The sequence below is a fragment of the Stenotrophomonas sp. SbOxS2 genome, assembly GCF_013416715.1.
Lineage (GTDB): Bacteria > Pseudomonadota > Gammaproteobacteria > Xanthomonadales > Xanthomonadaceae > Stenotrophomonas > Stenotrophomonas lactitubi.
On sequence record NZ_JAAVXD010000006.1, the window covers coordinates 1 to 230686 of the forward strand.

Annotated in this window: 194 protein-coding genes, 1 other RNA gene, 1 pseudogene and 2 riboswitches; of the genes and pseudogenes, 116 read left to right on the forward strand and 80 right to left on the reverse strand. The window is 66.3% G+C overall.

What is annotated here, in order from left to right; translation table 11 throughout:
* Positions 1–227: 227 nt before the first annotated feature.
* Complete coding sequence (locus tag HFK18_RS13570; RefSeq protein ID WP_180166676.1) at positions 228–1649, reverse strand: DEAD/DEAH box helicase; 1422 nt, start codon at positions 1647–1649, stop codon at positions 228–230.
* A 951-nt stretch (positions 1650–2600) separates the two neighbouring features.
* Between HFK18_RS13570 and HFK18_RS13575 the strand changes: the two genes are divergently transcribed.
* Positions 2601–3590 carry a fumarylacetoacetate hydrolase family protein gene (locus tag HFK18_RS13575; protein ID WP_180166677.1) on the forward strand — a complete coding sequence of 330 codons (990 nt, stop codon included), beginning with the start codon at positions 2601–2603 and terminating at the stop codon, positions 3588–3590.
* A gap of 14 nt (positions 3591–3604) precedes the next feature.
* The gene (maiA, locus tag HFK18_RS13580; RefSeq protein ID WP_180166678.1) at positions 3605–4273 is read left to right on the forward strand and encodes a maleylacetoacetate isomerase; all 669 of its coding nucleotides are present in this window, start codon (positions 3605–3607) and stop codon (positions 4271–4273) included.
* A 33-nt stretch (positions 4274–4306) separates the two neighbouring features.
* Here the strand turns inward: maiA and HFK18_RS13585 are convergent, their stop codons facing one another.
* The 3 genes from HFK18_RS13585 to HFK18_RS13595 all read right to left on the reverse strand — a co-directional run bounded on the left by HFK18_RS13585 (position 4307) and on the right by HFK18_RS13595 (position 8293).
* Positions 4307–5770 carry a UdgX family uracil-DNA binding protein gene (locus tag HFK18_RS13585; RefSeq protein ID WP_180166679.1) on the reverse strand — a complete coding sequence of 488 codons (1464 nt, stop codon included), beginning with the start codon at positions 5768–5770 and terminating at the stop codon, positions 4307–4309.
* Positions 5751–7034, reverse strand: a complete 1284-nt coding sequence (locus HFK18_RS13590; RefSeq protein WP_180166680.1) for a putative DNA modification/repair radical SAM protein — start codon at positions 7032–7034, stop codon at positions 5751–5753. The genes HFK18_RS13585 and HFK18_RS13590 overlap by 20 nt, the downstream gene beginning before the upstream one ends.
* Before the next feature lie 131 nt (positions 7035–7165).
* Entirely contained in the window at positions 7166–8293 is a 1128-nt protein-coding gene (locus HFK18_RS13595) for a PilT/PilU family type 4a pilus ATPase (protein WP_100554661.1), read from the reverse strand.
* Positions 8294–8414: 121 nt separating this feature from the next.
* Between HFK18_RS13595 and HFK18_RS13600 the strand changes: the two genes are divergently transcribed.
* From HFK18_RS13600 to HFK18_RS13650, 11 genes are all read left to right on the forward strand, one after another.
* A complete protein-coding gene (locus HFK18_RS13600; RefSeq protein WP_089238584.1) occupies positions 8415–8780 on the forward strand; it encodes a DUF4398 domain-containing protein in 366 nt (121 codons plus the stop codon).
* The gene (locus HFK18_RS13605; protein ID WP_180166681.1) at positions 8777–9661 is read left to right on the forward strand and encodes a hypothetical protein; all 885 of its coding nucleotides are present in this window, start codon (positions 8777–8779) and stop codon (positions 9659–9661) included. Before HFK18_RS13600 ends, HFK18_RS13605 begins: the two co-directional genes overlap by 4 nt.
* 323 nt (positions 9662–9984) lie before the next feature.
* Complete coding sequence (locus HFK18_RS13610) at positions 9985–10221, forward strand: YdcH family protein (protein ID WP_093818802.1); 237 nt, start codon at positions 9985–9987, stop codon at positions 10219–10221.
* 352 nt (positions 10222–10573) lie between these two features.
* Complete coding sequence (locus HFK18_RS13615) at positions 10574–11944, forward strand: pyridoxal-phosphate dependent enzyme (protein WP_180166682.1); 1371 nt, start codon at positions 10574–10576, stop codon at positions 11942–11944.
* A gap of 123 nt (positions 11945–12067) precedes the next feature.
* The gene (locus HFK18_RS13620; protein ID WP_180166683.1) at positions 12068–13252 is read left to right on the forward strand and encodes a cystathionine gamma-synthase; all 1185 of its coding nucleotides are present in this window, start codon (positions 12068–12070) and stop codon (positions 13250–13252) included.
* A complete protein-coding gene (locus tag HFK18_RS13625; RefSeq protein WP_180166684.1) occupies positions 13249–14103 on the forward strand; it encodes an ABC transporter permease in 855 nt (284 codons plus the stop codon). The genes HFK18_RS13620 and HFK18_RS13625 overlap by 4 nt, the downstream gene beginning before the upstream one ends.
* Positions 14093–15433: an ABC transporter ATP-binding protein gene (locus HFK18_RS13630; RefSeq protein WP_218946758.1), complete on the forward strand. Its 1341-nt coding sequence runs from the start codon at positions 14093–14095 to the stop codon at positions 15431–15433. The genes HFK18_RS13625 and HFK18_RS13630 overlap by 11 nt, the downstream gene beginning before the upstream one ends.
* Entirely contained in the window at positions 15430–16842 is a 1413-nt protein-coding gene (locus tag HFK18_RS13635) for a class I SAM-dependent methyltransferase (RefSeq protein WP_218946759.1), read from the forward strand. The genes HFK18_RS13630 and HFK18_RS13635 overlap by 4 nt, the downstream gene beginning before the upstream one ends.
* Positions 16843–16957: 115 nt before the next feature.
* The gene (locus tag HFK18_RS13640) at positions 16958–19225 is read left to right on the forward strand and encodes a glycosyltransferase family 2 protein (RefSeq protein ID WP_180166685.1); all 2268 of its coding nucleotides are present in this window, start codon (positions 16958–16960) and stop codon (positions 19223–19225) included.
* Positions 19226–19335: 110 nt separating this feature from the next.
* The gene (locus tag HFK18_RS13645) at positions 19336–20289 is read left to right on the forward strand and encodes a class I SAM-dependent methyltransferase (protein WP_180166686.1); all 954 of its coding nucleotides are present in this window, start codon (positions 19336–19338) and stop codon (positions 20287–20289) included.
* The gene (locus HFK18_RS13650; RefSeq protein ID WP_180166687.1) at positions 20258–22153 is read left to right on the forward strand and encodes a hypothetical protein; all 1896 of its coding nucleotides are present in this window, start codon (positions 20258–20260) and stop codon (positions 22151–22153) included. The genes HFK18_RS13645 and HFK18_RS13650 overlap by 32 nt, the downstream gene beginning before the upstream one ends.
* 105 nt (positions 22154–22258) lie before the next feature.
* Here the strand turns inward: HFK18_RS13650 and HFK18_RS13655 are convergent, their stop codons facing one another.
* The 6 genes from HFK18_RS13655 to HFK18_RS13680 all read right to left on the reverse strand — a co-directional run bounded on the left by HFK18_RS13655 (position 22259) and on the right by HFK18_RS13680 (position 27956).
* Positions 22259–22669 carry a GtrA family protein gene (locus HFK18_RS13655; protein ID WP_180166688.1) on the reverse strand — a complete coding sequence of 137 codons (411 nt, stop codon included), beginning with the start codon at positions 22667–22669 and terminating at the stop codon, positions 22259–22261.
* A complete protein-coding gene (locus HFK18_RS13660) occupies positions 22666–23397 on the reverse strand; it encodes an SDR family oxidoreductase (RefSeq protein WP_180166689.1) in 732 nt (243 codons plus the stop codon). The genes HFK18_RS13655 and HFK18_RS13660 overlap by 4 nt, the downstream gene beginning before the upstream one ends.
* A 3-nt stretch (positions 23398–23400) precedes the next feature.
* Complete coding sequence (locus HFK18_RS13665) at positions 23401–24711, reverse strand: FAD-binding oxidoreductase (protein ID WP_180166690.1); 1311 nt, start codon at positions 24709–24711, stop codon at positions 23401–23403.
* Positions 24708–26105 (reverse strand): UbiA family prenyltransferase, encoded by a 1398-nt coding sequence (locus HFK18_RS13670; protein ID WP_180166834.1) that lies wholly within the window; start codon positions 26103–26105, stop codon positions 24708–24710. Before HFK18_RS13670 ends, HFK18_RS13665 begins: the two co-directional genes overlap by 4 nt.
* A gap of 166 nt (positions 26106–26271) precedes the next feature.
* On the reverse strand, positions 26272–27210 hold the full coding sequence (locus HFK18_RS13675) for an electron transfer flavoprotein subunit alpha/FixB family protein (RefSeq protein ID WP_180166691.1): 939 nt from the start codon (positions 27208–27210) through the stop codon (positions 26272–26274).
* A complete protein-coding gene (locus tag HFK18_RS13680) occupies positions 27210–27956 on the reverse strand; it encodes an electron transfer flavoprotein subunit beta/FixA family protein (protein WP_019660968.1) in 747 nt (248 codons plus the stop codon). The genes HFK18_RS13675 and HFK18_RS13680 overlap by 1 nt, the downstream gene beginning before the upstream one ends.
* A 288-nt stretch (positions 27957–28244) precedes the next feature.
* Between HFK18_RS13680 and rfbB the strand changes: the two genes are divergently transcribed.
* Genes rfbB through rfbD form a run of 4 tightly spaced genes read left to right on the forward strand, consistent with a single transcriptional unit; the run spans position 28245 to position 31646 of the window.
* The gene (gene rfbB / locus HFK18_RS13685) at positions 28245–29300 is read left to right on the forward strand and encodes a dTDP-glucose 4,6-dehydratase (RefSeq protein WP_180166692.1); all 1056 of its coding nucleotides are present in this window, start codon (positions 28245–28247) and stop codon (positions 29298–29300) included.
* 14 nt (positions 29301–29314) lie between these two features.
* Positions 29315–30202 carry a glucose-1-phosphate thymidylyltransferase RfbA gene (rfbA, locus tag HFK18_RS13690; RefSeq protein ID WP_180166693.1) on the forward strand — a complete coding sequence of 296 codons (888 nt, stop codon included), beginning with the start codon at positions 29315–29317 and terminating at the stop codon, positions 30200–30202.
* Complete coding sequence (rfbC, locus tag HFK18_RS13695) at positions 30199–30756, forward strand: dTDP-4-dehydrorhamnose 3,5-epimerase (protein ID WP_180166694.1); 558 nt, start codon at positions 30199–30201, stop codon at positions 30754–30756. The genes rfbA and rfbC overlap by 4 nt, the downstream gene beginning before the upstream one ends.
* The gene (gene rfbD / locus HFK18_RS13700; protein WP_180166695.1) at positions 30753–31646 is read left to right on the forward strand and encodes a dTDP-4-dehydrorhamnose reductase; all 894 of its coding nucleotides are present in this window, start codon (positions 30753–30755) and stop codon (positions 31644–31646) included. Before rfbC ends, rfbD begins: the two co-directional genes overlap by 4 nt.
* An 81-nt stretch (positions 31647–31727) precedes the next feature.
* Here the strand turns inward: rfbD and HFK18_RS13705 are convergent, their stop codons facing one another.
* The 3 genes from HFK18_RS13705 to HFK18_RS13715 form a co-directional block, all read right to left on the reverse strand.
* A complete protein-coding gene (locus HFK18_RS13705; protein WP_180166696.1) occupies positions 31728–33131 on the reverse strand; it encodes a mannose-1-phosphate guanylyltransferase/mannose-6-phosphate isomerase in 1404 nt (467 codons plus the stop codon).
* Positions 33132–33145: 14 nt separating this feature from the next.
* Entirely contained in the window at positions 33146–34492 is a 1347-nt protein-coding gene (locus tag HFK18_RS13710; RefSeq protein WP_180166697.1) for a phosphomannomutase, read from the reverse strand.
* 97 nt (positions 34493–34589) lie between these two features.
* Positions 34590–37214: a DEAD/DEAH box helicase gene (locus tag HFK18_RS13715; RefSeq protein WP_180166698.1), complete on the reverse strand. Its 2625-nt coding sequence runs from the start codon at positions 37212–37214 to the stop codon at positions 34590–34592.
* A gap of 173 nt (positions 37215–37387) precedes the next feature.
* Here HFK18_RS13715 and HFK18_RS13720 point away from each other — a divergent pair, with 173 nt between their 5' ends.
* Both HFK18_RS13720 and HFK18_RS13725 read left to right on the forward strand, forming a co-directional pair.
* Entirely contained in the window at positions 37388–38119 is a 732-nt protein-coding gene (locus HFK18_RS13720) for a CoA transferase subunit A (RefSeq protein ID WP_100551502.1), read from the forward strand.
* Between the two features lies 1 nt (position 38120).
* A complete protein-coding gene (locus tag HFK18_RS13725) occupies positions 38121–38750 on the forward strand; it encodes a CoA transferase subunit B (RefSeq protein ID WP_180166699.1) in 630 nt (209 codons plus the stop codon).
* On the opposite strand, the gene HFK18_RS13730 is transcribed toward HFK18_RS13725, so the two are convergent.
* Positions 38747–41569 (reverse strand): rhamnan synthesis F family protein, encoded by a 2823-nt coding sequence (locus HFK18_RS13730; RefSeq protein ID WP_180166700.1) that lies wholly within the window; start codon positions 41567–41569, stop codon positions 38747–38749. The two genes, HFK18_RS13725 and HFK18_RS13730, sit on opposite strands and share 4 nt — an antisense overlap.
* Positions 41570–41737: 168 nt before the next feature.
* Between HFK18_RS13730 and HFK18_RS13735 the strand changes: the two genes are divergently transcribed.
* Entirely contained in the window at positions 41738–42337 is a 600-nt protein-coding gene (locus HFK18_RS13735) for an alpha-ketoglutarate-dependent dioxygenase AlkB (protein ID WP_180166701.1), read from the forward strand.
* 84 nt (positions 42338–42421) lie between these two features.
* Here HFK18_RS13735 and HFK18_RS13740 read toward each other — a convergent pair whose 3' ends face one another.
* From HFK18_RS13740 to HFK18_RS13755, 4 genes are read right to left on the reverse strand one after another with little or no spacing between them, the layout of a single operon-like run.
* Entirely contained in the window at positions 42422–43063 is a 642-nt protein-coding gene (locus HFK18_RS13740) for an ABC-type transport auxiliary lipoprotein family protein (protein WP_033830299.1), read from the reverse strand.
* Positions 43060–43986 (reverse strand): MlaD family protein, encoded by a 927-nt coding sequence (locus HFK18_RS13745; RefSeq protein WP_025878489.1) that lies wholly within the window; start codon positions 43984–43986, stop codon positions 43060–43062. Before HFK18_RS13745 ends, HFK18_RS13740 begins: the two co-directional genes overlap by 4 nt.
* A 3-nt stretch (positions 43987–43989) precedes the next feature.
* Positions 43990–44817, reverse strand: a complete 828-nt coding sequence (locus tag HFK18_RS13750) for an ABC transporter ATP-binding protein (RefSeq protein WP_180166702.1) — start codon at positions 44815–44817, stop codon at positions 43990–43992.
* 1 nt (position 44818) lies between these two features.
* Positions 44819–45940: an ABC transporter permease gene (locus HFK18_RS13755; RefSeq protein WP_180166703.1), complete on the reverse strand. Its 1122-nt coding sequence runs from the start codon at positions 45938–45940 to the stop codon at positions 44819–44821.
* Positions 45941–46032: 92 nt separating this feature from the next.
* On the opposite strand from HFK18_RS13755, the gene HFK18_RS13760 reads away from it, so the two are divergent.
* Positions 46033–47292 (forward strand): threonine/serine exporter family protein, encoded by a 1260-nt coding sequence (locus tag HFK18_RS13760; RefSeq protein ID WP_025878492.1) that lies wholly within the window; start codon positions 46033–46035, stop codon positions 47290–47292.
* Positions 47293–47424: 132 nt separating this feature from the next.
* Here HFK18_RS13760 and HFK18_RS13765 read toward each other — a convergent pair whose 3' ends face one another.
* The 3 genes from HFK18_RS13765 to HFK18_RS13775 all read right to left on the reverse strand — a co-directional run bounded on the left by HFK18_RS13765 (position 47425) and on the right by HFK18_RS13775 (position 50725).
* Complete coding sequence (locus tag HFK18_RS13765; protein WP_180166704.1) at positions 47425–47817, reverse strand: H-NS histone family protein; 393 nt, start codon at positions 47815–47817, stop codon at positions 47425–47427.
* A gap of 221 nt (positions 47818–48038) precedes the next feature.
* Positions 48039–49742 carry a proline--tRNA ligase gene (locus HFK18_RS13770; RefSeq protein WP_180166705.1) on the reverse strand — a complete coding sequence of 568 codons (1704 nt, stop codon included), beginning with the start codon at positions 49740–49742 and terminating at the stop codon, positions 48039–48041.
* A gap of 605 nt (positions 49743–50347) precedes the next feature.
* Positions 50348–50725 (reverse strand): DUF4124 domain-containing protein, encoded by a 378-nt coding sequence (locus HFK18_RS13775; protein WP_180166706.1) that lies wholly within the window; start codon positions 50723–50725, stop codon positions 50348–50350.
* Positions 50726–50805: 80 nt separating this feature from the next.
* Between HFK18_RS13775 and pssA the strand changes: the two genes are divergently transcribed.
* Genes pssA through rimI form a run of 3 tightly spaced genes read left to right on the forward strand, consistent with a single transcriptional unit; the run spans position 50806 to position 52588 of the window.
* On the forward strand, positions 50806–51585 hold the full coding sequence (gene pssA / locus HFK18_RS13780) for a CDP-diacylglycerol--serine O-phosphatidyltransferase (protein WP_099820368.1): 780 nt from the start codon (positions 50806–50808) through the stop codon (positions 51583–51585).
* Entirely contained in the window at positions 51582–52094 is a 513-nt protein-coding gene (locus HFK18_RS13785) for a hypothetical protein (RefSeq protein WP_180166707.1), read from the forward strand. The genes pssA and HFK18_RS13785 overlap by 4 nt, the downstream gene beginning before the upstream one ends.
* The gene (gene rimI, locus HFK18_RS13790) at positions 52091–52588 is read left to right on the forward strand and encodes a ribosomal protein S18-alanine N-acetyltransferase (protein ID WP_180166708.1); all 498 of its coding nucleotides are present in this window, start codon (positions 52091–52093) and stop codon (positions 52586–52588) included. Before HFK18_RS13785 ends, rimI begins: the two co-directional genes overlap by 4 nt.
* 66 nt (positions 52589–52654) lie before the next feature.
* Here rimI and HFK18_RS13795 read toward each other — a convergent pair whose 3' ends face one another.
* The 5 genes from HFK18_RS13795 to HFK18_RS13815 all read right to left on the reverse strand — a co-directional run bounded on the left by HFK18_RS13795 (position 52655) and on the right by HFK18_RS13815 (position 58696).
* Positions 52655–53476, reverse strand: coding sequence for an EamA family transporter (locus HFK18_RS13795; RefSeq protein WP_180166709.1), 822 nt, complete (start codon positions 53474–53476; stop codon positions 52655–52657).
* 129 nt (positions 53477–53605) lie between these two features.
* Positions 53606–56449, reverse strand: a complete 2844-nt coding sequence (locus tag HFK18_RS13800; RefSeq protein WP_180166710.1) for a valine--tRNA ligase — start codon at positions 56447–56449, stop codon at positions 53606–53608.
* Positions 56450–56483: 34 nt separating this feature from the next.
* Positions 56484–56675 (reverse strand): YqaE/Pmp3 family membrane protein, encoded by a 192-nt coding sequence (locus tag HFK18_RS13805; protein ID WP_025879360.1) that lies wholly within the window; start codon positions 56673–56675, stop codon positions 56484–56486.
* Positions 56676–56694: 19 nt separating this feature from the next.
* Positions 56695–57120, reverse strand: a complete 426-nt coding sequence (locus HFK18_RS13810) for a DNA polymerase III subunit chi (protein WP_025879359.1) — start codon at positions 57118–57120, stop codon at positions 56695–56697.
* Between the two features lie 97 nt (positions 57121–57217).
* Positions 57218–58696, reverse strand: a complete 1479-nt coding sequence (locus tag HFK18_RS13815; protein WP_099820363.1) for a leucyl aminopeptidase — start codon at positions 58694–58696, stop codon at positions 57218–57220.
* A 104-nt stretch (positions 58697–58800) separates the two neighbouring features.
* On the opposite strand from HFK18_RS13815, the gene lptF reads away from it, so the two are divergent.
* Positions 58801–59883 carry an LPS export ABC transporter permease LptF gene (lptF, locus tag HFK18_RS13820; protein WP_100551516.1) on the forward strand — a complete coding sequence of 361 codons (1083 nt, stop codon included), beginning with the start codon at positions 58801–58803 and terminating at the stop codon, positions 59881–59883.
* Positions 59880–60986, forward strand: coding sequence for an LPS export ABC transporter permease LptG (lptG, locus tag HFK18_RS13825; protein ID WP_180166711.1), 1107 nt, complete (start codon positions 59880–59882; stop codon positions 60984–60986). Before lptF ends, lptG begins: the two co-directional genes overlap by 4 nt.
* A gap of 82 nt (positions 60987–61068) precedes the next feature.
* On the opposite strand, the gene HFK18_RS13830 is transcribed toward lptG, so the two are convergent.
* Complete coding sequence (locus tag HFK18_RS13830) at positions 61069–61557, reverse strand: RDD family protein (RefSeq protein WP_180166712.1); 489 nt, start codon at positions 61555–61557, stop codon at positions 61069–61071.
* A 56-nt stretch (positions 61558–61613) separates the two neighbouring features.
* Here HFK18_RS13830 and xerD point away from each other — a divergent pair, with 56 nt between their 5' ends.
* On the forward strand, positions 61614–62591 hold the full coding sequence (xerD, locus tag HFK18_RS13835; protein WP_180166713.1) for a site-specific tyrosine recombinase XerD: 978 nt from the start codon (positions 61614–61616) through the stop codon (positions 62589–62591).
* Between the two features lie 100 nt (positions 62592–62691).
* Positions 62692–63483, forward strand: coding sequence for a DsbC family protein (locus tag HFK18_RS13840; RefSeq protein ID WP_180166714.1), 792 nt, complete (start codon positions 62692–62694; stop codon positions 63481–63483).
* A 121-nt stretch (positions 63484–63604) separates the two neighbouring features.
* Here HFK18_RS13840 and HFK18_RS13845 read toward each other — a convergent pair whose 3' ends face one another.
* The gene (locus tag HFK18_RS13845) at positions 63605–65716 is read right to left on the reverse strand and encodes a glycosyl hydrolase family 18 protein (protein ID WP_180166715.1); all 2112 of its coding nucleotides are present in this window, start codon (positions 65714–65716) and stop codon (positions 63605–63607) included.
* An 821-nt stretch (positions 65717–66537) separates the two neighbouring features.
* On the opposite strand from HFK18_RS13845, the gene purL reads away from it, so the two are divergent.
* From purL to pncB, 17 genes are all read left to right on the forward strand, one after another.
* Positions 66538–70422, forward strand: coding sequence for a phosphoribosylformylglycinamidine synthase (gene purL / locus HFK18_RS13850; protein ID WP_180166716.1), 3885 nt, complete (start codon positions 66538–66540; stop codon positions 70420–70422).
* A gap of 439 nt (positions 70423–70861) precedes the next feature.
* Positions 70862–78979, forward strand: coding sequence for an ESPR-type extended signal peptide-containing protein (locus HFK18_RS13855; RefSeq protein ID WP_180166717.1), 8118 nt, complete (start codon positions 70862–70864; stop codon positions 78977–78979).
* Between the two features lie 162 nt (positions 78980–79141).
* A complete protein-coding gene (locus tag HFK18_RS13860) occupies positions 79142–81028 on the forward strand; it encodes a S8 family peptidase (protein WP_180166718.1) in 1887 nt (628 codons plus the stop codon).
* Positions 81029–81163: 135 nt separating this feature from the next.
* Positions 81164–82885, forward strand: a complete 1722-nt coding sequence (gene gspE, locus HFK18_RS13865) for a type II secretion system ATPase GspE (protein WP_100462854.1) — start codon at positions 81164–81166, stop codon at positions 82883–82885.
* 24 nt (positions 82886–82909) lie between these two features.
* Positions 82910–84130, forward strand: coding sequence for a type II secretion system F family protein (locus HFK18_RS13870; RefSeq protein WP_100551522.1), 1221 nt, complete (start codon positions 82910–82912; stop codon positions 84128–84130).
* Positions 84131–84179: 49 nt separating this feature from the next.
* On the forward strand, positions 84180–84623 hold the full coding sequence (gene gspG, locus HFK18_RS13875) for a type II secretion system major pseudopilin GspG (protein ID WP_032951922.1): 444 nt from the start codon (positions 84180–84182) through the stop codon (positions 84621–84623).
* Between the two features lie 6 nt (positions 84624–84629).
* Positions 84630–85124 (forward strand): GspH/FimT family pseudopilin, encoded by a 495-nt coding sequence (locus tag HFK18_RS13880; protein ID WP_180166719.1) that lies wholly within the window; start codon positions 84630–84632, stop codon positions 85122–85124.
* The gene (locus HFK18_RS13885; RefSeq protein WP_180166720.1) at positions 85121–85540 is read left to right on the forward strand and encodes a prepilin-type N-terminal cleavage/methylation domain-containing protein; all 420 of its coding nucleotides are present in this window, start codon (positions 85121–85123) and stop codon (positions 85538–85540) included. Before HFK18_RS13880 ends, HFK18_RS13885 begins: the two co-directional genes overlap by 4 nt.
* Positions 85537–86169: a type II secretion system protein J gene (locus tag HFK18_RS13890; protein WP_180166721.1), complete on the forward strand. Its 633-nt coding sequence runs from the start codon at positions 85537–85539 to the stop codon at positions 86167–86169. Before HFK18_RS13885 ends, HFK18_RS13890 begins: the two co-directional genes overlap by 4 nt.
* Positions 86166–87029: a type II secretion system protein GspK gene (locus tag HFK18_RS13895; protein WP_180166722.1), complete on the forward strand. Its 864-nt coding sequence runs from the start codon at positions 86166–86168 to the stop codon at positions 87027–87029. The genes HFK18_RS13890 and HFK18_RS13895 overlap by 4 nt, the downstream gene beginning before the upstream one ends.
* Entirely contained in the window at positions 87026–88195 is a 1170-nt protein-coding gene (locus tag HFK18_RS13900) for a PilN domain-containing protein (protein WP_180166723.1), read from the forward strand. Before HFK18_RS13895 ends, HFK18_RS13900 begins: the two co-directional genes overlap by 4 nt.
* The gene (gspM, locus tag HFK18_RS13905; protein ID WP_180166724.1) at positions 88170–88877 is read left to right on the forward strand and encodes a type II secretion system protein GspM; all 708 of its coding nucleotides are present in this window, start codon (positions 88170–88172) and stop codon (positions 88875–88877) included. The genes HFK18_RS13900 and gspM overlap by 26 nt, the downstream gene beginning before the upstream one ends.
* Entirely contained in the window at positions 88867–89655 is a 789-nt protein-coding gene (locus HFK18_RS13910) for a general secretion pathway protein GspN (RefSeq protein WP_180166725.1), read from the forward strand. The genes gspM and HFK18_RS13910 overlap by 11 nt, the downstream gene beginning before the upstream one ends.
* Positions 89656–89664: 9 nt before the next feature.
* Positions 89665–91878, forward strand: a complete 2214-nt coding sequence (gene gspD / locus HFK18_RS13915; protein ID WP_180166726.1) for a type II secretion system secretin GspD — start codon at positions 89665–89667, stop codon at positions 91876–91878.
* Between the two features lie 563 nt (positions 91879–92441).
* Entirely contained in the window at positions 92442–93296 is an 855-nt protein-coding gene (locus HFK18_RS13920; RefSeq protein WP_180166727.1) for a glycosyltransferase, read from the forward strand.
* A complete protein-coding gene (locus HFK18_RS13925; protein ID WP_180166728.1) occupies positions 93293–94132 on the forward strand; it encodes a glycosyltransferase family 2 protein in 840 nt (279 codons plus the stop codon). The genes HFK18_RS13920 and HFK18_RS13925 overlap by 4 nt, the downstream gene beginning before the upstream one ends.
* Positions 94133–94249: 117 nt before the next feature.
* Positions 94250–95437: a nicotinate phosphoribosyltransferase gene (gene pncB / locus HFK18_RS13930; RefSeq protein WP_180166729.1), complete on the forward strand. Its 1188-nt coding sequence runs from the start codon at positions 94250–94252 to the stop codon at positions 95435–95437.
* On the opposite strand, the gene HFK18_RS13935 is transcribed toward pncB, so the two are convergent.
* Positions 95428–95793 (reverse strand): type 1 fimbrial protein, encoded by a 366-nt coding sequence (locus HFK18_RS13935; protein ID WP_089238703.1) that lies wholly within the window; start codon positions 95791–95793, stop codon positions 95428–95430. The genes pncB and HFK18_RS13935 overlap by 10 nt on opposite strands.
* A gap of 421 nt (positions 95794–96214) precedes the next feature.
* Here HFK18_RS13935 and HFK18_RS13940 point away from each other — a divergent pair, with 421 nt between their 5' ends.
* From HFK18_RS13940 to HFK18_RS13955, 4 genes are all read left to right on the forward strand, one after another.
* Positions 96215–96754, forward strand: a complete 540-nt coding sequence (locus HFK18_RS13940; RefSeq protein ID WP_049469455.1) for a fimbrial protein — start codon at positions 96215–96217, stop codon at positions 96752–96754.
* 85 nt (positions 96755–96839) lie between these two features.
* Entirely contained in the window at positions 96840–97568 is a 729-nt protein-coding gene (locus HFK18_RS13945; protein WP_089238705.1) for a molecular chaperone, read from the forward strand.
* 92 nt (positions 97569–97660) lie between these two features.
* Positions 97661–100225 (forward strand): fimbria/pilus outer membrane usher protein, encoded by a 2565-nt coding sequence (locus tag HFK18_RS13950; protein ID WP_180166835.1) that lies wholly within the window; start codon positions 97661–97663, stop codon positions 100223–100225.
* Positions 100216–101250 carry a fimbrial protein gene (locus tag HFK18_RS13955; protein ID WP_180166730.1) on the forward strand — a complete coding sequence of 345 codons (1035 nt, stop codon included), beginning with the start codon at positions 100216–100218 and terminating at the stop codon, positions 101248–101250. The genes HFK18_RS13950 and HFK18_RS13955 overlap by 10 nt, the downstream gene beginning before the upstream one ends.
* A 99-nt stretch (positions 101251–101349) precedes the next feature.
* Here the strand turns inward: HFK18_RS13955 and HFK18_RS13960 are convergent, their stop codons facing one another.
* The gene (locus HFK18_RS13960; RefSeq protein ID WP_180166731.1) at positions 101350–102666 is read right to left on the reverse strand and encodes an NCS2 family permease; all 1317 of its coding nucleotides are present in this window, start codon (positions 102664–102666) and stop codon (positions 101350–101352) included.
* A gap of 160 nt (positions 102667–102826) precedes the next feature.
* Complete coding sequence (gene ettA, locus HFK18_RS13965) at positions 102827–104491, reverse strand: energy-dependent translational throttle protein EttA (protein ID WP_025876664.1); 1665 nt, start codon at positions 104489–104491, stop codon at positions 102827–102829.
* A 252-nt stretch (positions 104492–104743) separates the two neighbouring features.
* Between ettA and HFK18_RS13970 the strand changes: the two genes are divergently transcribed.
* The 6 genes from HFK18_RS13970 (at position 104744) to ribD (ending at position 109984) form a co-directional block, all read left to right on the forward strand.
* On the forward strand, positions 104744–105220 hold the full coding sequence (locus tag HFK18_RS13970) for an RcnB family protein (protein WP_099820331.1): 477 nt from the start codon (positions 104744–104746) through the stop codon (positions 105218–105220).
* Between the two features lie 184 nt (positions 105221–105404).
* The gene (gene glyA / locus HFK18_RS13975) at positions 105405–106658 is read left to right on the forward strand and encodes a serine hydroxymethyltransferase (protein WP_099820330.1); all 1254 of its coding nucleotides are present in this window, start codon (positions 105405–105407) and stop codon (positions 106656–106658) included.
* 67 nt (positions 106659–106725) lie between these two features.
* A complete protein-coding gene (locus tag HFK18_RS13980) occupies positions 106726–107145 on the forward strand; it encodes a hypothetical protein (RefSeq protein ID WP_180166732.1) in 420 nt (139 codons plus the stop codon).
* 29 nt (positions 107146–107174) lie between these two features.
* Complete coding sequence (locus tag HFK18_RS13985) at positions 107175–107612, forward strand: hypothetical protein (RefSeq protein WP_180166733.1); 438 nt, start codon at positions 107175–107177, stop codon at positions 107610–107612.
* A 612-nt stretch (positions 107613–108224) separates the two neighbouring features.
* Positions 108225–108746 carry a transcriptional regulator NrdR gene (nrdR, locus tag HFK18_RS13990; protein WP_089238721.1) on the forward strand — a complete coding sequence of 174 codons (522 nt, stop codon included), beginning with the start codon at positions 108225–108227 and terminating at the stop codon, positions 108744–108746.
* A 152-nt stretch (positions 108747–108898) separates the two neighbouring features.
* Positions 108899–109984, forward strand: coding sequence for a bifunctional diaminohydroxyphosphoribosylaminopyrimidine deaminase/5-amino-6-(5-phosphoribosylamino)uracil reductase RibD (gene ribD / locus HFK18_RS13995; RefSeq protein ID WP_180166734.1), 1086 nt, complete (start codon positions 108899–108901; stop codon positions 109982–109984).
* 63 nt (positions 109985–110047) lie between these two features.
* Here ribD and HFK18_RS14000 read toward each other — a convergent pair whose 3' ends face one another.
* The 3 genes from HFK18_RS14000 to HFK18_RS14010 all read right to left on the reverse strand — a co-directional run bounded on the left by HFK18_RS14000 (position 110048) and on the right by HFK18_RS14010 (position 112324).
* On the reverse strand, positions 110048–110668 hold the full coding sequence (locus HFK18_RS14000; RefSeq protein WP_180166735.1) for a hypothetical protein: 621 nt from the start codon (positions 110666–110668) through the stop codon (positions 110048–110050).
* Between the two features lies 1 nt (position 110669).
* Entirely contained in the window at positions 110670–111551 is an 882-nt protein-coding gene (locus HFK18_RS14005) for a hypothetical protein (RefSeq protein ID WP_180166736.1), read from the reverse strand.
* Between the two features lie 149 nt (positions 111552–111700).
* Entirely contained in the window at positions 111701–112324 is a 624-nt protein-coding gene (locus tag HFK18_RS14010) for an outer membrane beta-barrel protein (RefSeq protein ID WP_180166737.1), read from the reverse strand.
* Between the two features lie 199 nt (positions 112325–112523).
* Positions 112524–112670, forward strand: a riboswitch (FMN riboswitch).
* A gap of 77 nt (positions 112671–112747) precedes the next feature.
* Here HFK18_RS14010 and HFK18_RS14015 point away from each other — a divergent pair.
* From HFK18_RS14015 to thiL, 5 genes are all read left to right on the forward strand, one after another.
* A complete protein-coding gene (locus tag HFK18_RS14015; protein ID WP_180166738.1) occupies positions 112748–113374 on the forward strand; it encodes a riboflavin synthase in 627 nt (208 codons plus the stop codon).
* Positions 113371–114471 (forward strand): 3,4-dihydroxy-2-butanone-4-phosphate synthase, encoded by a 1101-nt coding sequence (gene ribB / locus HFK18_RS14020; RefSeq protein WP_099820321.1) that lies wholly within the window; start codon positions 113371–113373, stop codon positions 114469–114471. Before HFK18_RS14015 ends, ribB begins: the two co-directional genes overlap by 4 nt.
* A 107-nt stretch (positions 114472–114578) precedes the next feature.
* Positions 114579–115046, forward strand: a complete 468-nt coding sequence (ribH, locus tag HFK18_RS14025; protein WP_025876639.1) for a 6,7-dimethyl-8-ribityllumazine synthase — start codon at positions 114579–114581, stop codon at positions 115044–115046.
* The gene (gene nusB / locus HFK18_RS14030; RefSeq protein ID WP_049469504.1) at positions 115043–115522 is read left to right on the forward strand and encodes a transcription antitermination factor NusB; all 480 of its coding nucleotides are present in this window, start codon (positions 115043–115045) and stop codon (positions 115520–115522) included. Before ribH ends, nusB begins: the two co-directional genes overlap by 4 nt.
* A gap of 125 nt (positions 115523–115647) precedes the next feature.
* Positions 115648–116613, forward strand: coding sequence for a thiamine-phosphate kinase (thiL, locus tag HFK18_RS14035; RefSeq protein ID WP_180166739.1), 966 nt, complete (start codon positions 115648–115650; stop codon positions 116611–116613).
* A 10-nt stretch (positions 116614–116623) separates the two neighbouring features.
* Here thiL and HFK18_RS14040 read toward each other — a convergent pair whose 3' ends face one another.
* The 5 genes from HFK18_RS14040 to HFK18_RS21905 form a co-directional block, all read right to left on the reverse strand.
* Positions 116624–119617 carry an ATP-binding protein gene (locus tag HFK18_RS14040; protein WP_180166740.1) on the reverse strand — a complete coding sequence of 998 codons (2994 nt, stop codon included), beginning with the start codon at positions 119615–119617 and terminating at the stop codon, positions 116624–116626.
* 168 nt (positions 119618–119785) lie between these two features.
* Entirely contained in the window at positions 119786–120196 is a 411-nt protein-coding gene (locus HFK18_RS14045; RefSeq protein ID WP_180166741.1) for a hypothetical protein, read from the reverse strand.
* A gap of 505 nt (positions 120197–120701) precedes the next feature.
* Positions 120702–123110 carry an autotransporter outer membrane beta-barrel domain-containing protein gene (locus tag HFK18_RS14050; RefSeq protein WP_180166742.1) on the reverse strand — a complete coding sequence of 803 codons (2409 nt, stop codon included), beginning with the start codon at positions 123108–123110 and terminating at the stop codon, positions 120702–120704.
* A 77-nt stretch (positions 123111–123187) separates the two neighbouring features.
* A complete protein-coding gene (locus HFK18_RS14055) occupies positions 123188–125560 on the reverse strand; it encodes an autotransporter outer membrane beta-barrel domain-containing protein (protein ID WP_343202964.1) in 2373 nt (790 codons plus the stop codon).
* A 400-nt stretch (positions 125561–125960) separates the two neighbouring features.
* Positions 125961–126593, reverse strand: a complete 633-nt coding sequence (locus tag HFK18_RS21905; RefSeq protein WP_306669836.1) for an FAD-linked oxidase C-terminal domain-containing protein — start codon at positions 126591–126593, stop codon at positions 125961–125963.
* Between the two features lie 262 nt (positions 126594–126855).
* Here HFK18_RS21905 and HFK18_RS14065 point away from each other — a divergent pair, with 262 nt between their 5' ends.
* From HFK18_RS14065 to HFK18_RS14080, 4 genes are all read left to right on the forward strand, one after another.
* A complete protein-coding gene (locus HFK18_RS14065; protein ID WP_257216241.1) occupies positions 126856–127836 on the forward strand; it encodes a CS1 fimbrial subunit B flags: Precursor in 981 nt (326 codons plus the stop codon).
* Positions 127837–127946: 110 nt separating this feature from the next.
* Positions 127947–128447, forward strand: coding sequence for a CS1 type fimbrial major subunit (locus HFK18_RS14070; protein ID WP_343202965.1), 501 nt, complete (start codon positions 127947–127949; stop codon positions 128445–128447).
* Between the two features lie 116 nt (positions 128448–128563).
* Entirely contained in the window at positions 128564–131005 is a 2442-nt protein-coding gene (locus HFK18_RS14075; protein ID WP_257216242.1) for a TcfC E-set like domain-containing protein, read from the forward strand.
* Between the two features lie 37 nt (positions 131006–131042).
* On the forward strand, positions 131043–132236 hold the full coding sequence (locus HFK18_RS14080; RefSeq protein WP_180166745.1) for a hypothetical protein: 1194 nt from the start codon (positions 131043–131045) through the stop codon (positions 132234–132236).
* 59 nt (positions 132237–132295) lie between these two features.
* Here the strand turns inward: HFK18_RS14080 and HFK18_RS14085 are convergent, their stop codons facing one another.
* The 4 genes from HFK18_RS14085 to HFK18_RS14100 all read right to left on the reverse strand — a co-directional run bounded on the left by HFK18_RS14085 (position 132296) and on the right by HFK18_RS14100 (position 136485).
* Positions 132296–133681, reverse strand: coding sequence for an FAD-linked oxidase C-terminal domain-containing protein (locus HFK18_RS14085; RefSeq protein WP_180166746.1), 1386 nt, complete (start codon positions 133679–133681; stop codon positions 132296–132298).
* Positions 133678–134295, reverse strand: a complete 618-nt coding sequence (locus HFK18_RS14090; protein WP_180166747.1) for a metal-dependent hydrolase — start codon at positions 134293–134295, stop codon at positions 133678–133680. Before HFK18_RS14090 ends, HFK18_RS14085 begins: the two co-directional genes overlap by 4 nt.
* Before the next feature lie 110 nt (positions 134296–134405).
* Positions 134406–134798, reverse strand: a complete 393-nt coding sequence (locus HFK18_RS14095; RefSeq protein ID WP_180166748.1) for a YraN family protein — start codon at positions 134796–134798, stop codon at positions 134406–134408.
* On the reverse strand, positions 134764–136485 hold the full coding sequence (locus tag HFK18_RS14100; RefSeq protein ID WP_180166749.1) for a penicillin-binding protein activator: 1722 nt from the start codon (positions 136483–136485) through the stop codon (positions 134764–134766). Before HFK18_RS14100 ends, HFK18_RS14095 begins: the two co-directional genes overlap by 35 nt.
* 81 nt (positions 136486–136566) lie before the next feature.
* Between HFK18_RS14100 and rsmI the strand changes: the two genes are divergently transcribed.
* Both rsmI and rnpB read left to right on the forward strand, forming a co-directional pair.
* A complete protein-coding gene (rsmI, locus tag HFK18_RS14105) occupies positions 136567–137385 on the forward strand; it encodes a 16S rRNA (cytidine(1402)-2'-O)-methyltransferase (RefSeq protein WP_089238759.1) in 819 nt (272 codons plus the stop codon).
* Between the two features lie 122 nt (positions 137386–137507).
* Positions 137508–137859: RNase P RNA component class A (rnpB, locus tag HFK18_RS14110), an RNA gene on the forward strand.
* Positions 137860–137937: 78 nt separating this feature from the next.
* On the opposite strand, the gene HFK18_RS14115 is transcribed toward rnpB, so the two are convergent.
* A complete protein-coding gene (locus tag HFK18_RS14115) occupies positions 137938–138417 on the reverse strand; it encodes a DM13 domain-containing protein (RefSeq protein ID WP_180166750.1) in 480 nt (159 codons plus the stop codon).
* Between the two features lie 316 nt (positions 138418–138733).
* Complete coding sequence (locus HFK18_RS14120) at positions 138734–139510, reverse strand: NRDE family protein (RefSeq protein WP_180166751.1); 777 nt, start codon at positions 139508–139510, stop codon at positions 138734–138736.
* Between the two features lie 324 nt (positions 139511–139834).
* Between HFK18_RS14120 and mraZ the strand changes: the two genes are divergently transcribed.
* The 15 genes and pseudogenes from mraZ (at position 139835) to lpxC (ending at position 156655) form a co-directional block, all read left to right on the forward strand.
* Entirely contained in the window at positions 139835–140281 is a 447-nt protein-coding gene (gene mraZ / locus HFK18_RS14125; protein ID WP_025876601.1) for a division/cell wall cluster transcriptional repressor MraZ, read from the forward strand.
* Between the two features lie 14 nt (positions 140282–140295).
* Positions 140296–141264: a 16S rRNA (cytosine(1402)-N(4))-methyltransferase RsmH gene (gene rsmH, locus HFK18_RS14130; protein WP_100551561.1), complete on the forward strand. Its 969-nt coding sequence runs from the start codon at positions 140296–140298 to the stop codon at positions 141262–141264.
* The gene (ftsL, locus tag HFK18_RS14135) at positions 141261–141524 is read left to right on the forward strand and encodes a cell division protein FtsL (RefSeq protein ID WP_025876599.1); all 264 of its coding nucleotides are present in this window, start codon (positions 141261–141263) and stop codon (positions 141522–141524) included. The genes rsmH and ftsL overlap by 4 nt, the downstream gene beginning before the upstream one ends.
* The gene (locus HFK18_RS14140; protein ID WP_180166752.1) at positions 141521–143365 is read left to right on the forward strand and encodes a penicillin-binding protein 2; all 1845 of its coding nucleotides are present in this window, start codon (positions 141521–141523) and stop codon (positions 143363–143365) included. The genes ftsL and HFK18_RS14140 overlap by 4 nt, the downstream gene beginning before the upstream one ends.
* A complete protein-coding gene (locus tag HFK18_RS14145) occupies positions 143362–144870 on the forward strand; it encodes a UDP-N-acetylmuramoyl-L-alanyl-D-glutamate--2,6-diaminopimelate ligase (RefSeq protein WP_180166753.1) in 1509 nt (502 codons plus the stop codon). The genes HFK18_RS14140 and HFK18_RS14145 overlap by 4 nt, the downstream gene beginning before the upstream one ends.
* Positions 144867–146261, forward strand: coding sequence for a UDP-N-acetylmuramoyl-tripeptide--D-alanyl-D-alanine ligase (gene murF, locus HFK18_RS14150; protein WP_100551563.1), 1395 nt, complete (start codon positions 144867–144869; stop codon positions 146259–146261). Before HFK18_RS14145 ends, murF begins: the two co-directional genes overlap by 4 nt.
* Entirely contained in the window at positions 146251–147336 is a 1086-nt protein-coding gene (gene mraY / locus HFK18_RS14155) for a phospho-N-acetylmuramoyl-pentapeptide-transferase (RefSeq protein WP_025876592.1), read from the forward strand. Before murF ends, mraY begins: the two co-directional genes overlap by 11 nt.
* Positions 147336–148655 (forward strand): putative lipid II flippase FtsW, encoded by a 1320-nt coding sequence (gene ftsW / locus HFK18_RS14160; protein ID WP_180166754.1) that lies wholly within the window; start codon positions 147336–147338, stop codon positions 148653–148655. The genes mraY and ftsW overlap by 1 nt, the downstream gene beginning before the upstream one ends.
* Entirely contained in the window at positions 148652–149740 is a 1089-nt protein-coding gene (murG, locus tag HFK18_RS14165; RefSeq protein ID WP_180166755.1) for an undecaprenyldiphospho-muramoylpentapeptide beta-N-acetylglucosaminyltransferase, read from the forward strand. Before ftsW ends, murG begins: the two co-directional genes overlap by 4 nt.
* 40 nt (positions 149741–149780) lie before the next feature.
* The gene (gene murC, locus HFK18_RS14170; protein WP_089238777.1) at positions 149781–151217 is read left to right on the forward strand and encodes a UDP-N-acetylmuramate--L-alanine ligase; all 1437 of its coding nucleotides are present in this window, start codon (positions 149781–149783) and stop codon (positions 151215–151217) included.
* The gene (locus tag HFK18_RS14175; protein WP_180166756.1) at positions 151214–152176 is read left to right on the forward strand and encodes a D-alanine--D-alanine ligase; all 963 of its coding nucleotides are present in this window, start codon (positions 151214–151216) and stop codon (positions 152174–152176) included. Before murC ends, HFK18_RS14175 begins: the two co-directional genes overlap by 4 nt.
* Positions 152173–152850: pseudogene (locus tag HFK18_RS14180) on the forward strand (cell division protein FtsQ/DivIB); the annotation flags it as partial. The gene HFK18_RS14175 and the pseudogene HFK18_RS14180, both read left to right, overlap by 4 nt.
* A gap of 68 nt (positions 152851–152918) precedes the next feature.
* Positions 152919–154154 (forward strand): cell division protein FtsA, encoded by a 1236-nt coding sequence (gene ftsA / locus HFK18_RS14185; protein WP_025876580.1) that lies wholly within the window; start codon positions 152919–152921, stop codon positions 154152–154154.
* Between the two features lie 161 nt (positions 154155–154315).
* On the forward strand, positions 154316–155551 hold the full coding sequence (ftsZ, locus tag HFK18_RS14190) for a cell division protein FtsZ (protein ID WP_025876577.1): 1236 nt from the start codon (positions 154316–154318) through the stop codon (positions 155549–155551).
* Positions 155552–155743: 192 nt separating this feature from the next.
* Entirely contained in the window at positions 155744–156655 is a 912-nt protein-coding gene (gene lpxC / locus HFK18_RS14195; protein WP_025876575.1) for a UDP-3-O-acyl-N-acetylglucosamine deacetylase, read from the forward strand.
* A gap of 280 nt (positions 156656–156935) precedes the next feature.
* Here the strand turns inward: lpxC and HFK18_RS14200 are convergent, their stop codons facing one another.
* The gene (locus HFK18_RS14200; RefSeq protein WP_162292002.1) at positions 156936–157385 is read right to left on the reverse strand and encodes a DUF721 domain-containing protein; all 450 of its coding nucleotides are present in this window, start codon (positions 157383–157385) and stop codon (positions 156936–156938) included.
* A gap of 12 nt (positions 157386–157397) precedes the next feature.
* Between HFK18_RS14200 and HFK18_RS14205 the strand changes: the two genes are divergently transcribed.
* From HFK18_RS14205 to HFK18_RS14215, 3 genes are all read left to right on the forward strand, one after another.
* Positions 157398–158351, forward strand: a complete 954-nt coding sequence (locus tag HFK18_RS14205; protein ID WP_099820294.1) for a M23 family metallopeptidase — start codon at positions 157398–157400, stop codon at positions 158349–158351.
* Between the two features lie 294 nt (positions 158352–158645).
* Complete coding sequence (secA, locus tag HFK18_RS14210) at positions 158646–161363, forward strand: preprotein translocase subunit SecA (RefSeq protein ID WP_180166757.1); 2718 nt, start codon at positions 158646–158648, stop codon at positions 161361–161363.
* Between the two features lie 96 nt (positions 161364–161459).
* Complete coding sequence (locus HFK18_RS14215) at positions 161460–162413, forward strand: Nudix family hydrolase (protein WP_180166758.1); 954 nt, start codon at positions 161460–161462, stop codon at positions 162411–162413.
* A gap of 132 nt (positions 162414–162545) precedes the next feature.
* Here HFK18_RS14215 and HFK18_RS14220 read toward each other — a convergent pair whose 3' ends face one another.
* From HFK18_RS14220 to HFK18_RS14230, 3 genes are all read right to left on the reverse strand, one after another.
* Positions 162546–163124 (reverse strand): DUF4124 domain-containing protein, encoded by a 579-nt coding sequence (locus HFK18_RS14220; RefSeq protein ID WP_180166759.1) that lies wholly within the window; start codon positions 163122–163124, stop codon positions 162546–162548.
* 41 nt (positions 163125–163165) lie between these two features.
* The gene (gene metF / locus HFK18_RS14225) at positions 163166–163993 is read right to left on the reverse strand and encodes a methylenetetrahydrofolate reductase [NAD(P)H] (protein WP_089238795.1); all 828 of its coding nucleotides are present in this window, start codon (positions 163991–163993) and stop codon (positions 163166–163168) included.
* A gap of 158 nt (positions 163994–164151) precedes the next feature.
* Positions 164152–164373, reverse strand: coding sequence for a hypothetical protein (locus HFK18_RS14230; protein WP_105163456.1), 222 nt, complete (start codon positions 164371–164373; stop codon positions 164152–164154).
* A gap of 190 nt (positions 164374–164563) precedes the next feature.
* Here HFK18_RS14230 and HFK18_RS14235 point away from each other — a divergent pair, with 190 nt between their 5' ends.
* Both HFK18_RS14235 and HFK18_RS14240 read left to right on the forward strand, forming a co-directional pair.
* On the forward strand, positions 164564–165121 hold the full coding sequence (locus HFK18_RS14235) for a DUF3228 family protein (RefSeq protein ID WP_180166760.1): 558 nt from the start codon (positions 164564–164566) through the stop codon (positions 165119–165121).
* 138 nt (positions 165122–165259) lie between these two features.
* A complete protein-coding gene (locus tag HFK18_RS14240; RefSeq protein ID WP_180166761.1) occupies positions 165260–165886 on the forward strand; it encodes a TonB family protein in 627 nt (208 codons plus the stop codon).
* Between the two features lie 91 nt (positions 165887–165977).
* Here HFK18_RS14240 and HFK18_RS14245 read toward each other — a convergent pair whose 3' ends face one another.
* The 5 genes from HFK18_RS14245 to ahcY form a co-directional block, all read right to left on the reverse strand.
* Positions 165978–166472 (reverse strand): hypothetical protein, encoded by a 495-nt coding sequence (locus tag HFK18_RS14245; protein WP_180166762.1) that lies wholly within the window; start codon positions 166470–166472, stop codon positions 165978–165980.
* A complete protein-coding gene (gene ybaK / locus HFK18_RS14250) occupies positions 166472–166945 on the reverse strand; it encodes a Cys-tRNA(Pro) deacylase (protein ID WP_100551579.1) in 474 nt (157 codons plus the stop codon). Before ybaK ends, HFK18_RS14245 begins: the two co-directional genes overlap by 1 nt.
* A 171-nt stretch (positions 166946–167116) precedes the next feature.
* Entirely contained in the window at positions 167117–168487 is a 1371-nt protein-coding gene (locus HFK18_RS14255) for a peptidoglycan-binding domain-containing protein (protein WP_180166763.1), read from the reverse strand.
* Positions 168488–168537: 50 nt separating this feature from the next.
* Positions 168538–169305: a lysozyme inhibitor LprI family protein gene (locus HFK18_RS14260; protein ID WP_257216243.1), complete on the reverse strand. Its 768-nt coding sequence runs from the start codon at positions 169303–169305 to the stop codon at positions 168538–168540.
* Positions 169306–169550: 245 nt separating this feature from the next.
* Complete coding sequence (gene ahcY, locus HFK18_RS14265) at positions 169551–170996, reverse strand: adenosylhomocysteinase (RefSeq protein WP_180166765.1); 1446 nt, start codon at positions 170994–170996, stop codon at positions 169551–169553.
* Between the two features lie 36 nt (positions 170997–171032).
* Positions 171033–171115, reverse strand: a riboswitch (S-adenosyl-L-homocysteine riboswitch).
* Between the two features lie 123 nt (positions 171116–171238).
* Here ahcY and HFK18_RS14270 point away from each other — a divergent pair.
* The gene (locus tag HFK18_RS14270) at positions 171239–173755 is read left to right on the forward strand and encodes a prolyl oligopeptidase family serine peptidase (RefSeq protein ID WP_180166766.1); all 2517 of its coding nucleotides are present in this window, start codon (positions 171239–171241) and stop codon (positions 173753–173755) included.
* Positions 173756–173990: 235 nt separating this feature from the next.
* A complete protein-coding gene (gene ppc / locus HFK18_RS14275) occupies positions 173991–176702 on the forward strand; it encodes a phosphoenolpyruvate carboxylase (RefSeq protein WP_180166767.1) in 2712 nt (903 codons plus the stop codon).
* A gap of 67 nt (positions 176703–176769) precedes the next feature.
* On the opposite strand, the gene HFK18_RS14280 is transcribed toward ppc, so the two are convergent.
* Positions 176770–177276, reverse strand: coding sequence for an acyl-CoA thioesterase (locus HFK18_RS14280; protein ID WP_089238821.1), 507 nt, complete (start codon positions 177274–177276; stop codon positions 176770–176772).
* A gap of 184 nt (positions 177277–177460) precedes the next feature.
* The gene (metK, locus tag HFK18_RS14285; protein WP_089238823.1) at positions 177461–178672 is read right to left on the reverse strand and encodes a methionine adenosyltransferase; all 1212 of its coding nucleotides are present in this window, start codon (positions 178670–178672) and stop codon (positions 177461–177463) included.
* Between the two features lie 313 nt (positions 178673–178985).
* Between metK and HFK18_RS14290 the strand changes: the two genes are divergently transcribed.
* The 3 genes from HFK18_RS14290 to HFK18_RS14300 all read left to right on the forward strand — a co-directional run bounded on the left by HFK18_RS14290 (position 178986) and on the right by HFK18_RS14300 (position 182682).
* On the forward strand, positions 178986–180695 hold the full coding sequence (locus HFK18_RS14290; protein ID WP_180166768.1) for a lysophospholipid acyltransferase family protein: 1710 nt from the start codon (positions 178986–178988) through the stop codon (positions 180693–180695).
* Positions 180692–181492, forward strand: coding sequence for a UDP-2,3-diacylglucosamine diphosphatase (locus tag HFK18_RS14295; protein WP_180166769.1), 801 nt, complete (start codon positions 180692–180694; stop codon positions 181490–181492). The genes HFK18_RS14290 and HFK18_RS14295 overlap by 4 nt, the downstream gene beginning before the upstream one ends.
* A 155-nt stretch (positions 181493–181647) precedes the next feature.
* Positions 181648–182682 (forward strand): metal-dependent hydrolase, encoded by a 1035-nt coding sequence (locus HFK18_RS14300; RefSeq protein ID WP_180166770.1) that lies wholly within the window; start codon positions 181648–181650, stop codon positions 182680–182682.
* Positions 182683–182772: 90 nt separating this feature from the next.
* On the opposite strand, the gene HFK18_RS14305 is transcribed toward HFK18_RS14300, so the two are convergent.
* The 4 genes from HFK18_RS14305 to HFK18_RS14320 all read right to left on the reverse strand — a co-directional run bounded on the left by HFK18_RS14305 (position 182773) and on the right by HFK18_RS14320 (position 186225).
* On the reverse strand, positions 182773–183600 hold the full coding sequence (locus HFK18_RS14305) for a class I SAM-dependent methyltransferase (RefSeq protein WP_089238831.1): 828 nt from the start codon (positions 183598–183600) through the stop codon (positions 182773–182775).
* A gap of 9 nt (positions 183601–183609) precedes the next feature.
* Positions 183610–184605 carry a tRNA dihydrouridine synthase DusB gene (gene dusB / locus HFK18_RS14310; RefSeq protein ID WP_099820273.1) on the reverse strand — a complete coding sequence of 332 codons (996 nt, stop codon included), beginning with the start codon at positions 184603–184605 and terminating at the stop codon, positions 183610–183612.
* A 164-nt stretch (positions 184606–184769) separates the two neighbouring features.
* On the reverse strand, positions 184770–185195 hold the full coding sequence (locus HFK18_RS14315) for a hypothetical protein (protein ID WP_180166771.1): 426 nt from the start codon (positions 185193–185195) through the stop codon (positions 184770–184772).
* 112 nt (positions 185196–185307) lie between these two features.
* Positions 185308–186225, reverse strand: coding sequence for a LysR family transcriptional regulator (locus HFK18_RS14320; protein ID WP_180166772.1), 918 nt, complete (start codon positions 186223–186225; stop codon positions 185308–185310).
* Positions 186226–186318: 93 nt separating this feature from the next.
* Between HFK18_RS14320 and HFK18_RS14325 the strand changes: the two genes are divergently transcribed.
* Positions 186319–187503 (forward strand): MFS transporter, encoded by a 1185-nt coding sequence (locus HFK18_RS14325; RefSeq protein WP_180166773.1) that lies wholly within the window; start codon positions 186319–186321, stop codon positions 187501–187503.
* A 97-nt stretch (positions 187504–187600) separates the two neighbouring features.
* On the opposite strand, the gene HFK18_RS14330 is transcribed toward HFK18_RS14325, so the two are convergent.
* Together HFK18_RS14330 and HFK18_RS14335 are read right to left on the reverse strand one after the other, a co-directional pair.
* Complete coding sequence (locus tag HFK18_RS14330; RefSeq protein WP_180166774.1) at positions 187601–188566, reverse strand: ribokinase; 966 nt, start codon at positions 188564–188566, stop codon at positions 187601–187603.
* Positions 188567–188591: 25 nt separating this feature from the next.
* Positions 188592–189890 (reverse strand): nucleoside transporter C-terminal domain-containing protein, encoded by a 1299-nt coding sequence (locus HFK18_RS14335; protein ID WP_180166775.1) that lies wholly within the window; start codon positions 189888–189890, stop codon positions 188592–188594.
* Positions 189891–190083: 193 nt separating this feature from the next.
* Here HFK18_RS14335 and HFK18_RS14340 point away from each other — a divergent pair, with 193 nt between their 5' ends.
* From HFK18_RS14340 to HFK18_RS14370, 7 genes are all read left to right on the forward strand, one after another.
* Positions 190084–191055, forward strand: a complete 972-nt coding sequence (locus HFK18_RS14340) for an aldo/keto reductase (RefSeq protein ID WP_180166776.1) — start codon at positions 190084–190086, stop codon at positions 191053–191055.
* Between the two features lie 197 nt (positions 191056–191252).
* Positions 191253–191447 (forward strand): hemin uptake protein HemP, encoded by a 195-nt coding sequence (locus HFK18_RS14345; RefSeq protein ID WP_005412278.1) that lies wholly within the window; start codon positions 191253–191255, stop codon positions 191445–191447.
* 152 nt (positions 191448–191599) lie between these two features.
* Complete coding sequence (locus HFK18_RS14350; protein ID WP_180166777.1) at positions 191600–193786, forward strand: TonB-dependent hemoglobin/transferrin/lactoferrin family receptor; 2187 nt, start codon at positions 191600–191602, stop codon at positions 193784–193786.
* A 4-nt stretch (positions 193787–193790) separates the two neighbouring features.
* Positions 193791–194393, forward strand: a complete 603-nt coding sequence (locus tag HFK18_RS14355) for a Hemin transport protein (protein WP_180166778.1) — start codon at positions 193791–193793, stop codon at positions 194391–194393.
* Positions 194394–194465: 72 nt separating this feature from the next.
* Positions 194466–195401, forward strand: coding sequence for a DUF6607 family protein (locus tag HFK18_RS14360; RefSeq protein WP_180166779.1), 936 nt, complete (start codon positions 194466–194468; stop codon positions 195399–195401).
* A gap of 225 nt (positions 195402–195626) precedes the next feature.
* Positions 195627–196157, forward strand: coding sequence for a hypothetical protein (locus HFK18_RS14365; RefSeq protein ID WP_180166780.1), 531 nt, complete (start codon positions 195627–195629; stop codon positions 196155–196157).
* Between the two features lie 23 nt (positions 196158–196180).
* Complete coding sequence (locus tag HFK18_RS14370; RefSeq protein ID WP_180166781.1) at positions 196181–196549, forward strand: hypothetical protein; 369 nt, start codon at positions 196181–196183, stop codon at positions 196547–196549.
* Between the two features lie 109 nt (positions 196550–196658).
* On the opposite strand, the gene HFK18_RS14375 is transcribed toward HFK18_RS14370, so the two are convergent.
* Positions 196659–199172, reverse strand: coding sequence for an FtsX-like permease family protein (locus HFK18_RS14375; RefSeq protein ID WP_180166782.1), 2514 nt, complete (start codon positions 199170–199172; stop codon positions 196659–196661).
* Positions 199169–199816, reverse strand: a complete 648-nt coding sequence (locus tag HFK18_RS14380; protein WP_180166838.1) for an ATP-binding cassette domain-containing protein — start codon at positions 199814–199816, stop codon at positions 199169–199171. The genes HFK18_RS14375 and HFK18_RS14380 overlap by 4 nt, the downstream gene beginning before the upstream one ends.
* Positions 199817–199891: 75 nt before the next feature.
* On the opposite strand from HFK18_RS14380, the gene HFK18_RS14385 reads away from it, so the two are divergent.
* From HFK18_RS14385 to HFK18_RS14395, 3 genes are all read left to right on the forward strand, one after another.
* Positions 199892–200539, forward strand: coding sequence for an arylesterase (locus HFK18_RS14385; RefSeq protein ID WP_180166783.1), 648 nt, complete (start codon positions 199892–199894; stop codon positions 200537–200539).
* A 90-nt stretch (positions 200540–200629) separates the two neighbouring features.
* Positions 200630–201343: a response regulator transcription factor gene (locus HFK18_RS14390; protein WP_002811889.1), complete on the forward strand. Its 714-nt coding sequence runs from the start codon at positions 200630–200632 to the stop codon at positions 201341–201343.
* Between the two features lie 150 nt (positions 201344–201493).
* Positions 201494–202765: a HAMP domain-containing sensor histidine kinase gene (locus HFK18_RS14395; protein ID WP_180166784.1), complete on the forward strand. Its 1272-nt coding sequence runs from the start codon at positions 201494–201496 to the stop codon at positions 202763–202765.
* 267 nt (positions 202766–203032) lie between these two features.
* Here the strand turns inward: HFK18_RS14395 and HFK18_RS14400 are convergent, their stop codons facing one another.
* The gene (locus tag HFK18_RS14400; RefSeq protein ID WP_180166785.1) at positions 203033–203731 is read right to left on the reverse strand and encodes an SGNH/GDSL hydrolase family protein; all 699 of its coding nucleotides are present in this window, start codon (positions 203729–203731) and stop codon (positions 203033–203035) included.
* Between the two features lie 225 nt (positions 203732–203956).
* On the opposite strand from HFK18_RS14400, the gene HFK18_RS14405 reads away from it, so the two are divergent.
* The 10 genes from HFK18_RS14405 to HFK18_RS14450 all read left to right on the forward strand — a co-directional run bounded on the left by HFK18_RS14405 (position 203957) and on the right by HFK18_RS14450 (position 211914).
* On the forward strand, positions 203957–204352 hold the full coding sequence (locus tag HFK18_RS14405) for a diacylglycerol kinase (protein WP_025877898.1): 396 nt from the start codon (positions 203957–203959) through the stop codon (positions 204350–204352).
* A 33-nt stretch (positions 204353–204385) separates the two neighbouring features.
* A complete protein-coding gene (locus HFK18_RS14410; RefSeq protein WP_099820261.1) occupies positions 204386–205135 on the forward strand; it encodes a TerC family protein in 750 nt (249 codons plus the stop codon).
* A 218-nt stretch (positions 205136–205353) separates the two neighbouring features.
* The gene (locus HFK18_RS14415) at positions 205354–206514 is read left to right on the forward strand and encodes an MFS transporter (RefSeq protein WP_180166786.1); all 1161 of its coding nucleotides are present in this window, start codon (positions 205354–205356) and stop codon (positions 206512–206514) included.
* A gap of 570 nt (positions 206515–207084) precedes the next feature.
* Positions 207085–207705, forward strand: a complete 621-nt coding sequence (locus HFK18_RS14420) for a LemA family protein (protein WP_025877902.1) — start codon at positions 207085–207087, stop codon at positions 207703–207705.
* Between the two features lie 3 nt (positions 207706–207708).
* A complete protein-coding gene (locus HFK18_RS14425) occupies positions 207709–208593 on the forward strand; it encodes a TPM domain-containing protein (protein ID WP_180166787.1) in 885 nt (294 codons plus the stop codon).
* Positions 208593–209087, forward strand: a complete 495-nt coding sequence (locus HFK18_RS14430; RefSeq protein ID WP_180166788.1) for a TPM domain-containing protein — start codon at positions 208593–208595, stop codon at positions 209085–209087. The genes HFK18_RS14425 and HFK18_RS14430 overlap by 1 nt, the downstream gene beginning before the upstream one ends.
* Before the next feature lie 84 nt (positions 209088–209171).
* Positions 209172–210059 carry a prolipoprotein diacylglyceryl transferase gene (gene lgt / locus HFK18_RS14435; RefSeq protein ID WP_100551599.1) on the forward strand — a complete coding sequence of 296 codons (888 nt, stop codon included), beginning with the start codon at positions 209172–209174 and terminating at the stop codon, positions 210057–210059.
* Entirely contained in the window at positions 210056–210850 is a 795-nt protein-coding gene (locus HFK18_RS14440; protein ID WP_180166789.1) for a thymidylate synthase, read from the forward strand. The genes lgt and HFK18_RS14440 overlap by 4 nt, the downstream gene beginning before the upstream one ends.
* Entirely contained in the window at positions 210847–211410 is a 564-nt protein-coding gene (locus HFK18_RS14445) for a hypothetical protein (RefSeq protein ID WP_180166790.1), read from the forward strand. The genes HFK18_RS14440 and HFK18_RS14445 overlap by 4 nt, the downstream gene beginning before the upstream one ends.
* Before the next feature lie 12 nt (positions 211411–211422).
* Positions 211423–211914 carry a dihydrofolate reductase gene (locus HFK18_RS14450; protein WP_180166791.1) on the forward strand — a complete coding sequence of 164 codons (492 nt, stop codon included), beginning with the start codon at positions 211423–211425 and terminating at the stop codon, positions 211912–211914.
* Between the two features lie 93 nt (positions 211915–212007).
* Here HFK18_RS14450 and HFK18_RS14455 read toward each other — a convergent pair whose 3' ends face one another.
* The 10 genes from HFK18_RS14455 to HFK18_RS14500 all read right to left on the reverse strand — a co-directional run bounded on the left by HFK18_RS14455 (position 212008) and on the right by HFK18_RS14500 (position 221873).
* Positions 212008–212652 (reverse strand): DUF1287 domain-containing protein, encoded by a 645-nt coding sequence (locus HFK18_RS14455; protein WP_180166792.1) that lies wholly within the window; start codon positions 212650–212652, stop codon positions 212008–212010.
* Positions 212649–213674 (reverse strand): symmetrical bis(5'-nucleosyl)-tetraphosphatase, encoded by a 1026-nt coding sequence (locus HFK18_RS14460; RefSeq protein WP_180166793.1) that lies wholly within the window; start codon positions 213672–213674, stop codon positions 212649–212651. Before HFK18_RS14460 ends, HFK18_RS14455 begins: the two co-directional genes overlap by 4 nt.
* Positions 213675–213689: 15 nt before the next feature.
* Positions 213690–214073: a Co2+/Mg2+ efflux protein ApaG gene (apaG, locus tag HFK18_RS14465; RefSeq protein WP_025877914.1), complete on the reverse strand. Its 384-nt coding sequence runs from the start codon at positions 214071–214073 to the stop codon at positions 213690–213692.
* Positions 214074–214086: 13 nt separating this feature from the next.
* Positions 214087–214890: a 16S rRNA (adenine(1518)-N(6)/adenine(1519)-N(6))-dimethyltransferase RsmA gene (gene rsmA, locus HFK18_RS14470; protein WP_089238873.1), complete on the reverse strand. Its 804-nt coding sequence runs from the start codon at positions 214888–214890 to the stop codon at positions 214087–214089.
* Entirely contained in the window at positions 214887–215867 is a 981-nt protein-coding gene (gene pdxA, locus HFK18_RS14475; RefSeq protein ID WP_180166794.1) for a 4-hydroxythreonine-4-phosphate dehydrogenase PdxA, read from the reverse strand. The genes rsmA and pdxA overlap by 4 nt, the downstream gene beginning before the upstream one ends.
* A 3-nt stretch (positions 215868–215870) precedes the next feature.
* The gene (locus tag HFK18_RS14480; RefSeq protein WP_099820249.1) at positions 215871–217214 is read right to left on the reverse strand and encodes a peptidylprolyl isomerase; all 1344 of its coding nucleotides are present in this window, start codon (positions 217212–217214) and stop codon (positions 215871–215873) included.
* The gene (lptD, locus tag HFK18_RS14485) at positions 217211–219691 is read right to left on the reverse strand and encodes an LPS-assembly protein LptD (protein WP_343202966.1); all 2481 of its coding nucleotides are present in this window, start codon (positions 219689–219691) and stop codon (positions 217211–217213) included. The genes HFK18_RS14480 and lptD overlap by 4 nt, the downstream gene beginning before the upstream one ends.
* An 89-nt stretch (positions 219692–219780) precedes the next feature.
* The gene (locus HFK18_RS14490; RefSeq protein WP_180166796.1) at positions 219781–220719 is read right to left on the reverse strand and encodes a histone deacetylase family protein; all 939 of its coding nucleotides are present in this window, start codon (positions 220717–220719) and stop codon (positions 219781–219783) included.
* 6 nt (positions 220720–220725) lie between these two features.
* Complete coding sequence (locus tag HFK18_RS14495) at positions 220726–221280, reverse strand: cob(I)yrinic acid a,c-diamide adenosyltransferase (protein WP_180166797.1); 555 nt, start codon at positions 221278–221280, stop codon at positions 220726–220728.
* A gap of 8 nt (positions 221281–221288) precedes the next feature.
* A complete protein-coding gene (locus HFK18_RS14500) occupies positions 221289–221873 on the reverse strand; it encodes a hypothetical protein (RefSeq protein ID WP_180166798.1) in 585 nt (194 codons plus the stop codon).
* Positions 221874–221982: 109 nt separating this feature from the next.
* Here HFK18_RS14500 and ubiH point away from each other — a divergent pair, with 109 nt between their 5' ends.
* Together ubiH and HFK18_RS14510 are read left to right on the forward strand one after the other, a co-directional pair.
* Positions 221983–223188: a 2-octaprenyl-6-methoxyphenyl hydroxylase gene (ubiH, locus tag HFK18_RS14505; RefSeq protein ID WP_099820246.1), complete on the forward strand. Its 1206-nt coding sequence runs from the start codon at positions 221983–221985 to the stop codon at positions 223186–223188.
* Positions 223185–224366, forward strand: coding sequence for a UbiH/UbiF family hydroxylase (locus tag HFK18_RS14510; RefSeq protein ID WP_180166799.1), 1182 nt, complete (start codon positions 223185–223187; stop codon positions 224364–224366). The genes ubiH and HFK18_RS14510 overlap by 4 nt, the downstream gene beginning before the upstream one ends.
* Before the next feature lie 236 nt (positions 224367–224602).
* On the opposite strand, the gene HFK18_RS14515 is transcribed toward HFK18_RS14510, so the two are convergent.
* From HFK18_RS14515 to HFK18_RS14535, 5 genes are all read right to left on the reverse strand, one after another.
* The gene (locus HFK18_RS14515) at positions 224603–225001 is read right to left on the reverse strand and encodes an EF-hand domain-containing protein (protein WP_180166800.1); all 399 of its coding nucleotides are present in this window, start codon (positions 224999–225001) and stop codon (positions 224603–224605) included.
* On the reverse strand, positions 225001–226068 hold the full coding sequence (gene rlmM, locus HFK18_RS14520) for a 23S rRNA (cytidine(2498)-2'-O)-methyltransferase RlmM (protein WP_180166801.1): 1068 nt from the start codon (positions 226066–226068) through the stop codon (positions 225001–225003). Before rlmM ends, HFK18_RS14515 begins: the two co-directional genes overlap by 1 nt.
* Positions 226052–226612 carry a nucleoside deaminase gene (locus HFK18_RS14525; RefSeq protein ID WP_033830398.1) on the reverse strand — a complete coding sequence of 187 codons (561 nt, stop codon included), beginning with the start codon at positions 226610–226612 and terminating at the stop codon, positions 226052–226054. The genes rlmM and HFK18_RS14525 overlap by 17 nt, the downstream gene beginning before the upstream one ends.
* A 96-nt stretch (positions 226613–226708) precedes the next feature.
* Positions 226709–227440, reverse strand: a complete 732-nt coding sequence (locus HFK18_RS14530; protein ID WP_180166802.1) for a DUF6348 family protein — start codon at positions 227438–227440, stop codon at positions 226709–226711.
* Between the two features lie 178 nt (positions 227441–227618).
* Complete coding sequence (locus tag HFK18_RS14535; protein WP_180166803.1) at positions 227619–229367, reverse strand: glutamine--tRNA ligase/YqeY domain fusion protein; 1749 nt, start codon at positions 229365–229367, stop codon at positions 227619–227621.
* Positions 229368–229563: 196 nt separating this feature from the next.
* Here HFK18_RS14535 and HFK18_RS14540 point away from each other — a divergent pair, with 196 nt between their 5' ends.
* Positions 229564–229827 carry a DUF2007 domain-containing protein gene (locus tag HFK18_RS14540; protein ID WP_089238899.1) on the forward strand — a complete coding sequence of 88 codons (264 nt, stop codon included), beginning with the start codon at positions 229564–229566 and terminating at the stop codon, positions 229825–229827.
* A gap of 30 nt (positions 229828–229857) precedes the next feature.
* Positions 229858–230523, forward strand: coding sequence for a peptide-methionine (S)-S-oxide reductase MsrA (gene msrA / locus HFK18_RS14545; RefSeq protein WP_180166839.1), 666 nt, complete (start codon positions 229858–229860; stop codon positions 230521–230523).
* Positions 230524–230686: the final 163 nt, after the last annotated feature.

Below are 230686 nucleotides of genomic sequence, written 5' to 3' on the forward strand. Positions count from 1 at the left end.
TCTACCTCGATGCTCGAAAATGATCCTATCGAGTGTCCAAGTTGATTAGACCACCGCAGGTTCACGGCGTGTTTTGCACGGCCCCTACGCCCATCCGCCCTCGACGCAGCCCACCGCCAGCTCTCAAACCACCCGGCAGCCAGCAACAAAAAAGGGACGACGCGTTAGCGTCGTCCCCTGATAAGCAGCCCCCGCGCAGCGGGAGACGCCATCCCTGTCAGCTGGGATCAGCTGGCGCGACCGCCGCCGCTACCCTGGCCGCGGCCACGACCGCCACCCGTATTGGCACCGCCACCGCGACGCTGGCCCTGACCGGCACCTGCGCCCGCGCGCTGCTGGCCGTTGCCAGCGCCCTCGCGACGGCCACCGCCGGCCTTCTTCGGGCCTGCATGTGCATGACGCGGCGCATCGCCGTGCGGACGGCGCGCGTGGGTCTTGCGCGGCACGCGCTCGCCGGTATCGGCCTCGGCCTTGCCCGGAGCACTGTTGCCCCAGCGGATCGGCGTCTGCAGCTCGAAGCCCGGCACATCGCGGATGTCCATGTCGCGGCCGAGCAGGCGCACGATCGCGCGCAGCAGCTTCACTTCATCCTGCGCCACCAGCGAAATCGCTTCGCCGGTAGCACCGTTGCGGCCGGTACGGCCAATGCGGTGCACGTAGTCTTCGGCCACCATCGGCAGATCGAAGTTGATCACCTTCGGCAGCTCGTTGATGTCGATACCGCGCGCGGCGATGTCGGTGGCCACCAGTACGGTGACACGGCCGGCCTTGAAGTCACCCAGCGCACGCAGGCGCTGGCCCTGGCTCTTGTTGCCGTGGATCGCCGCGGTCTTGATGCCGGACTTTTCCAGGAACGCGGCCAGCTTGTCGCTGCCGTGCTTGGTGCGGGCAAACACCAGGGTCTGCTCGCGGCTGTCCTGCGCCAACAGGTGCAGCAGCAGGTCGCGCTTGCGGCTGGCATCGACCGGATGCACCTTGTGGGTGATGGTCTCGGCCACGGTGTTCTTCGGCGTCACCTGGATCTGTTCCGGGTTGCGCATGAACTCCAGTGCCAACTGGCGGATGTTGTCCTCGAAGGTGGCCGAGAACAGCAGGGTCTGGCGGTTCTGCTTGGGCAGCTTGGCCAGGATGCGCTTGATCGAGGGCAGGAAGCCCATGTCCAGCATGCGGTCGGCTTCGTCCAGCACCAGCACTTCAATGCCGGACAGGTCGATGCTGCGGCGCTCCAGGTGGTCGATCAGGCGGCCCGGGCAGGCCACCAGCAGGTCCACGCCGCGACGCAGGATGTCGAGCTGGTTGCCCATGCCGACGCCGCCGTAGATGCAGGCGCTGGGAATGCGCAGGTACTTGCTGTAACCGCGCAGGCTGTCATGCACCTGGGTGGCCAGTTCGCGGGTCGGTGCCAGGATCAGCGCGCGCGGCTTGCGCGGGCCGGTACGCACTTCCTGCGAAGCGGTGCCCAGATGCTGCAGCAGCGGCAGGCCGAACGCGGCGGTCTTGCCGGTGCCGGTCTGTGCGCCGGCCAGCAGGTCGCGACCGGCCAGCACCAGCGGGATCGCCTGCTGCTGGATCGGGGTCGGGGTTTCGTAGCCCTGCTCGGCGAGCGCACGCAGCAGGAAGGGCGCAAGGCCCAGGGATTCAAAAGACATCGAGATTGCTCCAAGTACAGTTAACGCCTGTCCGAACGGACAGACGGGGGCAGATCAAACTGATCGGCTGACTCGGAGCGTTCCCGTGAACCGCGCTGCGAGAATTGGGTGCAGCCAACGCGAAGCGCAGGCTGGAATGCGTGACGAACGGCGTCGGAGTGGGGGCGGGCGATGGGGCGGACCCCTGTCGCCGGCGATCCCGGAGGGAAACGGACGGCCGCTGCAGACCCGCATAGTCTAGCGGAAGGATGAGACCTGACGCAAAACAGGCTGTTCAGGTTGGGGTTTCCGGCAGGGCTGCGCCCTGCACCCGCCGAGGCCAAGGCCAAGGCAACAGCAACGGCAACGGCAAAAGCAACGGCAAAAGCCGGCATTCCGTGGGATGGCAGGGTGGGTCCGGTTGCGGGGGACGCTGCAAGTACGTCCCTGTAAGCTCGGTCGCGCCATCCATGGCGCTCACGCCCCCGCAACCGGACCCACCCTGCCTTCGACAGATCTCCGCAATCTGTCGGGATGGCATGGCCTGCTCTTGGTGTGTGTGTCGACCTTGGTCAACACGGTGATCCACGCCATGCGTGGATCTACGTTCAATTGTCGAAATATTCGATTTCGATGGAGATCCATCCACGCATGGCGTGGATCTACCAGACACCGGAAAACTGTCAGAGGCGGGGTGGTGTCGGATTGCGGGGTGTCCGCGGCATGGATGCCGCGGCCAAGCCCCCAGGGATGGGTTTACGGCGTCCCCGCAATCCGACACCACCCCGCCATCCCACGGAATGCCGCTTCGGCCGTTGCTCCGGCTGTGGCTTGAAAGCATCTGCAGGTGCAGGGTGCAACCCTGCCGAACCCCCACTACGGTAGGGTGAGGCGATGCCGCGCTGCAGCTTGGCTGCACCGGATATTTGATTACACTTGAAACTTGTTTGCCCACGACTCCGGACACCCACCATGAAGCTTGGTTCCTTGAAGGAAGGCGGCCGCGACGGCACCCTGATCGTCGTTTCGCGTGACCTGCGCCACGGCGTGCGCGCCACCGGCATCGCCGCCACCCTGCAGTTGGCCCTGGAGGACTGGAGCCATCTGGCTCCGCGCCTGAACGCCCTGTATGACTCGCTCAATGCCGGTGACGCCGATGGCGTGTTCGACTTGGACCCGCAGGCCCTGGCCGCGCCGATGCCGCGCGCCTATGAATTCGTTGATGGCAGCGCCTACCTGCCGCACGTCGAGCGGGTCCGTCGCGCCCGCGGCGCCGAGGTGCCGGAGAGCTTCTACAGCGATCCACTGATGTACCAGGCCACCAGCGCCGGCTTCTACGGCCCGCGCGACGCGGTCAAGGTGGTCAGCGAGGACTATGGCATCGACCTGGAAGCAGAGATCGTGGTGATCACCGACGATGTGCCGATGGCGGCCACCCCGGAGCAGGCCGCCGGCCACATCCAGCTGGTCGGTCTGGTCAACGACGTCTCGCTGCGCAACCTGATCCCGGGCGAGCTGGCCAAGGGCTTCGGTTTCCTGCAGTCCAAGCCGCGCTCGGCGTTGTCGCCGGTGTTCGTCACCCCCGATGAGCTGGGCGCTGCCTGGCAGGACAGCAAGGTGCACCTGCCGCTGCTGACCCACATCAACGATAAGTGGTTCGGCGCACCGGAAGCCGGTGTCGACATGCAGTTCAACTTCGCCCAGCTGGTCGCACACGCGGCGAAGACGCGTCCGCTCGGCGCCGGCACCATCGTCGGCTCGGGCACCATCGCCAACGAAGACACCAGCAAGGGCGCGTCCTGCTTCGCCGAACAGCGCGTGGTGGAGACCCTGCGCGACGGCAAGCCGAGCACGCCGTTCATGTCCTTCGGCGACGTGGTCCGCATCGAAATGCTCGATGCCGCCGGCAACAGCATCTTCGGTGCGATCGAGCAGCGCATCGAACAGGCGGCCAAGCCCTGAGCATGGAGGCGGCGATGGAGATTCCAGTCGACGACGGCATCGTGCTGTACACCTACTGGCGATCCAGCGCCGCCTACCGCGTGCGCATCGGCCTGGCATTGAAAGGCCTGGCCTTCGAAGCACGACCGGTGCATCTGGTGCGCGAGGGTGGTGAGCAGCACCATGACGGCTACCGCGGGCTCAACCCGCAGCAGCTGGTGCCGACGCTGCTGCACGACGGTCACGTGCTGACCCAGTCACTGGCGATCCTGGAGTATCTGGAAGAACGCTTCCCGCAGGTGCCGCTGCTGCCGGCTGATGCCGCTGGCCGTGCACGGGTGCGGGCGCTGGCGCAACTGGTGGCCTGCGACATCCACCCGATCAACAACCTGCGGGTGATGCAGTACCTGGAGCGCGATCTGCAGTTGCCGGCCGATGCACGCACGCAATGGACGCTGCACTGGATGGCCGAAGGCTTCGCGGCAATGGAGACGATGCTGGCCGCCAGCGCGGACACCGGCACGTTCTGCCACGGTGACCGCCCGGGTCTGGCTGACATCTGCCTGCTGCCGCAGCTGTACAACGCGCACCGCTTCGGTCTGGATCTGGCGCCGTACCCGATCCTCCGCCGGATCGAGACCGCCTGCCAGCAGCTGGACGCATTCACCGGTGCACGCCCGGAAAAGCAGATCGACGCCGCCTGACGTGCCGTTGTGCTCGCCGGGCATGGCCCGGCGCTACCGTTGTCTGTTGCCCCCTTCCAGCAGCTGCCGCAGGTCATCGCGGAACAGCCTGTAGGCGTCCTCGCGCCGCGCTTCATCCTTCTGCCGCAGCACCCAGGCCGGATGCACCGTGGCGTAACCACGGGTCCCATCGTCCAGCACGTGCCAGCGACCACGGTCGCGCATCAGGTTGAAGCCGCTGCCGAACAACGCGGTTGCTGCCGTGACACCCAGGCAGACGATCACCTGCGGTTTCACGCGTGCGATCTCGCCCTGCAGCCACGGCCGGCAGGCATGCACATGACGGCTCTCAGGACGCTTGTGCAGGCGCACCTTGCCGCGCCGTTCGTGGTGGAAATGCTTCACCGCGTTGGTCAGGTACAGCGTGCTGCGTTCGATGCCCAGTTCCTGCAGCGCGCGGTCCAGCAGCTTGCCGGCCGGGCCCGCGAAGGGGCGGCCACTCAGGTCCTCGACATCGCCGGGCTGCTCGCCCACCAGCATGATGTGTGCATCGGCACGACCTTCGCCGAACACGGTCTGGGTGGAGGCCTCCCACAGCGGGCACTGCCGGCAGACGGCTGCTTGCTGGCGCAGTGCCTGCAGGCTGCCATCGTCCGCAGCGGCATCGATGGCACCGTTCGGCCGCGCTGGAATACGTCGTTGTGGTTCCTGCGCCGGCCGATCGTGCATCTCCTGCACGCGGTTGGCCGCATCGCGCACAAGGCCAGGCAACAGCTGTGCTTCGGGAAGGTGCTTCCAGTACCGGGTGGGCATTTCCTGCTGCATCATCCGCGTGTTGAGCCGCGCCGGATTGAAGATGCTGGCGTAATAGGTCTGCCACAGCGTTTCGCGTGCGTCTTCGGCGGGGGCATCCTGACGGGTGCCGCCATCGCCGAACCATAGCGCGCTGCCATCCCACTGCACGCTGCGCGTGGGCGTCAGGATCGCCCAGCGCATGCCGGCGAAACGGCGGGCGAAGAACGGTGCAACGCGGTCGACGATGTTGTGATCGGGCTCGAACCAGGCGATGAACGCGTCGGTCTCGCCGGGCACCTCGCGGAAGCGCACGAAGGCCTTCATCTTGTGCGTATCGCGGCGCACCGCCTGCGCCAGCGCCATCAAACGCAGCACATCGGCATCGGCCGGATTGGACAGCACCGTACGTTCGCCGTGGGCGATGCGCCACAGCAGGCGGTACAGCAACGGCAGGCGCTGCGGATCGCGATGGCACAGGCAGGTCGCGGCCAGTTCCACGAAGTCGCGCGGCACGTTCGGTGCGGTGGCACCGTCGGGCAACGGCGCCTGCTGCACCGCTGGCGCATCCAGCAGGGACGATTCTGAATCCACCAGCCAGTCCAGCTGTTCAGGGCGCACGCCGCGCAGCAACGCCTCCCGCGCCGCGTTGCGCCAGGCGTCCAGTGACCACGGCGGGTCCACCCGCAAAGACCAGCGTTGCATCTCAGGCAGTGGGCGCGGCATCGAACAGCGAGCCCTGGCGCGGCGGTGGGGCCAGCTTCGCGCGCAGCGCCGCCGGATCATCCAGCGCGTTGCGGGGATGGTGGTCGGCCAGCTGCACGAACGGCAGCAGCTTGCTCATCGGAGCCTTCAGCCGGGCCAGGTCGGCGACGCGCAGACGACCGTGGCGGCGTGCCATCAGCACGCGCTTGACGTTGCGCACGCCCAGCCCGGGCACCCGCAGCAGCAGCTCCTTTGGTGCAAGGTTCAGGTCCACCGGGAAGCGCTCCGGATGCCGTATCGCCCAAGCCATCTTCGGATCGATGTCCAAGTCCAGCATGCCGCCCTGGGTGGTGTCGGTGATCTCCTCCACGCCATAGCCGTAGAAACGCAGCAGCCAGTCGGCCTGGTACAGCCGGTGCTCGCGCTGCAGCGGGGGCGGTTGCAGCGGTAGCTGGCGGCTCGCATCGGGAATCGGGCTGAAGGCGGAGTAGTACACCCGGCGCATGCGGTAGTTGCCGTAGAGGCTGTCGGCGCTGGTCAGGATCTGCTGGTCGCTGGCACCGTCGGCGCCGACGATCATCTGCGTGCTCTGCCCGGCCGGTGCGAAGCGGGGCGGGCGAGGGCGCGCGCTGCGGCTGGCAACCGGCGCGATCACTGCCGGTGCCTTGCGGGCCTCCTTGGCTTCTTCGATGCGCCAGCGCAGCTCCCCCATCGCGCCGCGGATCGATGTGCTGGTCTTTTCCGGGGCGAGGGTGGCCAGGCCCGCCTCGGTGGGCAGTTCAACGTTGATCGACAGGCGATCGGCGTAACGACCCGCAGCGGCCAGAAGCTCCGGCGATGCCTCGGGGATGGTCTTCAGGTGGATGTAGCCGGCGTACCGATGTTCCTCGCGCAGCCGTCGTGCCACTTCCACCATGCGTTCCATCGTGTAGTCCGCATTGCGGATGATGCCGCTGGAAAGAAACAGGCCTTCGATATAGTTGCGCTTGTAGAAGTCCAGGGTGAGCGTGACCACTTCGTCCACGCTGAAACGCGCGCGCTGCACGTTGCTGGACACCCGGTTCACGCAATATGCGCAGTCGTAGACGCAGAAGTTGGTCAGCAGGATCTTCAGCAACGACACGCAGCGGCCATCGGGCGTGTAGCTGTGGCAGATGCCCATGCCTTCGGTACTGCCGATGCCGCCGGAGGCGCGCGAATCGCGCTTGCCCGCGCCGCTGGAGGCGCAGGACGCATCGTATTTTGCGGCGTCGGCAAGGATGGCCAGCTTGCGTATGGTTTCCATTGAAGGAACCTACGGACAAGAGGTCTCATTGGATGAGACAGCCGGTGAACAATTCAGCAAACAACGCCGGGCATGGCCCGGCGCTACCGGACGCGTGGTGGTGCGCCGGGCCATGCCCGGCGGGCGCGTCGTCAGAACCCGTGGGTAATGCTCGGCGCGCCGGCCGAGAAGTCCGCATACGGATCATGCTCGCCGCTGCCGCCTTCGGACAGGCGGAATTTCAGCGCCAGGCCATCGCGGGAGTCGGCCGCACGCAGTGCCTCTTCCTGATCGATGGTGCCGTTCTTGGCCAGACGGAACAGGCACTGGTCGAAGCTCTCCATGCCTTCTTCCAGCGACGCCTCCATTGCTGCCTTGATCTCGTGCACCTGGCCGCGACGCAGCAGGTCGCGGATCATCGGCGTGTTGATCAGCACTTCGGTGGCCGGCAGGCGGCGCCCTTCCTTGTTCTTCACCAGACGCTGGCTGACCACCGCACGCAGGTTCAACGCCAGGTTCATCAGCACGTTCTTGTGCGCGCTTTCCGGGAAGAAGTTGAGGATGCGCTCGATGGTCTGGTCGGCGTTGTTGGAGTGCAGGGTGGCCAGGCACAGGTGACCGGTTTCGGCGAAGGCGATTGCCGCCTCCATCGTTTCCGCATCCAGGATCTCGCCGATCAGGATCACGTCGGGTGCTTCACGCATCGCATTCTTCAGCGCATCGTGGAAGGTGTGGGTATCGAGCCCGACCTCACGCTGGTTGACGATCGACATCTTGTGCTTGTGCAGGTACTCGATCGGGTCCTCGATGGTGAGGATGTGACCGGTGGTGGTGCTGTTGCGGTGATCGATCATCGATGCCAGCGAGGTGGACTTGCCGGAGCCGGTGGACCCCACCACCAGCACCAGCCCGCGCGGAGTCATGATGACGTCCTTCAGCACCTGCGGCAGGTTGAGCTCTTCGATGCTCGGAATCCGGCTGCGGATGGCGCGGATGACCATGCCCACTTCACCGCGCTGCTTGAACACGTTGACGCGGAAACGCCCGGCATCGGCCAGGGCGATGGCCATGTTGAGCTCCAGCTCGCGCTCGAACTGGGGCACCTGGCCCTCGTCCATCAGCGAGTAGGCGATCTTCTTCACCATTCCCGGCGGCAGGCCGGTATTGCCGAGCGGATACAGCTTGCCCTCGATCTTGATGTACACCGGCGCGCCGGTGGTCAAGAACATGTCCGAAGCGTTCTTTTCGGTCATCAGCTTCAGGAAGTAGCCGATATCCATTGCGAATTTTCCCCAACGAAACTGCCGGTGCCCGTTGCAAGCACGGTACCGGCTTGACGACAATGGCCGCGAACCGACAACCGGTACGGCCTCCCCAATGAAACGACTTAGCTTCGCACGAATGCGCCACAGCCTGTATGTGATGGCGTTTGCATTCGCACTCTCTGCCCCCGCCTGGGCGCAGGACGGCGCGTTGGAACTGGCGCAGGCCCGGCAGGCGGTGGACAAAGCCACCCAGGCCGATGCCGACCAGTACGCCCCGGACCTGATCGGGCTGGCCCGTCAGGGACTGGAGCAGGCCCAGCGTGCCGCGGGCGACCGCCGCGAGCGCAAGAACGCGCCGGCCATGGCCCTGCGTGCAGCCGTTGACGCCGATCTGGCCCGTGCCCGCAGCGAGGAAGCCACGGCGACCGCACAGTTGCAGCTGCGCCGCAACGAGGTCAATCAGCTGCAACGCCAGTTGTCGACCGGGGAGGACCGCCGATGAAGACCATCTCCGCCCTGACCCTGGCCACGCTGCTGGCCCTGCCGACGCTGGCCCTCGCCGCGGACAACCCGATGGTCGGCCAGCTCAGCCAGCGCCTGCTGTCGATCCAGGCCAATCCGGACACCGCCGAGCTGGGCGCCTTCGAGCGCATGCAGGCGCAGCAGGCCATTGCGACCCTGGAGAAGGCCAAGCGCCGCGACCAGGAACTGGCTACCTACCTGGCCGAGCGCCGGGTCGAGATCGCCGAGACCGCCGTGCGGGCTGCGCTGGCCGCACGTGAGGTCGACCGCCTGGAACGCACCCACAGCGACCTGCTGATCGAAGCCAGCCGCCGCGATGCCGCCCGCGCCCGCCAGGAAGCCGAGCAGCTGCGGATGCAGGCGCAGATGCAGGCAGAAGAGGCCGAACGCCTGCGCCAGGCGGCCGAGGCCGAGACCCTGGCCCGCCAGGATGCCGAGAACGCCTTGACCAGCGTGGCTGGCAAGCAGCAGCAGCGCCTCAGCTCGGCCCAGCAGAACGCGGCCAAACTGGCCCGTGAGGAAGCCGAGCTGGTCTCGGGGCAGAAGCTGCCGGGCTCGAAGTTCGATGGCCGTGGCGAGGTCTTCACCTTCGCCGGTGACGCATTCGCTGCCGGGGCCTCGAGCCTGTCCGGTGGCGCCCGCAACCAGGCCAAGGCGCTGGCCGAGTACGTGAACATCGGCAAGAAGGGCAGGATCCGCATCGAGGCCTACGACAGTGCCAATGGCGTAGGCCAGAAGCGGGCCGAGGCACTGCGCGATGCGCTGGTCTCGGCCGGCGTTGCCAGCAGCAGGATCCAGGTCGCGGGCAAGAAGGCGGCGTCCACCCGGGCCCGCTCGGCCGAGGTCGTCATCGCCCCGTAATTGCTTGATATTGTTTGTTTTTCGTTGTGTTGAGTATTCAGCCTGAACCCCGCCTCGGCGGGGTTCGGTCTTTTTGCCGCAGGGGCTTGAACCCCGTCCAGAGCAAGCGTAGGGTCAATTGTCCGGGACGCAATAACGCAGACCGGACGATGGGAGGGCCGGGCCGATGCAAGCAGGGCGCGAACCGCAGCAGATCGACGTGCGCAGGCCAGTGCCGCACGTTGTTGTGGGCACCCATGTGGGCATCGATCGGCACTCCTCCATGAACAACGCCCCGGGCCTTGCGGCCGGGGCGTTCGTGTATCTGTCGAAGGAGGTCCATCATGTTTGAAGATCAGCCCCAGAGCGAGATCGACGCCCGTCGCGCGCGCGATCCGGAGTTCCGGGCACTCCATGACCAGCACCGCAAGTTGAACAAGAAGTGCATGGATGCGGAGTTGGGTGTACTCCCGATCGATGATGTCACCCTGGGTCGAATGAAGCGCGAGAAGCTGCTGGCCAAGCAACGCCTTCTGCGAATGTACGAAACACCGCTCGCAGCGTCGTCCCCCACGCATTGACGCACCCCGGTCGTGCCCGGAATGGCATGACCCGGCCATCGATGGCCCCGCCAGGCACTCCTGACCTGGCAACGCGGCGCCGCTGAACGCAGGCGTCGCGCCAAGGCACCACACGCGGTGGTGCCTTGGCCCTGCAGGCACGTCCCCCGATGCGGGCGGTACCGGTCTCCTCGTCGATCCGGGGCCGTCCGCATCCCTTTTTCCGCGCGCCGAGCGGGTGGGTGCTGACCGTTGGTCGGCACGCCTCCCGCCGGGCATGGCCCGGCGCTACAGAAACGGCTCCTGACTTTCGTCGCCATCCGTCGGATAATCATCGGTCCGGCCCTGCGTGGCGCGAACCGAAGTCCCCCGAATGCCTATCCATTCTTCCGTCCTCGAACTCATCGGCCAGACCCCGATCGTCAAGGCCCAGCGCCTGGATGCCGGCGTCTGCGAGCTCTACCTGAAGCTCGAAAGCGCCAACCCGGGCGGATCGATCAAGGATCGCATCGGCCTGTCGATGATCGAGGCGGCAGAAAAGCGCGGCGACCTGAAGCCCGGCGCCACCCTGGTCGAAGGCACCGCCGGCAATACCGGCCTGGGCCTGGCACTGGTGGCCCAGCAGAAGGGCTACAAGTTGATCCTGGTGGTGCCGGACAAGATGAGCCGGGAGAAGATCTTCAACCTGAAGGCGATGGGTGCCGAAGTGCGCCTGACCCGCTCGGACGTGGCCAAGGGCCACCCGGAGTACTACCAGGACCTGGCCAAGACCATCGCCGAGCAGACCCCGGGCGCGTACTTCATCAACCAGTTCGGCAACCCGGACAACCCGGCCGCACACGAATTCGGCACCGGCCCGGAGATCCTCGAGCAGATGGGCGGCGATCTGGATGCCATCGTGTTCGGCTGTGGCAGCTCCGGCACCATGACCGGCCTGTCGCGCGCCTTCGCCACGCTGTCGCCGAAGACCGAGCTGGTGCTGGCCGATCCGGTCGGCTCGATCCTGGCCGAATACATCAACGACGGCGTGCTCAACGACAAGTCGGGCAGCTGGCTGGTGGAAGGGATCGGCGAGGACTTCCTGCCCTCGATCTCCGACTTCAGCCGGGTGAAGCAGGCCTACGCCATCACCGACGCCGAGAGCTTCCACACCGCGCGCGAGCTGCTGGCCAAGGAGGGCATCCTTGGCGGTTCCTCCACCGGCACCCTGCTGGCGGCGGCGCTGAAGTACTGCAAGGCGCAGACCACGCCGAAGAAGGTGCTGGTGCTGGTCTGCGATACCGGCAACAAGTACCTGTCGAAGATGTACAACGACTACTGGATGCTGGACAACGGCTTCCTTGAGCGCCCGCAGCACGGCGACCTGCGCGACCTGATCCTGCGCCCGTATGGCCAGCGCGACACCGTGGTGATCGGCCCGAACGACCTGCTGACCACCGCCTACCAGCGCATGAAGCTGTACGACGTGTCGCAGCTGCCGGTGATGGATGGCGACCAGCTGGTCGGCATCGTCGACGAAAGCGACGTGCTGCTGCATGTCTATGGCGATGAAGCACGCTTCCGCGACCCGGTGGCCACCGCCATGGTCAGCAAGCTGGACCGCCTGGATGTGAAGTCGCCCATCGAGGCGCTGCTGCCGGTGTTCGACCGTGGCCAGGTGGCCATCGTGATGGATGGTGATGCCTTCCTCGGCCTGATTACCCGCATCGATCTGCTGAATTACCTGCGTCGGCGCGTTCAGTAAGGCGTTTATCGCCGCAGATCGCTGCTGAATCCCGGTTTATCCGCGTCAAAGCTCGTTAAGGCCGCGCTGATAGACTCCCGCTCCTTCGACGGCGCCGGTCATCGGCGCCAATCAGGAAACGACATGTCCAACGCTTCTTCCCCGGACCGCGCGCTGGCGCTGGCCACCCTGGCCATCCATGGCGGCCAGTCGCCCGACCCGAGCACCGGCGCGGTGATGCCGCCGATCTACGCCACCTCGACCTATGCGCAGTCCAGCCCGGGCGAGCACCAGGGCTTCGAGTACTCGCGCACGCACAATCCGACCCGCTTCGCCTACGAGCGTTGTGTGGCCTCGCTGGAAGGCGGCACCCGCGGCTTCGCCTTTGCGTCGGGCATGGCCGCCAGCTCGACGGTGATCGAACTGCTGGATGCCGGCAGCCACGTGGTGGCGATGGACGACATCTATGGCGGCAGCTTCCGCCTGTTCGAGCGCGTGCGCCGTCGCACCGCCGGGCTGGACTTCAGCTTTGTCGACCTGACTGATCTGGCGGCGTTCGAAGCGTCGATCACGTCGAAGACGAAGATGGTGTGGATCGAGACCCCCACCAACCCGATGCTGAAGATCGTCGATATCGCCGCGGTCGCCGCCATCGCCAAGCGCCATGGCCTGATCGTGGTGGTCGACAACACCTTCGCCTCGCCGATGCTGCAGCGTCCGCTGGAGCTGGGCGCGGACCTGGTGCTGCATTCGGCCACCAAGTACCTCAATGGCCACTCGGACATGGTCGGTGGCATGGTCGTGGTCGGTGACAACGCCGAACTGGCCGAGCAGATGGCCTTCCTGCAGAATTCGGTGGGTGGCGTGCAGGGTCCGTTCGACAGCTTCCTGGCGCTGCGCGGCCTGAAGACCCTGCCGCTGCGCATGAAGGCGCACTGCGCCAACGCGATGGCGCTGGCACAGTGGCTGGAAAAGCACCCGGCGGTGGAAAAGGTGATCTACCCGGGCCTGGCCTCGCACCCGCAGCATGCGCTGGCGGGCAAGCAGATGAAAGGCTACGGCGGCATCGTCTCGATCGTCCTGAAGGGCGGTTTCGAAGCGGCCAAGCGCTTCTGCGAGAAGACCGAACTGTTCACCCTGGCCGAGTCGCTGGGTGGGGTGGAAAGCCTGGTGAACCACCCGGCGGTGATGACACATGCCTCGATCCCGGTGGCACGCCGCGAGCAACTGGGCATCAGCGATGCGCTGGTGCGGCTGAGCGTGGGTGTCGAGGACCTGGGGGATCTGCAGGTGGATCTGGAACGGGCGCTGGCCGGGGCTTCTGAATGAGCGAGCAGATAGTTCGCATCACGCCAGCGGGCCGCAGTGCACGTGACCGACTGCTGACGGGGCCGTTCTCTGCCCTAGGCGTCCACCGCTCGCTGACGCGGGAGATGACCCAGCGTGATATCCGCGGGCGCTACCGCGGGGCCAGCTTCGGCCTCCTGTGGTCACTGATCAGCCCATTCATGATGCTGTGCGTCTACACCCTGGCCTTCGGCTACATCCTGAAGAGCCGTTGGCCCGGCGCATCCGGCAACATGGGCGAGTTCGCGATGATCCTGTTCGCCGGCCTCATCGTGCACGGTTTCTTCGCAGAGGTGCTGACCCGCAGCCCTAACCTCATCGTCGGTAACAGCAACCTGGTCAAGCGGATCATCTTCCCTCTGCACCTGCTGCCCTGGACAGCGGTCCTTTCGGCGTTGTTCCACCTGGCGGCCAACACTGTCGTGTACCTGGTCATCAGTACACTGCTTCTGCGCGATCCGCATTGGACGGTCGTACTGCTGCCGGTTGTGGTGTTGCCGTTGGTGATGCTGGCTGTGGGGGTAAGCTGGATACTGTCCGCGCTGGGTGTCTACCTGCGCGACGTCGGTCAGGTCATGGGCGTCGTCTCCACAGCGATGCTGTTCCTGTCTTCAGCCATCATTCCGGTGTCCACCCTACCGGCGCAGTTCCAGTTCGTGTTCAAGATGAACCCGCTTACGTTCATCATTGACCAGGTGCGCGAAGTGGCGTTCTGGGGCCGCCTGCCTGACTGGAGCGGCTTGGGACTGTATGCGCTGATGGCGCTGGCCGTGATGTATCTGGGTTTTGCGTTCTTCGAAAAGACCCGCCGAGGATTTGCTGATGTCCTTTGATATGAACGACGACGCGGTCATCCAGGTCAGCGGTATTGGCAAGTGCTACCAGGTCTACGACAAACCGTTCCATCGGCTGGTGCAGGGCTTGGTCGGCGGCGGCAAGCGCTACTACCGCGAATTCTGGGCGCTGCGTGACGTCGCTTTCGAGGTCAGGCGTGGCGAAACCCTGGGCATCGTTGGCCGCAATGGCTCGGGAAAGTCGACGTTGCTGCAGCTGATCGCAGGCACCCTGACCCCGACCAATGGCGAGATCGTAGTACGTGGGCGCGTGGCCGCGCTGCTTGAACTGGGTAGCGGGTTCAATCCCGATTTCACCGGGCGCGAGAACGTGTACCTCAATGCCTCGATCCTCGGCCTGAGCAAGGAGCAGATCGACCAGCGTTTCGACCAGATTGCCGAGTTCGCGGCCATTGGCGAGTTCATTGAACAGCCCATCCGCAATTATTCCAGCGGCATGGTGATGCGCTTGGCATTCTCGGTGATCGCACACGTCGACGCCGATATCCTCATCATCGACGAAGCACTGTCCGTGGGCGATGCATTCTTCACCCAGAAGTGCATGCGTTTCCTGCGTGAGTTCAAGCAGCGCGGCACGCTGCTATTCGTCAGCCATGATGGCGGCTCGGTCACGGCGTTGTGCGACCGGGCGATCTGGCTTGACCAGGGCAATCTGCGCCAGTCGGGCGAGCCCAAGGAAGTGATGGACGCCTACCTGGAGGCATTCATCGCCGACCGCGAAGGCCGTACCGGCAGTGCACGCGCCGAGACGACGACGCGCGCGCCGGTTGCCAGTCGCGTGCGTGACAAGCGGCTGGATCTGATTGATCGCAGCCAGCTCCGCAACGACATCACGGTGATCGAGTTCGCGCCGGTTGATGGTTTCGGCGAGGGCAAGGCGAAGATCGAGGATGTCTGCCTGTGCGATATCGATGGCCGACAACTGCCAACGATCGTGGGTGGCGAGACGGTTCGCCTAGAGATCGTCGCGCATGCCAGTGAAGACCTGCCGCATGCCATCGTCGGCTTCTACTTCAAGGACCGGCTTGGGCAGTTGCTGTTCGGGGACAACACCGAGACCGCACGCATCGAGGGTGACTTGGCGGTCCGCGCGGGCGAGCGTTTTCGTGCGACTTTCGTGTTCCAGATGCCGCGCCTGCAGCAGGGCGATTACTTCATCACCGCCGGCGTCGCGTCCGGTTCCCAGCATGAGCACGTGATCCAGCACTGGATCCACGAAGCACTTGCATTGCGTTCCCTTGGACAGGGGCTGCCGGTCGGCATCATCGGTATCCCGATGCATCAGATTGAATTGGAGAGAGTGCTGTGACAACCGAATTCCGCCTGCAGGATCATCCGGTGATCTTCCTGAAGCCGCATATCACCCACCCTTACGCCTGGGTGGGACACATTCCTTTCATGTATGTCCTTGCGGACTTGCTGCGTCCGCGCAGCTTCGTGGAACTGGGTACCGATTCGGGCAACTCGTTCCTAGCCTTCTGCCAGGCAGTGAAGACACTTGGCCTGCAGTCGCGGACGCATTGCTATGCCGTCGACTGCTGGAAGGGCGACGAGCATGCCCGCTTCTACGGCGACCACGTCTATCGCACGCTTTCGGCGTACCAGAAGCCGCGTTATGGCGAGTTTTCCACGCTGGTGAAGGCTTACTTCGACGAGGCACTGGAGCAGTTCGAGGACGGCAGCATCGACTTGCTGCACATCGACGGACTGCATACCTACGAAGCGGTCAAGCATGACTTCGAGACCTGGCTGCCCAAGCTCAGCTCGTCGGCGGTGGTGATCTTCCACGACAGCGCCGTGCACGACCGCAACTTCGGTGTGCACATCTTCATGGAAGAGCTGCGCGCGACTTACGAAGTGTTCGAGTTCAACCACAGCAACGGCCTTGGCGTGGTCCCGGTCGGCACCGACGTGCCCGAGGCGTTCAAGGCGTTCATGCGTGAGGCGCTGTCGCGCCCCGAGGCGACGCGCGCGATCTTTGAAGCCGCTGCGGCCGCCCTGCTGGACCCGGAAACCGGTATGCCTTCCGGCGGCGCCGATGCGGTGGAGCATTCGATCGAATGCCTGATGTACTACCGCAACGATGGCCAGATCTTCGAAGAGGCGCGTTCGCTCTCGATCATCCATGCCGGTGGTACCGATGCCACGTTCGAGTTCGAGCTTCCGGCCGGCCAGCGCCCGCACCACGTGCGCGTGGACCCGGCGAGCCTGCCAGGTACTTATCGTCTGGTGAACGTGGGACTGCGCGTGGGCGGGGCAACCATGAACCTTTTCGCCGAACCGGGTGCGCCACGCTTCGTCGTCAACGGCGACGTGCTGCCCAGTGCGATCCAGGAAGGCATCCGCTTCATCAGCCTGCATAACGACCCATATGTGGAAGTGGATCTGCGGGGCGTATGGGAGCAGCTGGGCGGCCAGGACGAAGAATCAACTGTCATCGTCGGCATCGCGTACGAGCAGGTCTTGGCTGCCGTTGAACTGCAGGCGCTTGCCGACGGGGCCGCACGAGCGCTCCAGGGTGCCAAGGATGAGGTGCGAAGGCAGCGTGAGAGCAGCCCCATAGAGCAGCTAGCACTGTTGACGCGAGGACAGCACGACGATGTGCGGCGCCAGCTGACTCAGCTAGCCGAAGCTCAGGAAAATCTCGAAAGGCTGGTGGGTGGATTGGCCACTTCCATCAGCACGCATGAGCACGCGAATCAAACCGGAAATGCTTGACGACTGCTTCATCGCTCGGCGCACGCGGGGCGCAGGAGGCGATTTGAGCAGTTAACGACAAGATCCAATGCGCGCCGAGGAATAGCCAGGGGTGCTCGCCCATACAGGGAATGACATGATTGAATTGAAGTTGGAATCGATCCAGGGCGTTGTGCTGGGTCCTGTTGATGTAGATGGGATGATCGAGGTGCGAGCCTCCGGGTCAGACCCGCAGTGTCGCCTGGTTCCTGCAGATGGGACGGTGGTGCAGCAGGGCTGGTACGAGCTGTACATGGAGATCGAACAGGGAACTCCGCGCATGGTCAGCCCGGTGCTGTATGTCGACTGCGGTGCGGGCATGAGTGAGGAGTCCAGCGTTCCGCTGCATGTCGGCAGGAATGGATTGGGCGTCTCGCGTACCTTGCTAGCACTGGGGGGCGAGCTGAGGGTGTTGAGATTCGATCCGTCCATCGGTCCCAGCAACGCACGCATCGGCAGGGTGATGCTGCGTCGCGTCAGCCAGCTTCAAGCAGCCGGTGAGATGTTCAAGACCATAGTTCGGAACATGGCGGGTCGGCGTGCAAAGCTCCGGTTTGCCGCCGCGTCCGCGAAAGCGCTGGCGACCGGCGGCAGGTCCGGGCTGGGTAGCTTGCTCCGGCATCACTACAGAGCGCTTGCGTTGCGGAACGAGCACGACTACGACTCTTGGGTTGCGCTGTATGGTGCGCTGGACGGCCCTGCTCCGGGAGAAGTGGAAGGCTGGGCTGACAAGCCATTGTTCTCGATTGTCGTGCCGACCTACAACACGCCTGAAAAATGGCTGCGGCGCTGCATCCAGAGCGTGCAGGAACAGAGCTATGGGACCTGGGAACTCTGTATCGCAGACGACGCCTCTCCCCAACTGCAGGTGTCATCCGTGCTCAGGGAGGTGGCATCGGCTGATGCGCGGATCAAGTTCATCATCCGCGAAAAGAACGGGCATATTTCGGCCTCATCAAACGACGCCCTCAAGCTGGCGACAGGCAAGTACATCGTTTTGCTTGATCACGATGACGAACTTCATCCGCATGCGTTGTACGAAATGGCCAAGGCCTTCAGGTCTCACCCCGAATGGAAAATGGCGTTCAGTGACGAGGACAAGATCGACGACAAGGGCCGTCGTTTTGACCCTTATTTCAAGGCAGACTGGAACTATGACCTGTTCCTTTCGCATAATTGCATCAGTCATCTTGGTGTATATGCTAGGGACCTGATCGAAAAGGTAGGTGGTTTCCGGCTCGGCTACGAAGGCAGTCAGGACTGGGATCTTGCCCTGCGCTGCATTGAAACGCTGCGTGACGATGAGATTGGACACGTGCCTCACGTTCTCTATCATTGGCGTGCCATCCCAGGTTCGACCGCACTTGGACCAGGGGAAAAGACCTATGCACATTTCGCGGCCATCAAGAGTATCCAGTCGCATCTGGATCGGATAGGTCGTGATGCTGAAGTGATTGATATTCCAGGATTTTCCGGAAATTACCGGGTCCGCAATCGTCTGCCGGAGCATCCGCCCCGGGTGTCGCTGATCATTCCTACTCGCGATCGTGCCGAACTGCTGCGCACTGCAGTCGAGTCGATCCTTGAAAAGACCGACTACCCGGACTACGAGCTCATTATTGTCGATAATCAGTCCGCAGAGGCGGAAACCCACGCATTGCTCGATGAACTGCGTGGCAACTCCAGGGTTTCCGTACTTTCGTATGATGCGCCCTTCAATTATTCGGCGATCAATAATTTTGCGGTTTCCAAGGCGTCCGGCTCGGTCGTAGGTCTGTTAAACAACGACATCGAGGTGATCTCGGCGGACTGGCTGAGCGAAATGGTAAGTCAAGCCATTCGGCCTGAAGTTGGCGCGGTGGGGGCGATGCTTTACTTCCCGAACGACACGATCCAGCACGCCGGTGTGATCCTTGGGTTCAACGGTGTTGGTGTCCATGCCTATGCCGATCGGCCGCGAGGCTGGGTGGGCATGATGCTGAGAGGCCGCTTGCTGCAGAACTACTCAGCAGTGACCGCAGCATGCCTGCTGGTACGAAAGGAGCTCTATGAGCGGGTCGGAGGTCTGGATGAAGGGCTCAAGGTTGCCTATAACGACATCGACTTCTGCCTACGCATCCGTGATGCCGGTTATCGCAACCTCTGGACGCCCTATGCGGAGCTCTACCATCATGAATCCGCCACCCGAGGTAGCGATGTGGGAGGTGACAAGAAGATTCGTTTTGATCAGGAAGTCCAGTTGATGATGGAACGCTGGGGCAGAATCGTGGCGGCGGATCCTGCCTACAACCCCAACCTCGCTGATTGCGGAAGCACTTTTGATCTGGCTTTCCCTCCCCGACGAGTGCAGAATCCGCGGACGTAGTCGGAGCGTCCATCCCATGGGGCCATGATGGAGTCTCGTTGGTCGGAGGCTGTCGCTGCAGTTGGTGCTGAATTGTCACTTGTTGCTACCTCTTAAACCAGGAGGGATGCATGGTCAATGGAGGCGATATGTCAGAGCGGAACGATTGGATGGTCAGGGGGTTGGATCGCAACGGGCTGGCATTGGAGATCGCACCCTTGGACAAGCCCGTCCTGCGCCAGCAGGAATGGGATGTGCGATATGCGGATCATCTACCACGGGAGGGGTTGCTGGAGAAGTATGCGGAGCATTCGACAGTCGACTCCGCGAATATCCAGCCAGTGCATTTCGTTGTGGGCAGGCAGGGCATTCTGGACGCCGTAGCGGGGCATCGATTTCATTCGGTGATCGCTTCGCACGTGATTGAGCATGTGCCTGATCCTGTGCGATGGCTGCAGGAAATCCATGCACTTTGCGTTGATGGCGGGATGGCGGTGTTCGCCATCCCTGATCGTCTGCAATGTTTTGACCGTTTGCGTCGTCCAACCGAAGCAATAGATTGGCTTGGCGCATGGCTGGAGGCGCCTTGGAGACCTGCGCCACGCAATGTCATTGATGCATTAATCAACGAGTGCTCCTGGAAGGGGACGTTGACGTGGGCGGGACCGGCGATGGAGTCGGAGCTCACGCACAATAGGCAGCCGACACTGGCGTTGCAGATGGCGCTGGAAGCAGTTCGTTCCGCAGATTACTACGATGTCCATTGCTGGGCAGTTCGGCCGCCAGAGCTGTTTGCCATCTTCTACGTGCTGGCAGTGTTGGATCTCTTCCCGTTCGAGGTTGACTCTTATCGAGATACCGAAGGGAACGAATTTCTGTTGAGACTGCGCCGAAATGACGCCAGTACCTGGGTGAGTCGGCTTTCCAGCATTCCCCTGGATGGGACGGCCGTTACAAATGCAATACCTGAAGATTTCAGCGTGCGTGCCTACCTTGATCAGAACGCAGATCTGGTCGCTGCGCGTGTTGATCCGATAAAACACTGGTTGGAATATGGAAGAAATGAAAACAGAAGATATACCTGAATCAGCTTCGCGCGGGGCAGGGGCCCAGCGGCAGATCCTGACGGTTGTGGGTGTGCTGGTACTGCTCTGCTACTATGCGGTGTTCGCGTATCAGAATCGAGGGATGCAGCTCGATGACGCGCTGATCTATCAGCGTTATATCGAGAACTTGGTGGCAGGGCATGGGCTTGTTTACAACGTCGGAATCCGCTTCAACGGGCTGACGTCTCCATTGTTCTCCTACTGCATGGCAGTCGGCGCCCTTATCTTCCGTAACGCTTCTCTGGTCAGTGTCGTTCTGTCGGCCGTCTTCACCTTCGCTTCCGCGGTCACCCTGTGGAAGGTATTCGCGGATGCGGTGGAAGCTGAGAAGCTGCGGGTAGCGCCGTTTTATTCCTGGCTAGGAGCATTGCTCTTTCTTGCCATTCCGTACTTTTATGTAACGTATGGAATGGAAACGGGCCTGTATACGCTCCTGTCCGCGTTGCTCATCTATCACGCACAGCGCGAGAACTACCGGGTTGCGGGACCGCTGGCGGCCCTGCTTTTCCTGACACGGAGCGAAGGTGTTTTTCTGGTCGCGGCCATCGGAATCCTCCATCTGGCGCGGCACCGGTCGCTACCGCGTTTTGACTGGCGCGTTTACCTGCTGCCACCTCTCCTCATCCTTGCGTCGTTCGCCTTCAATTTCATTTACTACGGTCACGCTACAGCAGAGACTGGCATGGCCAAGGTGTGGCAGGGGCAGTCCGGGCTATGGGGGGATCATCTGAACTTCCTTCGCGTAGAGTATCTGTACGCTTGGATTTTTCAGGGCAATTTCCTGATCCTCGGGTCATTGGTTGCATCAGCCATACTGGGAGTGATCGCACTTGGGCGCTCTTACCTTAATCTGGTGATTGCCCTGTACCTTACGCTCTATTCCGCGTTCTATATTCTCCTGAATATCCCGAACTACCACTGGTACTACTCGCCGTACTTCGCCCTGCTGCCATACTATGCGGCGGTTGGAGTAGGCTTTGCAGTATCCCGGTTGGCTGCGGGACTGGGCGTTGCGCGCTCGCTGCTGATCGTTCTAATCTGCGTGTTGCCGATAGGATATGACCTGGCCAAGTTCAGTCAGGTCAACGCTGTTCCTCGCGGAGGGCATCCGGACTATCAGGCGCTGGGTAAGTACATCGCCTCTGCAACTCCGGAAGACAGCGTGGTAGCAGCCGTCGAAATAGGAACACTTGGTTACTATGCCAACCGCCAGATTGTGGACATACTGGGGCTGGTGAATCCAGACAATGCTCGCTATATCGGTGAGCGCAATTTTGACGAGTGGTTGAAGCACTATCAGGTGGACTACTTAGTGGCCCACAAGCCTGCATGGGACCATGAGGTTTCCTTGTACTCACTCGCCAGCAGTGCGAGGCTCGTGGAGGTCTGCGACGCCGCGCGACCAGGATTGGGTCTTTACCATGTCGAGCGCGGCGCTTCTGCGGGCATCCAGTCTTGCGATGGAATGAACTGGGAGGCGGGAGATGTCTCCCGCTCGGGTGCAGCCAGCTACGATGCTTCTGCTGGGTACGTGGATTCTGCAAGGGTCACCGGCAATTTCCTGCGCCTGCAGGGATGGGCACAACGTGACGGTCAGGTCGTATCCCAGATGGGCTTCCCGCACGCAACCTCAATGCTGTGGCGTCGCATGGAACGTGCTGACGTTGCTGCTCATTTCGGGAAGGATGAGCTCAAGGCTTCTGGCTATGAAGCCGTGATCGGCTTCAAAAGCCATGAGGCTGCCCTGCATGCGATGCAAGGTGGTTGCCTGCAGCTCCTGGCTGGAGGCGATGCGGGGGTGAAGGGGATTTCCCTGGACCAGCAGGCGCGTTGCGCGCGGTAGCTGATCGTTCTCAGGTCCCGCAGCTGCATGATCATGATCATGCAGCTGCGAGGACTTCAGGTGTGTAGCGGAATGGTGTGTCTACTGTCCCGGCCGAGGGTTGCCTCAGGCGGCACGGTTGTCGAAGACGAACCGCGCATCGAGGTGGTATTTCACGATGTAGCCGATGCCAAGGCCGATGATTCCACCCACATAGCGCATCAGATCCGTCTGGAAGATGTAGTTGAAGGTTGCTTCGGTTCCCCAGAAGATGACCGTGGTGGCGATACCCATCACCGTGTAGAGAACGAACGTTCGAGCCTCATGTGTTGCGCTGGCTGACTTGTGCGCGAAGATGAAGCGCTTGTCGAGAATATACTTGCACAGCAGGCCGGTGACCGTCCCGAGTATCACTGATACTGGAATGGCGTATGGGCCGGCGTACAGGTGGATCGTCGCCGCCTGAGTCGCAATGTTGACGGCAATGGACAATGCCGCGAAAGCCGCATATGCCAAGATCAACTGGGTCCGGTTCAAAGCTTGATCCTTCGGAAAATGGTTTCAGGGATGTTCTTGATGACCAGCATGATCAGCCACCAGAATCCGGGAAGGTAAGCCAAGGGCCTGCGACGATCGATGGCCCGGACAATCCCTCTGGCTACTGTGTCTGCGGAGGCCCAAAGTGCTCCCTTTTTGAAGGCTGCCGTCATGGGTGTATCGACGAACCCGGGTTTGATAATCAGGACATTGACGCCCAGGGGCCGCAGCCGCTGTCCCATACCACTCAGATAGGTGCTTACGGCAGCCTTCGCGCTTCCGTACAGGTAGTTGCTGGATCGCCCGCGATCTCCGGCGACTGAGGAGATGACGGCCAGTGAGGCGCCGGACTTCAGTCGGGGAGCAAGGCGGTTGCACAGGGCGATGGTTGAAGTGCCATTGATGGTGAACTCGCGCAGCGCGAGGGACGTGTCGTTCTCACACGAGTGCTGATCGGGAAGAGTGCCGTGCGCGATCAGGACCACATCCATGCCGCCAAGTCGATTCGCGGCCGTCTCCAGCATGGCCTCGTGCGCGGAGAGGTCGGTGATGTCCAGCGTATCGATGGTTACTGCATGGGCACCGCGTAATCTGAGATCAGCTGCAATGTCGTCCAGCCGCTGGAGATTGCGGCCGACCAGGTGGATGGCAGTGGCGCGGATGGCGTAACGGCGCGCGACGGCCTCAGCAATGGCAGAGGTTGCGCCGACGATAATGATTTTCTGCATTTTCTACTCCATCACGCGTCGCCAGAAATCGGACGACATTCGAGGGTCGATATGTTCCTGGAACGCCTGCAATGACGCTCCGAACCCCTGGCGGAAGAGGGAGGGAGACATGCGGGCATCCTTCGCTGGGTACAGTGCGCCACCTGCCTCTGCAACGATGCAATCAAGGCGTTGCAGCAGCTGGAAGACGGAGGGGCCGGTGTTGGGAAAGTCCAAGGCGAGCGTCGTCCCTGAGCGAGGGAATGAAAGCATTCCCGGGGAAGGCCGGTTGCCAAACTCTTTCAGTACAGCCAGGAATGAGCCTTGCCCGCTCCTGGAAATCTCTTTAAGCAGATCCGAAACGGCGTCTCGCGCCACGCCAGTGGGCAGCACGCACTGATGCTGCAGGAATCCGCGCGGGCCGTATATCCGGTTCCAGCGCCCAATGCCGTCCAGCGGGTAGAAGTAACCTTGATAGTGTTGTTGGCTGCGTACCCGTCGGGCTGGCTGCCGCCAGTAGTAGAGCGTATTGAATGGCCGCAAGGTCAAGCGGTTGACGAGAGACATGGGAGGCATCAGAGGAAAGGTCAGCTTCTGCCCATCTCCCGGAACAGGCACGGATGGATCCCCGCTTGCATGATCGCTGCGAATGAAATGGCCCCGTCCCAACGTTCTGCCCTTGGCCAAGCAGTCGATCCACGCCACGGTATATTCGTAGCTGGCCGCAGAATCAGCGGAGAGCTGGAAAAAATCCGCAAGTGAATCGAAGCGAATGCTCTCTGTATCGAGCCATGGGCCGGGAATGCGCTTGAGCTGAATCTCGCACCAGGTAATCAGACCGGTCAGTCCCAAGCCCCCTATTGTGGCGGCCAATCGGGCTGACGGCGCATCTGCGCTGAGGAACTCGCGTGTGCCATCAGAGCGCAGCAGCTCAAGTGCCCGCACATGATGCCCGAATGTGCCAGCAACGTGGTGATTCTTGCCGTGCACGTCATTGCTGATCGCACCACCAAGCGTGACCCATCGCGTACCAGGTGTCACTGGCAGGAACCAGCCCTGAGGAAGTGTCAGGGCGATCACCTGTGCGAGGGTCACCCCTGCCTCGGCGCGCAGGATGCCGGTGACCGGATCGAAGGCAATGAATCGATCCAGGCTGCGGCTGCACAGCAGCGTACCATTTGTGTTCAGGCAACTGTCACCGTAGCTGCGGCCGTTGCCTCGAGGCAGCGCATTTCCCTCAATGTCGGGCAGGGCGGCATGCCGGCTGTCGATCATGACCAGCTGTTGGTTCCGGGCTTCGGGATAGTGCCCCCACGAAGAGTACGCCACGCTCATATAGCGATCAGAACGATCAAGGCGCCCAATACGCCAACGATCTGGCTTGCGCGATCTGTGACGGCGAATACGATTGGGTCGTCATGCATGTGGCCACGGTGGGCGACCATCCACACTCGACTGATCCAATAGAGCAGGACCGGGCAGAGAAGCCAAAGGGCCTTAGGGTAGCTGTATAGCTCCAGGCTGGCGGGGCTGTTGATGTACAGCGCAAAGACCATCACTGCGATGTAGCCAGCACTCGTCCCCATAGACTGGATCAGGGAGAGGTCGTCGGTGCTGTAGCCTCGGCCGATGGCCGTCTGCTTTCCATTGAGCCTGGCCGATTCCAGTTCCGCAAAACGCTTCAGCAGCGCCAGACTGAGGAAAATGAACATGGAGAATGCCAACAGCCAGAATGACATTTCCGCTCCGATTGCCACGGTGCCGCCGATGATTCGGACCGTGTATAGGGCGGCAAGCAGAATGACGTCGATCATGACCAGCCGCTTGAGCTTCAATGAGTAGCTCAATGTCAAGATGTAGTAGCCGACCAACACCGCTGCGAATTCCCAGCTGCAGGCGAAGGCAAGGGCGAACCCGGCAATTGCCAGTACAGGTGCGGCCAACAGACCATGCAAAATGGGTATCCTGCCGGCCGCGAACGGACGCTTCCGCTTGCGCGAATGCATACGGTCCGGTGTCAGGTCCAGGAGATCGTTGAGTACGTAGACGCCGGAGGCACAGAGACCGAATGCAAGGAAAGCGATGATGGCTTGTACGCTGGCCTCCAAGTCAAAGAGACGATGCGCGGTCAATAGTGGTACTAGCACCAGCAGATTCTTCAGCCACTGGTAGACGCGCAACGCCTTGATCCAGGTGCGTAGTCCCACTGCTTGAGCCGGGAGGACGTTGGAGACCTCGGTGATGCCACGTGCACGCTCCACCAGCGACGGTGAACCATTGACGACTACTGCGGATGCCGCATGGCGCCACACTTCAAGGTCCACGGTCCCATTGCCGAGATAGTCGAACCCCTTCTCGCCGAAGCGTTCAACGAGTGCCTTGGCTTTGCGATGCCCGGCTAGGTTCTGCGTTCCGTTGCTGCACATGACCTCTTCAAACAGACCGAGATGCTTGGCGATGGGTGCTACCAGCAGTTCATCGGAAGCAGTGCACAGAACGCGGGGGCGTTGGGTGCTGGTACGCAGGATCTCCAGCACGCGCTCGTCGTAGGGCAGCGTCTCGGGAGGCAGTGCCACTCTTCGGGCAAGTTCGCGCTTGACTACTGCCTTTCCCTTCAATAGCCAGAGCGGGATCAGGAATATGTACAGCGGATTCTTCGCGAGAAGTGCCAGGAGGGACTCGTAAAGCACATCCGTACGCAGCAACGTGCCATCCAGATCGACGCACAGGGCAGTTTTCTCCAGTCTCACGCGACGAGGCCTCGAGGCGACTGGAACGCATTCAGATACATACAGGCCACTCCATAGGCAATGGTTGGCAAGTATAGCGATTGATAGGGGGCATGGCCCCGACAGCGGGCTGTCGGGGCGTGTGGCCTATCCAACCGATTACTGGCTACAGCGCCTTTTCCAGCTCCGGCAGGATCGCAAACAGATCCCCCACCAGGCCGATATCGGCAATCTCGAAGATCGGTGAATCCGCGTCCTTGTTGATCGCCACGATCGTGCCGGCATCCTTGATGCCGGTCAGGTGCTGGATCGCACCGCTGATGCCGACGGCCACGTACAGCTCCGGCGAAATGATCTTGCCGGTCTGGCCGACCTGCAGATCGCTGGGCACGTAGCCGGCATCGACCGCGGCGCGCGAGGCACCGACGGCGGCACCGAGCTTGTCGGCCAGCTGGAAGATGACCTTGAAGTTCTCTTCCGAACCGACGCCACGGCCACCGGAGACCACGCGCTTGGCGCTCTGCAGGTCCGGGCGGTCGCTGGCGCCGGCGGCCAGGCCGACGAAACGGGTGTGGCTCGGCAGGGCCGCATCGACGCTGGCGGCTTCAACCGCGGCACTGCCACCCTGGGCGGCTTCCGGCCACGACGCGGCACGCACGGTGGCGACCACGATCTGGTCGGCCGGCACTTCCACGGTGATGATCGCGTTGCCGGCGTAGATCGGGCGCTTGAAGGTGTGGCTGCCTTCGACGGCCATCAGATCGGAGACCTGGTTGACGCCGAGCAGGGCGGCCACGCACGGCATCAGGTCCTTGCCGAAGGTGGTCGACGGGCCGAACACATGCGTGTAGCCCTTTGCCAGCTGCGCGATCTGCGGGGCCAGTACCTGGGCCAACGCCTGTGCGTTGGCAGCGTTGGCCACGGTCAGGACCTTGGCGACGCCTGCGATCTTCGCCGCCTCAGCAGCAACGGCGGTCGGGTCGGCAGCCAGCACCAGCACATCGATGCTGGCGCCGGAAATGGCGGCCGCAGCGCTGACGGTCTTGGCGGTGGCGGCGTTGAGCTTGCCGTCGTGGTGCTCGGCGATGACAAGAATTTTGCTCATTACAGCAACCCCTTCTGCTTGAGTGCGGCGACCAGTTCGGCCGCGTCCTTGACCATCACGCCCTTGCTGCGCTTGGACGGCGCGGCGTACTGGGTGGTCTTGAAGGTATCGGCGGCTTCAACACCGAGGTCGGCCAGTTGCAGGGTCTCCAGCGGCTTGGCCTTGGCCTTCATGATGTCGGGCAGCTTGATGAAGCGCGGCTCGTTCAGGCGCAGGTCGGTGGTGACCACGGCCGGCAGATCGACTTCCAGCGTTTCCAGGCCAGCATCGACTTCACGGGTCACCGTGGCCTTGCCGTCGGCGATCTCGAGCTTGCTGGCGAAGGTCGCCTGCGGACGGCCCCAGAGGGTGGCCAGCATCTGGCCGGTCTGGTTGGCGTCGTCGTCAATGGCCTGCTTGCCCAGGATCACCAGATCCGGCTGTTCCTTCTCGATCAGCTTGAGCAGGGTGCGGGCGGCGGTCAGCGGCTGGATGGCCTGGTCGGTGACCACGTGGATGGCACGGTTGGCACCCATGGCCAGGCCGTTGCGCAGATGCGCCTGGGCGTCGGCCGGCGCGATGGTGGCAACCACGACTTCGCTGGCGATGCCCTTGTCGCGCAGGCGCAGGGCCTCTTCCAGGGCGATCTCATCGAAGGGGTTGGGGGACAGCTTGACGCCGTCGGTGACCACGCCGGAACCGTCCGGCTTGACCTGAATGCGGACGTTGTAGTCCACCACGCGCTTGTACGCGACGAGGATTTTCATCTGGTACGAGATCCTTGTAGTGCCGGTGGCTGGCCGGCTCACATTTGCTGGGGGAACATCCGGTCCTGCAACAGCAACCGGTTCGGGGGTGGGACCCCGATTCTAGCTGGCTTGAGGTGACCATGCGAATGCGTATGGTGTTGCTGTGGTGCAGCATTGCAACCCCTTGGCCGGCGTCGCATTCACGCAACACAGGCAGCTGTGAAGGCCATCGGCATGTATCCTGTCTCGCTGTGCCGGGGCGCCCGTGGGCGCTCCTTGGATGAATTTCGATCAGGAGAACAGGTAGTGCCCACATGGCTTGTCACCGGCGGCGCCGGATTCATTGGCGGTAACTTCGTTCTCGAGGCCGTCACGCGCGGCATCAAGGTCATCAACCTCGATGTGCTGACCTACGCCGGGAACCTGAAGACCCTGTCCAGCCTGGACGGCAATCCCAATCACGTGTTCGTCCAGGGTGACATCGGTGACCAGGCCCTGGTTGCCCGCCTGCTGGCCGAGCACCAGCCGGACGCGGTGCTGAACTTCGCGGCCGAGAGCCACGTCGACCGTTCCATCGACGGCCCGGGTGCGTTCATCCAGACCAACGTGGTCGGCACCCTCGGCCTGCTGGAAGCGGTACGCGATTACTGGAAGGCGCTGCCGGCCGAGCAGGGCGCAGCGTTCCGCTTCCTGCATGTCTCCACCGACGAGGTGTACGGCACGCTGGGCGAGACCGGCAAGTTCAGCGAGACCACGCCGTATGCCCCGAATTCGCCGTACTCGGCGTCGAAGGCGGCTTCGGACCACCTGGTTCGCGCCTTCCACCACACCTACGGGTTGCCGGTGCTGACCACCAACTGCTCCAACAACTACGGCCCGTATCACTTCCCCGAGAAGCTGATCCCGCTGGTGATCGCCAAGGCGCTGGCAGGCGAACCGCTGCCGGTGTACGGCGACGGCAAGCAGGTGCGTGACTGGCTGTTCGTGTCCGACCACTGCGAAGCGATCCGTACCGTGCTGGCCAAGGGTCAGGTCGGCGAGACCTACAACGTCGGCGGCAACTCGGAGAAGCAGAACATCGAAGTGGTGCAGGCGATCTGTGCGCTGCTGGACCAGCGCCGCCCGCGTGCGGACGGCCAGCCGCGCAGCAGCCAGATCACCTATGTCGCCGATCGCCCAGGCCATGACCGTCGCTATGCGATCGACGCTTCCAAGCTGAAGAATGACCTGGGCTGGGAACCGGCCTACACCTTCGAGAAGGGCATCACCTTCACCGTCGACTGGTACCTGGACAACCAGGAATGGGTGAACGGCGTGCTCGACGGCAGCTATCGCCTGCAGCGCATCGGCACCGCGGCCTGAACCAAGGACACGACATGACCCAACGCAAGGGCATCATCCTCGCCGGCGGCTCCGGCACCCGGCTGTATCCGATCACCAAGGGCGTCAGCAAGCAGCTGCTGCCGGTGTACGACAAGCCGATGATCTATTACCCGCTCAGCGTGCTGATGCTGGCGGGTATCCGTGAAGTACTGATCATCAATACCCCGCACGAGCAGGCCTTGTTCCAGCAGCTGCTGGGTGACGGTTCGCAGTGGGGCATGGACATCCAGTACGCCGTGCAGCCCAGCCCCGATGGTCTGGCGCAGGCCTATCTGATCGGCAAGGACTTCGTTGGCGGCAAGCCGAGCTGTCTGGTTCTGGGTGACAACATTTTCCATGGCCATGGCCTGCGCGAGGTGCTGCGCAATGCCGATCAGCGTGACCACGGCGCGACGGTGTTCGGCTACTGGGTCAATGATCCGGAGCGCTATGGCGTTGCCGAGTTCGACAAGTCCGGCAAGGTGGTCGATCTGGTGGAGAAGCCGGAGAACCCGCGTTCCAACTACGCCGTGACCGGCCTGTACTTCTACGATGGCAGTGCCAGCGACCATGCTGCAGAGCTGAAGCCGTCGCCTCGTGGCGAGCTGGAGATCACTGATCTGAATCAGCGCTACCTGCGTGAAGGGAACCTGCATCTGGAAGCGCTGGGGCGCGGCTACGCGTGGCTGGATACCGGCACCCACCAGTCGCTGCTGGAAGCCTCCAACTTCATCGAGACCATCCAGACCCGTCAGGGTCTGCAGGTCTGCTGCCCTGAGGAAATCGCGTTCGGCCAAGGCTGGATCACTGCCGAGCAGCTGGAAGCACTGGCTGCACCGCTGATCAAGAATGGCTACGGCCAGTACCTGCACAAGCTCGCCCTGCGTGGAGTCGTTCCGTGAAAGTGATTGAAACCAAGTTGCCCGGCTGCGTGGTGATCGAGCCGGCGGTGTTCGGCGATGCCCGCGGTTACTTCTTCGAAACCTGGAATGCCGAGCGCTTCGCCGCGCTGGGCCTGCCGGACCGCTTCGTGCAGAGCAACGTATCGACCTCGGCACAGGGTGTGTTGCGTGGCCTGCATTACCAGTGGCCGCGACCGCAGGGCAAGCTGGTCAGCGTGCTGGAAGGCGAGGTCTATGACGTCGCCGTGGATATCCGCCGTGGCTCGCCGACCTTCGGTCAGTGGGAAGCGGTGGTGCTGAGCGCGGAGAACAAGAAGCAGTTCTGGATTCCGGAAGGCTTCGCGCATGGCTTTGCCGTGCTGTCCGAGCGCGCAGTGTTCAGCTACCTGTGCACTGAGGTCTACCTCAAGGACTTCGATGCCGGCGTTCGCTGGAACGATGAGGACATCGCCGTAGACTGGCCGATCAGTGCGCCGACGTTGTCGACCAAGGACGAGAATGCGCCTTTCCTGAAGGACATCGCCGAAGATCGTTTGCCGGTCTACGTCGCATGACGGTGCTGGTATTCGGTGGCAACGGCCAGGTCGGCCAGGAGCTGCTGCGTGCGCTCGCTCCGCTGGGTACGGTGGTCGCGACCACTCGCAGCGGCACGTTGCCCGACGGCAGCGCTTGCGAAATGGCTGATTTCGGCCAACCCGACAGTTTGCCGGCCCTGCTGGATCGCCTGCAGCCGTCGGTGGTGGTCAATGCCGCCGCCTACACCGCCGTCGACCGTGCCGAGCAAGACGTGGAGGCCGCGTTCGCGGCCAATGCGCAGGCTCCCGGCGTGATCGCACGCTGGTGTGCGGCGCATGGCGTGCCTTTCGTGCATTACTCCACCGACTACGTGTTCGATGGCCAGGGCAGTGCGCCTTACCGCGAAGACGAGCCAACCGCGCCGCTGGGCGTGTATGGCACCAGCAAGCGTGACGGCGAAGATGCCGTGCGCGCTGCCGGTGGTCGCCACCTGATCTTCCGTACTGCGTGGGTATATGCCTCGCATGGTGCGAACTTCCTGCGCACGATGCTGCGCGTGGGTGCCGAACGCGATCAGCTGCGGGTGGTGGTCGACCAGATCGGTACGCCGACCCCTGCGGCGCTGATCGCCGATGTCACCGCGCAAGCGCTGCAGCATCCGGGTCAGCTTTCGGGCACCTGGCACCTAACTGCCAGCGGCCAGACCAGCTGGCACGGGTTTGCCGAGGCGATCTTCGCCGAAGCGCTGGCCCTGGGCATGCTGGCCAAGGTGCCCACGGTGGAAGCGATTGCCAGTTCCGAGTACCCCACCCCGGCCAAGCGTCCGGCATGGTCGGTGCTGGACAACCGCAGGTTGCAGCAGGATTTCGGCATTGTGCTGCCGTCGTGGCAGCACGGGTTGAAGCGGGTCATGGCTGAGATTGCCTGACCCGGTAGGCGACCACCGTTGGTGGTCGCTTGCATCCACTGCGTGCCGACCGACGGTCGGCACCCACCGCAGGGCGACGGGTCAACTGCGCCCGTACGTATCCTCGAAGCGCACGATGTCATCCTCGCCGAGGTAGCTGCCTGACTGCACTTCGATCAGTTCCAGCGGCAGCTTGCCCGGGTTGCGCAGGCGATGGGTCACGCCCAGCGGGATGTAGGTGCTCTGGTTCTCGCTCAGCAGGATCACTTCATCACCACGGGTGACCTCAGCCGTGCCGCTGACCACGATCCAGTGTTCGGCGCGGTGGTGATGCATCTGCAGGCTCAACGTACCACCTGGCTTGACCGTGATGCGCTTGACCTGGAAACGCTCGCCGTTGTCGATCGAGTCGTAGGCCCCCCATGGGCGGTAGACCTTGCGGTGCCAGGTCGCTTCGCTGCGGCCGTCGGCCTTCAACTTCGCCACCACCGTCTTGACCTCCTGCATGCGGTCGGCCTTGCCGACCAGCACCGCATCGTCGGTCTCGACCACGATGACATCATCGAGCCCGACCATCGCCACCAGGCGCTGGCCATAGGCATAGGTGTTGCGGCAGTCGATGGCGATCACATCGCCCTGGTGCGCATTGCCGTCGCCATCCTGCTGCGAGACATCGCGCAGTGCGGTCCAGGAGCCAACATCGTTCCAGCCGGCATCCAAGGGCACGACGACGGCATCGGCGGTCTTTTCCATCACCGCATAGTCGATCGAATCTGACGGCACCGCAGTGAACGCGTCCTTGTCCAACCGGGTGAAGTCCGCATCGCGGCGCGCGCCCTGCCATGCCGTGCGGCAGGCCGACAACATGGCCGGCTGCAGGCGTTCCAGCTCCTGCAGGTAGCGCGAGGCCTTGAACAGGAACATGCCGCTGTTCCAGTAGTACTGGCCACTGGCCACGTAGCCGGTGGCGGTTTCAAGATCGGGCTTTTCGACGAAACGCTCGACCGCGCGTACGCCCTGGCCATGGGCTGCCTTGATGTAGCCATAGCCGGTTTCCGGACCGGACGGCACGATGCCGAAGGTGACCAGTTTGCCGGCTTCAGCGGCGCTGGCCGCCGCCTGCACCGCCGCGCGGAAGGCGGCTTCATCGGTGATCACGTGATCGGAGGGCAGCACCAGCAACAGTGTGTCGGCACCATCGCGGGTCGCTTCCAGTGAGGCCACGGCAATCGCCGGGGCAGTGTTGCGGCCGACCGGCTCGAGGATGATCGCGGCCGGTTCGGCACCGACCTGCTGCAGTTGTTCGGCAGCAACAAAACGGTGCTCTTCGTTGGCAATGACCAACGGGCCATGGCTGGCAATGGGAGCCACACGCTGCCAGGTCGCCTGCAGCATCGTCAGCTCACCGGCCAGTGGCAGGAACTGCTTGGGGTACGCCTCGCGCGACAGAGGCCACAGACGGGTACCGGAACCACCGGAGAGGATGACGGGCTGGATGGTGTTCATCGGGACGTCTCTGCTCAGGCTTTCAACAGCGCGGCGATTTCATCGGTACGCGCCTGCATCAGCGCTGCATCTCCGCGGGATTCCACGTTCAGGCGCAGCAATGGCTCGGTGTTGGAGCTGCGCAGGTTGAAACGCCAGTTGCCGAAGTCGGCACTGATTCCATCAGTATGGTCCAGCGCCGGCGACTGCGCGGCGAAGTGGTTCATCACGCGGGCCACGGACGCCTTCGCATCGCTGACCTTGAAGTTGATCTCGCCACTGCACGGGTACGCCGCCATGCGGTCCTCCACCCAGTCGGCCAGCGAGCGGCCGCTTTCGGAAATCAGCTGCGCGATCAGCAGCCAGGGGATCATTCCCGAGTCGGCATAGGCGAATTCGCGGAAGTAGTGATGGGCGCTCATTTCGCCGCCGTATACCGCATCCTCTGCGCGCATCTTCTCCTTGATGAAAGCGTGGCCGCTCTTGCACAGCACCGGCACGCCGCCTGCCTGCTCGACCATTTCCACGGTGTTCCAGACCAGCCGTGGGTCATGCACGATCTTTCCGCCCGGGTTGCGGTCCAGCGCCGCCTTGGCCAGCAGGCCGACAAGGTAGTAGCCCTCGATGAAGCGTCCGCTGTGATCGAAGAAGAAGCAACGGTCGAAGTCGCCGTCCCAGGCAATACCGAAGTCGGCGCCGTGCTCGCGAACCGCCTCAGCGGTCGCGGCGCGGTTCTCCTGCAGCAGCGGATTGGGGATGCCGTTGGGGAAGTTGCCATCGGGTTCGTGGCAGATGCGGATGAACTCGAACGGCAGGTGCGGTGCCAGCAGGTCGACAATGGCGCCGGCGCCGCCGTTGCCGGCGTTCACTACCAACTTCAGCGGCTTCAGTTTGCTGACATCGACATAGGACAGCAGATGCTGGATGTAGGCGCTCTTGTCGTGCTCGGCGGTCTGCCCAGCCTTGGCCGGGGCGGCGGGCGCGGTATCGGCGGCAACCGCATCGGAGATCGCGAACAGGCCGGTGTCCGAGCTGATCGGGCGCGCGTTCTCCTTGACCAGCTTCATGCCGTTGTAGTCCATCGGGTTGTGGCTTGCGGTCACCATCACACCGCCAGCTGCACCCAGGTGATCGGTCTGGAAATACACCTCTTCGGTACCGCACAGGCCGATGTCGATCACTTCGCGGCCGGTGCCGCGCAGGCCCGATGCCAGCGCATCCTGCAGCGCCAGGCTGGTCAGGCGCACATCATGGCCAAGGACCACCGGGCCGGGCGCGAGCTGCGCGGCCAGGGCCACGCCTATGCGGCGGGCCAGATCTTCGTTCAGTTCTTCCGGCACGCGGCCACGGATGTCATAGGCCTTGAAGGCGGGCAGGGGCATCGATCAGATCCTTTGGTGAGCTCAGCTTCTAATTGTAGCGCTCGGGCTGTATGGGAATCGTTTCCATCAGGCAACGCCACATGACTGACGTTCCATATCAGGCCTGCGCCGGCCGCCTGCCGGCCCTGCCAGGGCGTTTGGCCGGCGCGCCCGGCAGCGGCGCCAGCAGCGCCTCCAGGTCTGCTGCGTCGAAGCGCGGACCTGCACCACCAGCACCCTCCAGGATTGCATCGGCCAGCTCGGCCTTGCGTTGTTGCAGCTCGGCGATGCGTTCTTCGACGCTGCCCGCGGCGATCAGCTTGTAGACGAACACGGGCTGATCCTGGCCGATGCGATGGGCACGGTCGGTGGCCTGGTTCTCGGCGGCCGGATTCCACCATGGATCGAAGTGGATGACGGTGTCGGCGGCGGTCAGATTCAAGCCCACGCCGCCGGCCTTCAGGCTGATCAGGAACACGGGAACCTCGCCGTCCATGAAGCGCTGCACCGGTGTGACCCGGTTCTGGGTGTCGCCGGTCAGGGTCACGTAGGCAAGGCCCAGTGCATCCAATGCCTGCGCGATCAGGGCCAGCATGCCGGTGAACTGCGAGAACAGCAGGATGCGACGTCCTTCTTCGACCATGGACGGCAGCATCTCGCGCAGCAGGTCCAGCTTGGCCGAGCCGGCAGTGCGCGCGGGTGCATGGCCCGGCAGCAGACGCGGATCGCAGCAGACCTGGCGCAGCTTCAGCAACGCGTCCAGCACCACGATGTGATTGCGCGCCAACCCACTGCCGTTGATCGCTTCGCGGACCTGCTTCTCCATTGCCGCACGCACGGTTTCGTACAGTTCGCGCTGGCCGCCTTCCATCGCCACGGTGCGGGTGATGACCGTCTTCGGCGGAAGTTCGGAGGCGACCTGGTCCTTGCGTCGGCGCAGGATGAAAGGGCGCATGCGCTGGGCCAGCAGCTGTGCGCGCCGGCGGTCGCTGCCGCGCTCGATGGGGTGGCGCCAGTGCTGGTTGAACTGCTTTTCGCTGCCGAGCAGCCCGGGCAGCAGGAAGTCGAACTGCGTCCACAGCTCGCCCAGATGGTTCTCCAGCGGAGTGCCGGTCAGGCACAATCGATGACGGGCCTGCAGCGTGCGCAGCGTGGCCGCTGCACGCGATCTGGGGTTCTTCACCTGCTGTGCCTCGTCCAGGATCAGCAGGTGATAGGAATGCGCCTGCAGCGCCTGTTCGTCGCGCCAGAGCAGGGGATAGGTGGTCAGTATCAGATCATGTGCGGCAATGGCATCGAACTGCGTGTCACGCGCAGGTCCGTGCAGGGCCAGTACGCGCAGATCCGGGGTGAAGCGCGCAGCTTCACTCTGCCAGTTGTGCAGCAGTGACGTCGGCATGACCACCAGCGCCGGTTTGTCCAGGCGGCCGCTCTGCTTTTCAACCAGGAGATGGGCCAGGGTCTGCAGTGTCTTGCCCAGGCCCATGTCGTCGGCCAGCACGCCGCCCAAGCCCTGCTGGCGCAGGTACTGCAGCCAGGACAGGCCCTCAAGCTGGTAGCTGCGCAGCGTCGCGCGCAAGCCCTGCGGCGCCGGGACAGCGGTCATCGCCGGTGCGTCCAGAAGGCGCTGCACGCGTGCGCGGGTATCGTTGCTGCTGTGCAGTCGCAGCTGCGCGGCGTCCTGCAGTGCCTGCAGGCGCCCGCGGTCGTGCACCTGCAGGCGCAGCGGTTGCCCGTGGTCGCCGAACAGATCCGCCAGCAGCGCGATCACCGGTTTCAGACGCCCCGCGCGCAGTGCCAAGCGTTCATTGCCCGCCGTCGTCAGCAGTACGTTCTCGTCATCGCCGATCGCGTCCAGCTGACCGCGCAGCCAGCGCGGATCGGACTGCAGTACGCCCTGCAACAGCGGAACCAGGGCAACGCTGCGGCCATCGACGTCGATGGTGAGGGCGAGGTCGAACGCAGCGCTGTCGGTGGACATCGACCGCACATCCAGGTCGATCTCCTCCACCCGGGTGATGCGATGGCGGAAGGCATCGTCAGTCTCGATCTTCCAGCCCAGCGCTTCCAGCCGCAGCACATCCTCCAGCAGGAAGCGGGTCCAGTCGAAACTGCGCAGCTCGAACAACGGACCACCGCCATCCAGCACGATGCGTGGTTGCCGCTCGCGGTGCAGGTGGACGCTGTGTAGTTCAGCTTCACGCCGTGCCTCCCCGGCAAGGTCACGCGGCAGCAGGTAGAGCTGACCCTCGGCGCCATGCACGAACAGCGACGGGTCGTCGAGAAAACGCACGTGTTCGTCGTACTCGAAAGCGACGGTGGCAACGTCGAGCCATTGCGAGGGATCACGTTCGGTGAGCCAGGCGGGACGGTATTCCATGCTGTGCAGGTGGAGGATCGGCGTCATCGCCTGGGTCTGCAGGGTGGGCAGCGTCGGGTTGGCGGCCGGGCGCAGCGGGCCCGGGGCGCCCTCCAGGGAGGTTTTCAGCGCGGCCAGCAGCACGGCGGCGACATGCTCGCAGTGCCCGCCCGCCGGACAGGTGCAGCGACTCTGCAGGGGGCTGTGCGGTGTGCGGGCGCTGGCATCCAGGTCGATCGACACCTGCCAGCCCTCGAGCTGGGCGGTCAGCAGCGGTGACTGGTAGTGCAGTTCACGCACTGCCGAAACGAGGTGGTTACCCTTTCCCAGTGTCCCGGCATCCAGCCAGCGGGACAGTTCCCCTCCGGTGAATACTACGGCCATGCGTCGTCCTGTCCTCTCCATCTGCAGCACGCGTTGCCGAGGGCACCGCAAGCGGGGAAGCGGACATTCTACGGATTGAGGGCCCGGCATGCTGGTTCATGCTGCGGCGCATCCCAGCCGGCAACGGGTGTACCGCTAGAATGGCGGCATTCTCACCGGGTAGGGCAGTAGAGATGCAGCAATCGACTTCCAGCGGCACGCGCAGCAAGCGTTTCGCCTCTGCGGCGGATGCCCTGCAGGGCGTGGTCGCTGATGGCCAGGTTCTGGCCGTGGGTGGCTTCGGCCTGTGCGGTATTCCTGAAGCACTGATCGCCGCACTGCGCGACAGTGGGGCCAAGGGCCTGACCGTGATCTCCAACAACGCCGGCGTGGATGGCTTCGGCCTGGGCCAGCTGCTGGAAACCCGGCAGATCAGGAAGATGATTTCGTCCTACGTGGGCGAGAACAAGGAGTTCGAACGGCAGTTCCTGGCCGGCGAGCTGGAGCTGGAATTCAATCCGCAGGGCACCCTGGCCGAACGCCTGCGTGCCGGTGGTGCGGGTATCCCGGCGTTCTTCACCGCTACCGGCTATGGCACGGTGGTGGCCGAAGGCAAGGAAACCCGTGAGTTCGACGGCAAGCACTACGTGATGGAAACCGCGCTGCGCGCCGACGTGGCACTGGTCAAGGCCTGGAAGGCCGACGAGGCCGGCAACCTGGTGTTCCGCAAGACCGCGCGCAATTTCAACCCGGCCTGTGCGATGGCCGGCAAGGTCTGCATCGTGGAAGTAGAGGAGGTGGTGCCGGTCGGCAGCATCGACCCGGACCAGGTGCACCTGCCGGGTATCTACGTGCACCGCATCGTGCACAACCCCACTCCCGAAAAACGTATCGAACAGCGCACCATCCGTGCGGAGGGCAACTGAGATGGCATGGACCCGCGACGAGATGGCGGCGCGCGCTGCGCGTGAACTGACCGATGGCGCCTACGTGAACCTGGGCATCGGCCTGCCGACGCTGGTGGCCAACCATATTCCCGACGGTGTGGACGTGTGGCTGCAGTCGGAAAACGGCCTGCTGGGTATCGGCCCGTTCCCGACCGAGGATGAGGTCGATGCAGACCTGATCAATGCCGGCAAGCAGACCGTCACCGCACGTGCGGGGGCCAGCTATTTCGGCAGCCATGACAGCTTCGCGATGATCCGCGGTGGCCACGTCAACCTGGCCATCCTCGGCGCGATGCAGGTCACCGACCAGGGTGACCTGGCCAACTGGATGGTGCCCGGCAAGATGGTCAAGGGCATGGGCGGGGCGATGGATCTGGTGGCCGGCGTACAGCGGGTGGTGGTGCTGATGGAGCACACCGCCAAGAACGGCGAACACAAGATCCTGGCCGAATGCACGCTGCCGCTGACCGGTGTGGGCGTGGTCGATCGCATCATCACCGACCTGGCGGTATTCGATGTGACCGATGACGGTCTGGTGCTGGTGGAGACTGCCGCGGGTGTGGGCGAGGATGAATTGAAGGAAAAGACGGGCGTTGCGTTCAAGCGCTAGGACGATCGCGGACTTGCGTTCACCGTGCCGCGGCCGGTGAACGCATCGTCTGTAGCCAACAATGCAAGCCCGGTGCCACCGTTCCAACGTCCACTCCCCAAGCAGTGTAGAGGGAGCTGGACGCCTTGCGGATCGAACGAAAGTGCGGCGACATCTCCGCCGATCGCCGTACACACATCATCGATGAACTGAAGCGCTCCCTGGTGTACCTCGTCGAGTACGTGCACTCCTTCCGTGGACAGTTCCATGGCGCCGAAACACTGCGCACCGGTTGCCGTGTCAAACCCGTTGAACTGCCCTTGCGGCGCTGCCAGCAGTGATTCCAGCAGCAGATCGTGGGTCAACAGCATGGAGCCTTCGACATCTGCACCGGGTAGGCGTCCATCGACGTAGCGGGCTTCGGCCCATCCCTGCCCCTGCAGGGCATGGGCGCCTTCATTCAGGGCCATGTAGCAGCCGCCCAGCGGTTGTTGCAGCAGTTGCGCCAGGTTGCGCTGGATGCTACCGGCATAGCCGATGTCGACCACCATCGGTGTCCGCTCGCCAACAGTTTCGGCCCAGTACGTCCGGTACGCCTGGCGCTGTTGCGCGGCCAGATCCAGCAGCGCCGGCAGCGCCGGCAGCAGCCATTGCGCCACCTCACCTGACATCTCCGGCAGGAAGACGTCGCGCCGGATCAGTTCCGGCAACGCCGCCTCGACAACTGCCGCTGCGTCATCGCCCAAGCGTGCCTGCAGCAGTTGTCGCAGTGAGCCGTTGAACGTTCCCTGCAGTGCGCGGGGAAGGTCTTCGACACTCTGCAGGGAGGGGAGCAGGGTGGCTCGGCGCGAGGCCAGGAAGTAACTGCCCATCAGCGTGGCAGCATCGGCATGGCACCCTTGCAGGCGTTCGAATGCTTGATGGAGCAGGAATCCTTCACGGCTCAGGAACAACAGCTGGTCGATGCCGTTGCGATGCGCAACGTCAGTAGCATGCAGCAGGAAATCCAGTAACAGCGGACCCAGTACCACATATCCCAGCATGGAGGGTTGCAGCTGAGGACGACCCAGCAACTGCTGCGGCGCCGTGTCCAGAAGCTCTGCGAAACGATTGACTACCAGCCCCCGCCACAGCTGCTCGGGCCACGCTGCTGTGGCCCCCAGGCCATGCCGTAGCGGGCGCAGCGCGGGAAGGACATCCAGCAGAGCTGAGGGGCGCAGCACGTGCACCGGTGACAGCAGCCCTGCCAGCTGCGGCATCTGGATATCGGCGTGTTCATTGTCACCTACGTGCAACCAGCACCCATCGCTGCGGTCTTCCCGCTGTGCGATCTGCTGCCAGCTGGCCTTGGCATCCTTGCGCAAGCCCGTTTCGCAGGAAATCCACCATCGCCCGATCTCGGCCTTCACGGTTGGTGGCAGCACGATCTGCATGTCGCTGGTGGATAGGTACATATCGGAAAACACGGTCATCGGAACCAGATGCGCCTGCTGCAAGGCTGCAAGTACGCCGCGCCGAGGTCGCAGTACCGCGCGTTCGTGCGCCAGCTCGGCTTCGATCAGCGTGTCGGCTGTCACTCCTGGCAGGCCCAGTCGATCGGCCAAGCGGGTATGGATTTCTGCAAGGGTAGGGTCGCGCCCCAACTTTTCGCGCAGCTGGTTTTCGACGGAGGCGCGGTGCATGGTGAAGCCGGTCACAGCCAGGGTTTGCTGAAGGCGCCATGCAAGGTGCTCCCGTGATCCCGCAGGGGTCAGGAATGCACGGGTAACCAGAGTATCGAAGATGTCGACCGTCACCAGCCTCGCGTTCAACGCGGCCATCTGCAGACGCTCCGGCAATGGCGTCTGCAGAAGGTCAGCGACGTTGCGCTCGCCTTCGCTCTGCAGGGTGCACCGGCCATCGGCTGGCAGGATTCCCAAGCGATAGCCCTGGTGGCGCGTGATCACGCCAAACATCCGTTCCACCGCGTGTTGCAGGGTGCCGTCAACCTGGCCTTCTTCGGTCGGGAATGCCTGCAGTGGAAGGTCCAGCTCATACAGCGGGCGCAGGGCATCCACACGGGCCCAGAACATCGAGCCGGCGGGGAAATCGATGTAGCGCTGGTGGTCGAGTGCGATGCCAAGCTGCAGTGCCAATGCGTCGCAGACCGGAACATTGCTGAGCCAGGTATGCGCCCACAATGGAACGCCATGATAGCTTTCCGGATAGACCAGCCCCAACTTCGGATCGGCCTGCAGGGTGCCCAGGATCCAGCCGATTCGTTCGGGAGAGCCTAGCAGGCTGTCGAGCAGATAGTGCCGCCACCCTTCCTGCTCGCTGCCCGTATACAGTGACTTCTTCGTATGGATGTGGCCGATCACATCCAGTCCCATCACTTCTTCGCGGAATGCGACCAGAAGGGGCGCGATGTCCCGGCCGCGGTTGGGTACTTGCTTGATGACCAGCGCATGCACATTGGTCAACCGGCCAAACCTGTCACGGGCTTGCGCTTCGGCTGCCGCGTCCATCACCGATACCAGCAGCGTGAAGGGCACCGGAATCCTGGCGAGGGCCTGCGCGAATTCGTCGATCAGGTCGGCGTAGAAGACGTGCGCCATCACGCCCACCCGCAGCTGCAATTGCTCCAGCGGGACAGGGTCAGGCAACGCCTGCATATCCAGCGGTTCAGCAACGGACCTGCGTACCGTGCTGGCCGCGCGCAGGCGCGTCAGCAGTCCGTGTACGCCCATGGCGCGCATGACTTTGACCGCACGGCCCAGCACCGACCAGAGGCCCGCCACCCCTCCTCCGTGCTGTTGCACCGAGCGCCGCGCCGCGTCGACATAGCGTTTCAGCTTCATCGACGCGTCGCCGGCAGGGAAGCCCAGGGAAACCGGGGGCACGTGGTGGAGTGCATCGAGCGCATCGGGGACTATAGGCAGGAAGAGGGGAGCATTGTCCCGTGTGCACCTGAACCGGGCAAATCGGGGCATGCTTGATCGCCGTCCCGAAAGAAGGAAGCTGGACCCGTGCTGTTCCCGCCTGACCCGGATGACCTCCGCAACGCCGATGTCCGCCATCTGCGTGGTTGGCTGCCTGCTGGGCAGGCCGATGCGCTGCAGCAGGCAGTGCAGGCCGATGTGCCCTGGGAGGTTCACCGCATCCGCATGTTCGGCAACTGGGTGGACTCACCCCGGTTGAGCTGCTGGATCGGCGATCCGCAGGCGCGCTACCGCTATTCAGGCGCCGAGTTCGTGCCCCATCCGTGGCCGCCACTGCTGTCCGCGCTGCGCGACCGGCTGCAGCTCGAGGGCGTGGGTCGATTCAACAGCGTGCTGCTCAACCGCTATCGCGGCGGCACCGACTACATGGGCTGGCACAGCGATGACGAGCCGGAGCTGGGGCCGGCGCCGCTGATTGCTTCGTTGAGCCTCGGAGCGGCGCGACGGTTCCTGCTGCGCCGACGTGACGATCCTGCGCGCAAGGCCGAATACCTGCTTGGCCACGGCGATCTGCTGTTGATGGGAGGCGCTACCCAGCGCCACTACCAGCACGCGCTGCCGAAGATGGCGCGGGTGCAGGGTGAACGCATCAACCTGACGTTCCGCTGGATCACGCCGCGGACCTGACGCAGGTCCCGGAGCAATCATCCACGCATGGCGTGGATCTACCCGCATCGCGGGACCAGGCCCGGCGTAATCAGCGGAAACCGATCAGCGCTTCAGCGCCTGCTTGTCGTTCTGCCCGCTGGTCAGCGTCCAGCCCACCACGTCCTGCGCTACCTGCTGCAGTCCACGCTCGAAGGCGGCGGCCACCGCCGACACATCAGTGCTGCCTACCGGCTGCAGCTGACGGAAGGTGCGGTCGGCGACCACGCGCTGGTTGGTCACATCGATCAGCTTGGCGTTGATCTCGATGACGACCGTCGGCGTTGCCTGGCCCTGGTAGTCCGATTCGAAGCGACGGATGTCGGTCGACAGCTTGTAGTCGGCGCGGATGCCGGCGGCGACGCGGGCCACGCCGTGGATGCGGCCGGAATCCTCGAAACCACGCAGCAGGGTGTCTTCGATCATGTCGGTGGCCGGCTGTGCCCAGCTGGCGCCCTTGTAGATCTCCAGCTCGGACGGCGTCGGCCGCACGTTGATGCGCGGGCTGTCGACCATGCGCGCAGCGCTGGGCTTGGCCAGCACCAGTTGCCAGTCGGCCTGCGGCCAGCTGGGGTCGACCTTGACCTGCACGGCCGGCGAATACAGGGTGACGGGGTTCTTGTCGCCGCTGCCAAGGATCGAGCAGCCACCCAGCAGGGTGGCCAGCGATGCGGCCAGCAACAGGCGCGGAAGGGTGGTCGGGCTCATTTGGGTTCGAACTCCTTCGGGGCGTCGCGGCCGAGCAGGTAGCGCGCGGGGTTGTTCTCAAGACGGTCGCTGACCCGGCGCAGGTCCCGGATCAGGCCACGCAGTTCACCCAGCGTCGGGCCGAGCTGGCCCAGACCATCATTGGCGAAGCTGTTGATGGCCGCGCGGTTCTCGCCAAGGATCGAATCGGCATTGCCGGCGGCCGAATCCAGCTTGGCCAGGGTGGCGTCGAGCTTGTCGATGATGCCCGGCAGCTGCTGCACCAGGTTCTTGTCCAGGCGCTCGATGGTGCCGTTGGTGGTCTTCAGGGTGGCGTCCAGGCTGCGCGCGGCATCGCGCGCGCTGAGCAGCAGCGACTGCGTGCCCTGGTCGCGGTCGGCCAGGCCGCCACTGATCGTTTCCAGATTGGCCAACGTGGCGTTGATCGAGGCGACGTTGCGGTCGCTGAGGATCTGGTCCATGCGCTCGACGATGCGGTTGGCCACGTCGGTGATGTTCTGCAGCGCTGACGGCGTGGTCGGGATGATCGGCGCCGGATCCTTGTTGACCGTGGTCAGCGCCGGCGACTGCGGCGTGCCGCCGCTGAGCTGGATGATCGACGGGCCGGTCAGGCTGGTGATCGCCAGCTTGGCGCGGGTATCGGTCTTGACCGGCGTGGTCGAGTTCAGGCGGATGCGTGCGACCACCTGGCGCGGATCGTCCGGCACCAGGTTCAGTTCGGTGATCGAGCCCACCGCGATGCCGTTGTACTGCACCGGGCTGCCGACCGACAGGCCGGTCACCGCTTCGCGGAACACCACCCGGTATTCCTGCCAGGTACGGTCGGAGGAGTACTTGGCGGCCCACAGGCCGAAGGCCAGCAGGGCCAGGCCGGTGATCAGGGTGAACGCGCCGATCAGCACGTAGTTGGCTTTTGTTTCCATGGCTCAGGCACTCTCGATCTGTTCGCCACGCGCGGCGCGCGCGCGGGGTCCGTGGAAGTATTCCTGGATCCACGGATGATCCAGTTTCTCGATTTCCGGTAGCGGCGCATTGGCCACCACCTTGCGGTCGGCGATGACTGCCACCCGGTCGCAGATGGCATACAGCGTGTCCAGGTCGTGGGTGATCAGGAACACGGTCAGCCCCAGCGCTTCCTGCAGGGTCTTGATCAGGCGGTCGAACGCGGCCGCACCGATCGGGTCCAGCCCGGCGGTGGGTTCGTCCAGGAACAGCAGCGGCGGATCCAGCGCCAGTGCACGTGCCAGGCCGGCGCGCTTGCGCATGCCGCCAGACAGCTGCGAGGGCAGCTTGTTGATCGCATCGGCGGGCAGACCGGCCAGTTTCACCTTCAGCAGGGCCAGCTCGTAGTGCCAGCGCTCGGGCAGTTCGCGATGATGTTCCTTCAGCGGCACCTGCACGTTTTCGCCGACGGTCAGCGACGAGAACAGGGCGCCGTCCTGGAACAGCACGCCGGTATTGCGTTCGATGTGCAGGCGGCTCTCGGCGTCGTCGGCACGCGCGTCGCGGCCGAGCACTTCGATCTGCCCTTCATCCGGCACGCGCAGGCCCAAGATCGAGCGCATCAGCACCGATTTGCCGGTGCCCGAACCACCCACCACGCCAAGGATCTCGCCACGGCGCACGTCCAGGTCCAGCCCTTCGTGCACGGTCTGGCTGCCAAAGCGGTTGACCAGCCCGCGCACGCGGATGGCCAGGTCGTGGCCTTCGTCGTCCTGCATGGGCACTTCTTCGGGGATCGGATGCGTGCTCATGTCACCAGTCCATGTGCATGAACCACAACGCCGCGAAGGCGTCGATGATGATCACCAGCGAGATCGTCTGCACCACGCTGGAGGTGGTGCGCTCGCCGACCGACTGCGCGGTGCCTTCCACCTTCAGGCCTTCCAGACAGCCGATCAGGCCGATCACCAGCGCAAATACCGGTGCCTTGGACAGGCCCACCAGCATGTGCCGCACTTCCATCGTGTCGTGCATGCGCGCGATGTACATCTGCGGCGGAATATCCAGGTCGAACGCGCCGACCGTGATGCCGCCGGCCAAGCCGGCGATCATCGCGATGAAGGTCAGCAGCGGCAGGGTCACCAGCAGTGCGACCAGGCGCGGCAGCACCAGCAGGTCGATGGGGTCGAGCCCCAGGGTGCGCATCGCATCGATCTCCTCGCGTGCCTTCATCGCACCGATCTGCGCGGTGAACGCACTGGCGGTGCGGCCAGCCAGCACGATCGCGGTCAGCAGCACGGCGAATTCGCGCAGGAAGGCGATGTTGACCAGCTCGACGACGAAGATCTCCGCGCCGAAATCGCGCAGGATGGTCGAGCCGAGGAAGGCGATCACTGCGCCGACCAGGTAGGACAGCAGCGCGACCAGCGGCACGGCGTCTAGCCCGACCTGCTCCATCTGGTGCACGGTCGCGGTCAGGCGGAAACGTCGGGGTTCCTTGACCAGGCGTGCGGCCTTGACCAGGTTCTCACCGAGGAAGCTGCACAGCGCCTTGATGTTGTGGCCCGTGGCATGGACGCTGACGCCCAGCCGCTCCAGTGCCGCCAGCACGCCGAAGTCACGCTTCGGCTTCGGACGGTCGTCGGCCACTTCTTCGATGGTGCACACCAGCGCCTGGTGGTCCGGGCGGAACTGCAGCGCGTGCTCGCCGAGATCGGCACGATGGGCGACGCGCAGCACCTGCAGCACGCCGGCCGAGTCGAGCTGCTCGATGCCGGTGGCGTCGATGCCGGTCAGCGTGTCCGGAACGCCACGCAGCACTTCGGCCGCGGCCAGCGCGGTCTTCAGGGTCCAGTGGCCGGACAGCCGGATCAGTCCCGGATCCTGAGCGTCCTGTTCGAGCTGGGGGGCGTGGGTCGGGGTCATGGGGGCCATTCGGGTCGCAGCATAACCGTTCTGAATTGCACGTCGCGTCGAACCAGGATGAATTTCTCCAGCAGAGCCTGACGTAGGTAATACTACGGCGCATGTCCGCAGACGCTCACACGATCCCCACGCCCCAGGCCACCTACGCGCAGCGCGTGGCCTTCGTTTCCGAGATCGCCGGCCGCCTGCACAGCTACGGCACAACGGCCCAGCGCCTGGAAGCGGCGGTGGTTGCATTGGCCCGGCAGCTCGATCTGGATTGTGAACCGTGGTCGAATCCCACCGGCATCATCCTCAGTTTCAGCGACCCGGCGCAGGCCATCGGCTCCAGCGACATCACCCGGGTGATCCGGCTGGCGCCCGGCGAGAACGACCTGCACAAGCTCAGCGTGGCTGACGGGATCGCCGAAGAAGTGGCCAATGGCCGCATGAGCATCGCCCAGGGCCACACCGCGCTGCGCCAGCTGGACAAGGATCCGGGCCGGCGCGGCAAGCTGCGCACCATCCTGTCCTTCACCCTCGGTGCGGCCGGCGTGGCAGGCATGTGGAAGCTGCCGTGGCTGGACATCGCCACCGCCGGTGTCATCGGCCTGCTGATCGGCCTGCTCGGCATGGTTACCGACAAGCGCCCGGCCAGCCGTGAAGCGGCCGAAGCACTGGCGGCGCTGCTGGCCGGCCTGGTCGCCACCGTGGTTGCCACCTTCGTGGGCGCCCTGAATCTCAACACGGTGATCATCGCCTCGCTGGTGGTGCTGCTGCCGGGCATGTCGCTGACCAATGCGGTCAATGAACTGGCCAGCCAGCACTGGGTGTCCGGCACCGCGCGCTTTGCCGGCGCGTTGACCACGATCATGAAGCTCAGTGTCGGCGCGATGATCGCGGTGACCCTGGCCGATGTGCTGGGGCTGGACCCGATGATCCGTGCCTCGCGGCCACAGGGGCCGTGGGTCGAGTGGGGCTCGCTGCTGACGGCGGCGTTCGCCTTCGCCATGTTGTTCAAGGCCAACCGTCGCGACTATCCATGGGTGATCGCCGCCTCGGTCGCCGGTTACGCGATCTCCAAGTTTGGTGGTCATGCCTGGGGTACGCCGGCCGGCATCTTCCTGTCGGCGATGCTGCTGACCGCCGGCGGCAACCTGTTCGGGCGCGTGGTCGGCCGTCCCGGCGCGATCATCCGCCTGCCGGGCATCATCATGATGGTGCCTGGCAGCACCAGCCTGCGCGGCGTGCTGACCCTGGTCCAGCAACAGGACGTGGGCGCCGGCCAGAGCGTGTTCCTGACCGTGTTGAACGTGGTGATGGCGCTGGTCGCCGGCCTGCTGTTCGGCAACCTGCTGATGCCGGCGCGCAAGACGCTGTGATCGGGGGCGGTAGCGCCGGGCCATGCCCGGCGGATCGGGAAACCAACCGCTGCGCTCGCCGGGCATGGCCCGGCGCTACCCCAAAAAAACGCCGGCTTTCGCCGGCGTTTTTCATTGCGACCCGATCTGGCCTCAGGCCTTCTTGATCAGGAAATCTTCCGGCTTCTTGCTGCCCTTGGCGGTCAGCTCGGCCATCCAGCGCGGCTGCTTGCCACGACCGGTCCAGGTTTCCTTCGGGTTGGCCGGGTTGCGGTACTTCGGTGCAACCTTGCCCAGCTTGCGGCCGGCGGTCTTGGACGGGGCCTTGGTGGCCTTGGTGGCCTTGGCGACCTTGCGTGCGCGCGGTGCGGGTTCACCACCGAACAGTTCCTCGATGGTGTAACCCTCGGTCTTGGCCAGCTTGCTCAGCTGGGCACGCACCTTGGTGATCGGGCGACGCTTGGCGACGATGGTCTGCTGCTTCTTGGCTGTGCGGATCAATGCGCCCAGCTCACGTGCCGACAGGCCGGTCAGGTCGATGCTCATCAACGATTACTCCAGAAACTAATTTAGGGACAGGGACGAGCCGGTCCGTGGCGTCGCGGGACAGAGTAATGAGGAATTAATCCCAGCACAAACAGTTGCGGTCACCGTCTGTCGGCTGGCTGGCCCGGTTGCGACCATTTTGACCGGATTATGTCCGCTGCGATTTTCCGGGGGCGGCCATCCGGCAAAAAAAGACCGGGGTATACCCCGGTCTTTTCCGATCAATCCTGCAGGCGCTGCAGCAGGGTGGCCTTGTCCAGGCTCTCCGCTTCGGCGGCGCGGCGCGAGCGGTACTCGAAGGTGCCTGCGGCCAGGCCGCGCTCGCTGACCACCACCCGGTGCGGGATGCCGATCAGTTCCATGTCGGCAAACATCGCGCCCGGGCGCAGGCCGCGGTCGTCCAGTGCGGCATCCAGGCCGGCATCGCGCAGTTCCTGCAGCAGGCCTGCCGCCGCATCGGCCACGGCAGCGTCGCCCTTCGGATTGATCACGCAGACCACCACCTGCCACGGCGCCATCGCGTCGGGCCAGATGATGCCGGCGTCATCGTGGTTCTGTTCGATCGCGGCGGCGACCACGCGCGAAATGCCGATGCCGTAGCAGCCCATCGTCATCACCGCAGCCTTGCCGTTCTCGTCCAGCACGGTGGCATCGAGCGCTTTCGCATAGGTGCGGCCCAGCTGGAACACGTGGCCGACTTCGATGCCGCGGGCGATTTTCAGCTCGCCGCCATCCAGCGCACGATCACCGGCGCGTACATTGCGGATGTCCGCCACTTCCGGTTCCGCCAGGTCGCGGCCCCAGTTGACGCCAGCCAGGTGGAAACCGGCCTCGTTGGCACCCACGACGAAGTCGGACATCGCCGCCACTTCGCGATCGGCGACCACGCGGATCGGCTTGGCCGGCGCGACCGGACCGAGGAAGCCCGGGACGCTGCCGAGGTAGTCGGCGATCTCTGCTTCGCTGGCAAAACGCTGTTCGTCCAGGCCGGCAACCTTGCCCAGCTTGATCTCATTGACCTCGTGGTCGCCACGCACCAGCACCAGCACGAACTGCTGTTCCTTGCCTTCACCGGCGATCAGCGCCACCGACTTCACGGTGCGCTGCAGGTCGATGCCGAGCAGGGCGGCAACGTCTTCGCAGGTCTTCTGGATCGGGGTCTCGACCTTGCGCAGCGCTTCGCTGGCCGCAGCGCGCGCAGCCGGATCGGCGGCAATGGCCGCTTCCATGTTGGCGGCGTAGTCAGAACCGGTGGAGAACACCAGCGCGTCTTCACCGGAATCGGCGATCACGTGGAATTCCTGCGAGGCGTCACCGCCGATCGCGCCGGAATCGGCCTGCACCATGCGGAAGTCCAGGCCCAGGCGGGTGAAGATGCGGCTGTAGGCCACCTTCATGTTTTCGTACTCACGCACGAGGTCTTCGTCGTGCAGGTGGAACGAATAGGCGTCCTTCATCAGGAACTCGCGCGCACGCATCACACCGAAGCGCGGACGGATCTCGTCGCGGAACTTGGTTTGGATCTGGTAGAAGTTCACCGGCAGCTGCTTGTAGCTGGACAGTTCGCTGCGCGCGAAATCGCAGGCCGCTTCTTCGGCGGTGGGGCTGTAGCAGAAGGTCTGTTCCTTGCGGTCCTTGATCTTCAGCAGCTGCGGGCCGAACTTCTGCCAGCGGCCGGTCTGCTCCCACAGTTCCTTCGGCTGGATGGTCGGAATCTGGAATTCGACGGCACCGGCACGGTCCATTTCCTCGCGGACGATGCGTTCGACCTTGCGCAGCACGCGCAGGCCCAGCGGCGACCAGGTGTAGAGGCCGGACGCGAGCTTGCGGATCATGCCCGCGCGCAGCATCAGCCGGTGGCTGGTCAGCTCGGCGTCGCTGGGGGTTTCCTTGGTGGTGTGCAGGTGGAACTGGGAGAGGCGCATCGTCGGCTTCGGTTTACGGCAGAGACACCTATTCTGCCAGCCCGGCCGGGGGAGGGGTATCGGCCGGGCGGCGCCCGGCACCCGCAGAGGCCAGAGCAACGGCAACGTCAAAAGCGGGATTTCTGTGGGATGACGGGGTGGGTCCGGTTGCGGGGGACGCCGTGAATCCGTCCATGGAGGCTTGGGCGCGCCATCCATGGCGCTTACACCCCCGCAACCGGACCCACCCCGCCTTCGACAGTTTTCCGTAATCTGTCTGGACGGCGTGGCTTGCTATTGGTAGGTGTCGACCTTGGTCGACACCGTAGATCCACGCCATGCGTGGATGTTCTTCGTTCATTCGATCAATTTTCGAAATATTCGATTTCGATGGAGATTCATCCACGCATGGCGTGGATCTACTGGCCACCGGGAATCTGTCGAAGGCGGGGCACTGTGGGTTTGCGGGGTGTGAGCCGCATGGATGCGGCGACCAAGCCCCCATGGACGGGTTCACGGCGGCCCCGCAAACCCACAGTGCCCCGCCATCCCCCAGGAAGCCGCCGTTGCAGTTGCTCCGGCCGTTGCCTCCGCGGGTGCCGGGCGCCGCCCGGCCGATCCCCCCTTCAACCCGCCGGTGGGCAGTACGCCTTGATTGCCGCCTCGGCCAGGCCCTTCTGCGCGCTGCGCTGATCAGGGGTAAGTGCGGTATCGGCCTTGCCGTCGCCATCGGTGTCCTGCATCACCGGGCCGCTGCCCTCCAGCAGCGCCACGTTCGCGCGGGCGGTGCTGCATTGCTCCGGCACCGGCGCGGCGGCAGGCTCCGGGGCTGCGTCCGTCGCCGGTGTCCTGGCCTGGGCTCGGGTCTCGTATTTGGCCCCGGCCGGCGGCGTTTCCGAATACTGGGTCACGCCCCTGGCGTCCTTCCACTTGTAGACGGGGCCTGCCAGCGCAGTGGTACTGGCCAACAGCAGCAGGTATCCCAGGCAGGACAGGGCACGCATGGCAAACTCCGCAGAATGGGCGTAGAACGCCGATTGCAGCATTGGCGCCGACCGCTGGCAAGTCGATTAAACTGGATTCCATGGACCCGATCACACCGCCGCCGCGCTCGCGCACGATTTACCTGCTGCCCAACCTGTTCACCACGGCTGGGCTGTTCTCTGGCTTCTACGCCATCATCGCCGCGGCCAACGGGGATTTCGTCAATGCCAGCATCGCCGTGTTCGTGGCGGCGGTGATGGATGGCCTCGATGGCCGTGTCGCGCGCCTGACCGGCACCAGCAGCGAGTTCGGCGTGCAGTACGACTCGCTGGCCGATCTGGTCAGCTTCGGCATGGCGCCGGCCCTGGTGATGTACCACTGGTCCCTGTCGGAACTGAAATACGACGGTGAGCTGGTCGGTCGCCTGGGCTGGGCAGTGGCGTTCCTGTACGCCGCCTGCGCGGCGCTGCGCCTGGCGCGCTTCAACACCCAGGTAGCCGTGGTCGACAAGCGCTGGTTCGTCGGCCTGGCCAGCCCGGCTGCCGCCGGCCTGATGATGTCCTTCGTCTGGGCCTTCGCCGATGGCACCCTGGGCTGGAACGGCAACGAGCTGCGCTTCGTGGCGCTGGCGGTGACCCTGGTCGCCGCACTGCTGATGGTCAGCCGCATCCGCTTCTGGAGCTTCAAGGGCGGCGCGGCCAAGGAGGGCGCACGTTCGGACCGCGTCCCGTTCCTGGTGCTGGCACTGGTGCCGATCGCCATCGCCATCGCGGTGATCGACCTGCCCCGCGTGTTGTTCGTCGTCGGCATCCTGTACGCGCTGTCAGGCCCGGTGATGTGGGGCGTGCAGCGCCTGCGCAAGAAGCCCGAGGCGGCGTGAGCCAGGACCTGCCCGTGTTGTGGTCCCCGGCCCAGCAGGCCTGGCTGCAGGCCATGGGCTATACCGTCTATCACGATGGCAAGTTGGCCGCCGAAATGGACGCGGCATTGCAGCTGAGCGTGGCTGAAGCCGCGGCCTCGGCACCCGTGCCGGTCGCGCCGACGCGCACGGCGCCACCTTCGATGCAGCACGCACCCGGCCAGCGCGACGCGGCGCCGGAACCTCGGCCCGAGCGCGCGCCACCACGCACTGCCGTGCCGGTGGCGGCGCCGGATACCGTACCGGCGGCGGCCCGTCCGCTGCCCGCCGGCAACGCGCGCCAGCCGCTGGTGCGCCTGCCTGATCGCCTGCAGATCGCGCTGTTGCGCGCCTCGGGCTGCAATCCAAACGACCCGGCCACACAGACGCTGATGGAAAGCTGGCCGCTGGAACAACTGCGTCGCGACCCTGCAGCCAAGCGCGCGTTGTGGCCGCAGCTGCGCGCGCTGCGCAAGGGCGGAACCGCATGAGTGCGGTCAGCCAGCCCGGGCCGGTAGCGATGCGTGCACTGCGCGAGAGTGATCTCAACGCGGTGATGGCCATCGAAGTGCGTGGCTATCCCTATCCGTGGACCCGCGGCATTTTCCTGGATTGCCTGCGTGCCGGATATCCCGGCCTGGCGATGGAGCGCGATGGCCTGTTGATCGGCTATGGCGTGCTCAGCCTCGCTGCCGATGAAGCCCATGTGCTGAACATCTGCATCGATCCGCTGGTGCAGTCGCGTGGGCTCGGCCGTGAGCTGCTGCGTGCGCTGGTCCGCCTGGCCGCTGATCGAGGCGCGCAGCGGGTGTTCCTGGAAGTGCGTCCGTCCAATACCCCGGCGCTGGCGCTGTATCACAGCGAAGGCTTCAACGAGATCGGCCGGCGCCCTCGCTATTACCCTGCTGCGCAGGGGCGCGAAGATGCACTGGTGATGGCGATCGAACTGGTGGACGGCGAGCTGGAGACGATGCCGCCGCTGTAATGGAGAGGGTTGCCGGCCAGCGGCCGGCACTACCGATGAATCTCCACCTTGGTTGGCACGTGTTGCTCACGCCAGCCGCAGGGCCAACACGCCGGCCACGATCAACGCCGCCGCCAGCCAACGCGCGCGCGGCACCCGCTCGCGCAGCAGGAACACCGAGATCAGCAGCGCGAACAGGATCGACGATTCGCGCAGCGCCGACACCATGGCCACGGGCACCTGGGTCATCGCCCACAGCGCCATCGCATACGAGGCGGTGGTGCCGATGCCGCCGGCAACACCCAGCGGCCAGTGCTGGCGCGCATACGCCAGCAACTTGCCGCGCTGCCGATGCAGCGCCCACAGCGGCAACGGAATGCCCGACAGCAGGAACAGCCACAACGTGTAGCTCAGCGCATTGCCGGACAGCCGTGCGCCCTGCGCATCGACCAGCGTGTAGGTGGCGATCATCGCCGCCGTCAGCAACGGCAGCCGCAGCTGGCCACTGCGTGCGCCGCGGGCCATGCACAGGATGCCGCCACTCACCAGGATGACGCCGAGCCAGGCCGACGGCGGCAGGCGTTCGCCGAGCACGGCGCCGGCCAGCGCAACCAGGATCGGCGCGCAGCCGCGCATCATTGGATACGCCAGGCTCATGTCGACCTGCTGGTAGCAGCGTGCGACCAACGCGTAGTACGTCACCTGCAGCAGCACCGACGCGCCCAGCCACGGCCAGCTTTCCGCGGCAGGGAAGTGCAGCCATGGCAAGACGAGCACAGACAACAGCGCGGCGCTGCCGGTGACCAGTACGGTGCCGAGGAATTTGTCCGGTCCGCGTTTGACGATCGCGTTCCAGCTGGCATGTAGTGCCGCGGCAGCGAGGACCAGCAGGAAGATGGAAAGTGGCATCGGGTGATGATGCCAAAACGCAGGGGTGGGTGCCGACCTTGGTCGGCACATCGTTCTGCAGGGCAGGTGCCAACCTTGGTTGGCACTTCACAGCGGTGCGGACCACGGTCCACACCCACCGGCGAGGCGTTACAGCTTCGCGCGCTGCTCGCGCAGGCCAGCCAGCTGGTTGTTCCAGTCGACCAGGCGCACGCGCTCCTGCTCGATCACCGCCGGCGGCACCTTGTCGGAGAACTTGGCCAGCTTGGTCTCGCTCTTTTCCTGCTCGCCTTCCACGCGCTTGATCTCCTTGTCCAGGCGCGCGCGCTCGGCATCGAGATCAACCAGGCCTTCCAGCGGTACCAGCAGCTTCAGCTCACCGACGATCGCGGCGGCTGCCGGCGGCGCACTCTGTGCGTCGGCCAGCCACTGGATGCTGTCCAGCTTCAGCAGGAACGACAGCGAGGCACTGAAGCGCTCGATGCGCACGCGGTCCTGGTTCTGCCCGGCATGTTCCTGGCCGGCCAGCAGGCGCAGCGGCACCAGCTTGGACGGGGCGACGTTCAGTTCGCTGCGCACGCGGCGCACGGCACTGATCACCGCCTTCAACCATTCAACGTCGGCCTCGGCCTGCGCATGATCGCCCTCGAACTCGGCGGCGGTCGGGTACGGGCGCAGCGACAGCGTGGTTTCGGCCAGGCCCAGGCGCGGGGCCAGCTGCTGCCACAGCTGTTCGGTGATGAACGGGGTCAGCGGGTGCAGCAGGCGCAGCAGCGCTTCCAGCACATACAACAGTGTGTGGCGGGTGCTGTCAGCGTCGGCGGCATCGGCGCCATTCAACGCCGGCTTGCTCAGCTCCAGGAACCAGTCGCAGAACGCGTTCCAGGCGAATTCGTACAGGCACTGCGCCAGCAGGTCGAAGCGATAGGCGGCGAAATGGCCCTGCGCTTCGGCGGTGGTAGCGGCCAGGCGCGAGAGGATCCAGCGCTCGGCATCGGTACGCGGCGTCGGCACGCCGGTGAACGCCGCACCTTCGGTGTTCATCAGGGTGAAGCGGCTGGCGTTCCACAGCTTGTTGCAGAAGTTCTTGTAGCCCTCGGCGCGGTTCATGTCGAACTTGATGTCGCGGCCATGGGTGGCCAGCGCGGCGATGGTGAAGCGCAGCGCATCGGCACCATGGGCGGCAATGCCGTCCGGGAATTCCTTGCGCGTGGCCTTTTCGATCTTCTCCACCATGCGCGGCTGCATCAGCCCACCGGTGCGCTTGGCCACCAGATCATCGATGGTGATGCCGTCGATGATGTCCAGCGGATCGAGCACGTTGCCCTTGCTCTTGGACATCTTCTGGCCCTGGCCATCGCGGATCAGGCCGGTGAAGTAGACGTCCTTGAACGGCACCTTGCCGGTCAGGTTGTCGGTGGCCATGATCATGCGCGCCACCCAGAAGAAGATGATGTCGAAGCCGGTGATCAGCACCGACGACGGCAGGTAGCGGTCGAAACCGCGCTCGGCCATCGCCTGCTCGTTCGGCCAGCCCAGGGTGGAGAACGGCCACAGCTGCGAGGAGAACCAGGTCTCCAGCACGTCGCTTTCCTGGCTCAGCACCACGTCGCTGCCGAGATTGTTCTTCGCCCGCACTTCCTCTTCGCTGCGGCCGACGTAGCAGCTGCCGGTGGCGGCATCGAACCACGCCGGAATGCGGTGGCCCCACCACAGCTGGCGGCTGATGCACCAATCCTGGATGTTGGTCATCCAGTGGCGGTAGGTGTTGATCCAGTTCGGCGGCACGAAGGCGATAGAACCGTCTTCGACCAGCTCGAGGCCACGACGCGCCAGTTCGTCCATCTTCACGAACCACTGGTCGGTCAGGTACGGCTCGATCACCTGGCCGGTACGGTCGCCACGCGGCACCTGCAGCTTGTGCGCCTTGGTCTCGACCAGGATGCCCAGGTCTTCCAGTTCACCCAGCACGGCCTTGCGCGCGTCGTAACGGTCCAGCCCCTGGAAACGTTCCGGCGCGTTGTCGTTGATCGCCGCCACCGGGGTGAACAGGTTGATCATCGGCAGGCTGTGGCGCACACCCACCTGGTAATCGTTGAAGTCATGCGCCGGGGTGACCTTGACCACGCCGGTGCCGAACGCACGGTCGACGTAATCGTCGGCGATCACCGGCACGCGGCGGCCGGTCAGCGGCAGCACCACGTTCTTGCCGATCAGGTGCAGGTAACGCTCGTCTTCGGGGTGCACCATCACCGCGGTGTCGCCCAGCAGGGTTTCCGGGCGGGTGGTGGCGACCACCAGGTAATCGCGGGTTTCGCGCAGGGTTTCGACGCCGTCGGCATCACGCTCGACGTGCTCGTAGCTCAGGCCTTCATCCAGCTGGTAGGCGATCGACCACAGGAAACCGTCTTCCTCGGCGCTCTCCACTTCCAGGTCCGAGATCGCGGTCTTCAGCACCGGGTCCCAGTTGACCAGGCGCTGGCCGCGGTAGATCAGGCCCTGTTCGTGCCAGCGCACGAAGGCTTCGATCACCGCTTCGGACGGCTGCGGGTCCATGGTGAAGGTGCTGCGCGACCAGTCGGCCGAGGTGCCGAGGCGGCGCATCTGCCGTTCGATGATGTCGCCGGACTGCTGCTTCCACTCCCACACCTTGCCGATGAAGCCCTCGCGGCCCAGCGAATCGCGGGTCTCACCGTTGCCTTCCAGCGCCAGGTTGCGGCTGACCACCATCTCGGTGGCGATGCCGGCGTGGTCGGTACCGACCTGCCACAGCGTGTCGTAGCCGCGCATGCGGTGGTAGCGCACCAGCGCATCCATCAGGGTCTGCTGGAAGGCGTGACCCATGTGCAGGGTGCCGGTCACGTTCGGCGGCGGCAGCAGGATGGTGTACGGCTCGCCCTTGCCGGACGGCTTGAAATGGCCGGCCTTCTCCCAGGCCTCGTAGAGGTCGGTCTCGAAGGACTTCGGGTCGTAGCTGGAGGCGAGTTGGGTCATGCGGGGGAACCAGTCATCAAGGCGGGAAGGGAGATCAGCGCGACCCGAGGGTGCGCCGGATCTTCTGGTCGGTGTGGTACTGGCTGACCGAATAGGCAGCCCAGATCGCGGCGGGCAGCCAGCCGATCAGGGTGATCTGCAGGATCAGGCAGACGATGCCGGCAAAGGGCCGGCCGATGGTGAAAAAGGACAGCCAGGGAAGAATCAGGGCGATCAGCAGGCGCATCAAGGGGTCCTCGCAGGGCTTACATGTCGTGCTTGTTCAGGTCGTAACCGGCGGTCTTGTACTGGCGCCAGCGCTCGCGCAGCGGTTCGCGCGCTTCCGGATCGGCCGGCACCACTTCCAGCACGCGCTCGCACTGGCCAAGCCAGGGTTCGTCGCGCAGGTTGATCACCAGCGGCCGCACGGGCGCCTCGCCACCGGGCGGGGCGATCAGCACCAGCGCCTCTTCCTCGTCCACGTCCTCACCCACGATCTGGTGCGGAATGTAGGCATCGTCGTCGAACGACCAGAGAAGTTCGTCCAGTTCTTCGGCCTGGGCCTGGTCGCGGGCCAGCACCAGGGTGAACAACCCGGCGTCGTTGGCCTTGCGCGCCAGTTCGCAGACCAGGCGCAACGGCTCGGTCAGGAATCGGGGCTTGGCGATCAGGTAGAAGTCGGCGCGGGGCATGGCGGCATCCAGGTGAGGCAGGTGCCGATCCATGCCGGCTGACGGCTGGAGCGGCGAGGCCCCGGCCGGCGGTTGCCGGCCAGGGTCAGGTACAGCGTCAGGCGCGGGCGACCTGGTCCAGCAGCCACTGGCTCAGCAGGCCGACCGGACGGCCGGTGGCCATGCCGCGCTTGCCTTCATCGCTGGCCACGCCGGCGATGTCCAGGTGGGCCCAGCGCTGGCCTTCGGCGAAGCGCGACAGGAAGCAGCCGGCGGTGATGGCACCGGCCCAGCGGCCGCCGATGTTGTAGACGTCGGCGAAGCTGGAATCCAGCATCGGCTGGTACTCGTCCCACAGCGGCAGGCGCCAGGCGCGGTCGAAGACCTGCTCGCCGGCGGCCAGCAGCTCGTTGGCCAGGTCATCGTGCTTGCTCATCAGGCCCGCGGTCTGGTGACCGAGGGCGACCATGCAGGCACCGGTCAGGGTCGCCACATCGACCAGCGCCTGCGGCTCGAAGCGCTGCGCGTAGGTCAGGGCGTCGCACAGGATCAGGCGGCCCTCGGCGTCGGTGTTGCCGACTTCGATGGTCTTGCCCGACATCGAGGTGATGACGTCGGACGGGCGGTAGGCATTGCCGTCGATGGCGTTTTCCACCGCCGGCACCACCACCACCAGGTTCAACGGCAGCTTGGCCTTGACCGCAGCGACGAAGGTGCCGATGACGTTGGCGCCACCGCACATGTCGTACTTCATCTCCTCGATGCCGCCCTGGGTCTTCAGGTTGACGCCACCGGTATCGAAGGTGATGCCCTTGCCGACCAGCACGTAGGGCTTGGCGTCGCCGCCATTGCTCCACTTCAGCACCACCAGGCGCGGGCGGTTGGCCGAGCCACGGGCCACGGCCAGCAGCGAGCCCATGCCCAGCGCTTCCATCTGGGTCTCGTCGAGGATCTCGGCTTCGGCACCGTCATGCTCGCCGGCGAATTTCACGCCCACTTCAGCCAGATAGGCCGGGGTGCAGTAGTTCGGCGGCAGGTTGCCCAGCTCGCGGGCAAACTCGACACCGGCAGCGATGGCCTGGCCCTGGGCCAGGGCCTGCGCATCCTCACCGGCGATGGCCAGCTGGGCCAGGCCGGCATCGTCGGCCTTCTTCTTGCCCAGGGTGGCGGTGTAGCGGTAGGCCGCGTGGTCGGCAGCGATCACCGCCTGGCGGATCGCCCAGGCCGCGTCGCGGTCCTTCACCGCCACTTCGGACAGGGTGAACAGTGCGCTGCGCGCAGCGCCGGCCTTCAGCGCGCGCACAGCATCGCCGACTGCCTTCAGGTACTGCGGCACGCCGAAGCGGGCGGCATCGCCGAGGCCGACCACCAGCACGCGCGGGGCGGTCACGCCCGGCAGGTCGTGCAGCAGGGTGGTGGCGCCGGTCTTGCCGGACAGGTCGCCGCGCTGGGCCAGGGCGGCCAGGCGGCCACCGCTTGCAGCATCCAGTGCCTGCGCGGACGCAGTCAGGGTATGGTCGGCATAGGCGCCGACGACGAGGCAGTCAACGGCGGCCGAAGCCGCAGCGAGGTGGTTCAGGGTGAATTCGAGAGCCATTGAGCAGATTCCATTGGCAAGTCCGTACAATCGCGGACCGTTTACGCCCAGACGCTAGACTGGGCGGCACCGCGAACGAACCTGAGAGTTTAAACCACCGCCCCATGTTGAAGCTTGACCGCTATCTATTGGGCGATTTCGTCCAGAGTTTCCTGGCTACCCTGATCGTCCTACTGGTGGTCAGCGTGGGCGGCGTGCTGGTGGACATCCTCGGCAACATCGCCGACGGGCGGCTGCCGGCCAAGCTGCTGTTCTCGCAGCTGGGCCTGCAGTTCATCGTCTACATGCCGCTGATCCTGCCGCTGGCACTGATGCTGGGTCTGCTGCTGGCCATCGCCCGCCTCTACCGCGACTCGGAAATGGCGGTCATCACCGCCATCGGTGTCGGCCCCAAACGCCTGCTCAAGCCCCTGCTGCTGCTGGTGCTGCCGGTGATCGCGGTGGTCGGCGCCTGTTCGTTGTGGCTGGGGCCCTGGGCCCAGCGCACCGCCGAACAGATGATCCAGGACGCCAACCGCAGCGTGCTGATGGCCGGCCTGGAGCCTGGCCGGTTCACCCCGCTGCCCAATGGCGGCGTGGTCTACGTCGCCTCGATCTCCCCCGATGGCAGCCAGCTGGGCCGGGTGTTCCTGCAGCGGCAGAAGGAGGATCGCCTTGAAGTGGTGTCCGCCGCCAGCGGTCGCATGTACTTCGAAGGCGCCCGCCAGCGCTTCCTGGAACTGGATGATGGCCACCAGCTGGAAGGGCCGGCGGCCGGCGCACTGGATTACCGTCTGGCGACCTTCGCCCGCAACGACGTGGCCCTGCCCGACGGCAGTGAGGCCCGCAAGAGTGATGATCCCGAACTGATGCCGACCACCGCGCTGTTCGGCGACAAGCGTCCCGAGGCGCAGGCACAGCTGCACCGCCGCCTGGCCCCGCCGCTGATCGCGCTGGCCTTCGCCCTGCTGACCGTGCCGCTGGGCCGCAGTTCGCCGCGCCAGCAGCGTTACGGCCGGATGATGCTGGCCCTGCTGGCCTACATGGTCGGCACCAACATGATGTTCATCGGCAGCGGCTGGATTGCCAACGGCCAGATTCCGTCGGCGCTTGGCCTGTGGTGGCTGACCCTGCCGCTGCTGGCACTGGCGATCTGGATGTACGCGCGTGACGGCCGCATGGCCCGCCCGAAGGGAGCCCGCGCATGATGCTGCGACCGATGCGTTTCGATCTGTACCTGGGCCGCGCGGTGCTGGGCACCGTGCTGCTGACCTGGGCGGTGCTGGTCGGCCTGGACGTGCTGATGGCCTTCTCCGGCGAGTTCAAGGACATCGGCAAGAACGGCTATTCGCTGGGCCATGCGGCAGCCTGGGTGCTGTACACCGTGCCGCGCCGGGCCTACACGATGTTCCCGACCGCAGCGGTGATCGGCGCGCTGATGGGCCTGGGCCAGCTGGCCGCGACCTCGGAGCTGACCGCGCTGCGCGCGCTGGGCCTGTCGCGCAAGCGCCTGAGCGTGTCGGTGGCGATCGCCCTGTCGTTGCTGACCGGGCTGATGGTGATCAGCGCCGAGACCTTGGGGCCGTGGGGCCAGAACCGCGCCGATTCGCTGAAGATGAGTGCCAAGTGGGGCACCGACATTGCGGTAGCGCGTTACTCCGGGCTGTGGGCGCGCGAGGGTGACACCTTCCTCAACGCACAGGCGGGCGAAGAACAGCTGGTCGGCGACAAGGGCACCCGGCTGATTCTGCGTGACGTGCGCCTCTACAGGATCAACGAGGACGGGCGGGTGGGCACGCTGACCCATGCCGCCACCGCCGAGCATGACAAGGACGGCTGGGTGCTGACCGGCGTGCGCCGCGACACCTTCGGCGAGCGTTCGGCAACGCGCCAGGAAGTGGCCCGTGAGCCGTGGAATTCCAAGTTGGATGCCGGGGCGCTGGCCACCGGCATCGCCAAGCCGCGCAACCTCAGCGTGTCCGAACTGAGCACCAGCATCGCCTACCGCGAGCGCAACGGGCTGGATGCACGCGACTATGAGGATGTGTACTGGAGCCGCTGGTTCTATCCGTTGAATGTGCTGGCGCTGTGCCTGGCGGCGGTGCCGTTCGCGTTCGGTTCGCTGCGCAGTGGCGGCATGGGCAAGCGCCTGTTCCTGGGCATCCTGTTCGCGCTGGCGTTCTGGCTGCTGCAGCTGTTCTTCGGTCGCATGGCCGGCGCGCTGAAGTTCGACTACCGCATTGCCTACGCGCTGCCGCCGATCGTGATGCTGGCGGTGTCCGGATTGTTGTTCCGGCGCAAATCGGGCTGATTCCGGTGGCGCCGGGCCCTGCCCGGCGAAGGTGTGCGATATCCCACGTCCGCCGGGCCCTGCCCGGCGCTGCCAGCACAGGTCAGCGCTTCGGCATCCGCAGCAGCCGCGTGGCGCTCGCGCGGTCGTGCCAGGTCAGCCGCTGGCGATCCACCAGCGCCCACCAGAAGCCCAATCCGCCCAGCAGCAACGACAGCGTGGCCACCGCGAACCGCAGCCACAGCTGGCCGCGTCGCAACGGCGTGCCGTCGCGTGATTCCAGCTTCAAGCGCCACGGGCGCATGCCCAAGGTCTGCCCGCCGCGTCGCCAGCTGGCAGTGGCGTACCACCCGGTCATTGCCCAGCACACCGCCCACAGCAGCCATTGCCAGGCACTGAAAGGCGCGATGTTCTCGCGCTGCGCATGGCCACTGAACGTATAGGCCAGGGTGAACACGGTGCCGGCCAGCATCCACAAGGCCAGCACCGGCAACGCGTCATAGATCATCGCCAGCAGGCGCCACAGCAGCAGCGCGCGCGGGCGGGGCGTATCAGCGGCAACGTGGGCCGCATCGGTGGCGGGGCTCGACATGTGCCGAGCATACGCAATGCTGGCCGTGCCCGCAGTCGGCCTCGTATCCTGCGTGCATGGCCGTCACTTCCACTCCCGCCGAACGTCGTCAGCTGGTCCAGCAACTGCCCGAGCTGCGCAGCGAGGACGGCCAGCGCATCCAGCGTTTCCTCGACGCGATCTGGGCCGAGCACGGCCTGGCCCGCGCCACCCTGGACAGCTACCGCCGCGACCTCGAAGGCCTGGCGCGCTGGTGTGATGGGCGCGACGGCGGTCTGGCCGGTGTTGAACGCGCCGGGCTGTTCGATTACCTGGCCTGGCGCACCCGCCACAACTGGTCGCCGCGCAGCAATGCGCGGCTGCTGTCGGCGCTGCGTGCGTTCTTCGCCGACGCCGTGCGCCGTGGCGAACGCAGTGAAGATCCCAGCGCACTGCTCGATCCGCCGAAGCTGCCACGGCTGCTGCCCAAGGCGCTGGCCGAGAGCCAGATCGATGCGCTGCTGGCGGCGCCGGATATCGACAGTCCGCTCGGCCTGCGCGACCGCGCCATGCTGGAGCTGATGTATGCCGCCGGGCTGCGCGTGAGCGAGCTGGTGCTGTTGCCCGCCACGGCAGTGAACCTGCGCCAGGGCGTGTTGCGGGTGACCGGCAAGGGCAGCAAGGAACGCCTGGTGCCGCTGGGCGAGGAGTCGCAGTACTGGCTGGAACGCTACCTGCAGCAGTCGCGACCGCAACTAGTGGGCAAGGGCAAGGTGCAGGCGCTGGCCGACGGGCAGACGCCCTTGTTCATCGAACCGGCGCTGCATGGTTTGACCCGCCAGGCGTTCTGGCACCTGGTCAAGCGCTACGCGGCGGTGGCCGGTATGGATCCGGCGCGGATCAGCCCGCATGGCCTAAGGCACAGTTTCGCCACCCACCTGCTGAACCGCGGCGCCGACCTGCGCGCGCTGCAGATGCTGCTGGGCCACAGCTCGCTGTCCACCACCCAGATCTACACCCTGGTCGCACGCGAACACCTGCAGAAACTGCACGCCCGCCATCATCCACGCGGCTGAGCCCACGGCTGAACCCCTGCCGGGCCTGTGCGCGGCATCGCGGACCGCTCAGGATGGCTGTGTCAGAATCCGAAGTCTTCTTTCTGCTGCGGACTGCTCCATGCTCCGATTCGCCATCGCCGCCGTGTTCGGCGCGCTCAGCCTGAGTGCCTGCGCCCAGCCCGCCCCGCCCGCCGCAAAGGCGCCCGCCGCAGCGGCAGCCAAGGCCGGTCCTGCCGCCGCGGCCAACGGCCCGGCCGAGCAGGCCGTGCGCAAGGCACTGACCGAGCTCAACCCCGGCTTCCAGGTGGATTACATCGGCGCCGCGCCCTTCCCGGGCTTCCGTGAAGTGGTGGTCTCCGGCCAGCTGCTGTACGTCTCCGACGACGGCCGTTACCTGTTCCAGTCGCAGCCCTACGACACCCGCGCCAAGAGCCCGGCCAACAGCGAAGGCCTGCTGGGCTACCGTCGCGACCTGCTGGCCAAGGCCAATCATGGTGACCGCATCGTGTTCGCCGCGCCGAACGCGAAATACACCATCAGCGTGTTCACCGATATCGAATGCGGGTACTGCCGCAAGCTGCACCAGGACATCGCCGAGCTCAACCGCAACGGCATCACCGTTGAATACCTGGCCTTCCCGCGCATGGGCCTGGGCAGCAAGGATTACACCGACATGATCTCGGTCTGGTGCGCGGCCGATCGTCGCCAGGCGCTGACCAATGCCAAGCGTGGTGGCACGGTGGCCGCGAAGAACTGCACCAACCCGGTGGCCATGCAGTACGCCCTGGGCCAGCAGTTGGGGGTGAACGGTACGCCGGCCATCTTCGCGCCGGATGGCACCCAGCTCGGCGGCTACCTGCCGCCGGCGCAGCTGCGTGCCGCGCTGGAGAAGCTGTCGGCCAAGCGCTGACCGCCGCTGACCTTTTTCTGTAGAGCCGAGCCCATGCTCGGCTGCGGACACATCAGCCGAGCATGGGCTCGGCTCCACAGGTTGGAAACCGGGGATGCCAGTCGCATCCCCGGTTGTCTGCTTATTTCAAGCCATCACTGACCGCCTTGGTCAGCGTGCCCTGCGCATCGTCGCCGCTGAACTCCCAGACAAACGCACCGCCCAGTCCCTGGGTCTTCACGTAGCCCATCTTGCGGGTGATGTTGGCCGGGGTATCGAAGCTCCACAGTGTGCTGCCGTTGTAGATCCAGGTGGCACCGGCGGTGTTGTCGGTGTAGCCCTGCCACGCCAGGTTCTTCAGCACCTTCCAGTCTTCGATGCCGGCCTCGTAGGTGCCCGGTGCCGCACCGGTGGCGCTCTGGTACAGGCCGTTGTTGACGTTGGTCACGCCGGTCCAGCCACGCCCGTAATAACCGATGCCCAGGTTGAGCTTGGCGGCGGGGACACCGCGGCTGATGAAGGCCTCGATGGCATCGTTGCTGTTGTACAGCTTCTGGTCGCCGGTGGACGGATCACTCGGCGAATCGAACAGCGCCGATTGGTGATTGGTCTTCGCATCCCACGCGCCGTGGAAGTCGTAGGTCATCACGTTGATGTAGTCCAGGTACGGGTGGTACGCGGCCGGATCGGTAACGCGGATCTTGTCGATGCCGGCGCCGACCGCCACCGTCAGCAACAGGCCCGGACGCACCGCATCGAGCTGGCGGCGGAACTCGGCCATCAGCGCGGTGAAGTTGGCATTGTCCTCGGGCGTGCCGCAGGCGATACCGCAGGCCACCGGGTATTCCCAGTCGATATCGATGCCGTCGAACACGCCCAGCGCCGCGCCAGGGCCACCGGCGCCGTCGGTCACCGGCAGGTTGCCCTTGATGTAGGCGTCGATGCACGAGGCGACGAAGGCCTGGCGATTGGCCGGCTGCGCCGCGCTGGAGAAGCCGCGCGACCAGGTCCAGCCACCCAGCGAGATCAGCACCTTCATGCCCGGGTACTTGGCCTTGAGCTGCTTGAGCTGGTTCCAGTTGCCACGCAGCGGCTGGTCCCAGGTATCGGCGCTGCCGCTCACGCTTTCGCCGGCACCGAAGGCCTTGGTGTAGTCGGCGAAGGCATCGCCACCGGCACCGCTGTTCGGATCCGACGCCTGGGTGATGCCCACTTCGCAGCGGTTGTTGCGCACGTTGCCGAAGGCGTAGTTGATGTGGGTCAGGCGCGCGGCCGAACCACTGCTGTCGATGTTCTTGACCCGGTAGTTGCGGCCGTAGATGCCCCACTGGGTGAAGTAGCCGATGACCCGCTTGCCGGTGGTGCCACCGTCGCCGGCCAGGGTGCTGGCGGTCACCGCCGTGCCCTGCGCGGAGGCATTGCCGGCGTTGTCGCGGGCGCGCACGCGGTAGCTGTAGCTGGTGGAGGCGGTCAGCCCGCCATCGACATAGCTGGCGCTGGACGGTGAACCGACCAGGCTGCCGTTGCGGTACACGTCGTAGCCGGCGAGGCCGCTGCCACCGGTGTTGTCGGTGGACGGGCTCCAGCTCAGGGCGATGCTGTTGGCGGTGCGGGTGCCCACGGCCAGGCCGCCGGGCACGCTGGGCGCGGTGGTATCGCCACTGGCCGCGTTGACGGTGATGGTGATGGTCGCGGTGCTGGCGGTGGCGTTGTTGTTGTCGGTGGCGACCGCGCGCAGGGTATGGCTGCCGGCGCTGGCGTTGGCCCAGCTGGCGCTGTACGGCGCGCTGGTGTCGACGCCCAGCGAACTGCCATCGCGGAAGAACTCGACCTTGCTGACGCTGCCGTCCGCATCGCTGGCATTGGCGGTCACGTTGACCGTGCTGCCGGCGCTGAAGGTGGCGCCGTTGGCCGGCGAGGTCAGGCTGACCACCGGCGGCTGGTTGGCGCCGCTGCCGTCACAGGCGCCGAGGTTGGTGTAGTAGGGCGCCCCGGCCGGATGGTCCGGCGGTGCGTTCCAGATGTCCTGGTTCGCCCGATAGAGGACGCCTCCTTTCTGCAGGGTATCGCCACTCCGGTAGATCTTGGCCTGGTCCCATTCGGCTACGCCGGCACAGCTGGCGGCCTGGGCCAGGCCGGGCAGGGCAACGGCCCCGGCGAGGGCCAGCAGCCAGGCCAGACGGCGCGGGCGACAGCGATGAAGGGAAGGGCGGGCACTGCGTACATCGGCACTCTGCACAAGCGGGTCGTACATGGTGTGTCTCCGATCGATGGTTGGCGCACGGGCCACGACGGCGCCGCACGTAACGCAGGGTCCGGACATCGCCCGGGAAGGCGACGGAGGGGGCGGACGGAGGTACCTGGTGGGCCGGGGAGAGAGTCCGGCGCCAGGTGGGGACAACGTTGTCATCAATTGCGTGGTCAATCCGTGAGCGAGCGCATGGTTCGGGGATTTGGGCGAGAGCGGCGCTGGCGCGCGGTCGGCAGCCATCGGCGGAGCCCCTTCGTGGTTGGCATCTAGAGCAGGTTCCGGGGTTGGGCCGGGCGGGTGGGGTCATGCGGGGACGCCGTGAACCCATCCCTGGGGGCTTGGCCGCGGCATCCATGCCGCGGACACCCCGCCTGACCCCACCCACCCGGCCCCCGACAGGTTCATGCGGGCGCCAGCCACGAAAGACGAACAAAAAATCAAAATCAAACGCCGATCGCTTCGCTCTCAGGCGTTTGATTCCAGACATTCCTGTGGTTGCCGGCCAGCGGTCGGTAACCAAGGAGCATCCACGCATGGCGTGGATCTACCAACAGATCGCGGAGATCTGTCGAAGGCAGGGTGGGTCCGGTGGCGGGGGTGTCCGCGGCATGGATGCCGCGGCCAAGCCCCCAGGGACGGGTTTACGGCGTCCCCCGCCACCGGACCCACCCCGCCATCCCACGGAATGCCCGCTGTCGCTTTGGCTGTTGCCGTTGCTTCGGCTCTGGCTCTGGCCTCTGCGGGTGCCGGGCGCCGCCCGGCCGAAGCCTACCCCCGCTTCCGGTACAATGTCGGGCCCGTTTCCCAACTACGGTTCCCCGGACATGATGGTCCTCGAGGGCGCGCCCGCCCTGTCGCCGTTCCGCCGCGAACGTCTTGAATCCCGCCTGCAGTCCATCGCTCCCTCCCTGCGCATCAGCGGTGCCTGGCACGTCTACTTCGTGCAGGCCGAGGGCACTGCCGCCCCCGACGTCGATACCCTGTGCCGCATCCTGGAAGCCCGTCCGCAGTCCGAGGCGGTTGCTGACGGTGCGGTCAGCCGCATCGTGGTGCCGCGCCTGGGCACGCTGTCGCCGTGGTCGAGCAAGGCCAGCGAACTGGTCCGCGGTGCCGGCCAGCCGGTGAGCCGGGTCGAGCGTGGCCTGCGCATCGACGTACTGGGATGGCCGGCCGATGCTGCCGCCCAGCAGGCACTGATCAAGGTGCTGCACGACCCGATGACGCAGTCGGTGCTGGAGACCGTCGATCAGGGCCAGTCCCTGTTCTCGAGCCCGGCCCGTGGCGAACTGGAGCGCGTGCCGGTGGACCAGCTGGAGGCCGCCAACCAGCGCCTCGGCCTGGCCATGGCGCAGGACGAGATCGACTACCTGCGCGAGCGTTTCACCGCGCTGGGCCGGTCGCCGTCGGACGTGGAGCTGATGATGTTCGCGCAGGCCAATTCCGAGCACTGCCGGCACAAGATCTTCAATGCCAGCTGGACCATCGACGGCCAGGAGCAGGACCGCTCGCTGTTCCGGATGATCAAGAACACCCACCAGCAGACGCCGCAGCACACGCTCAGCGCGTACAGCGACAATGCGGCGGTGATCGAAGGCCACCCGGCATCGCGCTATCGCCCGGACCCGGCCAGCGGCGAGTACCGCCGCGAACCACAGGTGCCGAGCTCGTTCCAGATCAAGGTGGAAACACACAACCACCCGACCGCGATCGCGCCGTTCCCGGGCGCGTCGACCGGCGCCGGTGGTGAAATCCGCGACGAAGGTGCAACCGGTCGTGGCGGCAAGCCGAAGGCTGGCCTGAGTGGTTTCTCGGTCTCGCACCTGCGCATTCCCGAGCTGCCGCAGCCGTGGGAGGCGCCGCGTGCGCTGAACCCGCGCATGGCGCCGGCGCTGGAGATCATGACCGACGGCCCGCTCGGCGGCGCTGCGTTCAACAACGAGTTCGGCCGCCCGGCCCTGCTCGGCTACTTCCGCAGCTTCGAACTGCCGGAAGGCGCCGACCTGGTACGCGCCTACGACAAGCCGATCATGCTGGCCGGTGGCCTTGGCGCCATCGATCGCGTGCAGGTCGACAAGATCCTGCTGCAGGACGGCGATGCCGTGATCGTGCTCGGCGGCCCGGCGATGCTGATCGGCCTCGGCGGCGGTGCCGCCAGTTCGGTCGCCTCCGGTGAAAGCGCCGAGGATCTGGACTTCGCCAGCGTGCAACGCGACAACCCGGAAATGGAGCGTCGCTGCCAGGAGGTCATCGACCGCTGCGTGGCGATGGGGACCAACAACCCGATCAAGTTCTTCCATGACGTCGGTGCCGGTGGCCTGTCCAACGCCATTCCCGAACTGCTGCACGATTCCGGCGTGGGCGGCATCATCGACCTGGGCAAGGTGCCCACCGACGATCCGTCGCTGTCGCCGATGCAGCTGTGGTGCAACGAGTCGCAGGAGCGCTACGTGCTCGGTGTGGCGCAGGAGCGCCTGGCCGAATTCGCCGCGCTGTGCGCACGTGAGCGCTGCCCGTTCGCTGCGGTCGGTGTCGCCACCGCGGCCGAACACCTGGTGGTGGCCTATGGCGCCGTGCCGGGTAACATCCCGGCCGACGCGCCGATCGACCTGCCGATGGACGTGCTGTTCGGCAAGCCGCCGAAGATGCACCGCGATACCGCGCACCCGCCGGCACCGCGCTGGCCGGCGCTGAAGACCGGTGGACTGGACCTGCAGGAAGCCGGTCTGCGCGTGCTCGCGCACCCGACGGTGGCCTCCAAGAACTTCCTGGTCACCATCGGCGACCGCAGCGTCGGCGGCCTGACCGCGCGCGAGCAGATGGTTGGCCCGTGGCAGCTGCCGGTGGCCGACGTGGCGATCACCCTGGCCGATTTCGACGGCGTGGCCGGCGAGGCGATGGCGCTGGGCGAACGCACGCCGCTGGCGCTGCTGGACGCGGCTGCTTCGGCCCGCATGGCCGTGGGCGAAGCACTGACCAACCTGTGCGCGGCCCCGGTCGATGCGCTGGATGAAATCAAGTTGTCGGCGAACTGGATGGCCGCTGCCGGCCACCCGGGCGAAGACGCGCTGCTGTACGACGCGGTGAAGGCGGTGGGCATGGAACTGTGCCCGCAGCTGGACATCAGCATCCCGGTGGGCAAGGACTCGCTGTCGATGCAGGCGCAGTGGCACGACCAGGGCGAGGCGCACAAGAGCGTGTCGCCGGTGTCGCTGGTGATCACCGCGTTCGCGCCGGTGGCCGATGCACGCCAGCAGCTGACCCCGCTGCTGGACCGCGATATCGACAGCGAGCTGTGGTTGATCGGCCTCGGTGCCGGCAAGCAGCGCCTGGGCGGTTCGATCCTGGCCCAGGTGCACGCCGACCACGGCGACCTGCCGGCCTTCGCCGGTGCCGCCCCGGACCTGGACGACCCGCAGCGCCTGCGTGGCTTCTTCGAGCTGATCCGCGATGCACGCCAAGCCGGCCTGCTGCGCGCGTACCACGACCGCAGCGACGGTGGTGCCTTCGCCGCGCTGTGCGAAATGGCCTTCACCTCGCGCCTGGGCCTGGACATTACCCTCGACGCCTGGGGCGACGATCCGTTCCGCAGCCTGTTCAATGAAGAGCTGGGCGCGGTGGTGCAGATCGCCCGCGAAGACCGCGCCGCGTTCGCCGACCTGGTCGAGCGCCACGCGCTGACCGAGTGCGCACAGCGCATCGCCAAGCCGACCACCGCGCCTGTGGTGCGGGTGTCGCTGGGCGGTGATTCGCTGGCCGAATGGCGCTGGGAAGCATTGTTCGATGCCTGGTGGTCGGTCACCCACGCGATGCAGAAGCGCCGCGACAATCCGGCCAACGCCGATGCCGAGCGCGAGATCGCCCGCGCCTTCACCGCGCCGGGCCTGAAGCCGAAGTTGAGCTTCGATCCCAATGAGGACGTCGCCGCACCGTTCGTGCAGACCGGTGCGCGTCCGCGCGTTGCGATCCTGCGCGAACAGGGCGTCAACGGCCAGATTGAAATGGCCAACGCCTTCGAACGTGCCGGCTTCCGCGCATTCGACGTGCACATGAGCGACCTCATCGAAGGCCGCGTGGCGCTGCAGGACTTCACCGGCCTGGTCGCCTGCGGCGGCTTCAGCTACGGCGACGTGCTGGGTGCCGGCCGGGGCTGGGCGACCTCGATCCTCGAGCGCACTGCGCTGCGCGATGCCTTCGCCGCGTTCTTCGCGCGCGAGGACAGCTTCGCCCTGGGCGTGTGCAACGGCTGCCAGATGATGAGCCAGCTGAAGGACATCATCCCCGGTGCCGAGCACTGGCCGCAGTTCCGCCGCAACGCCAGTGAGCAGTTCGAAGCCCGCACCGCGCTGCTGGAAGTGGTGGAGTCGCCGTCGATCCTGCTGCGTGGCATGGCCGGTTCGCGGCTGCCGGTGGCGGTGGCGCATGGCGAAGGCCAGGCGGTGTTCGACAACGCCGTCGACCAGGCCACAGCCCGCGTCGCGCTGCGCTACATCGATGGCAACGGCAACGTCGCCAGCCAGTACCCGCTGAATCCGAACGGCTCGCCCGACGGCATCACCGGCCTGACCAGCACCGACGGCCGGGTGACCATCATGATGCCGCACCCGGAGCGCACCCCGCGCGCGCTCAACCTGAGCTGGGCCCCGGCCGAGTGGCAGGGCGATTCACCGTGGATGCGCATGTTCCGCAACGCACGGGTGTGGTGCGGCTGATCGCACACGCGTTGCGCAGCTGACGATGCCATCGCGTATGGAAACCCGCCGGGAAACCGGCGGGTTTTTCTTTTTGAATACGGAAACTCCTGCACTGGCCACCAGTTACATACGTTTTCATATGTGAGGATTCCCTCACGTGCGCCTAACAAAATACGTACATAAACAAGTGAAACAGTGAACTGCTTCACGGCAATGGCTTTTGCTGCGTCAAACTCTTGACGATTCGCAAAGATGCCGTTAACACTTGACCCCCGTTTCAAATCTGTTCATCCCGCAGTAACCGCACGGCGCATGCGCTCGGTTTTCTGTCCCTGCGCGCCGTTCGGCAATACCCCGCAGTAAATCACGCGAATAACGCCCCCAGGGGACGTTGAACCACGAAGGTTCGGCGGTGGCGTTGCTTTGCCCAAAACCAGTCCAATCAGGAGCCGTACCGATGAATCGGATTTATCGCAAGGTCTGGAACAAAGCATTGGGTCAGTTGGTGGTGGCCTCGGAACTGGCCTCTTCCAGCTCATCAGGCGGGGTCGTCGACCAGCGCCGCAGTGCGACGGATGCCGCGCCGGCACGACTGGCCGCAGCGTTGGCCTTGGCAATGGGACTGGGAATGACCGGTGTCGTTTCGGCGCAGTCGGTCGAGATTGGTGGCAGCGCGAACTGCGTGGTGCTCAACAGCAAAGTGGTGGACAAGTGCGCGGTCGATGGCACTGCCAGCGCCAAGGGCAGCAACGCGGTGGCGATCGGTGCGGGTACCAGCGCCACCGGCGCCAACAGCGTGGCGCTGGGCGCCGGTTCCAAGGCAGCACGCGCCAACACCGTCTCTGTCGGTGATGCCGGCAAGGAACGGCAGGTGACCAACGTCGCCGCCGGTACCGCCGCCACCGATGCGGTGAACAAGGCGCAGCTGGATGCACAGGCACGCGCCACGCAGGCTGCGCTTGCGCAGGCGGCGGCCGAGGGCAGCCGCTATTTCAAGGCCGATGGCGCGGGTGACAACAGCGACGCGGCGAAGATCGAAGGCGAGGGCGCCATCGCGGTCGGCAGTGGCAGCCAGTCGCTGGCCAACGCCACCACTGCGGTCGGCACCCAGGCGATTGCTGCGGGCGTCGGTGCCAGTGCCTTCGGCCAGAACGCGCTTGCCTTCGGCGATGCCAGCGTGGTGGTCGGGCAGAGCGCGGCCGCATTCGGCCTGGGCGATACCGCCGTCGGTGCCCATGCCGTGGCCGCCAGCGAGAACGGCGCAGCCACCGCACTGGGTGCACTGTCCGAAGCCAGCGCCGATGGCGCAACTGCGGTCGGTGCAGGCGCGGTGGCCATGGGCCCGGGCAGCACCTCGCTGGGCCGCGGTGCGACGGCCGCCAACGAAGCCTCCATTGCCGTCGGTGCGTTCAGCACCGCAGTGGGCGAGTACAGCACCGCGCTCGGCTCCAATTCGGCCGCCGTGGCCACCGGCAGCGTGGCGCTCGGCGCCGGCTCGCTGGCCGATCGCGTGGATACCGTGTCGGTAGGCGCGGTCGACTACGGCCTGACCCGGCAGATCACCAGTGTCGCCGCAGGTACCGAAGACACCGATGCGGTCAACGTCGGTCAGTTGAAGGACGTGGCGGCAGTAGCCGATACCACCGCCAAGCGCTTCCAGGCCACCGGCAGCAGCAACAGCGATGCCGGCGCATTGGCCGAGGGAGATGACGCGCTCGCCGCTGGCGAAGCCGCCAATGCGATCGGCAACGGCACGACCGCCGTCGGTGCAGGTGCGACCGCTGTCGCGCAGAACGCCACTGCGGTCGGCAACAACGCGCTGGCCTCGGGCCAGAACAGTGCGGCCTTCGGCAACAACGCGCAGGCAGTCGGTCCGGGCAGCGTCGCCGTCGGCGGTGCTGCGGTGGATGCTGATGGCAATCCGCTGATCACCAGTGGTGGCGTGCCGGTAGAGACCGGCGCCACCAGTGCCGGGGTCGGTGGTACCGCTGTCGGCGCCAGCGCCGATGCCGGCGGTTTCGCCGCCTCGGCGTACGGCGTGGGTGCCTACGCGGCAGGTGTACAGTCGTCGGCGTTCGGCGCGGTCTCCAATGCCATCGGCGACTACTCCACGGCCGTCGGTACGCAGAGCAACGCTACCGGCACCAGCAGCGTGGCCATTGGTGGCCCGGCCGATCTGATCCCGGGCCTGGGCTTCTTCGTGCAGACCCAGGCCAGTGGCGAAGCGGCCACGGCCGTCGGTGCCGGCGCGATTGCCAGCGGTGACCATGCCGTGGCCAACGGCAGCCTGACCGAGGCCTCCGGTGCCGAGGCGGTCGCAGTGGGTTACTTCGCCTATGCACCGGGCGAGAACGCCAGTGCATTGGGTGCGCAGACCTGGGCCAGTGGCGCGCAGAGCACCGCCGTCGGCTACTACGCCACTGCGCGTGGTGCCAACAGCGTTGCACTGGGTGCGAATTCCGAAGCGGTGCGCGCCAACAGCGTGGCTGTGGGCAGTGCCGGCAACGAGCGGCAGATCACCAGCGTGGCGGCCGGCAGCGAAGCCACCGATGCAGTGAACAAGGCACAGCTGGACGCCGTGGCCAGCACCGCCGACACCACCGCGCGCTTCTTCCAGGCGCAGCCGGAGAGCGGCAGCGATGCCGGTGCCTATGCAGAAGGCGAGGGTGCCGTAGCGGCGGGTTCGGCCAGCAACGCCATCGGTGCCGGCGCGCTGGCACAGGGCGCAGGCGCTGCGGCCATCGGCGCCGACAGCGTGGCACTGGGTCGCAATACCTTCGCCGACGGTGACGGTGCAGTGGCCGTGGGTGGCCTCGGCCAGGCGTACGACGAATACAACCAGCCCCTGCTGGATGACCAGGGCAATCCGGTGCAGATCGGCACCACCGCTTCGGCCGGTTCCACCGCCGTCGGCAATGCCGCGCAGGCGACCGGTGCCAGCAGCAGCGCCTTCGGCAATGCAGCACAGGCCACCGGCGACAACAGTTTCGCGGCAGGCGGCAAGTCGCGCGCTACCGGCAGCTATGCCGTCGCCATCGGTGACAGCGCCTTTGCCAAGTCCGACGACAGCACCGCCGTGGGTGGTTACAGCACCGCCAGCGAGGAGGGCGCCACCGCTTTCGGCGCCGGTGCCTGGGCCACCGGCCGCAATGCTTCGGCGTTCGGTCCGGCGGCATGGGCCAGCGCCAACGGTGCCACCTCCATCGGCTACAACAGCTGGGCCAACGGCATCAGTTCCACCGCTGTCGGCCGCGGCGCCTTCAGCTACGGCGACAACAGCGTTGCGCTGGGCTTCCAGGCGCTGGGCAACAGCATCAACAGCATCGCCATCGGCACCAACACGGTGGCCGGCGGTGAAAGTGCGATCGCCTTGGGCGCGGGTAGTACGGCCAGTGGCAACAACGCGGTTGCGCTGGGTGCCGGTTCGGTGGCCAGCCGTGACGGCAGCGTGTCGGTGGGCAGCGCCGGCAACGAGCGGCAGATCACCAGTGTGGCGGCCGGTACCCAGGCTACCGATGCGGTGAACAAGTCGCAGCTCGATGCGGTTGCAGCCAGTGCGGCGACCACCAGCAAGTACTTCCAGGCCAGTGGCAGCGCCGACAGCGATGCCGGCGCCTACGTGGAAGGTGACAACGCGCTGGCCGCCGGTGAATCGGCCAACGCCATCGGCAACGGTGCAACCGCGCTGGGCAGTGGCGCCAATGCGCTGGCCAGCAATGCACAGGCCATCGGCTTCAATGCCCTGGCCACTGCAGCCAATGCCAGCGCCATCGGTGCCAACGCGCAGGCGACCGGCGAATACGCCACCGCACAAGGTGCCGAGAGCGAAGCCAGTGGCGAGCAGAGTGCGGCCTTCGGTGCGGCCTCGGTGGCCAGCGGCGCCGGCAGCACCGCCACCGGCGTGTTGTCCGAGGCGAGTGGCGAGGAAGCCGTAGCGGTAGGTTACTTCAGCAATGCCAGCGGTGAGGCGGCCACGGCGGTCGGCAGTGAAAGCGTGGCCAGCGGCACCGCTTCGGCCGCGTTCGGCATCGGCGCCGAAGCGACCGGCGGCTACAGCACGGCCATCGGTGGTTACGCCAACGCATCGGCATTCAACGCCACCGCCTTCGGCAACTTCGCCAACGCCTCCGGCTCCAACAGCGTGGCGCTCGGCGGCGATTCGGAAGCATCCGGTGCCTACAGCACCGCCACCGGCCAGGGCAGCCTGGCTACCGGCACCAATGCCGTGGCTGTCGGTGGTTCGTTGTTCGGCCTGCTGGCGACCGAAGCATCCGGCGACTATTCCACTGCGGTCGGTGGCGGCGCCTATGCGCCGGGCATCAACAGCACCGCGCTGGGCAATGCGGCGGAATCGCGTGGTGCCAACAGCGTGGCGCTGGGTGCCGATTCGATTGCAGACCGCGACAACACCGTGTCGGTCGGAGGTGGCGGCAACACCCGCCAGATCACCAACGTGGCAGCGGGTACCCAGGGTACCGATGCAGTGAACAAGGACCAGCTGGACGCAGTGGCCGCCGAAGGGGCCAAGACCAGCAAGTACTTCCAGGCCAGTGGCAGCGCCGACAGCGATGCTGGTGCCTACGTGGAAGGCGACAGCGCGCTGGCTGCCGGTGAGGCCGCCAATGCGATCGGCACCGGTGCCACCGCACTCGGCAGTGGCGCAACGGCGGTGGCCGCGAACGCTACGGCAGTGGGCTTCAACAGCCTGGCCAGCGGCGGCAACGCGGCCGCAGTGGGCAACAACGCGCAGGCGACCGGTGAAGACAGCGCGGCCCTCGGCAGCGGTGCGGTGGCCAGCGAAACCAGCACCACTGCGACCGGTGCAGGCGCGCAGGCGACGGCGGTGTACAGCACCGCCAACGGTGCCGAGGCGGTCGCCAGCGGTGCGCAGTCGCTGGCCAGTGGTTTCCGTTCGGCAGCCTCTGCAGACGGCACCACCGCAGTAGGCGGCTACAGCGAAGCCAGTGGCCGACTCGGCTCGGCGCTCGGTTATGGCACCGTCGCCAGTGGTGCCAACAGCACCGCTGCCGGCGTGTTCGCTGCGGCGTCGGGCGCCAGCTCGGTGGCCATGGGTGATTCCAGCGAAGCCAGCGGCGATGAGAGCGTGGCCATCGGTGGCAGCACCTTCTTCGGCCTGGTGCCGTCGCGTGCCAGTGGTTACGGCGCAGCGGCGTTCGGCGCCGGTGCCTGGGCCACCGACGATTACGCCACCGCCATCGGCTGGAACTCGTGGGCCGATGGCGCCGAGTCGACTGCGCTGGGTGCCAGCGCTACCGCCAACGGCGCCAACAGCGTGGCTCTGGGCGCAGGTTCGAAGGCCGACCGTGACAACACGGTGGCCGTCGGCAGTGCCGGCAGCGAACGCCAGGTGACCCACGTCGCCGCGGGCACCGAAGGCACCGATGCGGTCAACAAGAACCAGCTCGATGCCGTCGCTGCCACGGCGGACAAGACCAGCAAGTACTTCCAGGCCAGTGGCAGCGCCGACAGCGATGCCGGTGCCTACGTGGAAGGCGACAGCGCACTGGCTGCCGGTGAAGCGGCCAATGCGATCGGAAATGGCGCAACCGCGCTCGGCAGCGGTGCCACGGCCGTGGCCGCCAACGCGACCGCCGTCGGCTTCAACACGCTGGCGACCGGCAGCAATGCGGCCGCGGTCGGCAGCAACGCACAGGCCACCGGCGCAGAAAGTGCCGCACTAGGCAATGGCGCGGTGGCCAGTGGAATCAGCGCTACCGCCACCGGCACCGCTGCACAGGCCAGCGGCGTCTACAGCACGGCCAATGGTGCAGAGGCTGTCGCCAGCGGTGCGCAATCGCTGGCCAGTGGTTTCCGTAGTGCGGCTTCGGCCGATGGCACCACCGCCATCGGTGGCTACAGCGAAGCCAGCGGCCGCCTTGGTACCGCACTGGGCTATGGTTCGGCGGCGACCGGTGCCAACACCACAGCTGTTGGCTTTGGAGCAGCGGCAGCAGGTAGCGGTGCGGTCGCCGTCGGTCAATCCAGCGAAGCCAGTGGCGCAGAGAGTGTCGCCATCGGTGGCAGCACCTTCTTCGGCCTGATCCCGTCGCGTGCCAGCGGTACCGGTGCGGCGGCGTTCGGTGCCGGTGCATGGGCCACCGACGACTACGCCACCGCGATCGGTTGGAATGCGTGGGCCGATGCGGCTGACAGCACCGCGCTGGGTGCCAGCGCTACGGCCAGCGCTGCCAACAGCGTTGCTCTCGGTGCGGGTTCAAAGGCGGACCGTGCCAACACGGTGGCCGTCGGCAGCGCAGGCAACGAACGCCAGGTCACCCATGTTGCCGCCGGCACCGAGACCACCGATGCGGTGAACAAGGGTCAGCTGGATGCAGTAGCCAGTGTCGCCGACAAGACCAGCAAGCACTTCCAGGCCAGTGGCAGTGCCGACAGCGATGCCGGGGCGTACGTCGAAGGCGACAACGCGCTGGCCGCGGGTGAAGCGGCCAATGCGATCGGCAACGGCGCCAGTGCGCTCGGCAGTGGTGCCACCGCAGTTGCGGCCAACGCCACCGCGGTGGGCTTCAATGCGCTGGCCAGCGGCGCCAATGGTGCGGCGCTGGGCAATGCGGCACAGGCCACCGGCGTGGACAGCGTAGCCCTGGGCAGTGGTGCTGCCGCCAGCGAACTCGGCTCCAGTGCCACCGGCGCCGGTGCACAGGCCAAGGGTGCCTACAGCACCGCCAGCGGCGCGCAGTCCACCGCCAGCGGCACGCAGTCGCAGGCCAGTGGCTTCCGTGCCACCGCAACGGCGGACGGCGCTTCGGCGCTGGGTAGCTACGCCGAGGCCAGCGGTCGCCTCGGCACCGCTGTCGGCTACAGCGCCAAGGCCACCGCCGCCGGTTCCACGGCGGTTGGTTTCGGTGCCACCGCAAGTGCCGCCAACAGCACGGCGCTGGGCGCGTCGGCAGTAGCCGATCGGGCCAACACGGTATCGGTGGGTAGTGCAGGCGCAGAGCGGCAGATTACCCGCGTTGCCGCCGGTACCCAGGCCACCGATGCAGTCAACCGCGCGCAGCTGGATGCGGTCGCTTCCACCGCCGACACCACCAGCCGCCACTTCCGCGCCAGCGGCAGTGGCACCGCAACCGCCAGCGGCACCGACGCGGTGGCCATCGGCTCGGCTGCCAACGCCGGCGGTGCACGCAGCAACGCACTGGGTGCCAATGCCTCGGCCATTGGTGGCGGCGCGCTTGCGCTGGGTGCCAACAGCGGCGTCACCGGGATCAACTCGGTCGCCCTCGGCACCGGTGCACGTGCCCTGGAAGCCAACGTGGTGTCGGTCGGTGGCGGCAACGGCACCGCCGGCCCTGCCACGCGCCGCATCGTCAACGTTGCAGATGGCCGCATCACCGCCGGCAGCAGCGATGCCGTGACCGGTTCACAGCTCAACGTCACCAACCAGCGCGTGGGCGCGGTGGAAACCCGGGTCGGAGATTTCGACTCGCGCATCGCCACCGTTGAAACCAGCGCGGCCAGTTCGGTCGGCTACGACGATGCCAGCCGCGACCGCCTGACCCTGGCCGGTATCCAGGGCACCACCATCGACAACGTCGGCGCCGGCAGCATCGCCTCCGGCAGCCGCCAGGCGATCAACGGTGGGCAGCTGTTCCAGTCGCTCAGCGATGCCGCCAGCTTCCTCGGCGGCGGTGCCAGCGTCGGCATGCAGGGGGTGTTCGTTGCGCCGAACTATGTGATCCAGGGTTCCACCTACAGCAACGTCGGCGACGCACTGGGCGCACTGGACCGCAAGGTCAGCGAGATCGATCGTCGCACCGCCAGCGGCACACGTTCCGGCGCGGCCAGCCTGCGTTCGATGGCCGCTCCGCTGGACGCCGACGCAGCCAGCGCGGCCACGGCTTCGGCCACCGCCGATGCGAGCCTGGCGGATAGCGGATCGGCAACGGCCACTGCCCGTGTGCAGGGCACCCCGACCGCAGCCAGCGCAGGCAGTGCACAGCCGGCACTGGTCGCAGGCGGTGGCATCAACGCCGTCGCGATGGGGGATGGCGCTGTCGCAAGTGGTGCATCGTCCACCGCGGTCGGCCAGGGCGCGAGTGCAACGGCGGCCAATGCGGTGGCGCTGGGCCAGGGCTCGGTTGCCGATCGCGCCAACACCGTCTCGGTCGGCAGCGAGGGCAACGAACGCCAGGTCACCAACGTGGCGGCCGGTACCACCGCAACCGACGCGGTCAACAAGGGCCAGCTGGACCGTGGCATCACCACCGCCAACAGCTACACCGACAGCCGCGTGCAGGCGGTCACCGACAGCTTCGATGTGTTCAAGGGCGAAGTTGATGGACGCCTGCGCCACATGGATCGCCGCATCGACCGCCAGGGCGCGATGAGCTCGGCGATGCTCAACATGGCCACCAGTGCCGCCGGCATCCGTACCCAGAACCGGGTCGGCGTCGGCATCGGCTTCCAGGGCGGCGAGTCGGCCATGTCGCTGGGCTACCAGCGTGCGATCAGCGATCGCGCCACGGTCACCATCGGTGGTGCCTTCAGCAGTGATGACAGCTCGGTCGGCGTCGGTGCCGGCTTCGGCTGGTAAGTGCGCAACAACGTGCCGGTGGGCAACCCCATCGGCACGTCGAGCAGTGAGCGCCAAAGGGGCGTGGCACGGCAACCCTGGTGGGCCAGCCAGGGCAGTCGCAGGGAGTGATGGCCGTAGTGAGCTCCGTCCGTGCAACGGGCGGAGAAGGAAAGCTCAACCATGACCTTGAAGAGGATTTCGAACGTGACCAAGAAGCAGACCCTTCGCATCAATGTGCTGGCTGCCGCCGTGCTGTCGTTGACTGTCGGCGTCGGTGCGGCGCATGCGGCCAAGCCGGGCGTGGCCAAGGAACCGGCACGCGTGGCCAGCACTGCCCAGCAGAGCGTGGACGGCATCATCGTGAAGTACCGCAACGGCACTGCTGCCGCCAGCGATCGTTCGACCAAGCTCTCGGTCGTGCAGTCGGCGTTGTCGCGTGCCATCGTCAGCAGCGGCACCACCAGCCGCGCCGCGGCACTGTCTCCGCTGGTGGAGCGCAAGCTCGGTGCCGGTGGCGACCTGATCCGCCTGAAGTCCAAGCTGGGCTCGGCCGACATGCAGAAGGTGCTGGCTGAACTGAATGCCGATCCGTCGGTGCAGTACGCGGTGGCCAACGTGCGCCTGCAGCGTTCGGACCTGCGTGCCACCAACGCGCAGCCGGCACTGGTGCCCAACGACCCCAACTACGCGCAGTACCAGTGGAACTTCTTCAATGCCACCGGTGGTGTGAACGCCCCGGCCGCGTGGGATCTCTCGCAGGGCGAGGGCATCGTGGTCGCCGTGCTCGATACCGGCATCCTGCCGGGCGTGCCGGACTTCGGCAGCAACCTGCTGGAAGGCTACGATTTCATCAGTGACAAGGAATCCTCGCGCCGCCCGAACGACGGCCGCGCGCCCGGCGCCACCGACTACGGTGACTGGGTGGAAACGGCCAACGAGTGCTACACCGGCTCTGAACCGGAAGGCAGTTCCTGGCACGGCACGCACGTTGCCGGCACCATTGCCGAAGTGACCAACAATGGCAGCGCCCTGGCGGGCCTGGCCTACAAGGCCAAGGTGCTGCCGGTGCGCGTGCTGGGCAAGTGCGGTGGCACCCTCGCCGACATCAGTGACGCCATCACCTGGGCCTCCGGTGGCACCGTGCCGGGCATTCCGGCCAACACCAACCCGGCCGAGATCATCAACATGAGTCTGGGCGGTGGCGGCGCATGCGATGCCGCCTACCAGGACGCGATCAACGGCGCGGTGTCGCGCGGCACCCTGGTGGTGGTCGCGGCCGGCAACGAAACCGACAACGCATCCAAGTACCGTCCGGCCAGCTGCAACAACGTGGTGGCGGTGGGTGCGACCCGTGTCACCGGTGGCATCACCTATTACTCCAACTACGGCACCGCGGTCGACCTGTCGGCCCCGGGCGGTGGCGGCAGCGTCGACGGCAACCCGAACGGCTACATCTGGCAGGTCGGCTCCAGTTCGGAAACCACCCCGGACGCCGGTGAGTGGGTGCTGATGGGCAAGGGCGGCACGTCGATGTCCTCGCCGCACGTTGCCGCCGTGGCCGCCATGGTGCAGAGCGCGTTGATCGCCAAGGGCAAGGAACCGTTGGCCCCGGCCGCACTGGAAACGCTGCTGAAGCAGAGCGCGCGCAAGTTCCCGGTGACCATCCCGGCGGCGACCCCGATCGGCACCGGCATCCTCGATGCCAAGGCCGCGCTGGATGCCGCGCTGAAGGAGCCGTGCACCGAGAACTGCGAGCCGGAGGGCATTCCGCTGACCAACAAGGTGACCGTGGGTGGCTTGGCCGGTGCGGCCGCCAGCGAAACCGTCTACACCTTCGAAGCGGCGGCCGGCAAGACGCTGAGCGTGCTGACCTACGGCGGCAGCGGCAACGTGTCGGTGTATCTGGCGCAGGGCCGCGTGCCCACCGCGACCGACAACGATGCCAAGTCGACCCGCCCGGGCAATACCGAAACCGTGCGCGTAGCCAAGCCGGTGGCCGGTACCTACTACATCAAGGTGGTGGGTGAGGCCGCTTACAGCGGGGTGAGCATTCTGGCGACCCAGTAATAACCGACTGTCGTAAATGAATAAGCGAGGCCCGTCACCTGTGTGACGGGCTTCGTCTTTTTACGAAAGAAGAATCGGAGAGGGTGGAAACCACGGCTTAACTGCTAAAGTCGGGACGATCGACAGGAGAGTCACGTGAACGCGCTCGCTGCCACCGCCATCGACGACACTGAAGGCCGCATCCTCGATGCGCTGCTGGCACGTGGTCGGCTCAAGGAAGGAGATCTGGCGCGTGCGCGGCCACTGCATGCCGAGGCCGGTGGCAGCCTGCTCGGCCTGCTGGTCCGGCTTGGGCTGGTGTCCGAACGTGACCAGGCGCAGGCCAGCGCCGATGTGCTGGGCCTGCCGCTGCTGGAAGGACGGCAGCTGCCTGAATCGCCGCCGCAGGCACTGGCCGAAGGCCTGCCGCTGTCGCTGCGCTTCCTCAAGCAGTTCCACGTATGCCCGCTGGCGCTGGATGAACACGGCGTGCAGCTGTGGCTGGCCGACGCCCACGATCCGTACCCGCAGCAGGCCGTGCAGCTGGCATTGGGCGTGCCGGTAACGCCGCTGCTGGGCATGCGCGCCGAGATCGATGACCTGGTCGAGCGCTGGTTCGGCCAGGGCCGCAGCGCGATGGGGGCGATCGTGGAAACCGCCGATGGCGAAGGCGGTGCAGTGGACGATATCGAGCACCTGCGCGATCTCGCCTCGGAAGCGCCGGTGATCCGCCTGGTCAACCTGGTGATCCAGCGCGCGGTCGAACTGCGCGCATCGGACATCCACGTCGAGCCTTTCGAGAACCGGCTCAAAGTGCGCTACCGCGTCGATGGCGTGCTGGTCGAAGGCGAGAGCCCGCCGGCCAACCTGACCGCCGCGGTGATCAGCCGCATCAAGATCATGGCCCGGCTCAACATCGCCGAGCGTCGCCTGCCGCAGGACGGCCGCATCATGCTGCGCGTGCAGGGCAAGGAGCTGGACCTGCGTGTCAGCACGGTACCCACCGCGCACGGCGAAAGCGTGGTGATGCGCCTGCTCGATCGCGAGACGGTGGTGTTCGACTTCCACCGGTTGGGCTTCACCGATGCCTTCCTGCCGCAGTTCCGCAAGGTGCTTGAACAGCCGCACGGCATCCTGCTGGTGACCGGCCCCACCGGTTCGGGCAAGACCACCACGCTGTACACTGCGCTGAGCCAGCTCAACACCGCCGACGTCAAGATCATCACCGTTGAAGATCCGGTCGAGTACCAGATCGAGGGCATCAACCAGATCCAGGCCAAGCCGCAGATCGGGCTGGATTTCGCCAATGCGCTGCGCAGCATCGTGCGCCAGGATCCGGACATCATCATGATCGGCGAAATGCGCGACCTGGAAACCGCGCGCATCGCGATCCAGTCGGCGTTGACCGGCCACCTGGTGCTGTCCACGCTGCATACCAACAATGCCGCGGGCGGCATCACCCGCCTGCTCGACATGGGCGTGGAAGACTATCTGCTCACCTCCACCATCAACGGCATCCTGGCCCAGCGCCTGGTGCGCCGGCTGGAACCGACCCACGCCGAGCGTTATGAAGCCTCGCCGGAAGAGATCGAGCGCTTCGACCTGCGTCGCCTGCAGCCGCAGGGAACGATCCACCTGTATCGGCCGAAGCCGTCGGCACTGGCGCCGACCGGCTACCTGGGGCGCACCACCATCATGGAATTCCTGGTGATGAACGACGCGCTGCGGCGTGCGGTCATGCGTCGCGATGGCATGGGCGAGATCGAACGCATCGCCCGTGAAGCCGGCATGCGCACCATGTACGAGGATGGCCTGAGCAAGGCCCTGAGCGGGCAGACGACCCTTGAGGAAGTCCTGCGCGTGACCGAGGAAGGCTGATGCGCGGGCAGGGACGACGCTGACATGCCGAACTACCGTTACAAGGCTCTGAATACACACGGTGAAGTGTTCGACGGGCAGATGGAAGCGGCCAGCGAGGCCGAGCTGGTCGCTCGCCTGCAGGACCAGGGCCATCTGCCGATGGAAACGCAGCTGGCCGACGGTGGTGCGGTTGGCGGCAGCAGCCTGCGCGGCCTGTTCCGCCAGCGTCCGCTGCAGGGCGCGGCATTGCTGCAGTTCACCCAGCAGCTGGCGACGCTGCTCGGTGCCGGGCAGCCGCTGGACCGCGCGCTGTCGATCCTGCTCAGCCTGCCCGAAGACGAGCGCTCGCGCCGCGCGATCACCGACATCCGCGACGTGGTGCGCGGTGGCGCGCCGCTGTCGACTGCGCTGGAACGCCAGCACGGCCTGTTCTCGCGCCTGTACGTGAACATGGTGCGCGCCGGTGAAGCCGGTGGCAGCCTGCATGACACGCTGCAGCGCCTGGCCGATTATCTTGAACGCAGCCGTGCGCTGCAGGGCAAGGTGATCAACGCGCTGGTGTACCCGGCGATCCTGCTGGTGGTGGTGGGCGGTGCGCTGCTGTTCCTGCTGGGCTATGTGGTGCCGCAGTTCGCACAGATGTACGAAAGCCTGGACGTGGCGTTGCCGTGGTTCACCAACCTGGTGCTGCAGCTGGGCTTGTTCGTACGCGACTGGTGGGTGCTGCTGCTGGTGGTGCCGGGCGTGCTGCTGCTGTTGTTCGAACGCAAGGCGCGGCAGCCCGCGTTCCGTCTGGCGCTGGATGGCTGGCTGCTGCAGCGCCGCGGCATCGGCCGCCTGCTGGGCGAACTGGAAACCGCGCGGCTGGCGCGCACCCTGGGGACATTGCTGCGCAACGGCGTGCCGTTGCTGGCGGCGCTGGGCATCGCCCGCAACGTACTCGGCAACCGCGCGCTGGCGGCCGATCTGGAAACCGCCGCCGACGAGGTCAAGAACGGCACCGGCCTGTCGCTGGCGCTGTCGCGCGGCAAGCGCTTTCCCCGGCTGGCCCTGCAGATGATCCAGGTCGGCGAGGAGTCCGGCGCGCTCGATACCATGCTGCTGAAAGCTGCTGATACTTTCGAACAGGACAGCGCTCGCCGCATCGACCGCCTGCTGGCGGCGATGGTGCCGGCGATCACCCTGGTGCTGGCCTCGGTGGTCGGCGCGGTGATCGTGGCCGTGCTGGTGCCGTTGTACGACCTCACCAACGCCATCGGCTGACGATGGCCTCCTTCGCAACCCCGACATCCCGTACCTGAAAGGACCGACCATGATTGCTTCCCGTCGACCGATCCGCCTTTCCTTCACCGCCGCACGCCACCAGTCGGGCATGAGCCTGCTGGAGATCATCATCGTCATCGTGCTGATCGGCGCGGTGCTGACCCTGGTCGCCAGCCGCGTGCTCGGCGGCGCCGATCGGGGCAAGGCGAACATCGCCAAGGCGCAGGTGCAGACCGTTGCCTCCAAGGTCGACAACTACCAGATCGACACCGGCAAGCTGCCTGCCTCGCTCAACGACCTGGTGACCGCGCCGGCCGGCGTCGGTGGCTGGCTGGGCCCGTATGCCAAGCCCGCCGACCTAAACGACCCGTGGGGCCACGCGCTGGAGTACCGCGCACCGGGCGAAGGCCAGGCGTATGAGCTGATCAGCCTGGGCAAGGATGGCAAGGCCGGCGGCAGCAGCGTCGACGCTGACATCCGCTACCAGCCGTAAGCGCGCATGCTGCTTTTCCTGCCGCGCCGGTTGTCACGCCCGCGCCTGCACGGCAGGCGCGCAGCGGGCCTGTCGCTGCTGGAAATGCTGCTGGTGATCGCGTTGATCGCGGCCATCGGCCTGATCACCGCCGCTGGCATGTCGCGCGGCTTTGCCGGCATGCAGCTGCGCAGTGCCGGCAAGGACATCGCCAACCAGCTGCGCATGGTGCGCGCGCAGGCGATTGCCCGCGGCGAGCCGCAGCGCTTCGTGATCGAACCGGCGCAGCATCGCTGGCAGGGCGCCAGCCAGCGCCACGGTGAAGTGCCGGCCAAGCTGAAGGTGCAGTTCGAAGGTGCCGCGCAGCTGGCCACCGCACCCGGTCAGGGCGTGATCGAATTCCATCCCGACGGTGGCTCCAGCGGCGGCCGTATCCGCTTGCAGCTGGAGAGTGCCGAGTGGCGCATCGATGTGGGCTGGTTGACCGGTGAAGTCCGTTCCGGACCATGGCGGGCGCAATGAGGTCGCGCGCCCGTGGCTTCACCCTGCTTGAAGTGATCGTTGCCTTCGCACTGCTTGGGTTGGCACTGACGCTGTTGCTCGGCAGCCTGTCCGTTGGCGCGCGCCAGGTGCGTGATGCCGAGCTGCGCACGCGCGCGGTGCTGCACGCGCAGTCGTTGCTGGCTGCCGCTGGGGTGGAAGCGCCACTGCAGGCCGGCAGCCAACAGGGCGAGTGGGAGCAGGGGCGATATCACTGGCAGCTGCAGGTGCAGCCCTGGGCCGAGCCGCGCAGTGGTGCGCTGCCCGCTGCGCAGTCGCCGGGCGCACCGTGGCTGGCGGAACTGCAGCTGCAGGTGCGGTGGGGCGACAGCGAGCGCGAGCAGTTGCGCTGGCGCAGCCTGCGTCTGTTGCCCCCTGCGCTGGAGAATGCGCGATGAGGCGCCGCGCGCGGGGCTTCACCCTGATCGAAGTCATGCTGGCCACCGTGCTTCTGGCTGGCGGCTTGGCGTTGGCGTTCGCCAGCGTGCGCTCGGCGATGGCGATCAGCCAGCGCGGTGAGCAGATTGCCGCGCAGAGCGAACGCATGCGCGCAGTGCAGGCCCTGCTGCGGCGCCAGCTCGCCAGCGCCCTGCGCAGCCCGCTGGAAGTGCCCGATCCCACCCGTGAACCGGTGTTCTTCCAGGGCGACGATCAGGGCATGAAATTCGTTGCCGATCTGCCGGGTTATCTCGGTCGCGGCGGCCCGTACCTGCATGCGCTGCAGGTGGATGGCGCAGCTGGCCACCGCCGCTTGCTGCTGGAGCTGGTACTGCTGCAGGAAGGCGAGCGCATCGAAGAGAACCCGCCGCGCCCGCCCGAAGTGCTGGCGGAGGACTTGAAGGACGTACGGCTGCGCTATCGCGGTGTCGACGCCAGCAACGGGCAGATGACCGAATGGTTGCCCCGTTGGGATGACACCCGGCGCCTGCCGCTGCTGGTGGAAGTGCAGATCGTGCCAAGCAGGGGCACGCCGTGGCCGCCGCTGGTGGTGGCACTGCGCGCCGGCGGCAGCGGAGGCGCGCGATGAAGCGTCCACGCGGTGCCGCGCTGGTACTGGTGCTGTGGCTGATCGCGCTGATGACCGCGCTGGTCGGCGCTTTTGCGCTCAGCGCACGGGTCGAGCACCTGCAGCAGCGGGTGCTCGGTGATGATGCACGCGGCCAGGAGCGCGCGCGCGCGGGCCTGGAATACGCGCTGCTGCGGCTGCAGCCAGACCCGCAGCGTCCGCCGTGGCAGGCCGACGGCCGCGCCTATCGCTGGCAGTTCGACGAGGCCCGTATCGAGATCCGGGTGCTGGATGAGAACGGCAAGATCAACCTCAACCTGGCGGATGCGGCCCTGTTGTCCGCATTCATGCAGGCACTGGGCGAGCCGGCTGAAACCGCCAAGCAGTTGGCCGGCGCGATCATCGACTGGCGCGACGAAGACAGCCTGCTGCAGCCGGGTGGCGGTGCCGAAGCACCCGAGTACGCCGCCGCGGGCCTGCCCTATGGCCCGCGCAACAAGCGCTTTGAAACCCTGGGCGAACTGCAGCGGGTGCTGGGAATGCGCGGGTCGCTGTACGCCGCGATGCTGCCGCACCTGACGCTCTACAGCCGGCAGGCGCGTCCGGATCCACGCTTCGCCAGTGGCCCGGTGTTGACGGCAATGGGCCTGGATGCGGAACAACTGCTGGCGCAACGCGCCCAGCAGGAGCGTGACGGAGATAACGCTGCGGGTGCATCGGCGCTTGCCAGCAGCAGTGGCACCTATAGTATCGAGTCCCGCGCCACTGACGGCAGCGGACGCCTGTCGGTGCTGCAGGCGGTGGTGCGCAACGGATCGGGCGGGGTGCCCGGCCGGACCTACACAGTGCTTCGCTGGGAGCAGGGAATGGCAGCAAGATGACGGCTTGGCAGGACAGTCTGCGGCAGGTGCAGGGCCAGATCGGCCCCGGTGCCGGCCGTTTCCTGCGCTGGTGGCGGCAGTCGTTGCTGGCCTGGGTGCCGATGCGCTGGCAATGGGCGCTGGGCTGGTCGCAGACCCGCCTGCTGCTGCAGTGCGAAGACGGGCAGCTGCAGGTCTGGCGCGAAACCGGTGACGGCCTCGAGCCCGTGGCCCGTCTTCCGTGGCCGCTGCAACCGGCGGACCTGGACCGCGTGCTGGAGCCGCGCCTGCGCAGCCTGCCACGGGTGTGGCTGCTGCCCGCCGGGCAGGTTCTGCGGCGCACGCTGCGCCTGCCCGCCGCGGCCGGTGACCGTCTGCGCGCGGTGGTCGGCTACGAGATCGACCGGCAGACACCGTTCGAAGCCAGCCAGGTCAGCTATGACATCCGTGAACTGGGCAGTGCCGGCGAAGGCCTGCTGCAGGTGGAACTGGTGGCGTGGCCGCTGCGTCAGGTCGATGACTGGCGTGCGCAGATCGGCGACTGGGCTGACGCGCTGGCCGGTGTTGATGCGATCGATGCACAGGGCCGCACGTTGCAGGTCAACCTGCTGCCGCCCGCGCAGCGTCAGCAGCGGCCGGACCCGATGCGGCGCTGGAACCTGCTGCTTGCCGCAGCGGCGCTGGTGATGCTGGTGCTGGCGGCGATGCAGCTGCTGGACAACCGCCGCGCTGCTGTCGATGCGCTGCGCGAAGACGTCGAGCGCAGCGCCCGCAGCGCGCGTGGTGTTGCCAGCGAACGCAGCCAGCTGCAGGCGCTGTTGGATGGAGCGACGTTCCTGGAAACACAACGCAACCAGCGCGCCAGTACCGTCGAAGTGTGGAATGAGCTGACCCGGCGCCTGCCTGATGGTACCTACCTGGAAAAACTGGCGATCGAGAACAACAGCCTGCAGCTGATCGGCCTCAGCAGCGAAGCATCGCAGCTGGTTCCGCTGCTGCAGGACGCGCCGCAATGGCGCAAGGTCAACCTCACCGGCGTGCTGCAGGCCGATGGTGCCGCCAGTGGCCGCGACCGCTTCACCCTGACCGCCGAGCTGCAGCCATTGCCTTCGGCCGCACCTGCGCCCGCAGCCGCCGCGACTGAAACCACGGAGGCGGCCCATGCCGATGCCAAGCGCACGCCGTGACCGCTGGTTGGCACTGGCACTGCTGTTGGCAGTGCTGGGCCTGGCCTACCTGCTGCTGGTGCACCCGTGGTTCACCCAGCCATTGCTCGCGATCGACGCCGATGCCGCTGCCCTGCGCGAGCGCCAGCAGCGCGTACAGGCGCAGCTGCAGCAGCAGCCGCAGATCGAACAGCGGCTGCGCGCGACCCGCGACGCCCTGCAGCAGCGCCCCGGGTTCCTGCAGGAAGCCACCGCCGAAGCCGCTGCGGCCGCGCTCGGCGCACGCCTGCAGGATGCGGTGGCGATGGCCAGCCCGGGCAACCGCAGCTGCACCATCAGCAACCGCACGCCATTGAGCGACAACCGTCGCGATGCCGCCTTCGTCCGTGTGGCGATGCAGGTGCGCCTGCGCTGTGGCGTGGCCGAACTGGCCACCGTGCTGCACAGCCTGGAGACCGGCAGCCCGCGCCTGTTCGTGGACAACCTCAACCTGATCGCGCAGCGCTTCCAGCAATCGCCGAACGAATCCGGCCTCGGTCTCGATGTGTCCTTCGAGCTGGCCGGCTACCTGTTGCCAGGTGCGGCTGCCGATCCCGCCACAGCGCCCGTGGCCACGCCACCTGCGGCGGCGCCGGTGGTGTCGCCGCCGGCACCGGCGGAGCAGCCTGCTGCCGATGCGCAGGAGGTGGCCGATGAAGCTTGAACAGATCAACCTGCGCACCGGGCTGTTGCTGGCGCTGGCCGGATGGGCGGCCGCGACCTGGCTGGCCACCGGCTTCGGTCTTGGCAGCCAGCTGCCCACGGTCAGCGCAGAAGGCGACGCCCAGGCCGCGCTGCCGGCATTGCCGGTGCTGGCCGCTGAACGCATGGCCGGCGCAGACAGCTACAGCGTGATCAGCGAGCGGCCCCTGTTCGCAGAGGACCGCAAGCCACGCCCGTATCTGCTGGGCGGCAGCGAAGCCGCCGCCAGTCCCACGCTGCGCCTGACCGGCGTGCTGCTCACCCGTGATTTCAGCATGGCCACCTTCACCACCGAGCAGGGCCGCTCGCTGCGCCTGCGCCTCAATGGCGATGCCGTCGATGGCTGGCAACTGGTCGCCTTGGAACCACGCCAGGCCACGGTGATCGGCTCCAGTGGCAGTCAGGTGCTGGAGCTGGCCGTGTTCAATGGCCAGGGCGGTGAAGCGCCGACGGTCCTGCGCGGGGCCAATGGCGCACCGCCTGTGCCCGGCGCGGTGGTTCCGCCGCCGCCGCCACAGCCGGCGCCCAGCCAGACCCAGCCCAACCCACGTGCCACCGATGGCAACGTGGCTCCCGCGTCGCCTGCACCGGCCGCGGCCGCCGCGCCACCTGCCAACACCAACGGTCCCAGCGAAGCGCAGATGCAGGCCATCCGCGAACGCATCCAGGCCCGCCGCCGTCAGCTGCAGCAACAGCAGCAACAACCGTCGCCGCCCCCGGGCGATGGCACCAACCGATAGAGTGAATGCATGAATCTGCGTTTTCTTCCCTGGTCCCTTGCCCTGACACTGCTGGTCGGCTGCAGCACCGTGTCCGCCCCGCATGTGCAACGCAACGGCAACCTGCAGCCATCGGCCAGCGCCGGTCAGGCCGCCACCGATGCGCAGACCGAAGCGGCCGATCAAGCTCAGGGGACGCCGCAGGCGGTGATCCGCCGTGGCACCGGCACCATGATCAACCGCGAGGCCGCGCGCAAGCCGTCGCCCGCGTTGCATGCGGCCAGCTCCGGCGAAGCCACCTTCAACTTCGAGGGCGAGTCGGTGCACGCGGTGGTCAAGGCCATCCTCGGTGACATGCTCGGCCAGAACTACGTGATTGCCCCGGGGGTGCAGGGCACAGTGACTCTTGCCACGCCCAAGCCGGTATCGCCGGCACAGGCACTGAACCTGCTGGAGATGGTGCTGGGCTGGAACAACGCCCGCATGGTCTACAGCGGTGGCCGCTACAACATCGTTGCCGCCGACCAGGCACTGGCCGGCACCGTGGCGCCGAGCACCGCGCCCGCCTCCAGCGCACGCGGCTTTGAAGTGCGCGTGGTGCCGCTGCAGTTCATCTCCGCCACCGAGATGAAGAAGGTGCTGGAGCCCTATGCGCGGCCCAATGCCATCGTCAACGTCGACAGCGGCCGCAACGTGATCACCCTGGGCGGCACCCGTGCCGAACTCGAGAACTACCTGCACACCGTCGAAATCTTCGACGTCGACTGGCTCTCGGGCATGTCGGTGGGCGTGTTCCCGATCCAGTCCGGCAAGGCCGAGCAGGTCGCGGCCGATCTGGAAAAGGTGTTCGGCGAAGAGAGCAAGACGCCCAGCGCCGGCATGTTCCGTTTCCTGCCGCTGGAAAACGCCAACGCCGTGCTGGTGATCACCCCGCAGGTGCGCTACCTGGACCAGATCCAGCAGTGGCTGGACCGCATCGATACCGCCGGTGGCAGCGCGCGCCTGTTCTCGCATGAACTGCGTTACATCAAGGCCCGCGACCTGGCAGAACGCCTCAGCGAAGCCTTCGCCAGCAGCGGCAACCGTAGCGGCGCCGGCCCGGCATCGCTGGCGCCGGGCGCCATTCCGTCGCAGCTGGGCAGCGACGGCGACCGCGGCATGGACGCCAACAACGGCAGCAGCTTCAACAACACGGTGGGTGGCAGCAGCGGCAGCAGTGGCGGCGGCAGCTCCGGTTCCCTGAACCTGCCGCAGCGCCAGTCGGGCAACGTCAGCATCAGCCTGGAAGTGGAAGGCGATCGTGTCGGCGTGTCGGCGGTGGAGGAAACCAACACGCTGCTGGTGCGTTCGACGCCGCAGGCGTGGCGCTCGATCCGCGAAGTGATCGAGAAGCTGGACGTGATGCCGCTGCAGGTACACATCGAAGCGCAGGTGGCCGAAGTCGGGCTGACCGGCGACCTGAAGTACGGCGTGAACTGGTACTTCGACAACGCCGTGGCAGGGCGCGCGCTGACCGGTGCGCTGTCCGGATTGTCACTGCCGGCGATGGCCGGCGGTTCCTGGAACACCTTCGCCGGCGCGGTGACCGGCACCGACGGTGCCAACTGGGCGTTCACCGGCCACAACGGCGCCGCCGTGGTCAGCGCACTGGACAAGGTCACCGACGTGCGCCTGCTGCAGACGCCCTCGGTGTTCGTGCGCAACAACGCAGAAGCCACGCTCAACGTTGGCGACAAGGTGCCGATCAACACCACCACGGTCAACACCGGCATCGGTACCAGCAGCTACAGCTCGGTGCAGTACATCGACACCGGCGTGATCCTCAAGGTGCGCCCGCGCGTAACCCGCGACGGCACGGTGTTCCTGGATATCGTGCAGGAGATCAGCAGCGCCTCGGACGTACCTGAGAACTGCAATCCGCAGGAGCGCAACTGCAACCCGCGCATCTCCACCAAGAAGCTGGCCACCGAGGCCGCGGTGCAGAGTGGTGACACCATCATGCTGGCCGGCCTGATCACCGATTCGGCCACGGATGGCAGCAGCGGCATTCCCGGCCTCAGCCGGATTCCGGTGCTGGGTGCACTGTTCGGCCAGAAGAGCCGCACCAGCCGTCGTTCGGAAGTGATCGTGCTGCTGACCCCGACCATCGTCCGCAACGGCCAGGAAGCACGCACCCTGACCGACGAATACAGCCAGCGCTTCCGGGCGATGGAGCCGCTGAACCAGCCGGGCTCAAAGAAGTAAGGGGGTTCGGCCGGGTTGCACCCGGCACCCGCCGAAGCCGAAGCAACGGCAGCAGCAACAGCAACAGCGGGTTTACTGGGGGAGGGCGGGGCACTGTGGGTTTGCGGGGACGCCGTAAATACGTCCATGTAGGCTTGGTCGCCGCATCCATGCGGCTCACACCCCGCAAACCCACAGTGCCCCACCTTCGACAGTTTCCTGCTGCTGTGGGTAGGTGTCGACCTTGGTCGACACATCTGTCAGATATCGAAATGAATCTGGGATCAGATCCATTTTCCTGCGGAAAACGGATCTGAACCCAAGAGCCATTCCAACAGTTCGCGGAAAACTGTCGAAGGCGGGGTGGGTCCGGTTGCGGGGGTGTCCGCGGCATGGATGCCGCGGCCAAGCCCCCAGGGATGGGTTTACGGCGTCCCCCGCCACCGGACCCACCCCGCCATCCCACAGGAAACCCGCTTCGGCTGTTGCTGTTGCCGTTGCTGCGGCCTCTGCCGGTGCCGGGTGCAACCCGGCCGACACCCACCCGATGCTACGCTGTGGCCACCGACAACCACGGAGGCGGGATGGGGGCGATCGTGTTGTTGCCGCTCGGCGTGGACGACGCGGTGCTTGACCGCTGCCTGGCTGCGCTTGATGCCGGTACCGCAGCGGGGACATCGATCTGGCTGGGCGATGACGCGCAAGCCGGGCCACGTGCACAGGCGGTGGTCGAACACTGGCTGGCACATACGCCGCTGCAGGCCGAATACACTCGCCGCGCCAGACCCCTCGGCGAGGTCGCCCATCTGGACGAAATGCTGCGTGCCTGCGACGGCCTGGACGTCGCGGTGCTGGCCCCGGACAGCGTGCCTGCACCCGGATGGCTGCAGCAGTTGCAGGCCACGTTTGCGCGTGACGCCGCCATCGCCACCGCCACGCCGTGGTGCAATGTGGGCGAAACCGCTGCCTGGCCGCGGCTGGGTGAACTCAACCCCGAGCCGAGCGACCCGGCGCTGTTGGCCCACGTCTGCGCGGCGCTGCCGACCCTGCATCCTGAACTCCCCTCGGCAGTCACTCATGCGGTGCTGGTGCGCGCCAATGCGCGGCGGCGTGCCGGTGGCCTGGATGCAGAAAGCTACCTGGGCTGGAACGCGGCGCTGGTCGATCTGAGCCTGCGCATGGCCGGCCTCGGCTGGCGCAACGTGTTGTGCGAAAACGCCTTCGTCAGCCGTGCCAGTGAAGCGCCCAGCCGCGACGGCGACCTGGAGGCATTGGCCGCGCGCTGGCCGGGCTGGGTACCGCGGCTGGCTGACTTCCTGATGCATGATCCGCTGCACACGCTGCGCCAGGACCTGCAGCACAACCTGCAGCAGGCGATAATGCCGCGCGGGCAGGGCGACCTGTTCGTGCCGTCATCACCGCTGGAGCCGCCTGTTTGAATTCCGCCATTGCCGCCATCGTCGTCACCTACCAGAGCGGCAGCACCATCGATGCCTGCCTGTCACGACTGCGCCAGGCGCAGGACGTGGCCGAGATCCGGGTGATCGACAACGGTTCGCTGGATGACACCCTGGAAGTCATACAGCGCCACGCCAGCCACGATCCGCGCGTGCGTTTCATTGCCAACCCGGACAATCCCGGTTTCGCCGCAGCCAACAACCAGGGCGCTGCTGATTCACGCAGCCCGTGGCTGGCCTTCATCAATCCTGACCTGATGGTCGAAATCGATACCCTCGCCGCACTGCGTGACCGTGCCGGTGCGGTGGGCGATTGCCTGCTGGGCGTGGAGCAGGTGGACGAGCACGGCCAGGCCGATGACGCGGTAAGGCGTCGTGATCCGGACTTCCTCGCCATGCTGCGCTCGCCCGGGCGCGGCGCGCGGTTGGCCATTGCCCGCGACCCGGTGCAGCCGTTGCAGCAGGTACCGGCATTGTCCGGTGCGCTGCTGCTGATGCCGCGCGCCTTGTTTGATCGCATCGGCGGCTGGGATGCCGGTTACCGGCTGCATGCCGAAGACCTGGACCTGTGCCGCCGCGTGCGTGAGGCCGGTGGCGTGGTCGCCATCGCCAACGACCTGAAGGTGACCCACGTGCGCGGGGTGTCTAGCCGTTCGCGCCCGTTCTTCGTGGAATGGCACAAGCATCGCGGGCTGTGGCGCTACTTCAGCAAGTTCGAAGCGCCGCAGCGGTCGTTGCCGGTGCGGGTGGCAGTGTGGGGCGCGATCTGGGCCCACGCGCTGGTGCAGGTACCGAGGCTGCTGCGCAGGTCGCTGTAACACGCTGCCTCAGGATCATCCACGCATGGCGTGGATCTACTGCAGAGCCACGCCGTGCGATAGGGCTCCACCTCCCCGCGGACCCCGGTTCACCCCTACAGGCGCATAATTCCAGCCATGCCTATCATCCAGTCCCTGCTCGACACCGACCTGTACAAGTTCACCATGATGCAGGCGGTGCTGCACCAGCACCCCGGCGCGCAGGTTCAATACCGTTTCAAATGCCGCACCCCCGGTATCGAACTGGCCCGCTACATCGACCAGATCGATGAGGAGATCGACCACCTGTGCAGCCTGCGCTTCAGCAATGAAGAGCTGGACTACATGCGTGGCCTGCGCTTCGTGAAGCCGGATTTCGCCGACTTCCTCGGCCTGTTCCACCTGGACCGCAAGTACATCCAGCTGCGTGCGTCGAAGACCGTGCCCGGCGAGATCGAACTGGACATCACCGGTCCGTGGCTGCACACCATCCTGTTCGAAGTGCCGTTGCTGGCGATCATCAACGAAGTCTGGTTCCGCAACACCACCACGGCCGATTTCGCCGAGGGCGAGCGCCGCCTGCAGGCCAAGGCCGCGCTGCTGCGCGATACCCCCGGTTTCGAACAGTGCCGCATCGCCGACTACGGCAGCCGCCGCCGCTACTCGCGCGACTGGCATGCGCGCCTGCTGCCGCTGCTGCGCGATGCGCTGGGCCCGCAGCTGGTCGGCACCAGCAACGTGCACTTCGCGCGCCTGTACGGCATGACCCCGCACGGCACCATGGCCCATGAATACCTGCAGGCGTTCCAGGCGCTGGGCCCGCGCCTGCGCGATTCGCAGGTGGCGGCGCTGGAATCGTGGGCACGCGAGTACCGCGGCGACCTCGGCATCGCGCTGTCCGATGTGGTCGGGCTGGACGCGTTCCTGCGCGACTTCGACATGTATTTCTGCAAGCTGTTCGATGGCGTGCGCCATGATTCCGGCGACCCGTTCGACTGGGGCGACCGCATGCTGGCCCACTTCCAGCAGCGCCGCGTCGACGCGCGCAGCAAGGTGCTGGTCTTCAGCGATGGGCTCGACATCACCAAGGTGATGCGCCTGTACGACTACTTCCGCGGCCGCTGCCAGGTGGCGTTCGGCGTGGGTACCCATCTGACCAACGATCTGGGGCCGACCCCGCTCAACATCGTCATCAAGATGGTCCGCTGCAATGGCCAGCCGGTGGCCAAGCTCAGTGACTCACCGGGCAAGAGCATGTGCGATGACCCGGGTTACCTGTCCTACCTGCGGCAGGTGTTCGAACTGTCGGACCCGGTTCAGGGGTAGTCGACCACCACCAGATAGGCGCCTCGCAGCGGTTGGCGCTGGGAGGCTTCCAGGCGATAGCGCTCGGAGAACGACAGGTCGCCGGCACGCATCGTGCGTGCGGCCACGGCCAGCTGCTGGCCATGGCGGCCGCCTTCGCGCAGCGTTGCCGTTTCACCTTCGCCCAGCGCCGTCACCGCCACCTTGGCGCCCTTGGCCGACGGCGGGCACGCTTCCAGGCTCAGCTCCTGCTGGGACAGGCGCGTCGTGCAGCCGGGATCGACGATGCGACCGCTGAAGCGGACGCTTCCGCTGCTGGCCTGGGCCAGTGCGCTGACGGACATCAAGGCCACGCACAGCAGGATCGAGCTCTTCATGACACGTTCTCTGGTTCGGTGTGTCCTAGTTAGCGACAACCGCGAACAGTCATTGATAGGCAGTGTTTCGTTCTGCTAGGGCCATCACCCGAGAAGGGTGATGCGCGTCAAATAACGCCGTTTTTACCTGCAAACGCGGTCGACGATCGAGTGCCATTTGCGTCGCACGCTAAGCCTGCTTTGGCTTCCCGGGCATCCTCCATTTTTGAGCTATCACGTCAATTTATTGGCGTCAAGATGTTGTGTTCATAAAAAATTATGAGAACTGGGTCACATTTATGCATATACTTGCGTCACGGATTCAGGGAGAGGTACGTCCGAATCCGGCGACAGGTGAGACGCAAGGAAGGGTCCGATGCCCGGCAGTGCTCCTTGCTTCCTCCTCTACTTTCCATCTCTTCAGTAGGGTTAGGTACAAGCAATGCACAAGATCAAATTCATCGCGGTTCTGATGCTGGCTGCCGCTCCGCTGGCCGCCAATGCTGCCGACGGCACCATCACCTTCAACGGCAAGGTCACCGACAAGACCTGCACCATCTCGACCCCGGGTGGCAAGGACTTCTCTGTCAACCTGCCGACCGTGTCCAAGAGCACCCTGGCTGCCGCCGGTGCCGTCGCTGGTCGTACCCCGTTCGCGATCAACCTGACCAAGTGCAGCGCCGGCAACGTCGCTACCTACTTCGAGCCGGGTTCGACCGTTGACTTCAACAGCGGCCGCCTGAACAACCAGGCTGCGGCCAATGCTGCCGGCAACGTGCAGCTGCAGCTGCTGGGCTCGAACAACCAGTTCCTGCCGGTCAAGGCCTCGGGCGCCAACCAGGCCCAGGACAACTCGCAGTGGGTGACCGTTGCTGCCGATGGCACCGCCAACCTGAACTACTACGCTGAGTACTACGCGACCGCCGCCGCGACTGCCGGTGAAGTCACCAGCAACGTCAAGTACACGATCATCTACAACTGATCGTAGCCGTACCCGCATTGGCCGGCGTACGCGCCGGCCAGTGCTTCGCGGCCCCTGGCCACACATCTCGAGCGTAGTAATTCCGATGAAAGCAATCTTTCCCCGGGCGCTGCTGCTGGCAGCGTTCACGCTGCCCTTCTGCCAGAACGCTCTGGCCGGCGTGGTGGTCAATGGCACGCGAGTGATCTACCCGGCGCAATCGCGCGAAGTCACCGTGCAGGTCGACAACGTGGGCGACTCGCCCGCGCTGGTGCAGGCGTGGGTCGACAGTGGCGACGCCAACCAGACCGCTGATACCAGTGATGCACCGTTCGTGCTGACGCCGCCGATCAGCCGTGTCGAGCCCGGTCGCAGCCAGGCGCTGCGCCTGATCTTCTCTGGCGCGCAGCTGCCGACCGACCACGAATCGGTGTTCTGGCTCAACGTGCTGGATGTGCCGCCGTCGCCGGAAAGCGCCGACAGTGGCGAACAGAACTACCTGCAGGTCGCGTTTCGTTCGCGCCTCAAGCTTTTTTACCGGCCGCAGGGCCTGAAGGGCGTCGCCAACGACGCGCCTGCAGCACTGCGCTGGACCCGCAGCGGTGATCGCCTGCGGGTGGAAAACCCCAGTCCCTTCCACGTGACCCTGGCTGAAGTGCATGCCGTGACCGGCAGCGGCGAACGGCCGGTCGAAGAGCAGGGAAAGATGGTTGCACCGAAGCAGAGCCTCGATTTCGCGGCTCCGGCCGGCATCGAGCAGGTCCGCTTCATCACCATCAACGACTACGGCGGCCGGGTCGAACACACGATCCGCCTGTCCGCTACCGGGGGCTGAAAGCGCCGCGTGGGCCATTGGCCTGCGCATCCCGCAACTGCCGCCGTGCGGCGAATTGAAGGAATGTCAGTGTGATCGGAAACAGATTGACATTGTCGATCCATCAGGCGCTTTGCCTGTTGGCTGCTGGCGTCGCCTGCCCAGGATGGGCACTGGCTGCACCGGCCAATCTCGGCGAACAAGCGCTGATGGCGCAAAGCGGTGCGGCAACGGCGCGTGCGCCGGAACAGGCGCAGTTCAATTCCAGCTTCCTGTCTGGCCAGGCCAAGCAGGTCGACCTGGCAGCTTTCTCCAATGGCAACCCGATGGTTGCCGGCAACTACCGCGTCGACGTCTACGTCAACGGCGCATGGCAGGGCCGCCGCGATCTGCAGTTCAAGGCCGATGCGCAGGGCCGTGTCGATGCCTGCCTGGATGTGGCGACGCTGGAAGAACTGGGCGTGGACAGCGAAGCGGTTCTGCTCCAGCAGGATCCGTCCGCAGCGCTGGACAAGAGCACCTGTGCGCCGGTGCAGCAGCGCATGGCCAACGCCTACGGCGCCTATGACAGCGGCAACCTGCGCTACGACCTCAGCATCCCGCAGGCGTTCATGCGCCGCGAAGCCCGAGGCTACGTCAATCCCGCACTGTGGGACCGCGGCATCAATGCCGGTTTCGTTGGCTACAGCTTCAACGCGATCGACAGTGACAGCCGCACCGACGGTGGCAACCGCAACCGCAGCGCCTACCTGGGACTCAACGCAGGCCTGAACCTGGGCGGCTGGCAGTTCCGCCACGATTCCAACCTGACCTGGAACGAAGGCGACGGCCGTCATTGGCAGAGCATCGCCACCTATGCGCAGCGCGGTATTCCGCAGGTGCGCGGCATGCTCACCCTGGGTGAGGCCTACACCAGCGGCGAGCTGTTCGATTCGATCGGCTACCGCGGTGCCAGCCTGGCCAGCGACGATCGCATGCTGCCCGATTCGCTGCGCGGCTACGCGCCGATCGTGCGTGGCATCGCCGAGACCAACGCGCGCGTCGAAGTCCGCCAGAACCAGCAGCTGATCTATTCGGCCTCGGTGTCGCCGGGCAACTTCGTGATCGACGACCTGTACCCGACCGGTTACGGCGGCGACCTGGAAGTGAGCGTGGTCGAAGCCGATGGCCGTCGCCGCGAGTTCAAGGTTCCGTTCGGTTCGGTGCCGCAGATGCTGCGCGCCGGTGTGTCGCGCTATGCGATTACTGCCGGCCAGGTCCGCAACAAGCAGCTGCGCGATGAGCCGTGGCTGATGCAGGGCACCTATCAGCGCGGCATCGGCAACCAGCTGACCCTGTACGGTGGCAGCGCGTTGAGCGATGGCTACCTGTCGCTGCTGTACGGTATCGGCGTGTCCACACCGCTGGGTGCCTTCGCCGCCGATGTCACCCATGCCCGTACCTCGTTCGATCATTACGGCAACAGCACCGGCGCCAGCGTGCGCCTGAGCTACAGCAACATGATCGGCGAGACCGGCACCAACCTGACCCTGGCCGCATACCGCTATTCCACTGAAGGCTTCTACAGCCTGCAGGATGCGCTGTACGCACGCGACGCCGATGATCGTGGCATCGATCCGAGCACCCGCGGCCGCCAGCGCAGCCAGTTCCAGCTGACCCTGAACCAGCCGCTCGGCCGTCGCTGGGGCGCGCTGTACGTGACCGGCTCGGTGCGTGACTTCTATGATCGCCCCGGTACTGCCAAGCAGTACCAGGTGGGCTACAACAACGCCTGGCGCTCGGTGAACTTCGGTTTCTCCGCACTGCGTACCGAAGAAGGTGCGCTGGGCCGTTCCGATACCCAGTACCTGTTGTCGATGAGCGTGCCGCTGGGCCGCGGAACCCGCCCGGTCTCGCTCAGTGCCGATGTCGGTGTGCGCGAACGCGGTGGCTACGACAGCAGCCGTGTAGGCATCACCGGCGCCGCAGGCGTGGACAACAACTTCAGCTACGGCGTGGCCCTGTCCGATACCCGCGACGGTGGCACCACCGCCGTCGGCAATGCCGAGTACCGCAGCCGCTACACCGCTTTGAACGCGACCTACGGCCATTCGCGTGACTTCCGCCAGGCATCGTTCGGTGCCAACGGCAGCCTGGTCATGCACAGTGGTGGTGTGACCCTGACCCCGCAGCGCGGTGAAACCATGGTGCTGGTCGAGGCACCGGGTGCACGTGATGCCATGGTCAGCAACGCGCCGGGCCTGCGCATCGATGGTCGCGGTTACGCCGTGGTCCCCTACGTGTCGCCGTATCGCCTCAACACCGTGACCCTGGACCCGCAGGGCATGGCTCACGATGTCGAGCTGGAAAGCAGCAGCCAGTCGATCGCTCCGTTCGCCGGTGCCATCAGCTACCTGCGCTTCGATACCCGCAAGGGCAATGCGCTGCTGATCCAGGTGCGCAACGCCGACGGTCGCACGCTGCCGTTCGGCGCGCAGGTCAAGGACGAAACTGGCCAGCCGGTGGGCATGGTCAGCCAGGGCGGCCGCCTGTACGTGCGCAGCGAGAAGAACCAGGGCAGCCTGCAGGTTGAATGGGGCTCCGGTGCTGACCAGCGCTGCACGGTTGATTACCAGGTACCGGCGGGCGCCGATGCGTCCAAGACCGGCTTCATCCCGCTGGAGGCAGCATGCCGATGATTCTCTTCCGTGGCCGCAAGGCGCTGGCCACCCTTGCCGTGCTTGGCGGCGTGCTGCTGGCCCAACAGGCCAGCGCCTCCTGTCGCATCCAGTCCAGCTGGTTTACCGCTCAGGACGTGACGATGGACATGGGGCAGATCGTGATCCTGCCAAGCACCGCCGTAGGCGGTGTGATCAAGGAAATCAGCGTGGCGATCAATCAGCAGAACAGCGTTGCCCGCTGTGACTGGTCAGGTGGTCGTTCCGTCGGCGAGTACGTCAATGCAGCGCAGCGCCGGCCGGTTGCGGGCTTTTCCAATGTCTATGAAACCGATGTCGCGGGCGTGGGCATCCGTCTGTTCCGCGACTCCGGTGCCATCCAGACGTACTACCCGCACTCCATCAATTTTGCCGGCAACGCCACCATCTCGCTGGTGGGCGGTCAGTTCCGCATCCAGCTGATCAAGACGGCGGCACAGACCGGCTCAGGCACCATCGCACCGAACGGCCGCTTCACCACGTACTACTTCGACGGTGATGGTGCCGGGCGCCCGGTGCTGACGTCGACCTTCAAGGGCTCGGGCACCACCGTGGTCAGCCCGACCTGCGAAGTACAGGCCGGCAGCCGCAACATTCCGGTGGATTTCGGCAGCGTGCCCAACACCAGCTTCACCGGCGTCGGCTCCAAGGCCGTCAACCGTGATTTCGACATCCGCCTGAACTGCCAGGGCAGCAACCTTGCACAGTTCCAGAGCAAGGTCGGCATCCGCTTGGATGCCGACCAGGATGGTTCGAACATGCCGGGCGTGCTCAAGCTCAGCGCCGCTGCCAACAGCGCTACGCGCATCGGCATCCAGATGGTGCAGCGCGATGGCAGCAGCGAGCGCGAAGTGCGTTTCGGCCAGACCATCAACGTCGGCACGACCACTATTGGCAGCTCTACGTTGAGCCTGCCGCTGCGCGCACGCTACGTGCAGACCCAGGCCGGTACCGTGGGTGCCGGTGTTGCAAACGGGCAGGCAACCTTCACCATCCAGTACGAGTGAAGGCCACGCGGCATCGGGTAGTGCCGGCCGCTGGCCGGCAACTGCAGGATTCCCGAGGCATGTGAGGTTGCCGGCCAGCGGCCGGCAACAGCCACCGGCTTACTCCAGCGCGTAGCGCAGCACGAACAGCACCGCCACCAGCCACACCGCCGGATGCACCTCGCGCCAGCGGCCGGTGCCCGCTTTCAGCGCGGCATAGGCAATGAAGCCGAAGGCCAGGCCGTTGGCGATGGAATAGGTGAACGGCATCGCCAGCGCGCACAGTGCCGCCGGCACCGACTCGGTCAGGTCGCTCCAGTCCACTTCCACCAGTTCACGCAGCATCAGCCCGGCCACGAACAGCAGCGCCGGCGCGGTGGCATAGCCGGGCACCATCGCCGCCAGTGGCGAGAACAGCAGTGCGGCCAGGAACAGCGCGGCCACCACCAGCGCGGTCAAACCGGTACGGCCACCCACCTGCACGCCAGAGGCGCTTTCGGCGAAGGCGGTGGTGCTGCTGGTGCCCAGCAGCGAGCCGGCGACAATCGCCGTGCTGTCGGCCAGCAGCGCGCGCCCGAATCGCTTCTGTGCGCCCGGCAGTTTCAGCAGGCCGGCACGGCCGACCACGCCATACAACGTGCCGGTGGCATCGAACACTTCCACCAGCACGAACACCAGCACCACCTGCAGCAGTACCGCCATCGGCGCGCCGCCGTTGTGGTGCAGCAGGCCGGGCAGGTCCAGCTGCAGGAAGGTCGGTGCCAGGCTCGGCGGCAACGACACCAACCCGTGGTACTGCAGATCGCCCAACGCCCAGCCGGCCGCGGTCACCGCCAGGATGCCGATCAGGATCGCGCCGCGCACACGCCGCGCTTCCAGGATCGCGATCAGCAGGAAGCCACCCAGTGCCAGCAGCGGCGGTGCGGTATTGAGCGGGCCCAACGCGACCAGCGTGTCCTCGTTGCCGATGATCACGCCGGATTTCTGCAGCGCGATGATCGCCAGGAACAGGCCGATGCCGGCCACGATCGCCGACCGCAATGACGCCGGAATGCCCGACACCAGCCACGCGCGCACGCCGGTCAGCGACAGCACCAGGAACACCAGGCCGGAAATGAACACCGCCGCCAGCGCCTGCTGCCAGGGCAGGCCGGCAGCACCGACCACGGTGAAGGCGAAGAACGCATTCAAGCCCATGCCCGGTGCCATGCCCACCGGGAAGTTGGCCGCCAGTGCCATCACCACCGAGCCCAGCGCGGCGGCCAGGCAGGTGGCCACGAACACCGCACCCGCATCCATGCCGGTGGTGCCGAGAATCTCGGGATTGACGAAGACGATGTAGGACATCGTCAGGAACGTGGTGACACCGGCCAGCAGTTCGGTGCGCACGGTAGTGCCGTGCTGTTGCAGCTGGAACAGGCGTTCGAACAGGGACATGGGGGTTCTCACGACAATAAGGTGTCACGACCAACGGTCGTGACCTACCCAAATGCAGAACGTGGGTGCCGACCGTTGGTCGGTACGCCTTCCTTCACCACCAACGGTGGTGACCTACCTAAATGAGAAAGGCCGCGCGAGCGCGGCCTTTCCGGTTGCCTTACTTCAGCGCCTTGAAGCGCAGGCGCTTCGGCGCAGCGTCGTCGCCCATGCGGCGGCGCTTGTCTTCTTCGTACTCGCGGTAGTTGCCCTGGAAGAACTCCACGTGCGAGTCGCCTTCGAACGCCAGGATGTGGGTCGCGATGCGATCCAGGAACCAGCGGTCATGCGAAATGACGAAGGTGTTGCCCGGGAACTCCAGCAGCGCATCTTCCAGCGCACGTAGGGTTTCGATGTCCAGATCGTTGGACGGTTCATCGAGCAGCAGCACGTTGCCACCCTGCAGCAGGGTCTTGGCCATGTGCAGGCGGCCACGCTCACCACCGGACAGCGAACCGACCATCTTCTGCTGGTCCTGGCCCTTGAAGTTGAAGCGGCCGATGTAGGCGCGCGACTGGATCTCGATGCCGTTGATGTTGAGGATGTCCAGGCCGCCCGCGATTTCCTGGAACACGCTGTGGTTGCCTTCCAGCGCGTCACGGCTCTGGTCGACATAGGACAGCTGCACGGTCGGGCCGACCACGATCTCGCCGGTATCCGGCTTTTCCTGGCCGGTGATCATCTTGAACAGGGTCGACTTACCGGCACCGTTGGGGCCGATGATGCCGACGATGGCGCCCGAGGGCACCAGGAAGTTCAGGTTGTCGAACAGCAGGCGGTCGCCGAACTTCTTGGAGACGTTCTTGAATTCCATCACCGCCTGGCCCAGGCGCTCGCCCGGCGGGATGAAGATTTCATTGGTCTCGTTGCGCTTCTGGTAATCGACCGACTGCAGCTCTTCCAGGCGGGCCAGACGGGCCTTGCCCTTGGTGCGGCCGCCCTTGGCGTTCTGGCGCGACCACTCCAGTTCCTTCTGGATCGCCTTCTGGCGAGCCTTTTCCTGGTTGTCTTCCTGCTTCAGGCGCTCATCCTTCTGGGTCAGCCAGTCGGTGTAGTTGCCCTTCCACGGAATGCCGCGGCCACGGTCCAGTTCCAGGATCCACTCGGCGGCGTTGTCCAGGAAGTAGCGATCATGGGTGACCGCCACGACGGTGCCGGTGTAGCGCGCCAGGAACTGTTCCAGCCATTCCACCGACTCGGCGTCGAGGTGGTTGGTCGGTTCGTCGAGCAGCAGCATGTCCGGCTTCTGCAGCAGCAGGCGGCACAGTGCCACGCGGCGCTTTTCACCACCGGACAGCTTGCCGACGATGGCATCCCACGGCGGCAGGCGCAGCGCGTCGGCGGCCACGTCCAGCTGGTTTTCCAGGGTGTGCGCGTCGCCGGCAGCGAGGATCGCTTCCAGGCGTTCCTGTTCCTTGGCCAGCGCGTCGAAATCGGCGCCTTCTTCGGCATAGGCCGCGTAGACCGCGTCCAGCGCAGCCTGCGCCTGCAGCACTTCGCCAACGCCTTCTTCAACCGCTTCACGCACGGTCTTGGTCGGGTCCAGCTCCGGTTCCTGCGCCAGGTAGCCGACCTTGATGCCGGCCTGCGGACGGGCTTCGCCCTCGAAATCGGTGTCCACGCCGGCCATGATCTTCAGCACGGTGGACTTGCCGGCGCCGTTCAGGCCCAGCAGGCCGATCTTCGCGCCCGGGAAGAAGGACAGCGAGATGTCCTTGATGATCTGCCGCTTGGGCGGGACCACCTTGGACACGCGGTTCATGGTGTAGATGTATTGCGAGGACATGAGGTCTCCGTAGGCGCGACCCTGCGCCCGGTCCGTCACGGGGAACTTCCCGTTGCGGCAGCGGGCACAGACTGAATGGAATACCCCCAATTATAGCCGGAACCGGTTCCGGCCCGCGCTGGCCGCAGCACCCGGGGCTGGCCGCGACCTGAATACCCGGTCACAGCCCCGCAGCGGGAAGCGTTTCCAGCCGGAAACCGTTCAGATCGCATGCGCAAGATGGGATCACCACCCACCCAGCAGAGGTCTCCCATGCAACTCCATCGACTCATGGCCGGCGCCGTGGCCTCCGTACTGGCGCTGGGTGCCATCGCCCCGGCTTTCGCCGACAACGACCACCGTGGCCGCGACCATGACCGCCGTGAGTGGCGCGAGGATCGCCGGGAATGGCGTCACGACCGCCGCGACTGGGAACGCGACCGTCGCGAAGCGCGCCGCGATTACCGTCACGATCGCCGCTACGACCATGGCTACTACCGTCCGGCACCGCCGCCGCCGCGCGTGGTCTACAGCCCGGGCTACCGGCCCGGCTATGGCTATGGCTGGCAGCGCGGCCACCGCTACCGCGACTACTACCGCGGCCCGATCTACGTGGTGAACGACTACCCGCGCTACCAGCTGCGCCGCCCGCCGTACGGCCACCACTGGATCCGCGATGACCGCGGCAACATGCTGCTGGTCGCCGTGGCAACCGGCATCATCGCCGACTACATCATCAACAACCGTTGATGCAGCGCCGGGGTCGGATCCCTTTCCGCAGGAAAGGGCTCTGACCTCACAACGCCATGCGGAACCATACGGGGCCGGATTCGTTCGTCGAATCCGGCCCCGGTCGTTTCGGCCCCAGCAGGCCGGGGCGGGGCTACAATCTAGGGCTGAGTCGTACCCCTTTCCCCGCCTGCTGGAGTACCCGATGTTCCCGCGTGACGTCCGCATCGAAACCTACGATCCCGAACTGGCCAAGGCCATCGCCGCTGAGACCCAGCGCCAGGAAGACCACGTCGAGCTGATCGCCAGCGAGAACTACACCAGCCCGGCGGTGATGGAAGCCCAGGGCAGCCAGCTGACCAACAAGTACGCCGAAGGCTATCCGGGCAAGCGCTACTACGGTGGCTGCGAATACGTGGACATCGCCGAGCAGCTGGCGATCGACCGCCTCAAGCAGCTGTTCGACGCGGACTATGCCAACGTGCAGCCGCACAGCGGTTCGCAGGCCAACCAGGCCGTGTACTTCGCGCTGCTGCAGCCGGGCGACACCATCCTCGGCATGAGCCTGGCCCACGGCGGCCACCTCACCCACGGCGCCAAGGTGAACGCCTCGGGCAAGCTGTTCAACGCCGTGCAGTACGGCGTCAACGACCAGGGCCTGATCGATTACGACGAAGTCGAGCGCCTGGCCCTGGAGCACAAGCCGAAGATGGTCGTGGCCGGCTTCTCGGCGTACTCGCAGGTGATCGACTGGGCGCGCTTCCGCGCCATCGCCGACAAGGTCGGTGCCTACCTGTTCGTCGACATGGCGCACGTCGCCGGCCTGGTTGCTGCTGGCGTCTACCCGAGCCCGCTGGAACACGCCCACGTGGTCACCTCGACCACCCACAAGACCCTGCGCGGCCCGCGCGGCGGCATCATCGTCGCCAAGGGCGCCGACGAAGACCTGGTCAAGAAGCTGCAGTCGATCGTGTTCCCGGGCATCCAGGGCGGTCCGCTGATGCACGTCATCGCCGGCAAGGCGGTGGCCTTCAAGGAAGCGCTGGAGCCGGGCTTCAAGGCCTACCAGCAGCAGGTGGTGAAGAACGCCCAGGCGATGGCCAACACGCTGATCGCGCGCGGCTACAAGATCGTCTCCGGTGGCACCCAGAACCACCTGATGCTGGTCGACATGATCGGCAAGGACGTGTCCGGCAAGGACGCGGAAGCCGCGCTGGGCAAGGCCCACATCACCGTCAACAAGAACTCGGTGCCGAACGACCCGCGTTCGCCGTTCGTGACCTCGGGCCTGCGCCTGGGCACCCCGGCGGTGACCACCCGTGGTTACGTGGAACAGGACTGCGTGGACCTGGCCAACTGGATCGCCGACGTGCTCGACGCGCCGGCCGACGAAGCCGTGATCGCCCGCGTGCGCGATGCCGTCAGCGCGCAGTGCCGCAAGTACCCGGTCTACGGTTGATCGGGCACTGGGGTCGGATCCCTTCCCTGCGGGAAGGGCTCTGACCCTGGGCACCGGAGTACCGCGCATGGATGAGCGCCGCCTCAAGTATCTCTATGCGGCCTTGGCTGTACTCTTCGGCCTGCCCAGCCTGGTGGGCGGCGGGGCCGCAGCGACGATGCTGCTGTTGATGGGGCTGGGCCAGTTTGGTCACGGCACTCTGGCATCGGTGACGCTGATGCCGCTGTGGGGCCTGTCCGGAATTGCCGGCTGCCTGGCCTGGCTGTGGCTCAGCGCAAGTTACCTGATGCAGGGACGTGCCGGTCTGCGTGTGCGGCCGGCCTGGTGGCGCATGCTGATGGTCGGTGGTCTCGCCGCCATGCCGCCGCTTGGGCTGGCGCTGTGGTGGGGCATCGCGGTCCATGCCGAAGGCTTCAATCTGCTGCTGTTGGGGCCGTCGATGCTGGTGCCGGCGGGCATGCTGGTGTGGCTGAAAAGGCAGGCGTGAGATCGCGCGCCGGAAGAGAGAAAGAACGCATGGATGAGCGTCTGCACAAACGCCTGTATATCGCCCAATGCCTGCTGCTGGGATTGCCTGCATTGGTGGCCGGTGGTGGCGTCGCCGCGTTCGGCATCTACACCTTTCTGGTCCGTCATGGACTGATGCGCGGCGACGAAGGTGCCGTGCTCTTCCTGTGGGCGAGTGCCGGCATTGCCGGGTTGCTGGCATGGCTGTGGCTCAGCATCCGCTACCTGCGGCGGGGGCGTGATGGCCTGCGGCAGTCACCAGCGCTGCCATGGATCGGGCTGGTGCTTGGCGCCATCGCGGCACTGGCCGTGGTCGGCGTCGTGCTTTTCAGCCTGTTTGCCGGCAGCCCCTGGCAGGTGCTGGGGTATCTGGTGCTGGGCGTGCCGTTGCTGGTACCGGCTGCGCATCTGGTGTGGCTGCGGCGGGGTGCGACCGACGCTGTGTGACTGGCGGTTGGAAGTTTCAGAGAAATTGCATGGTGTGCTGCAGGCGTCAGGACTAGGGTCTTCAGAGCTACTGAAAGGAGCCCCCGATGCAATCCTGGCGCCGCCGACACGGCCTCTACCTGCTTCTCCACAGCCTTCTTTTTTCCATTCCCTGCGCGTTGGCCGGCCTGTTGGGTTCGCTGCTGCTGCTAGGGGTATAGGCGCAGGGCGGTGACAACAGCGCAGTTCTTGGATTGCTTGCGATGTGGGGTGTGCTGTCCGTGACGGCGATCCCACCTGTTTATCAGCTCGTAAACACGTGGCAGATGCGCGGACCGGATGGATTGAAGCCCGCCGCGCCAGTGCTGGAGACGCTGTTTCTAGTGTCAGCTGCTCAGGCTGTGTCCGCGTTGGTGATAACAGTTTCAAGTCTTGGAGTGCATCCGATACTGCTGATATTGGCAATCGGTTGGGGGGCTCCCTGGATCAGCCTCGCCTGCCACTTCCGATGGCTGTCGAAGGCCAGCGGGCGCGAGTGAAGAAAAACGGAATTTGCTGCCTGGCCCCTTCTCAGGTACCGTTGCGACGCTGCCACGACCGTGGCAGCAGGTATTTCCCCGAGCCAGGCGTTCAATGCATTGCCCCTTCTGCCAGCATGCCGATACACGGGTCATCGATTCGCGCGTCTCCGAAGACGGCGCGACGATTCGTCGTCGGCGTGAGTGCGAGGCGTGCAGCGAACGCTTCAGTACTTTGGAAACCGTTGAACTGAAGCTGCCGGCCATCGTCAAGAGCGATGGCACCCGCGAAGCCTTCGATGCCCGCAAGGTCCGCGCCGGCTTTGACCGAGCGCTGCAGAAGCGCGCGGTGCCCGAAGAGAAGATCGAAGCGGCGGTACGCGCGGTGGTGCATCAGCTGCGTATCAGCGGCGAACGCGAAGTGCCCTCGATCAAGGTCGGCGAGTTCGTCATGAATGAACTGCGCAAGCTCGACCATGTTGGTTATGTGCGTTTCGCCTCGGTCTACCGCAGCTTCGAGGACGTGGCCGATTTCCGCGAGGAGATCGAGAAGCTCGAACGCGACCTGCCTTCCAGCACCGAACAGCTGCAGCTGCTGGGCGATGTGATCGCCCTGACCAAGAAGAAGAAGGGCTGACGCCCGTTGCCCTGGTAGATGCCAACCTTGGTTGGCGCTGTGCCGCCATCCACGCATGGCGTGGATCTACTGGGACTCTGCCAACCTTGGCTGGCGTCGTGCCGTCATCCACGCATGGCGTGGATCCATACCAACGGCGCTACCATGGCGGCATGAGCACATCGTTCTCCGTCCTCGACCACCTGCACATGGCCAACGCACTGCGTCTGGCCGAGCGTGCCGCCTATACCGCCCGCCCCAACCCGATGGTCGGCTGCGTGATCGCCCATGGCGAGCGCGTGGTCGGGCAGGGCTGGCACCAGCGAGCCGGTGGCCCGCATGCCGAAGTGTTCGCCCTGCGCGAGGCCGGCAGCGAAGCGCGTGGTGCCACCGCCTACGTCACCCTGGAACCCTGCGCGCATTACGGACGCACGCCGCCGTGCGCATTGGCGCTGATCGACGCCGGCGTGTCGCGCGTTGTTGCGGCGATGCGCGACCCGTTCCCGAAAGTGGATGGCGGTGGTTTCGACCTGCTGCGCGAAGCCGGAATCGAGGTCGCCGAGGGCTTGATGGCCGCGCAGGCGCGCGAACTCAACAAGGGCTTCCTGTCGCGCGTGGAGCGCGGTCGTCCGTGGCTGCGGGTGAAGCTGGCAGCCAGCCTGGATGGCCGTACCGCGATGGCCGACGGCAGCTCGAAGTGGATCACCGGGCCCGCCGCGCGCGAGGACGTGCAGCACTGGCGCGCGCGCGCTGGTGCGATCCTGACCGGTGCCGACACCGTGATCGCCGACGACCCGATGCTGACCGTGCGCTTGGCTGGCACCGAGGTGATGCCACCACTGCGCGTGGTGCTGGATTCGCGCCTGCGCTCGCTGGAATGCAGTCGTGTGCGCGAGGGTGGGGCACCGACGCTGTACCTGCACGATGCGATGATCAGCCCGCCCGACGCAGCCGACGCGGCATTCGCCAGCGTGGCGGTGCGTCACGGTCGCCTTGATCTGGGCGCGGTACTGGCGCTGCTGGCCGAGCGCGGCATCAACGAAGTGCATACCGAAGCCGGCGCGACGCTGGCCGGTGCACTGCTGCGCGGCGGCTGGGTGGACGAACTGCTGCTGTACCAGGCACCGACCCTGCTCGGCGACAGCGGCCGCCCGCTGCTGGCTGGTCTCGGCATCGACACGATGGACCAGCAGCGCCGCCTGCGCGTGGTCGATCAGCGCCAGGTGGGTGAGGATCTGCGGTTGCTGCTGCGCCCCTGAAAAAGGGACGGAGGGGATTAAGTCGTTTATGCCACAAACGACTTAATCTCCTCCGTTCCTTTTTCAATTCGGCAGGTGCTCGTTCCACTCGAAGAACGGCAGGAACGCATCCGCCAGTCCGCTCATCAGCGGCGTTGGGTTCTGCACGCGCCAGGCGCCACCGTCAGGGGCGCGGTGGAACGAAACCGTGATGATCCTTTCCCGGTCCGGTGCCACGGCGATCATCTGCGTATATGCCGTCGCCAGTTCACTCGCCATCTGCGGCGGATGCGGCCCATTGAACGGCACGCGATGCCGTCGATACACGGGCAGCAGTGCCGACAGGTCGGGCAGGTGGCAGCGATAGTCGACGTCGGCGCTGCTGGTCTGCGCATGGCGCACGCTGTCGGTAGCGCAATGCACTAAGGCCTGCCGCTTGCGTAGCGCCGCCGCAGCCTTCGGCCAATCAGCCAGTTCGGGCGCCTCGTCCAGATGGCTTGCACCCGCCAGTGCCGCCGCGAGGGCAGTCCCGTTATCGGTATCGAGATAGCGGGCCAGTGTTGCCTGTGCTGCTGCATCGCCGTGCACGATCACCTGTGCATACAGGTCGAATACCTGCACGGGCGTCAGCGCAGGTGCCGACGCCAGTGCAGTACCAGGGGCCAGCAGCAGCGCAGCCAGCCCCAGCTGTTTCAGCAGAACCACCTCACGCGCACTCGTCGGTCCACATCATCTCGGCCATCGGACGCAGCGACTTGCACTCCTGCGTCATCTCCTCGGCCGACATCACCTGCGTCTTGGCCTTCAGTTCTTCGGCCATCGCATCAACACCGCTGATCTGGTCCGGCGCGATCTTTGCCACGCAGCTGCGGTGTTGCTGCAACAGCAGGTCGCAGGCCGGCACGCCGGTCACCTTCGGTGCCTTGGCCGCTTCAACGTCCTGGATCCATTCTTCGAACGGCGCCAGCGCACCCAGCACCGGGCCCACCAGATCGTCGAAGTTGCTGCTGTACCAGTAGCCCTTGTCCTTGGCGGTGTACAGGGTCAGGGTGCCGGCCACTGCCTTGCGCGGGCCGCTCTGCAGGGCCTCGGTATAGGCCTCGGTGAAGCGGGTGCGGGTGGCCTGCACATCACTGGTCAAGCTGGCAGTGAACAACGGCTGCACGCTGCCCAGGTCGGCCAGCTGGCAGCTGAAATCGACTTTGGCGATCTTCTGGTCATCCACGTACTCGTTGTCTTCCACCGTGCTGCGCGTGGCACGGCACTGCGAGGCCTTCAGCGCCTTGGCGTACATCGCTTCGGCCGCTGCGGGATCGCCCTTCACGCCGGCCACGGCCAGCACCGTCTGCCACGGTTCGGCCAGGGCCAGGGCCATCATGCCCGGCACCGGCGTTACCGAGTCCTGGCCATCGAAGGCCGGCTTCAGTGCGTCGTTGAGCGTGCGCGCGGCAGCGGCATCGTCTTCCAGCAATGCGCGAGCATAGAGGTCGAAGGTCTGTTCCGGCGTCAGCTGCGCCGGTGCGGCCGAAGCGAACAACGGGGCGCACAGCAGTGCAGTGGCCAGCAGGCCGCGGATCGGGGTCTTCATGACGGTGTTCCTGTTCCAGAGGGCGGCAAGCCTAGCGCACTTGCCATGGCATTCGATGGTGCGCGACAGCCAAGCATATTGCGCGCGGCGGCCAACAAAAAACGGGCCCCTTGCGGGGCCCGTTCGATCACACGACGAGGATCGGGCAATCAGAAGCTGGCGCGCACGCCGGCCGAGTACTGGGTGACGTCGCGATAGCCGGAGATCTCACCGACCAGGCCCCAGGTACGGGTGAAGTTGATCTGGCCGCCGAGGGTGCCGACCCAGGTGCCCTTGAACTCGTTGCCGCCGTCCATGTAACCGGCCTTGATCCAGGCTTCGGTCATGCGCGAAGGCTTGCCACGCAGGCCCATGGTGGCACGCACCAGGTTGGTGTGGTCTTTCACGGTGAAGCGGCCGTAGTCCACGTCCTTCACGGTGATCTCCGCCTGCTGGCGGACCCAGGCGATGTCGGCGGTGTAGTCGACGCGGTCGCTGAAGGGCATGTGGTAACCAATGCCCAGCTCCGGCTGGTTCAACTTCAGCTTCATCGAGCCGTAGTCGTAGTCGTACGACTTGCTGCCGTAGTTCCAGCCGCCGAACACGTGCACCTGCTCGGCCAGCGCGATCGAACCGCGCACATAGCCACCATCGACCTTCGGGTCGTTGAATGCTTCGTCGTCGGTCTTGACCTGGGTCCAGCCGCCTTCAACGTAGGTGTAGCTCAGGGCGTCGGCCGAGGCCGAGAACGGGGCGGCGGCCAGCAGGGCGGCCACGATCAGGATCTTGCGCATGGGAATTCCTGTGAATTTCAGTCCATTGGCGGTCCACCTGTGCGGCAGTCCGTGGCGACCTCATGTCGTCCGAGCGCCGATTTTAATGAAAGTTTTACGAAATGCGAGCGACGGCCGTCACAGGCCAGGGCACGCCCCGGGTCATCCGACCCCGTTCAGCCCGGGCTGTTACACTTGGCGGGCCGGTTCGCCGGTACACAAACGTCTTCAGGGCGGGGTGCAATTCCCCACCGGCGGTAGGTGCGCAAGCACGAGCCCGCGAGCGCCCCGGCCTTACCGTCGGGGGTCAGCAGATCCGGTCCAATGCCGGAGCCGACGGTCATAGTCCGGATGAAAGAAGACGGTGCCACAGGGCCTTTGCGGCCCTGCGCCCGCCTGTTTGCCTTGCGGCGTTTTTCGCTCACTTTTCGCGGAGAACGTTACTTGTTTACTGGAATCATCGAAGGCGTCGGCCGTCTGGCCGCTCGCGAATCCATCGGCGGCGATGTCCGCTTCACCTTCAACGTCGGCAACCTGCCGTTCGACAACGTGCAGATGGGCGAGAGCATCGCCATCAACGGCGTCTGCCTCACCGTCATCGCGTTCGACGCCAACAGCTTCCAGGCCGATGCGTCCACCGAGACCCTGGGCCTGACCACGCTGGGCCAGCTGGCCGAAGGTGCAGTCATCAACCTCGAACGTGCCATGCGCCCGACCGACCGCCTTGGCGGCCATCTGGTCAGCGGCCACGTTGATGGCCTCGGCCAGGTGCTGTCCATCCACGAAGATGCCCGTGCCCAGCGTTGGCGTTTCGCCGCGCCGGCCGCGCTGCGCCGCTACATCGCCAAGAAGGGCTCGATCTGCGTGGACGGCGTCAGCCTCACCGTCAACGAAGTGGACGACGAAGGTTTTGAAGTCGCGCTGATCCCGCACACCGTGGCCAATACCGCCTTCTCCGCCACCGGCGTGGGCAGCGCGGTCAATCTTGAAATCGATCTGGTCGCTCGTTATGTCGAGCGGTTGATCAGCGTGCCGACCAACGGTCAGCACCCGCACGGAGATGCCGCATGAACTTCGCCCCGATTCCCGACATCCTGGAAGACATCCGCCTCGGCCGCATGGTCGTCATCGTCGATGACGAAGACCGCGAGAACGAAGGCGACCTGATCATGGCCGCCGAACTGGTCAAGGCCAGCGACATCAACTTCATGGTCACCCACGGCCGTGGCCTGGTGTGCCTGCCGCTGACCCGCACCCGCGCCGCCGACCTCGGCCTGGCGCCGATGGTGCAGGCCAATACCGCGCAGTTCCAGACCAACTTCACCGTCAGCATCGAAGCGGCTGAAGGCGTGACCACCGGCATTTCCGCTCATGACCGCGCCCACACCATCCGCACCGCGGTGAAGCCCAACGCCAAGCCGGCCGACCTGCACCAGCCGGGCCACATCTTCCCGCTGATCGCCCAGCCCGGTGGCGTGCTGACCCGCGCCGGCCACACCGAAGCCGGCGTGGACCTGGCGATGCTGGCCGGGCTGGAACCGGCCGGCGTGCTGGTGGAGATCCTCAACCCCGACGGCAGCATGGCGCGCCGCCCGGAGCTGGAAGTGTTCGCCCGCGAGCACGGCCTGAAGATGGGCTCGATCGCCGATCTGATCGCCTACCGCCTGGCCACCGAAAAGACCGTCGAGCGCGTCGATGAGCGCGAGATCGAGACCGAATTCGGTCCGTTCAAGCTGGTCACCTACCGCGACCGCATCGCCCACGACCTGCATTTCGCTCTGGTCCGTGGCACCCCGGATGCCGACACCCCGACCCTGGTGCGCGTGCAGGTGGAAAACCCGCTGGCCGACCTGCTGCACTGGCGTCGCGACGACTTCGGCGTGGCCGCGACCGATGCGCTGCGTGCCATCGATGCCGAAGGCGCCGGCGTGATGGTGGTGCTGCAGGCCCCGCGCGACGGCGAAGGCCTGCTGGCCCGCCTGCGCCAGCAGCCGGCGCCGGTGGTGCCGGGCAAGGACAAGGACGTGAGCCAGTGGCGCCGCAACGGTGCCGGTGCGCAGATCCTGTCCGACCTGGGCCTGGGCAAGCTGCGCGTGCTGGGCACCCCGCGTCGCCAGATCGGCCTGGCCGGGTACGGCCTGGAAGTGGTGGAGACGGTCACCCCGTAACCCCCTTGGCGTGCCGACCAACGGTCGGCACGCCTCCAGGCCCCCGCCAGCCACGGCCGGGGCCCATCCACGGTAGAATTACCCCTTAATCGAATCCCAAGCCGCATATGAGCCACTACGAAGGCGATCTTCGCACTCCCGAATCGGCGCGCTTCGCCATCCTGGCCAGCCGCTGGAATGCCCGCATCACCGACGTGCTGGTTGCTGGCGCCCGCCAGAGCCTGGCCGGCAACGGCATTGCCGAAGCCAACATCGACGTGATCCGCGTGCCGGGTGCCTGGGAACTGCCGCTGGTCGCCGCGCGCCTGGCCGCCGCCCACGAACACGCCGCCATCCTCACCCTGGGCTGCGTGATCCGCGGTGACACCCGCCACTACGAACACGTGGCCGACCGTTGTGCCGAAGGCCTGATGCGCGTGCAGCTGGACTTCGGCGTGCCGGTGCTGAACGGCGTGCTGGCAGTGGAACGCGTGGAAGATGCCGAGGCCCGCGCAGGCGGCAGCCACGGCAACAAGGGCGAGGAAGTCGCACTCGCCGCATTGGAAATGGTCAACCTTCTGGAGCAGCTGCCATGAACAAGAACACCCAGGGCAAGCCCTCCGGTAAACCCGTCCGCCGCGATGGCATCGATCCGGTGCTGCGCTCGCGCGCGCGCCGTCGTGCCGTGCAGGCCATCTACGCGTGGCAGATCTCCGGTGGCAACGGCCAGTCGCTGATCGCCCAGTTCGCCCACGAGCAGGCCCGCGAAATCGCCGACCTGGCGTACTTCGAAGCGCTGGTGCATGGCGTGCTCGACAACCGTCGCGACATCGACGAAGCCTTCGGCCCGTACCTGGACCGCAGCATCGACGAGGTGGACGCGATCGAACGCGCCGTGCTGCGCTTGGCCGGTTACGAGCTGCGTTACCGCCTGGACGTGCCGTACCGCGTGGTCATCAACGAAGCCATCGAATCGGCCAAGCGCTTCGGTTCCGAACATGGCCACACCTACGTCAACGGCGTGCTGGATCGTGCCGCCGTGGAATGGCGCAAGGTCGAATCGGGTCACTGACCCGGTTTCTGTAGAGCCGAGCCATGCTCGGCTCACCGTGCAGCGCACGGTTGCGTCCGGCAGTGCGGCGCGTGATCGAACTGCAGCCGAGCATGGCTCGGCTCTACAAGAAAGCAGAACGCCCCATGTCCCTGGCCGAATTCACCCTCATCGACCGCATCCGCGCCCGCACCGTCGAGCGCGACGACATCGTGCTCGGCATCGGCGATGATGCTGCACTGCTGCAGCCGCGCCCGAACGAACAGCTGGTGGTCACGGCCGACACGCTCAACAGCGGCGTGCATTTCCCGGCCGAAACCCCAGCGTTCGACATCGGCTGGAAGACGCTGGCCGTCAACCTGTCCGACCTCGCCGCGATGGGCGCGCGCCCGGCGTGGTGCACGCTGGCACTGTCACTGCCCGAGGCCAGCGAAGACTGGATCGAGGCCTTCGCCGATGGTTTCTTCGCACTGGCCGACCAGCACGACATCGCGCTGATTGGTGGTGATACCACGCGTGGCCCGTTGTCGCTGTCGGTCACCGCAATGGGCCAGGTCTCACGTGGCCAGGCGCTGCGTCGTGATCGCGCACAGATTGGCGATGACATCTGGGTCAGCGGCACCCTCGGTGATGCTGCCGGAGCGCTGCGGCTGTGGCAGCAGGGTGCATTGAACGTGACCGCCGCCACGCTGCTGGCCGACTACGAAACCCTGCGTCTGCGCCTGCTACGTCCCACCCCGCGCGTCACCCTGGGCCTGCGCCTGCGTGCATTCGCGCATGCCGCCGTGGATATCTCCGATGGGTTGCTGGCCGACCTTGGCCACATCGCGGCACGCAGCGGTGTGCGCGCCGAAGTCGATGCCGATGCGTTGCCGATGTCAGCGGCGCTGCGCGAACTGCTGGGCCGCGATGCTGCCCGTGAGTGCGCGCTGCACGGCGGCGACGATTACGAACTGTGCTTCACCGCCGCCGCCGACCAGCGCGACGCGCTGCACTTCGTTGCCGAATCGCTGGATCTGCCGATCACCCGCATCGGCCGCATCATGGAAGGGCAGGGCGTGCATACCGAAGGCCACGACGGCCCGAGCGGGTACGAGCACTTCGCCGGCTGAGCGCACCACGTCATGCCCGCTGCCGCGCGGCAACCTGGCGTTCGATGCTCGCCGCAATCAACGCGACAGCCTCAATGACTGTCGCCTTTGACGCCGCATCTGTCACACCCGTGCTGCGCAGGGCCTGCTCGGCCTGTTGGCAGCTGCGCGCCGCCTGGGTCTCTCCCAGGAATGCCAGCGCGCCGGCAAAGCTGTGCAGTAGATCGATCATGGCCGGTGCATCGGCGCTGTCCAGCGCCTGGATCAGCGCCGTGTAATCACGATGCGCTGTCTGCAGGAACGCCTCGCGCATCTGCCGCTGAACCGACTCGCTCACTAGCGGGGGTAACGTTGGCCGGATCGTGCGATCGAGATCGAATCCGTGCAGCGCGGCCTCCAGCGACGGCAGGTCGAGCGGCTTCAGCAGCAGCGTGGACATGCCTGCTTCGCGTACGCGTCGCGCATCCTCGGGCATCGCATTGGCGGTGAGCGCCACGATAGGAATGGAAGGGTTGTCAGCACGCAGTTTCCGGGCCAGCCCGTATCCGTCCAGGCCCGGCATGTTCAGATCGGTCAGCACGATATCGAACCGGCCTTCGCGCCAGCGCTGCCACGCCTCATCGCCGTCGGCTGCGAGGGTGACCTGCCAGCCGAGTGCGTGCAGCTGCCCCAGCGTCACGTCACGGCTGATCACGCTGTCATCCACCAGCAATGCGTGGCGGCGCGAGGGATGCATGCGCTCGACAGGCGCCGGCTGTGGCGGCGCGTCTGCCACGGTCGTGGCCCGGTGTGCCGGAATGTCCAGGTGGAAAACGCTGCCGGTGCCCGGCGTGCTGCGTACGCCGATGGTCCCGCCCAGCAGTTCGGTGAAGCGTTGGCACAAGGCCAACCCCAGGCCGCTGCCGCCGTGCTGCCGTTCCGAGCCGGCACCAACCTGCACGAACGGCTTGAACAGGTTGGCCTGCGCCTCGGCATCGATGCCCGGGCCCGTATCGCGGACCTCCACGTGCAGCCATTCCGTGCCATCAGGCCGCACCGAGGCATCAACGCTGACCGCCACCATTCCCGATGCCGTGAACTTCACCGCATTGCCAACCAGGTTGTTGATCACCTGCGCCAAGCGGCCTGCGTCGGCCACGTAGGCCGGCCCCAGCGCATCGCCCGTGTGCAGCTCCAGGCGCAGGCCCTTCGCGCTGGCCTGTGGTTCGAACAGCGTCGCAGTCTGCTGCAGCAAAGCACGTGGATCGAATGGCGCCGGCTCCAGCGTCATCAGCCCGGCTTCGATGCGGGAAAGGTCCAGGGTGTCGTTCACCAGCCCCTGCAGCACATCGGCCGCGCTGCGCGCGCGCGTGACATGTGTGTGCGACGTCGCCGGCATGGTCTGGTGCGCAAGCAGTTCAAGATGGCCCAGCACGCCGCTCAAGGGGGTGCGTATTTCGTGGCTGATCATCGCCACGAAGGCGGTCTTGGCCTGGTCCGCAGCCTCGGCATCGTGCTGGGCCTGTTCGGCATGCCGGCGTGCATCCAGCAGGCGCTGCTGGGTTTCCTTCTGTGCGGTCACATCGGTTACCGCGCAGACCCAGATCGCCCGCCGCTGGTAGCGCGAGGCGGCCACGATGGACTGCAGGTAGCGCGGGGAGCCTTGCTCATCCGAGGAGGGCGCCTCGAACAGCTGCCCGTGTACCTGGCCGTCAACGCGTTGCACCAGGCGGCCGACCAGCACTTCCATCAGGTTGCCGGCGGTGTCGCCGATCAACTGCTCCAGTGCCTGGTTATGCAGGATCACCTGCCCGCGCTGCTGGTCGAGGAGGCACAGGCCCACCGGCGAGGTTTCGATCAGCGTGCGGCTCAGCGCTTCGCTTTCATGCACCCGTGCGGCTTCCTCCAGCGCCGGCCGCAGCACACGCCGGTCCACCAGCAGCAACAGCGTCCACAGCGCGGCCAGCAACGCTGCCAGGGCCAGCCCACCGCCGAGCAGATAGATCCGCTGCGCCGCCCAGATGTCGCTCCAGCGGTAGAGCCGCAGCAGCGTCCAGTCGATGCCATGCAATGGCGTGGATACCACGAAGGTACGGCCGTCAGGCAGTGCCAGCATCGTAGGCCGGGGCGATGGCACGGCGTGCAGCGCAGGCCCGGAAATCGCAGCGTCCACCGCGCTGCGCAGAACATCGTTCTGCTGGCGGTCCAGCACCACCCAGGTGCCCGGGCTGGCTTCCTCCAGCCGCTCGCGCAGGCCTTGAAGAGATTCAAACGTCAGCCGGTTGATGAAGGGGGTGCCGTTGCTGCGCAGGCGCATCTGGGTGACCAGCGCATCCTCGCCGGTGAAAGGATTGCGGCCGAAGTAGGCGCGCAGCCGGCCGCTATCCAGTTGAAGCTCGGAGTCCGCACCCGCCGACTGCCAGCCCGCATCGGCGGTCTGGGCCAGTGCGGCCAACGCCTGTTCACGGGTCTGCACCTTCATGAGCTGCAGCAGCTGCGCCTCATCATGGAGTCCAGCAATCGCAAACAGGCGGCCTTCCGGTTCGAAGGCGAAGGAGATCAAGGAGGTGGGCGAATCCTGCGCCGCCACGGTTGCGGCCATGTACGCCGAATAGGTCTGCACCATGCCCAGGTACGCCGCCTCCACCTGGGGCGGAAGACGGCCGTCGCGCGGGGACAGCGCCAGCCAGGGGACGGACAGGGCGCCTGGCGCCATGACGCCTGCGGCGCCCTCCTGTGCCGAAAAGCGCTCACTGATAGACATGCCTCCGGCCACCAGCGCGGGCTGCTGGGTGGCCCACAACGTGGCGTTGGTGTTCAAGCTGGCCACGTAGGCCCGCCTGCGCTCGCCGATGTAGCGATCCACCGTCTGCTGGCCGCGTCGTAGTGCTTCGCGCTCGTTGAGGTGCACCGTTTCCAGGCGCAGCCACAGCGCCGCGCAGCCGGCAGCCAGCAGCAGCACGGTCAGGATGGCGCCGCCGCCGAACAGCAGCCGGCGCTGCAATCGTTGCAGGGTGGCAAGCACGGAGCCCGAGGGTGACGCCATGGTGCGAACCTGCGACGTGCGGGTGTGGACTACAGCCTGCCGCGCGGGCCTCTCTCAATGCAAGTCGTTGGCAGTGCGCAAGCCCGGGAGGAGAACGTCGCCGGGGCAGTCATCCTGCTGCATTTCCTGTAGAGCCGAGTCCATGCTCGGCTCCGCAACGGCGCGGGTCTACGCCGCCCGCAACTGCACATCCACATACTCGGCCAGCCCACGGCAGGCCAGCAGCAATCCCTCGCGCACGTCATCGCCCACCTGCTGCCCCTCATCGCCATCCACGCGCACACGCTCGATGGCGTGCAGCAGTTCCAGCAGCAGTGTCAGCCCGGCATTGGCGCGGTCGATGCGTGCCATCGCGATGCCATGCCCCTGATTGCGGGTTTTCCAGGGCCAAGGTCGCCCGTCGGCGGCTTCCACGTGGCGAATGCGCTGCAGGCAGCCGAGCAGGGTGATACCTTCGTCGGCGTGGGCGCCCATCGTGCTGCCCAGGGTGGTTTCCAATGCCTTTGCCAGGTCGTCCGGCAGGCGTTCGACGGCATCGCCCAGGGTGGCGAAGAGGTAGGGATAGAGCGAAGAAGTCATGGCGGCGTCCTTGAGTGCGAAGCAAGGGGCCGCCCTCGCGCTGAGCGAAGGCGGCAGACGGTGCGTGGTTGCAATACCGGTGATTAGCGTCGCCAAATGCCGGCGGGCACGAGGCCCCCACGCACCGCCCGCCAAAGACGCGCGGACAGAATGCCTGCCGACGTCACCCAACAAGGAAAGGACGACGCCGGCAGGCAAGCGTAAACGACACTAATCAAACGGGATTGCAAGCCCGTGCCACCCGTTGTCGGTGGCGCGCCATGATGTGCATGCAAGTGCTGCTATACCAATCAGAAAAGTTTCAATTTCGAAATCGTTGTGGATTTACGGCGCATGCAATGCGTGAGACCAGGTGCGCATCGGCGTGGCAGTTGCGACATTTTCCGTAGAGCCGAGCCCATGCTCGGCTCACCGCGCTCTGATCGAAAAGCAGCCGAGCATGGCTCGGCGCTACAGAAAGCAGAATACGGCGCCGGAACCGTCCGGCGCCGTGCGTGGTTCTGCATCACCACGTGTAAGCGACACTCAGATTGGCAGTCGCCTCGCGGTAACCATGGTCACCGCGCATCACACCGAATCCACCCCATGCGCTCAGGCCCGAACGGAATTCCAACCGAGCGCCCGCGCTCAGTTCATAACGGTTGCGCGGAATGCCGGCCTTCAGCACTTCATCATCGAAGGCGATGCCGTTGCTGGCACCATCGCGGTACCAGTTTGCCGCCAGATACGGGCTGACCGAGGCGCCCGCTGCCGAGTGGCCTTCGCCCTGCAGGCGCAGGCCTATGCGCCCAGACAAGCCGCTGTCGCCCTGCGAGCGCACTACCGTGCCGTTGGTCTCGGTGTGCACATCGATGTTGGCATCGGTATAGACCAGCTGCAGTTCCGGCTGCAGGCTCAGCGCGGTGCTGCCGATCGCACCGATGCCGATGCGATAACCGGCCTCCAGCGACGACTGCCACAGATCCGAGTCGTAACGCTCTTCGGACAGGCCCTCGCCCTGCACGCGGTTGCGGAACTGGCCACGCTGTACGCTGGCATCCACATACACCGCATCGCTGTTCCAGTTGCCGTACACGCCCAGCGCGCCGCCTTCCACCTTGCCGCGTGCGCTGTAACCGGTCAGCTGCGAACGCGAAGTGGCACTGGACTGCGCGACGGTCCCCATCACGCCCACACGGCCGCGGCCGTTGTCGAACACGCCGACGTCCGCACCCAACTGCAGGCGCGAGCGGTCCACGCGCAGGTCCAGCTGCTCTTCCACTGCCGACAGCTTGCTCTGCGTGCCATCCACGCGCGCCCAGCCGCGCACGCCATCGTTGGCCGTGCCGCCTTGACGGTCACGCCAGCCATGACGCAGCAGCTGGTGCATGGCGAACTGGTTGGCCAGGTAGGCGCCCGCTTCCGGGCGTAGCACCGGGGTGGGTGGTTCGATCGGGTCAATCGGGTCCACCGGATCGACGATCGGCTTGCACTGCGGCAGGGTCGGGTCGGCCAGGCACGGGTCCGGCGTGGTCGCCAGTTCCGAGCGCAGGTACCAACCGCCGTTGGTCGCATCCTTGAACAGGAAGTACTCGTACTGGCCGCCGACTGCGCGGCCCTGCAGATCGAACTGCGCATTGGACGCACCGCCGACGCGGATCAGCTCGATGCCCTTGTCGGTCTTCGCACCGGCGCCGCCGGCGTTGAGTACGCGCACGTTGGCCTGGCCGTTGGCATCACCGGCGATGACGAGCTTGTCGGTAGCCGAGCTGTCGCCACCCAGTACGGTGTTGAAGCCCAGCGTGCCGCCGTTGCCGGTGAAGGTATCCACGCTGAGGGTATTGAAGCTGCTGCCATCACCCAGCGCTACGGTACCGGTGCTGTCCAGGGTGAGATGGCCGACGTTGCTGTCGCCGGTCATCAGCCAGGTGCTGTCAGTCCCGATGTCTGCCGAAGTGACGTTGATGAAACGGCCATCGATCTGGGCATTGTTGCGCAGGAACACGTCCAAGGTGCCTCGCCCTGCGCTGTTGCTGTCGCGATCGATGTTTCCAGACAGGCGTGCGTTGTCCACGGTGAAGCCGATGTTGCCCACGACAGCGGCGAGCGGAACAAATGACGCTACTCGCAGCAGGTTGCCGTCGCCTCCATGAAGCTGTGATCCATTTGAAACGTGGATGTCGAAGTTTGGGTTGCCAAGAAGCGCCGCGATCCGGATGGCAGCACCGGTTCTTCCAATCACAGTGGAATCATCGATGGCCAGGCTGCTCTGCACTGCACTTCCACCGCTGTACAGCAGCGCGCCGATATCGGCGGCATCAATGTAGGAGCCGTTGCGGATGAAGAGCTGCCCCTGCGCTTGTCGGGTTCCTATGCCGGTGTACCCCGGCTGCTGGAACTCTACCTGCTCGACCTGGACATGGGTCGAATCAAGGACTACTCGAGCATCCGAGGTGGTGCCGGGAAGGTCATCCAGATCCACGCCGATGGACGACCAGTTCCACGGGTCCAGGCCTGCTTGCTGGGTGACGTCTATCCGGCTGCCTACCAGCTCGGCCGAAGCCGTGCCGCTGACCTGCAGCCCATTGCCCAGAATCGAGGTCTGATGGGCGACGAGCGAAGACGTATCTTCCAGCAGGATGGCGTAGTCCAGCCAGAAAGACGAATCACGTACAGTCGCGCCCGAGAGCCGGATGGAAGAGCCGCCGGACGCCTGGATGTTCAAGGCTTCCGCGTCGGTGACCTGGAGCTGCGAGCCCAGTCGCAGTTGCCAGGCTTCTGCAGGCTGTCCTGGGACGACCTGCTCGGATTCACCCACAAGTTCGCGCGAGGTCGCGCTGCCCGCCACGCTGGTCAGGGCCAGGACCAGGCAACCAGCCAAGCGTGCCGGCTGCGCCGGGTGCGGATGCCGTGCGCGGGGAGATAGGTTCTTCATTTGATCAGCTCTGAAGGAAGAAGCAGCCAGCGTTGGCCGGCCTCCTTGGCAAAGGAGGCCGGCCAGTTGCCTGTGGATTACCACCTGTAGGCAACACTCACGTTCGCAGTCGCTTCGCGGTAACCGTGATCACCGCGCATCACACCGAAGCCACCCCAGGCACTCAGGCGCGAACGGAAGTCGACGCGCGCACCGGCGTTCAGCTCGTAGCGGTTGCGCGGCACGTTCGCCTTCAGCGCGTCATCGTCAAAGGCCATGCCGTTGCTGGCGCCATCGCGGTGCCAGTTGGCCACCACGTAGGGGCTGACCGAGGCACCGGCGGCACTGTGGCCTTCACCCTGCAGGCGCAGGCCCGCACGCCCAGAGAGACCGCTGTCGCCCAGGCTGCGCACCACGGTGCCGTTGGCCTCCCTATGGCGATCGATGTTGGCATCGGTGTAGACCAGCTGCAGTTCTGGCTGCAGGCTCAGCGCGGTGCTGCCGATCGCACCAATGCCGATGCGATAACCGGCTTCCAGCGACGACTGCCACAGATCCGAGTCATAACGCTCTTCGGACAGGCCCTCGCCCTGCACGCGGTTGCGGAACTGGCCGCGCTGCACGCTGGCGTCCACATACAGCGCATCGGAATTCCAGTTGCCGTACACACCGAGTGCACCACCTTCCACCTTGCCGCGAGCGCTGTAGCCGGTCAGCTGCGAACGCGAAGTGGCGCTGGACTGCGCAACGGTACCCATCACGCCCACACGGCCGCGGCCGTTGTCGAACACGCCGACGTCCGCACCCAACTGCAGGCGCGAGCGGTCCACGCGCAGGTCCAGCTGGTCTTCCACAGCCGACAGCTTGCTCTGCGTGCCGTCCACGCGGGCCCAGCCACGCACGCCATCAACGGCGGAGGTGCTGCCGCCCTGTCGGTCGCGCCAGCCATGACGCAGCAGCTGGTCCATGGCGAACTGGTTGGCCAGGTAGGCACCCGCTTCTGGACGCAGCACCGGGATCGGGGTGATCGGATCGATCGGGTCGATCGGATCGACGATCGGCTTGCACTGCGGCAGGGTCGGGTCAGCCAGGCACGGGTCCGGCGTAGTCGCCAGTTCCGAACGCAGGTACCAGCCGCCGTTGGTCGCATCCTTGAACAGGAAGTACTCGTACTGGCCGCCGACCGCGCGACCCTGCAGGTCGAACTGCGCGTTGGAGGCACCGCCCACGCGGATCAGCTCGATGCCCTTGTCGGTCTTCGCACCGGCGCCGCCGGCGTTGAGCACGCGTACGTTGGCCTGGCCGTTGGCATCACCAGCGATGACCAGCCTGTCGGTGGCTGAGCTGTCGTCACCCAGCGTGGTGTTGAACGCCAACGTGCCGCCGTTGCCGGTGAAGGTATCCACGCTGAGCGTGTTGAAGCGGCTGCCATCGCCCAGCGCTACGGTGCCGGTGCTGCCCAGGGTGAGATGGCCGACATTGCTGTCGCCGGTCATCAGCCAGGCGCTGTCGGTGTCGATGGCGGCAGAGGTGACGTTGATGAAGCGGCCGTCGATCTGGGCGTTGTTGCGCAGGATTACGTCCAAGCTGCCGTTGGTGACAGACGTCGGGTCGAAGGTGACGTTGCCGATCAGGCGGGAATCATCCGCCGCGAAGTGCACGTCGGTGCGGGCACCGGATACGTTGCCTTCGCGACCCACCAGCAGCAGATTGCCATCGCCGCCGGTCAAATGAGCATCGTTGGCCACGGTGATGTCATAGGTGTTGTCAAACATCGGCATCACCTGGATCGCCGCGCCCCGGCCGGACTGGAGGGTAGAGTCGTTGACGTTCAGCCGCAGCAGTCCGTCGCCGTTGCGCTCACCCCACAGCATGGCGCCCACGTTGGCGGCCACTATCTGGGAGCGATTGACGATGTCCATCTGGCCCACCAACAGACGCACCCCGAGCCCGCTGAGGTGTGGCCGAGCGGGCGCGGCGACATCGTCCACGTGGATGGAGGTATTGTCGACCAAGGCATAAGGGGTGTCTGTCATATTGGGGGCGAGCCCCTGGGACAGACCGATACCCACCGATGCTTGAGCGCCCGCAGCCAGCTCTGCGGCCGTCACGCGAATGACGCTGTTCTTGAGGGTAAGCGAGGTACTGCCGCCTCTCAGCTCCACTTCACCGTTGATCCTGGACGCATTGGCGTTGAGCGAGGATTGTTCCCACAACTGGATGGCGGCGGTCTGGTTGCCAGTGCGGGTTACCTGCGCATTGTCCAGAAGGACCTGCGAGGTGTCGTCTGCCTGGATTTGTTCGGTCTGGCCGCTGTTGACGCTCAGGCGGGAACCATTGATCAATCGCCAGGCCTCGCTCGCATCCCCTGCGACGACTTCGGCCGTCTGACCATCAAGATCGCCCGCCATCACAGTGGCTGCGGGCAGGGTTGCCAGCGCGACCAGCAGGCTGCGGAGGAGCGGGCGCACGGTGGGCCTGCAGGTTGAACGGGTATGGGGGGCGATCTGCATGGATGCATCCTTGTGTCAGGGAGGGAGACACGCGCCACCACATCGGGCCAAGCGTATTCAGGTCAGGAGCCGTATAGCCTCCGTTGCCGTGAAAATCCCGTGAGGATAGGGGCTTAAAGCGATAGCGCATGTCTCTGTTGGCCGCAGTGTCACGGCCAACGCTCAGCCATCCCATGCAAAAAGTTGCAAAGCGCACTGAACATGCGGCATCGCTTCAGCCACCGTGCAGGACTGCGACGCTGTGTCGCATGTGCTTTGCGGCGCGTTCTATTGCCGCGCCCTGTACAGACGTGCCAAGTCCGGCAGAGCGGAGGGTAGACCATGCTCCGCACCCACGCCCACCTGCCACCCTGATGGGTCACACCGGCGGCAACACTTTGCCCGGGTTGAGAATTCCATCCGGGTCCAGCGCGGTCTTGATGGCGCGCATCGTCGCCAGCGTCGCCGGGCTGAACGCCTGCGCCATGAAATCGCGCTTGGCCAAACCAATCCCGTGTTCGCCGGACAACGTGCCGCCCAACGCCAGCGTCAGTTCGAAGATCTTCGGCAGCGCCGCATGTGCACGTGCGTTCTCGTCGGCGTCGTCCAGAGTAGCGAACAAGTAGGGATAGAACGCAGAAGTCATGGCGGCGTCCTTGAGTGCGAAGCAAGGGGCCGCCCTCGCGCTGGGCGAGGGCGGCGGACGGTGCGTGGTTGCAATACCGGTGGCAACTCTGCGAAAAGCCGGCGGGCACGAGGCCCCCACGCACCGCCCGCCAAAGGGCACGGACCGATTGCCTGCCGACGCCGCCCAACAAGGAGAGAGCGACGCCGACAGGCAAGCGTAAAAAACGCCTTTGCCAAACGGGATTGCAAGCCCGTGCCACCCGTTGTCGGTGGCGCGCCATGATGTGCACGCAAGTGCTGCCATACCAATCAGAAAAGTTTCAATCTCGAGAACGTTGCAAATTTTCGGCACATGCAATGCGCGAAGCCAGGTGCGTATCGGCATGGCAGTTGCGACATTTTCCGTAGAGCCGAGCCCATGCTCGGCTCACCGCATTCTGATCGAAAAGCAGCCGAGCATGGCTCGGCTCTACAGAAGGCAAAGCACGGTGCCGGAAGTCATACGGCGCCGTGCTTGCTTTCACCTCACCATTTGTAGGTGCGACACGCTGGCATTCAACGCTGCTTCGTCAAATGCCGTGTCGTCGCTGGCATCGTCGCGATCCCGGTGGGCTACCACGTACGGGCCGACCAAGGGGCCAGCAATAATGTGGCCCTTCTACTGCGGGCACTGGCAAACACGGTCAGGCAGAACACTGTTACCCACGCTGCGCACCATAGGATCGGCGCGCCATGTGCAGGCGCATCTCCGCTGTGAAGCACGCCGCCCGCAGCATGGGTGTGGCGCTGCAAACATTCTGAAAGTCACGGTTGATCACGGTCTTTACAACAATTTTCATAGAGCCCGATTCGAGCCGCCGACACACTGTGCGCACTTCATCGGCGAAACTGTCATGGCCCGCGTTCTGTTTCTCATGCTGTTGTTTACACTTGCCTTCAGTAGCCGCGCCAGCCAGCCCCAGATCAATGTGGGGCCGCTGTTCGATTATCTTCAGCCCGGCAGCAGCACCCTGCTCAAGCGTATCCGCAACACGGGCAGCGCCACTGCCTACGTACGTGTGGAAGTCACCCGGATGCAGTTCGACGACGCAGGCAAGGTCAGCGAAACGCCCGTGGATACCGCTGCGTTGGCGCGCAATGCCAGCGACGCACAGGGCATCATCGCCAGCCCAAGCCGACTGATCATCGCCGCCGACGGCCAGCAGGCCACGCGCCTTGTGCATCGAGGTGCACGCGACGAAGAGCACTACTACAGATTGCGCTTTATTCCGGTCGCGCCGAGCGCCGAAGAGTTCTCGCTCAGCGAGGCGCAGGCGGCCGAAGCAGTTGCGGTGACCTCGGCCATCCAGGTCTTTACCGGGTACGGCACGATCCTGTTCGTCGCCCCCGAGACTGCGCGCTACGAGACCCGCATCGACAGCAACCAGATCCAGAACCACGGCAATGCCACCGTGGTGCTGGACAACCTGCGCCAGTGCGAACGTGCCAACCCGGATGCCTGCGCGCCCGGCGTGATCGTCCACATCCGTCCGGGCCAGGTCCATGCGCTGGATACCCCTGACACGCATTTCCAGCGTTACGAACTGCGGGAAGGTGACCGCCGCCGCAGCATCGATTCGCGGCGCTGATCCCTCGCCATCAACGTGATTGTCCCCACCGGGTCCGCCAGGAGCTCGTTGGGAGGGTGTGTCGTGTTCCTGGCCGTTGTACCCCTTTTCCCTTCAACAGGAGCGCATCCGTGCACCCCAAGAAAACCGTGTTGGCCGCTGCTGCGGCCCTGCTTATCTGCCCGGCCATCAGCATGGCCGCCATCGAAACCAAGAGCATCACCGTCAACGTGGAGGCCAACGTGCCCAACACGGCCGGTCTGCAGGTCTCCACGCCCGATGGTTGGGAAGGCCTGCCGCAGACCCTGCCATGGGACACTGCGCGCGAGACCCTCGGTGAGCTGACCGGCCGCGTGATCAACGTCAAGTCGCCGTCTGCCATCAGTGTCTACCTCACCGCACCGGCGCAGATGTCTTCGGCGGCCGATGTGGTGGACCTGGCCGTGAAGCTGGACAACGTGGTGGTGCCTGCCACCTCGGCTGCCAAGATCACTGTGGCCACCGCGGCGCAGGCGGCTGCCGGAAAGTCGCTGGCGTTCGCCATCGCGCCGACCGCACCGAGTGGCGGCTACCTGCAGGGCAGCTACGGCGGCCAGTTCCACATGATCTTTGAAAGCGACATCAGTCCCTGAGTTCATTGCCCCCCTGTGGCATCGCTGATGCCGCAGGGAGGGTGAGCCCGCTTATGCATCCTTCCCTCAAGAACGCTCATGCCCCGTTGTGCCGCCTGGCTAGCGCCATTGGCGCCATGGTGTTCGCAGCCTCCGCCCAAGCTGCGGGTCTGGCGATGGGCGAGCTACCCAGCCTGCTGGAACAGCGCGAGCATATGCCGGCCGAATTCCGCGAGCATCTGTTCGGTAACCCGCTGACCGTTCGGGTGGAACTGGATGGGCGCTACCTGGGCGATGCCGAGGTGGTGCTGCACGAAGACAACCGTGTGCAGCTGGTCGGGTTCGGCGAGAGCTACGACAGCCCTTGGCCCGAAACCGAGCGCGCTCGCTGGCGCGAGCAGTTGGCCGAGCCGATGGCGCTTGGGGTCTGCGACAGCCATTGCCAAGGACTGGCGGCGCTGCACTACAGTCTTTCCAACTCGCTGCTTACCCTGCTCACGCCAGGTGGAGCAGCAGTGCAGGATCGCCATATCGCGTTGCCCGAGGGCGGCAGCCAAGGCCTCATCGTACGCAACAGCCTGGCGGTGCACGATGGCCAGGGCCAAGCCAGCGCCACGCGATACAGTGCCGATCTGCGCGGCAGTGTTGGCCACTGGAGCACGGTCGGCAGTTACCAGTACTACGCGCAGCCGGGACAGGCCGAGCACTACCTCAGCGCGCTGTACGCACAGCGTGAGCGGGGTGACCACTTTGTGCGCGCGGGCTACTTCCTGCCTACCTTCGAGGGCATCATCCGCCAGCCGCGCGCACCGGGCACGCAGAACGACACCGCGTTGGGGCTGATGGTCGGCTCGTCCGACGTGTTGCTGGCCGACAGCAGCAGCCCCAGCGTATATCCGGTCTACGTCACCGCCAGCCGCGATGGCGTGGTCGAGATCTACCGCGACGGCAATCTGCTGGCCACCCAGGCAGTCAAACCTGGCATCCAGGAGATCGATACCCGTCGCCTGCCGGGTGGCATCTACGATGTCGAGTTGCGGGTGGTCGAGGACGGGCGTGAGGCGTCCCGCGAGAGCGCCGCCATCCACAAGCCCAGCCGCTGGCGCGATCCCAGCCGTCGCTGGCGCTACAGCCTGTTCGTCGGCCAGCAGCGTGGCCTGCTCGACAGCGCGGGTGCCAGCCAGAACGGCGCGCTGGCGACCGGTGCGGTCGTCAACCATCTGCTGCATCCGCGAGCGGTCGTGGGTGCCACCGTGCAGCAGATCGGCGAACGCCGCGCCGCCGGCTTGTCGCTGGACTGGCAGGCCAGCGAGCGTTTCAGCAGCTACACCAACTTCTACACCTCCAGCGATGCGGGACAGGGTGTCGATCTGCAGGGCCTGTACCGCTACCGTGCCGGTACGGTGGTGGCAAACCATTCCCGCAACTGGGCAGAGCAGCGACAGCGGGTACTGTCTGCCGACGGTGGGCTGCCGCGCTGGCAAACGCGCGGCGGCTGGCAGGACACCACCTCGGTGTCGATCTCCCATCGTTTCAGCCAGCACGACAACGCCAGCCTGCGCGTGGCGCGCAGCACGGGCTTCACCCGTGGTACGGGCATTGATGTGTCCTACGGCCGTCGCGAGACGCTGTTTGGCAGGCACGATGTGAACTGGCGGGTATCGGCCTACGACCGGCCCGGCAGCCGCTTTACGCAGGACCGTCGCCAGCGTGGTATCGATCTGACGGTCAACCTGTCGTTGGGCAGCGACCGCCGCAGCTACAGTGGCAGTCTCGGCAGCCGTACCGGCGAGGCCGGACAGCGCGATGCCTACATCAGCGCCAGCGCCACCCAGCGCAACGATGATCGTTTCGTGCGAAGCCTGAACGCCACGGTGAGCGCTGAGCGCGATGGCGTCAGTGCCGGTGCCGGCGCCTATCTGCAGGGCGCCGTGCTGGAAGGTGACGTGCAGGTGCTGCGCAGCGCACAGGACGGCAGGGTCAGTGGCAGCGCCAACCTGGACAGCACCGTAGTGCTGGGCGGTGGCCACGCCGCGATGCTGGGCCAGGGCCGTACGGGCAGCGTGGATACCGGCATGATTGTTGATGTACGCAGCGACTTTCCCGGCGTGCAGCTGCGCGCCGACGACAGCGCCGGCGGCGGTGCACGCCTGCGCCAGGGGCGCAACTTCGTGCCCGTTACCGCCTACCGCGCCGGCCACGTGCAGTTCGACTTTCAGGGGCGCGACGCACCCGCCGCCATCGTGCACCCGGCCACGGTGCGCTATCACCTGAACAAGGGTGGCGTGATGCATGCCACTGTCGATGTACTGCGCACCTTCACCGTGATGGGGCAGGTGGTCGACGCCGAAGGCCGTGGCGTGCGTGGTGTGCAGGTGATCAACCATGCCGGCCGCAGCGTGAGCCAGGAAGAAGGTTTCTTCACGCTGGAACTGAGCGCACGCGCGCCGGTGGTGGAGCTGCGTTACCCAACGCTGGTTAGCTGCACGCTGACGATGGATGAAGAGCGCTACCCGCGCGAAGGCGACGTGCTGATGGTGGGCGGCATTGGCTGCCCCTCGCCGCTGGCATCGCAGTAGCCCGGTCGAAGTCGATGTTCAAAAAGGGAACAAGACAATGAAGAGAGTCGTCTGCCTGATCGTGCTGCTGTCGGTGGCTTGCCTCTCTACCGCCGCCGCGCAGGTCGTGGAGGTCAAGGTCACCGGACAGTTCCGGCCCAATGCGCTGGACCCGAACAACACTGCGTTCGAGAACACCACGCCGCGCGGTAGTTTCTGCAGCTGGCGTCCGGCAGAGTGCCAGCGCCGCAATGCGTACATCTTTGATCTTGGCAACCGCGAGTACTGGCGCAAGAGCGGCGACGGTGACAACGCCTCTCGGCGTGACACAACCTACGTTGCCTTCCCGCCGCCGCGCATGGTCACGTTTACCAACGCGACCAATGGCCATAGTTTCCAGGCGCGCATCAGTTTCGTGGCGATGTCCCTGCGCCTGAATTTCAGCAATGGTGCCGATCCCTGGTATTACGGCGTGAGTGGCGGGTGCAGTGCCATCCGCGGTGCCGGTGGTCTGGGGTGGTCCATCGGTGGATGGGGCGTGCGTGATCCAGCCAATCCCCAGCCCTGCTACAGCACCCAGCGCCGGAATGGGCGAACTTATTCCTATCGAAACATTGGGCTGGGCATCAGCGTGGACCTGCCCAACTCGATGACCCTGCAGGATGGCCGCTACACCGCGCTGGAGGAGTGGACCACCGGCGGCGCCGGGGCCGACATCGACCTGGGTGACAACATCACCGGTGTCGAGCGCATCCGCATGGATTTCGCGTTCGACGTCGCGCATGACTTCCAGGCGCGTTTCGCCAGCGAGAATCCACGTGTCCAGCTGACGCCTGAAGGTGGTTGGGCACAGTGGGTCGATCACGGCCTGCCGCCGGCGGCGCTACGGCAGGAGCTGCCCTTCCATCTGACCACCTTGATGGATTTCACTATGAAGCTGCGCTGCGAGCACGAAGTGGGCGACCGCTGCGGCATCCGCAACCTGCGCGATGATGCGGTGGCGGCGGTGGATGTGGATGTGGATGTAACCCTGCCGGGCATGACCAACGTGCACGATGGACGCCCGGCGCAGAATACGTCGTTGCTGCCGGATGACGGGCGCGCGCCACGCTTCACCCCGGATGGCTACCTGATGGGCCGGCGCGCTCACCTGCGCTTTGCGGCCGGGCGTGAGGCAACGATGGAGATGCTCCGGTACCCGGGGTCGCAGTGGGCGGGTGCGATGACGGTGGTGTTTGATGCCAATCCGTAGTGCGAAAGAGCCTGGGCCGGTCATGGGTGCTGGCAAGCTCTGGTGCGTGGGGGCGCGGTCTATGCCGGCGGCAGCACCTTGCCCGGGTTGAGAATCCCGTCCGGGTCCAGCGCGTGCTTGATCGCGCGCATCGCCGCCAGCGTCGCCGGGGTGAATGCCTGCGCCATGAAATCGCGTTTGGCCAGGCCAATCCCGTGTTCGCCGGACAGCGTGCCGCCCAACGCCAGCGTCAGTTCGAAGATCTTCGGCAGCGCGGTATGTGCGCGTGCGTTCTCGTCGGCGTCGTCAGGGTGGTAGAGGATGTTGACGTGCAGGTTGCCGTTGCCGGCATGACCAAAGGTGACGATGGTCAGCGCGTAATCGCGCGCCAATGCCTGCACACCGGATACGAGTTCCGGAATGCGCGACACCGGCACCACCACGTCTTCGTTGATCTTGCCCGGGGCGACGCTGCGCAGCGCGGGCGACAGCGCCTTGCGCGCGGCCCACAACTGATCGCGCGCGCGGCCTTCCATCGCCACGTCAAGCTCGATCATGCCGTCGCCCTCGGCGGCGTTGGCCAGCGCCTGCAGCAGGTAGGGCAGGGTGTCGTGGTCGCCATCGGCCTCGACCAGCAGCATCGCACCGGCCTCCGGCACGTCGGCACCGTTGAGGCGCAGCAGCTGCAGGCTGCGTGCGTCCATGAATTCCAATCGCGTCGGAACCACAGGCTGCGACATCAGCCGCGATACCGCAGCGGCGGCTGCATCGGCGTCGCGGTACAGCACGCGCAGGCCGGCCTGGCTGACCGGCAGCGGGGTCAGTTTCAACGTTGCTTCCACGATCAGTGCCAGCGTGCCTTCACTGCCTACCAGCAGGTGGGTGAGGTCGTAGCCGGTGGCGTCCTTGGTGTAGGCGCCGCCGCAGCGGATCACCTCACCGGTACCGGTTACCGCCACCAGGCCCAGCACGTTGTCGCGGCTGGTGCCGTACTTCACCGCGCGCGGGCCGCCGGCATTGCAGGCGAGGTTGCCGCCGATGCTGCAGATCTCCGCGCTGGAAGGATCGGGCGCCCAGAACAGGCCGTGCGGCGCCAGCGCCTGCTGCAGCGTTCCATTGAGTACGCCCGGCTGCACCACGGCGCAGCGGTCACCGGCGCGGATCTCGACGATGCGGTTCATGCGGGTGAACGACAGCACGATGCTGCCCGGCAACGGCACGGCAGCGCCGGTGGTGCCGGTGCCTGCGCCACGTGCGACCAGTGCCACGCCATGCGTACGGCAGGCGCGCACCAGCGCCTGCACCTGTTCGATATCTGCCGGCAGTGCCACGGCAGCCGGGCGCTGGTGGCGCCAGGAGTTGTCCTGCGCGTTCGCTTCCAGTGCGCCGTCATCCATGCGCCAGCCATCGGCACCCAGCAGGGCGGATAGTTCGGCAATCAATGCAGCGGGCAGGGCAGTACTCATGACGGATCTCGTGGGGCAGCAGGGGCGGGTTGAATCAGTTTCCAGGCAACAACGGCGCCGGCCAGCGGCAGCCACACCCAACGCAGTTCCGACAGCAGCGTGGCCAGGCCGCGCGCGCTGAAGAACTGCGGGGCAAACGGGGAAACGCGGATCGGGCGCCAGGGCGCGAAGAAGCGGTGTTCGCTCCAGGGCCAGGCCAGGGCAACACCGAGGCCGCCGGAAGTCAGTGCATCCAGCAGCGGATGGCTGGCGGCGCAGATGAAGACGAACACAGCGGCTTGTACGGTTGACGCCAACGTTGGTTGGCACAAACCCGCCGACCAAGGTCGGCGACTACCGGAGCTGTGCGGTGCCGACCAAGGTCGGCCTCTACCAAAGCTGTGCAACAGCGCCGCCACCATGGCCAGCACGCAGGCGAACAACAACGAATGGCTGGCGCCGCGATGGCCGAACGCATCGGCATAGGGAATGTGCAGAGCGAAGGCCAGTACATCCGCGTCGGGCAGCATTGACGCGATCACACCGGCGGCCAGCAGGCGCGGTGGAATGCGGCCGCGATCAGCCGCGCACCACAGCGCCAGCGGCACGGCAGCGTGGGTGATGATCGATGGCATCAGTCACGCCCCATGGTAGTGCCGGCTAGGCCGCGCGCTGGTAGGTGCCAACCTTGGTTGGCACAGAAGCGCCGACCAAGGTCGGCCTCTACCAAAGCGGACGGTACCCATCAGCAATCATCCAACCGGAACGCGTCGCGCAGCCACTTCAGCTGCGGCGGATCACCACTGGCTTCCACCACATCGAAACGGCAGGGCGCATCGGCCAAGGCAGGATGGTCCTGCAGATACAGCAGCGCGGCATGGGCCAAGCGCCTGCACTTGCGAACATCCACCGAGGCGGCGCCGCCACCGAAGTCCTGTCGTGCGCGGTAGCGCACTTCCACGAAGACCACGGTGCCGGCGTCATCCATCACCAGATCCAGTTCACCGCCGCGATAACGCACGTTGCGTGCGCGCGGCTGCAACCCGGCCTGCTGCAGATGCTGCTCGGCGGCGGCTTCCACCGCCGAGCCACGTTGCAGGTGCTCAGCGACCACCGGCGATCGGCATCGGCCGGCCACCGCTGAAGGTCGACCATGCCGGCTGGCGCAGGATGTTGCCGTTGCTGTCCAGGTACAGCGTGCCGGTGGCGCCGTCCAGGCCGCCTTCGGTGGCCAGCTTGTCCAGGTAGGAACTGATCTTCCAGGCATCGGCGCCGAAGGCGAACAGTCGGCTGGCCGCGCCGCGCGCGCTGGGCAGGGTCTGCGCAACCTGGGCAGCGGACGGCACGCCGGACACGCTGCGCACGTTCCAGGCTTCGTTCGGGTAGATGATGCCGTCCAGCGCCACGTCTTCTTCGACCTTGCCGCTGCCGGTGGTCAGCTGCGACGTACCCACGCGGGTGGCACCACCGGCACCGGCCAGCGCCAGCTGCGGCGCCAGCAGGCGGGCCTGCGGTGCACGTACGGCCAGGAACACGGCATCGACCGCGCCGGCGTTGCGCACCTGCGCGCTGACATCACCCACCGTTTCGCTGACAGCAATGGTGGCGGCGACGCTGCCGCCACGCTGGGCAAAGCGCTGTGCGAATGCGGCAGCGGCGCGGCGGCCGGTGTCGTCGCTGCTGTTGATCACCAGCGCCTTGCTGCGCTCGCGGCCACGCATGTATTCGGCGGCGACGATGCCGTCGTCTTCCGGCGCCAGCGAGAAACCGGCACTGCCGGCCGGCGGCGCATCCTTGCCGCGGTTCAGGCCCAGCACCGGTACCGGCAGCTGCTGGCGGCCATACACGGCATCCACCTCGTCGCGGCCGAGCGGGCCGACCACGAAGTCGGCGCCGGACGCCACGGCCTTGTCATAGGCGGCCAGTGCACCGGCCGGGGTACCGGCGGTGTCGAAGAAGTTGACCTCCGGACGACGGCGGGTTTCGCCGTAGTACGCGCTGAGCAGGCCATCGCGCACCGGCTGCGCGGCAGTGGCCAGGCGGCCGCTGAGCGGCAGCAGCACCGCCAGCTTGGCCGGCGGGCGGTAGCCATCGCTCATCGCCGGCGGACGCTTGCTGGTGTCGAACTGGGCGGCGCCATCGCGATCGAACGGGCGCGGCAGCGGCAGGCCACGGGCGATCAACGCGCGGCCGGCAAAGTTGTACAGCGGGTCATTGGCCGGCAAGGCAGCGGCGCGGCTGCGCAGGGTGGCATCGTCGAGGGTGCCGAGCAGGCCGGAGATGGCGGCCTGGTTCTCGCTGCGCGCGGCACCGGTCAGGCCGGCATGCGCACGGGCGCGTTCGGTGGCGGCGCCGAACGCATCGCCGGTGGCCTGCAGGGCATTGGCGCGGGCCAGCGACCAGCGCGTGCGCAGGCTCGGGTGCACGTTGTCGCCATGATCCTTCAGCAGGGCCAGCGCCTGCGCCGGCTGCTTGTCGGCCAGCGCCAGTTCGGCACTGGCCAGCTGGTAACGCTGCAGGCTGGCACCGTTCACCTGGCGCGCGGTCACCTGGCCCAGCAGGCTGCGCGCGCGGGCGCTGTCGCCGGCAAGATGCCAGGCCCAGGCCGCATCGGCCAGGGCGTTGCTGCGGGCACCACCACGCAGGGTGGCGGCCAGCGCTTCCAGTTGCAGGGCGGCGTCGCGCGGCTTGCCTTGTTCGATCAGCGCCAACGCCTGGCTCTGGGCCGGCGATTCGGGCGCGCTGACGAGGCTGGTGGTGGCACAACCGGCCAGCAGCATCAACGACAGCGACAGGGCAGAGATGCGTGCGGCGGGCTTGTTCATGATCGGGTCCATGCGATGAGGGCAGCGGCCTTGGCCAGGTACACGCTAGGATTCTACCCTTGCCCCGTGAGTACCGCTGAAATGAGTGTCCCAACCCTGTATGTCGTCGCCACGCCGATCGGCAACCTGGCCGATCTGAGCCCGCGCGCGCAGGAAGTGCTGCGTTCGGTGGCGGCCATCTGCGCCGAGGACACCCGCCGCAGCGGCCAGCTGCTGTCCCATTTCGGCATCCAGCAGCCGCTGGTGGCCCTGCACGAGCACAACGAAGAGGCCTTGGCCCAGCGCCTGGTGGCGCGCCTGCAGGCGGGCGAGTCGCTGGCGCTGGTCAGCGATGCCGGCACCCCGCTGGTCAGCGATCCGGGCTTCCGCCTGGTGCGTGCCGCGCGCGCGGCCGGCATCAAGGTCAGTCCGATTCCCGGCGCCTGCGCCGCCATTGCCGCGCTGAGCGTGGCCGGCCTGCCCAGCGACCGCTTTACGTTCGAGGGCTTCCTGCCGGCCAAGGCCAGCGGCCGCCGCGACCGCCTGCAGGGGCTGGCCGGCGAAGTGCGCACGATGGTGTTCTACGAATCCTCGCACCGCATCACCGAATCCCTGGCCGACATGGCGGCGATCTTTGGTGGCGAGCGCCCGGCCGTGCTGGCGCGTGAGCTGACCAAGCTGTTCGAGACCGTGCTGGATGGCGACCTGGCCGGGCTGCTGGCGCAGGTGGAAGCGGACGACAACCAGCGCAAGGGCGAGTTCGTGGTGATGGTGCAGGGCGCTGGCGATGATGCCGAGGCGCAGCTGGCCCATGGCCGTCAGGTCTACGCCAAGCTGAGCGAGCACCTGCCGCCGTCGACCGCGGCCAAGCTGGCAGCCGAAATGACCGGTGCGCCGCGCAAGGCGTTGTACGGAAGTTGATGGATAGCCGCAGCCACGCATGGCGTGGCTCTACTGCAGATCCACGCCATGCGTAGATGAATGAATCGCGTGCCGTAATCAACCCGGCAGGGCAGGTCCACGTGCGGTAGAATGCGCGCGGCGGAGTCGGCCAGACAGTCGCGTCATCCCTTCGGGGGTGCCGAGGAAAGTCCGGGCTCCATAGGGCAAGGTGCCAGGTAACGCCTGGGCGGCGCAAGCCGACGGAAAGTGCAACAGAAAGATACCGCCTACGTCTTCTTCGGAAGGCCGGTAAGGGTGAAATGGTGCGGTAAGAGCGCACCGCGAGTCTGGCAACAGACCGGTACGGCAAACCCCACCTGGAGCAAGACCAAATAGGGATCCATTGGCGCGGCCCGCGTTGGATCCGGGTAGGTTGCTTGAGCGTTGCGGCGACGTAACGCCTAGAGGAATGACTGTCCACGACAGAACCCGGCTTATCGGCCGGCTCCGCCCCTTCATTCCATCCACGCATGGCGTGGATCTACCAGGTAGTGCCGGCCGTTGGCCGGCACCCGGAATCACCTGCCGGCCTCAGCCAGGCTTCCGGTACTGCCCGGCGGAAATGAACTGCGAGAAGCGCTCGCACCACACCACCACGGTGGTGAACTCATCCACGTCCACGTTGGCCGGCACATCCACCAGGAAGCGGTTGAAGGTCTTGACCTCGCCGATGCGCTGGGCCTTGTCCTTGATCTTCAGGAAGTCGGCCTTGTTGTCGACGAAGTCGTGGACCAGGTAGACCTTGTAGTCCGGGCCAGGGCCCATCTTGCCGTCGAAGGCGACCTGGCGGGCGCTGACGCTGACCTTGCCTTCGGCCCAATGCACCGCGTCACTGCCTTTGAGGTCGCGACGGAAGGTGGTGCGGTAAGTAGCGTCGGCCATCGCGGTCTGTACCTGCTCGACCGGCGGATCATCAGGGGCGATCAGAATGGGCAGGAAATACACGCCCAGGCCGAAGCCAAGGCCGAGGGTGAGTACGTGGGTGGCGAGCAGGATGAGGATGCGGCGCATGGGGCCTCCTTGTGGGTGTGGATCGCGCGGCATGGCGCCGGGCAGGACCACCTTGGGAGGCTGGGGGCGACATTTATAGACACAGTGCCGAAGGCGAAAAGGGCACAGCGGGGTGTCTGTGGTGCTGTAGCCCTTGTGGCAGAGGCGGGTATTGGTCGCGCCCTGAAGCTGAATGACGCGTTTGGTCTGTCCCGTCGACGGCCCATTTGATGGAGAACACGACACGCCGGGCGCTGGTAGTGCCGGCCGCTGGCCGGCAGGCGCGCGACCTGCCCGTAGATGCAGAGGTTGCCGGCCAGCGGCCGGCACTACCGGGTCAGAAAATGACGTGACTCTGTCCGCTGGGTACGCCTTGCGGTCCAAAGCGACGCTCATGGATTTCGCCGTGGCCGTTCGCGTCAATCAGCAGCACGGTGCTGGCGCGGGTGCCGTAATCGTCGCCACGGATGAAGGCGGGGCTGAGCCAGCGTTCGCGCTCCATGCCGATGCCGGTATCGGGCAGGTCGCTGTCGGCCGGGCGATGTTCGTCGGCCAGGGCGTTCCACAGTGGGGTCAGATCCCTTTCCCCTTGGGAACGGAATCTGACCCCGTCCTGTTCCAGCCAAGCGGAAAGTGCGTCCATCAACCGTCGGGTCTTTGGCCAAGGCGCGTCGATGGCGCCATTGGACATGCCGTGTACGCCCGGCCCAAGCGTCTGCCGCTCGGCCGGGTGGTTGCCCAGGTATTCCAGGCTGTGGCCATCGGCCAGCAGCAGGTTGAACGGGGCGTAGGCCGCGGAGATTCCGGCCAGACGTTCTATATGCGTACCCGCCGGATCGCGGCCACGCAGGTAGTCGGCCACCAGGGCACCACGTGACGGCCCGGTCTGGGACGCCTGCGGATCGCGGACGTTGGTCACCACCGCCATCCGGCCGCCGGCACCGACGCCGGCCCAGCCGCCGCCGGAGCGCAGGTCGCGCCCGCCGATGACGGACGTCTCATCCTGCCAGGGGGCCAGGGCCGCGGTGGGGCGGGCGTGGAACTCATCACGGTTGCCGGCCATGACCAGCCGCCAGCGCGGGTGGTGCAACCAGCCAAGAGCAAGCAGGCACATGGGGCCATTGTGCCCGGTTTGCGCAGAGCGGGGTCGCTTTCAGCCTGTTCCGGATGAATGCGCAGGCCATGTTTCACGCGGCCTCCACACCCCTGAACTTCCGTTCAATCTCAAAAATTGAGACGGATCAGCAACTTGTGGATAAACCTTGAACAACTCTCTAAACATTGGCGCAAGCCATTGATGCGGCTGGCGATTTCCCCGCTGAAAAGTTGTTGACAACCCTTGGGCCGCTGCTAAGGTGGGCATCAGAGGGAAATCCGGGTGTTTTGTGGATTTTCGTGGTTCAATGTTTCACCGGGCGAAGGATAAGGTGCAGGCGTCGTGTTCCAGGGCGAGACGGCCATCACAGTTGACGACAAAGGACGCATGGCGGTTCCCACCGCTCATCGCGACCTGGTTGCGCGCGTCAGCAACAACCGTCTCGTATTGACCTACAACCCCTTCGAGTCCGGCTGCCTGTGGCTGTATGCCGAGTCGGAATGGGAGCGGGTGCGCGACGACGTCATGTCCAAACCCAACACACAGCGCGTCGTACGTCTGCTGCAGCAGAAGCTGGTCGGTTCAGCCGCCCACCTGGAGCTGGACGGCAACGGTCGCATCAGCATTCCCGCCAGCCACCGCGGTGCGGTGGGCATTGAGAAGAAGGCGGTATTGCTCGGTATGGGCGACAAATTCGAATTGTGGAGCGAGCAGGCGCATCGGGCCCTGATCCAGCAGACGTTGTCTGATGAGGATCTGGGTGATGGGTTGCTCGACCTGAAGTTGTGAGCCGGGGTGCCCGGATGCGCCCAGAAGCGCAGACCGGTCACCTTCCGGTGTCGCAGTCGCCGGCGGTGCATCTGCCGGTCCTGTACACCCAGGTCCTGGAAGGCCTGAGGGTGATCGAAAACGGACGTTATCTGGATGGCACGTTCGGTCGTGGCGGTCATGCACGTGGCGTGCTCACCCAGCTCGGTCCCGAGGGACGCCTGCTGGTCATGGACAAGGATCCGGAAGCCATTGCCGTTGCCGAGCGCGATTTCGCGCCGGACCCGCGCGTGTCGATCTTCCGCGGCAGCTTCGCCCAGCTGCTGCAGTGGAACGAGACCGCCGAAGGCCTGGATGGCGTGCTGTTCGACCTTGGCGTGTCCTCGCCGCAGCTGGATGTCGCCGAGCGTGGTTTCAGCTTCGGCAAGGACGGCCCGCTGGACATGCGCATGGACCCGGACAGTGGCGAAAGCGCTGCGCAGTGGATCAACCGCGTGGAAGAGCGCGAGCTGATGGACGTGCTGTGGACCTATGGCGAAGAGCGCCAGGGCCGACGTATCGCCAAGGCCATCGTGGCCCGCCGGGACAAGCAGCCGTTCTCGCGTACTGCAGAACTGGCCGAGTTGATCGCCTCGGTGATGCCGCGCGGCAAGGACAAGATCCATCCGGCCACGCGCAGCTTCCAGGCCATCCGCATCCACATCAACCGCGAACTGGCCGATCTCGAAGCCGGGCTCGATGCGGCCGTGCAGCGGCTCAAGCCCGGTGGCCGGCTGGCGGTCATCAGCTTCCACTCGCTGGAAGACCGCATCGTCAAGCAGTACATGAACCGCCTGGCCAAGGCGCCGCCGGCCAACCGCCGGCTGCCCGAGGCGCAGGTGTTCGTGCCGACGCTGGACCTGATCGGTGGCGCCATCAAGGCCACCGACGAAGAGCTGGCGATGAACCCGCGCGCCCGCAGCGCGGTGCTGCGTGTCGCCCAGAAGCGGGAGGCCGATGCATGAGCCGGCTGCTGCTGATCATCCTGTTGGCCTGCACCGTGGCCTCGGCGATCGGCGTCGTGTTCGTGCGTCACCGTCACCGGCAGACGTTTATCGAGCTGTCGCGCGCCGAGCGTGCGCGTGATGACCTGAACATCGAATTCGGCCGCCTGCAGCTGGAGCAGGCGACCCTGGCCGAAGCCAACCGCGTGGACAGCATCGCCCGCGAAAAGCTCGGCATGAAGTTCCCCGAGGCCGCCGACGTCGTGGTGGTGCGCCCATGAGCAAGACCGGCCGCAACCGTCCCCGCAACGCCTTCAACCTGCGCCAGCGCCTGCGCTGGGTGGCCTTGGCACTCGGCCTGTGCTCGGTGTCGCTGGTCGGTCGTGCCGCCTACGTGCAGATCATCAACAGCGACTTCTACCAGCGCCAGGGTGAAGCACGTTACCTGCGCGAACTGCCGATCAAGACCTCGCGCGGCATGATCACCGACCGCAACGGCGAGCCGTTGGCCGTGTCCACGCCGGTCGCTTCGATCTGGGTGAATCCGCAGGACCTGCTGCGTTCGCCCGAGCGCATCCCCGAGCTGGCACAGGCGGTGGGCATGTCGGTGGACGAGCTGAGCAGCCGCCTGTCGCAGAAGTCGGACAAGGAATTCATGTACCTGCGTCGCCGGATCAATCCGGACGAGGCAGAGCGCGTGGTCGCCCTGAAGATTCCGGGCGTGGCGGCACAGCGCGAGTTCCGCCGCTTCTACCCGCAGGGTGAAGCGATGGCGCACGTGCTGGGCTTCACCAACATCGACGACCGCGGCCAGGAAGGTCTGGAGCTGGCCTTCGACGAATGGCTGCGTGGCAAGCCCGGCGGCAAGCGGGTGATCCGCAACCGCAAGGGCGAGACCGTCGAAAGCGATCTGCTGCGCGCCGCCGAGCCGGGCAAGGACCTGACTCTCAGCATCGACCGCCGCATCCAGTACCTGGCCTTCAAGGAACTGCGCAATGCGCTGGTGGCCAACAAGGCGGCCGGCGGTTCGATGGTGATCATGGACGTGACCACCGGCGAGATCCTGGCCATGGTCAACCTGCCGACCTACAACCCGAACTCGCTCAACGGCGCGGTGCCGGACACGCGCCGCAACCGTGCGGTGACCGATCTGGTCGAGCCGGGTTCGACGATGAAGCCGCTGACCATCGCCACGGCGCTGCAGGCCGGGGTGGTGACCAAGGACACCGTGATCGATACCAACCCGGGCTACATGCAGGTTGCCCGCTTCACCATCCGCGACGTGCCGCGCAACAACGGCGTGCTGAACGTCACCGGCGTGATCACCCGCAGTTCCAACATCGGTGCGGCAAAGGTTGCCGCGAAGATGCCGGACCAGGTGTTCTACGACGGCGTGCGCCGCTTCGGCTACGGCTCGGTGCCGCACAGTGGTTTCCCGGGTGAATCCGGCGGCGTAGTGCGTCGCCCGGCCAACTGGGACGGTGCCACCAAGACGACCATGTCCTACGGCTATGGCCTGAATGTCACGCCGCTGCAGATCGCCACCGCCTATTCGGCGCTGGCCAACGGCGGCAAGTTGATTGCGCCGACGTTCGTCAAGGGCCAGCGCAACGAAGGTCATCAGATCATCGACGAGAACGTCGCCAAGCAGGTGGTGGCGATGATGGAAACGGTGGTCACCCAGGGCGGCGCCAAGCAGGCGGCGGTGCTGGGCTATCGCGTGGCCGGCAAGACCGGTACCGCGCGCAAGACCGGCCCCGGTGGTTACGAGCGTGGCCACTACAACGCGCTGTTCGCCGGCGTGGTGCCGGCCACCAATCCGCGGTTTGCCACCGTCATCGTCATCAACGACCCGCAGGGCGGCAAGTTCTACGGCGGCCTGGTGTCGGCGCCGGTCTATCACAACGTGATGGAAGGCACCCTGCGCCTGATGGACGTGCCGCTGGACGACCTGCAGTCGTGGCTGGCTGCCCAGCAGTCCGGAAAGATCGGCCATTCGGCGTCGGTGCTGCCGGTGCCGCCGGCTGAAGCCGCACTGCCGGTGGATGCCGCCGCTGAATTCGATGCCGCGCTGCCCAGCGCGCAATCCCATGTGCCACCCGCTACGGGAGGCACGCAATGAGTCCTTCGATGTTGCTTTCGCAGTTGCTTCCGGACGTGGCCCTGGCGGGCCATGATCCCGTTCTGACCGGCCTGGTGCTGGACAGCCGTGCCGTGCGCCCCGGCAATGCCTTCGTTGCCATCGCCGGTTTCGGCGCGCATGGCCTGGGCTTTGTCGAGCAGGCGCGCGCAGCCGGTGCTGGCGCGATCCTGTTTGAAGCACCGGCGCCCGCCGAACTGCCTGCACCGGCCGATGCCATCGCCGTGCCGGACCTGCGTGCGCGCTTGGGTGCGATGGCCGACCAGTTCCATGGCGCGCCTTCGCGGGCGATGACCATGGTTGGCGTGACCGGTACCAACGGCAAGACCTCCACCGTGCAGCTGCTGGCCCAGGCTTGGCACCTGCTCGGTACGCCCAGTGGCAGTATCGGCACGTTGGGCGCCGGACTTTATGGTGCGGTCGAGCCGACCGGTTTCACCACCCCGCTGGTGCTGCAGATGCATGCACTGCTGGCACAGCTGCGCGACGACGGCGCGCGTGCGGTGGCGATGGAAGTCAGCTCGCACGCACTGGACCAGGGCCGCGTGGATGCCGTGCACTACGACGTGGCGGTGTTCACCAATCTCACCCGCGATCACCTTGATTACCACGGCGACATGGCTAGCTACGGCGCGGCCAAGGCGCGGTTGTTCCATCGTCCGGGCCTGAAGGCGGCGGTGATCAATCTTGACGATGCATTTGGTCGCCAGCTGTTCGCCGGCCTGCCGGCGGGCGTGCAGGCGATCGGCCTGAGTTCGCGCGGTGCCGACGGCGCCAACGTGCGCGCCGACGCACTGCGGCTGGATGGCCGCGGCATCGGTTTCGAGCTGATCATCGACGGCCAGCGCGCTGCGGTGCAGTCGCCGCTGCTGGGCCGCTTCAACGTGGACAACCTGCTGGCCGTGGCCGGCAGCCTGCATGCGCTGGGGCATCCGCTGCCGCGCATTGCCGAGGTGCTGTCGGCGCTGCAGCCGATCCGTGGCCGCATGAACCGCCTCGGCGGCGAAGACGGCCTGCCGACCGTGGTGGTCGACTACGCACACACCCCCGACGCGCTGGAACAGGCGCTGGACAGCCTGCAAGGCCACCTGCAGGGCACGCTGTTCTGCGTGTTCGGCTGCGGTGGCGAGCGCGATACCGGCAAGCGCCCGCAGATGGCTGCGATTGCCGAACGTCTGGCCAACCAGGTCATCGTCACCGACGACAACCCGCGTGGTGAAGATGGCGACGTGATAGTGGCCGACATCCTGGCCGGCTTCGCTGATGCCTCCACCGTGACCGTGCAGCGCAACCGCGCGCGCGCGATCGGCCTGGCGGTGAAGCGCGCCGGTGCCGGCGACATCATCCTGATTGCCGGCAAGGGCCATGAGCCGTACCAGGAAGTGAATGGCGTGCGCCATGACTTCGACGACACCGAAGTGGCCGCTGCTGCACTGGCCGCCAAGGTCGGTGTGCTTTCCGCGCAGGCCGGGGAGGGTGCGGCATGAAGCGCACCCTGCTTTCGCTGATCGCGCACTGGGCCGGTGGCGAGATCCACGGCGACGACGTGGCCATCGACGCCATCAGCAACGATACCCGCAGCCTTGGCCCGGGCAGCCTGTATGTGGCGCTGCGTGGCGAACGCTTCGACGGCCATGACTTCGCCGCTGACGCACAGGCACGTGGCGCCAGCGCGCTGCTGGTCGAGCGCCTGCTGCCGCTGGACCTGCCGCAGGTGCTGGTGGCCGACAGCGAGCGCGCGCTGGCGAAGATCGCCGCCGGCATGCAGCGCGACCGTGCCACCGAACTGTTCGCCATCACCGGCAGCAACGGCAAGACCAGCGTGAAGAGCCTGCTGCTGGCGATCCTGCAGCAGGTGGCCCAGCACGCGCACAAGGTGGTCTACGCCAACCCGGGCAACCGCAACAACGAGATCGGCCTGCCGCTGGCAGTGATCGACGCACCGGAAGATGCCGACTACGCCGTCTACGAGATGGGCGCCGGCAAGCCGGGCGACATCGCTTACCTGACCGACATCGCGCGCCCGCGCTATGCCCTGGTCAACAACATCGCCCCGGCGCACCTGGAGCGGATGGGCAGCCTGCTCGGCGTGGCCGTGACCAAGGGCGCGATCTACGCCGCACTGCCGGCCGATGGCGTGGCCGTGATCAATGTCGACGACGCCTACGGGCGCTGGTTCGAACAGCATTTCATCGGTACCCCGGCACGTTGCCGGGTGCTGCGCTATGGCCTGGAACACACCGCCGACGTCACCGCGCGCGACATCCGCGCCGGTGCGCAGGGCAGCCGCTTCACCCTGGTCACGCCGATGGGCGAGGCGGGTGTGGTGCTGGGCCTGCCGGGCCGCCACAACATCAGCAATGCACTGGCCGCCGCCAGCCTGGCGCTTGCCGCTGGCATCGAGCTGTCACTGGTGGCCACCGGCCTGGCCGAAGCACAGCCGGTGCCGGGCCGCCAGATCGCCCATCAGCTGCACAACGGCGCGGTGCTGGTGGACGACAGCTACAACGCCAACCCCGGTTCGCTGGCCGCCGCCATCGACGCACTGGCCGCCGCACCGGAAGAGGGCTGGCTGGTGCTGGGCGACATGCGCGAGCTGGGTCCCGATGCCGAGGCGCTGCATGCACAGGCGGGCATCCGCGCGCGTGCCGCCGGCCTCAAGCGCCTGTATGCACTGGGCCCGCTCAGTGCCGCCGCTGCCGCCGCGTTTGGCGAAGGCGGACGTCATTTCACCACCCATGACGCGCTGTCGCAGGCGCTGAAGGACGAGCTGCACGCCGGCGTGCGCTGCCTGGTCAAGGGTTCCCGTGGCAGCGCCATGGACACGATTGTCAAAGCGCTGCTGGCGCAAGGAGAGGAATCCCCGCATGTTGTATGAACTGGCTCGATGGTTGCAGCAGTTGGAGAGCCTGTTCGGGCTGTTCAACTACCAGACGTTCCGCGCCATCCTTGCCGCGTTGACGGCGCTGTTCCTGTCGCTGTGGCTCGGCCCGGCGATGATCCGCAAGCTCGCCCAGTTCAAGGGCGGCCAGCCGATCCGGACCGATGGTCCGCAGACCCATTTCTCCAAGGCCGGTACGCCGACCATGGGCGGTTCGCTGATCCTGCTCACCGTCACCCTGTCGGTGCTGATGTGGGCTGACCTGCGCAACCGCTACGTGTGGCTGGTGCTGGCGGTGATGCTGTGCTTCGGCGCCATCGGCTGGTACGACGACTGGATCAAGATCGTCCGTCGCGACCCGAACGGCCTGAAGTCGCGCTGGAAGTACCTGCTGCAGTCGATCTTCGGCCTGGCTGCAGGCATCTTCCTGTTCCAGACCGCCGACGTGCCGGCGGCGCTGACCTTCTATATCCCGATGTTCAAGTCGGTGGCGCTGCCGCTGGCCGGCATCGGCTTCGTGGCCATTGCCTATTTCTGGATCGTCGGCTTCTCCAACGCGGTCAACCTGACCGACGGCCTGGATGGGCTGGCGATCATGCCGACGGTGCTGGTGGCCTGTGCGCTGGGCGTGTTCGCCTATGCCTCGGGCAACGCCGTGTTCGCCAACTACCTGCAGATCCCGCAGATTCCCGGCGCTGGTGAGCTGGTCATCATCTGCGCGGCAATCGCTGGCGCAGGGCTGGGCTTCCTCTGGTTCAACACCTATCCGGCCATGGTGTTCATGGGCGATATCGGCGCGCTGTCGCTGGGCGCGGTGCTGGGCACCATCGCGGTGATCACCCGCCAGGAACTGGTGCTGGTGATCATGGGCGGCGTGTTCGTCATCGAAACGCTGTCGGTGATGATCCAGGTCGCCTCGTTCAAGCTGACCGGCAAGCGCGTGTTCCGCATGGCGCCGATCCATCACCACTTCGAGCTGAAGGGCTGGCCGGAGCCGCGCGTGATCGTGCGCTTCTGGATCATCTCCGTCGTGCTGGTGCTGATCGGCCTGGCCACGTTGAAGGTACGCTGATGAATGACCTGTCGCACCAGGCAACACGCCTTGAGGCCATCGGTGGCAGCTACGACAAGTGGCTGCTCGGCGCGATGATCGCGCTCACCGGGCTGGGCGTGGTGATGGTCGCGTCCAGTTCGATCGCGTTGATGAGCAGCCCGTTCTACTACCTCAACCGCCACCTGATCTTCCTGGCGGTCGGCATCGTGCTGGCGATCATGGCCGCGCGTACCGAGCTGAAGACCATCGAGCAGTACAACCAGATGCTGCTGCTGGGCTGCTTCGCGCTGCTGGTGGTGGTGTTCGTCCCCGGCCTGGGCAGCAGCGTCAACGGCGCCCGCCGCTGGATCAACCTGGGCATCTCCAAGTTCCAGACGGTCGAAGCGGTGAAGGTGCTCTACATCGTCTGGCTGTCCAGCTACCTGGTGCGCTTCCGCGACGAGGTCAACGCCACCTGGCCGGCAATGCTCAAGCCGCTGGGCGTGGCCGGTGCGCTGGTGGTGCTGCTGCTGCTGCAGCCTGACTTCGGTTCGTCCACCCTGCTGCTGGCGATCACCGCCGGCATGCTGGTGCTGGGCGGGGTGAACATGCCGCGCATGTCGATGCCGGTGGTGATCGGCCTGGTCGGCATGAGCGCGCTGGCGATCATCGAGCCGTACCGCATGCGCCGCATCACCTCCTTCCTCGACCCGTGGGCCGACCAGCAGGGCGACGGCTACCAGCTGTCCAACGCGCTGATGGCGGTGGGCCGCGGCGAGTGGACCGGCGTCGGCCTGGGCAATTCGGTGCAGAAGCTGTACTACCTGCCCGAAGCGCACACCGACTTCATCTTCTCGGTCACTGCCGAGGAATTCGGCTTCCTCGGCACCTGCACGATCGTGGCCCTGTACGCGCTACTGGTCGGCCGTACGTTCTGGCTGGGCATGCGCTGCGTGGAAATGAAGCGCCACTTCTCCGGCTACATCGCCTTCGGCATCGGCCTGTGGATCAGCATGCAGACCTTCGTCTCGATCGGCGTGAACCTGGGCATCCTGCCGACCAAGGGCCTGACCCTGCCGCTGATTTCGTCGGGCGGTTCGTCGGTGCTGATGACCTGCGTGGCGATGGGCCTGCTGCTGCGCGTGTCGTATGAGCTGAAGCGTGCCGAGCGCCGCCAGGCCGTGCGCATGGGCGCCGCCGACGACGTTGCTGGCCCGGCTCCGGCCGAGGCGCCAGCCGCACCGGTGGCGAAGAAGGTGCCGATGGCCGCCGAACCGGCTGCGGCCGAGCCGGCCGCCGTGCGCGGCACCAGCCGCCTGCAGTCGCGCGTCGAACCTACCTTCGGGAGGCTCGGATGAGCACAGTCCAGAACAACGCCCGGCCGGTGATGATCCTGGCCGGTGGTACCGGCGGGCATATCTTCCCGGGCCTGGCCGTGGCCCGGGTGCTGCGCGCGCGTGGCGTGCCGGTCACCTGGATGGGCGCCGCTGGTGCAATGGAAACCCGTCTGGTTCCGCAGCACGACATCCACATCGATACGCTGGCCATCACCGGTCTGCGCGGCAAGGGCAAGCTGGCCCTGCTGGCTGCGCCCTGGCGCCTGATGCGCGCGCTGCGTGCCGCCGGCCTGATCATCCGTGATCGCCAGCCGCGCGCGGTGGTTGCTTTCGGTGGCTTCGCCTCCGGTCCCGGTGGCATGGCCGCGCGCCTGCACGGCCTGCCGTTGATCGTGCACGAACAGAACCGCGCGCCGGGCCTGACCAACCGCATCCTGTCGCGCTACGCGCGCCGCCTGCTGACTGGTTTCCCGGGCACCTTCGCTGCACGCGAGGAGTTCGTGGGCAACCCGGTGCGCGCCGAAATCGCCGCCGTCGCACCGCCGGAACAGCGGCTGGCTGATCGCAGCGGTCCGCTGCGCCTGCTGGTACTGGGCGGCAGCCAGGGCGCACGCGCCCTCAACAGTGGTGTGCCGCAGGCACTGGCCGCGCTCGGTGCGCAGGTGCCGGTGGTGGTGCGTCACCAGAGTGGCGAGAAGCTGCATGCCGAAGCGGTGGAGGCCTATGCCAAGGCCGGCGTGCAGGGCGAAGTGACGCCGTTCATCGCCGACATGGCCGAAGCCTTCGCCTGGGCCGACCTGGTGGTGTGCCGTTCCGGCGCATCCACGCTGGCCGAGCTCTGTGCGGTCGGCATCGGCAGCGTGCTGGTGCCATTCCCCGCTGCTGTCGACGATCACCAGACCCGCAATGCGGAGTATCTGGTCGAGCGCGACGCGGCCGTATTGCTGAAGCAGGACGAAACGCTGGCAGACGGCATTGCCGCGCTGCTGCGTGATCTGTCCGAAAATCCCGCCCGCCGCATGCAGATGGCGCAAGCCGCGCGTGCCCTGGCCAAGGTCGATGCCGCCGAGCGCATCGCCGATATCATTCTCGAGGAAGCTGTATGAAGAAGGCACGCTCCAGCGCCTGCCCTGCGCGAGGCCGCGCATGATCCGCCGCCTGCATGACACCAACGATCTGGTGCGCGCGTTCCCGCGCGTGCATTTCGTCGGCATCGGTGGCACCGGCATGAGCGGCATCGCCGAAGTGATGCTGACGCTGGGCTATGAAGTGTCCGGTTCGGACAACGCCGACAACGCCGCGACCCGTCGCCTGGCCGGCCTGGGCGCGCGCATCATGCGCGGCCATTCCGCTGCCAACGTGCTGGGTACGGACTGCGTGGTGGTCTCCAGCGCGATCCGCGAAGACAACCCGGAGCTGATGGAGGCGCGCAGCCAGCGCATTCCGATCATGCCGCGCGCGGCGATGCTGGCCGAACTGATGCGCTTCCGCCGCGGCATCGCCGTGGCCGGTACCCATGGCAAGACCACCACCACCAGCCTGACCGCTGCGGTGCTGAGCGAAGGCGGGCTGGACCCGACCTTCGTGATCGGTGGCCAGCTGCTGGCGGCAGGTGCCAACGCCAAGCTCGGCGGAGGCCAGTGGCTGGTGGCCGAGGCTGACGAGAGCGATGGCAGCTTCCTGCGCCTGAATCCGTTGATGTCGATCATCACCAACATTGATTCCGATCATCTGGAGAACTACGGCAACGACTTCGCCCGCGTGCAGGCGGCGTTCGCCGAGTTCCTGCAGCGCCTGCCGTTCTACGGCCTGGCGGTGCTGTGCATCGACGACCCGGAAGTGGCCGCACTGGCCGCCAAGACTCCGCGCCACGTGATGAGCTACGGCATGAGCCCGCAGGCCGACGTGCGCGCCGAGAACGTGGTGCAGGAAGGTTCGCGCATGCGCTTCACCCTGCGCTTGCCGCAGGGCACCAGCCAGGAAGTGGTGCTGGCGCTGCCGGGCAAGCACAACGTGCTCAATGCGCTGGCCGCTGCGGCGGTGGGTTGGCAGCTGGGTGTGTCTCCGGACACGATCGCGCGGGCGCTGGCCAGCTTCGCTGGCGTCGGTCGCCGCTTCAACGATCTGGGCGAAGTGACCACCGCCACTGGTGCAAAGGTCCGCATCATCGACGACTACGGTCACCATCCGAGCGAGCTGGAAGCGGTGTTCGCCGCCGCGCGTGGTGGCTGGGCCGACAAGCGCCTGGTGGTGGCCTTCCAGCCGCACCGTTACAGCCGTACCCGCGATCAGTTCGACAAGTTCGCAGCGGTGCTGTCGAGCGTCGATGCGCTGGTGCTGAGCGAGGTCTATCCGGCCGGCGAAGAGCCGATCGCCGGTGCTGATTCGCACGCGCTGGCCCGCGCCATCCGTGCGCGTGGCCGCAGCGAGCCGGTGGTGGTCGGCAAGGCGTCCGAACTCGCCACCGTGCTGCCGGACGTGCTGCAGGACGGTGATCTGCTGCTGATGATGGGGGCCGGCGACATCGGCGCCGTCGCCAGCCACATTGCAGTGGAAGGTTTCAAGGCGGAGGGCGAGGCGTGAGCACGCTGACCTTCCCGTCGCTGCGCAGCACCGACCCGGCCGTGTTCGGCCGCGTCGCGGTGCTGCTCGGGGGCAGCTCCAGTGAACGCGAAGTGTCGCTGGATTCGGGCCGCAACGTACTGGAAGCGCTGCAATCGCGCGGCGTCGATGCGGTCGCCATCGATGGCATTCCGGCGCTGGCCAAGGCGCTGGCGGCCGGCGGCATCGATCGCGTGTTCAACATCCTGCACGGCCACAACGGCGGTGGTGAGGACGGCATCGTGCAGGGCCTGATGGACGCCTTCGGCGTGCCCTACACCGGTTCCAACGTGCTGGGCTCGGCGTTGAGCATGGACAAGATCCGCACCAAGCAGGTGTGGCTGTCGCTGGGCCTGCCGACCCCGCAGTATCGGAAGGTCGATGCCTCCACGGTGCACGCGCTGGCCGCCGAGCTCGGCCTGCCGGTGGTGGTCAAGCCGGCCAACGAAGGCTCCAGCGTGGGCATCAGCCGGGTCACCGACGACGCCGGCCTGGACGAAGCGGTGGCCCTGGCCGCGCGCTACGACGGCCAGCTGCTGATGGAACAGATGGTGGTCGGCGATGAACTGACCGTGGCCATCCTGGGTGATGTCGCGCTGCCGTCGATCCGCATCGTGCCCAAGGGCCAGTGGTACGACTACAACGCCAAGTACATCGCCGAAGACACCCAGTACCTGTGCCCGGGCCTGGATGGTGATGACGAAGAAGAGATCCGCCGCATCGCGCTGGCGGCCTTCCGCGCCGCGGGTTGCCGTGGCTGGGGTCGCGTGGATGTGATGCGTGATCGCGCCAGCGGCCGCTTCTTCCTGCTGGAAGTGAACACCGCGCCGGGCATGACCAGCCACTCGCTGGTGCCCAAGGCGGCCGGGCAGGCCGGCATCAGCTTCGAAGAGCTGGTGTGGCGCGTGCTGGAACAGACCCTGGAGGCATCGCACGCATGAACGCGGTGCTGCGCATCTTCGTCTGGCTGTTGGCACTGTCGGTGGTTGCACTGCCGGTGGTGGCCGTGGTCAATGGCTGGGTCGGCGCCGAGCGCTGGCCGCTGGCGAAGCTGCGCGTGCACGGTGAGTTCAAGCGGGTGCCGCCGGAACAGCTGCAGCAGGTGCTGCTGCCGTATGCACATGCCGGTTTCTTCGCGGTGAAGCTGCAGGACGCGCAGGACGCGCTGGAAAAACTGCCGTGGGTGGAAAGCGCGCAGGTGCGCAAGCAGTGGCCGGACGTGCTGGAAGTGACGCTGGTCGAGCACAAGCCGTTCGCGCGCTGGGGTGAAGGTCGCCTGCTGTCCGAGCAGGGCAAGCTGTTCCCCACGCCGAAGAAGCTGGCCGACCTGCAGCTGCCTGAGCTGGATGGCCCGGACAGCCAGACCGAAGAAGTGGTCAAGCTCTACAACGATTCGCGCGCACTGTTCGCGCCGGCTGGCGTCGATGTGCGCCGGCTGACCATGGACGCGCGCGGCAGCTGGTCGCTGCTGCTGAGCAACGGCACTGAAGTGGTGGTCGGCCGCGATGACGCGCGTTCGCGCCTGCAGCGCTTCGTGCGCGTGCTGCCGCAGCTGGCCAACCAGGCCGCGCCGATCGAGCGCGCCGACCTCCGATATACCAATGGTTTCACGCTGAGCTGGGGCACTCCGGCCGCCCCCGCCAATGCACCGGGCACCCCGGCACGAAGGACGCAGGAAAGAACATGAATCGCAAGGGTGACAAATCGCTGATCGTCGGCCTGGATATCGGCACCTCCAAGGTGGTGGCGCTGGTGGGCGAGTATTCGCCGGGCAACCCGATCGAGGTGATCGGCATCGGCTCGCACGAGTCGCGCGGCCTCAAGCGCGGCGTGGTGGTGGATATCGAATCGACCGTGCAGTCGATCCAGCGTGCGGTTGAAGAAGCCGAGCTGATGGCCGGCTGCGAGATCCGCTCGGTGTATGCCTCCATCTCCGGCAACCACGTGCAGTGCAAGAACTCGCCCGGCATCGTGCCGATCCGCGACGGCGAAGTGACCTGGGGCGACCTGGATCGCGTGCTCGATGCGGCCAAGGCGGTGGCGATTCCGGCCGACCAGAAGATCCTGCATGCGATCCCGCGCGAGTACGTGCTGGACGATTCGCAGGAAGGCATCCGCAACCCCGTCGGCATGACCGGCGTGCGCCTGGAAGTGCATGCGCACCTGGTGGTGTGCGCGCAGTCGGCCGCCGCCAACATCAGCAAGTGCGTGCAGCGCTGCGGCCTGCAGGTGGACGACCTGGTGCTGTCTTCGCTGGCCTCCAGCGTGGCGGTGCTGACCGCCGACGAGCGCGAGCTGGGCGTGGTGCTGGTCGACATGGGCGCCGGCACCACCGACATCGCGGTGTTCGTGCAGGGTGCGATCTGCCACACCGCCTCGCTGCCGATCGCCGGCGACCACGTGACCAACGACATCGCGCACATGCTGCGCACGCCGACCCCGGAAGCCGAGCAGATCAAGGTGCGCTACGCGTGTGCCCTGGCCCAGCTGGCCACCGCCGAGGAAAGCATCCAGGTGCCGTCGGTCGGTGATCGTCCGCCGCGCCGCATGCCGCGCCACGCGCTGGCGCAGGCCGTGCAGGGCCGCTACGAAGAAATCTTCGAAATGGTGCAGGCCGAACTGCGCCGCTCCGGCTTCGAGGAACTGGTGCGCGCCGGCATGGTGCTGACCGGTGGTGCCTCGAAGATGGAAGGCGTGGTCGAACTGGCCGAGGAAATGCTGCAGATGCCGGTGCGCGTGGGCATCCCGCAGCACGTCACCGGGCTGGGCGAAGTGGTGGGCAACCCGGTGCACGCCACCGGCGTGGGCCTGCTGCTGATGGGCAGCCAGATCGAGCATCCGCGCCGGCCGTCGCTGCCGACCGGTCGCGCTGGAAGCATGTTCAAGAAACTCAAGACCTGGTTCCGCGGCGAATTCTGACGCGGAGCCTGCACCACCCGGGCTCGCCCGGTTGCAACACCGGCAACACGACGCAACACCGGCAACACATAACCCACACAGCCGCAACGACGGCATGCAGCACGAAGGCAGGACGCCCGAAGGCCCATGCAATCGAAAGCGGATACAACGAGGACACGGACATGGCGCATTTTGAACTGATCGAAAAGATGGCACCCAATGCGGTGATCAAGGTTGTTGGCGTGGGCGGCGGCGGCGGCAATGCCGTGGCGCACATGGTCAACTCGGCAGTGGACGGCGTGGAATTCATCACCGCCAACACCGATTCGCAGGCCATCAAGAATTGTGGTGCCAAGCTGCAGCTGCAGCTGGGTACCAATGTCACCAAGGGCCTGGGCGCAGGCGCGAATCCGGAAGTCGGCCGCCAGGCTGCGCTGGAAGACCGTGAGCGCATCATGGACGCGCTGCAGGGTGCGGACATGGTGTTCATCACCGCTGGCATGGGCGGTGGCACCGGTACCGGCGCTGCGCCGGTGGTGGCACAGCTGGCCAAGGAAATGGGCATCCTGACCGTGGCCGTGGTCACCAAGCCGTTCCCGTTCGAAGGCCGTCGCCGCATGCAGGTCGCGCTGAAGGGCATCGAAGAACTGAGCCAGCACTGCGACTCGCTGATCACCATCCCCAACGAGAAGCTGATCACCGTGCTGGGTCGCAACGCGACCATGATCCAGGCCTTCCGTGCCGCCAACGACGTGCTGCAGGGCGCCGTGCAGGGCATCGCCGACCTGATCGTGCGTCCGGGCCTGATCAACGTCGACTTCGCCGACGTGCGCACCGTCATGTCCGAAATGGGCCTGGCGATGATGGGTACCGGTACCGCCCGCGGCGATGACCGCGCGCAGGCCGCAGCCGAGTCGGCCATCCAGAACCCGCTGCTGGACGATGTGAACCTGGCCGGTGCCAACGGCATCCTGGTCAACATCACCGCCGGTGCCGACTTCACCATGGCCGAGTTCGACGAGATCGGCCGCACCATCGACGGCTTCGCTTCGGAAGACGCGACCGTGGTGGTGGGTACCGTGCTCGATCCGGACATGCAGGACGAAGTGCGCGTGACCGTGGTCGCCACGGGTCTGAACCGCGTCTCGGCCAGCAAGACCCAGCGTCCGGGCGAGCGTGCACCGATCAAGCTGGTCCGCAACGCCACCACCGGCCAGCCGGAGTTCGGCGAGTTCGACAACGGCGGCGATGCGGTGTCCAAGGCCGTCGGTGGCATGGGCCTGGGCCTGCGTCGGGCCAGCAGCGACAGCGTGGCGGCTTCCACCCCGTCGGCTCCGGCCTCCTCGGCCCCGGCTGCTGCGGAACTGCCGAACGATTACCTGGACATCCCGGCGTTCCTGCGCCGCCAGGCGGACTGATCGACGCTGCCCGGGGCTTGTCCCCCCCGGGTTGCGCCACCATGTCCTGAAAACGCGGGCGCCGGGCTAGGATGGGCCCGGCCGCCCTGCTTCACGCGCGTCCTACCGGCGCGCCGGTGTGTCCTGCCGGCGTTTCAGTCGGGGTAGGGGACCCTGCGTGTTAATCTAATGTGTCACTTCCGGTCGTCCCCCATGATCCAGCAACGCACCCTCAAGAACACGATCCGCGCCACCGGCGTAGGCCTGCACAGCGGTGACAAGGTCTACATGACCCTGCGTCCGGCGCCGGTCAACCATGGCATCGTGTTCCGGCGCGTGGACCTGGACCCGGTGGTGGAAGTACCTGCGAAGGCCGAACTGGTCACCGAAGTGACCCTGTGCACCGGCCTGACCTGCAACGACGCCAAGATCCAGACCGTCGAACACCTGATGTCGGCCCTGGCCGGCCTGGGTGTGGACAACATCATCGTCGAACTGTCCTCGGCCGAGCTGCCGATCATGGACGGTTCGTCCGGCCCGTTCGTGTTCCTGCTACAGTCGGCAGGCATCGTGGAACAGGATGCGCCCAAGCGCTTCATCCGCGTGCTGAAGACCGTGGAAGTGACCGAGGGCGACAAGATGGCCCGCTTTACCCCGTACGAGGGGTACAAGCTGGGCTTCACCATCCAGTTCGACCACCCGATGATCCCGGCCAAGCAGTCGCGCCAGGAAATCGAGTTCTCGACGATGGCCTACACCAAGGAAATCTCCCGCGCGCGCACCTTCGGCTTCATGCGCGATCTGGAATACATGCGCGAGCGCAATCTCGGCCTCGGCGGTTCGATGGACAACGCCATCGTGCTCGATGAGTTCCGCGTGCTCAACGAAGACGGCCTGCGCTACGCCGACGAATTCGTGCGCCACAAGATCCTCGATGCGATCGGCGACCTCTATCTGGCCGGCGGCCAGGTGCTGGGTGCGTACGAGGGCTTCAAGTCCGGCCACGCGCTCAACAACAAGCTGGTGCGGGCGCTGATGGCCGATGCCACCGCCTGGGAATGGGTCACCTACGACTCGCCGGCGGTGCCGGACCCGGTGGTGTACGCCACGCCGGCCTACGCCTGATTACACAAGTTGTTGAAGTTAAAAGAAAAAACGCCGCCTTCCAGGGCGGCGTTTGCGTTTCCGACGTTCCTTGAGGCACTGGCGCAGTGGGTGACGCGACGGCCGGGACGAGGTCACGGTTTTGTGAACCTGTTGGATCGGAAGCCTGAATTTAACGTTGTTTTAACAACAATCTAACGACTGCCCCACCGGGGCCAGCTAGGATGCGACCCGGCCCCCGAAATGTTTCACGCTGCGGTGACACGCGCGACGGGGAGTGGAGCAGGACGCTCCGCTGCTTTCAGGTTTCCCGCTTCGGTTTCGAAGGAAGGTCCTGCAGAGCTGCCAAGGCGTCGCGTAGCCCTTTGTGCGTGGCGGCTGAAACTGCGTGGGGTCCATTCCGGTTGTCGAGCGCTGGGGAGCGCGTGGGAGTGGGAGACGCAGTCTTGACGGTCACCTTGGTGGCCTTCAGCCCGATGGACCGGGCCGCGTCGAGCAACTGGGCTTCGGCAAGCCGCAACTTGGCATGCCAGACCGGGGACTCGACGAGAAAAACGAGGTGTTCCCCGTCCACATTGGCCAGCCGGCAACGGCTGCGCAGAGGTGGCGGCAACTGGGGGCGCAACTGACGGTCCAGCGCGTCGAGCCATAGGGCACGCCGCAGCGGGTTCCCGCTTTTGTCCGCCATCACTACATCCAGGGCCGGTTTCGGTCTGGATGCGGGACGAACGCTGGATTTCGGCTCAGACATGAAAACTCACTGATGGCATTCAAAAAGATCGTAATCAAAACGCGTGAAGGACAGGCCAAATCGGCGCTCACGCGTTTGCGGTTCTACTTCGAGGACCGCCCCCGAGCCCTGCTGGGCAGCGTGCTCGGCGCAGGTTGCATTATCGGCCTTGCCGGCGGCATTGGCGCCAGTGCGCTCAATGATTCGCGCCTGCAGGCCAAGGTCGACCGCCAGGAGGCCGAGCTGGCCAAGGTCCAGCGCGATGCGCAGACCCAGGTCAACGCGCTGGCCGCCCGCCTCGGCGAGCTGCAGGCACAGGCCACCCGCCTGAACGCCCTGGGCGAGCGGCTGACCCAGATGGGCAAGCTGGAAGACGGCGAATTCGACTTCAACGAGACCCCCGGCCTCGGTGACGGCGATGCCGGCGGCCCGACCGCCGACATCCCGGTGAAGGACGTCAACGCCGACTTACAGGTGCTGGAGCAGCGCTTCGCTGCTTCAGGCCGCCAGTTGTCGGTGATGGAATCGCTGATGTTCGACCACCAGCTGCAGCAGAACGCCGTGCCCTCGCGCATGCCGATCCGCAACAGCTATGTCACTTCCGGCTTCGGTACCCGCGCTGACCCGTTCGGTCGCGGTGCTGCCACCCACAAGGGCATGGACTTCCACGCCCGCGTCGGTGACCCGGTGATGGCCGTGGCCGATGGCGTGGTCAGCTTCTCCGGGGTCAAGGGCGGCTACGGCAACGTGGTCGACGTCGACCACGGCAATGGCTACGTCACCCGCTACGCGCACAATTCGCGCCTGGTGGTGAAGGTCGGCGACCTCGTCCGCGCTGGCCAGGAAGTGGCCAAGGCCGGTTCCACCGGTCGTTCGACCGGCGCCCACGTGCACTTCGAGGTGTGGGAGAACGGCAACGTGGTCAACCCGCGCAAGTTCCTCGGCGATGGCGGCAATACCCCGGTCGGGCGCATCACCCGCGGTTGATGCGGTAGACCCACGCCCCCGCGCCCATGGCGCTGCCCCCGTACTCCGGGGGCGGTAGTGCCGGCCGCTGGCCGGCAACCTCATGATCTTCGGCAGCATCGCGGATTGCCGGCCAGCGGCCGGCACTACCGGGAATGTTCGGATGCCATTGCCGCCACAGGGTTGAAACCCCTGCCGCCCATCCCAAGCTACAATGGGTGTTGCCATCGACAGGGCGCCAGGCGCCCTGTTTCGTTTGCGGCGGACGGATCCTCCCGGAGCCGTGCGGCATTCCCATCCAACCCGGTTCCTTCAATGATCAACAGCCTGCTTACCCGCGTATTTGGCAGTCGTAATGAACGACAGCTGCGCCAGCTCAACCGCATCGTCGCCAAGATCAATGCGCTGGAGCCGGAGATCGAGAAGCTTTCCGACGAGCAGCTGCAGGCCAAGACGCCGGAGTTCAAGCAGCGCATCGCCGGTGGTGAAGCCCTGGACAAGGTGTTGCCGGAAGCCTTCGCGGTCTGCCGCGAGGCCGGTCGCCGCGTGCTGGGCATGCGCCACTACGACGTGCAGCTGATCGGCGGCATGGTGCTTCACCTGGGCAAGATCGCAGAAATGCGCACCGGTGAAGGCAAGACCCTGGTGGCGACCCTGCCGGTGTACCTCAACGCGCTGGAAGGCAAGGGCGTGCACGTGGTCACCGTGAACGACTACCTGGCCCGCCGCGATGCCGCGCAGATGGGCAAGCTGTACAACTGGCTGGGCCTGAGCGTGGGCGTGGTCTACCCGGGCATGCCGCACAGCGACAAGCGTGAAGCCTATGGTTCGGACATCACCTACGGCACCAACAACGAATTCGGTTTCGACTACCTGCGCGACAACATGGCGCTGTCCAAGGCTGACCGCTACCAGCGCGGCCTGCACTACGCCATCGTCGACGAAGTCGACTCCATCCTGATCGACGAAGCGCGCACCCCGCTGATCATCTCCGGCCCGGCCGACGATTCCCCGGAGCTGTACATCCGCGTCAACCGTATCGTGCCGAACCTGGTCAAGCAGGAAGCGGAAGACGGTGAGGGCGACTTCTGGGTCGATGAGAAGGGCAAGCAGGTGCACCTGTCCGAAGCGGGCATGGAGCACGCCGAGCAGCTGCTGGTCGACGCCGGCATCCTCGATGCCGAGACCGAAGGCCTGTACGCGGCGCAGAACCTGACCGTGGTCCACCACCTCAACGCCGCCCTGCGCGCGCACGCCATCTACCAGCGTGATGTGGACTACATCGTGCGCGATGGCGAAGTGGTCATCGTCGACGAATTCACCGGCCGTACCCTGGCTGGCCGCCGCTGGTCCGATGGCCTGCACCAGGCGGTGGAAGCGAAGGAAGGGGTGCCGGTCCAGCGCGAGAACCAGACGCTGGCCAGCATCACCTTCCAGAACCTGTTCCGCATGTACAAGAAGCTGTCCGGCATGACCGGTACGGCCGATACCGAAGCGTTCGAATTCCAGAGCATCTACGGCCTGGAAGTGGTGGTGATCCCGACCAACCGTCCGACCATCCGCAAGGACAGCCCGGACCAGGTGTTCCTCAACCGCAAGGGCAAGTTCAATGCGGTGCTGGCCGACATCGAAGAATGCGCCAAGCGCGGCCAGCCGGTGCTGGTGGGTACCACCTCGATCGAAACCTCGGAAATGCTGTCCGAGCACCTGCGCAAGGCGGGTGTGAAGCACGAAGTGCTCAACGCCAAGCAGCATGACCGCGAAGCGACCATCGTCGCCAACGCTGGTCGTCCGGCCGCCGTGACCATCGCCACCAACATGGCAGGTCGTGGTACCGACATCGTGCTGGGTGGTTCGCTGGAAGCGGAAATCCACGAGCTGGGCGAAGGCGCGACCGACGAGCAGAAGGCGGCGATCAAGGCCGAGTGGCAGAAGCGCCATGACGCGGTCAAGGCGGCGGGCGGCCTGCACATCGTTGGTACCGAGCGCCACGAATCGCGTCGTATCGACAACCAGCTGCGTGGCCGTTCGGGCCGCCAGGGTGACCCGGGTTCGTCCCGTTTCTACCTGTCGCTGGAAGACAACCTGATGCGCATCTTCGCCTCCGACTGGGTGCAGAAGGCCATGCGCATGATGGGCATGAAGGAAGACGACGTCATCGAGGACCGCCTTGTCAGCCGCCAGATTGAAAAGGCGCAGCGCAAGGTCGAGGCCCACAACTTCGACATCCGCAAGAACCTGCTGGATTTCGACGACGTCAACAACGACCAGCGCAAGGTGATCTACGCCCAGCGCGACGAACTGCTTGACGCCGAGTCGGTGAAGGACAACGTCGATGGCATCCGCGACGACGTGATCTTCGACATCGTCGCCCGCTTCGTGCCGCCGAACTCGGTGGACGAGCAGTGGGACCTGCGTGGCCTGGAAGCCACCCTGCAGTCGGACTTCGGCGTGGACATGTCGCTGACCGATCTGGTCAAGTCGCACGAGGAACTGGACGCCGAAGGCATCACCGCCAAGGTGCAGGAACGCATCAACCAGCACTTCGCCGAGAAGGAAGCGGGTGTGGGCGAAGAGACCATGCGCGCGCTGGAGAAGCACGTGATGCTGACCGTGCTCGACCAGAGCTGGAAGGAGCACCTGGCCCGCATGGATTACCTGCGCCAGGGCATCTACCTGCGCGGTTATGCGCAGAAGCAGCCGAAGCAGGAATACAAGAAGGAAGCCTTCGAGCTGTTCTCGGACATGCTGGAGAACGTCAAGCGCGAAGTGGTGACCCTGCTGGCCCGCGTGCGCATCCGCAGCGACGAGGAAGTGCAGGCACTGGAAGCGGCCGAGCGCCAGCAGGTGGAAGCCCGCCTGAAGCAGTCGCAGTTCCAGCACCAGGACGCAGGCGGCTACAGTGCCGATGAGGAAGCGGCGCAGGTCGAGGCCGCCCAGCTGCAGCGTGACGAGCCGAAGATCGGTCGCAACGATCCGTGCCCGTGCGGCAGCGGCAAGAAGTACAAGCACTGCCACGGCCAGCTGAGCTGACCCCCGGAGAGCCCCGCGAAAGCGGGGCTTTCCTGTTATGGGCCTTGAAGCGTTCGGCGATTGCGCCGGTGCCCCGGTTTTCGGCATGCTCCCCCCATGCCTTCCCCGAAACGATCGATCCACGTCGTAGCCGCCGTCATCACTGACGCCCGCGGCCGCATCCTGCTCAACCGACGTACCGAAAGCCGCGACATGGCCGGCCTCTGGGAATTCCCGGGCGGCAAGCGCGAGCCCGGTGAGACCTCCGAACAGGCGCTGGCGCGTGAACTGCACGAGGAGCTGGGCATCGAGGCCGAGGTGGGCGAGTGGATCATGGACGTGCCGCAGCGCTACCCGGACAAGGACCTGATCCTGGAGGTGCGGCACGTACGCAGCTGGAAGGGCAGCCCGCGTGGACGCGAGGGCCAGGCCATCACCTGGGTGGCGCCGGACAAGCTGGCCCGCTATTCCATGCCGCCGGCCGACCTGCCGGTGGTGGCTGTGCTGCGGCAGCCGGACTGCTACCTGATCACCCCAGCGCCGGACACGGATGAGGGTGCCCTGCAGCGCTGGCACGGCCAGCTGCAGCAGGCGGTCGCATCGGGTCAGCAACGCATCCAGCTGCGCCTGCCGGCCGAGCATCCGCAGCGGCAGGGCATGATCGAGCAGGCCGTGCGCGCGCATCGGCGCGGTGTGCAGTGGCTGCTCAACCGCGATATCGAGCTGGCACGCACCCTCGGCGTCGGCGTGCACCTGGGAAGCGAGCAGCTGCAGTCACTGCAGGAACGGCCGCTGCCGGCCGGGCAACTGGTGGCCGCCTCCTGCCATGATCTTGAGCAGCTGTTGCACGCGCAACGGTTGGGCTGCGACTTCGCTGTGCTGGGCCCGGTGCAGGCTACTGCGAGCCATCCCGATGCAGTGCCGTTGGGGTGGGAAGCCTTCGCCGCGATGCGCGCGCAGGTCTCGCTGCCGATCTACGCGCTCGGCGGCATGACGCCCCAGCACGTGATCGAGGCCCGCCGTCATGGCGGGCAGGGTATCGCCGCCATCCGCGGACTGTGGCCGGCCTGATGCCCTGCACGGGTACCGATCCGACGCCATACAGGGACGAGTAGATCCACGCCATGCGTGGATGAGCAGATCCAAACCACGCAGGGACCAGTAGATCCACGCCATGCGTGGATGGCGGTTCCGCAGCACCGCTCACAACGTAATCCAGAAACACCCATATTGCCGCCGCAGCCCAAGCACGGTCGCCGCGCGCGTGGCGCTGCCCGGCAGGGTCTGCTCCAACCGCAACCCGACCGGATGGCGCCGCGCCGTCGGTTCCGATTCCAATTCCGGTACCTGCGCAGCAGTGCCCGCACCTTCATCCATATCCTGCCGCGGATACACCGGCACCACGTCCACCAGCGGCCGCCGCACCACCGATTCCAGCTGGCCAAGAATCCGCTGAGCGCCCGCATCGGACACCGCGCCCCACAGGTACAGCGAAGAAAGCCGGTTCACATCACCGATGGCGACCGCCGTGTGCAACGCCTGCACCAATTCACTCAGCCGACGTGGGCAGCTGCTGCCGAGGCTGTCGCGCTGCAGGGTGTTGCCGGAAGGCGCCGGCGGCGGACGCCGGGACTGCGCACCCAGGCTGTCGCAGGGGCGGTCGGTGTAGACACTTTGTCCCTGCGGATCGGTGCAGCGATTCAAGCGCGTGGGTTGCGCCTGTGCGACGGCGCAGACGCCGGGCAGCAGCAGGAGCAGCAACAGGGAGAGGACGAGCTTCATCGACGCAGCGTAGCGCCGATTGCGATAACGCAGCGTACTTTTCAGCCGCGCAGCAACGTCAGTACCGAGACCGTCGGCTTGGCCAGGTTCAACGTGTAGAAATGCAGGCCCGGTGCGCCCCCTTCGATCAGGCGTTGGCACAGCTTGGCTACCACTTCGGCGCCGAAGGCGCGCACCGATTCGGCATCGTCACCGTAGGCCTGCATCTTGCGGCTGATCCAGCGCGGGATCTCCGCACCGCACTGTTCGGAGAAGCGGCGCAGCTGGCTGAAGTTGGAGATCGGCATGATGCCCGGGGTGATCGGCACCTGCACGCCAAGCCGCTGCACTTCGTCGACGAAGTGGAAGTAGGCATCGGGGTTGAAGAAATATTGGGTGATCGCCGCATCAGCGCCCGCGTCGATCTTGGCCTTGAAGTGCTTCAGGTCGAGCAGGGCGTCCTGCGCCTGCGGATGCGTTTCCGGATACGCGCCCACTTCGATGCGGAAGGCATCACCGTGTTCGGCGCGGATGAAGGCGATCAGTTCGGAGGCGTAACGCATGTCACCAGGGAAGCCCATGCCCGACGGCAGGTCACCGCGCAGCGCGACCAGACGCCGGCAGCCGATGGCGCGGTACAGCTTGAGCAGCTCGCGGATCTCCTGGCGGGTGCCGCCCACGCAGGACAGATGCGGGGCCGCCTCGAAGCCGTGGTGCTGGTTGAGATGGCGCACGGTCTCGGAGGTGTAGCTGAGGGTCGAGCCACCGGCGCCGAAGGTACAGGACACGTACTCGGGGGCATACGCCTTCAGCTTGGCCGCGGCACGGTCCAGCTGGGTGCGCTGTTCGTCGGTCTTGGGCGGATAGAACTCGAAGCTGATGGCGGTCATGGCACGGGCGGCAGCGGCGGGTGCTTAGTAGTATATCTCTCCATCGAGATGGATGTGCAAATGGTGGTCTCGGCCCGCGGGGGGGCCACGATCCGCTCCGTATGGAATGGCCTATGGCTTTCACCACAGGCCACCCAAGTCACCAGCTGGCGTGACTCTCAGCGCTTTTCGACCTTGTTGCCATGCTCGGCAAACAGCGCATCGAGCTTGCTCCAGCTGAGTCGATAGCCTTTTTTTCCATCGGCGCGAAACCATACCGCAGACCCGTTGGACACCTTGAGCTCGCCGAACTTGTCGTCATCCTTGCGGACGGCGAATGACACATCAGCCTTACCCAGTTCGCGGGAAGGCAGGGTGAAATGTACTTTATGGGTTGCCATGAGGATTTCGTCCTGAAATTGATGTCATCGAACTTGCAGCTGATTTTCCAGCCACCGAAGTCATGGCGGCATGCGCTGGAATTTCTTGAGTGCTGATGTGGTGGAACCAATGCGGGCAGAGAGCGTGTTTGGCAGACGCACTGCCGTCCGACCCGTTACCCTGACGGTCTGTTCCAGTCCGTGGTTCGCCATGTCCATCGTCCTCACCGATTTCGCCCGCCCCCGCCTGTTCCCCCGCGTGCCGCGCGGCAACACCATCCAGGACTGCAGCGCCGAGCAGTTCGAGGCGCATCTGAACGCGCATCCGCCGTTGAAGATGCTCGATGGCTACGCGCCGTTCTGCAAACTGTTCGTGTACGAGAACTGGACCAGCACGCGCTGCCTGACGGTGCCGATCACCGAGGCCAACCGCCACCAGCTGCGCAGCGGCTACGAAGCGCGCAACCGCGAGGAACTGCCGGTGCTGGTGCGCTGGTTCGAGGGCGTGGAATCGCCGCGTGCCAACTACCTGGTGGTGATCCTGTACAGCGCCGAGCAGCTGGCGAAGGAGGGATCGCCGATTGCGGCGGACTGGGGCATCGTCGGCTGCATCTACACCGCCGAACCGGAAGAAGTGCCGATGGCACCGATCACGATGATGCGCAATGCGCTGGGTGTGGAGGAAGGTGGTTCGGGCGTGCCGCTGGACCGCGAGGCGTACCAGCGTGCGGTGGCATTCTGGGAGAGCAACGCCAACTGGCGGCCGTGAGAACGCAACGTCGCCAAGCGCAGTGCGAGGCCGCCAGGTAGTGCCACGCCATGCGTGGCATCGACAGCGCGTCGGGATGTGAATTCGCGCCGGATGCCGCGCGATACGATGCAGCCTCCATCACAGCAGGAAGCAATGATGATCAGGACGTGGATGCCGTGGGCGTTGGCACTGGGCGCCTTGCTGGGTTCATTCGACGGTTCGGCCCAGCGTTACGATGCTGCCGCGGCATGCGGTGGATTGACGGACGCGACATCCATCCAGGATGTGGGCGTCACCGCGCTGCAGGCACGTGTCCAGCAAGGGCGCTGCACACTGCACGTCGTGGCTGTTGATGCGGACGCATTGGCGCGCCAGCAACGCATGCTGGAAGCGGTGTCGATGGCCGCATGCAAGGCCGCCGTGGAACCGCAGCCATCTGCGCAGCCGCTCTCTCTGGAGCTGCGTTTGCCTGCACGTTGTCCGCTGTCGTCCAAGACCACGTTGTTCCCTGCCGCCAGCGGCAACTGGAAGCCCGGCATTCCGGAATATCCGGCTACGGCTGTCCGTGACGGGTTGCAGGGCAAAGTGCGTCTGAGGGCGCTGGTGAACGAGAACGGCCGGGTTGTTGCAGCGGTAGTACGCGTGTCCAGCGGTCACGCGGTGCTGGACACGGCAGCGGCCAAGGGGGTCCGCTCGTGGACCATGCAACGCGACGTGCAACAGCCTGCACTGCCCGCCATGAGTGTGATGGAAGTGCCGGTGACCTTCGCCCTCAACGAATGATGGATGCGCCTGTTTGGCATCCGTAACCGGAACCGGCGCAACCAGCTTGGCGTAGACCCACCTTCGCGGCGGAGCCACGCCATGCGTGGCTTCAATCATCGGCGACCACGATCCACTCCCACCAAGGGTAGTGGTACTCGCGGTCAGTGGCGTCCCATTGCTGGCTGCAGTTTGTGCAGGCCACTCGATGCCGGTCACCCCAGCCGTCCTCGGCCACGCCCAGTTGCAGCAGCTGCACATGCCCCTGTTCAATCAGACGGCGTGGGTCGAAGAACAGATAATCTGGATACAGCGCGCACAGGCAGCCGCTGCGTTCGCGCCAATAGCGCAGGCAGCGCAGTGCGGCTTTCAGGTGCACGTCGTTGCTCACCAGCGCACCGCCGAGCTGCATGCCCTGGCAGGCCTGCTCGATCCGTTCGGCATGTGGCGCCAGTGCATCAAGCGTAGCGGCGCTGAACAACCGAGCCAGGCGGCTGCTGGCGGCATGGATACGACTGGCATCGCGCGACAGCAGATCCTGCAGCAGCACGTCAGCCTGCGGATCATCCAGCCGCGGTGGCGGCGATGCGGACCATGGCCAGCGCATCAGCGGGGCCTGCCGATCGCGGCGTAATGGCCGCCGGTCAGGCGCAGCAGGTCGGCGGGTGCCAGCTCGACTTCCAGTCCACGCCGCCCCGCGCTGACATGCAACTGCGGCAGCGTCTGCGCGCTGGCATCAAGGAAGCTGCGAAGGCGCTTCTTCTGCCCCAGCGGACTGATGCCACCGACCAGATAGCCGGTTGCGCGCTGCGCGGCATCGACGGCGGCCATCTCGCATTTCTTGCAGCCGGCGGCTTCGGCCAGTGCTTTCAGGTCGAGCTGGCCGGCCACCGGCACGATCGCTACCAGCAGTTCGTGGGTTTCGGTGCTGGCCAGCAGCGTCTTGAATACCTGTGCAGGGTCCAGGCCCAGCTTTTCGACGGCTTCGCCGCCGTAGGATTCGGCATGGGCGTCGTGCACGTAGCTGTGCACGGTATGGGCGATCTTCTCGCGCTTGAGCAGGTTGATGGCCGGGGTCATGGGGGAATCGTAGCGCGGCCTTTCCCTGCTGACTTGACCGAGACTACTGCTGCATCGGCTGGTGATGCGAACCGGCTTTCCGGCATCCCGGGGCGGGAAGCTCATCACTTCCACGATGCCCTGCGGTAGATGGATCCACGCCATGCGTGGATCCACCCGATCCATCGCAGATCAGCGCGACATCGGCTGCTGCGCTTGTGCCTGTTCCTGCGCCTGCCTTTGTGTCTGTTCGGCGTTCAACGCTTCGCTCTGGCGTGTGCTGGACGGCAGGTCCTGGCCGACCGCCTGCGCAAGGTCGATGTAGGTGCGGTGCGCTGCAGGATCACCCAGTTGGCCCTGCACCGCGAATACGCCCTGTCCATCCGGGCGCGCCACTACGGTGTCCACCTGTGACATGCCGACGACCTTGGACTCGTAGGCGACCTGTCCAGCCGCGTTTTCCAGTTGGTTGCGGTCATGGAACAGCGGCGACAGCCCACCCTGGCTGCGCTGCTGTTCAAGGGCTTCCAGTTTCTCCACCACCTGCTGGTAGCGCGGATTGTCGGCGTGCCCGGGCGTGGCCATGCTCGGTGCTGCTGCGGGCGCCGCAGGTTCGGCCTGCTGTTGACGCTGCTGGCTTGCCGCGTCCAGCGCACCCAGGGTGCCGTTGCCGGCTTTGCCGTCCACCGTCAGCTGATGATCGCGCTGGAACTGCTGCACTGCCTGCAGCGTGCCTGGGCCAAAGTGACCGTCGGCCACCAGCGGTGCACCGTCCTTGCCCGTGTAGCCGAGGTCGGCCAGTTTCTGCTGCATGGCCTGCACTTCATCACCCTTTGCGCCGTTTACCAGCACGCCACTACCAGCCTGCGCACCGGGCGTGGAGGGCGAGCCGTGCGAGGGGGCATGGGTCTGGGCGATGCCCAGCTGGCTCATGGCCGTGTCGAAGCGTTCATCACGGCTGGTCACGGCCGCAGGCGACTGGATGCCGTACTTGGTTGCATCGACGAAGGTCTGTACGTCGGCCCGGGTGGGTGGATCGCCGGCCTGGATGGTACCGCCCTGCAGCTTTTCCGCATTGCCGGACAGATAGTTGATGAACTGCGGGCCCATGCTGCCGAACTGGTTGTCATAGTCGGCCATGGCCAGCTGCAGTTCCGGGTTTGCCACGATGGCATCGGCGGCGGCCGGGTTGGTCGCACGCACCTTGGCGATGGCTTCGTCGACGCGCCCGATGGCGCTGTCCAGCTTGGCGTTGGTGAGCTGATCGATGTTGGCCTGCGGAATGGCCTGCAGCTTGGCGTCGAGCGCGGCCAGCTGCTGCGTGCTCAGCCCCCCCTGCTGGGACAGCAGTTCGATGTCACCGTTGGTGAAGCCGTTGTCGCGCAGGAAGCGCCTGGCCTGGGGGTTGCCGCCGACGTCGAACTGCACCAGGCCGAACGAGTAGGTGCTGGTGCCTTCCTTGGCGTACGCGAAATGGTCCAGATGGCGGGTGTTGCCGCCCAGCTCGGTGTTGAGGAACAGCGTGGACAGCTGCTCGCGGGTGAGGGTGGAATCCGTTGCCATGATGATCGTCCTTCAATGAGGAAAAAGGAGCCGGGCCTGGCCGGCGGATATCAGCCGGCGCAGTGCTGCTGGGTGAAGCCGAGCAGCTGGCGGGTGGCCTCGGTGCCGTAGGCGGCCGGCGCCGGTTCGATGGCGAACTGGCCGACCATCTGGTTGCTGCACAGCTGCACGTTGTGCTTGCCGCTGGCTGTTTCCTGGGTGCAGTTGGCCGCAAGCTGGGCGTTCTGGCCGCCGCCGATGTTGGTAGCCGCCGTGCAGCCCAGCAGGCGGCCTTCCTGGCCGTTTTCACCCAGCAGCGTGTTGAAGGTCGCGAGCTGGCTGTTGGGGTCGCGCAGCACCAGCATGTCCACGCACTGCTGCTGGCCGTCGGGCACTTCGCAGGCGTCCTGGTCGACCAGGCCGTCGCGCGTGGCCGACAGCACCTTGAGGCGGTCGGCGAATACCTGTTGCAGGCAGTGCGGGTCGCTGCACAGATCGCGCGTGTGCTGGATCCAGCGCTGTTGCTCGGCCTGCAGCTTGGCCTTGCCGGCAGCATCGAGGGTCTGGCTTGCGGTGGCTTCGGCCTTGGCCAGCTCGCCTTCCTGCTTCAACAGGGCGGGGTCGTTGCAGATCAGGGTCTGCACCGGCGATGCCGAATCGGCGCAGGCGGTGCTGCTGCCGGCGGCCGCTGCCGCGGCGCTGGCCGCCTTGCCGTCGGTGTTGGCCTGTCCGCTGGCTGCTGCAGGCGTCGTGGCCTGGGCATCGCCGGAAGGCGGGGTGCAGGCGGCCAGCAGGGCCACGCAGCACAGGGTCAAGAGGGGCTTGATGGCCCGGGTCATACGTTCACTGCTGCGCTGCATGTCTGTCCTTTGATGTCTGCGTCCTGGCGCATGGCCTGCGGGCGGCGGGGGCATGGGTCGAAAATCGTAGCAAGCGGCTTCTTAGGGCTCTGTGACAGGGCGCGCGGATCGGGCTGGCGGGTGCCGGAACGCAGAACGGGCGCCCGAAGGCGCCCGTCCGTGTGCATCCGTTGCTGGGGCCAGAGCCCTTTCCTGCGGAAAGGGATCCGACCCCGCGCACGGCATCAGTAGCGGTAATGATCCGGCTTGAACGGACCTTCCACCGGCACGCCGATGTAGTCGGCCTGTTCCTGGCTCAGGGTGGTCAGCTTCACGCCGATCTTCTCCAGGTGCAGGCGGGCCACTTCTTCGTCCAGCTTCTTCGGCAGCAGGTACACCTTGTTCTCGTAGCTGCCCTTGTTGGCCCACAGGTCGATCTGGGCCAGGGTCTGGTTGGCGAACGAGTTGGACATCACGAAGCTCGGGTGGCCGGTGGCGCAGCCCAGGTTCACCAGGCGGCCTTCGGCCAGCAGGAAGATCGCGTTGCCGTTCGGGAAGATGTACTTGTCCACCTGCGGCTTGATGTTGACGTGCTTCACGCCCGGGAAGGCGACCAGCGCATCGACCTGGATCTCGTTGTCGAAGTGGCCGATGTTGCAGACGATGGCCTGGTCCTTCATCGCGCTCAGGTGCTCGATGCGGATGATGTCCTTGTTGCCGGTGGTGGTGACGTACAGGTCGGCACGGCCCAGGGTCGACTCGATGGTGTTGACCTCGAAGCCTTCCATCGCCGCCTGCAGGGCGCAGATCGGGTCGATCTCGGTAACCACCACGCGCGCACCGTAGGCACGCAGCGAGGCGGCGCAGCCCTTGCCCACGTCACCGTAGCCGCAGACCACGGCGACCTTGCCGGCCAGCATCACGTCCATCGCGCGCTTGAGGCCATCGGCCAGCGATTCGCGGCAGCCGTACAGGTTGTCGAACTTGCTCTTGGTGACCGAGTCGTTGACGTTGATCGCCGGGATCAGCAGGGTGCCGGCCTGCGCCAGCTGGTACAGGCGGTGCACGCCGGTGGTGGTTTCTTCCGAAACGCCCTTCCAGTCCTTGACCACGCGACCCCAGTAACCCGGGCGCTCCTTGGCCACGCGCTTGAGCAGGTTCTTGATGACCTGTTCTTCGTGCGAGGCGGCCTTTTCGTCGACCCAGGTGCTGCCGTTTTCCAGCTCGTAGCCCTTGTGGATCAGCAGGGTCACGTCACCGCCGTCGTCGACCACCAGTTCCGGACCGGTCAGGGTGCCGTCGGGCAGGGTGAAGGTCAGCGCGTCCAGGGTGCAGTCCCAGTACTCTTCCAGCGACTCGCCCTTCCAGGCGAACACGGGGGTGCCGGTGGCGGCGATCGCCGCAGCGGCATGGTCCTGGGTCGAGAAGATGTTGCACGAGGCCCAGCGCACGTCGGCGCCGATGTCCTTCAGGGTCTCGATCAGCACCGCGGTCTGGATGGTCATGTGCAGCGAACCGGTCACGCGCACGCCCTTCAGCGGCAGCTCGGCCTGGTACTTGCGGCGGATCGACATCAGGCCCGGCATCTCGTGCTCGGCGATGTCCAGCTCCTTGCGGCCCCAGTCGGCCAGGGTGATATCGCGGATCTTGTAATCACCTTCGGTGGAGAAGGTCTTGGCAACAGCATTCATGCAGTAGCTCCGGTTGTGGGCGAGCGGATGCTCGCATCTGGCCGGGCGCCGTTGTTGCAAAGCCACCTGGCCGAGCCTGGCCGGCCTCATGGGGTCCGGTCGCAGCGCCCCTCGGCAGGGGAGGATGCCCATTATATCGCGCCTCCGCTGTGACACAGCGATGACCCAACCATCGGCAGATGGGCGGATGTGCATGGCCTGTTAAGGTCGGGGGCTTCACGCAGCGAACAGGTGGAACAATGATGAGCACGCACGCACGCCGCAACCGGCGCTTGACTGGCCTGGTCCTGTCGATGGCCCTGCTGGCGGTGGTCCCGCAGGCCTTGGCTGCGGCCCCGCAGGCGGCACAGACCCAAGCGCAGGGCGTGACCGGCTATGAGCTGCCCTCGGCCGCACTGCAGGCGGTGGTCGACGCGCCGCGGGCACCGTCGCTGTACCTGTCGCCACGCCGCGACGTGGCCGCGCTGATGCAGATGCCGTCGCTGCCCTCGATCCAGGTGGTGGCGCAGCCGGAACTGAAGCTTGCCGGCCTGCGCATCAACCCGCGCACCTTCTCCGACAGCCGCTTCAGCTTCGGCCAGAAGCTGTGGCTGATGAACGTGGCCGACGGCAAGGAGCGGCAGATCAGCGGGTTGCCAGCCTCGTTGTCGATTGCCAGCCTGACGTGGTCGCCGGACCAGAAGTGGCTGGCCTTCAACCAGGTCGATGCCGCTACCGGTGCCAACGAGCTTTGGCTGGTGGACGTGGCCGGCGGCAGTGCCCGTCGTCTGGTCGCCGGCCTGAACACCGTCCTGGGCAGTGGCTACCAGTGGTTGCCGGACAGCCGTGGGTTGGTGGTGTTCACGCGCCCGGCCAACCTGGGCGCCGCGCCGGCCGCAGATGGCATCCCGACCGGCCCGGCCGTGCAGCAGACCAGCCAGGGCGGGGGCGTGGTCTCCATCCGTACCTACCAGGACCTGCTGAAGAACGAGGCCGACGCGCGCCAGTTCGATTACTACGCCACCACCCAGCCGGTGGAGGTCAGCCTGGACGGGCAGAGCCGTGCCATCGGTGCGGCCGGCATTTTCATGGGCTTTGCGGTGTCGCCCGATGGCCGCTTCGTGCTCAGCCAGCCGGTGCAGCGCCCGTACTCGTATGTGGTGCCGGTGAGCAGTTTCCCGCGCCGCATCGAAGTGCTCGACCGCAGCACCGGCAAGCTGGTGCACACCGTGGCGGTGCGTCCGCTGGTGGAAGGCCTGCCGACCGGCAACGATGCCGAAGTGACCGGCGTGCGTGACATCAGCTGGCGCGGCGACGCCGATGCCACCCTGGTGTGGGCCGAAGCGCAGGACGGCGGCGACCCGAACAAGGAGGCCAAGGTGCGCGATGCGGTGTTCATGCAGGCCGCACCGTTCGACACGCCGCCGGTGACCCTGGCCCAGCTCGGCAGCCGTTATGCCGGCATCAGCTGGGGCCGCGGCGACCTGGCCCTGCTCAACGAATCGTGGTGGAAGACCCGCCGCAGCAAGACCTGGCTGATCGCACCGGACAACGCCAGCGCCGATGCCAGGCTGCTGTGGGACCGCGATGCGCAGGACCGCTACGCCGATCCGGGGCGTCCGCTGATGACCAGCGATGACCGCGGCCGCTCGCTGCTGCAGACCACCGCCGATGGTGGCAGCCTGTACCTGGCCGGTGCCGGTGCATCGCCGGAAGGCGACCGTCCGTTCGTCGATCGCTTCGACGTGGCCAGCGGCAAGGCGACCCGCCTGTTCCATTCGCAGGCACCGACCTACGCCGCGCCGGTGACGCTGCTGGATGCGCAGGCCAGTTCGCTGCTGATCAGCCGCGAGAGCCCGGACGAGCCGACCAACTTCTACGTGCAGTCGCTGGCCGACACCAACGCTGCACCGCGTGCACTGACCCACTTCGCCCATCCGCTGCCGCAGTTGAAGGGGGTGCAGAAAGAGCAGATCCGCTATAAGCGCAAGGACGGCGTGGACCTGACCGCGACCCTGCTGCTGCCGCCGGGCTACGACCCCAAGCGCGATGGTCCGCGGCCGCTGCTGATGTGGGCCTACCCGGGTGAGTTCAAGAGCGCCGCAGCCGCCAGCCAGGTGACCGATTCGCCGTACCGCTTCAACGCGATCAGCTACTGGGGCCCGCAGGCGTTCCTGGCCAAGGGCTATGTGGTGCTGGCCAGCCCGTCGATGCCGATCATCGGCGAAGGCGACAAGGAACCCAACGATACCTACATCGAACAGCTGGTCGCCAATGCGCAGGCCGCGGTGGACGAGGTGGTGCGTCGTGGCGTGACCGATCGCGAGCACATCGCCATCGGTGGCCATTCCTACGGTGCGTTCATGACCGTCAACCTGCTTGCGCATACCCGCCTGTTTAAGGCCGGCATCGCCCGCAGCGGCGCCTACAACCGCACGCTGACCCCGTTTGGTTTCCAGGCCGAAGAGCGCAATTACTGGCAGGCGCAGGACGTGTACCAGAAGATGGCACCGTTCAATTACGCCGACCGGATCAAGGATCCGATCCTCTTCATCCATGGCGTGGACGACAACAACTCGGGCACCTTCCCGCTGCAGAGCGAGCGCATGTTCGCTGCGGTGAAGGGCTTGGGCGGCACTGCCCGCCTGGTGATGCTGCCGAACGAATCGCATGCCTACCGCGCACGCGAATCGATCATGACCATGCTGGCCGAGAGCGAGCGCTGGCTGGAGCAGACCCTGGGTCCGGTGCAGCAGGGCAAGGCCAGGAAGAAGCGCTGACGCGCATGACGGCGGCCCTCGCTGCGGGGGCCGCCTGTTCGGCTGCGCCGCCACCCGAGCACGGGCTCGGGCGCTACAGGGTATGGCGCGCGATGATGTCTGTAGAGCCGAGCCCACGCTCGGCTGCTTCTGCTGCGGATACGTGCAGATGAAACCATTTCCGCATCGCAGCATCGTGCGTAATCTGGTTTAGGCTTGGGGTCTGGATCCGTTGACCGAGGCCTGTGCGTCGCCGATGAACGAGTACCGCAGCAGTATCGAGTTCGCTTCCCCCGATCTTCCCCTGCGTGACGACGTGCGCCGTCTCGGTGCACTGGTCGGCGACCTGCTGGTCGAGCAGGTGTCGGCCGCTTTCCTCGATGACGTCGAGGACGTGCGTACGCGTGCCATCGCCCGCCGCGAGAACCAGGCGCCGCTGTCCGAACTGGCCGATGGCCTGGCCGGGCGTGCGCCGCAGCAGGCCGAGACCATGGTGCGTGCGTTCAGCACCTACTTCCAGGTGGTCAACATCGCCGAGCGCGTGCATCGCATCCGCCGCCGCCGCGACTACCAGCGCGCCGTTGCCGCCGCACCGCAACCCGATGGCCTGCAGGACGCCCTGCAGCACCTGAAGGCACAGGGCGTTGGCCTGGATGAACTGGCGCAGTGGCTGCCACGCATCGATATCGAGCCGGTGTTCACCGCGCACCCGACCGAGGCCGTGCGCCGCGCGCTGCTGGAAAAAGAGCAGCTGATGGTGGCCAGCCTGGTCGACAACCTCGACGGCCAACGCACCCCCGGCGAAGCCGCCGCCGACGCCGCGCGCTTCCGCATGGCGTTGACCGCATCGTGGCAGACCACCGATTCCTCGCCGGTGCGTCCGACCGTGGACGACGAGCGCGAGCACGTTGGCTTCTATCTGGTGCAGGTGCTGTACCGGGTGATTCCGGTGCTGTACGAATCGCTGCAGCAGGCACTGCGCGATACCTATGGCGAAGAGGTGCCGTTGCCACGCCTGCTGCGTTTCGGCACGTGGGTGGGCGGCGACATGGACGGCAATCCCAATGTGGATGCGCACACCATCCGCAACACACTGGATGCACAGCGCGTTGCCGTGCTGGGCCAGTACCAGAAGGAACTGCTGCAGCTGGCCAGCCTGCTCAGCCAGTCCACCGAACGGGTGGGGGTGAGCGATGCACTGCAGGCGCGTGTCGCGCACTATCAGCAGTTGCTGCCGCAGGTGCAGTCGCGGCCACGCCATGCCGACATGCCGTACCGGTTGCTCAACGACCGCATGCGCGCGCGCCTGCAGGCCACGCTGGATGATGCCGACGGCGCTTATGCCGGCCCCGACGAGCTGATCGATGACCTGCAGCTGATCCTCGACAGCCTGCGTGCGAACCGTGGCGAACATGCCGGCGGCTTCGCCGTGCAGCGCCTGCTGTGGCGGGTGAAGACCTTCGGCTTCCATCTGGCGCGGCTGGATGTGCGCCAGGAATCGAGCGTGCATGCGCGCGCGCTGGCGGAAGTGTTGGGTGGCGACGCAGCATGGGATGCGTTGGATGCAGCCGGACGCGCACGCCTGTTGGCGCCCCATGCCAGTGGTGAAACACCCTTGCCCGTTGGCGATGATGAGGGCAACCAGCGCTTGGATGCGGTGTTCGCTGCATTGGCCGATGCGCGTGCGCGGCATGGTGGCGACGCGCTGGGCAGCTACATCATCTCGATGGCGCACGACCGTGGCGATGTGCTGGCGGTGCTGGCGCTGGCGCGTCGTGGTGGCCTGGTCGATGACGCCGGCGACGTGCCGCTGGATATCGCGCCGCTGTTCGAAACCGTGGACGACCTCAAGCGTGGCACTGCAACACTGCGCGATCTGCTGGCCGATCCGGTGTACCGCGCGCATCTGCGTGCACGCGACGACGTGCAGATGGTGATGCTCGGATACTCGGACAGCAGCAAGGACGGTGGCATTGCCGCCTCGCGCTGGGGCCTGCAACGCGCACAGGTTGAACTGCTGGAGGTAGCGGCCGACGCAGGCCTGCGCCTGACCTTCTTCCATGGCCGGGGCGGTTCGATCAGCCGCGGTGGCGGCAAGACCACGCATGCGGTCGATGCCTCGCCGCGCGGCAGCATCGATGGCCGCCTGCGGGTGACCGAACAGGGCGAGGTGATCCACCGCAAGTACGGCATCCGCGCGCTGGCGTTGCGCTCGCTGGAGCAGGCCACCGGTGCGGTACTGCGCGCCAGCCTGCGCCCGCGCGCCGCCGAGCCGCGCGAGGACGCATGGCGCCCGGTGATGGACGTGGTCGCCGGCTCCAGCAGCGAGATCTATCGGGCGTTCGTCGGCCAGCCGCGTTTCATGGATTACTTCCGCACCGCTACGCCGATCGATGTGATCGAACGGATGACCCTGGGGTCGCGGCCGTCGCGCCGGCTCGGCCAGGATGCGGCGTTGACCAACCTGCGTGCGATTCCGTGGGTGTTTGCCTGGAGCCAGGCGCGCGCGGTGATTCCGGGCTGGTATGGCGTCGGCAGCGGCCTGCAGGCGGCGGTGGACGCCGGCCATGAAGCCACGCTGCGCGAGATGGCGCGTGACTGGCCGTTCTTCCGCACGTTCCTGGATGACATCGCGATGGTGCTGTCCAAGGGCGATATCACCATCGCCGAACAGTTCTCGCGCCTGTCAGGCGAGCTGCACGATGCGTTCTTCCCGCAGGTTGAACGCGAACTGGAACTGACCCGGCATTGGCTGCTGGCGCTGATGGAGCAGCAGACCCTGTTGGACCACGACGCGCGGCTGGCGCTGTCGATCCGCCTGCGCAACCCCTATGTGGACCCGATCAGCGTGCTGCAGGTGGACCTGCTGCAGCGCTGGCGCGAAAGCGGGCGCGAGGACGATGACCTGCTGCGTGCGCTGGTGGCCTGCGTGAATGGTGTTTCGCAGGGCGTGCAGAACACCGGGTGAGCCGTATCCGCCGGGCATGGCCCGGCGCTACCGGCCTCGGTAGGTGCGGGGCTTGCACCGCACGCCTTCATTCTTCCGGCGACGGCGGGTTCGACGCCAGCAGTTCCAGATGCCGCTGCTCCATTTCCTGGCGCAGCTGGCGGCGGATCAATGCGGCGGCCTGGCGGCGCTTCTCGTCCGAACTGGCCGGCTGCAGTGACGGAACCGGCGTTGGCCGGCCTTCCTCGTCCACGGCCACCATGGTGAAGAAGCAGCTGTTGGCGTGGCGCACGCTGCGCTTGAGGATGTCCTCGGCCACCACCTTGACGCCGATTTCCATCGACGAGGTGCCGGTGTAGTTCACCGAGGCCAGGAAGGTGACCAGTTCGCCGACCGCGATCGGCTGGCGGAATACCACCTGGTCCACCGACAGGGTGACCACGTAGCGGCCGGCATAGCGGCTGGCGCAGGCGTAGGCCACCTGGTCGAGCAGGCGCAGGATCGCGCCGCCGTGGACCTTGCCGGAGAAATTGGCCATCTCCGGCGACATCAGCACGGTCATGGACAGCTGGTGGGATTTGAGTTCGGTCGACATAGGGCGATTGTATCGGCGTGGCGTGGCTCGTGTAGAGCCGAGCCCATGCTCGGCTGCTCTCGGCGCAGACAAAAAGAAAGCCGAGCATGGGCTCGGCTCTACAGGAAGCAGAAGGGCCGCTTGCGCGGCCCTTCTTGAAGGTCAGCCGACTAACAGTCGGCTCTACAGCGGCCCTTCGTCTGTCTTACTTCAGCTTCGCATCGGCGCGCAGGGCGGCGGCGCGATCGGTCTTCTCCCAAGAGAAGGCCGTGGCGTTGACGGTCTCGCCTTCACCGTTGATGTAGCTGAACTCCTTCGGCTTGCGGCCGAAGTGGCCGTAGGCCGCGGTCTGCTGGTACATCGGGTGGATCAGGTCCAGCATCTTGATGATGCCGTACGGGCGCAGGTCGAAGTGCTTGCGGATCAGCTTCTCGATCTTGTCGTCGCTGATCTTGCCGGTGCCGAAGGTGGTGACCGAGATCGAGGTCGGCTCAGCCACGCCGATGGCGTAGGAGACCTGCACTTCGCAACGGTCAGCCAGGCCGGCGGCAACCACGTTCTTGGCAACGTAGCGGGCAGCGTAGGCGGCCGAACGGTCGACCTTGGACGGATCCTTGCCAGAGAACGCGCCACCACCGTGACGGGCCCAGCCGCCGTAGGTGTCGACGATGATCTTGCGACCGGTCAGGCCGCAGTCGCCCACCGGGCCGCCGATCTCGAACTTGCCGGTCGGGTTGATGTGGAACTTGGTGCCCTTGTGCAGCCACTTGGCCGGCAGCACCGGCTTGATGATCTCTTCGCGGACGGCCTCGATGAGGTCCTTCTGCTTGATGCCCGGGGCGTGCTGGGTCGACAGGACCACCGCGTCGATGGCCGAGACCACGCCGTTTTCATAGCGCAGGGTGACCTGGCTCTTGGCATCCGGACGCAGCCAGGACAGCGGCGAGTTGCGCTTCTTGCGGATCTTGGCCTGCTGCTCGACCAGGCGGTGCGACAGGTGGATCGCCGCCGGCATGTAGCTGTCGGTTTCGTTGGTGGCATAGCCGAACATCAGGCCCTGGTCGCCAGCGCCCATTTCTTCCGGCTTCTTGCGGTCAACGCCCTGGGCGATGTGCGGGGACTGCTTGCCGATCAGGTTCAGCACGCCGCAGGTGGCGCCGTCGAAGCCGACTTCGGAGCTGTCATAGCCGATGTCCACGATGACCTTGCGGGTCAGCGCTTCCAGGTCGATCCAGGCGCTGGTGGTGATCTCGCCGGCAACGATGGCAACGCCGGTCTTGACCATGGTCTCGCAGGCCACACGGGCGCGCTGGTCCTGGGTCAGGATCGCGTCCAGCACCGCATCGGAGATCTGGTCGGCAACCTTGTCCGGATGGCCTTCAGAGACCGACTCGGAGGTGAAGAGGTAGCTGGACATCAGGCTTAATATCCTTTGATTCGGATGGAAAGATGGGCGCGAATGATACACGGGGTGCGCCGCCTGTGCATTGTGAACCCGTATGGGTTGCCGGTGGTTAAGGTGTTGTGCCCGGCAGGGCAAGGCCTGGCGGGCATTGCGGGGGCATCGTGCACAGGCAGTGTTCCACTGGCGTGACCATTGCCGCCCCCGCCGGGCCCGGATGGGCCGGTGCAGGCGCCGTCATCATTCTGCCGCCAAACCGCCATCTGGCTGCCGCGTCCTGGGCGCAGGCTCTCGGCCAACCCGGCCGCCGGGCAGGAGTGGACACGCCATGCAGGAACTCGAACAGCGTCTGCAGCAACGCTATCCCGACTGGTTCCATGGCCGTCGCGGCCAACTGGCCCGGCCCCTGCTGCGCAGCGTCGGACGTTGGTCGCGGCTGGACCGGATCGAAGAGTTCCTGCGCCGCAACGCCAACGTGCGCGGTTTCGACTTCGTCGCCGCCGGACTGGAGTTCATCGAGGGCCGCTACCACGTGGACCCCGCCGCACTGGCGCGGATTCCGGCCACCGGCCGCCTGTTGATCGTGGCCAATCATCCTTCTGGCGCGCTGGATGCCTTGGCACTGCTGGATGCCGTCGGCCGCATCCGCCGCGACGTACGCATCGTGGCCAACGATCTGCTGGGCGCGATCGGGCCGCTGCAGGACCTGCTGCTGCCGGTGCGCATCCTCGGTGGCAAGGTCCAGCGCACCAGCCTGCAGGCGGTGGAGCAGGCGCTGGCGGCCGAGCAGTGCGTGATCGTGTTCCCGGCCGGCGAGGTCTCGCGGTTGTCGCTGCTCGGCATCCGCGATGGTCGCTGGCAGCGGGGTTTTGTCCGTTTTGCCCGTGCCGCCGCTGCACCGGTGCTGCCGGTGCGGGTGGAAGCGCGCAACTCCGCGCTGTTCTACGGCGCTTCGACCCTGTTCAAGCCGGCCGGTACAGCATTGCTGGCACGCGAGATGTTCGCCCGCCGTGGCCGGCCACTGCGGCTGCGCATCGGCGAACCGATGCAGCTGGGGCAGGGTGACCCCGGCGCGCAGCTGTTGGCTGTGCGCCGCGCCGTATACGCCCTGGGGCGCACTACGCCGGTCGCCGAAGGCTGCCCTGCAGGACCCGAGCCGCTGGCCGCACCGGTGCCGCCTGCACAGGTTGCCGCTGGGATTGCCGCTGCCACCGTGCTGGGGCAGACCGCCGATGGCAAACAGATCCTGCTGGCCAGCTGCACGGCTGATTCGCCGTTGCTGCACGAGCTGGGGCGGCTGCGCGAATTGACCTTCCGCCAGGTGGGCGAGGGCACGGGGCGCAGTCGCGACCTGGACGACTTCGACCTGCACTACCAGCACATCGTGATCTGGGACGGCACCGCCCAGCGCATCGCCGGTGCCTACCGGATCATGCGTGGCGCGCAGGCGTTGGCGCGCCGGGGCCTGGCCGGGCTCTACAGTGCCTCCCTGTTCCGCTATTCCGACGATGCCATTCCACGCATTGCCGAAGGCTTGGAACTGGGCCGCAGTTTCGTGGTGCCCGATTACTGGGGCAGCCGCAGCCTGGATTACCTGTGGCAGGGCATCGGCGCCTATCTGCAATGCCAGCCCGGCATCCGTTATCTGTTCGGTGCGGTGTCGATCAGCGCCGCCTTGCCCCGCGATGCGCGCGAGCAGCTGGTGGCCTATTACCAGCGTTACTACGGCGCGGCCGATGGTCGGGTGCAATCGAACCGGCCGTTCCAGTACTTCGCCGCGCCACCGTGCTTCGGTGAACTGGATGCGGCGGCTGCCTTCGACGTGCTCAAGGCCAACCTCGCCGCGCTTGGCACCGGCGTGCCCACCTTGTACCGGCAGTACACCGACCTGTGCGAACCCGGCGGTGCACGGTTCCTGGCGTTCGGCGTCGATCCGGATTTCAGCGACTCGATCGACGGCCTGATCGAAGTCGACCTGCACGCGATCCGTCCACACAAGCGCAAACGCTACCTGCGCGATGCGGGGATGCCGGCATGAGCACGCTGGCGAACCTGGCACCGCATCGTCGCGCCGTGTTCGTCTCCGATGTTCATCTCGGGTCGCGGCATTGCCACGCGACCGAGCTGGCGCGTTTCCTCGGCACGCTGCGCTGCGAGCGCCTGTACCTGGTCGGCGACATCATCGACCTGTGGTGGATGGCACACCGGCGCGCCAACTGGCGGCAGTCGCACAGCGAGGTCATCCTGGCCCTGCACGCGCTGCGGCGCGCCGGTACCGAGATCATCTACATCCCCGGCAACCACGACGCGTCGCTGCGCCAGGTATGTGGGCTGATGCTGCCGGCGATGCAGGTGCGCCGCCGCGCGATCCACACCACGGCCGATGGCCGCCGGCTGCTGGTGGCGCATGGCGACGACTATGACGGCGTCACCCACTTCGGTGGCCTGCAGGAGCGGTTTGGTGACTGGCTGTACTACCGCATCCTCACCGGCAACCATCTGTTGAACGCGGTGCGGCGTCGACTCGGAATGCGCTACTGGTCGCTGTCCGAATTCCTGAAGCGCCAGAGCAGTGCGGCCGAACGCTACATCGAGCGCTTCGTGCAGGCCGGTCTGGATGATGTGCGCCGGCGTGGCCTGGATGGCATCGTCTGCGGACACATCCACCGCGCCGCGCTGATCGAGCGTGACGGTCTGGTCTATGCCAATGACGGTGACTGGGTGGAGAGCCTGACCGCCCTGGCCGAGGACCACGACGGCGCGTTGCGGCTGCTGGACCACAATGGGCAGACACTGGTCGAGCTGCCCGGCGCGCGGTTGTCGCAGGCGGCGTAAACCGCTCCTGTAGCGTCGAGCCATGCTCGACGGGCGTGCAGGGTGGTCCCGCTGTAGAGCCGAGCCCGTGCTCGGCTGTCGTGGCGCCGAACGAAGAGCAGCCGAGCATGGGCTCGGCTCTACATACACCGCGCGCAACCCGCTAGCATCGGCCGATGGACTCATTGACCCAGATCGTTCTCGGCGGCGCTGTCGCTGCCGCCATCGCTCCGCCCGGACACCGCCGTGCCGCTCTGCTGGCCGGTGCCGCGCTCGGTACCCTGCCGGACCTGGACGCCCTGTGGCTGGGCTTTACCGCCGCCGACCCGGTGGCGAACATGACCGACCACCGCAGTTTCAGCCATTCGCTGCTGGTGCTGCCGTGGGTAGCCGCGTTGATCTGGTGGTTGTTCAAGCGCTTCGGCAAGGGCAGGGTGGCGCAGTCACCGGTGCGCTGGTTCTGGGCGATCCAGCTGGCCTTGGTCACCCACCCCGTGCTGGATGCGTTCACCGTCTACGGCACGCAGCTGTGGTGGCCGTTGCAGCCGCATCCAGCGATGGGCTCGAGTGTCTTCATCATTGATCCAGGCTACACGGTGTGGTTGCTGCTGGGCTGCGTGCTGGCCTGGTTCGGTCGGGCGCGGCCGTGGGCGGGCAAAGCGCTCGGCGTTGCCTTGCTGCTCAGCAGTGCGTATCTGGGCTGGGGGCTGATCGCCAAGGCACAGGTCGACCGTGCCGCGCAGCAGAGCCTGGCCGCGATGGGCCTGGGTGACGCGCCGCGGTTCTCGGTGCCGATGCCGTTCAATACCCTGCTGTGGCGGGTGGTGGCGATGACCCCCAATGGCTACGTGGTGGGTGACCACTCGGTGGTGGCCGACCACGCGCCGATGCGTTTCGAGGGGCATCCGTCCAACGTGCAGGCATTGCGCGAAGCGGCGGGAATTCCGGCAGTACAGCGTCTGCAGTGGTTCAACCGTGGCTTCATGCGCGCACAGGTGGTAGAGGGCAGGCTGGTGCTGAGCGACCTGCGCATGGGCCTGGAGCCGGACTACACCTTCAACTTCGCGGTGGCCGAGCAGGTTGACGGCCAGTGGCGCGCGATCGTGCCCGAGCAGCTGCGGGTGGACTACAGCAGCCCGGCCGCGCGTGCCGATGCCGGTCGCCGGTTGTCGGCCATGTGGCAGCGCATCTGGCACCAGCCCGAACAGTAGATCCACGCCACGCGTGGATGGGGTGTGCATCGGCGGCGGCAGCCACGCATGGCGTGGCTCTACTGCCTCAATCGGTAGTGCCGGGGCCGCTCAATACACCGTCGCGCGGCCCTGCACGAACGAATAGAAGAACACCGCGTTCGGATCGTTCTGCACCAGCCGGAACTCGCGACGCATGCCCTCCACCGTTTCTTCGTCCACCGTGCCGGCCTGCAGCAGCTGGTCAGCCGCCGACAGCAGCAGCTGTTCCCAGAACGCGATCATCGTCTTGCGACGTGCCGGTTCGCGGTTGTCCAGGTGGATGGTCTTGATCTCGGTGTGCACATCGCGGAAGCCGCCGGCCAGCAGCAGATTGCCCAGCTTGGCGCCGACGAACGGGTCACCGCCATGGTCGTACTGGAAGTCATTGAAGGCCATCCAGTAGCGCCAGATGTGCGGCGAATACGGATCAAGCAGGAACGAGGCATTCATCACCTCGGTGATGTACACCGGCGAGCCCGGGGCGAGTACGCGGCGTACTTCACTCAGCACGCGCGCGGGCGAGGGCACGTGTTCCAGTACCCAGCACAGGAAGGCCGCATCGAAGGTGCGCGCCTCGAACGGCAGTTCGCCGGCATCGGCCTGCTGCAGCGTGTAACGGTCGCTGCACCACGGCGTACGCGCCAGATTCTCGCGTGCGGTTTCCAGCTGGGTCTCGCTCAGGTCCACGCCGGTCACGTGCAGCTCGGGAAAGCGGCGCAGCAGGATCTCGGTCTGTGCACCCACGCCGCTGCCGACTTCCAGCAGGCGCTTTGCGCCGCTGTAATCGATCTGGCCGAAGATGCTCGATTCCAGCAGGCGCGCCTGGGTCATCAGGCGCTGCTGCTCGGTGCCGGAGAACCCGTGCAGGTAGGTCGGGGAAGAAATCGGCGGGGTCATGATGGGGGCTCAGGCAGCAGAAGACATCGCCGGTTCCCCGGCGATCAGGCGGTCGAAATAGTCGGTGGTCAGTGCGATCTGGCTGGCCGGATCTTCAGCACGGTTGACCACCGCGCGGAACGCGGCATTCTCCGGCCGGTCCTTGGCGTACCAGCCCAGGTGCTTGCGTGCGATGCGCACGCCCTGCGGTTCGCCATAGAAATCGTGCAGTGCGTGCAGGTGGCCGAGCAGGATGTCGCGCACTTCGGCCAGCGACGGCGGCGGCAGTTCCTCGCCGGTGGCCAGGTAATGCGCCACCTCGCGGAAGATCCACGGCCGGCCCTGTGCGGAGCGGCCGATCATCACCGCGTCCACGCCGGTCTGCTGCAGTACGAAGGCGGCCTTCTGCGGCGAATCGATATCGCCGTTGGCGATCACCGGAATGCGCAACGCGGCCTTGATCTCGCCGATCGTGGCGTACTCGGCCTGGCCGGTGTAGTGCTGGTCGCGGGTACGGCCGTGCACGGCCAGGGCGGCGATGCCACTGGCCTCGGCGATGCGGGCGATGACCGGGCCGTTGCGGTGGTCGCAGTCCCAGCCGGTGCGGATCTTCAGCGTCACCGGTACGTCCACCGCGTTGACCACGGCTTCCAGGATGCGCGCGACCAGCTGCTCGTCGCGCATCAGCGCAGAGCCCGCCCAGGCGTTGCACACCTTCTTGGCCGGGCAGCCCATGTTGATGTCGATGATCTGCGCGCCATGGTCGACGTTGTAACGCGCCGCCTCGGCCAGCTGCTGCGGCTCGGTACCGGCAATCTGCACGCTGATCGGCGCCGGTTCACCGGCATGGTCCATGCGGTGGATCGACTTGCGCGTGTTCCAGAAGCGCGGGTCGCTGATGGTCATTTCCGAGGCAGCCAGACCCGCGCCCAGCCGTTTGCACAGCAGGCGGAAGGGCTTGTCGGTGACGCCGGCCATGGGCGCAAGCACGACGTTGGGGGCAATGGAGTACGGGCCGATCTGCATGCGCCCATTGTAGGGCGCGGCCGGCGCCCCGGCGGGGTTGCCGGCCTGCCGGTTCAGGCCGATCCGGACCGACCTCATGCCGCACGGGCATCAGCAGATGCTTGACGGTTGCTTCCGTCGCCCCCAAGGGCAGGCGATGGTGGTCGGCTGGGTGAACCGCTGCCCTACAGGGATTGCCAGGTTTGGGCGGCGCCGAACGCGAACGCCAGCCCGAGGCCGAGGCAGACCAGCGAACTGGCCACCCAGAAGCGCTTGCCGTTGTAGCCGGGGCGCAGCACCGCCAGCACGAACCCCATCGCCGCGCGCAACAGCAACAGGGCAGCGATGCCGGGCAGTACCCAGTGACTGCCGACCATCGGCGCATGCCTTGCTGCCGCCAGCGCATACAGTGCCCAGACCAGCAGCACGGCGGTGATGCCAGTTGTCATCAGTGGCGGCCACCAATGCCCGGCCTCGGCCAGCTGGACCACGCGCCGACCGGCACCGAAGCGCTCATACCAGGGGGCACCGAAAGCGATGCAGCCGATGTGCAGCAGGGCCGCGATGGCACTGCCGGTGACCGCGACCAGCAGCCAGGGGAATCCGTTCATGTCGCGCCTGAGCAGAGAAGCTGGGCGGATGGTGGGCCAGGGCCAGGGCGCGGGCAATGCGGCAGGCAGTCGCACCTGCATCGACGGCACGACACCACGCGCGGGAGGTGGTTCAGCGCGGTGGATCGATCCGCAGCCCAGCCGCCAGCCGGTCCAATGCCACATCCACGCGCGGTAGCAATTGTCGGCCTTGCGACCACAGCAATCGCAGCGGCAGGCCGCGGCAGTCCAGTTCCGGCAGGATCGAAACCAGGCTGCCGCGTGCCAGTGCGTCATCGAGCAGCCAGGTGGCGAGTTGGGCGATGCCGAAGCCGGCTTCGACCGCCGCCACCTGTGCTTCGGCACTACCGACCACCAGCCGAGCTCGGGCCTGCAGCGGTGCGATGCGCTGCCCGGCATCGGCGACCTGCCACGGCCCAATGCTCCCATCGGCCCGGCCGAACAGTACCCCATCATGGTCGGCCAGCTCGGCCGCCGAGCCGGGCAAACCGTGCCGCTGCAGATAGGCTGGTGACGCACAGAAGCGCAGGCATTCGTGGCCAAGCAGGCGGCTGCCGAGGGTGACCGGCAGTGGTTCCGGGCCACCGATGCGTACAGCCAGATCGACGCCTTCCTCGGCCAGGTCGATGAAGCGGTCGCTGAAGGTCACCTGCGGCCACAGCTGCGGAAACTCGGCGGCCAGGTGCAGCAGGATTGGCCAGACCTTCACGCGCCCGAAGGTGGCCGGTGCATCCACCCGCAGGCGGCCCACGGGGGCGTCTGCGTGTGCGGCCAGTACCGATTCGGCATCGGCCAGTTCGCCCATCACGCGGACACAGGTGCGGTAGAAGCCCTCACCGGCTTCGGTTAGGCGCAGGCGCCGCGTGCTGCGCTCGAACAGCCGCACTCCCAGCCGTGCCTCCAGCCGGGCAACGGTCTTGCCGATCGCCGAACTGGTCAGGTGCAGGCGCTCGGCGGCAGCGGTAAAACTACCTGCATCGGCGGTGGCGACGAAGGCCTCGATGCCACGCAGCCGCTCGGTGGGAAGCATTGGCGAATATCTGTCCGGAATTGGCCGAAAATATAGCAACAATCGGAATAGATGCAGGGAATAGGCTGTCGACTCCTGACCTGATTCATCTGAATGTCCTCTCTCGATTCTTCACTGGCCCTTGGCCACAGCGCTGCCCGCGCACGCCTCTCGAGCGTGTTGCTGGCAATATCTGCGTTCGTTATCGTCACCACCGAATTCCTGATCGTCGGCCTGTTGCCTGCGCTGGCACGCGACCTCGGCCTGAGCATCGCCCGCGCCGGACAGCTGGTCACCCTGTTTGCGTTCACCGTCATGCTGGCCGGGCCGCCGTTGACTGCGCTGTTGTCGCACTTCAACCGACGCCGCTTGTTCGTGGTCATTCTTGTGCTGTTCGCGGCCTCCAATGCGCTGGCCGCCGTGGCCGAGCAGCCGTGGGTGCTGGCGCTGGCGCGGGTGTTGCCGGCGTTGGCGCTGCCGGTGTTCTGGGGCACTGCCAGCGAGACCGCCGTGCGGTTGGCGCCCGCTGGTCAGGGCGGACGTGCGGTGGCACGGATCTATCTGGGCATAACCGCCGCGATGCTGTTCGGTATCCCGCTGGGTACGCTGGCCGCCGAGGCCATTGGTTGGCGCGGCAGCTTCTGGCTGTTGGCCGCGTTGTCGCTGCTGATGGCCGGGGCGCTGGCGCTGTGGATGCCGGCGGAAACGAGCGTGGAACCGCGGCGAGCGCTGGGTGAGCAGGCGCGTGTGCTTCGCCAGCCGTGGCTGTTGGGCAATGTGCTGTTGTCGGTGCTGGTGTTCACCGCCATGTTCGCCGCCTACACCTATCTGGCCGACGTGCTCGAACGCTTGTCACGCGTCCCTGCCGGGCAGGTGGGCTGGTGGCTGATGGGCTTCGGTGTGGTGGGGCTCCTCGGCAATGCACTGGGCGGGCGCTGGGTTGACCGTGCACCGCTGGGTGCGACCATCGCGTTCTGCACGGTGCTGGCGGTGGGAATGCTGGCGAGCGTCGGCTGGGCCGGGCAGGGGGCATTGACAGTCATCGCACTGGCGCTGTGGGGGATTGCGCATACCGCGTTGTTCCCGCTGTGCCAGGTGCGGGTGATGCGAGCCGCGCCGCAGGCGCAGGCGCTGGCCGGTACCTTGAATGTCTCGGCGGCCAACGCTGGTATCGGTCTGGGCGCGCTGCTCGGTGGCGGCGTCATCGAACGCTTCGGCCTGGCCTCGCTGGGCCTGGCTGCGGCCGCCGTGGCGGTGCTGGCGATTGCCGCTGGCCTGTTGCTGCGGCGTTGGCAGTAAATCCAAGCGGTGCGTGGATGGAAGACAAAAAAAAAGCCCGGGCATCTGCATGCCCGGGCCCTTCATCCACGCGTGGCGCAGATCTACTTCACTTCATTTACTTCACTTCGGCATCGGCCGGGGTGAAGCGCGGCATTGCCGCCGCCGCGCCTTCCTTCTCGGTCGAGCGGCCGGCGAACTGGTTGGCGAAGCGCACGTGGCGGGCGAACGGAGCGTCCGGCACCTGGGCGATCGAGGCCACCAGCGCACCGTTGAAGGCATCGCCGGCACCGGTGGTGTCGATCGCCTGCACCTGTTCGGCACCCACGCGGTAGTACGGCTGGGTGTCACCACGCAGATGCTCGTCGGCATGCGACACGAACACGCCCACCGAACCCAGGGTCACCACCACCGTGCCGTTGCCGACCAGCTTGCGGCACAGCGCGTGCAGGCTGGCACCGTCCAGCGCCGCAACGTCGTTGGCATCCACGCGCTCGCCGACATGACGGCCGAGCAGGGCGGCGAACTCGGTCTCGTTCGGGGTGATCACGTCGGCCAGCTTGAGTAGGCCGATGGTCGAGGGTGCGTCGGCCGGTGCGGTGTTGAGCACGGTGGTGACACCGGCCTCGCGGGCCACGGCCAGTGCCGCTTCGATGGTCTGCACCGGCGATTCCAGCTGCACCAGCACCACCTTGGCGCCGGTCAGCAGGGCCTGCTGTTGCTGCACGAAGTCGGTGCTCAGCGCCGCATTGGCGCCCGGGCCGATGACGATGGTGTTGCGGCCACGGGCATCGACATAGATGCCGGCGGTGCCGGTCGGCTCGCTGCTGGCTTCGGCGATCAGCGCGAAACCATCCTGCGCGGCCAGGTCACGGGCGGTGGCACCACCCGCATCGTCGCCCAGCGCACACAGGAAGCTGGTGTCAGCGCCGGCACGGCAGGCGGCAACGGCCTGGTTGAAGCCCTTGCCACCCGGACCGGTGCTGTAGCGGCCGGCAATGGTCGCACCCGGCGCCGGCAGCGACTCGCACCGCCACACGTGATCGACATTGAAGGAACCGACGACAACGACACTGCTGCTCATAGGGAATCTTTTCTCAAACAAGGGTTCAGCTGAAATGCGTCAGCACGCCGGCGATGGTAGCCGTCATGAAGGTGGCGATGGTACCGCCCAGCACCGCGCGCAGGCCGAACTTGGCCAGATCGTGGCGACGTTCCGGTGCCAGACCGCCGATGCCGCCGATCTGGATCGCAATCGAACTGAAATTGGCGAAGCCGCACAGGGCGTAGGTGGCGATCAGGCGACCTTCTTCCGACAGGCTCATGCCCGGCACCTGGCCATTCACGATCTTCGACAGTTCGGTGTAGGCGACGAATTCGTTGATCACGACCTTCTGGCCGATCAGCGAACCCACGGTGGTGGCGTCGGCCCACGGGGTACCGATCACCCAGGCGATCGGCGCCAGCACGTAGCCAAAGATGGTCGACAGGTCGGTCGGCTTGCCGATTGCCGCCGCCAAGCCGGTGATTTCACCGAGCCAGGTCAGCGGCGCATTGAGCAGGGCGATCAGGGCGATGAAGGCCAGCAGCATCGCACCGATGTTCAGTGCCAGCTTCAGGCCGTCACCGGCGCCGGCAGCGGCCGCGTCGATGATGTTGCTGGAGGTCTTCTCCACTTCCATCTTGACCGTACCGCGGGTCAGCGGGGTGCCGGTTTCCGGAATCAGCAGCTTGGCCACGACCAGGGTGGCCGGGGCCGCCATGATGCTGGCCGCCAGCAGATGCTTGGCGTAGAACGCCTGCTGCACCGGATCGCCACCGCCGAGCATGCCCACGTACGCGGCAAGCACGCCGCCGGCAATATGGGCCATGCCGCCGATCATCATCGTCAGCAGCTCGGACTGGGTCATCTTGGCGATGTACGGACGCACCGTCAGCGGTGCCTCGGTCTGGCCGATGAACACGCTGGCGCAGACGCTGGTGGTTTCCGCACCGGACACGCGCATCACCTTGGTGATCGACCAGGCCATCACCCGCACGATCGCCTGCATGACGTTGAGGTGGTACATGACCCCCATCAGCGCCGAGAAGAAGATGATCGTCGGCAGCACCTGGAAGGCGAAGATGAAACCGTAGTTCTTGACGTCCATCAAGGAGCCGAAGATGAACTTCGAACCTTCGTTGACGAAGCTCAGCACCTTCACGAAGCCCTGGCCCAGCGCATCGAATACGTCGCGCCCGCCCGGTACCAGGATCACCAGTGCCGCAAAGGCGATCTGCAGGGTGATGCCGGTGGCGACCAGCTTCCAGTCCACCGCGCGCTTGTTGTTGGAAAACAGCCAGGTGATGCCGATCAGCACCGCCAAACCGAACAGGCCGAAGCCGATCCTGCCCAAACCTTCGACCATCTGAGTGACTCCCCTGGGGCGTCGCGAAAAACGGGAAGCCTAGTGCAGGGCAGGGGCCGGAGCAAGGAAAAGCGGCCTGCGCGCGGCCATCGGCTCCGATCAGGCCAGCAACAGCAAGGGGTTGCGCCTGCCGGGACAGGTAGAATGGTGGCTTGATCCCGGCCCGAATGCGGGCCCGCAGCAGGAGAATCGCATGCTCTACCGTCGCCTTGGCTCCACCGGCCTGCCGATGTCCGCCCTGTCCTTCGGCGCCTGGGTGACCTTCGGCGACCAGGTGCCACGCGATGAGGCGCGCAACCTGGTGGCGGCGGCCTGGGATCATGGCATCAACTTCTTCGACAACGCCGAGGGCTATGCCAACGGCCGCGCCGAGCAGGTGATGGGCGATGTGATGGCCGACCTGCGGCTGCCGCGTGATGGCTTCTGCGTGTCCAGCAAGGTGTTCTTCGGCAGTGCCAAGGACCCGCGGCCGACCCAGCGTGGCCTGTCGCGCAAGCACGTGACCGACGCCTGCCACGCCGCGCTCAAGCGCCTGCGGGTGGACTACCTAGACCTTTATTATTGTCATCGCCCGGATCCGGACGCCCCGATCGCTGAGACGGTGCATGCCATGGATACCCTGGTCCGGCAGGGCAAGGTGCTGTACTGGGGCACCTCGGAATGGTCGGCCAATCAGATCCAGCAAGCGGTGGACATCGCCGCGCGCCATAACCTGCAGGCGCCGTCGATGGAGCAGCCGCAGTACAACCTGCTGCATCGGGAGCGGGTGGAGGTGGAGTACGCGCCGCTGTATGCCACCGCCGGGCTGGGTACCACGATCTTCTCGCCGCTGGCCTCGGGCCTGCTGAGCGGCAAGTACGACGACGGCGTGCCGGCCGATGCGCGGCTGGGCCGCGAAGGCATGGGCTGGTTGCAGGACCTGGTGCTGGGCGACAACGCCGATGCGCGCCTGGCCCAGGTGCGACGCTTCAGTGCGGTAGCCCGCGAGCTGGGCCACGCCCCGGCCAGCCTGGCCATCGCCTGGTGCCTGCGCAATCCCAACGTCTCCAGCGTGATCCTCGGCGCCAGCCGGGTCAGCCAACTGCTGCAGAACCTGCAGGCGCTGGACGTGCTGGCGCAGGTGGACGACGCCGGCTGGGCACAGGTGGAAGCCTTATTCGCCTGAGGGCCGAGGACAGGTTGTAGGGCCGAGCCCACGCTCGGCCGGCCTTACCGCGCCCAATTGCACCTATTTCGATAGGCAAAGGCTATCGAAATTGAAATTTCGATCATTAATTCCATCAATTAAGTTGAGAATGATTGTTGATTGTCAACTGAGAATCATTATCATTTAACTCGTCCCTCGCACGAGTCCAGATGCTCATGAATGCTCAACCTGTACTGCTGCGCCCCGAAACGCTGACCCTCCGCGACCGCCCGGTTCGTGTCGTGCCGCCGGAAGAGGTCATCGACAGCGAAGCCCTGCTCAAGGGCCGTCGTGAAATCCTGATCCAGCACGGTGATCGTTTCTACCGTCTGCGTCATACCAGCAACGACAAGCTGATCCTGACCAAGTAACGCGGTCTGGTCGCCCGCCTCCCTCCCTCCTGTCGGCCGCGCCGGCAGGGTGGGCGACCCGTCCGCTCCTGCTCTCTCCCCCTCGGTCTACCGTTCATGCCTGCTTGGCGTGGCGGTGGCCGGGGGTTCCCCTGCCTGACCGAACGATGCCGATGACCCGCCCGACTGCCCTTTCCATTGCCCTGTGGATGGCCCTGCCGCTGTCCGCCCATGCTGCTGCCGACGCCGCGCCTGATGCGCGCGAGTTCGATCGCGTGCAGGTCACCGCCACCCGTACCGAACGTGCGGTCAGCGATGTCGCTGCCACCGTCGATGTGATCGACCGCGAGCAGATGGACCGGCAGCTGGTGCAGGACATCAAGGATCTGGTGCGCTACGAGCCGGGCCTGTCGGTCAGCCGCAGCGCCACCCGCTTCGGCATCGGCAGCATCCGCATCCGCGGCCTGGACGGCAACCGTGTGCGCATCCAGACCGACGGCATCGCCATGCCGACCAGCTTCAACATCGGCTCGTTCTCCAACGCCAACCGCAACTTCACCGACCTGGACACGCTCAAGCGCGTGGAGATCGTGCGCGGACCGGCCAGCTCGCTGTACGGCTCGGACGCACTCGGTGGCGTGGTTGCCTTCGTCACCAAGGACCCGGCCGATTACCTGAAGGATGGCAAGGACAGCTATGTCGGCCTGAAGTTCGGCTACGACGGTGAGTGGAAAGGCCTGCTCGGCGGTGTGACCAGCGCCTTCGGGGGGGAACACTGGAGCGGCATGGTCAACATCAACCACCGCCAAGGCCAGGAAACCGACAACAAGGGGGATGTGCGCAGCAACGACAACACGCGCACCGCGGCCAACCCGCAGGACCGCGATGGCCGCAGCGGCCTGGCCAAGCTGGTCTATGCGCCCAGCGACGACCAGCGTTTCCGCCTGACCGTGGAAGGCAACGAAGACAACACCGATACCAACGTGCTGTCCTCGATCGACCGCACCACCACCACCGGCATGAAGGCGCGCGACACGCAGAACCGCACCCGCGTGTCCTTCGCCCACGAGATGGATGCGCTGGACAAGGGCTTCGCCGACAGCCTGCACTGGCAGGTCTACACGCAGGACAGCGAAACCAGGCAGCGAACCAATGAGGCGCGCGCAAATGGCAGCACCCGCCATCGCGAGTTCAGTTTCGACCAGCGCGTGTATGGCCTGCAGGCGGTGTTCAACAAGGCCTTCAGCACCGGCAGCGTCGAACACGCGCTGACCTATGGCTTCGATGGCGCCCGCACCGAGATCCGCCAGAAGCGCGATGGTTACCAGGTCAGCAACCGTGGCGTGGTCAGCACGACGATCCTGCCCGACGCGTTCCCCGTGCGCGATTTCCCGATCAGCAAGACCACCGAGCTGGGCCTGTACGCACAGGATGAAATGCGCCTGGCCGACGGCAAGCTGTCGCTGGTGCCGGGCGTGCGCGTGGACCGCTACGAACTGAAGCCGGACGTGGACAGCATCTTCGCCGAGGACAACCCCGGCGTGGCCGTGTCGGAACTGAAGAAGACCAGCGTGTCGCCGAAGTTCGGCCTGGTCTATCGCTTCACCGACGAGTGGTCGCTGTTTGCCGGTTACTCGCGTGGCTTCCGCTCGCCGCCGTACAACGACGTCAACCTCGGTTTCACCAACTTCGCTTTCGGCTACACCGCCATTCCCAATCCGGACCTGAAGCCGGAAACCAGCGACGGCGTCGAACTGGGCATGCGCTTCCTGTCGCCGGCGGCGTACGTGAGCCTGAGTGGCTACTACAACGACTACAAGGACTTCATCGAGTCGCAGACGCTGGTGGGCACCAACGCGCAGGGCTTGATGGTGTTCCAGTCGCGCAACATCGCCGACGCACGCATCTACGGTGCCGAACTGAAGGCCGGTGTCGACTTCGGCCAGATCAGCCCGGCGCTGCAGGGCTGGGCGCTGCGCAGTGCGGTGGCGTGGTCGCGCGGCGACAACAAGACCGCCGATGTGCCGCTGGATTCGGTCGATCCGATGCGCGGCACCGTCGGCCTGATGTACGACACCGATAGCTGGGGCGTAGAACTGGCCGGCACCTTCGTCAAGCGCAAGGACCGTGTGGCCTCGACCGCCATCTATCGCCCAGCCGGCTATGGCGTGGCCGACCTGATGGCGCACTGGAACTTCGCCCCGGGTGCGACCTTCAACGTCGGTATCTTCAACCTGGGTGACAAGCGTTACATCGACTGGTCCAACGGCGGCTCGACCCTGTCAGCCACCAGCACCGTTCTGGACCGCTATACCAGCCCCGGCCGCACTCTGTCGGCCAGCCTTGCCGTGTCCTGGTGATCCCATGAGCCGAGCCCTGTCTGCACGTCGCCTGCCGTCCTCCCTGTCGCGTTCGTCGCTGCGGGCCTGGCCTGCGCCGGCACAGCTGGCAGCGCTCGGCACCGTGTTGTGCCTGTACCACGCCGATGGCAATGAACTTGGCGGCTGGCGCCAGGCAGTATCGGTGCATGCCTGCCAGGGTGTGGACAGTGAGGGCCTGCGCGAAAGCCTGTGCTTCCTTGATGCACGCGGCCGCTGCGTGTGGCGCCTGTACCTGTTGCCGGACAGCGATTTCCTGGCCTGGGACCGGCTGGTGGCGACGCTGCCGCCAGGCCCGGAACACGACAGCGACGCCAGCGTCGGCGAGCGGCTGTGGCGGCGCCTGGCCGGGCACCTGGGCGGCCAACGCTGGCGCCTGTGCACGCTGCGCCTGCACGCCGCCGACGAAGGCCGCACGCTCGCCGCCAGCCTGTCCACGTTGTCGTCGCTTGGTGCCGCCACCGCGCGCCGGATCGCGCGCATCGAAGGAGCCGAAGGCGAACTGGCGATCGACGACTGTTGTTGTGCCGATGCCGCACGCCGCCCTGCCGCGCGCGCTCCCGGCGACCTGCCGCTGGTCCGCCTGTGACCTGACTGCGATGGATCGCCTGCTGGCCAGGATGGCCTTTCCACGAAACCTGCAACCCCGAAGGAAGACCCGATGAAGTTCCAGACAGCCAGCGTGATGGTGCTGCTTGCCGCCAGTGGTGCCGCCAGCGCGCAGCCCTCCGACATCGCCCGTGACCACGACAGCATCCTGGCCATGCAGGGTGAGTACACGGTGGATTTCGCCTTCGATGAAACCGTGCTGCTGAAGCCCGGTTACGAGCGCGCGCCGGCCATGCGCAGCGGTGGCAACGAAGTGGTGATCGTGGTCGAGGACAGCCCGAAGCGCATCGTGCTGCAGCACCTGCTGCTGGACGAGAAGAGCGGCCATGTGACCAAGCACTGGCGCCAGGACTGGGTGTACGAAGCGCCGAACCGTTTCGAGTTCAGCGCCGACCAGACCTGGCAGGTGCGCACGATTCCGGCGGCGACCAACCAGGGCGCCTGGACCCAGTGCGTGTACGAAGTCAGCGATGCACCGCGCTACTGCGGCACCGGCACGTGGACCTACGGCAACAACGTGCCGACCTGGACCAGCGACATCAGCTGGCGCCCGCTGCCGCGGCGTGAGTACACCAAGCGCAGCGATTACAACGCGCTGGCCGTGGTCAACCGCCATACGCTCACCCCGAACGGCTGGACCCACGAGCAGTTCAACACCAAGGTGCAGCGCAACGCGGATGGCAGCCAGGTCGAAATCGCCCGCGAATTCGGCTTCAACGACTACATCAGGACCACCGAGGTCGACTTCACCCCGGCGCGTGATTACTGGAAGGCCACTGCCGGCTACTGGAGCAAGGTGCGCCAGCGTTGGGACGGCTTCCTTGGCCAGGCCCCGGGCGTGCACCTGAAGACCAAGCTCGACGGCATGGCGATGATCATTCCGCTGTTCACTCAGGCCGAAGACGTGCAGGCCGGCAAGAAGGTGAAGGACAAGCAGATCGACGACGTCTTCGCCAAGTACGTGGAAAAGGCGCCGAAGGAAGGTTGATCGCTGCGGAGGGTGCCGGGCTTGTGAACTGCTCTGGTGGGTGCCGAGCTTGCTCGGCACGCTCTCCGGCGGTGATTGCACCCGGCATCCACGCGTCGTGCCGCGTTGTTTGGCGCCGAATGCGCCTGGCTATGACGCGTTTCACCGCGATTTTCCTCGCATTTCTGCGTGAGGCTGGCACGCGATAGGATGGGCAACCTGTGCTGTCCACGATCTTCCCCATCGATGAAACTCTCCACTCTCTGCAACCAGCTGCTGCCCGGCGAAGCCTGCGATGACATCGAGAGCTTCTTCCTCGAAATCGATGATTTCGAGGAGGTGCCGCTTGTTTCGCGCTTGAGTCGAATCGATGACTTGCTGGAGCGATTGGGGCCTCGATGGACATCGGCCTATCTGCTCAGTCTCTGCAGCCACGTGCTTTCAACCGTGCGTATTGCTGGCAGGGTGCGCAGTGCGACGGGCTCGGAAATGTTCCTCGCGTTGAGTTTTACCGAGTTCGAGCTGCATGCGGAGGAGGGTGTGCTGCTTCCTCACGTCTTCTACTACCCAGGCCCCGAGGGCGTCGCCCTGGGGCATCGCCTTCGGCACGAATGCGACACGACCGCTTTGGCAGAAATCGCGCTGGTGCGCTCCGTGTTCGAAGATGCGGATATGCTCGCGGGCTTTCGCTTCTGCGGGCGCCGGACGGATGGTCCGCCGGGTCACGACGTCGTCCGTGTCTTTGCGATTCCAGTGGCGGAAGGCAGCGAGTGCTGAGGGCGATCGTGCCAGATCTCCCGATGTTCGATGGCTACCTGACCAACCCGATAACCTACGACCGTCTCGAGCAGCATTTCCTCGACCACTTCACGGCCGGAATCCAGGCGACCAAGCTGCGCGCTGAAGACTTCCGTAGCCCACATTACAACGTGTTCTTCGAGGATGGCACGAAGGATCGCGAAGCCAATCCGATCTTCTCCGCCAAGCACCTCCCAAGCGGCAACATCGTCCGCGTGGTCATTTGCGGAAGCCACCCGGAGTACACCGAACTCCGCAAGCGGGTGGGTGACAACGATGCGCAGGTGGAGCTCTGCCTGTTCATTGCCTTGGCGGACATGCAGCGTACGATGGAGACGACCGTGATCTGGGCGAAGCAACAGGCGTCGTGAACCGCATCCACGCATGGCGTGGATCTACCAGCGATAGTCCCAGTAGATCCGCGCCGCGCATGCCAGTAGATCCACGCCATGCGTGAATGCCTTTGCTTTCACAACGGCGTCAGGCCTCGCGCAATGCCAATGCCGGTGGCGTGTGCAGGATCCGCCGGGTGCCCAACCAGCCGGCCAGCAGGCTCAGCGCAATGCCAAGCAGGCCACCCAGCAGCAGGCCCGGCCACGGCGGCAGCAGCGGCAGTTCGAACACTTTCTGCGACACCGCCACGCCGATCACCGCTGCTGCACCCACCGCCAGCAGCGCCGCCAACGCGCCCAGCGCACCGAACTCGACCAGTACCGCGCCACGCAGCTGCCGCCGCGTTGCACCCAGCGTGCGCAGCACCGCGCTGTCATAGCGCCGCTCGCCCGCCGTGGCCTGCAGTGCCGCCAGCAGCACCAGCACACCAGCCAGCAGGCTGAACACCATCACCAGCTGCACCGCCTGCGCCACCCGTTCCATCACGTCGCGCACCTGCGAGATCACCGCATCCACGTCCAGCAGCGACAGGTTCGGTTGCGCGCGCACAAGGGCCCCGAGACCCGCCGCCTGTCCCGCCGGCAGGTGGAACGCCGACAGCAGGTTGTGCGGTGTATCGCCCACGGCATTCGGGTTCAACAGCACGAAGAAGTTCGGCCGGAAGGTGTTCCAGTCGGCCTTGCGCACGCTGGTGACGCTGAACTCGCGCTCCTGCTCTCCCACCGCAATGGTGATGCGGTCGCCCGGGTGCACGCCGTAGCGCTTGGCCCAGCCGATCTCCACCGAGGCCTCGGCAGCGGTGCTGTCCGGCTTCCAGAACGTGCCGTTGACCAGCGTATTGGCCGGCGGGAACGTGCTGCGCCAGCTGAAGTTCAACGGACGGTTCTCGTCATCGTCGTCGCGCTGTCCTTCGCCCTGCGGTTGATTGTCGTCGGCCGGCGTGCGGTCCACCCGCAGCGGTGGTTTGCCGTTGATTGCAATCAAGCGGCCGGTGGCCATCGGTTCGATGCTGGCATCATCCGCACCCAGGCCCTGCAGTGCGGCCAGCACGCTGTCGCGCTGCTCGGGCTGGATGTTGATCAGGAAGTAGTTCGGCGTGTCCGCGGGCAGGCGCTCGCGCCACTGCTGCAGCAGGCCGGGGCCGATCACCGCCAGCAACAGCAGGGCGCACAGCGACAGTGACAGCCCCACCAGCTGCATCACCGCCAGCATCCGCCGCCGCGTCAGCGCGGCCAGGCCCAAGCGCCAGTTGCCATGCAGACGATGCTGCAGGCCACGCAGCAGCTGCAGCAGCAGGAACCCGACCACGCCTGCAGCGACCGCCAGCCCGGCCAGGCCACCCAGCACCCACAGGGCCAGCTTCAGATCGCCGGTGACCTGCACCGCCAGCACAAGGCTGGCCGCCAGTGCGGCCACATAGGCCAGCAGCGAGGCCGGCGGCAAGGCGGCGAACGAGCGGTTGAGCACACGCATCGGCGGCACCCCACGCAGGCGCAGCAGCGGCGGCAGTCCGAAGCCGAACAGCAGCAACAGGCCGATCCCCGCGCCGGTCAGCGCAGGCATCGCTTCGGGCAGCGGCAGGCGTTGCGGCACCAGGCTGCCCAGCACCTGCACCAGCCCTTCCTGCGCCGCCATGCCCAGGCCGATGCCGATCGCACAGGCCGGCACGGCCAGCATCAGCAACTGCAGGGCCAGGCCAGCCAGAATGTCGCGCTGGCGTGCACCCAGGCAGCGCAGGATCGCCACCTGGTCGATGCGACGCAGGGCGAACCGGTTGGCCGCCAGTGCGGTGGCCACGCCAGCCAGCAGTACCGCCAGCAGTGCGCTGAGGCCGAGGAAACGACCGGCCAGGTCGAAGGCCTGGCGCACACCGCGCTGGGTATCGTTCACGCTGAGCAGGCGCATGCCTTTCACCTGCGGCAGCAGCCATTGCCGGAATGCAGCGATGTCGGTGGCCGGGCCGGCGAACATCAGCCGGTAATTGATGCGGCTGCCGGGGCCGAGCAGGCCGGTGCCTTCCACATCGGCGCGGTTGACCAGCAGGGTCGGCGACAGCGTCAGCAGGTCGCCGCCGGCATCCGGTTCCGATTCGATGATGCCGGCGATGCGCAGCGTGCCCGCACCGAATTCCAGATCGTCGCCGGCCTTCAGGCCCAGCGCCTGCAGCAGGCGTGGATCGGCATAGGCCTGGCCTTTGGCCGGCATGCCGGCGTCGGCAATCAGCGTGCCGCCGGGCGTGGCGCGCACACGCAGCGCACCACGCAGCGGGTAGCCTGCTTCCACGGCCTTGATGCTGGCCATCTGGCTGGCATCTCCCTGGAACAGCACGCTGCCGAAGCTGGCCAGCCGTGTGTACGCCAAGCCGCGTCGCTGCGCCTCGTCGGCAAATGCCGCAGGCGGGTCATCGCGCCCGGCCACGCCGAGGTCGCCGCCGAGCATTTCCGCTGCGCTGCCGGTCAGGGCCAGGTTGACCCGGTTGACCAGTGTGCCCACCGCCGTCATCACCGCCACGCCCAGTACCAGGGCGGCGAAGACGGTCAGCAGGTCACCGGCCAGGGCTTCGCGGCGCAGCGCGCGCCACGCATGCCGCAGCAGGTTCATGCGTCCACTCCATGTTCCACCGGCTGCAGGCGGCCGTTGTCGATGCGATGGATGTACTGGCAGCGCTGTGCCAGGCGCAGGTCGTGGGTGACCAGCACCAGGGTGGTACCGCTGCCGGCATTGAGTTCGAACAGCAGATCGCTGATGTGCTGGCCGGTGGCCTGGTCCAGCGAGCCGGTGGGCTCATCGGCGAACAGGATGCGCGGGCGGCTGACGAACGCACGAGCGAGGGCCACACGCTGCTGCTCGCCGCCGGACAACTGCCGCGGATAGTGGCGGGCGCGATGCGAGAGCCCGACTGCGGCCAGCACCTCATCCACCCGCGTGCGGTCCTCGCGCCCGGCCAGTTCCAGTGGCAGCGCGATGTTCTCGGCCGCCGTCAGCGCCGGCAGCAGGTGGAAGCTCTGGAACACGAAGCCGACGTCGCGCGCGCGCAGCTGTGCACGCGCTTCTTCATCCAATACGGTCAGATCCTGGCCCGCCAGCGTGATACGGCCGCGGCTGGGCAGGTCCAGCCCGGCCAGCAGGCCGAGCAGGGTGGTCTTGCCGGAACCGGAGGCGCCGACGATGGCCACGCTGGTGCCTTCATGGACGGTCAGGGTGATGTTGTCCAGTATGTGGACTTCACCCTCCGGGCCATGCACGGATTTGCCGACCTGGTCGACGGCGATGGCGACGGGCGCGCTGCGGGGGGACAGGCTGTCGATGAGGAGACTCCAATGCAGAAGACGGGATGGAGCCGGCAAGCCGGCGCAATGATGATGCTGTTGCTAGGGTTGCTGCTGTTGCCGGCACTGGCGTGTGCCAAAGGTCCGGCCACCGGTACCGTGCTGGTGCTCGGTGACAGCCTCAGTGCCGCCCACAATATCCCGGCCGATGCAGGCTGGGTCAGCCTGCTGCAGCAGCGGGTCAGGCAGCAGTCGAAAACCCCGCCGCGCATCGTCAACGCCAGCATGAGCGGGGAAACCACCGCCGGCGCGCTGACCCGGCTGCCGGGCCTGCTGGGGCGGGAAAAGCCCACGGTGGTGGTGATCGCCCTCGGTGGCAACGATGCGCTGCGCGGCCTGACTCCGGCGCAGGTGCAGGGCAACCTGGAAAAAATGGTGCAGGCCAGCCAGAAGGCCGGTGCCAAGGTGCTGCTGCTGGGCATCGACGTGCCGCCCAACTATGGGCCGGGCTACCGCCAGCGCCTGGCGGCGGCGTACCGGACGCTGGCCACGCAGTACAAGGTGCCGTTGCTGCCGTTCCTGCTGGAAGGCGTGGCCCTGCAGCCGGGATTGATGCAGGCAGACGGCCTGCATCCCACCGCGCAGGCGCAGCCGAAAGTGCTGGACAACGTATGGCCGCTGCTGAAACCGCTGCTGTGAGCACGCCATCTTCTTTTCATTGACGCAACTTCACATCGCGTGCACCGTCGATCGGGCATGTTTCACAAAGCTGAAGAAAGAGGGATTCTCATGCGTCAGACGAAGGAGACTTCCGGCTTGGTGCTGGTGGTCGAAGACAACCGCAATATCTCCGAGATGATCGGTGAATACCTGGAAGGCCGTGGCTTCGAGGTGGACTATGCGCAGGATGGCCTGGACGGCTACCGTCTGGCTGCCGAGAACAGCTACGACGTGGTCGTGCTGGACCTGATGCTGCCGCGGCTGGATGGCATCGAAGTGTGCCGCCGGCTGCGCAACGATGCGCGCAAGTCGACCCCGGTGCTGATGCTGACCGCGCGCGACACGCTGGATGACAAGCTCACCGGCCTCGGTTTTGGTGCCGACGATTACCTGACCAAGCCGTTCGCGATCCAGGAACTGGAAGCCCGCCTGCGCGCGCTGATCCGCCGTGAACGTCGCCAGGTCGGTTCGGAAGTGCTCAAGGTCGCCGACCTGGTGCTCGATCCGGTCAGCATGCGTGCCACGCGTGCCGGCACCGAGCTGCAGCTGTCGCCGATCGGCCTGCGCCTGCTGACCATCCTGATGCGCGAATCGCCGCGTGTGGTCACCCGCCAGGAAATCGAACGCGAAATCTGGGGCAACGGCCTGCCTGATTCGGACACGTTGCGCAGCCATCTGTACAACCTGCGCAAGATCATCGACAAGCCGTTCGACCGGCCGCTGCTGCACACCGTGCAGAGCGCGGGCTATCGCATCGCCGATATCGCCCAGCCGATGGCCTGATCGACGTCGTGCCGGTGTTGCAGCAGAACCGGCACGGCCGTGGTCGGCAGGGAAGGGGTGAACGTTCCGGATGCCCGGTCGTCATCGTCCATGCACGATCACGGCACAGCGCGCTGCCTATAATCGCAGCGCTCTGACCGGGACACCGCAATGCCGCACGGCCTGCCGCGCAAGATCCGTATCGCCTTCATCCTGCAAGCCGTGCTGGCCAGCCTGGGTATCCTGCTGGGCGCCTGGCTGGTTTCGCTGGTGATCAAGCACAGCCTGGTCGGCGCTGCCCTGCGCGAAGAAGCGGCGTACTACTGGACGCTGCACGAGGCCTCGCCCGTGCAGCCGCCGCCCAATACCCAGAACATCCGTGGCTACCTGCTGGAACGCGGGCAGTCCAGCCTGTCACTGCCCGCCAACCTGCGCACGTTGGAACCGGGTTTCCACGAACTGCCCGACGACGATCAGCTGGTGCTGGTCGACGCCCGCGAGGAGGGCCGCCTGTACCTGGTGTTCCTGCGCTCGCGCGCGGAGATGCTGGCGTTCTGGTTCGGCATCGTGCCGGTGCTGCTGACCCTGCTGGCGGTGTATGGCGCCTCCTGGATCACCTACCGCGCGTCCAAACGCCTGGTGTCACCGGTGAACTGGCTGGCGCGGCGCGTCTCGCGCTGGGATCCGGGTCATCCGGAAGCGGCCGATCTGGAGCCGAACAAGCTGCCCGCGGACATGCAGGGCGAGACCCGGCAGCTGGCGGCGGCGCTGCATTCGCTGGCCAACCGGGTGACTGCGCACGTGGCACGCGAACGCAACTTCACCCGTGATGCCAGCCATGAACTGCGCACGCCGCTGACCGTCATCCGGGTGGCCAGCGACATGGCGCTGGGCGATGAAAGCCTGGAGCCGCGCCTGCGCCGCAGCCTGCAGCGGATCCAGCGTGCCGGACGGGACATGGAAGCGGTGATCGATGCGTTCCTGATCCTTGCCCGCGAGGCCGACGTCGAGCCGCAGGTGGAACTGTTCGACGTCAACGACATCGTCCGCTACGAAGTGGACAACGCCAACGAGCTGCTGGTGGGCCGGCCACTGGCGGTGCACCTGCACAGTGACGCGGCCGTGCAGCTGCATGCACCGCCGCGGGTGCTGCAGGTGGTGGTCAGCAACCTGGTGCGCAACGCCTGCAGCTACACCGACGAAGGTCGCATCGACGTGCACGTGCACAACGACCGGGTGGTGGTAAGCGATACCGGCATCGGCATGTCCGCCGACGCGCTGTCGCGTGCGTTCGAGCCGTTCTATCGTGCTGATCCCAGCCGTCCGCAGGGTACGGGCCTGGGCCTGTCGATCGTGCGTCGCCTGTGTGAACGCTTCGGCTGGAAGGTCAGCTTGACCAGCGAGCTGGGCAAGGGCACCGAGGCGACGGTGATTTTCCGCTGAGGGCCGGGCTGCGCCCGGCACCCGCAACAGCAACAGCAACAGCAACAGCGGGCATTCCGTGGGACGGCGGGGCCGCCGTGAACCCGTCCATGGGTGCTTGGTCGCCGCATCCATGCGGCTCACACCCCGCAAACCCACAGCGCCCCGCCTTCGACAGGTTCCCGCTGCTGTTGGTAGGTGTCGACCTTGGTCGACACGTAGATCCACGCCATGCGTGGATGAAGCGTCCCGGTAGTGCCGGCCGCTGGCCGGCAACCCCAGCATCACTCAGTTGCAGTTGACCTTCGGCGCCAGCGCCTTGGTCCAGATCGCATAGCCGGCCGGGGTCATGTGCAGCATGTCCTCGCGGAACAACGAGGCATCGGGCTGTCCATCGGCCCCCAGCATCGGCGTGTAGATGTCGGTGTAGCCGGTGTTGGGCAGCTTCGCCAACGCAGCCTTGATCTTCGCGTTGGCGTCGTTGATCGCCGGCAGCAGGTGCGCCCGCGACGGGCTGGGCTTGATGGAGACGTACTCCACCTTGGTCTTCGGCAGGTCGCGATGCACGCGCTGCACGAAGGCCACCACATCGTCGCGTACCTGGGTCGCGCTGCGGCCGCTGTTGAGGTCGTTGTCGCCGGCGTAGAAGAACACCTTGCACGGCGCGTACGGCACGATCGCCTGGCCGGCGTACCAGGTGCTGTCGCGGACTTCCGAGCCACCGAAGCCGCGGTTGAACACCGGTTGCCCCGGGAAGTCCTGGGCCAGGCTGTCCCACATGCGGAAGGACGAGCTGCCGATGAATTCGATGCCACCGCGCGGCGGCGGATTGGTGCGGTCGGCGGTGGCGAAGGAGGCCATGTCGGCGGCCCAGGCCACGTTGGAGACCTGCGCGGGTACCTGCGGCGGCGCCGGCGGGCTCAGCGCCTGGGCCAGCGGCGCGGCCAGCAGGCCAAGCAGGATCAGGCAGGTGCGGGGACGGGTCATCAGGCACTCCGGCAGGGCAGGGGGGCATCCATCATAGAAGCTGGTCCGGCCCTGCGCTTGGCTGTGCTGGGCCGTTCGCGGGGCCAAGCGGCGCGGCGTCCGGGGGTGCCGTGGCCGCCCTTGTGGCAAAATGGGGGCTGTCTGCCTATCCCTGTGCACCCATGATTCCCTGCCGTGCGTCTGAGCGGTCGCTGCGCCGCGCCCCTGTTGCTGGATGCTTCACCCGTGGCTGATCAGTTCGGCCACATGCCCCGCGGCCCACGTCGCATCTTCCAGGCCGCCCGCTGGTCCTGGCAGGGCCTGCGAGCTGCCTGGCTGCATGAGTCCTCGTTCCGGCTGGAGGTCTACCTGCTGGTGCTGCTGACGCCGCTGGCGATCTGGCTGGGCCAGACACCGGTGGAGCGCGCTCTGATGATCGGCTCGATGCTGCTGGTGCTGGCGATGGAGCTGGCCAACTCGGCCATCGAGGCGGTGATCGAACGCTATGGCGCGGAAATCCATGAACTGGCCGGCCGCGCCAAGGACATGGGCTCGGCGGCGGTGTTCGTGCTGATGATGAACGTGCTGCTGTGCTGGGCCCTGGTGCTGGTGCCGCGGTTGTTCCCGGCCAGCGTCGGCTGATCCTTCTTCCTCCCCCCTTGTTGAAGACTTCCCATGTCCCTTGAGCTTCTCGCCGATCCGAATGTCTGGTTGACCCTGTTCACCCTGAGCGCGCTGGAAATCGTGCTCGGCATCGACAATCTGGTGTTCATCTCCATCGCCGTCAGCAAGCTGCCCGAAGAGCGCCGCCCGTTCGCGCGCCGCCTCGGCATCGCCGTGGCCTGCATCACCCGTATCGGCCTGCTGGTGTCGCTGGCGTACCTGGCGCACATGCAGGCGAACCTGTTCACCGTGGCCGGCATGGGCATCTCCATCCGCGACCTGGTGCTGATCGTCGGTGGCCTGTTCCTGATCATCAAGGGCTGGATGGAGATCAAGGAAATGATCTCCGGTGGCGAGGACGAGGATCCGACCACCACCAAGACCTCGGCCGTGTTCGGCTACGTGATCGCGCAGATCGCGATCATCGACATCGTGTTCTCGCTGGACTCGGTGATCACTGCCGTCGGCATCGCCGACCACGTGCCGGTGATGGTGGCTGCGATCCTGCTGTCGGTGGCGGTGATGCTGCTGGCGGCCAACCCGCTGGGCCGTTTCATCGATGCCAACCCGACCGTGAAGATGCTGGCCCTGGCCTTCATCCTGCTGATCGGTGCCGTACTGATCCTGGACGGCCTGGACGTGCACGTGCCCAAGCCCTACATCTACGCCGCGATGGGTTTCTCGGTGCTGGTGGAGTGGCTGAACCTGCTGATGCGCCGCCGAGCACGGGAACACCACGTGCCGGGTGCCGGCGACTGGTAAGCACTACCCCGAACCCCCGGCCAGCGCCGGGGGTTCTGTTTTCCGGGCCCCGCTGCGCTCGCCGGGCATGGCCCGGCGCTACCCGGCTGGCCGACCTGCCCGCCACTTGTGAATCGGGATCAACACTGTTTTCCCGCGCCGAGGCTTACTCCCGGCCGGCAAAGCGCGCAGGCTACGCGCTCATTTTCCACAGGGCCTGCCCCACGCAGGCAACCCCCATGAATTCCAGAGCCGCATTGCTGGCACTCGCCGTCGGCGCCTTCGCCATTGGTACCACCGAGTTCACCCCGATGGGTCTGTTGCCGGTCATCGCCAACGGAGTGGGGGTCAGCATCCCCACTGCCGGCATGCTGATCACCGCCTACGCGGTGGGCGTGATGCTGGGCGCGCCGGTGATGACCCTGCTGATGGGGCGGTTCGGCAAGCGCACCGCGCTGATGCTGCTGATGTCGATCTTCGTGGTCGGCAACGTGCTGTCGGCGCTGGCTCCGAACTACGGCCTGCTGTTGCTGTCGCGGCTGGTGACCAGCCTCAATCACGGCGCGTTCTTCGGCATCGGCGCGGTGGTCGCCGCCAGTCTGGTGCCCAAGGACAAGCAGGCGGCGGCCGTGGCAACGATGTTCATGGGCCTGACCATCGCCAACATCGGCGGCGTGCCGCTGGCGACCTGGGTCGGCCAGCAACTGGGTTGGCGTTTGGCTTTTGCCGGCACTGCCGTACTCGGCGTGGTGGCGATCACCGCCTTGGCCATGGCACTGCCGGCCTCCGCAGCGGGTGCACGCCCGGATGTTCGACGTGAACTGAAATCGATCATGCAGCCGCAGGTGCTGCTGGCGATGGCGACCACGGTGCTCGGCGCAGGTGCGATGTTCACTCTCTACACCTACGTGGCGCCGGTGTTGACCGAGCTGACCGGAGCGTCCAATGCCTTTATTGCATTGTCGCTGGCACTGATCGGTATTGGTTTCACCTTCGGTAACGGTATCGGTGGACGCATGGCCGACTGGTCGCTGGACGGCGCCACGCGCATTTTGCTGGCCATCCTGGCGGTGCTGATGTTCGTGCTGCCGTTGGCCTTCATGAGCCACGCGACCGCAGCGCTTGGCGTGTTGCTGTTCGGCGCGGCGACCTTCGCCATCGTGCCGCCGCTGCAGATCCGGGTGATGCAGGCGGCGAGCGAGGCGCCGGGATTGGCGTCGTCGATCAACGTCGGTGCGTTCAACCTGGGCAATGCACTGGGCGCGGCGCTGGGTGGTGCGGTGATCAGCCTTGGGCTGGGCTACGCGGCGATTCCGGTGGCCGGTGGCCTGCTTGCGGCGTCGGCGCTGCTGCTGGCGTGGCTGGGGCGTGCTCGCGTGCCGGCTGCTGAGGCTTGCTGAGGGGTTTGGCAGCAGGGCTGCGCCCTGCACCCGCCTAGGCAACGACAACAGGCCGGAGTAACGGCAAAAGCTGGCTATCCGTGGGATGGCGGGGTGGATCCGGTTGCGGGGGACGCCGTAAACCCATCCCTGGGGGCTTGGCCGCGGCATCCATGCCGCGGACACCCCCGCAACCGGACCCACCCCGCCTTCGACAGTCTCCCGCGATCTGTCGGGACGGCGTTCTGTGCTGCTGGTAGATGTCGACCTTGGTCGACACAAATGTCTGAAGAATCGGTTTTTGCTTTTGATTCTTCTTTTGATCTTCCCACAGTGCGCAGGAAACCGTCCGTGGCCGGGAGGGTGGGTTGGCTGGGGGCGTAAGCGCCAAGGATGGCGCGCCCGAGCCTACAAGGACGTATTCACGGCGTCCCCCAGCCAACCCACCCTCCCGGCCCACCCTGATATCCAGCAGACACAACCCCCGCGGAGGGGGCGGCGCCCGATGGCCGACGATGGCCGACACTCTCCACACGCCCGTTAACACCGACCATGGCATGCTCGGCGCTCAGTCCACCCGGAGCCTTGGCCATGCGCCTGTTGACCCGCCTCATTCCCCTGTTGCTGCTGGCCTCCCTGCTGTCCGGCTGCGGCTACAACGCCATCCAGCAGAAGGACGAAGCGGTCAAGGCCAGCTGGTCCGAAGTGCTCAACCAGTACAAGCGCCGCGCCGACCTGGTGCCTAACCTGGTGCAGACCGTGAAGGGTTTCGCCAGCCAGGAAGAGCGCGTGCTGACCGAAGTCACCAACGCCCGCTCGCGCGTTGGCCAGATCAACGTCAACGCCGACGATGAAGCCTCGCTCAAGCAGTTCCAGCAGGCCCAGGGCGAACTCGGCAGCGCGCTGTCGCGCCTGCTGGTGGTCACCGAGAACTACCCGGTGCTGAAGTCCGACCAGAACTTCCGCGATCTGCAGGCGCAGCTGGAAGGTACCGAGAACCGCATCACCGTCGCCCGGGGCCGCTACATCCAGCAGGTGCAGGACTACAACACCTACATCCGCTCGTTCCCACAGCTGATCACCGCCAAGATCTTCGGCTACCAGCCCAAGCCGAACTTCACCGTGGAAAACGAGGCGCAGATCTCCAACGCGCCGGCGGTTGATTTCGGCAACGCGCCACAGCAGCAGCCAGCCCCGGCCCCGGGCCACTGACCGATGCGCCTGGCCACCACGCTGCTGGCCCTGTTGCTGTGGCTGCCGTTGACCGTGCAGGCGCAGACCCTGGCGCCGATCCCGGCGCTGGATTCGCCGGTGGTCGATACCACCGGCACCCTGGATGCCGCGCAGAAGCAGGCGCTGGTGCAGCAGGCGCTGGACCTGCAGCAGCGCAAGGGCAGCCAGATGCAGGTGCTGGTGGTGCCGACCACGCAGCCGGAAGACATCGCCCAGTACACCACCCGCGTGTTCGACCAGTGGCAGATCGGCCGCAAGGGCGTGGATGACGGCGTGCTGCTGGTGGTGGCCAAGGACGATCGGCGGGTGCGCATCGAACCGGGTTATGGCCTGGAAGGTGCGATTCCCGATGCGATCGCCAACCGGGTGATCCAGGAGTACCTGGTGCCACGTTTCCGCGCCAATGACTATGCCGGTGGCATCACCGACGCCACGGCGATGCTGGTGAAGATCATCGACGGCGAACCGCTGCCGGCGCCGGTCAGCAGCCAGCAGGGACGCGCGCCCGAGGGCGGCGGCGATACCTGGTTCCTGGCGTTGTTCATCGGCGTGTTCGCCGGCAGCATCCTGCGCGGCGTGTTCTCACGCGTACCGCGCCCGCTGCGCGGCCTGCTGGGGGGCGCCGGTGCGGCCGTTGCTGCCTTCCTGTTCACCTCCACACTGCTGGCCAGTGGCCTGGCCGGCGTGGTCGGCCTGGTGGTGGCGATGCTGTCCGGCCATCCGGGGCGCTTCGCTGGCGGTGGCGGCTGGGGTGGAGGCAGTTGGGGCGGTGGCGGCTTCGGCGGCGGTGGTGGATTTGGCGGTGGCGGCGGCTGGGGCGGTGGTGGTGGCCGTTCCGGCGGCGGCGGCGCGTCGGGGGGCTGGTGATGATCCAACGTCTGTGCAGGCATCTGTTTTCGCCATCGGTACGCCGCGCGTTCCCGCCGGCCACGCTGCAGGCGATCACCGAGGCGATCGCCGCGGGCGAGCAGCGCCATGGCGGCCAGGTGATGTTCGCCGTCGAGGCCGATCTGCCGCTGCACGCGCTGTGGCACAAGGTCACCCCGCGGCAGGCGGCCGAGCATGCGTTCGCCCGCCTGCGCACCTGGGATACCGCGCACAACAACGGCGTGCTGATCTACCTGCTGCTGGCCGACCATGCCATCGAGATCGTCGCCGACCGCGGCCTGCAGGGGCGGGTCGCGCCCGAGCAATGGCAGCGGGTCTGCACCCACCTGCGCGAGGGCCTGCGCGGCTCCCAGCCGGTGGCGGCGCTGCGCGATGCCATCGATGAGGTTTCCACCCTGCTGGAAGGGCACTTTCCGGCCTCGGCGCGGTCCGATCAGGACGGCCTGCCGGACACGCCGCAGATCCTGGGCTGAAGCCCGGCAATCGCGTGACCGGGGCCGCCGCGAGGCCGCTCCCGGGCGGCGCTAGAATATCGGCATCCCTGCAAGGCGCCCTTCATGATCTATTTCCACGACATCGACCCCATCGCCCTTTCGTTGGGACCGATCAAGGTGCACTGGTACGGCATCATGTACCTGCTCGGCTTCACCGCCGCCTGGCTGCTGGGGCGCAAGCGGATCGCCGACGGGCGCCTGCCGGGCGTCGATGCCAACGGCTTCTCCGACCTGCTGTTCTACGCCATGCTCGGCGTGGTGCTGGGCGGCCGCATCGGCTACATGCTGTTCTATGCGCTGGGTGATTTCCTGCACAACCCGCTGCTGCTGTTCAAGGTGTGGGACGGCGGCATGAGCTTCCACGGTGGCCTGCTGGGCGTGATCGCCGCCTGCTGGTGGTGGTCGCGCAAGCATGCGCTGCACTTCTTCGACACCATGGATTTCATGGCGCCGCTGGTACCGCTGGGCCTGGGTTTTGGCCGCATCGGCAACTTCATCGGTGCCGAACTGTGGGGCAAGTACACCGACGGCAGCTGGGGCGTGGTGTTCCCGTCCGGCCTGCCGGCGCCGCTGAACCAGCTCGACCACGCCACCCTGCAGTCGCAGTTCGCCAGCGGTGCGCTCAACCAGTTCGCCCGCCATCCGTCGCAGTTGTATGAAGCGCTGCTGGAAGGGCTGGTGATGTTCGTGGTGTTGTGGACGGTGTCGGCCAAGCCGCGCCATCGCTATCTGATTGGCGGCCTGTTCGCGCTGCTGTACGGCATCTTCCGCTTCGCCGTCGAGTTCGTGCGCATGCCCGACAACGGCGTCTATGTGGCGTTCGGCTGGCTGACCAAGGGCCAGATCCTGTGCGTGCCGCTGATCGCCTTCGGCCTGGTGCTGCTGGTGATGTCGCGCCGCGCGCCGGTGCTGCAGCCGCAGCCGCTGGTGGTGGCGGAGGGCAAGGCATGAAGGCCTACCTGGACCTGCTTTCGCACGTGCTCGAACACGGCGCGGAGAAGAGCGACCGCACCGGCACCGGCACCCGCAGCGTGTTCGGCTGGCAGATGCGCTTCAACCTCAACGACGGCTTTCCGCTGGTCACCACCAAGAAGCTGCACCTGCGCTCGATCATCCACGAGCTGCTGTGGTTCCTGAAGGGCGATACCAACATCGGTTACCTCAAGGACAACCAGGTGCGCATCTGGGACGAGTGGGCCGACGACAACGGTGACCTCGGCCCGGTGTACGGCAAGCAGTGGCGCAGCTGGGCCACGGCCGACGGCGGCAGCATCGACCAGATGCAGTGGCTGGTGGACGAGATCAAGCGCAACCCGGATTCGCGGCGGCTGGTGGTCAGTGCCTGGAACGTGGGCGAGCTCTCGCAGATGGCGCTGATGCCGTGCCACAACCTGTTCCAGTTCTACGTGGTCGACGGCAAGCTCAGCTGCCAGCTGTACCAGCGCAGTGGCGACATCTTCCTCGGCGTGCCGTTCAACATCGCCAGCTACGCGCTGCTGACCCACATGGTGGCGCAGGCCACCGGCCTGGGCGTCGGCGATTTCGTGCACACGCTGGGCGACGCGCACCTGTATTCGAACCACTTCGAGCAGGCCCGCGAGCAGCTGACGCGTGAACCGCGCGCGCTGCCGAAGCTGTGGTTGAACCCGGAGGTGACCGATCTGTTCGGCTTCCAGTTCGATGACATCCGCATTGATGGCTACGATCCACATCCGGCGATCAAGGCGCCGGTGGCGGTATGAGCGCGCGCGCGCGCGTTGTGGCGCTGCTGGCGTTGGCTGGCCTCGCGCCGCTGAGCCTGGTCCAGGCGGCGCCTGCAGACACCCTCGCATTGGCCCGGCAGGTCAACGAGCAGATCGTGCACGAGCACATGCGCGGGGAATTGCAGTCCTTCGTCCGGTCGCTCGATGGCAGCGCCCCACTGCCCAGCGACATGCCGGCCGGCTGCCAGGCGCAGGTGCGCGAGGCGGTGACCGGCATGTACGCGGCGATGGCCGAGCACCTGAAGGCTGGCATCGAAGAGCCCGCCTACCAGCATGAGCTCGAGCAGCGCCTGGCGGTGGTCTATTCCAGCAAGGATCTGCAGGGATTCCTGGCGCGCAGCGGCAGCACCGACGTTGCCACGCTGTCCCGCGACATCCTGTCGGGACCGGGCCTGGAGGAGATCAAGGACGCGCAGATGCAGAGGATCCTCGAAGGCCTGGACGAGAATTCCACGTCGGACCCGGCGCTGGCGGCGGCGCTGCGCGCGGCCAGTGCCGCCAACGAAGCCTGTACACGCCTGCAGATCGATGCCGGCTGAGGAGGCCGCACCATGAAACTCTCGATGATCGTGGCACTGGATCGCAACCGTGGCATCGGCCAGGGCAATGCCATGCCCTGGCACCTGCCGGACGACTTCAAGCACTTCAAGGCGCTGACCCTGGGCAAACCGATCCTGATGGGGCGCAAGACCGCCGAATCGATCGGACGGGTGCTGCCGGGGCGGACCAACCTGGTGCTGACCCGCAGCGGCCAGGTGCCGTTCGAGGGCATGCGTGCGGTGGCCTCGCTGGACGAGGCGCGGGCCATTGCCGAAGGCGAAGGTGCCAGCGAGCTGTGCATCATCGGCGGTGGTGAGATCTTCCATCAGCTGCTGGACCAGGCCAGCGACCTGTATCTGACCTGGGTGGATGCCGAAGTGCCGGCCGACACCCATTTCCCCGAGGTGGACGCGCAGGACTGGCAGGAAGCGAGCAGCGAGCCGCACCCGGCTGACGAACGCCACGCGTACGCGTTCCGCTTCGTGCATTACGTGCGCAGCTGAGCGCGGAGTCCTGTAGAGCCGAGCCATGCTCGGCTGCTTTTGGCGGACACAAATCGCAGCCGAGCATGGCTCGGCTCCACAGCACCGCCTCACTCACGGCATGCGGTAGTGCCCGATGATCGTGTGCTGGAACAGCAGGTTTTCTTCCCGCGTACCCCGCGCGATGTTGTGCAGCACCAGCGGCGTGCCGTCGGCCAGGCGCCGGTCGGAGACGATGCCCACGTGCAGCAGGCCGTTGCCGTTGAGCTTCCAGGCCACGATGTCGCCGGCAGCGAAGTCGCTGGCAAGCGCACTGATCGGCTGCTGCCAGCCCTGACGATCGAACCAGCGCATCAGGTTGGGCACGCGCCGATGATCGATGTTCCGATCCGGTCGTGACAGGCCCCAGAGCGCCGGATAAGCGCTGAAATCAGCGCGCATGTCTTCATTCACGCGGACCTGCAGGTCCAGCCCTTGTGTACGCAGGGCGCGGACCACTACGTCGGTGCATACGCCGCGATCCGGGGGCACATCGCCACCGGGGTAGGCCAGCACCCGATAGGCAGGGTCGTAGCGGGTGGTGACGCCGATCTGCGCGCGGGCGGCAGCGACCAGCGGTGGTGAAGGTGTCGGTGCCGTTGCAGGGGCGGCGGACTTGTCGGCGCCGGCGGTCGCTGGCGACGACGTGGGCTGGCAGCCGCTGGCCAGGGCCAGCGTCAGCAGCAGCACCATCCATGGTGCGCGGTTGCCTGGCTTCATGCCGAAGGAGGCGTGCCGTTGTTGTTGCCGCCACCACCGCCACCGCCACCGCCACCACGGCGGCGGCGCCGACGCGGACCACGGTTGCCGGGGGCGCCGGCCGTTGCAGCGTTGCCGTTGCCCTGGCCGCTGTCCTTGCCTTGCCCTGCCGCGCGCTCATGGGCAGGCCGCGCAGGCGGCCGCGCGTTGGCGACGGGTGCCGGCACATCGCGTCCCGGTACCTGCACCACACGCAGCTCATCGGTGTCGAGCTGGATCGCGGTGAGCTTGCCGCCCCACACTGCACCGGTGTCGATCGCGTGGATGCCCTGGGTGATGGTCAGGCCGAGCGCGGACCAGTGGCCACAGACCACCTTCAGGTCGCGCTCGACCCGGCCCGGCACTTCGAACCAGGGATACAGCCCCTGTTCCTGGGTGCCCGGTGTGCCCTTGTCCTCGATGCCGATACGGCCGCGCGAGGTGCAGTAACGCATGCGCGTCAGCACGTTGATGATCGCCCGCGAGCGCTCGTAGCCGGTCAGGTTGGGCGCCCAGCTGGGCTTGTCGCCGTACATGTTGCGGAACAGCTTGCGGTAGCCGGCACCGTGCAGCTGCACTTCCACTTCGGCCGCATGCTTCTCGGCCATCTGCGTGGTCCACTTCGGCGCCAGGCCGGCATGCACCATCATCCAGCCCAGTTCGCGGTCCACGTGCACCAGTTTCTGCAGGCGCAGCCAGTCCAGCAGCACGTCACGGTCTTCGGCCTGCACGATGCGCAGCAGGTCCGGGTTGACCTTGCGCTGTTCTTCTTCGGTGCGCGCACCGACGGCCAGCAGGGAAAGGTCGTGGTTGCCGAGCACCACCACGCTGTGTTCGCGCAGCGAATGCACCAGCCGCAGCGTTTCCAGCGACTGTCCGCCGCGGTTGACCAGGTCGCCACAGAACCACAGGGTGTCCTGCGCCGGATCGAAGCGGATCTTTTCCAGCAGGCGCTGGGTTACGTCATAGCAGCCTTGCAGGTCGCCGATCGCCCATACACTCATCGTTCGGCCTCCGTGTCAGTGCAGGGTGCGCGGGATGGCCAGCACGAAGGGTGCGACCGGCGCGGCGAATTCGGTGCCATCGTCGGCCACCATGTCGTAATGGCCCTGCATCGTGCCGTGCTCGGTGCCGAGCATGACACCTGAGGTGTAATGGAAGTCTTCACCCGGACGCAGGCGCGGCTGTTCGCCGATCACGCCATCGCCATCGACATGCTCGACGCGGCCGTTGGCATCGGTGATGCGCCAATGGCGTGCGACCAGGCGGGCGGCAACGCGGCCCTGATTGTGGATGCGGATCGTATAGGCGAACGCATAGCGACCGTCTTCCGGTGCGGATTGGTCGTCGAGGAAGCGCGGCGCGACTTCGACGGAGATGGCGTAAACGTCAGCGTCTTCCATACCAGCAGTGTAATCAGGAGGCATTGGCCAAAGCGATGAATTCAGCCACGTCCAGCTGTTCGGCGCGGGCGTCGGGACGCACGCCGGCGGCCACGAACTGCTCGGCGCTGACCACGTTGTTCAGGGCATTGCGCAGGGTCTTGCGGCGTTGGCCGAAGGCGGCCCTGACCACGTCGGCGAAGCGCTTGTGGTCCTTGATGTTGATCGTGGCCGGATCGCGCGGTATCAGCCGCACCACGGCCGAGTCGACCTTCGGCGGCGGCCTGAACGCACCCGGCGGCACCACGAACAGCGAGGTCACCTCGCAGTAGGCCTGCAGCATCACGCTGAGGCGGCCGAACACCTTGCTGCCGGGACCGGCAGCCATGCGATCGACCACTTCCTTCTGCAGCATGAAGTGCATGTCGGAAATCACCGCAGCGTGTTCCAGCGCATGGAACAGGATCGGCGAGGAAATGTTGTAAGGCAGGTTGCCGACCAGACGGATCGGCTGGCCATCGGCCAGCTCGGTGAAATCGACCCGCAGCACGTCGCGGTTGACGATGGTCAGCTCGCCCAGCGGTTCGGCGGCGGCGGTCAACGGCGCGATCAGATCGCGGTCGAACTCGATCACCGTCATCTTCGGGTGCACGCGCAGCAGCGGCAGGGTGATCGCACCCTGGCCCGGGCCGATCTCGACCAGGCGGTCGCCGTCCCTGGGATTGACCGCCATCACGATCTTGTCGATGTAGTAGCGGTCGGCAAGGAAGTGCTGGCCGAGCTGCTTCTTGGCCGGGGCGGAAAACACCGGGCCGGAGGGGGAATGCGGGGAAGTCATGTGCTCAGTGTACGTTGCCGCGCCAGCCGCGCACACAGCGTCGTGGCGGCCTGCAGGCTGGAAGGATCGGCAATGCCGCGGCCGGCAAGATCCAGCGCGGTGCCGTGGTCCACCGCCACGCGCGGGTAGGGCAGGCCCAGGGTCAGGTTCACCGCCTGCTCGAAGCCGGAGTACTTCAGCACCGGCAGGCCCTGGTCGTGGTACATGGCCAGCACGGTGTCGAAGCCGGCCAGCTTGGCCGGCAGGAACGCGGTATCGGCCGGCAGCGGGCCGATCAGGTCCATGCCCTCGCTGCGCAGGCGCTGCAGCAGCGGGATGACCAGATCCAGTTCCTCGCGACCGAGGTGGCCGTCTTCGCCGGCATGCGGGTTCAGGCCAAGCACGGCGATGCGCGGTGCGGCCAGGCCGAACTCGCGGCGCAGCGCGGCATGCACGGTGCGCAGGGTGTGTTCCAGGCCGGGGCCGGTGATCGCATCGGCGACCTCACGCAGCGGCAGGTGGGTCGTGGCCAGGGCAACGCGGACGATGTGGTTGGCCAGCATCATCACCACCTTCACTCCGGCCTGGTCGGCCAGCAGTTCGGTGGTGCCGCTGTAAGCAATGCCGCCCTGGTTGATCACCGCCTTGTGCACCGGGCCGGTCACCACGCCGTGCAGTTCACCGGACAGGCAGGCTTGGCCAGCACCCAGCAGGGCAGCGATCACTGCGCCTGCGTTGGCAGAGTCGGTATGGCCAAAACGGCTGGGGGTGCTGTTGGCGACGGCGCGCAGGCGCAGGTCGCCGGGGACGCGGGCATGCGCGTCCTCGGGCAGCAGTTGCAGGGGCAGGTTCAGCGCGGCAGCGGCCGCGCTCAGGGTGTCCGGATCGGCAAATGCCAGCAGCCGGCAATCATCGCGCGGCTGCTGGACCAGTCGAACACACAGCTCCGGGCCGATCCCGGCGGGCTCGCCCGGTACCAGAGCGAGCTCGGGGAGCATGGCTCAGGACTGCGGCGGCGTGGCGGTATTTTCCGCCCGGTCACCGCTGCGGAAGCTGACGTAGGCTTCGCCACGCAGTTCCTGCAGGAAGCGGTTGTACTCGTCTTCCAGCTTGCGGCGGCCGATGGTCTCGCGGACCTGGGCGCGCTGGTTGTCGCTGCCGACGTCGGTCTGGCGGGTGCCCACGCGCTGCACGATGTGCCAGCCCGCATCGGTGCGGAACGGCTGGCTGACGCCGCCGTCCTGGATGCCTGCCACCTGCTGGCCGAAGGCCGGGCCGAATGCGTCGGCCGGGAACCAGCCCAGATCGCCGCCCTGGCCCTTGCTGTTGGTGTCCTCGGACGATTCCTTGGCCACCTGCTGGAAGTCGGCACCGCCGGCAATGCGGGCGCGCAGGGTATCGATCTTGGCCTTGGCGGCCGCGTCGGACTGTGCATCGTCCACGCGCACCAGGATATGGCGGCCGTGGTACTCGGTGACGGTGTGGGTGCCTGCCGCCGCGCTGGCGTCACGCACTTCCACCAGCTTCAGCAGCTGGAAGCCGCTCGGGCCGCGGATCGGGCCAACCACTTCGCCAGGCTTCATCTGCTGCATCGTCTGTGCGAACGCCGCCGGGATTTCATCCAGGGTGCGCCAGCCGAGGTCGCCGCCTTCCAGTGCATTGGGGCTGTCGGAATAGCGCACGGCCGCCGCATTGAAGTCCAGTTCGCCCTTGTCCAGCAATGCCTTCACGCCGTCGGCCTTCTTCTGGCCGGTGGCGATCTGCTCGGCGCTGGCGCCATCGGGCAGGGCGACCAGGATGTGGGCCAGGTGGAACTGGTTGCCGGCATCGGCCTGCTGCTTCAGGGCCGCATCGACCTCGCCTTCGCTGACGCTGATGCGGCTCTGCGCAAAGCTCTGGCGCAGGCGCTGCACGGTGATCTCGTCACGCACCGAGGCGCGGAAATCGTTGAAGTCGATGCCGTCATGGGCCAGGCGCTGACGCAGGGCATCCAGGGTCGAACCATTCTGCTGGGCGATGGCGTTCATCGCCTGGGTCAGTTCCTGGTCGCTGACACGGATACCGCTGCCCTGGGCGCGGGCCACCTGCAGCTTGACCAGCACCAGGCGCTCCAGCACCTGGCGGCTGAGCACATCATCCGGGGGCAGCTGGGCCTCGCGGCCGGCGTACTGCGCCTTGATGTTGGCGATCGCACGCTGGAGCTCGCTCTGCAGGATCACGTCCTCATCGACGACAGCAGCGATGCGGTCCAACGGCTGGGCCTCCTGCGCAATGACCTGCAGGGGGGCGGACACGCTGGACACCGCCAGAAGCGATGCGAGGAGAACGGGGAAGCTCTTGGTCATGGGATCTGATTCGGATCGTAGTCATCGCGGGCCGCTCCGGTGTTGCTGGGCGGCACGAGATAGAGGTCGTCGCGGTTGTAGCCGAGGATAGCACGGCGCAAAGTGCGGTCCGTGTCCTGGCCGAGGGAGCTCAAGCCCTTGAGCACGAACTCGAGCTGGATGGAGTTGTTCATTTCGCCTTCGCGGTTGCGTACGTAGCGGCGGGCCACGGCGCGCACGGCCAGGCAGCAGCTGTCCCACTGTACGCCACCGATGATCTCCAGCGGTTCCTTGTCCTGCAGCGAGTAGTAATAACGACCGACCAGGCTCCAGCGCTCGTTCAGCGGGTACAGGAACGACAGGTCGGCCTGTTCCAGCAGGGTACGGTCGTGCTTGTTGGCGTTGGCCGGGGCACCGGAATTGATGCGGTAACGGTAGCTCAGGTTGACCACGCCATCGTTGGACATCAGGTAGCGGGCACGCACGCTGGCCAGATCCTCGCGCTTGTACTTGGGATCCCACTGATAGGTGGCGCCCAGCGTCCAGCGGTCGTTGATCATGTAGTTGCCGTCGGCGATCCAGGCCGACTTGCCCTTCTCCACCGGCGCACCGCCGGGAGTCACGCTCACCCGCGATTCGTCGAAGTACTGGATCTGGCCGATGGAGGCCGAGAAGCGCTCCTTGCCGGTGGTCTGGTCGATGAAGCGGGTGCCCAGCGCCAGGGTCAGCTGGTTGGCGTCGTTCTGGCGATCGGCACCGGTATAGCGCGAATCGCGGAACAGCTGGCCCCAGCTGAAGGTGAAGTCGCGGGTATCGAAGATCGGCAGTTCGTCCTGGTTGCGATAGGGCGTGCGCAGGTAGAACAGGCGCGGTTCCAGGGTCTGCAGGAACGACTTGCCACCGATCTTCGTCTCACGATCGAAGAACAGGCCGGCGTCGAGGCTGGCGATCGGCAGGCTGCGACTGGGCGAGGTATTGCCGCGCAGCTGTTCCGGCGTGGCCGTGTTCGGATCGATGCCCTGCGAGACCAGGATGCTCCTGCGGGTGGCATCGGCCAGCCCGCGGTCCAGCTCGTAGCCGGTGTAACGGTAGGCCAGGGTCGGGGTGACGTACCAGGCCGCGCCGCTGATCGGGAACGACACGTAGGGCTTCACATCCAGGCGCGAGCCGCCGTAAATGCGCTGGGTCTGGCCGTTGCGCGTGTACTGCAGGTCGGGACCGGCACTGGCGTCGTACTTGAAGTTGATGTCGTCGTGGGTGAAGCGCACGGCCTCGGCATAGACACCGGTCTCCAGCCACGGCAGCAGCGGCTTGTCCCAGTTGACGTACAGGCGCGGCTGGCGGTTGTAGGCCAGCGCGCGCTCGTCGAGAGTGTAGTCGGTCAGCTGCCAGCGGTCGGCCATGATGCCGGCCGTCCAGTTCTTGCCGGTGCCGTACAGGCCCACGGTGCTCTGCAGGTTCGAGGCGGTGACGCCCACCAGGCGGTTGGCGAAGTCTTCCACGTAACGCTCGTCGCTGACCCAGGCCAGGTTGGCGCGGGCCTGCCAGTGATCGTCGAGGTTGTGGTAGCCGCCGAACATCACCCGGCCGCGGTCGCGGTCGCGCAGCTTGTCGTTGGGCATGAACGCGGTCAGCAGTTCGCCGCGGCCGCCTTCATAGAGGTAGCGGAACTCGTTGTCGAGCATCAGGCCGCGCCGGCTCATATAGCGCGGGGTCAACGTGTCGTCGTAGTTCGGCGCCAGGTTGAAGTAGATCGGCTGTGCGTAATCGAAACCGTTGCGGCCGGACATGCCCAGCTGCGGGAACAGCAGGCCGGTCTTGCGCCGGTCATCGATCGGGAACTTGAAGTAGGGCGCCCACAGGATCGGCACCTTGCCGATCCGCAGCACCGCGTTGCGGGCGGTGCCGAAGCCTTCGTCGTTGTCGACTTCGATCTCCGGCGCCGTCAGCCGCCATACCGGCTGCGACGGGTCGCAGGTGGTGTAGGTGGAGCGGTGCATCTGCCCGACCGCGCCCTGCAGGTCGACCGATTCGGCTTCGCCATTGCCGCGGCGCGACACCAGCTGGTACTGGATGTCGGTGATCTTGTGGGTGTCGCTTTCCTGGTTGCCCTCGGCGCGCTTGGCGACCATCCGGATCGAGGCATCCTGGTAACGGACGTTGCCGTCGGCGACGTAGTTGCCGCTTTCGGTATCGAAGCTGAGCTTGTCGGTGCCGACGAACTGGTCGCCCCGGCGCAGCGCCACGTTGCCCTGGTACTGCGGCACGGTGGTGGTGCCCAGCAGCTGGTCGCCCTCGATGTCGGTGGGCTGCTGTTCGCGCGCAGCGCTGGCGGCAGCCTTGTCCTGGCCGGGCACCGGCGTCGGCGCGTCGGTGAACGCAGGGATCACGTCCGTGGCCGGGCAAAGGCCCCAGTTGAGCGGCTTGTCATCAGCCCATGCCGGAAGGCAGACGGCGATGCTCAGGGGCAGGGGAAGCAGGCGGAGGGCTCGGCGCACGCGGTTCGGATTCGGGCGAAAACGGACGGTAGCTTGCCCCATCCCTTGCATAGGGGCAATGAAGGCCTCCCCGGATTGCCGGTTCGGGTTCATCCAGGCCCGTTGCCGGAAGGCGTCGCCATCAGTGCCTGCAGATGGGCCACGCTGCACTCGGCCAGGGCCTGCAGGTCGTATCCGCCCTCCAGCATCGACACCACCCGGCCAGCGGCATGGCGGCGTGCCAGCGCGTGCAGTTCGCGGGTGATCCAGGCGAAATCGTCGGTCTCCAGCATCAGGTCGGCCTGCGGATCGCGCAGGTGGGCATCGAAGCCGGCCGAGATCAACAGCAGCTGGGGGCGGAAGTCGTCGATCGCCGGCAGCATCTCGTCGGCCCAGACGTTGCGGAAGCGGAAGCCACCACTGCCCGGTGGCAGCAGGATGTTCATCAGGTTGCCGGCGCCGCGGTCACGGCGCAGGCCGGATTCGGGGAACAGGCCTGCCTGATGGGTGCTGTAGTAGGACACCCGGGCGTCGTGCTGGAAGATGTCCTGGGTGCCGTTGCCGTGGTGGACATCGAAGTCGACCACCGCGATCCGCTCCAGACCGTGCCGGTCGCGGGCGTAGGCGGCGGCAATGGCGATGTTGTTGAGCAGGCAGAAGCCCATCGCGGTACTGCTGGTGGCATGGTGGCCGGGCGGGCGTACTGCGCAGAAGGCCAGTGGATCCTCACCCAGCATCACTGCATCGACGGCCGCGACACCTGCGCCGGCGGCATGCACCGCAGCACTGGCCGAACCCGGCGAGGTCCAGGTGTCCATGTCCAGCTGGCGCAGCGGCGTGGTCTGCTGTTGCAGCACCAGATCCAGCAGCGCGCTGTCGTGGACCCGGGTCAGTTCGCCGAACTTCGCCGGTGGCGCTTCGCGCCACTCCAGTTGGCCAGGGAAGGCCTCATGCAGCGCATCGAGCACCACCTGCAGGCGTTGCGGGCATTCAGGATGGCCAGGGCCGGGATCGTGCAGCAGGCAGGCGGGATGGGTGAAGACCAGCATGGCGGCTCAGCGCTGGCGATGCTGTGGTTGCCACAGCGCTTCGCCGTGGCCATCGGCCCGTGCCAGTACCCGGGCCAGCACGAACAGCAGGTCTGACAGCCGGTTGAGGTACTGCAGCGCTTCGCTGCGTACCGGTTCCACCCGGGCCAGGGCGACCGTGTCGCGCTCGGCGCGGCGGACCACGGTACGGGCCATGTGGCAGCGCGCGGCGGCCTCGCCACCGGCTGGCAGGATGAACTCCTTCAGCATCGGCAGGTCGGCGTTGTAGTGGTCCAGCTGCTGTTCCAGCGCCGATACGTCGGCGGCGTGGATCGCAGCATGGCCGGGAACGCACAGTTCGGCGCCCAGATCGAACAGCTGGTGCTGCAGGTGCACGACCAGCGCGCGGACGTCTTCCGGCAGCGGCACGGCCAGCAACAGGCCGAGCGTGGCATTGGCTTCGTCGACGGTGCCATAGGAGGCAACACGCAAATCGTCCTTGCCGACCCGGCTGCCGTCACCCAGGCCGGTGCTGCCGTCGTCGCCGGTGCGGGTGTAGATGCGCGAGAGGCGATGACCCATGGCGCGGCTCAGTGATGGATGTCGCGGCGGGCCTGCAGGAGCTTGAGCACCTGCTCCACGGCCAGCTGCAGTGCGGCGGCCAGGGCCACGTAGATCGCGGTGGTGCGCAGGTAGGGGCCGAACCACTGTGCGTAGTTCTGCGCCCAGCCGGCCATGGTGGGCTCGGCCACGTTCTGGCTGGTCCAGTAGAAACCACCCTGTGCCAGCAGATGGCACAGCGCCACCGACGTCACCAGCAGCAACGCACCCTTGCCCAGCACCGACCACTGCGCACTGCGGTAATTGCGGCCCAGCAGCATGCCGCCGGCCCACATGGCGAAGTACGCCGGCAACAGCAGCCAGTAGCCCGGCGACACGCAGTAGTGCTGCCAGAAATCGAGGCCGCTGCTGCGGATCACGATCCAGTCGACCAGCACCGCGAACACCATCAGCAGCGGGAACGCCCAGCGGGTCCAGCGGGCGAGGTAGAAGCCGCCGATGAAGAACACGGCCCAGGAGGCGTCCGGGATTGCCGCGAAGTGATTGACGCGGGTCGCCGCCAGCAACAGCACGAGCACTGACAGGACGAAGGCGCGGGGTGCGGAGTCGGACATGGCGGTGGGGGCCGGAGCGGATTCAGGTTTCATTCTAGCCCGGCGCGACGCTTGGCGCAGGCGGGGCCGTGCCGGGCATGCAGGCGCGGCGAGCGCGTATCATGCGCCCATGAGTGAACGACATGACGTGCTGATCGTCGGTGGGGGTCTGGTGGGTGCCAGCCTGGCCATCGCCCTGGACCGGCTGGGCCGCGACGTGGGCCTTCTCGAGGCCAGTCCGGCTGGCGAACTGCCAGCAGTGTTCGACCAGCGCAACCTCAGTTTTGCCGCAGCCACCATCAACGCGCTGACCGCGCTGGGGGTCATGCAGAAGCTGTCGATGGCGCCAGGCCCGATCCGCCGCATCCATGTCAGCCGCGCCGGTGATTTCGGCCGCGTGCAGCTCGATGCAGCGGACTACGATCGGCCGTGGTTCGGCCAGGTGGTAGTGGCGCGTGATTTCGGCCAGGCGCTGGAAAGCCGGCTGCAGGAGCTGCCACGGCTGCGCCGCTACCGGCCGATGCGTTTCCTTGGCCTGGGCGAAGTGATTGACGGCTACCGCCAGGTGCGGGTGGCCGACGACAGCGGCGAGCGCATGCTGTTGGCGCGGCTGGTGGTCGGTGCCGACGGCACCAGCAGCGGCGTGCGCGATGCGTTGGGCATCGAGGTCGATCGCCACGATTTCCAGCAGACGCTGTTCGTGGCCCGCGTGCGCAGCCAGCGTGCCCCCGATGGCACTGCGTGGGAGCGCTTCACCGATACCGGGCCGACGGCGTTGCTGCCGCGTGGCGACCGCCATTTCGGCACCGTGCACGGCGTTGCCCGTGACCAGGCCGAGGCGGTGATGGCGCTGGACGACAGCGCTTGGCTGCAGCGCCTGCAGCAGGCCATCGGCTGGCGCGCGGGTCGCCTGCTCGACTCTGGTCCGCGCAGCGCCTATCCGCTGATCCAGGTACTGGCGCGCGCGCTGGTGGGGGAGCGCACGGTGCTGCTTGGCAACGCCGCGCAGACCATCCACCCCCTGGGTGCGCAGGGCTTCAACCTCGGCCTGCGCGATGCGTTGACGTTGGCCGAGCTGCTGGAAGTGGAGGGCGACGCCGGCAGTGATGCGCTGCTGCGGTCCTACGTAGCCCGCCGCGAGGAGGACCGCCGGCAGACGGTGGCGTTCTCCGGTGGTCTTGCCCGGCTGACCAGCAATCCGGCGCCGCTGCTGCGCCCCCTGCGCAGCCTGGGCCTGGTCGCCGCACAGCGCGCCTCGGTGCAGTCGATGCTGGTTGGCGGTGCAATGGGCTTCCGTGGCGACGTGCCGCGCCTGTGCCGTGGAGAAGCTGCATGAACCGCCGCGCACGCCTGGACGTAGTAATTGTGGGCGGCGGTGTGGTCGGTGCTGCCTGTGCGCTGGCCCTGGCCGATGCTGGTCTTGCAGTGGAATTGGTGGAGGGCCGTGAACCTGCGCCGTGGCAGGCCGTACAGCCGGATCTGCGGGTGTTCGCCTTCGCCGCCGACAACGTGCAGTTGCTGCAGCGACTCGGCGTGTGGCCGACGATCGCGCAGGCGCGGGCCTGGCCGTACCGGCGCATGCAGGTGTGGGACGCAGCCGGTGGCGACGACCTGCTGTTCGACGCGGACCGTTTCGGCCGTCGCGAACTGGGTTTCATCGTCGAAAACGGCTTGCTGCAGGATCGCCTGTGGGCGGCGCTGCCGGCCGCCGGCGTGGAGCTGCATTGCCCGGCACGCGTGGAAGCGCTTGAGCAGGACGAGCACGGTGTGCGCCTGCGCCTGGATGATGGCCGTCGCATCGAAGCCGCGCTGGCCGTGGCCGCCGACGGTGCGGAATCGACCCTGCGCGGACTGGCCGGGATCGAGGTCGAGCGCCACGATTACCAGCAGCGCGGCGTGGTCGCCTATGTGGACAGCGAGCTGCCCAACCAGGCGACGGCCTGGCAGCGTTTCCTGCCGACCGGTCCGCTGGCGTTGCTGCCGGTGGCCGAGCGTCGCAGCTCCATCGTCTGGACGTTGCCCGACGACGAGGCGGCACGCGTACTGGCGCTGGACGAAGACGCATTCAATCGTGAACTGACCCGTGCCTTCGCCGCACGCCTGGGCGAACTGCGGCTGGCCTCGCCGCGCGCGGCGTTCCCGCTGCGCCGGCAGCTGGCCCGCCACTACGTGGCCGGTCGCGTGCTGGCGCTGGGCGATGCTGCCCACGTGGTGCATCCGCTGGCCGGGCAGGGCGTCAACCTCGGCCTGCGCGACGTCGCCGCCCTGCAGCACTGGCTAGCGCCGTCCGCCGCACGTCGTGGGCAGCCACGGTTTTCGCCGCAGCGTCTGCAGCGCTGGGCGCGTGAGCGTCGCAGCGACAACCAGATCGCCGCTTACAGCTTCGACGCGATCAACCGGCTGTTCTCCAACGACGAGATGCACCTGACCCTGGCGCGTGGCCGCGCGCTGGGCTGCGTGAGCAAGTGGCAGCCGCTGGTGCAGGCCTTCTGGAAGCGCGCCGCAGGGGTATGACCGCGGGGTGCCAACCAAGGTTGGCAACTACCAACCACGGGTGATGCGGGCCCGCGCCGAATCGCTTCTGGTAGACGCCAACCTTGGTTGGCGCGCGTGCCCCGGATCATCCACCGGTAGCGCCGGGCCATGCCCGGCGAGCGCGCAGCGCGGTTCATGGATCCCGCCGGGCATGGCCCGGCGCTACCGCCGTCGGTAGATCCACGCCATGCGTGGATACCGTTACCGCAGCGGCGTCAATCCACCAGCCAACCGGCCAGATCGGCGCGGTCCAGCTTGCCGCGACGCTTCACGTCCAATGCGTTGAACTCGTCGGCAAGCGCCGGGTTCACCTGCGCCTCCTCACGGCTGATGAAGCCATCACCGTCCACGTCCAGCTCGGCGAAATGGATGCGGTACTGGCCGACCACGCTGGCCGGCGCCACCGAACGCACCGTTACCGGGGTTTCGCCCAGCGGCACCACGATGTCGACGCTGCCGGTCACCCGGCCGGCCGACAGCGACTGCTGGCGGACCACGCCACTGTCATCGCGCAGCGGAGCGCTCTGCGCCGGCTGCGGGCGCGCCGGCTGTGCCAGTGCCGGCGATGCCAGCAACGCGGTACACAGCAGCAGGAAAATGCGCAGGGTGTTCATCAGCGCAGCGGCGACGCCAGCACCGTGATTTCCTCACGGTCGTGGTACAGCTGCTTGGCACGCACCACCAGCGGCTTGCCGGCCTGGTCCTGGAACAGGTCCAGGCACAGGCGCGTTTCGTCCCAGCGCTTCTTCATCGGCAGCTTCAGGTTGAAGATCGCGTGCCTGCACCAGCCCTCGCGGAACCAGGTGGCCATGCGTTCGGCAACGCGACGCGGCTGCTCGACCATGTCGCAGACCATCCAGTCCAGCGGCTGTTCCGGATGCCAATGGAAGCCATCGGCACGCAGGTGCTCGACCAGGCCGGTGTCCAGTACGTGCTGGCGCAGCGGGCCGTTGTCGATGCTCAGCACATGCACGTGCTGGCGGGTCAGCACCCAGGTCCAGCCGCCCGGTGCTGCGCCGAGGTCGGCCGCGCGCATGCCCGGGCGAACCAGCGCTTCGCGTTCTTCCGGGGCAAGCAGGGTCAGCAGTGCCTCATCCAGCTTCAATGCCGAGCGCGAGGGTGCGTCCGGCAACAGCTTCAGGCGCGGAATGCCCAATGCCCAGGGTGCACTATCGTCCGGGTTGGCCACGCAGATGAAAGCGTGCGTGCCATCGACGAACACCACGTGCAGGCGCGGCAGGCGTGCGTTGGGTTTGTCGCTGAGTTTGCCGGCCTTGCGCAGCGCCGGGCGCAGGGCATTGCCGAACGCACGCGCCAGTCCGGACAGCGGTTTGCCAGCGTCCGAATCCGGATGCTCCACCCACAGATCACCAAAGCGCGGCGCATCGGCCAGCACGTCCAGCATCGGGGTGATGCGGTCGGCCGGGTCCAGCTGCGGCAGCTCGGCCAGCACCACCAGCTTCTGGCGGGCGAAGATCAGCTCGCGCCACGGCAGCCGCGGTGCAAGCGCTGCGGCTTCGTCGCACATGAAGAGCACGTAGCCATCATTGCGCTGGGTACGGGCGTAACCGGCAAAGCCGGCGGCACCTGCGCGGAACTGCAGTTCGCCGGCCAGCTCCGGCTCGAAGCCCTGCCGGCACAGGCACAGCAGGCCGATGCCGGCCTCAGTAACGGGCGCCATCGCTTTCCCCATAGGCACGCAGCACGCTGCGCGCCGCATCGCGGTTCAGACCCTGCACCACCTCGATGCCGCGCTTGTTGAGTTCGCCCACCCAGTCGGCCGGCAGCGGGCCTTCATCGAACGGGGTCAGCTCTTCCACGTCGGCCGAACTGGCACCGATCAGCAGGCGGTCGATGCCGGCCCACACGGTGGCGCCGTAGCACTGGCAGCACGGCTGCGAGCTGGTGGCCAGGGTGATCGGCGACAGCACCGCGTTCAGGCGCGGGGTCTGCAGGCGCTGCTGGGCCAGCATGTAGGCCATGTTCTCGGCGTGCGCCAGCGAGGTCGAGTGCGGCATCACCCGGTTCACGCCGGCGGCGATCACCTTGTCATCCGGCCCGAACACCACGGCGCCGAACGGGCCGCCACTGGCGTGGTCGACGTTCAACCGCGACAGCTCGATCGCCAGCGCGACCTTGGCCTCGTCGCCCGGATATCGACGATCCAGGTCGATCTGGTCGTGGATCCAGGCGGGAAGGGTCAGGTGGACTTGCGCGTACAGCATCGCGGGGGTGCCTCGTTGGGAGTGAAAGGAACAGGTGCAGCAGATGTCGGCGCGCAGTGTAGCGGCAGTGGCATGTACCGGGCGTGCGCGCTGGATTCAGGCCGGCGAGGGTGAGCCGGTGCGGATCACCACGTACTGCTTGCGGAACTCCAGTCCCGCCTGCGGCCAGCGTGCGGCATAGGCGCGCAGCAGCGGCAGGGCAGGGGCGAAGTCATGGCCGTTGACCCGGCAGTCCGCTTCGCACTGGCCCTGCTCGTCGCGCGACGCAAACAGGCGGATGGCCAGGAAGTGGCGGGCCTTCAGCAGGTCGTCGAAGGCGTCGATGCTCTTGGTGAACAGGCAACAGGGGCAGGAGCCGTGGTCATCCTCGCTGCACGCGGCAGCGTCGTCCAGTTCGCGGGCGCGGTAATGGGCCAGCGGCCCCAGCACCACGGTGCGCTCGTGTTCTTCGCCTTCGTCGCCGGTCGGGTAGGTCAGGCCCATCATCGGCAGATCCGGCGCGTCTTCGGCACCGACGGCGGCCTGCAGGGTCGCCAGATCCACCCGCACCCAGGTGTCGAAGCCGGACAGCAACGACTCCTGTTCGGTCGCGCCATTGGCGTGCTGGTATTCGAACAGGCCATCGGCGAACAGGCCGGCGTGGCGAGTTTCGATGACCGTGGAGGTCTGCCAGCCGCCGTTGTCGCGTTCGTTGCTGGAGACGCTGTGCGGCGTCAGCTGCAGGCCGCTGTCGAGCCGCAGGTCGTCACCGTCGACGGTGCAGGCGATGTCACGGCCCAGCAGGACCTGTTGCAGCAGCGGCAGAAGTGCACTCGGTGCAGCGGACATGGCAGGGCCTGACAGGGACGAGGAGGGGATGATGCAGGCAGCGGTTGCGCGGTGGCATCACGTGCCTGCGCTCGCGCAGCAAGGCCCGCCGCTACCGAAGGTCGGCTACGCAGGCTTCAGCAGAGGATGAGGCAGGTGCAGGATGACGCGGGCGCCTTCGCGGCGCCCGCGCAGGTGCTCAGGCCGACCAGGTGTCGCGCAGGGTCACGCTGCGGTTGAACACCGGCTTGGCTTCGGTGTGGTCGCGGCGGTCGGCAACGAAGTAGCCGGTGCGCTCGAACTGGAACGACTGTTCCGGCGCAGCGCTGGCAGCAGCCGGCTCGACATAGCCGGTGACGGTGCGGCGCGATTCCGGGTTGAGGTAGTCGCGGTAGGTCTTGCCTTCCGATTCGTCGTCCGGGTTGGGCACCGAGAACAGGCGGTCGTACAGGCGGATCTCGGTCGGCACGCCATGCACGGCGCTGACCCAGTGGATGGTGCCCTTGACCTTGCGGTTGGCGCCTTCCATGCCCGGGCGCGATTCCGGATCCAGCCAGCCGCGCAGCTCGGTGATGGTGCCGTCGGCATCCTTGATCACTTCATCGCAGCGGATGATGCCGGCGCCGCGCAGGCGCACTTCGCCACCAGGAACCAGGCGCTTCCAGCCCTTCGGCGGCACTTCGGCGAAGTCCTCGCGGTCGATCCACACCTCACGTGCGAACGGCACTTCGCGGGTACCGAAGCTTTCGTCCTTCGGGTGGTTGCTGAAGGTCAGCTGCTCTTCGTGGCCTTCGGCCAGGTTGGTCAGCACCAGCTTGACCGGGTCGACCACGGCCATGCGGCGCGGTGCGGCGCTGTCCAGGTCTTCGCGCAGCGCGCCTTCCAGCACGCTGAAATCGATCATCGAATTCTGCTTGCTGATGCCCACGCGCTCGGCGAACAGGCGCATCGCCGCCGGCGTGTAGCCACGGCGACGCAGGCCTTGCAGGGTCGGCATGCGCGGGTCTTCCCAGCCGTCCACCAGCTGCTCGGTGACCAGCGCCATCAGCTTGCGCTTGCTCATCACCGTGTAGTTGATGTTCAGGCGAGAGAACTCGATCTGGCGCGGCTTGGCCGCTTCGCGCGGCAGGCCGGCGTCGACCAGCGGCTGGGTCAGCGCGTCATCGTGTGCGAAGTCGACGTTGTCCACGCACCAGTCGTACAGCGGGCGGTGGTCTTCGAATTCCAGCGTGCACAGCGAGTGGGTGATGCCCTCGATCGAATCGCCCAGTGCATGGGCAAAGTCGTACATCGGGTAGATCGGCCACGCGTTGCCGGTGTTCTGGTGCTCGACGTGCTTGATGCGGTACAGGGCCGGATCGCGCAGGTTGATGTTGCCGCTGGCCATGTCGATCTTGGCGCGCACGGTGCGCGCGCCATCGGGGAATTCACCGGCACGCATGCGGCGGAACAGGTCGAGGTTTTCCTCGACGCTGCGGTCGCGCCACGGCGAGGGCCGGCCCGGTTCGGTCAGGGTGCCGCGGTAGGCGCGCACTTCCTCGGCCGACAGGTCGCACACGTAGGCCTTGCCGTCGGTGATCAGCTTCTCGGCGGCCAGGTAATAGGTCTGGAAGTAGTCCGAGGCGTGGCGCAGCTCGTTCCACTCAAAGCCCAGCCAGCGCACGTCGTCCTGGATCGCGGCCACGTACTCCGGGTCTTCCTTGGCCGGGTTGGTGTCGTCGAAACGCAGGTTGCAGACGCCGCTGAATTCACCGGCGATGCCGAAGTTCAGGCAGATCGACTTGGCGTGGCCGATGTGCAGGTAGCCGTTGGGTTCCGGCGGGAAGCGGGTCTTGATCGCCTGGTGCTTTCCGCTGGCCAGGTCCTCGCGCACGATCTGGCGGATGAAATCGCGCTTCTCGTGGCTGTCGGCGGGGGTCTCGGGGCTGGCGGGGGTGTGCTCTGACATGAGTCGGCGAAAGTGAGGCAGAAAGATTGCCAGTCTAACGCTTACCGGGAAGGGCTGCCCGGGTTGCCGCTACGCTCGCCGGGCATGGCCCGGCGCTTCCATCCCGCACCGGTAGCGCCGGGCCATGCCCGGCGAGCGCAGCGGCACCATTCAGCCCCCCGGCGTATGCTGGAATCCTGTCCCACGGAGCCGCCCCATGCACATCGTGTACAAGGCCGACAATCTGTTCGACGCCCACCTGGTCAAGCACGCTCTGGAAGACGCCGGCATCCCGGCCTTCGTGTTCGGTGAGTCGCTGCTGGGTGGCATGGGTGAGCTGCCGCTGTTCGGCGTGCTGCGGGTCGGTATCCCCGACGCCGCGCGCCCGCAGGCCGAGGACATCGTCGCCGCGCTGGACTTGGGCCACGCCCCCGGCGACCCCATTTCAGATGCTGACGACATTGCCGGCCTTCCGGCGTAGGAGCGCATCATGTTGGGAATCGGACAGGGCATCCTCGGCATCGGGGCCTTCAAGCAGCGCCTGCCGCGCCCGGAAGAAGCGCTGCCGGGCCGCGAGCAACCGCTGCCGCTGCACAGCAACCAGCACTTCGTGAACAGCCATCCGCTGAAGGACCGTTTCGCCGGCCTGCAGCAGATCCGCTTCGCGCTGGGCTGCTTCTGGGGCGCCGAGCGCAAGTTCTGGACCGAGCCGGGCGTGTACAGCACCTCGGTGGGCTATGCCGGCGGCATCACCCCGAACCCCACCTATGAAGAGGTCTGTTCGGGCCTGACCGGCCACACCGAGGTGGTGCAGGTGGTGTTCGACCCGGCGGTGGTGAGCCTGGAGCGGCTGCTGCAGCTGTTCTGGGAGAGCCATGACCCGACCCAGGGCATGCGCCAGGGCAACGACACCGGCACCCAGTACCGTTCGGCGATCCACGCCACCGACGAGGCGCAGTACGCGGCGGCGTTGGCCAGCGGCGAGGCCTACCAGGCGCAGCTGGCTGCGGCCGGATACGGGCCGATCACCACCGAGATCGTGTACCCGGCGCCGGAGTACTACTACGCCGAGGATTATCACCAGCAGTACCTGGCGAAGAACCCGAACGGGTACTGCGGCATCGGTGGTACCGGCGTGAGCTGCCCGATCGGGCTGGATGTGGAGGTGCCGCGCTGACGCGCGGTGGTCCGCCTGCGGCGGGCAGAAGCTGAAAGCAACGGCCAAAGCCAAAGCCAAAGCGGCTCTGGGTTGCTGTGGGTTTGGCGGGACGGGTACAGATGGCGGGACACGCCGTAAACCCATCCCTGGGGGCTCGGCCACGGCATCCATGCCGTGGACG

Coding starts and splice junctions, on each gene's coding strand:
- apaG (WP_025877914.1), bottom strand. CDS start 214,073: ATGGAAGACGCTGACGTTTACGCCATCTCCGTCGAAGTCGCGCCGCGC.
- HFK18_RS14270 (WP_180166766.1), top strand. CDS start 171,239: ATGAGCACGCACGCACGCCGCAACCGGCGCTTGACTGGCCTGGTCCTG.
- ftsL (WP_025876599.1), top strand. CDS start 141,261: ATGAGCCGGCTGCTGCTGATCATCCTGTTGGCCTGCACCGTGGCCTCG.
- HFK18_RS13910 (WP_180166725.1), top strand. CDS start 88,867: ATGAAGCTTGAACAGATCAACCTGCGCACCGGGCTGTTGCTGGCGCTG.
- HFK18_RS13590 (WP_180166680.1), bottom strand. CDS start 7,034: ATGGAAACCATACGCAAGCTGGCCATCCTTGCCGACGCCGCAAAATAC.
- HFK18_RS13880 (WP_180166719.1), top strand. CDS start 84,630: ATGCTGCTTTTCCTGCCGCGCCGGTTGTCACGCCCGCGCCTGCACGGC.
- HFK18_RS13920 (WP_180166727.1), top strand. CDS start 92,442: ATGGGGGCGATCGTGTTGTTGCCGCTCGGCGTGGACGACGCGGTGCTT.
- HFK18_RS14205 (WP_099820294.1), top strand. CDS start 157,398: ATGGCATTCAAAAAGATCGTAATCAAAACGCGTGAAGGACAGGCCAAA.
- murF (WP_100551563.1), top strand. CDS start 144,867: ATGAAGCGCACCCTGCTTTCGCTGATCGCGCACTGGGCCGGTGGCGAG.
- rsmA (WP_089238873.1), bottom strand. CDS start 214,890: ATGACTTCCCCGCATTCCCCCTCCGGCCCGGTGTTTTCCGCCCCGGCC.
- HFK18_RS13805 (WP_025879360.1), bottom strand. CDS start 56,675: ATGCGCCTGCTGATCGCCCTGATTCTTCCCTGGCTGTCCTTTTTCACC.
- HFK18_RS14330 (WP_180166774.1), bottom strand. CDS start 188,566: ATGAGCAGCAGTGTCGTTGTCGTCGGTTCCTTCAATGTCGATCACGTG.
- HFK18_RS14065 (WP_257216241.1), top strand. CDS start 126,856: ATGTGGCCCTTCTACTGCGGGCACTGGCAAACACGGTCAGGCAGAACA.
- HFK18_RS14335 (WP_180166775.1), bottom strand. CDS start 189,890: ATGGTCGAAGGTTTGGGCAGGATCGGCTTCGGCCTGTTCGGTTTGGCG.
- HFK18_RS13955 (WP_180166730.1), top strand. CDS start 100,216: ATGCCGATGATTCTCTTCCGTGGCCGCAAGGCGCTGGCCACCCTTGCC.
- HFK18_RS14355 (WP_180166778.1), top strand. CDS start 193,791: ATGAGCCGAGCCCTGTCTGCACGTCGCCTGCCGTCCTCCCTGTCGCGT.
- ftsW (WP_180166754.1), top strand. CDS start 147,336: ATGAATGACCTGTCGCACCAGGCAACACGCCTTGAGGCCATCGGTGGC.
- rfbD (WP_180166695.1), top strand. CDS start 30,753: ATGACGGTGCTGGTATTCGGTGGCAACGGCCAGGTCGGCCAGGAGCTG.
- metK (WP_089238823.1), bottom strand. CDS start 178,672: ATGTCCAGCTACCTCTTCACCTCCGAGTCGGTCTCTGAAGGCCATCCG.
- HFK18_RS14040 (WP_180166740.1), bottom strand. CDS start 119,617: ATGGCGTCACCCTCGGGCTCCGTGCTTGCCACCCTGCAACGATTGCAG.
- HFK18_RS14340 (WP_180166776.1), top strand. CDS start 190,084: ATGCTCTACCGTCGCCTTGGCTCCACCGGCCTGCCGATGTCCGCCCTG.
- ribB (WP_099820321.1), top strand. CDS start 113,371: ATGAACTTCGCCCCGATTCCCGACATCCTGGAAGACATCCGCCTCGGC.
- HFK18_RS14300 (WP_180166770.1), top strand. CDS start 181,648: ATGGACTCATTGACCCAGATCGTTCTCGGCGGCGCTGTCGCTGCCGCC.
- HFK18_RS14480 (WP_099820249.1), bottom strand. CDS start 217,214: ATGACCAAGAGCTTCCCCGTTCTCCTCGCATCGCTTCTGGCGGTGTCC.
- HFK18_RS14430 (WP_180166788.1), top strand. CDS start 208,593: ATGATCCAACGTCTGTGCAGGCATCTGTTTTCGCCATCGGTACGCCGC.
- HFK18_RS14085 (WP_180166746.1), bottom strand. CDS start 133,681: ATGAGTACTGCCCTGCCCGCTGCATTGATTGCCGAACTATCCGCCCTG.
- ftsZ (WP_025876577.1), top strand. CDS start 154,316: ATGGCGCATTTTGAACTGATCGAAAAGATGGCACCCAATGCGGTGATC.
- HFK18_RS14245 (WP_180166762.1), bottom strand. CDS start 166,472: ATGCGCTGGCCATGGTCCGCATCGCCGCCACCGCGGCTGGATGATCCG.
- nrdR (WP_089238721.1), top strand. CDS start 108,225: ATGCATTGCCCCTTCTGCCAGCATGCCGATACACGGGTCATCGATTCG.
- HFK18_RS14120 (WP_180166751.1), bottom strand. CDS start 139,510: ATGTGCCTGCTTGCTCTTGGCTGGTTGCACCACCCGCGCTGGCGGCTG.
- rlmM (WP_180166801.1), bottom strand. CDS start 226,068: ATGGCGCCCGTTACTGAGGCCGGCATCGGCCTGCTGTGCCTGTGCCGG.
- HFK18_RS14140 (WP_180166752.1), top strand. CDS start 141,521: ATGAGCAAGACCGGCCGCAACCGTCCCCGCAACGCCTTCAACCTGCGC.
- HFK18_RS14325 (WP_180166773.1), top strand. CDS start 186,319: ATGTCCTCTCTCGATTCTTCACTGGCCCTTGGCCACAGCGCTGCCCGC.
- HFK18_RS14145 (WP_180166753.1), top strand. CDS start 143,362: ATGAGTCCTTCGATGTTGCTTTCGCAGTTGCTTCCGGACGTGGCCCTG.
- HFK18_RS13945 (WP_089238705.1), top strand. CDS start 96,840: ATGAAAGCAATCTTTCCCCGGGCGCTGCTGCTGGCAGCGTTCACGCTG.
- secA (WP_180166757.1), top strand. CDS start 158,646: ATGATCAACAGCCTGCTTACCCGCGTATTTGGCAGTCGTAATGAACGA.
- ppc (WP_180166767.1), top strand. CDS start 173,991: ATGAACGAGTACCGCAGCAGTATCGAGTTCGCTTCCCCCGATCTTCCC.
- rsmH (WP_100551561.1), top strand. CDS start 140,296: ATGCGCCCAGAAGCGCAGACCGGTCACCTTCCGGTGTCGCAGTCGCCG.
- pssA (WP_099820368.1), top strand. CDS start 50,806: ATGGACCCGATCACACCGCCGCCGCGCTCGCGCACGATTTACCTGCTG.
- rsmI (WP_089238759.1), top strand. CDS start 136,567: ATGAGTGTCCCAACCCTGTATGTCGTCGCCACGCCGATCGGCAACCTG.
- HFK18_RS14490 (WP_180166796.1), bottom strand. CDS start 220,719: ATGCTGGTCTTCACCCATCCCGCCTGCCTGCTGCACGATCCCGGCCCT.
- HFK18_RS13600 (WP_089238584.1), top strand. CDS start 8,415: ATGCGCCACAGCCTGTATGTGATGGCGTTTGCATTCGCACTCTCTGCC.
- HFK18_RS13610 (WP_093818802.1), top strand. CDS start 9,985: ATGTTTGAAGATCAGCCCCAGAGCGAGATCGACGCCCGTCGCGCGCGC.
- HFK18_RS14080 (WP_180166745.1), top strand. CDS start 131,043: ATGAAGAGAGTCGTCTGCCTGATCGTGCTGCTGTCGGTGGCTTGCCTC.
- HFK18_RS14510 (WP_180166799.1), top strand. CDS start 223,185: ATGAACCGCCGCGCACGCCTGGACGTAGTAATTGTGGGCGGCGGTGTG.
- HFK18_RS14050 (WP_180166742.1), bottom strand. CDS start 123,110: ATGAAGAACCTATCTCCCCGCGCACGGCATCCGCACCCGGCGCAGCCG.
- HFK18_RS14515 (WP_180166800.1), bottom strand. CDS start 225,001: ATGAACACCCTGCGCATTTTCCTGCTGCTGTGTACCGCGTTGCTGGCA.
- HFK18_RS21905 (WP_306669836.1), bottom strand. CDS start 126,593: ATGCCGATACGCACCTGGCTTCGCGCATTGCATGTGCCGAAAATTTGC.
- HFK18_RS13885 (WP_180166720.1), top strand. CDS start 85,121: ATGAGGTCGCGCGCCCGTGGCTTCACCCTGCTTGAAGTGATCGTTGCC.
- HFK18_RS13620 (WP_180166683.1), top strand. CDS start 12,068: ATGTCCAACGCTTCTTCCCCGGACCGCGCGCTGGCGCTGGCCACCCTG.
- murC (WP_089238777.1), top strand. CDS start 149,781: ATGATCCGCCGCCTGCATGACACCAACGATCTGGTGCGCGCGTTCCCG.
- HFK18_RS14365 (WP_180166780.1), top strand. CDS start 195,627: ATGAAACTCTCCACTCTCTGCAACCAGCTGCTGCCCGGCGAAGCCTGC.
- mraY (WP_025876592.1), top strand. CDS start 146,251: ATGTTGTATGAACTGGCTCGATGGTTGCAGCAGTTGGAGAGCCTGTTC.
- HFK18_RS13675 (WP_180166691.1), bottom strand. CDS start 27,210: ATGAGCAAAATTCTTGTCATCGCCGAGCACCACGACGGCAAGCTCAAC.
- HFK18_RS14445 (WP_180166790.1), top strand. CDS start 210,847: ATGAGCGCGCGCGCGCGCGTTGTGGCGCTGCTGGCGTTGGCTGGCCTC.
- HFK18_RS14215 (WP_180166758.1), top strand. CDS start 161,460: ATGCCTTCCCCGAAACGATCGATCCACGTCGTAGCCGCCGTCATCACT.
- HFK18_RS14315 (WP_180166771.1), bottom strand. CDS start 185,195: ATGAACGGATTCCCCTGGCTGCTGGTCGCGGTCACCGGCAGTGCCATC.
- HFK18_RS14045 (WP_180166741.1), bottom strand. CDS start 120,196: ATGACTTCTTCGCTCTATCCCTACCTCTTCGCCACCCTGGGCGATGCC.
- HFK18_RS13800 (WP_180166710.1), bottom strand. CDS start 56,449: ATGACCCAACTCGCCTCCAGCTACGACCCGAAGTCCTTCGAGACCGAC.
- HFK18_RS14495 (WP_180166797.1), bottom strand. CDS start 221,280: ATGGGTCATCGCCTCTCGCGCATCTACACCCGCACCGGCGACGACGGC.
- HFK18_RS13665 (WP_180166690.1), bottom strand. CDS start 24,711: ATGAGCGTGGCGTACTCTTCGTGGGGGCACTATCCCGAAGCCCGGAAC.
- HFK18_RS14530 (WP_180166802.1), bottom strand. CDS start 227,440: ATGTCCGCTGCACCGAGTGCACTTCTGCCGCTGCTGCAACAGGTCCTG.
- HFK18_RS13740 (WP_033830299.1), bottom strand. CDS start 43,063: ATGAGCCCGACCACCCTTCCGCGCCTGTTGCTGGCCGCATCGCTGGCC.
- HFK18_RS14005 (WP_180166736.1), bottom strand. CDS start 111,551: ATGAAGACCCCGATCCGCGGCCTGCTGGCCACTGCACTGCTGTGCGCC.
- HFK18_RS14320 (WP_180166772.1), bottom strand. CDS start 186,225: ATGCTTCCCACCGAGCGGCTGCGTGGCATCGAGGCCTTCGTCGCCACC.
- pdxA (WP_180166794.1), bottom strand. CDS start 215,867: ATGCTCCCCGAGCTCGCTCTGGTACCGGGCGAGCCCGCCGGGATCGGC.
- nusB (WP_049469504.1), top strand. CDS start 115,043: ATGAACAAGAACACCCAGGGCAAGCCCTCCGGTAAACCCGTCCGCCGC.
- thiL (WP_180166739.1), top strand. CDS start 115,648: ATGTCCCTGGCCGAATTCACCCTCATCGACCGCATCCGCGCCCGCACC.
- HFK18_RS13650 (WP_180166687.1), top strand. CDS start 20,258: ATGGAAGAAATGAAAACAGAAGATATACCTGAATCAGCTTCGCGCGGG.
- HFK18_RS13730 (WP_180166700.1), bottom strand. CDS start 41,569: ATGAAGCTGAAACGCTATGTCGACGCGGCGCGGCGCTCGGTGCAACAG.
- HFK18_RS14370 (WP_180166781.1), top strand. CDS start 196,181: ATGTTCGATGGCTACCTGACCAACCCGATAACCTACGACCGTCTCGAG.
- HFK18_RS14010 (WP_180166737.1), bottom strand. CDS start 112,324: ATGCGCAAGATCCTGATCGTGGCCGCCCTGCTGGCCGCCGCCCCGTTC.
- HFK18_RS14260 (WP_257216243.1), bottom strand. CDS start 169,305: ATGACCCGGGCCATCAAGCCCCTCTTGACCCTGTGCTGCGTGGCCCTG.
- HFK18_RS13595 (WP_100554661.1), bottom strand. CDS start 8,293: ATGGATATCGGCTACTTCCTGAAGCTGATGACCGAAAAGAACGCTTCG.
- glyA (WP_099820330.1), top strand. CDS start 105,405: ATGTTCCCGCGTGACGTCCGCATCGAAACCTACGATCCCGAACTGGCC.
- HFK18_RS14400 (WP_180166785.1), bottom strand. CDS start 203,731: ATGACCCGTCCCCGCACCTGCCTGATCCTGCTTGGCCTGCTGGCCGCG.
- HFK18_RS13660 (WP_180166689.1), bottom strand. CDS start 23,397: ATGCAGAAAATCATTATCGTCGGCGCAACCTCTGCCATTGCTGAGGCC.
- HFK18_RS14450 (WP_180166791.1), top strand. CDS start 211,423: ATGAAACTCTCGATGATCGTGGCACTGGATCGCAACCGTGGCATCGGC.
- HFK18_RS13935 (WP_089238703.1), bottom strand. CDS start 95,793: ATGAAGAGCTCGATCCTGCTGTGCGTGGCCTTGATGTCCGTCAGCGCA.
- HFK18_RS14360 (WP_180166779.1), top strand. CDS start 194,466: ATGAAGTTCCAGACAGCCAGCGTGATGGTGCTGCTTGCCGCCAGTGGT.
- lgt (WP_100551599.1), top strand. CDS start 209,172: ATGATCTATTTCCACGACATCGACCCCATCGCCCTTTCGTTGGGACCG.
- lptF (WP_100551516.1), top strand. CDS start 58,801: ATGTTGAAGCTTGACCGCTATCTATTGGGCGATTTCGTCCAGAGTTTC.
- HFK18_RS14075 (WP_257216242.1), top strand. CDS start 128,564: ATGGTGTTCGCAGCCTCCGCCCAAGCTGCGGGTCTGGCGATGGGCGAG.
- HFK18_RS14385 (WP_180166783.1), top strand. CDS start 199,892: ATGCAGAAGACGGGATGGAGCCGGCAAGCCGGCGCAATGATGATGCTG.
- HFK18_RS14420 (WP_025877902.1), top strand. CDS start 207,085: ATGCGCCTGTTGACCCGCCTCATTCCCCTGTTGCTGCTGGCCTCCCTG.
- HFK18_RS13755 (WP_180166703.1), bottom strand. CDS start 45,940: ATGGCCCCCATGACCCCGACCCACGCCCCCCAGCTCGAACAGGACGCT.
- HFK18_RS13985 (WP_180166733.1), top strand. CDS start 107,175: ATGGATGAGCGTCTGCACAAACGCCTGTATATCGCCCAATGCCTGCTG.
- murG (WP_180166755.1), top strand. CDS start 148,652: ATGAGCACAGTCCAGAACAACGCCCGGCCGGTGATGATCCTGGCCGGT.
- HFK18_RS13775 (WP_180166706.1), bottom strand. CDS start 50,725: ATGCGTGCCCTGTCCTGCCTGGGATACCTGCTGCTGTTGGCCAGTACC.
- HFK18_RS13765 (WP_180166704.1), bottom strand. CDS start 47,817: ATGAGCATCGACCTGACCGGCCTGTCGGCACGTGAGCTGGGCGCATTG.
- HFK18_RS13605 (WP_180166681.1), top strand. CDS start 8,777: ATGAAGACCATCTCCGCCCTGACCCTGGCCACGCTGCTGGCCCTGCCG.
- HFK18_RS14525 (WP_033830398.1), bottom strand. CDS start 226,612: ATGCTGTACGCGCAAGTCCACCTGACCCTTCCCGCCTGGATCCACGAC.
- HFK18_RS14410 (WP_099820261.1), top strand. CDS start 204,386: ATGTCCCTTGAGCTTCTCGCCGATCCGAATGTCTGGTTGACCCTGTTC.
- HFK18_RS13630 (WP_218946758.1), top strand. CDS start 14,093: ATGTCCTTTGATATGAACGACGACGCGGTCATCCAGGTCAGCGGTATT.
- HFK18_RS14255 (WP_180166763.1), bottom strand. CDS start 168,487: ATGGCAACGGATTCCACCCTCACCCGCGAGCAGCTGTCCACGCTGTTC.
- HFK18_RS14460 (WP_180166793.1), bottom strand. CDS start 213,674: ATGAGTGTATGGGCGATCGGCGACCTGCAAGGCTGCTATGACGTAACC.
- HFK18_RS14535 (WP_180166803.1), bottom strand. CDS start 229,367: ATGTCAGAGCACACCCCCGCCAGCCCCGAGACCCCCGCCGACAGCCAC.
- HFK18_RS13625 (WP_180166684.1), top strand. CDS start 13,249: ATGAGCGAGCAGATAGTTCGCATCACGCCAGCGGGCCGCAGTGCACGT.
- gspM (WP_180166724.1), top strand. CDS start 88,170: ATGCCGATGCCAAGCGCACGCCGTGACCGCTGGTTGGCACTGGCACTG.
- HFK18_RS14500 (WP_180166798.1), bottom strand. CDS start 221,873: ATGTCCGACTCCGCACCCCGCGCCTTCGTCCTGTCAGTGCTCGTGCTG.
- HFK18_RS14235 (WP_180166760.1), top strand. CDS start 164,564: ATGTCCATCGTCCTCACCGATTTCGCCCGCCCCCGCCTGTTCCCCCGC.
- gspD (WP_180166726.1), top strand. CDS start 89,665: ATGAATCTGCGTTTTCTTCCCTGGTCCCTTGCCCTGACACTGCTGGTC.
- HFK18_RS13845 (WP_180166715.1), bottom strand. CDS start 65,716: ATGTACGACCCGCTTGTGCAGAGTGCCGATGTACGCAGTGCCCGCCCT.
- HFK18_RS13745 (WP_025878489.1), bottom strand. CDS start 43,986: ATGGAAACAAAAGCCAACTACGTGCTGATCGGCGCGTTCACCCTGATC.
- HFK18_RS13640 (WP_180166685.1), top strand. CDS start 16,958: ATGATTGAATTGAAGTTGGAATCGATCCAGGGCGTTGTGCTGGGTCCT.
- lpxC (WP_025876575.1), top strand. CDS start 155,744: ATGATCCAGCAACGCACCCTCAAGAACACGATCCGCGCCACCGGCGTA.
- HFK18_RS13830 (WP_180166712.1), bottom strand. CDS start 61,557: ATGTCGAGCCCCGCCACCGATGCGGCCCACGTTGCCGCTGATACGCCC.
- HFK18_RS13615 (WP_180166682.1), top strand. CDS start 10,574: ATGCCTATCCATTCTTCCGTCCTCGAACTCATCGGCCAGACCCCGATC.
- HFK18_RS14395 (WP_180166784.1), top strand. CDS start 201,494: ATGCCGCACGGCCTGCCGCGCAAGATCCGTATCGCCTTCATCCTGCAA.
- HFK18_RS14280 (WP_089238821.1), bottom strand. CDS start 177,276: ATGTCGACCGAACTCAAATCCCACCAGCTGTCCATGACCGTGCTGATG.
- HFK18_RS13840 (WP_180166714.1), top strand. CDS start 62,692: ATGCTCCGATTCGCCATCGCCGCCGTGTTCGGCGCGCTCAGCCTGAGT.
- maiA (WP_180166678.1), top strand. CDS start 3,605: ATGGAGATTCCAGTCGACGACGGCATCGTGCTGTACACCTACTGGCGA.
- gspG (WP_032951922.1), top strand. CDS start 84,180: ATGATTGCTTCCCGTCGACCGATCCGCCTTTCCTTCACCGCCGCACGC.
- HFK18_RS13710 (WP_180166697.1), bottom strand. CDS start 34,492: ATGCCCCTGCCCGCCTTCAAGGCCTATGACATCCGTGGCCGCGTGCCG.
- HFK18_RS14115 (WP_180166750.1), bottom strand. CDS start 138,417: ATGCGCCGCATCCTCATCCTGCTCGCCACCCACGTACTCACCCTCGGC.
- HFK18_RS13725 (WP_180166699.1), top strand. CDS start 38,121: ATGGCATGGACCCGCGACGAGATGGCGGCGCGCGCTGCGCGTGAACTG.
- HFK18_RS14230 (WP_105163456.1), bottom strand. CDS start 164,373: ATGGCAACCCATAAAGTACATTTCACCCTGCCTTCCCGCGAACTGGGT.
- HFK18_RS13760 (WP_025878492.1), top strand. CDS start 46,033: ATGTCCGCAGACGCTCACACGATCCCCACGCCCCAGGCCACCTACGCG.
- HFK18_RS13680 (WP_019660968.1), bottom strand. CDS start 27,956: ATGAAAATCCTCGTCGCGTACAAGCGCGTGGTGGACTACAACGTCCGC.
- dusB (WP_099820273.1), bottom strand. CDS start 184,605: ATGCAGATCGGCCCGTACTCCATTGCCCCCAACGTCGTGCTTGCGCCC.
- xerD (WP_180166713.1), top strand. CDS start 61,614: ATGGCCGTCACTTCCACTCCCGCCGAACGTCGTCAGCTGGTCCAGCAA.
- pncB (WP_180166729.1), top strand. CDS start 94,250: ATGCCTATCATCCAGTCCCTGCTCGACACCGACCTGTACAAGTTCACC.
- HFK18_RS13720 (WP_100551502.1), top strand. CDS start 37,388: ATGCAGCAATCGACTTCCAGCGGCACGCGCAGCAAGCGTTTCGCCTCT.
- HFK18_RS13960 (WP_180166731.1), bottom strand. CDS start 102,666: ATGTCCCTGTTCGAACGCCTGTTCCAGCTGCAACAGCACGGCACTACC.
- rfbA (WP_180166693.1), top strand. CDS start 29,315: ATGACCCAACGCAAGGGCATCATCCTCGCCGGCGGCTCCGGCACCCGG.
- lptG (WP_180166711.1), top strand. CDS start 59,880: ATGATGCTGCGACCGATGCGTTTCGATCTGTACCTGGGCCGCGCGGTG.
- ettA (WP_025876664.1), bottom strand. CDS start 104,491: ATGTCCTCGCAATACATCTACACCATGAACCGCGTGTCCAAGGTGGTC.
- ybaK (WP_100551579.1), bottom strand. CDS start 166,945: ATGACCCCGGCCATCAACCTGCTCAAGCGCGAGAAGATCGCCCATACC.
- HFK18_RS13705 (WP_180166696.1), bottom strand. CDS start 33,131: ATGAACACCATCCAGCCCGTCATCCTCTCCGGTGGTTCCGGTACCCGT.
- HFK18_RS14290 (WP_180166768.1), top strand. CDS start 178,986: ATGCAGGAACTCGAACAGCGTCTGCAGCAACGCTATCCCGACTGGTTC.
- HFK18_RS14305 (WP_089238831.1), bottom strand. CDS start 183,600: ATGACCCCGCCGATTTCTTCCCCGACCTACCTGCACGGGTTCTCCGGC.
- ribH (WP_025876639.1), top strand. CDS start 114,579: ATGAGCCACTACGAAGGCGATCTTCGCACTCCCGAATCGGCGCGCTTC.
- HFK18_RS13855 (WP_180166717.1), top strand. CDS start 70,862: ATGAATCGGATTTATCGCAAGGTCTGGAACAAAGCATTGGGTCAGTTG.
- HFK18_RS14390 (WP_002811889.1), top strand. CDS start 200,630: ATGCGTCAGACGAAGGAGACTTCCGGCTTGGTGCTGGTGGTCGAAGAC.
- purL (WP_180166716.1), top strand. CDS start 66,538: ATGATGGTCCTCGAGGGCGCGCCCGCCCTGTCGCCGTTCCGCCGCGAA.
- HFK18_RS13890 (WP_180166721.1), top strand. CDS start 85,537: ATGAGGCGCCGCGCGCGGGGCTTCACCCTGATCGAAGTCATGCTGGCC.
- rimI (WP_180166708.1), top strand. CDS start 52,091: ATGAGTGCGGTCAGCCAGCCCGGGCCGGTAGCGATGCGTGCACTGCGC.
- HFK18_RS14455 (WP_180166792.1), bottom strand. CDS start 212,652: ATGAAGCCAGGCAACCGCGCACCATGGATGGTGCTGCTGCTGACGCTG.
- HFK18_RS13860 (WP_180166718.1), top strand. CDS start 79,142: ATGACCTTGAAGAGGATTTCGAACGTGACCAAGAAGCAGACCCTTCGC.
- HFK18_RS13940 (WP_049469455.1), top strand. CDS start 96,215: ATGCACAAGATCAAATTCATCGCGGTTCTGATGCTGGCTGCCGCTCCG.
- ahcY (WP_180166765.1), bottom strand. CDS start 170,996: ATGAATGCTGTTGCCAAGACCTTCTCCACCGAAGGTGATTACAAGATC.
- HFK18_RS13870 (WP_100551522.1), top strand. CDS start 82,910: ATGCCGAACTACCGTTACAAGGCTCTGAATACACACGGTGAAGTGTTC.
- HFK18_RS13770 (WP_180166705.1), bottom strand. CDS start 49,742: ATGCGCCTCTCCCAGTTCCACCTGCACACCACCAAGGAAACCCCCAGC.
- HFK18_RS13585 (WP_180166679.1), bottom strand. CDS start 5,770: ATGCCGCGCCCACTGCCTGAGATGCAACGCTGGTCTTTGCGGGTGGAC.
- HFK18_RS14415 (WP_180166786.1), top strand. CDS start 205,354: ATGAATTCCAGAGCCGCATTGCTGGCACTCGCCGTCGGCGCCTTCGCC.
- HFK18_RS13795 (WP_180166709.1), bottom strand. CDS start 53,476: ATGCCACTTTCCATCTTCCTGCTGGTCCTCGCTGCCGCGGCACTACAT.
- HFK18_RS14100 (WP_180166749.1), bottom strand. CDS start 136,485: ATGAACAAGCCCGCCGCACGCATCTCTGCCCTGTCGCTGTCGTTGATG.
- HFK18_RS14425 (WP_180166787.1), top strand. CDS start 207,709: ATGCGCCTGGCCACCACGCTGCTGGCCCTGTTGCTGTGGCTGCCGTTG.
- HFK18_RS14375 (WP_180166782.1), bottom strand. CDS start 199,172: ATGAACCTGCTGCGGCATGCGTGGCGCGCGCTGCGCCGCGAAGCCCTG.
- HFK18_RS13970 (WP_099820331.1), top strand. CDS start 104,744: ATGCAACTCCATCGACTCATGGCCGGCGCCGTGGCCTCCGTACTGGCG.
- HFK18_RS13810 (WP_025879359.1), bottom strand. CDS start 57,120: ATGCCCCGCGCCGACTTCTACCTGATCGCCAAGCCCCGATTCCTGACC.
- HFK18_RS14345 (WP_005412278.1), top strand. CDS start 191,253: ATGAATGCTCAACCTGTACTGCTGCGCCCCGAAACGCTGACCCTCCGC.
- HFK18_RS13575 (WP_180166677.1), top strand. CDS start 2,601: ATGAAGCTTGGTTCCTTGAAGGAAGGCGGCCGCGACGGCACCCTGATC.
- HFK18_RS14440 (WP_180166789.1), top strand. CDS start 210,056: ATGAAGGCCTACCTGGACCTGCTTTCGCACGTGCTCGAACACGGCGCG.
- HFK18_RS14295 (WP_180166769.1), top strand. CDS start 180,692: ATGAGCACGCTGGCGAACCTGGCACCGCATCGTCGCGCCGTGTTCGTC.
- HFK18_RS13750 (WP_180166702.1), bottom strand. CDS start 44,817: ATGAGCACGCATCCGATCCCCGAAGAAGTGCCCATGCAGGACGACGAA.
- HFK18_RS14090 (WP_180166747.1), bottom strand. CDS start 134,295: ATGCCATCGATCATCACCCACGCTGCCGTGCCGCTGGCGCTGTGGTGC.
- HFK18_RS14220 (WP_180166759.1), bottom strand. CDS start 163,124: ATGAAGCTCGTCCTCTCCCTGTTGCTGCTCCTGCTGCTGCCCGGCGTC.
- HFK18_RS14200 (WP_162292002.1), bottom strand. CDS start 157,385: ATGTCTGAGCCGAAATCCAGCGTTCGTCCCGCATCCAGACCGAAACCG.
- HFK18_RS14350 (WP_180166777.1), top strand. CDS start 191,600: ATGACCCGCCCGACTGCCCTTTCCATTGCCCTGTGGATGGCCCTGCCG.
- HFK18_RS14240 (WP_180166761.1), top strand. CDS start 165,260: ATGATCAGGACGTGGATGCCGTGGGCGTTGGCACTGGGCGCCTTGCTG.
- HFK18_RS13715 (WP_180166698.1), bottom strand. CDS start 37,214: ATGGCCGTAGTATTCACCGGAGGGGAACTGTCCCGCTGGCTGGATGCC.
- HFK18_RS13645 (WP_180166686.1), top strand. CDS start 19,336: ATGGTCAATGGAGGCGATATGTCAGAGCGGAACGATTGGATGGTCAGG.
- ftsA (WP_025876580.1), top strand. CDS start 152,919: ATGAATCGCAAGGGTGACAAATCGCTGATCGTCGGCCTGGATATCGGC.
- ribD (WP_180166734.1), top strand. CDS start 108,899: ATGAGCACATCGTTCTCCGTCCTCGACCACCTGCACATGGCCAACGCA.
- HFK18_RS13570 (WP_180166676.1), bottom strand. CDS start 1,649: ATGTCTTTTGAATCCCTGGGCCTTGCGCCCTTCCTGCTGCGTGCGCTC.
- HFK18_RS14540 (WP_089238899.1), top strand. CDS start 229,564: ATGCACATCGTGTACAAGGCCGACAATCTGTTCGACGCCCACCTGGTC.
- HFK18_RS13895 (WP_180166722.1), top strand. CDS start 86,166: ATGAAGCGTCCACGCGGTGCCGCGCTGGTACTGGTGCTGTGGCTGATC.
- metF (WP_089238795.1), bottom strand. CDS start 163,993: ATGACCGCCATCAGCTTCGAGTTCTATCCGCCCAAGACCGACGAACAG.
- HFK18_RS13815 (WP_099820363.1), bottom strand. CDS start 58,696: ATGGCTCTCGAATTCACCCTGAACCACCTCGCTGCGGCTTCGGCCGCC.
- HFK18_RS13980 (WP_180166732.1), top strand. CDS start 106,726: ATGGATGAGCGCCGCCTCAAGTATCTCTATGCGGCCTTGGCTGTACTC.
- HFK18_RS13900 (WP_180166723.1), top strand. CDS start 87,026: ATGACGGCTTGGCAGGACAGTCTGCGGCAGGTGCAGGGCCAGATCGGC.
- ubiH (WP_099820246.1), top strand. CDS start 221,983: ATGAGTGAACGACATGACGTGCTGATCGTCGGTGGGGGTCTGGTGGGT.